The organism is Lacinutrix sp. MEBiC02404 (assembly GCF_053601575.1).
This window is the reverse complement of sequence record NZ_JBSHNV010000206.1, coordinates 1-230686: the sequence shown is the minus strand read 5'-3', so window position 1 is coordinate 230686 and position 230686 is coordinate 1. Positions and strand designations below refer to the sequence as shown.

Genomic DNA, 230686 nt, shown 5'->3' with positions numbered 1-230686 from the left:
AACAACTCAAATACCAGATGCTAATTTTGAACAAGCTTTAATAAATTTAGGTATTGATACTAATTCAACGATTGATGGTGTAGTACCAACTGTTAATATTAGTAGCGTAACACATCTAACTGTGTGGGAGTGGAGTATTGCAGATTTAACAGGTATAGAAGATTTTACTGCTTTGACTTATTTGGATTGTCAGTGGAATCAATTGACAAGTTTAGATTTGAGCAATAACACAGCTTTGGAGCGTTTATTTTGTAGTAATAATCAGTTAACAAGTTTAGATTTGAGCAATAATACAGCTTTGACCACTTTGTTTTGTATAAGTAATCAATTATCTAGTTTAGATGTGAGTAATACTGCTTTGAATTATTTGGATTGTGAGAATAATGAATTACGCAGTTTAGATGTGAGCAATAATACAGCTTTGACTGATTTGATTTGTTTCAATAATCATTTACACAGTTTAGATGTGAGTAATAATACTGCTTTGACTAAATTGCATTGTTTCAATAATCAATTACAAATTTTAGATGTGAGCAATAATACAGCTTTGACTGATTTGTTGTGTTTCAGTAATCAAATTACCAGTTTAGATGTGAGTAATAATACTACCTTACATCGTTTGCGGTGTTTCAATAATCAATTAACAAGTTTAGATGTGAGAAACGGAAACAATACAGCTTTGACTGATTTTATCACAACTAACAATACTGATTTAACCTGTATTTTAGTGGATTCTGCTGTATGGAGCACTGCAAATTGGACAGATATAGATGCTAGTTCTACATTCGTGAATAACGAAACAGAATGTTCTAACTTACATGTAACAGACCATTCCTTTGAATTTGCATTATCTGTGTATCCAAATCCAACAGATAGTTACCTAAACATAGAAGGGAATGAAAAGCTATTAACTATTTCTATTTACAATTTATTAGGAAAAAAAATGATCGCAACGAAGTGCACTAATAAAATAGATGTACAAGGATTACCAAGTGGAGTTTACTTGATTAGACTTTCAGATGGTATGCGTCAAACAACCAAAAAGTTTATTAAACTTTAAATCCTTAAGTAATCTCAAAGCTGGTCTACGGTTTCGGCATCAATAGATTCTGGAAGTTGATAATTGTCTTTAATGTTTTCATATTGATAACGTTGCTGAATCGTATTTCGATATCCTGCAATAATTGCTTCTAAAACTTGCTCTCTTACCATTTGCTGTATGTTCTATTCCGTGAAAACGAAAAAACCTTATTGATTCATTTTTCAGAATAACAAATTTACAAAATTGACAACATGTTCACGCTTTTTAGTATTAAATTTGCAAGGATTTAGAATTCCTATTTATGAGAATATTATTCGTACTTATTATTTCTGTTTTGTGTACTGGTTGCAGTAGCAAATATGATACCTATAAAAAAACACCAGCATATATTACCAATGCAAGTGCTTCGGATAAAGCCTATTTTAAAGCCTATGACGAAACCCTAAAGTTATGGGATGTTGCTTTTGAAGAATTATACATTCCTACTACGCATGGTGTGGCGCATGTAATCGTTAGCGGACCAGAAAATGGGGAATCCGTGGTTTTATTGCATGGTATGAATGCGAGTTCTACGATGTGGTACCCAAATATAAAAGCACTTAGCAGTAATCATCGTGTGTATGCTATCGATTTTCTTTTAGAAGCAGGAAAGTCGCAGGTATATAGCGATATGGAAAATGTAGATGCAGTGATCGATTGGTACCAAGAAATATTGTTTGTTTTAGAATTAGATAGCTTTCATCTTATTGGCGCTTCTCGTGGCGGTTGGTTAGCGGTAAACCTTGCTTTAGATAACCAGAAGAGTGTTAAAAGCATGATTTTATTGAGTCCGGCGCAAACCTTTACCTGGATTAAACCAAGTATGAATTTACTTAAAAATGTTGCTTCGTTACTTTCTTCTAAAGAAAAACGTATCGCACAAAGCCTAGAAAGTATGTCTAGTAATGTTGCTAATATTAGCGATGCCTATTTGGAGCAATATTATATCGCTACCGAAAAAGACTCGGTAAATCAATTTATGTCTAGTATGCAACCGTTTTCTAATGACGTGCTAAAATCATTACAAATGCCGGTGTTGGTTTTAATTGGGGATGACGATATGATTAATGAAAGAAGAACCATAGAAATTGCAAAAATGCTACCTAAAGGAAAAGGGGAAGTTATTCATAATGCAGGACATTTCTTATCTATCGATCAAGCGGAAGTAGTGAATGAAAAGATGTTGGGGTTTTTGGAGTAGGGAAGAAGGGAATTGTTTTTGTTCTAGGAAATGATTTGAAACTGTATTTGTAGAAAATAGTAAAGCACAAACTAAGGTTTGTGCTTTTGAAGTTTTTAGGGGAGTACTAGCAATTATTTTATAAAGTGTTAGTAAACGAAATTTTATTCTTTTATAAACTTAAATGTATTTCCATTCTCCAATTTTAAAAGGTAGAAACCATTTGCATAATTTTTAATATCAATTTTTTCGTTATTAGAAACATTTCCATTAGCTACTTCAGAACCAAGAATATTGTAGATTTTATACTTCTCCGTATTTGTTAGTCCAGATATTTTAATAAATTGATTTGATGGATTCGGAAATAATTTTAAGTTTATATTTGAAATAGTGAAATCCGTATTACTTAATGTTGTACCTAACACAATATCATCAATACCAAAGGTTTCATTTCCACCTCCATTTACAGTTAATGTTATTGCAGTTATTCCAGTCCAGTTAAGAATTACTACTTCTCCAGCGGATTGTGATATACCTTCTGTAACTACAGAATTACTCCCACCAGTTGGTGTAAAGTCCATAGTTGTCTCTGGTCCTACAGTACCATCAGCAATAAAAGTATACATACTAGCAATATCAATGGATGCGCTAAATGTAATGGTTAATGAGGAGCTAGAATCTGAGTTTTCGGTAAAAGCAACATTTCCAGAAGAGCCTTCAAAACCTCCACCATTAACAAGTTGAGCATCATTGTTGGATGTAGTTACTGTTGCTGTAATTCCACTTACTGTTTCGGTAACATTAGTTCCATTGTCGGTTCCTGATTCCCAATTAAATACTTGAGAGAATGACATAAGACTAATTAATGTAAAAGATAAAGTAAAGTAAATTTTTTTCATGGGTTAAATAGTTTGATAGTTAATATTTGGGGTTTATTTGTTCTAACCAGTTTCAAAGTAGGTGGTGCGAAAATATAATTTAAATGCATTATATGCAATACGTATTTCTACGTTTTTTATAGAAAGTAATTGTGGGAATGGTATAGGACATGTATTTGTAGGAAATGGGAAAGCACAAACCTTAGTTTGTGCTTTTGAAGTTTTTAGGGGATTAGGTGTTTTTATATTAGTTATGATTTGAAAGACTATTGTTTATTTGAATTGAAACGTCTTTCAATAGAGGAGACCAAGTTCCTGACCTTGAAAATGTGACCATATCATATTCTATATTTCTTACATTATATTTTGAAGAAAAAACTTTATTTTTATTTGCAGTTTTTCGATAAGTAAGTTCTGAATATACAGTGTTTCCTAAACAAACTATAACTTTAGGTTTTAGAATGTTTATTAAATCAAAAGTCCTTTGTCTAAAGAAGTTTTTCACTATTGATTTTGTTATTTTATTCTGTTTATTATGGCTCCAATGATTTTTTAGGCTTTCCTCTTTAGAAAGTAAGGTGATGATTTTTTCTAATTCAGTAGTTGATTTAGTCGCAATCGGATTTATATTAGAGTATACAATTTTGTCAATTATTTGTTCATTAAATTGCTGTATAAATTGTTCTGAATTTGATTCAATATTTTGCCCTAATTTTAATTCACTCCAATAATAGAGTAGATCTATCATTCTTGAAGGAAAAGAATTATTTATTTTTCTATCCCTTTCATACCATTCATAACCAAACCATTTTCCTTTTACTTTTTCACCTCTTGAAACACCTTTTTTTAGCCAATCAAGTTCTATGTTTGATAAATAATCAATGTTAGAAATTAATTTTACAGGGAACTTAGTTTTATGGTTTTTAGATTTCTGATTCATTTCTATATATGCTCCTTCTCCGGGATTAATTCCTAAGAACAGGATATCTGGATTGTTTACAATTTTACTCTGTATAGAAATAATTCCTTTATATAAACCGTGATACTTATTCGAGTTATTAGATTTTTCTATGATTTCCTTTATTGGTAAATATTTCTTCTCAATATTTTGAATGTTTTCAATAATCTTATCTTTCATAAAGTACAGTAATGTATAATAAATGGAAATGGTTGTGTAACAGATTTGTTGAGTGATTAAGTTATGGGTTTAGTAAATAATTCAAATAGAAAATCCGCGAGGGTTTTCGTAAGCAGGCGAGAACTAGCAATAAATTGTATACGGTGTTATGCTCTGTTTTAATTTATTTCTTTTATTAATCAAAAAGGTTTGATTTAGAAATCTGTCTTGAAATATCATCTAATTCGTTATAAACTCCATTATCATCGGCAGTTCCAAAAAAGGCTATCACTAAATTTCGAGAAGGTGAAATGTAAAGACCTTGTCCGCTAAAACCACCTTTATAAAAATCTCCATCTTCCATTACTTTGTCCCATTGATAGGTATTGTGATGAACAACTTCTTTATCAAGCGTGTAATTTTCAGAACCGTATGCAGTAATCAAATGAGGACGACCTTGCTTTTGAATTTTATAGAAATATTCATTTGAAACGAAAGTATTATCACCTGAACGACCATCGGTTAAAAACATATAACCAAATCGAGCTAAATCTCGAAGTGTAGAACTAATTCCTGCGTGAGATACACTCGTGCCATTTGTTTGCGTAATAAATGCATCAGATTCCGCACCAATTTTTCGCCAAATTTCACGCTCAATATTTTCTGCATAAGAAAGACCTGTGATTCTTTCTATGAGGCAAGAGAGAACGAAAGTGTTCACTGAAGTATATTCAAATATTTCTCCAGAAGTTTTTGCAGATGATAAGGTTTTAATGTGCTCAAAAGCATTGTCTGCGGTTTTTTCTGTTCGTTTTAAAAATCCAAGAGCTGCTTCAAATTGATAGTAACAAGTTTCAGGGTTTTCAAAAGCGCCATCAACCCATTCACGACAATCAATTCCTGAAGCCATATCAAGAATGTCAATTATGGGTACACCTTCCCATCCAGACCCTTTAAGTTCAGGTAGATAATGTTCTATTGGTTTTGTTACATCAAGTTGTTTTCTGTCTTCCAAAACTGCTATAAGAGTTGAAGCAAATACTTTAGATACTGACCAGTAAAGATGCCTATCGTTTGAAAACATTCTTGGGTAGGCTTCATATACAATACGGTCTCCTTGCAATATTATCATACCATCCACTTTGTTGCAAGTTTTGACATAGTCTTGAAGTGTCATTTGTCCTAATTCAGAAGTAACAACAAACTCCTCGATTTCTTTGCGGTAATCTTCTTTTAGGCTTTTAACATTTCCTTCTCTATCGATTATGGCGTGAGTCCAAAATTCAGGCATATTTAAAAATATATAACGAGATATTTCACCTCCATCATCCCAATTATCCATATTCCATTGCTTAAATACGGACTGAATTTCCTCGTTTGAAAAACCATCATAAGTTTGAGCAAATAAATTTGAATAGGAAACAATTAATAAGAGAAGTAATAGTCTGAAATAGTTCATTTTTTTCAAGGATTTTCATTTTAGAAATTGAGCATAACGTGTATGTATATGAGCTGTGGCGTGTTTTGGCACGAACCTCTCCAAATAAAAAATAACTTTGGGAAATCTGTAGATTTTCCAAATAGGCACAGGTCAAACCATAGCTTATATACTGTGTTGTGTGCAGTTAATTACACATATTATCATAAAGTTCTTCTCGGATAGTGTTTGGCCCGTATTGTAAAGGTCCTACAGATATTGAGGTAGATAATTTATTTTTCCCACAAGGGTTTCTATTTCCGTGTTTAACGAATATAGTATAATTTTGACCTTTTTTTACGCTTATTGAAACGTCATTATTTGGTGTAACAACTCCAACAAAAATGTAATCTTTACATCTATATGTTCCTCCTGATTTTACTTTATATACTGAATAAGTACATTTTTTACTAGTAAAAATTTTAGTACTTGTAATTTCATTTTGTGCAAAACTAGAAAATGATAAAAGAAATATAGATAAAAGGGTTATTGTAATTAAATTTTTCATTGTAATCTTATTTAAGTTATTTAATTTATTCATTAAGATAATTCTTTATGTTATTCTATTGCAAGTACAACAGAACCTGAACCTCCAAGTCCTTTAACTCTGCACCAAATGCTTTGACCTTTTATATATTGTCCTTCAACTAGAGTATACCATTTACCTTTATTGTTAATTCGATATTGGATAATAACTACGCCTGAAGTGTTGTTTTCTTTTAGAGAAACTTTACAACCTGTTTTTTCGCCAAATACAGAGTACACTTCTACAGAAGAACTATAATTTCCAAAGTTAGGAACTCTTATGTTTATTAATTTTCTTTCGAAAATTCCTTCGGTAATGTCGTGACTTGGAATATTTAAAGACAATACAATCAATATAATTAGTGTTTTCATATTTAATAGTTTTATAATTTGAAGTCGCTATCATCTGGGTTGTACTTTTTAACAATATATACTGCCGTAAATGATTTATCACTGCACAACATAACGTCTCCAATATTCCATTCGCCTGCATATTTAAGCTTATGTTTTTTAATAGCAGAGCAACTTGCAAATGGGCTTTTTCCTGGTGAATAGTAAACTTTTAATTGAATTGAATTACCTAATTGGTAATTTTTATTATTTCCGTGTTTATTTTTAAATACATATCCATTTTGACTGTCATCCCAATATAATTGGACTGCATCACAAGCATTTCCTTTACATTTAGGTAGGAAAATTTTTGTATTTTCCTCATCACTTATTTTTTCCATTGGAACTCCTATAAGTGTTACAAATATTATTAAAATTAATGTTTTCATATTTTTTGATTTAAGTTAATCCAAATTAAATGATTTAAATAAAACAAAACAATACCCAATAGTAGGTAGTTTGCTTGTCGTCTAATTGCACACAACTCCTTATATAATAACTAAACTTACTCATTGCCTATAAACAGAAATCAGTAAGGCTCTTACAATCAAAAAGTTAATAAATCTAATGTACCATTTAAAATGATTATATTCAATACGTACTTCTACGTATATTTGCAAAGTAATTAACAGTCTTTGACAACTCGAAGGTATAACAAGAAATGCTGTTTTCATTACGGGAAATCGTATGGTTGCGTATGTATTAAAAACAAAAAAGCACAAATTTTGTTTGTGCTTTTAAGTGTGGTTTGGTGTTGTGGGTTAGAGGAGAAGCTAGTGATTAATTATACACTGTGTTCACAACAGTATTTTATCGATAACGAATTTCGTAAATTCTGTCGGCTTCTTTCTGCCAATCTTGTGGTCTTCCCCATTGGATGAGTTCATCGTTGAGGAAATATAAGTAATACACTTCTTCGACAGTTCCTTGCCCATAAATTAAATAACGGTCTTGGTACATTCCAACTTCAATCACACCATATTCATAAGCCCTTGAACCTATTATTTTCATTGGTATATGTTCGCCCATTGCAGTTTTTACTTCAGCTTTTGTCATTCCTAAACTCATCCGATCGGGATGTAGAGCCATAGATGCTTTGCATGATGTAAGCAATACCATTCCAAAAATTAAAATCAATATTTTTTGCATTTTTTTTAGTTTTAAATTCTTTCCAAAGTGATTGTGTATCATTTTTACGGAATCAGTTGTTAAAACGCACAGCGAGCTTTATTTAAGCACTAAACCGCAATTTTTTTTTCGGTGTTGTAAGTAGTTTTTCTAATTTTTAATAATTTGATTATAATATTTTCTTCTATATTCAGAACTTACTTGTTCAATTTCTTTCGCTTGTCTTATCAGCCTTTCAAGTGGTGTATTTAATATGGTTCTGTAATATTCTACGTCGATATAGCTTTTCCAAACTTTTAGCATAATTTCGTCATTTTCACAATCAAGACAATGTTCATATCGAATCATTGAATTAACTTGACTTATAGCTTTTCCTAAATTAGTTTGAGTTCTGTTAATTGCATAATTATCAATTTCTTCTAATAAATCGATACAGGTTTTAGCATATTCTAGGACTTTCTTGTCGTATGTGAAATTCTCGATATTTCTCGGAAGCCAAGTAAAATAATTAAAATCCGTTTCCATAAACTTCCTTATTGTATAACCCTTATATTCTGTAAAATGTAATTCACATTGTAAAGAATATTGTCTTGCACGTGGTATATCGTTATCGTGAGTAACTATTTTAATATATGTCTTGTCGAATTTTTGGGGCGAATTCAATTCGAGTTCATCGTTTTTCCGTGTTCTTTTTTCTCTAAAAACTGAAATCATATTTTTGTTACATCGTTTATATTCAATTGCTTAAAGTGGTCTTGTGTATGAAAAGCAGCGCTCAAAATAAGCGGTAATTTTCGGATGAAACACAAGCCTAATTTTGAAATTTATTAATTAGTTATTTTTCCAAATCATTTTCAATTTGTTCTAATAATTCTTTTACAAATTCATTTCCTTTTGCAACTGAGTTAGTTCCTCCCATGGAGTCATAAACTATGAAAGTATTTTCTATTGCATTATTAACTATCAAATCTGTCATAGAAGTAATGACCACGTTTCCAATTTCCTCAGTATTTGGATGTAATTTGCCACACAAAATAGCGGTAACATACATCGCGACGTGAAATTTAATGTCTCCAATTTGTGGACGAGAAAGTTTCGGACTATCAAATGTTTTTAATAAGGATTCAATATTTTTTTGAATTAAAATACCTTTATGATACATATCTAAAGACAATGACTCATTGAATATATTTTTATAATCATTATTGTTCTTAATTAATGTGGATGGTCGAGCACGAGCGTAATCTGGTTTTTGATTATAAATACCAGTAATAATTTGAGCTAAATATGGTATACTAATTATTTTATTTACAGGTTTGCCTTGATTTTTATGATAATTTTTTCTGCGGTCATAAAAATAACTTTTTGAAAATAAATAATCTTCTATATCTCTATGGATTGGGTCTGTCGCTCGTAATGATGCTGGTGGTATATTTGTTTGACTATTTGTTGCTTTTATAACATTTAACCTACTTTTTTCATTATCAACTTTAATAATTCTTAATAAAACATTTCTATCCTCTACATCAATTTTATTTTCCGAAAAATATTTATGTATTTCAAAAGATGTTTGAAGACCATTAACTATTTGTGGGTCTTCTATATGTATTTTTTTACTTGCAAAGGTTGCATCAACTGCTGTTATTGTAACTCCATTATTTAACCACCAAAAGTCTTCATTTGCGTTTTGACTAATTAATGTTTGCCTAATTTGTTTATTAACATCTACATTAACTTGGTAGTCCCTAATATTTGCGTCAAAAAAATAGCGAATTAAATTATTTGAATCATCAGTTATAAAATCAAAATAATTTTTAATTGGGACAATTGCTACATATCCACCATCTTGAGTTGAAATCGGATTATCATTCAAAACAACATCCTTGCTCCTTAATTGTTCTTTTCTCGAAAGATCAATCAATTTTTTTGCAGTTACAAATTGAAAATTTACTTCTGCTTTATCAAAATGTGCTTTTATAGAATTGACTAAAATTTGAATCTTTCTCTCAACATTTGGATGAACTTCTGAACCTTTTGTTATGTAATAATAGTGAAATTTGAGAATTGGAAATTTTGAAGCTAGATGAAGAAATTGCTTTCTGAAAACTTCAACATTTGCTAATAAATCTGAATTATAAACAGCTCTTAATGAATCTATTGATTTGTTTAAGTCGAAAATATCAATAGCAGAAGAATTACATTTTTCTATTGGTGTTTCTCCAAAACTATTTACATTTTTCGATTGTAAAATGAAAACATCTATTACAGCATTTCTCTTAGCGTCAATTAATTCGCTATCTCGTTGTACTAATTCTTGATTAACAAATGTGTAAATTGAGTCAATTCCACCATCGCCACCATTATCAACAATACCTTCCTCGATTTCATCGTATGAAAGTTCTAAATCTTTCATAACTTGTTCTGTTACAAATAAATGAAAATACTCATTCAGAGAAAGTTCAGGATATAATTCTTTCCTTGTTTGCTCAATTAATGTTTGTAGTACTATTTGATTATTATCAGCCATATTTTTTTATAATTAAGCACAACGTTCGTGTATAAGAATAGTAGGGCGGAAAAAAAGCGACTACTATTCGGTTGAGCACAAGCCTAATTTTTAAATTTTTCTTAATATTTTTTTTTCAATAAGCCAAAATTTAAAAATTTGTCGACCTTGCAAAGGTGCGGTTTCCATTGGGTTAAGCACTCATTGTCCTATTATTTTTATACGTTGTTGTAAACAGTAATTTATATCTCAATTTTATATCTTTTTTTCATTTTGTCAAAGTGCTCACTGAAAATCGAATTGTTATATGATTTCCAAAAATCATTATAGGTTGTACTAATAAATTTCAGGTCTTCATTTTTCTTTATTTCATTTTCAAACTCAATTAGGTCTTTTTTATGCTCAACGAAATTTGGAAAAGACTTATAATTATCAGGAAGCCAATATAAATATACAAGGATTATTTTCTTTTCAGGATTTTCCCTTTTGTAGTTAATTAGTCCAATTGAGTGTTTTATTAATTGAGCAACATCAAGATATGAATTATAGTCTGTGTAATCTCTGATTAATTTAAACCAAAAATCTTTAAGATAATCCAACTTTTCTTTATTGTATGAATCCACAAACTTTGCTTTCTTTCTTGTTGTTATTTCAAGATATTTAGATTCAATTGCTATTACGACTTCTTCGTTTTCAATCGTAAAATCAAGATTTGGTGGTGTTCCGCCTAATCCTGTTCTAAATTGTCGTTCAAATTGAGCATTATCAAAATTTGAATAATCAAAACAATTAAATTTTGAAGGATGTTTTTTAACAATTGAAAAATTATTGACAGCAAGCGCAGAAGATGAAAATATTGCATTGAATTTGCTTTTTAATTCATTTCCACTTCCACTCATTAAATCGTTCTGAAATAAATCAATATCAATTCCATCCAGTAAATTTTCGGAATTATTTAGAAAATAACCATTCTTATTTACTTTTGGATTCTTACATTTTGCTATAATAGCTTTTTCAAATTCTTTTCTTGTTGCCATTATTGTTTTCGAGTATTGGATACAACGTCTTTGTATATTATTAATTGCGAGTTTGTATGCGAGTATTTACCGATAGAAAATCAGACGTAACAAAACAAGCAACTACCTCTAGCTAAACTCTAAGCCGCAATTATTTTTATACGGTGTTAGCAATAGTTATTCTTTTAATTTCTATAACAGTTAACTATAATTATTTAATTCAACTCTTTCGGTGAACAAGCCCAAAGTTTTAGATGTTTCTCTGCGTTTTTTGTTTTAATTTTCTTTATTAGTTTTGGTGCAGTATCATAATTGATTATTAATGTTTTAATAATTTCAGAACATAACTTATCTAAATTTTCTTTATCAATTAAATAGACTTGACATATTTTGTTTTTTGTTTGTCTTGATAGTCCTTTAACATCAGTTGAAGGATTTTGGTCTTTATAAGCTGTTAATTGTATTTTACCAAAATCACCAATAATTGTCAATTCGTTATCTTTTTTTATTGATAAATTTTCACGTGATGTAGAATTATCACTATCAACATATCTTGTATGTTGTAAATAAATCAATAACTCGTCTTCTGTAGATTTTCCTGCATATAAAGCAATGATATCTTGGAAACCTGTCAATAATGCTTTGGCTCCATCGTCAAATATTATTCCTCCAATCAATTTTGTATATTCAATATCTGTATCTGCATCATATTCATTTGAAATTATTGTTCTACATTTTTTTTGGGCTAAAATGTGTGTTGTACTAAAAAGTAAAAAAGTTAAAATTAATGCTTGTTTAAGAATGTTTTTTTTCATCGTATTTGAGTTTAATAATTATTTTTTTATTTTAGAATTGGCGAGTCATAATTAATGCCAACTCGTTATATAATAACTAAACCTACTCATATCCTGTAAACACGCAGTAGCAAAACGAGTTCTAGTTCTAAAATCCTAAAAGCCAAACTACTATTTAAAACAGCAATTTACAATACGTAGTTCTACGTATATTTATAAAGTAACTAACAGTCGTTGACCACTCGAAGGTATAACAAGAAATGATGTTGTCATTACGGGAAACCGTATGGTTGTGTATGTATTAAATAAAAAAGCACAAATCTAGGTTTGTGCTTTGAAGTGTATTTTTGTATGGTGGGTTAGGAGTAAGCAATATATTTATATAGTACTATTTATTACCTTTTTACACTATTATTGTTCTTCACCAATATTTACATTTTCATCCCATTGCATAATTGGTTTCATACAATGAATCCAAATCATTGCGATAATTGGCATTACAAAGCCAAAAAAGCCCCAACCTCCAGTGCTCCGGTTTAATTCTTTCGCTTTATTTGAACATACCAATGTTCCAACTATTCTTAAAGTAAGTTGAATAATTACTATTGCTCCTCCGTCCATTTTTAGTTTATTTAAAGTTAATCATTAGTTCGTTTATTGCTCTTTCTTTAAGTTCTGTCAATTTCTTAAAATCTCTTCTGCTTTTTGAAATTTCTTGAAAGATTTCTTCTGAAAGTTTTTGTTTATCTGAGTTTATAAATCGGTCTGGATGACAAGTCCGACTCAATTCTTTGTATAAATCCTTTGCACCATTTATACTGTTCATTAAATTATCCATATCCACGTTAGACTCTTTTGCATTCCGCATTTTGTCTTTTGTTAAATCACCAAATTTTAGTTTATTATCTTTTTTATTTAATCTAAAAAAAAGAAATGCAATAATTATAAATTCTAATATTGCAATCCAAAACCAAATTGAAAAGGATGTTGAATCAGCTTCGGGAATTATTTCGGTAACAGTGCTAGCTGTTTTTATTTGTGAAATTATATTTATCATAAAATTTTAGTTTAGGAATCCTCCAATATTGGCATAATCTTTTAAGGGCCATTTTAATCCATTATAACCATGGTTTGCATGGACTTCTAAAGTGTCCCAACCTAATGAAATCATTTTTCTTGTTAGTATTTCGTTGTCTAAAACAACTCGTCCTATTTCTATAAGTTCACTTTTTTCAAGAGTCCGACCAGAAAGTGCTTTAATTCTAAAACCTCCACCCATCCATTTTGAAAATGCGTGTTTATAGCTACTGTCTCCTTTTGTAATTTTGGCCTCCAAAAGAGTAGGTGCAATTCCTGCAATAAATGAGTTTTTAGCTGCTCGATTGAAATCTTTTACTAATCGATAACGTTCAGCCATTTCTCCAAACCATTCTGTAACTTCCATTATTTTATACCACATATCTTCTTCTATTCTATTTTTTATAAATTGTAAATAACTCGTTATATAAAAACTAATCTTCCATATGCTTGTAACCATAAAGTAATTAACATTTTATATTGATTAAGCCAAAGTATAACAACAAATTATATTCTCATTACGGGAAACCGTATGGTTGTGTATTTATTAAAAATAGAAAAGCACAAATCTAGGTTTGTGCTTTAAAGTGTGTTCTGGTATGATGGGTTAGGAGTAGTAATAAATTATATAAGGAATAATAAAGAAATAGACTATTTTATGGGTTTCATTATAAGTCAAATTTTATGTTTGAAAGCAAATTTGTAATTATTTTATGAATCACATAGTTAAAAAATTTATTTAGGATGTATTTATGTTTATTTAAAGTATATCAATTCTTTCTTATCAATTATAAATACAGCTTTTAATATGTTATTTTCTGATTGTCTAAACTCATAAGTTGAATGGTTGTTTTCTATCCAGGTTGCTTCTGGAAATGTATAAGGCAATGCACTTTTATAAGTGTTTGCGTTGTTATTTATTTGATTGTCTATTTGGTAGAAAATTTCATTTGTTTCATCCTCTGATAATAAGTACTTTATTGTTTTTTCATCCTCATAATTTACATTAATATGATTGAAGTCAATTCTTAATTCCGCTGGAATCCATTCTGGTCCATATTTGTTTTTAAATCCTTGAGAGAATACCCAAACAAGAAAAATAAAAAACAGAATGACTACACATATAATAATTAGTAGGACCCAAAACATATTCATTTGCTATTTTTTTTTTGAAACTTAGTTTTCCTTTTTAACTTATAGAAAACGTTGTATGGAAGATTAAATTCGTTTTAAAAAAATATAATTTAGGAATTAAAAAACGAATAGAAAGTCCGCAAAGCTTTTCGTAAATTGTTTAAAACCAAAAATTCATTTTAAAAGGTGTTAATTTAGCAACTAATTATCGGCCATGAAAAGTCTGCGAGGACTTTTGTAAGTAGCTTAGAATCCAGGAATAAAGGATATGTGGTGTTGCTTATCGGTACCTTTTAATCTTTTATTTTCCGCATTTCCGTATTCAAATCATTTAAAAAGTTTTGTTGTTTTAGGTCTTCACTAAAGTGTCTGTTCATTCTACCACAACCTTGAATATCTGAAATATTTTCTTTGTTAAAAGACCAATCATTTATGTCTTTCACTTGTATTGCTAAAGCACTATTACAACTTTGCCATAGATTAGAAAATGGAGTTTCTTTATTTTTATTTAATTTAGTAAAATCAGCATTAACATTAAAACCTATCATTTTTGGATTAAAAAATTTTTCTATGGAAGTAATTGGTACTTCTCCCCAATATATTACTTCATTAAAAGAAATCTTAAGAATATTTTTCTCTTTAAGAAGTTCTTTTTGTTCCTTTTTCTCCCAAAAGTATTGTTTTTTATAAGTGATTTTAGTGTCTTTTGGTACGCGTATATTTTTAACCATTATTGGTTGCGTAGTTATAAAAAAAGGACTTTCATCAGGTTTGCTGCCAACAGCATACATGGCACCTAATCCTTTTGCATAGAGATAAAAGTAACCAATAGCAATAAGTACTATTATTCCAAGTACTATAAATATTTTTTTTATTTCCATTCTTTGTTAGAAGTTTCGCTTCCTATTGTAAGCAAGGTATCGGCTATGGTTAGTAAGGGAATTAAAAGTAGTTAACTTTCGATTACGCACCAAAACCCGTCTTAATTATAGCCATGATTGGCGTGTCGTTTTTATTTAATAATTTTTCTGATTTTTCCTGTTTTATTGTCTACAATCACTTTATCTATTCGCTTACTTTGGTCGTTTTTAGATATGAATTCAACATCCAATTCATTTACCAAAACAGTATCGAAAATGTTAAAGGAATACCTTTCATTATCATATAAATTGTTATGTTTCCATTTATAAGTGCCTGTTGGTAAGTTTATTTTCCCAACAAAGCCCATTGCAGAAACATAAACATCCTCTTTGTAAATTATCGGTACTCCCAAGTTGAAGCCGTAAATTTGCGTTATATATTCAGATTTTAAAGGTTTTTTTTTGATTTTTTCAATCCAACTTGTTGCTGCATCGCCTTCTGTATCTGTAAAAAAAACATAATAGTATTCCTTTGTTTCGTGTAGATATGCGGTGTCAACTATGAAATCGGTTTTTAGTTGTATCGCATTGTTACTATTTACTTTAAATAGTCCGAATGGACTTATCATAAAATCTTTATAATTCGTTTTTAAAATCAGCGTATCTTCCGTAGCTCTATTTGGACTCTTAAACTCAAATTTTTTTGCACTAATAGTTTTTTCTCCAATAATGTTTGGTTGCATTGGCGTTGGTTGCATTGGCGTTGGTGCGTTCTTTTTCTCCATCGAAGGTGCATTTGTCGACTTGTTTTCAGTCTTTGCAACCTTGTTGTTACAACTAAAAAGGATAATTGCTAATAGGTATATTATTTTTTTCATGCTGTTTTCATACGCGTTAACTATTTATATAATAAGTAAACTTGCTTATAGCCTCTAAATATAAGGTAATGCAAGACTTTTTAGTTCTAAAATTGATATGGCCAAACTACTATTTAAAAGAGTGCCTTGCAATACGTAGTCCTACGTATAATTACAAAGTAAGTAACAAGTTGTGTTTATTGGTCCAAAGTATAACAACAAATGAGATTTTAATTACTGGAAACCAAGTGGCTACCATGTATTAAAAACAAAAAAGCACAAATCTAGGTTTGTGCTTTTAATGTGTGTTTTGGTATGGTGGGCTAGAGGAGAATCGAGCGATTCATTTTATACCTTGTTAGGCATCGTTTTTACTCATTTCTTATTTTGTTTCTATGGGTTAATCCCCAATCTCTCATTGTTTCAATTACCTTATCTAATGATTTTCCGTAATCGGTAAGGCTATATGCAACAGTGACAGGCATAGTGTCAAATACCTCTCTGTTTATTAAACCATTTATTTCTAACTCCTTTAATTCCTTGGATAACATTCTTGGGGTTATTCCTTCAATTTGGCGTTCTAATTCTTTAAACCTATGAATTTTAAAAGATAGCGCTATAATAATTGGCAATCTCCATTTTCCTCCAATTATGTCTATAACATCTCGAACAGGAAGAATAAATTTTTTGCATTCTGTTGGTGTATATATATTCGTTTCACTCTTTTTTTTGGCCATTTTTAAATGCATCTTAATAATTAGATATACTAAAGTATACCGATATACTTTAGTATAGTAGTATACTTTATATAGCAAATTTAGCATAAATTTGTTGGTAATAATAAAAGAATATTAAAATGAAAAAAACATTAATTTTAAGTTATACTCCAAGAGATAATTCCAATACAAAAAAAATGCTTGATTTCTTTATAGAAAACAATCAAGAAAAAACAGAAATAACATTTGTGGATTTAGCAGAAGAAGCTCCAGATTTATTATTAAAAGAAAATTTGAATCTTTATGTAAATAGAAATTTTGGAGGTGTAACACTTACGGATGAACAACAGAAAGTTTTAGCCAAAAATGATAAAATGATGCAACAATTATTGGATACAGATTTTGTTGTTTTGGCAAGTCCGATGTACAATTTTTCAATTCCTGCAACAGTTAAAGCTTGGTTTGATGCTGTGATACAGGCTGGAAAAACTTTTGGATATACAGAAACTGGTATTCAAGGATTCTGTAAAAATACAAAAGCTTTGATATTAATGACAAGTGGAAGTGATTTTGGAATGGAACCTTATAAAAGTGTTAATTTTGCAACTCCTTTTTTAATAACAGCTTTTGATTTTCTTGGGATTCCTGCGGAAGCTATCAATAAGTTTGGTATGATACAGTATGCAGTCAAAACGGAACAAATGATAGCGGATGCAAAAGAAGAAATTAAAGTTGTAAGTGATAAATGGTATTAATTCGAATTAACTTTAAGTTGCAGAAATAGTAATAAGTTCATGAAGTGTTTCCCTTTTCAGTCTGTTGTTTTATTCCAAAGTAATTTATTTCGGATTCTGATTGGGGAATTATGCCTAACTTTTTATATAATAAGTAAACGTACTTATAGCCTCTAAATATTGAGTATTACAAGACTTTCTAGTTCTATTGTTAATATAGCCGAACTACTATTTAAAAGAATGCCTTGCAATATGTCGTTCTACGTATATTTATAAAGTACGTAACAAGTCGTTTGCAATGTCAAAGTATAACAAGAAATGATATTGTCATTATGGGAAACCGTATGGTTGTGTATGTATAAAAAATAAAAAAGCACAGATCTGGGTTTGTGTTTTAAAGTGTGGTTTGTTGTGGTGGGTTAGGAGTATTGATTCTTTTATATGGTGTTGTGCTTTCGTTATTTGTTTTTAAGTTCCAGATTAATCCTTACTTTTAATTCTTTTATATTAATTAGCATATCGTTAAGGGCTTTAGTATTGTTAATTTCAGTATAATATTTTAAACCTAATGCACCTTCAAGTGTCAAAATAATTTCTTCTATATTATCATGGATTCTTGAACCTTTATACATAGGTTTTTTCGTGTTTAATCTAAGAAGACCTAATTGAAGCGGTTTCATTAACGCATTTAAGTATACTTCATTATTGCCATTAGACACTTTACTGAAGCTTTCTTGAGAGCGCTTTACATCCAGTAGATGATTTCGAATAATTTCTGGCATTAATTTTATATCTCCTGTCGATTCTAATGTTTGAATAGTATTTGTGTTGAATGATGCGTATCTCGATACTCTATTAATTTTAAGTAATTCCTGCATAATTTGATTAGGCTCTAAATCTAAAGTCTCCATATATTTGTTGTATGCTTCAAAAGAGACAGTGTTACTTTCTAAAAAGGAAATTCGATTCGTAATGTTTTCTATTTCTTTATCCAGATCCACTAAAATCTGACTATAGTAGTTGTGCCTTGTTTCATCAAGTTTACTAATTTCTTTAGCATTGTTTAATTGTAGCGCAATTAATATTCCAATAACAACCAGTATAATTTCTCCAACTGCATACATTAGATATTTACTGAATTTGTTTTCAGAAAGTAGTCGCTGTCTTATGTGTCTAAAGAACTTAATCATATCTAAGGTTTTGTAATTATCCTACAGGAAACGTTGTTTGTGTTATTAGCGCCATATGCCTTCAGGGATTGGCTTTTCCTCTACTATTTCTACTAGCAGACCATCAAGACCTCTAACGAAAAAACTTTTCATACCATACATAGGATCTATTTTTATATCCTGTACAATGTCTAACCCAGCAGATCTCATTTTATCCATTACTGGTCCAATATTTTCGAATGAAAAACTAATATGATCGATTGCACTACCATCTGTTGGTTTCATTTTTTCTTTAGGCCACCATGATTCTTCCTCCACTGGTTTGCCAAATACTATGATATTAATATTATCGACGGTTAGTAAATTCCATTTCCACCGAAGCTTGTTGTTCTCCCATTGTTTTGCCTTTTCATATACAGGAAGCAACCCCAAATTAGATTTGAACCAATCCATAGTTTTATCCACATTAGTGGCTAGTAAGTGTATGTGTTCAAATCGGTGGTTTTTATTTCCGGTATAAACCTCTATAACTTCTTTTTCTGGACCAAGAAAGTACATCCAAAAATTATCGTAAAGTGGCGTAATAGGTGTATGAATCGCTATTCCTTCTTTCACTCTCCAATCAAATTCGGATTGCCCATCTACACCAGACCAACCAATATGCCATAAACTAGAACCTAAATGTGTTGAAGGTTTGTTATCTATAAGATGCATGAATAGAAAGGATTTCTCCGTAAACAGAGCGTCCGCTTGGTCTCGGTATTTTACTCGAGTTGCGCCAAAGTATTTTTCATAATATGCTATGGTTGAATCTCTATCTCTGACATTGAGATGTACATGATGAAAACTCGCTAGGAGAGCATTTTCATTCGCATCCGCATTTTCAGATACCTTTTTACAGCCAACCATTTGAAATAGTAGCGCTGCAAATACAAACAGGGGAATTCTAAATTTTATTTCTAGGAAACTATTCATTTTTTTATAATTACCGTTAACCGATTTGTATATAATTAGTGGCGTTGTTAAGCACCTAATTTAGCAAATAAATGACAGATAGAATATTCCGTAGGAATGTTTGTAAGTTGGTATTCGCTTGAAAATTAACGGTGTACGTTGTTGGTCTTTCGTTAATTTGCTAATTTATTGTACACTACATTACCATTAAAAATGGTCATGACGATTTCCGTATTTAAAATCTGATTTTCTACCACGGTCATCAAATCTTGATTGTAAATGGTAAAATCGGCAAGCTTACCACTACGAATAGAACCTTTAATGTTTTCTTCGAAGGCGCCATAGGCAGCATCTAAAGTATATGATTTTAAAGCCTGCATTCGTGTCATTTTTTGTTCTGGCTCATAACCGCCTTCCGGAGTTCCTTTAAGTGTTTTACGACTTACACTAGCATAGAAACTAGCAATAGGATTAAGAGGTTCTACAGGTACGTCCGTTCCGTTAACAATAGGAACGCCACTCTGCAATAAATCTTGCCACATGTAGGCACCATCTTTGATTCGTTTTTCACCTAATCGGTCAATAGCCCAAGGTCTATCTGAAGACAAGTGTATTGCCTGCATTGCAGGAATTACATGCAGTTCTGCAAAACGAGGAATGTCATCTGGATGTAGATGTTGCGCATGTTCAATACGGAATCTATGATCGGTATCTAACATATTTAATTCCTTTAAAGCTAATTCATATTGATCCAGAATTTCTCTATTAGCACGATCTCCAATGGCATGTGAACAGACTTGAAAATTGTGTTGCAGTCCTTTTATTGCTACTTCTTTTACTATATCCATTGGAAGCGTTTCATGGCCATAGTGCCCTTTACGATCTGTGTAAGGTTCTAAAAGCCAAGCACCTCTGGAACCTAAAGCACCATCACAACTTAATTTTATAGAACGTATAGTTAACCGATGGTCTGGATCTATCCTTGGACCTTTTTCTAGCCATTCCTCAAGTAATTCTTCACCACCTCTTAACATAGCATACATTCTAACATTCATTTTTCCAGCCGATTGCATATCATCGTAGAGCGCTATGGTATTTTTTGAAATACCTGCGTCATGAAAACTAGTTATACCATTTTTATGACACGCTTCCATAGCTAGATTAAAAGCTTGCATGTTTTTTTCTGGTGTCTCTTCTGGGATATACTTGTAAATCAAAGATAGCGCACGTTCATTGAAAATACCTGTTGGCATACCAAATTGATCTACAATGACTTCTCCTCCTTCCATACTATAAGTATTGATTCTCTCTTTACGTAAGCCATTTAAACCTGCAATTTCCATAGCCTTAGCATTTGCGAAGCCTGCGTGACCACTTGCATGACTTAAAAAAACGGGGTTATCTGGTGATATTTCGCTGAGTAAATGATGCGTCTGAAATCCTTTAACTATGTTTGCTGGCATACTGTCCCATTTGCTTTGGTGCCAACCTCCACCAAGAATCCATTCGCCTGGTTTAGACGTTTTCACTTTCTCTGCAACGGCGTCTACAATATCTTGATAGCTGGTTGTATGCATAAGGTCAAGCTCTAATTCATTATAGCCTAAGCCCATAAAATGACCATGACCTTCAATTAAGCCAGGCGTCATCGTCTTACCTTCTAAATTTATAAGTTCCGTTTGTTCATTTTGATAGCTTTTGGCTTCCTCAAAACTTCCAGCAAAGAGAATTTTATCCTTTTTTGTTACCACGGCCTCCACTGTTGTCTGTGTGGAGTCTACTGTATAAATGGTTCCTCCATGAATAATCATGGTGCCAAATTCTTTTTTATTATTAGCACAGGAACTTAAAAAAAGGCAGGCTATTATTATATTTAATTTGTAAAATCGTAGTGTCATAATAGTTGAAATTACTTTTAGTTAATTAATATTCGTCCTATAATTTAGCTAGAGTAATCTAGAGTAATATAGAATCTGTCGTTTATTCTTTCTTAAATCTATTTTTAAATCAAACAGTACTTCTTGCATAATTTGTGCTTGAAGTCGGTTTCTGATAATGAAGCATAACTTATTATATAACAACTAAGGTTACCATTTTCTATTAATAAAGTGCTTATAATCATGTAATTGACGAAACTAAGTTACCATTTAAAATCCCTTTTTGCAATACGTATTTCTACGTGTATTTGTAAAGTAACAAACAATAGTTTGTGATTGGAAGATGTACCAAGGCTTTGTTATTACCTTATAGGAAACCGTATTTGGCGTCTTTTTTATAAAAATAAAGCACAAACGAAGGTTTGTGCTTTTAAATATTGTTCAAGTTTATTAGGTGCTGGCTAGTAAGTCATTATATCCCTATTAGAAAACGTTTTTTATTTTTCACCATATCCTATTATTGCAGAATGTGGAAAGGAATAACTATTTCCTTTTTTAAAGGTTTCACAATTTTTAATGAAGTCGTTTTTAATATCTTTTTGTTTATCTTCTGGGAATAAAGCTAAATTCCCCCAATCCCAACAGCCATTAATTAATGGGGTTAGAGAATCCATATTCCAATTTGTATTTCGTTTTTCTAATTCGACATTTTTTAAACCCGCTGTTGTTATGAGTTTATTATAAGTGTCAAAATCGGTAACTCCAAATAGTGGTCCGTGAGGTAATGCAGACATTTCATGATGGTTTGCAAACGCTTGAAAAAAAGCGCCTAAAGAACTTTGTTCTTCATTAGCACCACAAACTGCAAAAGCAAATTTTCCATTTGGTTTTAAAATTCTGTGTATTTCTTTAAAAACTTTATTGGGTTCCGCAAAATGATGCACTACAAAATTTGCTATTACCACATCCATGGTGTTATCTTCTAGTGGAATATTTTCAGCATCCGCTTGTTTAAAGGTAATATCTTTATAGATGGCATTGGCTTGGTCTATCATTTTTTGAGAAAAATAAATTCCTATTACATGCGCTCCTGTTTCCCTAATTTTATTGGTTGAATTTCCAGCACCTAACCAATATCTAGTATGGAAAGATTAGAATGAATATTTGTTTTGTTTATTAATAATGAAAGTGTTTCATTGGTTAAAGTTGCCCAAGTTTCATTATAACTTGGTGCGCATCTCGTCCAAGTATCCAATTCATATTCGCGAATAACTTTGTGATTGGATTGTTCCATACTATTCCTTTTATTGGTTGGTTTTAATTATTGCCAACTCCTTATATAAGAACTAAACTTATATCCTGTAAATAAGCGCGTATTGGGCTAAAGTTGTTACACCCAATTTACTATTTAAAATAGTGATTTGCAATACGTAGTTGTGCGTGTATTTAGCTAATAAACAGTTCTTTAGTTCGGTTTATTGTAATATATAATGCTGTTGTCATTTCAGGAAACGGTATGGATTGTACTTGTATTAAAAATAAAAAAGCACAAATCTAGGTTTGTGCTTTAAAGTATATTTAGGTGTGATGGAATAGAGGAGAACCTAGCAATAAAATATATACGCTGCAGTGTGTAGTGCTTATTCCAAGCTTTTATTCGGTAATTTTTATATTCCATAATTGATTTTTAATTTTAGCATAAATCCTAAATGTAAATATGTCATTTTATCGTAAGTAAATGTGACAATATTTCATAATTATGACAAATTTACACAGAATAATGAGTAATAATTTCGATAAAACCTAGTAAATCGATTTTGGTATTTAATTTGTTTAAAGGTTATTGAAGTCGTTAAGATTTCAAATTTGAAATAATGTTTAATTTAAATTTTTTAATTATGAGCAATTTAGTAACTGTTCCTAAAAATGGAAGTTTAGCGAGCAGCAATTCAAATCAAAACTTCCCAACTTTGTCCAATTGGTTAGATGACATCTTTAATAGGGACCTACCATCAGTATTCACTTCAAATTTTAATACTGGAATTACTTTGCCTAAAGTAAATATTAAAGAAACGGCTGATGCTTTTATGGTTGAAATGGCAGTTCCAGGTCTAAAGAAATCAGATTTCCAAATTGACCTTGATAATCAAGTATTATCTATTTCTACGGAAACAAAGGAAGAAAGTGAACATAAGGAAGAAAATTATACGCGTAGAGAGTATGGTTACTCCTCGTTCAAAAGAACCTTTAATTTACCAGAAAGTGTAAACGATGAACAGATTAATGCAAATTATGATAATGGTATTTTAAATATTCTTTTACCAAAAAAAGAAGAGGCTAAACAAAAGCCTGCCAGAAGCATCAAGATTTCATAATTGTTTCACTAAATTTTAGAGTAAAATATTAAGAGGGATGCTGATTTTTTCAGCATCCTCTTAATAATAAGTTTAATTCTTTAAAATTTTATGGATATGCCAAGAAAGTTTAAATCTGGGGAATGGGTAAAAGTTAAAGGAAAACTTACCTCTCCGAAAATGCAAGTAATTAAATATGTTCCAAAAAAGGATTCCATATTCGGTTTGGTTGATAATGACAGTTATTTGGAATGTATTTGGTATAAAAATGGGGAACGAAAATCAGAAGTGTTCCACCAAAATAGATTGATTAAAATGATAGAAACTGGTGGTTTGTTAAAAACATTTATAACAAACCCAAAATTAAGTTTAACTTAAAACTATAGTGATGAAAAAGTATGTTTTATTGTTGCTGGTTGGCTTGTTAAGCGTTAGTTGTAAAGGACAAGAAAATGAAAACCAAAAAGTTGAAAAAGAAGAAAATAAGACTTATATAGTTGAAGAGCCTAAAGGGGCTTGGAAAGTTGATAAAGAATTGGATGAAAACGGAAATTTAATTAGGTACGATAGCATTTATTCTTGGTCTTCCAATGATAGGTTCGATAATCTCTCATTGTCAGGTAAAGATAGCTTAATAGAATCTTTTAAATCACGTTTTTTCTCAAACTATTCAGGATTCGAAAATCAAGGATTTGAAGATGTTTTTTCTCCAGATTCCCTTTTTAGCAAACATTTCTTTAATGATGATTTTTTGGGAAGCAATTTTGGTAATGACTTTATGGACATTGATAAATTAAGGCAACAAATGCTTGCAAGACAGAAAAAGTTTTTAGAAAAATATCAGTCCGAATTTATTAAACCTGAAGACGAAAACTAAATTGTTTTCGTCTTTTTTTTTCTTGTTAGTTCGGATTTTTCTGGCATTACACACAAAAGTTTTTTTTACTAAAGTATTGTAAAGTGTTGAAAGCTAAATTACCATTTAAAATAATGGTTTGCAATACGTATAACTACTTGTATTTTAAATTTTCACTAGTTAAAGTATAACCGTACATGATATTCGAATTTGGTAAACGGTATTGCTATGCCTTTATAAAAAACAAAAAAAGCACAAACCGAAGTTTGTACTTTAAGAATTTATGTATTTAATCTTTTTCAGAATAGTTCTAAGAAAAATCCTCCTAAATGTTTTCCGCGAAAGCGACTATTTTAGGCTTTTACCTTGCATCCTTTTGGTAACCAGGATTGAATCTTTTCTAATTCGGCAGGAGAAATTCTAGTTTTCTTAATATTCAATACTTTCAGGTTTTTCAAATTTTTAATGGATTCGGGAAGTGTACTAATCTTAGTCCAACTTAAGTTTAATTTTTTCAAATTGGTTAGATTACCAATCTCCTCAGGAATACTAGAAACAGCACTTGACGAAAGATTGATTTCCTTAAGGTTGGTCATATTACCTATTTCTACAGGAATGCTTGTAAAAGAATAACCACCAGAAAACACTAATCCATCTACATCCAATTGTGTAACTTCTAAAGGAAACGTATTTAAATCGCCATCATAGATAGACATCATGACTAATGTTGATCCATATTGACCTTGTTTAATGTTGGTTTTGTAAATACTTCCTCCATTGGCAGCAATATCGGCTTGCTTTTTATTGTCTTTAGCATACAAATGTTCGCGAGCTGCTAGTTCACTAGCCATATCTTCTCCTACATCTTTTATCTGGATATTGGCTGTGCCCATACCTTTATACTTTAGATTCAAAGCCTCAAAATCATTTGATAAATTTGGGTTTTCCGCTATTCCTTTTTGTTGTTCAGAGATAAGTCTAGAAAGATTATTTATGTCTGAATCTGTAACTTTAATAGTAGCGTTTTTATACGTTTCCCCATGAAGTTCTATGTATTTTAAGGAGTTATCTAAATCGTTCATATGAAAGTATGCGGAAGCTAAATTGATATATAAACCGCGTGCTACTTTTGCGTTAATCTTTGCCTTTTTGTCGTCTAAATTAACTTCGTCCATAGTTTGTAACCAAGTAGTAACAGGAACCATAAGTTGGTCGATGGCCTTTTGGGTAATTGTGCCTTCGCTAGCTATTTGGTTGTACACAGCAAGTGCTTGCTTTTGTGCGTTATCTAAGGAACTATAATCATTTCCTTTGCCTCCTTTACCGGTATACACAGGAAGCGAATAAGATTGATAACCAAAATTAAACTTGGAATTTGCACTTCTTTGTGCCTTTTCAAAAATAAACGCCTTAATATTTTTCTGTTTTTCTTTTTTCCAAACGTCTTGGTCTTCTTTCCATGCCATTTCCAAAACTTTAGTGGACCAATAGCATTTGCCGTCGCCATAGAATAGTTCGACAGTTTCATTCATTAAGCTGTTTGTGTTTTTATAACCGCGGAATTTTTCGGCGGAAATTATTTCGCCTTTGGGTGTTTCAATGATAAGAAAAGCATCTTTTATTTCTGCTTCAACACTATATTGATATACTTTTATTTTTTTAGCGTCTTTTAACACATTATTACTTCCAGCAGACACACAAACTTCGTCGGTTTCAAAGGACTTAGGTTTCTTAAAACTCGTTTTCCCCATAGCAAAAGAATATTTGAATGTATTGGGATTGGTTTTGTCAATGTTGTAAGAAGGGATTACAAAATAGACAGAAGAAGCTGTTTTAGAGCTTGCTCGCTGCGAAATAACGGATGTACTATATAAAAATAGGAATAGTAAAAAGATGTTTTGAAGTTTAAATGGCATATTTTTTTGTTTTTGGATTAATTAAGTTTTGGCTTATCTCTAGTTTTTCTTTTTTTTTAATGGAAGCTTTGAAGTTAGTATTTGGATATACCAATCAATGCATCCGTATTCTCTAGGTACTTAATAAATTCTTTCTTGTTTTTATTACCTCTTATTTCACAAATAATTTCATCGCCAATAATTTCGCCTTTAAATAAACATTCTCCAATGCTATTGTTGTAAGACATGGATGTACCAGGTGTTATAGATAAATTATTAGCGTTTAGTACTTCAAACTTTATTCTTTGAGTAGCAATAAATAGTTCTGGTTTTTTGAAGATTACTTGATTTGCTTTACCTCGTTTGTTAGTTACTATTTTTTGTAACTCTAAACGTATTGGTTTATACCTTAAAACGAAAGACGAAACGTTGGTATTTAAATCGCTTAAAGCCGAAGTTAATGCCTCTCTTTTATTCATTTTTTTATTATATGATTTGCTTATTCCCGCAATAGTTAAATCATAATGAAAAGGTACATTTTGAGGCTCTGTATAGGTGCCATTTATTTTAGCTTTCAGGTAGAGTTTACATTGATATCCTGTTTCGCTAAATTCAAATGTTGCATTTTGAATACTAAATTCTGCAATTTCTTTGTTTTGGGAACTGTTAAATATATCTTCTTCTATCTCTGTATGCCTATTCGTTTTAGATACTGCAGAATAGAATATTTTCTGAACTTGGTTTACAACCTCATTTCTTCCGGAATAGTCGGAAGATTTTTTTAAAGTATACTTGGAATACGTTTTACCAAACAATGGTACATTATCGGTTTTTAGGTGCTTAGAAACAAAAGAAACAGGTGCGGCATCTGGTTGCTGCCAATCCAATTCTTTTTTTAATAAAGCAATAGCTATCGCTTTTTCTTCCGCTTGCCTTTTTCGAATTTCCGGTGTTAAATAATCGGAAGCAACAATTTTGTAATTTTCAGGAATAAAATCTCCGTTTCTCCATCCATTATCTGTTTCTTCAAAACCAACGGCTCCTGTAAATAATACTCTTTTTCCTTTTTCAAGTAACTCGGTTCCAGGCTTGGATTCTAATGCATATGAAAAGTCTAGTAAAAAGTCGCCACTGTGCACGAGGTCATCTCTTGAATTTTCAACGCGTATATAAATATCGGTAGTAGTTTCTATTAATAATTCATATTCAATTTCGTAAATCTGTTGTCCATAAAACGTTCTTTTTATGCCATTCACTTTAGTGATACCAATAAATTCTAAATCGGATCTTTTTTTTAATAAATAAGGTCTGAAAACATTTTCAAGGTCCAATTGACTTACTCCTGATGATTCTTGTATTGGTTCCTGTTTCGTAGTAATCTCTTCTTTTTCCGTTTTTAAAATTTCTTCCATTTTATAAACAAATAGAGAGCCATCTGCTGTTTTAATTTTAATGCCAGTTGTTGGATTCATTTCTATAATAGAACCTTTTATAATACTACCATTTTTTAGAAATAAAACATCTCTAGATTGGTTTTGACTGCAAACAGTAAAGAAGCTTATTAAAAGGATAAAAGTTATTATTTTTTTCATAGGTTTTATTTTAATTATGCCAAACAGGATATATAATATGTTGTTTTACTTGTTTTTTGAAGCGTCTGGAATTCAAGTATATTCCACATGAAAATAGCTATGGTGAAATTACTATTTTAGAAAACGGTTTACAATACGTGTTTCTACGTGGTTTTTTTGCAGATAGTAATTCTTGATACCGAATATGGTCCCTGTTTTTTGCTTTGCCATAAGGTCATGCATACCATTAGCAATGCTAGGAGCGTAGTAATTTTTTTTATGTGGCTCAAGTTTATCTTCTAATAAATGGAAGATCTAATCCGAAAGAATAAAAGAGAGACAAGTTCTAAAATACTTTTCCAGTTCCATAAATGAAATCAAAAGTCCGCTTTCGAAAGCCGACAGAAAGATCTATTTAACAGTTCTAAAATTTCTGTAAATTGTTGCTACTAGCAATACTCCAATTCCTATTCCAACGAAGGAACCTTTTGCAAAATCTGGTAATGCGAAATAATGAGAAAACACCTGTGAAGCTGCAATTACGAACATTCCAAGAGGTATAAGAAGTAGTGCTTTTCTTTTTGTTGTTTTTTTCATTTTATTTATGTTTTAATAATTGGTATGTCTATTTTTAAATTTGTTACATAATTTCTTTCTAATTAGTACCAATTCGTTAAATAACAAATGCTTGTATCTTTTACTTACGAAGTATCTTTTACTAAACTAGTGGCTAGTTGTGTTCTTTTCTAAAGTATAGAAATATATTTTATACGAATAGATAAACAACAAACTATATGAAAATGCGTTTGCAAAAGAGAAAGAGAAAAGAACTCCTTTTAAGAACTAAGCAATACACTATTAAACACATGAAAACATTTTTTAAAAGAATGCTAGTCGGTATTCTATTCATATCTACAGCTTCTTTAAGCGCACAAGAGATAAATAGTAAAAAAGGCTACGACACACAAATAGGTGTTATGGTTTATATGCTAGAAAATTTAAAAAGTGACATTATTACCTATACAAAAAGATACAATCAAATGGAAACAGATTTTCATTTTGACGACAAAGCAAACTCGGTAGGTGCAATTATTATGCATCTATCAGCTGTAGAGGCAGCTTATCAGGAAACTTCCTTCGGCGCCGATGTTTTTAATGCATATAATGAGGAAGAAAAAAAAATGTTAGAAATGGCGATCAACCTAGATGATTCTAGAGAAATATTAAAAGAAAAACCAATACGTTATTACTTAGATATCTATAAAAAAGTACGAAAGAAAACATTGCAAGAATTTAAGCTGAGAAATGATGATTGGTGGACTAAAGATACCCATTGGGCTTGGTTTCACGTGATGGAACATCAAGCGCACCATTTGGGACAAATAAAATTAATTTCGAAAAGATTTCCCACACAGTAATACAGGCAGCTTCGTTTTAAATGTGCAGAACTATATTGTGATTGCAAACACCAATTTGCGCTTTGTAATTTTCGGTGTCTTTGGTTAACTTCTAAAACGTATAAGCATTCCTGCTATTCCATTTAAAGGAAAATTTACGGATATTCGGTTATATTTTTGTTACGTGTTTTGCAAATTATTTTTAAAATATAATTTCCTTTTTTAGAAGGTTTTGATTAATTGAATCAAGTACACGATAGAAATACTAATGGCAAGACCAAGACTTACTTTTGCAAAATCATTAGCAATGAGTTGGTACGAACTTTTTAATTTTCCTTTATTAAGCAGGTAGTTTATTGCTATTTCTCGTCCGGCAAGAATACCAATAAAAGTCCAAGTGGTGCTCATTGGTATCGCATTATAGTTTCCGTATATAAATAGAATAATACCATAAAAGAGGTCAATGATGGTTGCAGAACGAATATTTCTAGTATTTACTTTCTGATTCACCATTTCTTGAATTTTACCACCGCGGTTTTTGAAAATATATGCCATAATAGATAAAATGACTACTAATGAACCAAGTAATTCCCAAATGGATAATCTTCGTGGTAGGAAAACATAGATGTTTGCAAAATCCTGAATAAGCCATTGCGACCATAAAAAAGCCGTGGAAGCCCATTGTGCCACAATCCAAAAACGTTTTTGATTGGTTTTGTGTACTTTTTCTAAAGAGGCTTTAGATTCTAGTTTTTGGGCAATTAAAAGATAAATTAAAAAGGCCGTAATCACAGAAATACCATAACCATACACCGATTTTAGAATCATTTTCTCAATAAATTGCTGACTAGAAAAAACACTAAGAATCATAAATGTGGTACTCACTGGGATACCGAAACGAGTAATTACTAATAAGGCAAGAGGTGCTATTAAATGCCACCATTTTAAGGTTTCGGGAAGGGTAATGCTATTTAATCTTTGGTAAGAGACGTCGCCATCATACATATACCAACCAAAAATTAAAGTGGCAGATAAAATAATACCGGCAAATCCCCAAAGCACCGTCCAATGTGTTTTGTTATTGGAAGAAATAAAAGTCCCTAATGTTTGTATAACATCATTTCCTATTACTGCATAGGCTGCAAGTAAAAAACCAGTATAAAGTATAAGTAATTCCATTTTGAATATAGCGTTTGTTTTTACCTGCTAGCAGACCATCAAAAGTATAACAATTCATGGTATTATAAATTCGGGAGTTCGCACTATTATGCATTTACTTATAAACAAAAAAACACAAACTTTGGTTTGTGTTTTATTAATTGGTTGCGGTATAAGGCTAACCGGTTTGTACTAGATATTCATAAGATGTATCATGACCTATTCTTTAGATTGTGAATTTTAAAATGGTGTTTTTTGAAGTCGGAAACAATAAATTTTTAAACGGTTTACATCCAGGAAAAATTTCCTTTATTATTATGAGGAAGAAAGTCCGTTGACAACAAATATTTTATTATTTTGTAATCCGATAAGCGTTTTATAGGAAACGTTTGGTAATTTCTAATTTAGGAAGAAACACATTTATAAAATGAATTTACTACGTATTAAAATGTCTAAGGTATTTTTCGTTACCACTATTATTTCGTTTTTATTATTAGCCGAAAGTCTTTCCGCACAGACTGCTATATTCTTGCCAGATTGGCTTGGCGTTCGAACTCAACAGGATGTTACGATTAAAAATGTGAGTCATGATGCGGAAGGAAAGCCGAAAGGGGAATGGCGTTATACCAATAATTATCAAGCTACCAATCAGCATGCACTGTTTAATTATGATACCTATGTGTATACTGAATTTAGGGTGCATAAAGGGAAGGATTATGTGGAAATAGAAGGCATGTATAATAAAGCATTTGAGAAATCTGGACTCTGGAAGCATTACCACGATGCTAACCAAGTTTCTATGACCGGAAATTATACAAACGACTTGAAAGAAGGTTTATGGAAACACTATGATAAAAAAGGAAATACTACGTTAGAAATAAACTATAAAAAAGGAAAGCGTAACGGACCTAGTAAAAGAATAGAAATAGAAGGCGGGAATATTTTTACGTTGGAAAACAATTTTATAGATGATAAAGAAGATGGTTTAATGCGAGTAATTGTAAATCCGGAAGATGGCGAAGCCTATCTGTATAGAGATGAAACCTATGTAAATGGTTTGGTTGTGGGAGAAATGAAATTTTACAATTCGGATAAAAGTATAACAGAATCTTTCTCTTACGATGGTAGTAGCGAAGAACCTTTTGAAAAGAAAGTATATCATCCTAACGGACAGGTTTACGAAATTTTAAGTATCACAACTTCTAGGAGAATTAAAGACGGTATGAACACTATCTATTATGAAGACGGAAAATTAAATATGAAGCTTTTCTGGGTAGCAGATAAATTAATGCGTGTTATTGCGATGTTGGATGCACAAGGAAACGAGTTGGATCACGGAACCTTAAAAGATGGTAATGGTACCTTTTTAATTTATGATACAGAAGGTAATAAAAAAGCGCAATATACTTTGCTAAAAGGCGAATTTATTGATAAGTTGGAATTTTAAAAAGCACTTAATTAACCTTTTTTTTATTCTGAAATTGCTTTTACTAGGCAAATCTTCTTGAAGTTCTTTGGATCTAGGTTCTTTCTATTTATAAAAAAACTATAGTTTTTTTTTAAGTAGCACTACTAGATTCTTTTAAGTGAGAACGATTATCTATCCAACTTTTTATTTTGGTATACACCAATAAATATAAAGTAGCTGCACCAAAGGAAATCAGGGTTCCTAGATAGATGCCATACAACGGATATACAATAGATATGGTTAAGGAATAAATAATCAAGGAAAACATACCTATGGGAACATTTTTAATAATGGTATGCACATGTTCTTTAGAATAGGTAAAGTGAATGATTATCATTAACGGAAATAGAGTAGTAGGAAAGGCGGAAAAAAGTCCTGCCCAAGTAGGACCAACAAATTTTGGAACGGTGGTAATTAATAAAATGATTAAAGCAGCAAAAAAGGCACGAACAAATAGAATTCTAAAATTAATTTTTGCTTTGGTTTGAATGCTAATATTTTGAATATCTCTAAAAAGATATATACATAGAAATGAAAAAGAAATTGGTATTAATATGGCGATATATTTATTGAGTTCCAAATGTTGTAATACTGCTACCATTACAAAATAGGCAAGTATTGCAGTTAAAGAGGATAGGAGAATGGTGTGCTTTTTAAAGTAGGTAGATGCTCTATAATACACATATACAAAGGTTAAAGCTGCAGTTAAACCAATCATATTAAATACGGCACTTTTTGCAGCGTATTCCGGACTTACTTCTAATCCGAAGAAGAATAAAGTGATCGCAGAACCTGTTGGATATCCAGATAAGATTCCTGCAACTTTCGGACTCACATTCTCAGCAAGATAAGACAAGCCAATAACAAATGTAATGGCTACCACTAATTTCACTAAGAATAGGAATTCTATCATTTTTTTTAAGCGCAAAAGTAGTATAAGCTATTCAATTTTAAGGAAGGAATAATCTTAATATTTTACCAATTTAAAAGCAAAAAGCACAAATGGGAGTTTGCGCTTTTTTAAGTCGGTTTATGTTGTTCTTATTCCATGATCCAAGCTATGAAATCCTTTTTGTCAATGATAGACCAACTATGTGGATGTCTTTCTCCGTTCGATCTATATCCTTTATTTTCTGTTGGTATGTATTGTATATGCTTAAATCCTGCATTTTTAAGACTTTCAGAAAGCTTTTGAATGTAGTAGGCGTTCATTTGGTCGTAATCTGCTTTTCTATTTTCTTGCCACCAAAGTGTATCTGGTTCGGTGTATAATCGAATTTTTGTGTTTTTTAAACTATTCCAATTGGTAATTGTATTTGTTTTTGAAGTATAAATCGCATGTTTTTCATATTGCGATAGATTCGTTTCAGGCGTTCCAAAATTATCTTCTAAGGTTGCAATGATCCACTTGGATTCTTGTATTGCAGGTTCTGAAAAATTTCTTTCTATGTTTTTTTCGGAACTTATATACAACGCAACTAAGTCTATTGGGGAGTCTACTATAAAAACACCTTTTGGTACTATCTGAAAATTTTTATTTTCGGTTAGGAAAGCACTCATTAATACAGCAACGTTTCCACCACTTGAAAATCCGCCAATATACGTTTCATTTGTCGGAAGTTTATTCTCTAGATATATGTTTTGTAGTCGTTTGGCAAGTGTTTGCTTTTCGTTTTCTTCTAACCACAATTTTTGATTGTAGTTCATATAAAGAACGGCGATATTCTTTTCTTTTGCGAGATCGAGGATTTTGAATTCCCGTTTAATATCTTCTGGTGTTTCTGGATATCCGCCAAAAAGCACGACTACTTTTTTTGTGTTTTTAGTAGGTGCAAATAAATGATATTGGTGGTTTGTTATTTCGGTGTATTCTGCTTTTACAATGCTTTCTGCTTTTTGTTTCTCTGTGTTTTTACAAGAAATGCAAGTGATTGCTAGTAATAATATAATTAAAAGTTTATGCATAGTTATTCCAATTAGTGTGCAGATTAGTCGTGAAAGCTTTTTAATCCTATGAAACTACAGTACAAAAAACACTGTAGCGACTAAGAAATAGGATATTAATAAACTCGTTTTATGCTAACGGAATCGATTCCGCGAAAGCGTTATTTACAAATAGCTAGAAACGGTCATAACTATTAAAGTAAAGACTATTAGTATGATGAATAAAGGCATCACGAATTTTAACCATTTGTTGAAACCAACTTTTACTACTGCTAGCGAGGCTAAAATTAAACCTGTAGGATTCACAAAATAGAAAAGTCCCATACCGTATTGATATGCATTTACTACAATTTCTCTACCAATACCAACGCTATCTGCTAATGGCGACATGATTGGCATGGTTAAAACTGCCATACCAGAACTACTTGGAATAAAAAAGGAAAGTCCGGCGTAGACTGCAGTCATGGCACTTGCAAAAATTCCTTTGTTCATGTCTTGCGTCATCGAGCTTGCATAATGTAAAAGGGTATCACTAATTAATCCGTCGGCCATAATAACGGTTACACCGCGAGCAATACCAATAATTAGTGCAACACCTAATAAATCACCTGCGCCTTTTACAAAGGTGTCTATAAAATCTGTTTCTTTAATTTTGGCAATAAAACCAATAAGAATCGAGCCTACTAAAAAGGTTGCTGTCATTTCTACGAACCACCATTCTAGAGCAACAACGCCGTAAATCATGATGATAAAGCAAAGGGCAAATACAATTAAGGATAGACGTAAACGGGTTGTAAATGCTATAATTTTTGCGTCTCCATGCGAAAATAATGCTGCTATTTGTTCTTGTTGGTCGTAAATTATAGATTTTGTAGGGTCTTTTTGCACACGTTTACCATAGCGAATAATGTATATTAATGCAATGGTTAAGCAGGTAACTAACATAAATAGTCTTCCGCCAAGTCCTGTGGTCCACGCTATTCCTGCAGCATCACTTGCTATAATCGTACTAAACGGATTTATAGTAGAACACATGGTACCGATAGAACTTCCTAAAAAGATACAAGCGATACCAACCATGGCATCATATTTTGCTGCTAAAAACACGGGAATTAGAATAGGGAAGAAGGCAATGGTTTCTTCGGCAAAGCCAAAGGTAGTTCCTCCAGCTGCGACCAATGTGGTAACTAAAATAATAAGGATAAACTCTCGCCCTTTAAATGCATTGGCGAGCCAGTTTATTCCCGCATCAAAAGCACCGGTACTATTAATAATACCAATGAGACCTCCAATAATTAAAACAAGGAAAATGATGTCTGCAGCCTCTATAATCCCTTTTACTGGTGATTTTATAAATGCTAAAACACCTTGTGGTTTGGATTCTAGTTTCTGATACGTATTAGGTATGTTTATAGGTTTGTAAATATCGCCATTTGTGAATTTCTCTAGTGGAATCTTGATATTTAGTGTTTCTAAATTATCCTGCGTTGCAGGAATGGTTTCCGAATTATCTATGCTAATTCTAGTGAATGTATTATCGTCTTTATTGTAGCCTAAAGTTTCGTATTTACCAGCTGGAACGACCCAAGTTAGTAGGGTAACTAATCCTGCTATTATAAATAAAATGGTTTGTGCAGATGGAAATTTTAATTTTTTCATATATAATAAATGCTAAAAAGGGTATCAAGTTTAAAGATAGTATTATTTTAGACTTTCTTAAAATTTGGATAAAAAGATGCAATATAATATAGATTCTAGTTGGAAAGCACATTTAAACGAAACGTTTCATGCTCCATATTTTAAATCTTTAATGGCATTTGTGGAGGAAGAATATAAACATCAGGAATGCTTTCCTAAAAAGGAAGCTATTTTTAATGCCTTTAATATATGTACTTTTGAAGATTTGAAGGTGGTTATTATAGGTCAAGATCCGTATCATGATGTGGGTCAAGCGAATGGATTGTGTTTTAGTGTGAATGCTGGTATTGCGATTCCGCCTTCTTTAAAAAATATTTATAAAGAGTTGGAAAGTGATGTAGGACATGTAGTTTCTAATTCTGGTAATTTAGAAGCTTGGGGAAAACAAGGTGTTTTATTATTAAATGCTACATTAACGGTTAGAGCACATCAAGCAGGAAGTCATCAAAAAAAAGGTTGGGAAACGTTTACAGATAGTGTAATTAAGTTAATAAGTGCAGAAAAAGAGCATGTGGTGTTTTTACTATGGGGCGGATTTGCTAAAAAGAAAGCGAAGTTGATAGACGAAAAAAAGCATACTATTTTAACTTCAGGTCATCCTTCTCCATTAAGTGCTAATCGAGGATATTGGTTTGGTAATAAGCATTTTAGTAAGACTAACTGCCAGTTGGAGCAAGTTGGCTTGAAACCTCTTTCTTGGTAGGTCTTACACTAACTACGCCTTTGTTTTTATCTAAAGCTTTTAAGCGTTTTGTTGTTTTATTACAACTAAATGCTAATAGCATAAAGTTGATTAAAACTAAAGAAATAATAAGAAATGTAATTGTTGATAGCATAAGAAACTAATTTAATATTTGTAGGTTTGGATGGCAAATATACGATTTTAGTTAATTAAAGTTAACAAAAATTAACAGTCTTAAATAATTAAGTGGTTAAACAGCAGGTTTTTAAGGTTGAAATGCGCACTCTTAGTAGAATTTTGCGGTTTATAGTTTTGTAACTAATTGTTTGTATTTCCATTTTTCAGGAATGATATCTAAATCAAACAACTTTTCTTGTACGTTAGCTATTGTGTTTTCGTCTATAACATCTTGCGACCATTCGGTTAAGCTTAACCATTCTTGAACATCTTCTAATTTTTGATCGTAGCGATTCGCTATCGTTTTATCGATAGAAGGAATATCTTTAAATTCACTGGTGGTGTTATTAATGATATCTAAAATGGTTTTTACATCGTCTTTATTGTTTTCTAAAAACTCGGTTCTTACTGCAATAACAAAACAAGGCCAGGGCGAAGGGCAGTTAGCGATACGTCTAAAGGTACCATCATCTACTAAAGGTTTCGTGGTAAATTTCTCCCACATAAAGTAATCGGCTTTGTCGTTGGTTAGACCTTCTACAGCGCCATCTAAGTTTTTAATAACCTCAAAATCAAGATCTTTATCTAAGTCCCAATTATTCTTTTGCGCATTAATGTACGCCATTAAATGCGACCCAGAACCATATCTACTAATGGCAGCTTTGGTTCCTTTTAAGTCTTCTACTGTTTTATAATTGGAATGCTCTGCAACGTGAATTCCCCAAATTAATGGCGATTCTACAAAGGTTTGTACAATGGTACTTGGGTTTCCGTCAATGATATCTTTTATAATTCCTTCGGTAAGTATTACCGCTAAATCTATTTCGCCTTCCCGAAGCGCTGTACACATTTGTCCGGTACCACCAAAATAATCTTTCCAACGAAGATTAATATCTTCGTCTTTATATTCGCCATTTTTAAGTGTAAGGTACCAAGCTAAATTAAAATGTTCTGGTACACCACCAATTTTTACTGTCTTCATATTTTTTCCGCGAAAGCGTTCATTTCAAGAACCTGTCTGTTACAATCAGAAATGAAATTAATACGCTACTATTTTGTTTAAAGTATATTCTATCAGGTTGTTAACTACTGCCTTAGGATCTTCGCTAAATTCGCCAGTTGCACGGTTTGCAATAATAGCGTTCACAGATAAAGCATGATGACCAAGCAGCTTAGATAAACCATAAATAACAGAGGTTTCCATTTCCAGGTTGGTAACTCTAAAACCCTTAAAATTAAAAGTATCCATTTTGTTATTTAATGCGGTATCTGCGAGTGGTAAACGTAAAACGCGACCTTGCGGACCATAAAATCCTCCAGCTGTAGCTGTGATTCCTTTATGTATTTTATCGCTGTCTAGTAAGGCTTCTAACTTTTTACTGTTATTTATAAGGATAGGTCTTGCTTTATTTTCACTCCAATTTGTAAATGCAATAAAGGCATCTTCTATTTCTGGATTTGTGATATTATTTAATTGGTAAAAATGAAGCATGCCATTTAAGTCTAAACCATGCGTACTCATGACAAAGGAATCTACTGGAATATCTTTTTGAAGCGAGCCAGAAGTACCAATACGCACTATATTTAGACTCGTAAGTATTTCTTTTGGTTTTCTAGTTTGTAAATCGATATTTACTAAAGCATCTAATTCATTAAGTACAATATCGATGTTGTCTGGACCAATTCCTGTAGAAATTACAGTAATTCGTTTTCCTTTATAGACTCCGGTTTGGGTTTTAAACTCTCTTTTTTGAATAGAAAATTCAATACTATCAAAATGCTCGGTGATTTTTGCCACTCGATCTTGATCTCCAACAAAAATAATGTCATTAGCAATATGTTGTGGTTTTAAATTTAAATGATATACACTTCCGTCAGGATTTAATATCAGTTCCGATTCTTTAATTGCCATGTGTTATTGTTTTTATAAGTTTGTTTTCTTTTTTGTTAAACTGAAAGTCCAATCGGTTTACGTTACCATAAATCATATTATCATTTATTTCGGAAGCAAAATTATGATGATTAAGCAGTACTTCGTGTCCTTTTCTATTTAACTTTATAGAGTCCTTTTCTTCTATATAAAATAGCGCAAGGTTTTCTATTATTCGCATTAATTGTATATCGCCAAACCCATAATAGCCTTGGTAGTTTAAAGCGTATCCTAATAAATGATGTTTCGATTTTATTTCGTACTTATCTATTAAGCTTAAAATATTTTGTTCTAAAGTACTCAGTCCGTTTTTAGAATCTGGAAAACGTTCTAAATGCGCTTTCAGGCAAATACCTAAATATTCAAAAGAGGACTTTTTAGTGATGTATTTCTTCAATAAATTATGATCGGTACCACAATAGATTTGCCAAATACTAACCGCGATATCTTTATCCGATTCCTTTAGTTTTATTCTATTTTTAAAATGATTGTCTAGTTGCTCTGGCGTAAGTTCACATAAACCTTTTAGGCTATCTTCATTCGCAATTCTACCACTACAAACTAAAGTAATTGGTGTTTTTATTTTCTTTTCATTTAAAAGACTAAGCACAGCCAACATATTGATGTGGCAAAATAAATCGTATTCAAACCACAATACAATTTCAGTATATTTATCTGTATCGTCTAGCTTATGTAGTTCTTTTTTATATTGAGCTTCATCGACTTCAATAGCATAAGATGCTTTTAAAAAGTCTTTTCTAACTTTTATAAATGCATCCGAATTAATCAGTCGATTTGCCGGACCTTCACACAACATTTCGTGCCAAGTTAAAAAATCTCCTGGATAGCTTAGGTCTCTTAAATAGCTAGTTAGATTATCGCCATTAGTAATATGTAAGATGTTCTCCGTCATTTATCCGCCAACTCGTTTTACATTAAAACCTTTGTCTTTAAGCATTGCCATAATTTTATCTCTATAATCCCCTTGAATGATAATTTTGTCATCTTTAAAGCTTCCGCCAACACTTAGTTTGGTTTTAAGCTCTTTTGCTAAAGCTTTAAAATCTTCGGTTGCTCCAGTATATCCCTCTAAAATAGTAATGGGTTTTCCCTTACGCTTTTCGTATTTACATAGAATAGGATCGTCTTGAAGCCAAATATCATTTTTATTAGCATCTACTTCTTTCGGAGTTTCATCTACATGATCTGGAAACAAGTTTTTAAGTTGGTCTTGTAAATCCATATTTTTTAGTGTTTAGTAGGCAGTCTCCAGTCGCGTGTTAGAGTAAACACGGCCTACTGAATACTGCCTACTTATTTTTTTATAAGTCCTAAGTCCACAAGACGTTCATGTAAAAATGCACCAGCAGTAATATCTTCATATTGCTTTGGGTTATCTTCATCAATACAGCTTTCTAATACATCTAATTTCATATCACTTATAGGATGCATGAAAAACGGCATAGAATAGCGAGAAGTTCCCCAAAGTTCTCTTGGCGGGTTTATTACTCTGTGTATTGTAGATTTTAGTTTATTGTTGGTATGACGAGAAAGCATGTCTCCAACATTTATCATTAATTCATCTGGTTCTGCAATGGCATCTATCCATTCTCCATCATGCTTTTGTACTTGTAAACCTCTTCCTTGCGCTCCCATTAAAAGCGTAATTAAATTAATGTCACCATGTGCTGCTGCACGAACTGCATTTTTAGGTTCATTAATAATAGGAGGATAGTGAATTGGTCTTAAAATAGAATTCCCATTATGTATATATTTATCAAAATAGGTTTCTTCTAAATTTAAGTATAAAGCTAAAGCACGTAAAACGTATTTCGCCGTTTTCTCTAACATTCTATAGGTCTCTTTACCGGTTTTGGTAAATGCTGGTAATTCGTTAACAGAAACATTTGCAGGATATTCTGCTTCTAGTTTTGGATCATTTTCTACAAACTGTCCAAAATGCCAAAACTCTTTTAAATCACCTTCTTTTTTTCCTTTAGCACTTTCTTTTCCAAAAGAAATATAACCACGTTGTCCGCCAATACCTGGTACTTCATAACTACGTTTCGTTTCTACAGGAAGGTCAAAGAAATTTTTTACTTCTCCGTATAAATTATCTACTAAAGTATCGTCTAAAAAATGTCCTTTAAGCGCAACAAAACCTATGTCTTCATAAGCTTTACCAATTTCTTCTACAAATTTTTGCTTTTTTGCTGGATCTCCTGAAACAAAGTCGTTCAGGTTCACACTAGGTATTCTATCCATAATCATTATTTTATAAGTCGAATTACAAATGTAACGAAAATCTTGAGTAAAATTAAACTAAAAAGTGGCATAACATTAAAAATTACTTACATTTGATATATAAAAATAAAGGTATTGGAAACGTTTTCTAAAGCTATAATTAGCTACAATAAAGAAGGTTTAAAAAAGGAAACCTTAATCGATTTATATAAGAGTATGCTCAAGCCTAGGCTGATAGAGGAGAAGATGCTCATTTTATTAAGACAAGGAAAAATCTCTAAATGGTTTTCTGGTATTGGTCAAGAAGCTATTTCTGTTGGGGTTACAAAAGCCATGTTAGCAGAAGAGTATATTTTACCCATGCACAGAAATCTTGCTGTTTTTACAACGCGGGAAATCCCATTATTCAGGCTTTTTGCACAATGGCAAGGTAAGGCTAGCGGATTTACAAAAGGTAGAGACCGTAGTTTTCACTTTGGAACACAAGAATATAATATTGTGGGTATGATCTCACATCTTGGTCCGCAATTAGGGGTTGCAGATGGTATTGCTTTGGCAAGTAAATTACAAAATAAAAATCAAGTTACCGCTGTTTTTACTGGAGAAGGCGGAACTAGTGAAGGAGATTTTCACGAGGCTTTAAATGTAGCTTCTGTTTGGCAATTGCCTGTTTTATTTTGCATAGAGAATAACGGTTATGGCTTATCTACACCAACTAGCGAGCAATATAATTGCAAGGATTTAGCAGATCGCGCTTTAGGTTATGGTATGGAAAGTCATATCCTTGATGGAAATAATATTTTAGAAGTATATACTAAAGTGAACGCTTTAGCGGAAGACATGCGTAAAAATCCTCGTCCTATTTTACTAGAATTTAAGACCTTTAGAATGCGCGGACATGAGGAAGCTAGCGGAACAAAATACGTGCCTCAAGATTTATTAGATGCTTGGGCAAAGAAAGATCCTTTAGAAAATTATCAAGAATTTTTAAAAAATGAAGGTATTATAGACGAAGCTTTTGAGGTCGCCCTAAAGAAAGAAATCATACACGAAATAAATGAAGCTTTAGATCAAGCAGGTGCGGAAGAAGCTATTGTTGCTTCGGAAAGTGAAGAGTTAAGTGATGTATATCAAGATTTTGAATATCAAGAAATTATACCAAATACGAAGTCGGAAGAACTACGTTTAATTGATGCTATTTCCGAAGGTTTAAAACAAAGCATGGAACGTCATGATGATTTAGTAATCATGGGACAAGACATCGCAGAATATGGTGGCGCTTTTAAAATTACAGATGGTTTTGTAGAAGCCTTTGGTAAAGATAGAGTGCGCAACACACCAATCTGTGAATCTGCAATTGTAGAAGCAGCAATGGGACTTTCTATAGCAGGAATTAAAAGTGTTGTAGAAATGCAGTTTGCAGATTTTGTTACTTCCGGATTTAATCCTGTGGTAAATTATTTAGCAAAAAGCCATTACAGATGGAATCAAAATGCAGATGTTGTGCTAAGAATGCCTTGTGGAGCAGGAGTTGCTGCAGGACCTTTTCATAGCCAAACCAATGAAGCTTGGTTTACTAAAACACCAGGTTTAAAAGTAGTTTATCCAGCGTTTCCTTATGATGCTAAAGGACTTTTGGCAACCGCAATTAACGACCCTAATCCTGTGTTATTCTTTGAGCACAAAGCTTTATATAGAAGTATTCGTCAAGAAGTACCAACCGATTATTTTACATTACCACTTGGTAAAGCTTCTCTTTTAAGAGAAGGAAATGACGTTACTGTAATCTCTTATGGCGCAGCAGTACATTGGGCTTTAAATACTCTAGATAAACATAGCAATATACAAGCAGATGTTATCGATTTACGCTCACTGCAACCTTTAGATACCGAAGCTATTTATGCTTCCGTAAAGAAAACGGGTAAAGCAATTATCTTGCAAGAAGATTCTCTTTTTGGTGGAATAGCAAGTGATATTTCAGCCTTAATTATGGAAAATTGCTTTGAAGAATTAGATGCTCCAGTAAAACGTGTGGCTAGTATGGAAACACCAATTCCGTTTATCAATCAGTTAGAAGATCAATATTTATCACGTGATAAGTTTGAAGGAGAATTGCTGAAGTTGTTGGCGTATTAGATTTTGGAAAGTAATAAAGATTAAAAATAAGAAAACGAGGTAAAAAGAAAAAAGGCAGCACTCACGCATGAAGAGTGGATGGTTTTTTTCTTTTTGCCTTTTTTTACGCCTACACCTAAATATAAAGAAGAGCCTTTTTCTCGATCTGAACTAGAAAGATTTAGAGCGCATGGTTTTGATAATAAAAGTAAAGAAGCCCTAAAAACTAAAAGTCAAGGGTATGTCTGTTGGTTTTTATTTTTGTTATAATAATGTCTTTCTTTTTATAAACAGGAAATAGATTCTGTAGTAAATGTTATTAGAAACACGTGTTTATACTTGATTTTTAATGAATTACATTTTTTTTTATTATTAATTCACTAAATTTATTTGAAATATTAATCCCCCTTATATAATATGAAAACACCTATCTATTATCTATTTGCTTTTTTGTTCGTTTTTGTTGGCTGCAAAAACAAAGAAGAACTTATGGGACAGAAAACTACAGAAGCTCCTGTCGCTAAAATAATCCCGAAAGAAATAATCACACACGGTGACTCTAGAACAGATAACTATTTCTGGATGCGTTTAAGTGATGCACAAAAAAATGCAGAAACTCCAGATGCACAAACGCAAGATGTTTTAGATTATTTACATCAAGAAAATGAATATACAGCTAAAACTATGGCGCATACCGATGCGTTTCAAGAAAAACTTTATGATGAAATGGTTAGTAGGATTAAAAAAGACGATGCCTCCGTTCCAGTAACAGATAATGGGTATTCCTATTATACACGATATGAAGAAGGAGGAGATTACGCTTTATATTGCAGAAAGAAAGTTGCAGAAAATGCTACAGAAGAAATTATGCTTCACGGACCAGAAATGGCAAAAGGATTTGCTTATTATGGTTTTGGCCCTCAAGCTGTGAGTCCGAATAATGAGCGAATAGCTTTTGCTATTGATACTATTTCAAGACGTCAATACACGATCTATTTTAAAGATTTAAAAACAGGAAAACTCTTAGCAGATAAATTAAGTAATACTAGTGGTGGCGCAACTTGGGCTAATGATAATAAAACTATTTTTTATTCCACAAAAGATCCAGAAACATTACGCTCGAATAAAATTTTTAAGCATGTTTTAGGTACAGATCAAGCACAAGACGAGCTGGTTTTTGAAGAAAAAGAGGATACCTACAGATGTTTTGTTTGGAAATCTAAATCTAAAGCCTATATATTTATTGGGAGTATGCAAACGCTATCTACTGAAATGCAATACCTAGATGCCAATACACCAAATGGGGATTGGAAAGTAATTCAGCCTCGTGAAAAAGTTTTAGAATATCAAGCAGATCATTTTGAAGACCATTTTTATATTCGTACCAATTTAGATGCTAAAAATTTTAAATTAGTAAAAACACCAGTTTCAAAGACTACAAAAGAAAATTGGGTCGATGTTATTCCGCATAGAAGTGATGTTTATCTTCAGGGTTATGAACTTTTTAAAAATTACTTAGTTGTAGAAGAGCGTAAAGCTGGATTAATTAATATTCGCGTTAAAAAATGGAAAGGAGAGGAGCATTACATTCCTTTTAACGATCCTGCCTATCTAGCGTATATAACTTCTAATTTAGATTTTGATACCAATATATTGCGATATAATTACTCTTCGTTAACCACTCCAGATACCGATTTTGAATATGATATGGACACCAAAACTTCGGTAGTTTTAAAACAACAAGAAGTTCTAGATCCTAATTTTTCAAGCGATAACTATGTTTCTGAGCGTAAATTTGCTACCGCTAAAGATGGTACGCAAATTCCAGTTTCTATAGTCTATAAAAAAGGCTTAGATAAAAACGGAAAGAATCCGTTATTGCTGTATGCATATGGTTCTTACGGCGCTAGTATGGATGCTGATTTTAATTCTTCGCGTTTAAGTTTATTAGATCGTGGATTTGTGTACGCGATTGCGCATATTCGTGGCGGACAAGAAATGGGACGCCAGTGGTATGAAAACGGGAAACTATTAAAAAAGAAAAACACCTTTACCGATTTTATAGATTGTGGCGAGTTTTTAATAACCGAAGGATATACCAATAGCGATCATCTATATGCTATGGGTGGAAGTGCAGGAGGGTTATTAATGGGAGCAATTTTGAATATGAAACCAGAATTATGGAATGGCGTAGTAGCAGCAGTGCCTTTTGTTGATATTGTTTCTACAATGCTAGATGAATCTATTCCGTTAACTACTTTTGAATTTGACGAATGGGGAAATCCGAAAATTAAAGAATACTACGATTATATGAAATCCTATTCGCCTTATGATAATGTGGAAGCAAAAGCATATCCTAATATATTAATAACAACGGGATATTGGGATAGTCAAGTACAATATTGGGAACCTGCAAAATGGATTGCAAAATTACGAGCCTTAAAAACAGATGATAATCTATTGCTTATGGACTGTAATATGGAAAATGGACATGGAGGTGCTTCTGGGAGATTCGAGCGATATAAACGTACTGCTTTAATGTATAGTTTTTTCTTGGATTTGGAAGGAATCACAGAGTAAATAGTAATACCAATATATGTAAAAGCCTAGATTTTTAATCTAGGCTTTTTTTTTTTTTTTTGGAATTGCAACTACTGTTAAACGAAAGTGTTTGGTAACTCGCAAATATAATTAGAATGTGCTCCTCGCTTTAGGTAAAGAGAGGTGGATTTATTGAAAATAAATTCGGAGAGTTTGGCTTAAAATGCGAAGCAATTTTCTTAATTTAAAACAAGGATAAAACCATTCTTCTCTCCTTATTTCGTCTCTGCTTCACTTATTCTAAAAGGATAAGCTTCTCTAATTTCCTTCATTTCTCTCGGCGTTAATTTGTCTTCTGTTTTGCGGAATTTATTTTTACTGTAGGTGCTTCGTAATTCATAATATGCTTTTGTGATTTCATCTTGTACTTGTACAAAAAGGTTATAGCTTGTACTTCTATCATTTTGAAGAGAAATAACAGCTTCGGTAGGTTTGTCTGAACCATGAACTAATTGTTTTCCGTTGCAATACAAACAAGTATTTTCTCCATTATTATCAATAAAATCTTTGGTTACATTTTTCACCTTTTGAAGGGGTACTAATTCATTTTCAATAAGAATTTCATCTTTTCCATTTAGAACAATTCGCAATACATTTCGTTCGTTTAAATCTACAGAACAATTCACATTTGGTGGACATTCTCTGGGTAATTTCCTGTTTATGCCTTCATCGGAAGCTATTGTGGTGGTTACTAAAAAGAAGATTAATAATAAAAATGCAATGTCTGCCATAGAACCTGCATTTACTGTTGGTGAAGATTTTGAGTATCTCATGCTAGTAAATATTTAAGATTAATAGATGTAGCTATTCACAAAAACAATACCGTAATTCTTGTACATAGCAAGATTAAAGTCTTTACTGGTGTGGTTCCGTTTTTACGGAATCGGAGAGTTAGTGTAAAAGATGCTTTTCAACTTAATTGCTTTAACTCCTCTTTCTTCCAGTTTTCTAAGGAAAACTAGAATTCATTCTCCTCTTTAAATAAGAGGAGAGCCACATGTTTACAGAATTTTTTCTAAGAACTGGCTCCTCTCTTTTGTTAAAGAGAGGTGGTTCCGTTTTTACGGAATCGGAGAGTTAGTATAAAATACACGCTTAAAATGAATTATTTTAACTCCTCTTTAAAATAAAGAGAAGAGCTATTTGTTTTGTAAGATCACATACAAAGCAAAAAAAAGCCAGTTAACATAGTTTGTTAACTGGCTTTTTAAAGAGTGACTAATTCTTTTAATGTGCGAACCTGCTGGTTCCTTTCCAAAGGGTAGTGTTAGAATTACAAAAACGAATAACATGTCTATTTATAAGGTTTTGCTCTTCTACAATACCACTTACTTTTTTAGATAATTTTGCTAATGTTCTCATAATTCTGGTGGTTTTTTGATTGATTGATTGATTGATTGATTGATGCTTTGAAGGAATATTTATCTGAAACGTCTTTTGCTATTCCAAGCATGACTTTTCGTGTTGTTTAAAGTTCCTGATAATTGGTTGTTGTTTAAAGTTCTCATAATATTTGTTTTTTGATGGATTGATGTGGTTTTATGAAATAATTATCTAAAACGTCTTTTACTGTTCCAAGTATGGCTTTTCGTAGTATTTAAAGTTCCTGATAATTGATTGTTGTTTAAAGTTCTCATGATATATGTTTTTTGATTGTTATACCTAATAGACGACACATATTTCAAATTGTTACAGTACTAGGTAATACATAATAGTAATTTAACATTTTTTAACATAAACGAACTGATTTGTTTACGTTAAAGAGAGTAGAAGCATAGGGAAAAAGCGCAGTAAGTAGTTAAATAAATCAAAAAGAGTATATTTTAATAGGAAATTTGAAACTTAGGAACGATTTTTGAAATCAGAGAATAGAATTATTCCAATATATTATGCGATTACTCTTTTTAATTATTTTATGTTTATTCAGTTTTACGCTTCAAGCGCAAATAGATAGTGAGCAAAAATCCGTTACTATTCCTGTTATAGAAAGTGAACAAGGAGAAATACAGGAAGAAGTTAAAGAAGAAGGGAAACCTATAAATAACCAAGGTTTTATTATTCCGAAGGAAGATAATATAAATGGTTTAACTGTTCCTAAACAAAATCAACCTACAGATTTACCAAAAGAAGAGTTTTCTATGTTTAATAAAGAAGAATTTGGTAATCCTGGGGAATTATATGAAGATCGAATTAAAAAACATGCCAGTTATACCGAATTAAAAAGGGAACAACAATATAGAGGGAATACAACCACACAGTTTTTTGGGGATCATACAACAAAGTCCAAGAATATCAATATAGTGTATAGAGATTATGGTGCTTTTGATGGCGATCATATTCGCGTATTTATAAATGGTGATGTTGTAAAAACATCTGTCCTATTAACGCCAGACTACAGTGGTTTTAAATTTAAATTAGTAGATGGCATTAATAAAATCGACTTTTTAGCTTTAGATACCGGTCAGGTTTCACCGAATACCGCAGAGTTTCAAATATTAGATGATTTTGGGGATGTTATTTCTGGAAATCAATGGAATTTAGCCAAGGGAGTTAAAGCCTCTATTATCATTATAAAGGAATAATTAACATTTATTTTTTAACTTTCTTTCCAAATACCCTTTAAAAACACCAAAAAGATGTTATTTTTGCACATCTTAAAAAACTATGGGGAACGTTATTACAACAACAGAACAAGAAGAAAATAAAGCTGGAAAAGACCTTTACAGCTACCAAAGAGGTGCAATTAACAAAATTTTTAAAGCATTCGAGGATGCTCCGGAAGACTATCATTTGTTATATCAATTACCAACTGGTGGTGGAAAAACAGTTATTTTTTCAGAAATTGTTAGGCAATATTTAAAACATCACAAGAAGAAAGTTTTAGTGATGACACACAGAATTGAATTGTGTAAGCAAACTTCGAGTATGCTTACTGGTTTTGGTGTAGAAAATAAAATTGTAAGTAGTAAAGCAAATCTAGAAGATCAAGAACAATACGGTTGCTTTGTTGCAATGGTAGAAACGCTAAATAATAGATTACAAGAAGGAAAACTAGATATTTCAGATATCGGATTAGTAATTATTGATGAAGCGCATTACAATTCTTTTACTAAACTTTTTAAGTTTTTTGAAAAGTCCTTTATTCTAGGAGTTACAGCAACGCCTTTAAGTTCTAATATTAAGCTCCCAATGAACGATAACTATAATGAGCTTATTGTTGGAGAAACTATAGAACATCTTATTCAAAATGAATTTTTAGCGCAAGCGGAAGTCTATTCGTATAATGTAGGATTAACTTCCTTAATTGTTGGTGCAAATGGGGATTATACCGTGAAATCTTCGGAAGATTTATATACCAATACCGATATGCTTTCTAAGCTTATTCAATCGTATGAAGAAAGATGTAAAGGAAAGAAAACACTAATCTTTAATAATGGTATTAATACTTCTTTACACGTTTATGACACGTTTAGAAGAGCAGGTTATCCTGTTGCTCACTTAGATAATACCAATACTAAAAAAGAACGTAAAGCTATTTTAAAATGGTTTCATGAAACTCCAGATGCCGTTTTAACTTCTGTAAGTATCTTAACTACTGGTTTTGATGAACCAACAGTGGAAGCTATTATCTTAAATAGAGCTACAAAGTCGTTAACACTGTACTACCAAATGATTGGTAGGGGATCTCGTATTTTAAAGAATAAATCGACTTTTCAAGTTATTGATTTAGGAAATAATTTACACCGTTTCGGACCTTGGGGAGCAGATTTAGACTGGCAACGTATTTTTAGAACACCTAATTTCTATTTAGATGGTCTTGTAAATGACGAAGAGCTAGAAGAAGCTTTTAGATATGAAATGCCAGAAGAACTTCGTGCAGAATTTTCTAATTCTAAAGATGTGTACTTCGATATTAAGAAAACATATATTGCTTCTGTAACCAATGGAGAATCTTCTAAAGTGGTTTTAGAACGTTCTATAATTCATCATGCAAAAATTTGTATTGAAAATTCAGAAGATGTTTATGATGCGCTTGGTCTTGCAAAAATGCTTGGCGACGATATCGATTACAGAATTGGCAGATACACCAAATGTATTAGTAAAAGTACGTACAACTTTGTCGATTGGTTAAAGAACGATTACCGACTAAAGCTTCGTGCGTATTTACGTGATAATTTTGATACCGTTTTTGAAGAAATTCACGGTAGAAAACCAGAATAAATACAAAAACATTATTTTATTTAATAGTTTAAATAAAGTATTTTAATACATTAAAAACCAACTATATAGTTGGTTTTTTTTTGTTTTATACTTCCTATGAAAAAAATATTGATTTTGTAGCATAGAATATTGTTAATTGCGTAGAATAAAAGATGCTTTGACAGCAAAAACCATTCAGGTCTTTTCTGTATAATACCTACAAGGTTTTAAAAACCTGGCAGGATATATTAATTGCTTAATATTTCAAAAACCAATTCTTTCGTGAGCTTTTCATTTCCCTATTTCCTGCGAAGGCAGGAATCTAATAAAAAAAACTTTGATTTTGTAGCATAGAAGATCCTTTGACTGCAAAAATCAGTTAGGTATTTTTTTTATAATACCTGCAAGGTTTTAAAAACCTTGCAGGATATATTAACTGCTTAATATTTCAAAAACCAATTCTTTCGTGAGCTTTTCATTTCCCGATTTCCTGCGAAGGCAGGAATCTTATAAAAAAAACGTTGATTTTGTAGCATAGAAGATCCTTTGACTGCAAAAATCAGTTAGGTTTTTTTTTATAATACCTGCAAGGTTTTAAAAACCTGGCAGGAAATATTAATTGCTTAATATTTTAAAAACCAATTCTTTCGTGAGCTTTTCATTTCCCGATTTCCTGCGAAGGCAGGAATCTAATAAAAGAATATTGTTAATTGCGTAGAATAAAAGATGCTTTGACAGCAAAAACCATCCAGGTATTTTTTTTATAATCCTGCAAGGTTTTAAAAACCTTACAGGATATATTAACTGCTCAATATTTTAAAAACTAACTCTTTAGTTAGTTTTTCATTTCCCGATTTCCTGCGAAGGCAGGAATCTTATAAAAAAACTTTGATTTTGTAGCATAGAAGATCCTTTGCCAGCAAAAACCATCCAGATATTTTTTTTATAATCCTGCAAGGTTTTAAAAACCTTGCAGGATATATTAACTGCTTAATATTTTAAAAACTAACTCTTTAGTTAGTTTTTCATTTCCAGCTTTCTTTCTTAAATCATCAAAAGTAAATATAAAATCACAACCAGATTTGTAAGCAGAACATCCATAAGCCGTTTTTCCTTTTATGACGGTTCCTTGTTTACATTTCGGACAAGTCAATGTATCTGGAATGGTAGCTTTAGCAGCCTTTTTTGGTTCTAATACCAATTGGAAACTTTCATTAAAGCGCAGTAAACCTTCTGCTGTTCCACTAGCTGTTTTAAATCCTTTTAAGTTTACTGTAGATCCTTTTTGAAATAATCGAATATATTGTTTTTCGGAAATGGTTTTACCTTCAAATTTAAACGGGATTACAAAGTCGCAAGTTTTCTTGAATTCGGAACAACCATAAGCCGATTTTCCTTTAATAATACTACCATTTTTGCATTTGGGACATTTCTCAGAAGTTAATCCTGATGCCTTTTTTACCGTTTTTTTCTTCGCTACAGTTCCAGTAGGTTTATTATTAACGGAAGATATATTGGCTATCTTCGTTTCACTTCGAACTTCGTATACCAAACGATCTACCATTTGTTTCATTTGTTTAATAAAACTTCCAGCACTAAAGGTTCCTTTTTCAATATCTTTTAACTGTTTTTCCCATTTCCCGGTAAGTTCGGCAGATTTCAGCATTTCATTTTGAATGGTATCAATCAGCTGAATTCCTGTAATTGTAGGAATCACTTGTTTTTTATTTCGCTTTATATATTTCCTTCTAAATAACGTTTCAATAATATTCGCACGTGTAGAAGGACGACCAATACCATTCTCTTTCATAATCTCACGCAATTCATCGTCATCTACTTGTTTTCCTGCGGTTTCCATAGCGCGTAGGAGGGAAGCTTCCGTATATTGGTTTGGTGGTTTGGTTTGTTTTTCTAAAAAAGAAGGCTCATGCGGCCCTTTTTCACCTTTCACAAAAGTAGGTAGCATTCCTGTTTCTTTAGAAGTAGCATTAGGTGTTTCAAAAACAATGCGCCACCCTTTTTCTAGAATTTCTTTTCCTGTAGTTTTAAACTTTACTTTTTCCGCTTTACCAACAACAATAGTATTAGATACTTTACAATCTGGATAAAACACAGCAATAAAACGACGGACAATAATATCATACACTTGTTGCTGATTGTATTGCAAGTTCATTTGCTGCCCGGTAGGAATAATAGCGTGGTGATCGGTAACTTTACTATCGTCAAAAACCTTTTTTGTTTTCTTTAATTTCTTACCATGAAGCGGTTCTGTTAACGCTGCATATTTTGTTAGATGTTTTAAGATACCTGGTACTTTAGGGTACACATCATTTGGTAAAAAGGTAGTATCTACTCTTGGATAAGTCACTACTTTTTGTTCGTATAATTTCTGAACAATCTTTAACGTTTCGTCTGCACTAAATCCGAATTTCGTATTACAATATACTTGTAAACCGGTTAAATCAAATAGTTTTGGTGCATATTCATTTCCAGCTTTTTTAGTCGTGGAAACAATTTCAAAATCATGTTCCTTAACAATAGATGCTAGTTTTTCTCCGTCTTCCATTTTAAGAAAACGTCCTTCTTCATAACTAAACAAAGTATCGCGATACATGGTTTGCAATTCCCAGTAGGGTTGTGGTTTAAAGTTTTCAATTTCTTTAAAGCGATTCACCAACATAGCAAGCGTAGGTGTTTGCACTCTCCCAACAGAAAGTACTTGCTTGTAACCACCATGTTTTACGGTGTACAAACGTGTTGCATTCATGCCTAAAAGCCAATCCCCAATCGCACGAGAAAATCCTGCGTAGTATAAATTATCGTAATCTTCGGATGGTTTTAAGTTGTTAAAACCCTCTTTTATCGCCTCGGTGGTTAAAGAGGAAATCCATAGTCTTTCAACTTTACCTTTATAACCTGCCTGATTTAAAACCCAACGTTGTATAAGTTCTCCTTCTTGTCCTGCATCCCCACAGTTTATTACAACATCTGCTTTATCAAATAAACTCTTTACAATTTTAAACTGCTTTTTTATACCAGCGTCTTTAGAAACCTTCGTTTCAAAACGCTCTGGAAGCATGGGTAGATTGTTTAAATCCCAACTTTTCCAATACGGTTTGTAATCTTTTGGTTCTTTTAATGTACAAAGGTGTCCAAATGTATACGTTACTGCATAGCCATTGCCTTCATAGTAACCATCACGCTTCGTATTTGCTCCTAAAACAGAAGCAATTTCTCTAGCAACACTGGGTTTTTCGGCAATACAGACTTTCATTTAGATATTATTAATTTTTTATTAAAGGACACATATTGTATTCCTTTAAACCGTTTATTAAACTATTATAATCAGGTATGAATGGTTCCTTTTAATAATTTTTAGAAGTTGCAAAATACATAAATTAAAATAGTATTTAAAGTGAAAAGACGTATCCGTTTTATGGAGTTATAAACAATATATTAGAAGGGATAAAATAGAATATATGGGATATTAACACTTTAATAATTTCATGGAATAATTATTTGTGGTTATATTTCGTTGCTACTGAATTTTGCAGTACTAATATCCTTTTTATGCAACACAAAGAAGCTATACTAGCTAGCCACCAACGTATTTTACCATATATACATCAAACTCCTGTATTGACTTCGGAAGGAATTAATGCTATTTGTGGCGCCAATTTATTTTTTAAATGTGAGAACTTTCAGAAAATGGGCGCTTTTAAAATGCGCGGAGCAACCAACGCTATTCTGCAGTTAACCGAAGCACAAAGAAGTAGCGGAGTAGTAACCCATTCTTCCGGAAACTTTGCACAAGCATTATCTTTAGCAGCAAAAAACTTAGGTGTTCCTGCCTATATTGTGATGCCAGAAAACGCGCCTCAAGTAAAAAAGGATGCGGTTTTAAGTTATCAAGGGAAAATTACAACATGTGCCTCTACTTTAGAAGCTAGGGAAAGCACTTCCGATAAAATAGCGAAAGAAACAGGAGCCACTTTTGTACATCCTTCCAATGATATGGATGTAATTCATGGTAATGCAACTGCTTGTTTAGAATTACTTCAAGCATATCCAGATTTAGAAATGGTAATTGCACCTGTTGGAGGTGGTGGGCTACTCGCAGGAACAGCGTTGGCAACCCATTATTTTAGTAAAAACTGTTTGGCAATTGGTGGAGAACCAACGGAAGCGAATGATGCTTTTAGATCGCTTAAAAGCGGGAAAATAGAAGTAAATATAACCACAAATACGATTGCAGATGGCTTAAGAACCCATTTGGGAGCCATAAATTTTTCTATTTTACAGAAACATGTACATAAAATTATTTGCGTCGAGGAGCAAGCTATTTTAGAAGCCATGCAGCTCATTTATCAACGACTTAAAATAGTAGTAGAACCGTCTAGTGCTGTGGCTTTGGCAGTCGTTTTAAAGAATAAGAATGTTTTCAGAAATAAAACGATAGGGATACTACTTTCTGGTGGAAATGTAGATTTACAAAAATTACCCTTTTAAAAAAAAATGCATATACATGTATAAAAGTAAGCCGTAATTTTTGCTTACAAGTAAGGAAATCAATATCTTTGGGACTTATTAATGAGTAAAAACATATTTTAGGTAAATTAATGGCAAAATCACAACAGACATTTAACAAAAGCGAGAAGGAAAAAAAACGTTTAAAGAAACGTGAGGATAAACGTAAGAAGATGGAAGCTCGTAAATCGGACAGAGAAGAAAATGGAACAGAAGGAATTCAGTTTGCATACGTAGATCACAACGGTAATTTAACAGATACGCCTCCAGATCCTGCTTTAAAAGTTAAAGTAAAAGCTGCCAATATTGAAGTAAGTATTCCTAAAACTTTAGAAGGAGATAAAGAAGCATTCGATCCAGTTAGATCTGGTAACGTTTCGTTTTTTGATACCTCAAAAGGTTTCGGATTTATTATTGATTCTGAAAACAACGAAAAATACTTTTGCCATGTAAGTGGTTTAATAGACCAAATTACAGAAGGTAATAGAGTTTCTTTTGAACTTGAAAAAGGACAACGTGGTATGAATGCAGTAAAAGTTAAAATACTTAAATAATCTATATTGCGACAATATTAAAAAAGCCTCTTATGCATTAAGAGGCTTTTTTAGTTTATATAACAATCGATGTATTCTTAATTGAAGTTGCGAAAGGAGCGGAGCAGAGCATATTTTCTCATGAACCGAAACAATTATTTTAGGCCTTTGTAATTCCGGTAGTAAATTCGAATATTTCTAAATCAAAATACGGAACAGCTGCTAAGCTGTGGTCAAAGATATCAGAAATGATATATTCATAATTTGCCCAGCGTTTATCACTACTAAAAGCATAAATTTCCAGCGGTAAACCTTGAGCTGTTGGTGCTAATTGCCTTGTCATAATAGTCATGTCTTTATTAATGGCAGAATGGTTTTCAATATAGGACTGTATATATTTTCTAAAAACACCAAGATTGGTAAGGTTACGACCATTAATTAATACCGATTTATCTATATTATGTTCTGTATTATAGGTGTCAATCACATTTTTTCTGTCTTTCAGATAATCTGAAATAAGTGCAATTTTTTTAAGCTTTTCAACGCCTTCATCCGTTAAATAGTGCACACTTGTTGCTTTTAAAAGAATAGATCTTTTAATTCGTCTACCACCAGAATCACTCATTCCTCTCCAGTTTTTAAACGAATCGGAAATAAGCGCATAGGTTGGAATGGTAGTAATGGTCATATCGAAATTCTGCACTTTTACGGTAGAAAGATTAATTTCTATAACATCACCATCTGCGCCATAGTTATCAAAGGAAATCCAATCACCAATACGAACCATATCATTAATGGATACTTGAATACTAGCTACAAAACCAAGAATAGTATCTTTAAAAACTAATATAATAATAGCAGAAGCGGCACCAATGGTGGTTACAAATTTCCAAAAAGAAATACCAGAAATAATGGCAAAAATGGAGAAAAGACCAACCATCCAGGCAAAAATCATAATTACTTGAATGTAGCTATCAATAGGTTTATCTTTAAAACGAGGAAGTGTTTTAAGATAATCTTTAATGGATTTTAAAACACTTCGCACAATCCAAAGTGTTAATATAATACCGAAGATTTGCAGCCCTTTTTCTATAATATTCTCTAGGAAAGGAAAATCGTCAAATACAACAGGAATGAACTCTAAAGCGATGATAAGCGGAATAATGTGCGCAATATTACGAGGTACTTTATTTTTAATAAGAATATTATCAAATTTTGATTTCGATTTTATTGCAAAAACATTAAAGGCATTAATCAGTATTTTTCTAATAAGAAAATCGATCACAAAAACCACAAGAAACAATGCGATTAATAAACCAAGCATATTAAGGTATTTGGCAGTGTTTTCCGATAAACCTAAATTAATGAGGTAATCGTATAATAGATGTTTGAATGATAAAAGATTTTTATAAGAATTCATGTATTGAAATTAGACTGCAAAAATACTTTATGTTTAACGACTATACGATAGATTAATTTTTTATTAACGTTTAAAATTAGAGTAGATAAAGTGCGAACTTTAAAAATCTATAGGAGATAGAATTCTAGGTTCCAAAAGGCGAGGAGTATCTATTTACAGTAAATTAAAAACAACGATTCCATAGGCAAAAATACGTACGATTCTTAGCGAACCATAAAGGATTACTTTTTTAAAAGGAAATTTTATAATTCCGGCAGTCATACAAGAAACTGCGAATGGTACAGGTAATAATGCACCTATAATAATTAGAAATCCGCCCCATTTTTTAGAATTGGCAAGCTGTTTTTCCATTTTCACTTCTAAATACCTATGAAAAGTTGGGTTTTTAGTACACAGTTGCCCTAAGCCATACGCTAATAAACCACCAAAATAAGACAGAATGGATAAGATAGAAAGAAATAGCCATGGGGTTCCCATTTTTCCTGCCCAAGCAATAAACATTTCTGGAGGTATAATACCAAGTATCGTTTCGGAAATGAAAAAGAAACCTAATACGCCATAAACGGGTAATACTTGTGTGAGATGGACTAAGGAAGCATTAATATCTATAAAGTGATTGAGCGTAATAAGGATACCGATTAGCAGCATTAAAACGGGTATTGCTTTTTTTAGGACCTTTAGAATGAAACGATACAATCCGGAATATATGTTGTATTCATGTACTATTTGTAGACGCGTTTTATCCACTTTAGAAGGATTTCTTGTAGGTTTCATTAGGTTAAGGTTTAGGTATTATTGGGATTAACAAGATACAAATATTCTATACAAATCGGATTAAAAGCGTAATTAATCGATTAAAAAACCGTTTTTTTAACATTAAAAGTATGGTTTAAAAGGAATTTCTTACGGTTTATTAATGTTTTGCTAGTTTATTTGTAATTAAGGATTTGTCATAATGTGGTATGAAATAGTAAAGATTAAATACTGAATATAGATTAAATATCTATGTTTTTAATACCAATGAAATCTATAGAGTAGTTCTTAAAAAGTCCATTTTACATACTATTAAAAATATAGATTAAGTATCTATGTTTTTAATACGAATTGGAACTAGATAGTGGTTCTTATAAATTCTATTTTACATAATATTAATTATAGTACAAATTATATGTAATACAATTAGATAGCTATAATTCAATATTATGTAAAATATCCCACAATCTGTTGTATTCACAATAAACGTTTGTACTTGGGTCATTAAACATTAGCTACAAGTATATTTAAGCTTTGTCATAACTTTCATATTCTGTACAATTGCTCAAGTATTTTTAAATACACGATTTATCAAGAAGCTTCAGAACTAGAAATTTGAACTATAATTAGTCGTTATGTAAAATATCCGCTGCCTATGCGCTCGATTGTTTTATTAAATCAAATTGCTCTGGCAATTTATTTAAAACACAATTTCCAACCGCATGCCAGCGCTATTTAAAAGCTAGAGTTTTCTTCGTTAGAAAATTCGCAGATTCAAGGAAATGTACGTAATAAAAAATTTTACGAGATTCTCGTGGATTGCCACAAGAGTATAAAATTTTCCCTCGCTCAAATCCTTGCTTAAAAATTTCTATACACTTGTTAACTGTAGAACTTCAATTAATCCTTTTTTAAAAATATTCTTATCTTTTTTTCTTGATAAAAAAAGAAACAAAAAAATCAAGGCTGCATAAACTTTTGGAAACAATTTACGGTTCATTCGCTATATTTTAGGAAACATTGGAACTCGTTTACATTGCTTTGAAATCCCTTGTATAATTGAAACATTTAAGAAACTGTATTACTAAACCCCTAAAATATCGACGCTCACTTCACCTTATTGTTTTACCAAAATTTTATGAGGCCAAGTTAAAATCGAGATTCTATTTTACATAATGTTATTAATCAATTTTAAGTCAGCATCAGTAAAATTACTCCATAAACCATTATTTACGGAATAATTATTTTGTTCAATAAAATAGATGTATTCAGATATAACAATTAATTTGAAGTCATTAAAGGTTTTTGATTCCTTATAATGATTTACTTCTAAATATATTGAACCAAAATTCTGGTAGTACCCTTTTTCTTGTTCATTAAGTATATCTAAGCAGCAAACATCAATATTGATATTTTGACAATTACTAATCGTAATTGAAAAATCGCCTTCAATTGAATGGAACTCTGTTAACAGGTCATCAATTTCATAATCCTCTCCTCTACCAAACTTCTTCTCTACTCCAATTAAAAAAGGAATTGTAAGACCAGAACCTATAGGATTCTTTGTAAAGCACCAATAATATAAAACTTTATACCATAAAAAATCTTCCATTTTATTATTATCTATAATTTGAAATTCATAATAGTATAAAACAAAAAATCGCAAACATTTCTTATAGCAAGCTCTTGGTCTTTCTCCTTATCTATACCAGCTGCATTTTTATCATAACCCCAATCACATACTCCTTTTATCAAAAGCCAATCTACTTCTTCTCTGTGACAAGCACTTACCAAACCAGCTCCTTCCATTTCACCACCTATAGCTTCTGGATATTTCAAAATAAATTTTTCGACTAGTAACTTATTATCAACTAACTTTTCTCCTGATAATACTTGGCCAAATCGTATGTCTCCATCATATTGCAAAGCTGCGTTTTCAAATCGACTCAACAAATGTATACTTGCAGGTATTGTATCACTTCTTTTGATTTCTATATTATCTTCTTTAACCTTCATTAATTCATAAGGTTCAATTTGTTTAGATGTTAAAACTGTACCTATTTCTTGACTATTTTGTTTCAGGCCAAATGCAATTCCAGGCATAATAACAAAATCAGGAGATATTTTTTTAATGGCATCTCCAATTGTAAGTGTTGCTCCAGCTGGACCACCAGAACCCATATTGCCAGTTTTTACCATTAGCAATTCACTATTATTGATTCTTCCAAGATTCCAAATAATCAGCTTTTCATATGAATCATTAGGCTGTGGTTTTTTACCATAACTTTTAGATTGTTTGAGCAGTTCTTTAGCTTCTATTTCAGTAGCAACAACTAAAAGAACCTTTTTATAATCTATATTTTCATAATCAGTATTTACAAGTATTGCAGCTTCATAATTTGGAATTTCAGTCCTATTATACTGAAAAGTTTGTATAAGAGGATGAACGTTCGGTTGAATTTTACTTCCAAAAATAAAAGCGCATGCAACTGGTAAACTAGCAAACAAATTTATCCTATTAACATTCGGATAGTTTTCAGAAATGCTTTTTAAAATTTCATGTGTTTTATTAGCGAAATCTGCCAAATCTCTTTGGCTAGAAAGAATATCATAATCTGGATTAGTTAATCCAAAGCTAATTTCTGCACCTACACTATCTATACTTAACCCTTCTAATGATTCTTTTGAAACTTTATTGGAAATAGATACGGATAAATTGAGAGTGTCTGCATTTATATTTAGTTCTTCAGTCTTTATGTCACTATAATTCAATTGTTTAATGGTGTCAAAAGAATAATACCATTTATGGTCTTCATGATGCTTAAAGAGACATATAATTTTGGACCAATTACTAAATAAAGATCCTAAATGTACTATTAAAGGTATGGGAGCAAACCCAGCATATACTACAGTATAATTTGGATTTAAGTCTAATTTAATTTTAACCTTTTCATCAAATTCCTTTACCTGTTTCCTAGATATATCATCCCAGTTTAAATTAGAAGCCTCTTTTATATCTATTTTTATAGGAGAGATTTTAATAAAATTTCTTGGTATAGTTTTTAAATTATCCGGAAGAGCATCAAGAATTTCCTTTTCTGATATTTCTGCGTGCACACAATGAGCTATTATTATTAGTCCTTCGGGCATATTATTATCTAATTTATTCATATTAATCGATTAATGGAGATGGTATTGTGTTTTCCAGACTTGCTTTAAATAAATCAACTGAAAAAGGACAGTCTAATTCAATGGCTTTGTAAATAGCCTGTTTCGTAACACGATGTATTAAATCAGAAAAACTATATGGAATATCTTGATCTTGAATATAACTTACAATATTTTCAAATTTAGAACTATCATATTCGATATCTCTCAATATATATTTAATAACTTCATCTACTTTTTTTCCAGTCGGGCGTTCAAAAATTAAATGCAATGATGTCCTTCTTCTAACAGCTGGATCGAGAGTATCAACTCTATTTGTTATTAAGATAACTGCAAGATTAATGTCATCTTTTCGAATTAAGTCAATTTGTTTAATTAACACATTAAGACCAGCTCTATCTTCATGATGAGCTTGATTTTGTGACCTACTGGTTGCAATGTCATCTGCTTCATCAATAATTAAAATTCCAAATTTATCTTTACCTAATTTTCTTTTGGCTTGCTCAAAAGCTTCCGTTATTCTGTTTGATATTTCACCTACTAATCCACTACCTCTTATATTAGATGGTGTTTCAAAAACCGTAATTTTCTTCTCTAATTTTATAGCTAATGGAGTTGCGATAGATTGTGCAAGTGCTGTTTTTCCACAACCTACATCACCAGATAAAATAACCAAAGGAGTACCTGAATAAATCTGATTAACTATAGATATTTCCTTTTTATGGTGTTTCGATTGCCAATCCTTAATTTTGTTACTATCTAATAAAAGGGATAATGAAGAAAGTAAGTTAGATTTATTTTCATCTATTCCAATTAGTTCAGCATACTCTTTTTTAGAGTTTTTATTCGGATGGTCAATATTAAATAAATTTACCATGTTCCAATTTTACTTTGATTTAAGCCATATCCATCTTTAGAATATGATTTCAAAACTTCACGAGTTCCTGTTAAAGCACTACCATTTCCCCAACCCCATTCTTCTAATTGTTTATCTACTTCGTCAATATTTTCACTACTTCTATTGAGCTGTACTAATAAATTTACTTTTGTATCACTTGATAATAACCAATAATTTATTCTTCCGGAATCCTCATCGGAATGGATTTGACCACTCGATTGCACTTCATAATGTAATCCGCCGACTTCATTTCCTTCAGGAGTCTTAAATTGTAGTTGAAAATATTTTAAGGCTTCTTTATTTAATAAATAAAGAACATCCTTTTTAATACTATTAACTCTGTCTAAATTAATAAGTCCTCTGCTCATTAAACCTAACAAATCTTCCTGTACTTTGCCCATAACATATCTGGCTCTAGCTTCTGTATATGTTGATGATTCTGATCTCGTGTAACTTGTACTCATAATTATACTGTGTGATTTTTAAATGAATTACCAAAAATTTCAACTAATTGATCCATTGATTTAGAATCGTCATTCTCTAAATCGTACCTTATTATTCTACTCCAATTATCCCTTCCATCTTCTAACCAACTTGCCAATTCATCTATTTTTAATGAATTCCAATTCTTTACAACGTTATTTTCTAGGTTAACAGGATCCATAACAGTCCATAAATTATGGTCTTTAATTGGCGTATTATAATCTGTAAATAAAATAGGTTCTCTTGATCTAACCATATGTGCTAAATACCCAAACCACATAGCAAGGGTTTCTGCATAAGTTTTTTCTACTGACAATTTATCAAAAGCTTTGGCTGTCAATAAATTAATTAAGAAACTTGATGGAGAATTATCTCCACCCAATGTATAAGAATCATTTGCTTGTGAGTCTCTCCACCACTTGAATAGTCTTAAACATTCATTATATTTTACTCTGCCAACTTCATCATTACTAGCGTTAGTTCTTTTTTTTATAAACTCAACATGCTTTTTAACTGACGTTCTAATTTTTTCTCCGTTAGAACGTATTAATACTTGCTCGTGAATAGTCTCAGCTTCTAACATCGGAACTATGTCTAAATTTATTTTATCAGGAAATTTAAGCTTAATTGAACTTTTCGTTTTCTCTTTTTCTACGTTTGGATAGCAATCATCAACAATTCTAAGGAAAATATCTAATAAATTATATAATGCATAACCATCTTGATTATCTTGAATTACGAAAGGTAAATCAACATCAAGACCTTCTACTTCAGCATCACCTCTAAAGTGTCTTCTTAAGCCAGTTTTTGTAGTAAATGAACCTGCATTAGGAGTAGAAACTACAACTAAATTGTAGCCGTTTGATTCTGCCTTAATTTTAATGTTTTCTCGTACTTTGTTTGATCTTTCTTTAATTTCATCTCGTTTTTCTGATTCAGGTTTTACCCAATCAACAAAGGTCGTTATCTTTTTATGTAATACGCTATATGTACTTAATTCACTCATTTTTCTTTTTTTTATTGCTCTAAGTTTCGCATTGAAGAAGTCAATCTTTGTGCCATAAAAAATTACGCAAAAAATTAAGGATTAACAGTAAATATTATCGATGTTATTCAATAATTATTGTCATACTGTCAGGTATAATTAAAAATATATAAAGTATTGTCATTCCACACATATTACGCTTACCTCCTACGTCGTCGCATAAAAAGTGTTCTATTAACATTATAGAATAAACTTTTAGAATAAATTTTTTCAAAAAACTTTAATATTTACTTTCGCTTTTAACCAAAGCTCAAGTTACATAACGCGGGCCATTATAGTACAAATTACATGTTATACAATTTGATAGCTATAATTCAATATTATGTAAAATATCCCACAATGTGTCGTATTCACAATAAACGTTTGTACTTGGGTCATTAAACATTAGTATTTTACTTCTCGTATAAATTGAATATTCTGTACAATGGTTCAAGTTTTTTCAAATACGCGATTTATCAAGAAGCTTCAGAACTAAAAATTTGAACTATAATTAGTCGTTATGTAAAATATCCGCTGCCTATGCGCTCGATTGCTTTTTATAATAAAATTGCTCTTGCAATTTATTTTAAACACAATTTCCAACCGCATGCCAGCGCGATTTAAAAGCTAGCGTTTTGCTTCGTTAGAAAATTCGTGTATTCAATAAAATGTACGTAATAAAAAAATTTAGACGATTCTCGTGGATTGCCACAAGAGTATAAAATTTAAGAAAAATAAATTTCTATACACTTGTTATATGTAGAATTTAAATTAATCTTTTTTTTTATCTTTCATTATCTTTTGTCTTGAAACAAAAGAAACAAAAATTCAAGTCAGCATATAATTTTGGAAACAATTAACGGTTCATTCGCTATATTTTAGACTATTTAGCGTTAAGAAAATGTACGCAAAGTACATTTTTAGCTAAATACGATTTGAAGTAGCCTTTTAGTAAAGTGTTGTATCCAAATACAATCATCCACAGGATAATTACATTTGTATAGCCTAAAATATGGACGCTCATTTCTCCTATTGTTTTGACCAAAATTTTATGAGGCCAAGTTTAATATCGGAATTCTATTTTACATAATGTTAAAAATCAATCTTCCCATACAAGACTAATAACAGTATTGTATGCTGGCGTTATTATACAAAACTCATAAAAATTGAAGTCATTATCATTCTCCCAATTCTTCAATTCTAACCAAGTGGATTTCCATATAGGTTGCTTGGATTTTCCTTTCATATGGATTTTTCCTTTCTCAAAATATTCCATTGCTACAGAGTCTTCAGGTGGTGCAAGTTTAGTCTTGTCCATAATATAGTGCGGAAAATCATCATTTCTCATCCAATATTTTACAACCTTATTAAAAGAATGAAACAAACAAATAGGATGATCTCCTAACTCCAAATATTTAAAAGCAACAGAAGTAAGACTTGTTTTGAAATAACTTGATAAATCTCTTAATAGTTCTGGTGAAAATTTTTTACCTTTTTGTTTTTCATAAAAAATTATGCTAGGCATTAAAAGTTCTGATGCAAATTGATTTGCCTCATACTCTACTCTACCATTTCTTGCTTGTTTTTCCTTGTTATTGAACCAAGACATAGTTGCTTCATTATCATTGTGTATATCAATTCCTTTGTGCATTACTAAATGCCCTATTTCGTGTGCAATTGTGAATCTTTTTTTTTCTTCAAAAAGAATACCATCATTAATCTCAATAATTGTGTTTTTTTTTCCAAAAATGATACGTCCATCAGAATTGGTCATTGGTTTATGTATAATTGTACCACCTAAACCACTAGCAAATAAATCTAATGGGAAATCTATTAAATTATCAAATCCATTATCACATAATAAATCTCTAGCACACGCAGAGCCTTTTGTGTATTTAATCAGTTTCTCCATCTAATTCGTCCATCAAGTCCACTAAATTTTTACCTTTAATTATCTCTTTTATTTCTTCTTCAGTCAACTTATCTAAATTTCTGAATTGAACTGAAAGCTCTTTAGCTTCAATTAATTTTTTAAGAGAAGCAATTGGTTTATCAATATTATTTTCAATAGCTTCTTGAAATTTAGAAACAATAGTTTCTAATAAATTATCCGTTTTTTCTTTTATTACGATGGCTTTATTCATAAACTTAATCCTCTTTGAGAATTTAGATATTTTCTCATCTTCTTTTATTACATCTACTCCATCATCTTTTAAAGATTCTTTAATAATATCAACATCTAGATTTAAATAAAATTCTGTGACGCCTTTATCTATGTTATTCTTTAATTTACTCATGATTTTTTTTGTAAAATGTTCTTACGCCTTTTTTGCAAACGTTTTAAGGCATTGTAAATTTTGGCTACATCTAACTCAAGAAAATCAGCAATTTCTTGAGGTTTGAATATTTCATCACACCAACACTCAAAGATTAATATTTCAAGGTCAGTTGCTTCTGAATCTTTTAGTTTTTCTAAAAAGTCTAGTTTTTGTGTTTTGTAATCTATTTTCTGTATTGTTGTATCTTCAAATCCAACTTCATCTGAAAATACAGGGAGGTCTAATATATAAGATTCATCTATAATTTCTTCATTGGGAATTTCTTTACGTCTTTTTTGCTTTTCAATTGAAGCAGAAATATCACTTTTTAGTGACCCAAAAACGAAACCTTCAAAATCAATTTTATTTTTATCCCAATTTCTAACACCAGAAAGAGACTTTTCAAATACAGCGAATACAAAATCTAATGGTTCTAAACCATCATAGTTTTTTTTATTATATCCTAATTTGCTAATAGTAAATGCTTGCATTCTTCTTATCAAGCTATCTATATCACAATTTTTTAGGACTTCAGATATTTCATTGTTAATTTTTAACATAGAAGCGCTTTCTATTTATTATATGCTCATGGATTTTATTTTTTCGCCATGCATATGGCAAATTATGAAATATTATGAGCATAGTACTTATAGATAGCATTAATAATTTTAAAAAAAACAAAATGGCTAAAAACAAACCAATTGGAGACAACGCAAGAAAAGGAGCAGTAAAACAACGCTCTCAAGTACTAAACCCTAAAACAAATCTTTATGTAAAACGAGATACAGAAACTGGAAAATTTATGGACGTAAAAACATCTGGAGGTAAATTTAAAGGAGTTAGAAAAGAAAAATAATTTTAAATAAAAAAGTATGAGTAAAAAATTACAATTGAATTCTCAATTATATCCAGCAGATGTAATTGTAGCAAAAAAAAAAATGGATTAGGTAGAATACTTAATCATTATGTTGTTTATGTAGGAAACGAAACATTTATAGGAAACCTTCAAGATGGTGTTAAAGTTTTATCTGAATCAGAATTATCTGATTTATTAGTAGACTATGAGCCTGTAAGAATAAAACCATTTGAAGGTACAGATTTTCAAAGAAACCAAGCGATAAATAGAGCATATCATAGATTAGGTCAAAAATACAGTTTGCTAAATTTTAACTGTGAGCATTTTGCTAATTGGGTACAAAAAGGCAAAGAGAATAGTGTTCAAGTCAAAATTTTATTGTCTGTTTTGGTTTTAGGGTTAACATATAAATTAATAAAAGTTAATAATGGGAAAAGAAGGTAAACGACTTATAATATACTTTGTAATTCTCATTGTATCTACAATTTATCTTTTTGTTAGATATTTTGTTTTAACTAATGTTTCTGATTTTCACAAAGAAATACTTGTTGGATTAGCAGTAGCTGGTGTTACATCTTCTGTTGTTGGTTTTTATGAAATAATTAATTCTTATGGACGCTATTTTTGGAAAGCATTGAACTGTTCTATTTTTATTCCTAATAAAAAAGTATATGTATCATTAAGTTACCTCTTACGAATAAAACTTCACGGAAGCGAAAAGTATTTATTGGTAGGAGGTAGTAAAATTGATCAATATCAACCTGTTGGTGGTGTGTACAAATTAGTAGGTAATAAATGTATTATTAAAGAATGGGAAGCTGAACCAAAATCTGATAAGAAAAACCAAAAAGATTTACGCTTTTTTGTTAAAGCAAAATATTTGCCACAAATCATTAAGTGGTTTAAATCTGGGAAAGATAGAGAAGTTGGGATATGGAGAGAGTTTTTTGAGGAGCTTGTAGAAACAAAAATTGTTAGCAAAAAGAATTTCAGCACTATAAATGCTGAACAAATAAAAACTGTTGATAAACTACTAATTAAGGAAAACCGCTTTAAAGATGAAACTTACCATACTTTAATCTATAATATTTTCTCGGTTGAACTAAATAATAAACAGACTAAAGAATTAGAAAAATTAATGACAAGCAATTCTATCACAAATGATTACGCTTTTGTCACTAGAGATGAAATTGAAAAGGAATGCTTTAATAATAGTAAAACAAGAATTGGACAACATACTAAACACATTATATAAAAATGAATTTACAACAATATTTACATGAAAATGGTCTACAAAGAGAAGACATATTAACACGAATTGCAGTTTCGTTAGAATTAGATGAAACAAGAAAACAGAGAATGGAATCGGCTTACAATGCGGTATATGATATACTAGAAAAAGATGAAGTGTTTTTTTCAAAAGTTGATTTTTTAGTTTATCCACAAGGTTCAAAAGCAATAGGTACAACTGTAAAACCAAGAGGCAAAGAAGAATTTGATTTAGATATTACTGTTGAAATAAGAGATCCTTATTATAATTATACTTCATCAGAAATATATAATCACTTAATTAGAGTTTTAAGTAATAATGACACATATAAAGAGAAATTAGTTAAGAAAAATAGATGTGCTAGAATTGATTATGTAGGAGATTTTCATATGGATGTTCTTCCTGGTTGTATTGTAATTTCTGGAGATAGTAAAATTATGGTTCCAGATAGAGAATTAAGTTCTTGGACTTCTTCAAATCCAAAAGGCTATGCAAATTGGTTTACTCAAAAAGCAGAAACCATATCTAGTTCAAATTTAAATAAAGCATTTAGAACATTCTCCGCTTTAAATGAGGCAAAAGCAGAACAAGAAGAATTACCAAATGATGATGTTTATAGCAAGGAACCTCTTAAAAGAGCTGTGCAATTAACAAAAAGATATCGAGATATCTATTTTGAGAAAAACCCAAAACATAAAACTTCAAGTATTGTTTTAACTACAATTTTCGGAGAATTATATGAAGGAGAGTCTTCTATTTATCAAACTATAGATAGTGTTTTAAATAAAATCGTAAAACGATATGCAGATTATCAATATTTATTTGAAAGCAAAGGTGTATATAAAAGAATAAAAGTTTTGAACCCAGTAAATTCAGATGAAGATTTTACTGAAAAATGGGACAAAGAGAAAGAGTACTACAATCAATTTATTGCTTTTGCTAAAAGTTATAAGGAGAAATGGGAAAAACTAAAAAATGGAGATTTTGGAGTTGCTGAAGAATTGTTTGGAAGTGATAGAATTAAAGGAATCCTTACAGAGCAATTAAAAGAGTTAGCAAAAAATGAAGGGAATCAATTAGAAGCTGCTGGAGTAACAATAATGTCTGGAAATGCTTTCGTGGATAAATCAGGGAATGTAAACAGTTCTACAGGCTATAAAAGTAAAGAAAATAGAAATTTTGGAGATATTGAGTAGCATTATGAATAAAAAATATAGACCGCTAGATATAACAAAAGACCTCATTAGTGTACACATTCAGCAAAAGTTAATTGAGGATAACTTTGATTGGATTAAATCATTTGTTAAAGATGGGAAACTTATTGGAGGTGGGAAAATTAAGCCCAAAGGTTGCAAAAACAATTATGAAATAGTTTTCGAGTATGACCCAAACAAAAAAGGCAGAAAAGAAAACATTTTTGTGATAGATAAGGCAATTAAATTTAGGAAAGTTCCACATTTATACAATAACCATAGCCTTTGTTTATATCATCCAAGTGATTTGTCTCCATGTATGCAATTTAATTTTGTAGATACAATTCCTTGGATTTCAAAATGGCTTGTTACTTATGAGTTGTGGTTAAAATATGGTGTTTGGTTGGATAAAGAGTTTAAGCATTAATTTTTATTCCACACATATTATTTTTTCCTACTAAGTTGTTGCATAAACATCAGGACTAAAACTTTTTAATTAATTTATAAAATCGAATTCGTCTAAACTATTCTCATAGAAAAAAGTTTCACGATGAAAGTATACCGATTTAAAAATTCTTGATATTTGACCTGTCGTGAAATTGTCCATGCAGTTATCTGGTATATACCCCATGTAATTATCATTAGGATCATTCCCTGGATCATCTAAGCATGAATCACATGGCTTACCATTACAATCGCAAAATTCATCATAACAAACATTTTGAGCTGGTGTATCAGTAACTCTATCTCCCCAATAACAACCATTATTCGCAATATCTTTACAATCTCCTCTTCCATGAAATGTATGCCACAATCCAAGATAATGACCTACTTCGTGTATTAATGTTTTCCCTTGATTGTTTATATAATTTTGTTTTTCATATACGCCAGGAATAGTCCGACAATTTATTACTACATAATCATCATATCTACTTGAAGAATCATCCCATGGAAATGATGCTTCACCAAGTAGTGAACCATTATTTCTTCCATTTATTATATATAAATTCATATGTGTTTCAGGTTCTTTAGCTAAATCATAAACCATGTCATCATGCAATTTATCAGAATAAAATTTAGCACCAGAAACATTCCATTTTGTATTATTAATACTATCAATTGAAGTCAATTCAAATGATATATTAAATTTATTGAACTCATTGTTTAACACCTGAATTTGTTTATTTATTTGTGATTCAGTAACACTAGCATTAATAGACTTAAGCTGGCTATCATTTTTAAACATATAGCCAAAATTATTATTGATAACATGAACATGAATAGGAATATGAATTTTAGCCATTCCGAATAAAAAGAAACTATTTTTCTTTTCTACATTTGAAACAGGAGTTCTTTTTGCTTTCTTACTTGCTCTATCTATAGTAGCACATCTAACAATATTAGTATTATCAGTAGACGAAAAAGTTGTTATAGAATCCATATATTCAGGTAAAGCCACCCATTGTTTCAATGTTGTTTTTTCGTAATTCAAAATAGATTTAAAACTATTTTTTTGAACTTCAGATTTTTCTATTTTTGGTGATAAATCTTCTATTTCATAATTTTCAGAAATCGTGTAAATTTCTTCATAAGTAGTAGAGTCAATTCCTTTTAATTCAACTTTATTTATTTCGTTTTCTAAACTTTTACGATTTTCAGCATTCTTACATTGAAAAAAAAGCGTTAATACAAGCAAAAAATATACTAATTTTTTCATCTATTTACTTATTGGAAGTGATAAACCAGGAATAACAAATGTGAAGAATATAGCAGGTTTTCTTTCAAAAGTTATAACATCAGATATATCAGATATGTTAGTAGCAGCGTCACCTGCTTTTAAATCATTTTTTAATCCAGTTGCTGTCCGTAAGAAACCATAACCAACACCAAACCTAACCCAGTTTCTATAATTTACATTAGCGTTAAAGAAAAAATTGTCAAGTTTATCTTCAGCAAGAGCGAATCCAATTCCTGTTCCTAAAGAAAACTCTTTTTTTTCTCCCCAGTTTAAAAGATTAAGATTTAGCGTTGCACCAACACTAAAATTAAATTCTTCATTGCTAGCTTCATTAATTAATCCATTTTCAATAGAAAACAACTTCCCATCTTTGGATTTATGCATAAGTGCCATTGGTACTAACTCTAAAATTGGTCTTTTAAAATATGGTGTAAGTTCGATGGTAATTAATTCCTCTCCAGTTTCACGAATATTAATGTTTTCGTTTTTTGCTTTTACATTAAGAGTTATTTTATTTATTTTTGAATTTAAAGTAATGGTATAACTTTTAGTAGTACTTACATCATTTCCATACGAATTCTTAATTTCAATAATTCTATTCGCCAAAGTCTGGATATGATTATCATATAATTCCATTAATGTTAGTTCCAATTCAACCGTTTTATCATAGAAATATGGTGCCTCATCGCTTTTAACTTTATTTTTCCAATCCTCAACATATTTATTTAAATCTTCAATTTGAATCAATTCAATTTTTTTCAGTTCTTTTTGTGCATAAAGAAAACCTCCATTTGTAGAATATAATCGTGCATCGTTTATGTTTTTTGGTGTATCAGATGCTCTTATTATTTCATCTGCTTTCTTAATTGCCTCTTTAAATTCTTTAATTTTAGTTGAGTATAATGTTGGCCAATTTGTTGTTCCTCCAGATATTCTGGAACTTGCTTTGTCACCAGAATCAATTTTTAAATTAGTTGTTAATACAGATATAAGTCCAGTTATGTCTGGTGCATCAGGGTCAGTAATTTCTATTTCTTCATTATTAAATTCATAAGTGTATAATGCAGGATGTGCATTAATAACCTCAATCGTAATTTCATCACCTTGATGGTACGAAAATTTACTCTTTTTTTCATTATCAATTATTGTTGTTGTTCCTTTCAATCCATGGTAAATTTGAATTGTTTGGGAATAAGTAACAATTGTAAATAAAGTAATAAAAATTGTTAAAATAGTTGGTCTTGGATATTTCATTGGATTACAATTTTAATAGTTAATATCGTTACATGTAGCAAAGTAATCAGATTTAATAATTACTGAAATACCCAATAGCAGGTATTTTTGATTTGCTAATAATGCGCTATTAAAATTGCAAAAGGGAGAGGTTAATCACTAAATATTAATGATTGATATAAATATAAGAAAAATATTTCAATTGCCATTCCACACACATTTCACTTCTCTCCTATCCTACTTCGCAGAAAAAGCTTCGTAGGACTTGACGTCGTTTCGTAAAAAAAGTGTTCCATTAACATTGTAGAATAAACTTTTAGAATAATTTTTTTTAAGAAACAGAAGTAACAACTTTCGCTTTTAGCCAAAGCTCAGGTTACATAACGCAGGCCATTATAGTACAAATTACATGTTATATAATTTGATAGTTATAATTCAATATTATGTAAAATATCCCACAAAGTCTTTGTTTTCATAAGTAGCATTTGTAGTCGGGTCTTTAAACATTCGTTACAAGTACAATTAAGCCTTTGTCATAACTTTCATATTCTGTACAATCCCATACATGTTTTTTTAAATACACGATTCTCAAGAAACTTCACGTTTACAGATTTGTAGCTATAATTAGTCGTTATGTAAAATTGTCTCTTGCCAAAAACGCTCGATTGCTTTTTAAAAATAATTATGCTACGCAGTAATTTTTCTAAACACAATTTTCCAACGCTTGCAGCCGCACAAAAGCTAATTTTTAGATTTCTTCATAATTTGTAAATCCAATGTAATTCTCGTTGTATTTTTTTCTAATAACATATAAATATTTAATAAAGCGAATTTTCATAAAGTTCTCTTAAAAAACATGAGGTGTTTAAGTCTTGAAATAACACTTTATCGCTTCATAAATTTCTGAACCTGTTTTTCGTTACCTGATTGAATTTCAATAAAATACATGCCACTCGACAAACCTTCAACATCTAATTCAAACTCTAAACTTGGAACACTTAGAGCCTTCGTTTTTAATGGTCTCCCATGTAGATCATAAATAACTATGGCATCAAAACCTGCTTTACTTTGTATGTTCAGATGATGAGATACAGGATTTGGAAAAATCTTAAAACCTTTAGCATTAAACGTTTCTACAGATAAGGCACTAACAATTTCAGTTGTTGCTGTATTGGTTATAATGGCAGGGTTAAAATCGAAATAGATATCGGCCGTGTTGTAAAAAACATCACCTAAAACCACATTGGCTTTTGGTTTTATTCTATAAGCAATATAGCCATGAGAGTTGGGTTCATCAGTCGTGCTATCTGCTAGATTGATATTATCGAATACAAAGGCTACGTTATTTCCGTCTGTAATTTCTACGCGACCGTTATGACTTAAGCTCTCTAATTGCATGGTATCCCAATCTAATTTGTTTTCTAATATATTTTCAACTCGCACATTGATAGCACTTGCGTTTCCTGTATTTTGAAATCTTATCAAGTAATGTAAGTATTTATCTGCCTGTTCTATGGTAATTTCTTCTCCTTCTAAAACCGTGATATCATTTGGATCGTAAGAACCAATAACCCTTTGGCTTAAGGTGAATGTATTATCTGCTTCGTTATCATCTCCAGTTATGGGGTTGATAGTGACTGTAGATTGCAACACATTACCAATAGTTGTTGTGGGAGGAGGAAATACATTCATTTGTATCTCTATGGTTCTAGATTCAAATGGGTTTAAATTGGCATAATCGAAGGTTAACGTATTACTGGTTTGCGAGCTAGTTGTTTCACTAGCTGTTAAAAACTGTATTTTGGCTTCATTATATTCAAACGTTAAGGTTCCACTAGCTTGCGTGCTACCAAAATTGCGATACACTATTTGGTAATTTGTATTAAAACCAGGTCTAGGGTTGCCTGAAGTTGGTAGAACTGCAATGCTTAAATCATTATAGGTACCAACCGGTTCGATACAAAAATTAGCTGTATCCGTATTATTAGAGCCCACAAAGGTTGAATTGTGTTCCTCGGGTGTCATGGTAAAATAACTTGGTAACGTGTTAGGTACCGTGGTTGTAAAATCGCCAGCATTGGTAAATAGTTGATAGCTTCCATCGCTTTGGGTAAATGTTTCAAAACGATTAGGTCCATTATTTGTTTTTACTCTATAATTCTGAACTGGAACATCCATGGCATCACAGCCATTAGCATCTACATCCAATAGAATGGTGCCCGAAATTTCATTGCTTAAATCGACCACATTTTCATAGATGCGTACGTGACCAGAACCCGAGCCATTAGTAGCATTATATCTTGCACCAATAGCAACCTTAGAGCCATCTGCACTTAAACTCAAAGACCATCCTGATCCATCATAAGGAGCCTCTCCGTCCATATTTTCTCCTACTTGTAGCCAGGTATCCCCTGAATATTTATATACACGCACTTGACCAGAATTAATACCATTATCGTCATTGCGAGTAGCTCCTATAGCAACTATACTACCATTAGAACTTAAACTCACGGAATACCCTAAATAATCACCTTGGGCTTCTCCGGCTATTCCGGAGCCCATTTGTGTCCATACGCCACCTACATTTTGATATACATATACTTTACCAGCCGTATCATTTTGTCCAAACGCACCAATAGCAATAATACTACCATCTGCACTTAAGCTTACAGAGTATCCAAAAGCTGAAGCCACTCCTTCTCCATTGATATTGGTACCTATTTGTGTCCAAACACCATCTACATTTTCATAGATACTTACGAATCCAGGGTCATCACCATCGGAGTTATTAAAAGGAGAGCTAAAAGCTACTATATTTCCATCGGCACTTAGGATTACATCGCTTCCAATATAATTATCTGCTCCAACGAGGTCTGCCCCTATTTGTTCCCAGGAATTCCCTACTTGTTGATAGACACGTATTAAACTAAAAAGAGTTGCGGGATTACTATTATACTTTTGGGGGGATTGTATGGCTACGATGTTTCCAGCATCATTTAAACTTACAGTAGCATTTTTAGAGAGAGTACTATCTATAACATCATCCCCAAGAATATCTGACCCTATCTGCGACCAATCGCCTCCAGAAAATTCATATATACGTGCATAAATAGGGTAATTCCTGTTCTTAGCAAGAATAGCTAGTTTATTACCAGCCGCATTAAAACTGACGGAAATTCCAAAATCATCATTATATTCTTCACCTACTATATCTGTACCTTTTTGTGTCCACATGCCTCCTATATCCTCATAAACACGTACAAGACCTTTACTTTCACCAAAAGGCGAACCTATAGCTACCAAGCTGGCATCGGCATTTAAACTTACGGAATACCCTGAAGATTCATTTACTTCTTCTCCATCTATATCTAAGCCTGTCTGTATCCATTGGCTATGAGCTAGAGTTATAAAACTGAACGTGATGAGAATAAAAAGTAATGATTTTTTCATAGGTAGGTTTTAAGTAATGATTGCTAAACTACTACTTTTTTGGGAAATTAAATGCACTAAAATAAAAAATGCGTGTTTACTCGCACCTCTCCTATTTGATAAATAGGTACTCGTGAATCTTGAATAGATTTGGCTAACGCCTAATCTCATTCTTCGATTTATTCACAAGGTTAATATTGTTTTAGAGGAGCTCATGCATCTCGCAAACTCGATGTCATTAACATCGTAGAGAAAAATTATAGAAGAAAAAAATAAAGAAAAAGTAGAATGCCAATGCGCCAGCTGGCTCATTCACTAAAAAGGTCTACCAGACCTTTTCTTAACGCTCTGCCCTGCTTTTACCAAAGCAAAGTGCACATAACGCAGGCCATTATAGTACATTTTATAACAATTAGCGAATAGCACATTTGAGTGCTATTTTACATAGTTGCAGATATAATTCTTTAGACTTATATCGATAGCAATTATGTAAAAGCTAATTGTGACTTCGTTAGTACTTTATTAATTATTGAATTATGATTTTTTTTGTGACACTGCCTTTATCAGATAAAATATGTAATAAATAGACTCCTTTATGGAAATCGCTTATATTTATTTCATTGTTAGGGTTTTCATCTTTTAATAATAGTTTTCCAGTGATGGAATACAAAGCAATTTCTTCAATTTTTAATCCTTCTTTAGAAGATACATGAATTTTATCGCTTGTAGGATTTGGATATATATAAATAGAACCTTCAAAATTAGAATCTGCTATACTTAATGTTGTTGCAATTTCTGTATTAACTGTATTGGTAATAATTGGTAAGTTATAATCAAAGTATATATTAGCATTGCCTGAAATAATATCTCCTATTTGAATATCTGCTTTTGGCTTTATTTTAAAAGTTACAAATCCATGGCTATTAAGTTCATCATCTTGAGATGCTGGCAACTGGATATTTTCAAAATTAAAATCAACAGAATTGCCATGATGTATTTGCACATAATTTGTATGACTTGCTGATATTGGTCTGAAAGTATCCCAATCAAGATTATCGCTTATTACGTCTTGTATTCTAACATTAACAGCACTTGCTGTTCCTGTATTTTGAAAACGTATTCTATAGTGAAGATAATTATCTATTTCTTGTATTGTTATCTCATCGCCTTCTAAAACATATTTGTCATTAGGATCAAAAGAATTAACTGCTATTTGATTAAACGTAAACACATTGTTTCCTAAATCATCATCTAATACATTGCTATTTATGACTGATGTTAATGTTAAGATATCATCTGAATTAACAATTGGAGGCTGTTTTGTTTTTAAGATTACATCAATATAACGCGTTTCAAAAGGCTGTAATGCACTGTAATTATAGGTTAGCGTATTTGATGTTTCAGTATCTGGTGGAGTTTGAGTTCCTTGAATATATTCTTGTAAAGCATCATTGAATTGAATAGATACGTCTCCATCAATAATTGTGGTACCTAAATTTTCATAAGTAATTCTGTAAGCCGATTCAAATCCTGGTCGTGCATCTTCTAGAGGCATTACTGAAGTTGCAACATCATTTACTGTTACTATACTAGAAACACAAAAATTTACTGTTATTGTTTCAGCTATATTATTAAATTCAATTTCTTCGCTAATTGGTGAGACTGCAAAACGAGCATCATTTATAACAGGCTGTACAGTATATGTTCCATTTTGAACCAGCACTTTAGAGAGTCCATCTATATTAGTAAAACCTACTTGATTACCATCTACATTAAGAATTTCAATTTTCACATTATTAGCTAAAACAGATCCTGATGTACAACTGTTATTGTTTGAATCGAAAGAGACTAGGCTAAATATGGTATTGAAAGTTATATCGTATATTCTAATTTTTCCTTGCCCATCAAAACCATTGTCATCATTAAAAGGAGCTGCAGCGATAAAGGTATTGCCATCTGAAGATAACGAAACTCCAGCTCCATACTTTTCCCAAGCAGTTTCTCCAATAATATCAGAACCTAGTTGTGACCAATCTCCATCAAAATCATCATAATTATAGATTCTAACTCTACCATATTCACCGTTAAAAAATCCATCTCCTGTCCAATCATATAATGGATTACCAACAGCTAAACGATTACCATCAGCTGATAATGAAACTCTAGATGCTGGGAAGCTAAAATAATTTTCCGTCTCCCATTGGGAACCATTATAGTCATATATTATTGCAGAAGGCGCAGCTGCTCCAGGTACATTAATAGCAATGCGATTACCGTTTGCAGACATAGAAACAGAAGCTCCAGTACTTCCTCCTTGATTTGCTGGACCGAAATCAAAACCTAATTGTATCCAGTCTGTCCCATTGTATTCATATACTCTAACATTTCCTTCAGCTAAGCCAGATCCTGGAGCTCCTACACCAATCCTATTACCATCTGCAGATATTGTTACTGAAGATCCAAATCTTTCATCTATGGTTATAGAAGTCGCTAGACCATTTATAACTGGTCCTAATTGCTGCCAATTTGTACCATTATATTCATAAATTACAACTTGTCCTGTGCCAGACCCATTATCACTATTTGTGGCATCACCAATAACTATTCTATTTCCGTTACTTGATAATGCTATTGCATTCGGTGAATAATATCCCTCATTACTTAATTTTACTATATCTCCACCTAACTGTTCCCAATCACTTCCATTATATTTAAAAATCTTAACATAATCGTTAATAAAATTTGCTGTTACTGCTAAAATAGTTCCATCAGACGATAACGACACAACACTCCCAAAATAATCACCTGTATTTCCACTAATTGTACTACCTAATTGTATCCACTGATCATTAACATTACTGTATACTTTAACTTGCCCAGCGTCTACTCCATTTACATCGTTTCTACTTGAACCAACTGCAATTATTGAACCATTATCTGAAATAGCCGAACTTCCTAATAATTCTATTGATGCTTCTCCATCAATATCACCTCCGATTTGGACTTGGGCATTTATAAATTGGAAAAATAAAATGGATAGTATAAAGTAAAATTTTTTCATAAAAAGTAGTATTTAAATATTCAACAATAATAATTATAATAAAATGATCGACCTAATATTTATTTTAACTAGTGCCACTCCTCACACATTTACTCATGCATGCTTATTGCTAATGGAAATTGTGAATCTTCAATTTCACCTCTCTCCTATCATCGTTTATTCATAGTAACGCCTAATCTCATTCTTCGATTTATTCACAAGGGTAATATTGTTTTAGGGGGAGTTCTTGAATCTCGAATAGATTTGGCTAACGCCTAATCTCGCAAACTCGATTTATTCACAAGGGTAATATTGTTTAGAGGAGTTCATGCATCTCGCAAACTCGATGTCATTAATATTGCGACTACACAATAAACTTTAGTATTTTGGTTATTAAATACTCAGGATGTTCTTATTTAAAAAGTATGTAAAATAACAAAACCACTATGGGTTTTTAGCCTATAGTGGTTTTGTTATATTTTAGAATCTCTAATTACTATGTATTAATTTACAATAACTTGACTACCACAAGCAGTGTTAGCGGTATAACATTGAGTTCCTGAGCCTTTTTTACTGAAACTATAAGAGTAATCTCCGTCACATTCCTTATCTGTAGAACCGTTATCCCATAATTCTGTTCCCGAAAATGTTCTATCATCTCCTTTTTCAAATACATAAATAATTCTACCTGTTTCATTCCTAATAGTTACTTTTTCACCAGCCCTCTTTTTATGGAAAGCCATCGTTCTTTTATACTCAGGTGTTGCTTTAATAGAGTCGTTATACTTTTTTAAATCAGCCTCGCCTCTATCTCTAGCAGCTATTATGTTTTTATCTCCCTTTAATTCAGCAGATGTTCTGGCATCTTGCTTCGCTTTCATAGCCACTAAGTAATCCGTAATCATTACATTTAAATCTTCTATTTTTATGACTTTATATCCACTTGATACATTATTTGCTTTAGCTTTAACTTTGTCAAGAAAAGACTTTTTCTTCTTTTTTGGTTCTTCCTCACCTTCAGTTGTTTTTGAAGCTGTACCAGCGCCTTCTTTTATGTATATTTTATCAATTCCTTCAAAAGATGTATTATCATCAGAAATACCAGCAAGCAAGATTACATAATCGCCGATAGATACAAATCCATCCTTTTTATATTTATGTTTTAATATAGTTTCGTATGGGTATCCAGAAGCCAAATAGTAATTGTCTATAGCATTATACCTGTGCTGCACATTTCCTTTATTATTGCCTTCTTCTTCAATAACAACTTCTATTTTATACCCTTCTCCAGTAGCAAGATACTCAGTTTGAAATGATACAGGAAAACGCTTATCGGTTACTGTATACACTCCATCTCCATTTTCATCATAAACTGTCCAATATTCTTGATATTGATCTGTGGTAGATATATTAGTAAATAAACTGTTTTGTGCTTGTGTTATGATTGCTACTAAAAGTAAAGCAACCGCTAAAATTGTTTTTTTCATTTTTAAATTGTTTGTTATTTATAATACCGTGTCGTCGTCTTCTTTTAAGACACGGGTTTGTTGTTTAGTATCTTTTTTGAATACTGGTTTTTCTTTTGTTTGAAAAACCCCGCAAGTATGACACTTACGAGATTTAAACAAACAAACTTTTTCCTTACTTTTTCAAGAATTTTTTTGTGGAGATGCTTCCGTTGTCAGCTTCTATTTTAATTAAATACATCCCGTTTTGTAAGTTTGAAACTGGTATGTTTTTAGAAGTTGTTTCTAAAATTTTTGCTCCTAAAACAGAGTATATAGTAGCACGTTTTAAGTTGCTATTCATTTTAATATTTAAAACTGTAGTTGTTGGGTTTGGGTATAATGAAACTTCGTTAAGTATAAAATTATCTACGCTTAATGTGCTACAATTGGTACTATAACTTGCAGTAGCATCAATGTATATCCAGTTTGTAGTACTATATGCTACATCATCTACTTGGATACACGTTAAGTTTGGGTTACCTGTGGCAAAGAAATCAGTACCTATATAAGTATTATTACCGTTTGCTACATTTAAACTTGTCAAGGCATTATCATCAAGGTATATTTCAAACAAATTTACATTTGCTGAAAGATCTAAAGTGGTTAAAGAAGCCTCATAAGCCCAAAGAATGCTTAAGTTAGTGTTATTAGACAAGTTTAAACCCGTTAACGGATTATCATAAACATACAAGTGTGTAATTGCTGTGTTATTAGAGATATCTACAAATGGTATTGAATTAGCTCCATACGAAAACTCTTCTAGTAAAATATTATTAGAAACATCTAAATTAGTTAAATTGTTATACTGAGCATATATTAAAGTTAAAGCTGTGTTGGCAGAAACATCTAAACTTGTTAAATTATTACCACTACAATTTAATTGTGTAATATTTGTAAACGCTTCTATTCCTGTTAAATCTGAAATTGATAAACTAGCACAATTGATTAAACCAGTATAAGCAGTTGCTTCGCTACATTGTATTTCTGTATCGCCATTTGTATTTATTGCAGAGTTACCTACTAAATAAGCTTTAAAGTTTGCATCTGGTATGTTTACAACGCAAGCTGAACAGTTTGTACTAAAACTTGCTGTGGCATCTTTAAGCCAATTACTAGGTGGTGTAAAACCAGCATCAATTTGAATACACGTAAGGTCTGGGTTATTTGTAGCTTTAAAGGGTTGAAAAGAAGGTGGTGGAAAGGATGCATTATTACCATTAGCTACATTTAAACTAGTTAATGAATTACTCGTACAATCTAAAAATCTTAAATTAGGATTTCCCGAAACATCTAAACTGGTTAATGAATTAAAACTACAGTATAAATCATATAAATAAATATTTGCAGAAACATCTAAACTTGTTAATAAATTTGCATAACAATGTAAAGATGTTAAGAGTGTATTAGAAGATATATCTATACTTGCTATTTGGTTATTATGAAACATTAGTGCGTCTAAAGCTGTATTACTAGACACATTTAAACTTGTTAATGAATTATTATCACAGATCAAACCTTCTAAAGCAGTATTATTAGACACATCTAAATTGGTTAATGAATTATCTCCACAGACTAAATAATCTAAAGCTGTATTATTAGAAACATCTAAATTGGTTAATGAATTATCTTCACAGTCTAAAAATTCTAAAGCAGTATTATTAGACACATCTATACTTGTTAAAGCATTGTCACTACAAGTTAATCTTGTAAGATTAGTAAAAGCTTCTATACCTGTTAAATCTGAAATAGATAGACTTGGGCAGTACATATTTCCTGTAAAAGCAGTAGCTTCACTACACTGTATTTCTGTATCGTTGTTGGTGTTAATAGATGTATTTCCTACCAAGTAAGCTTTAAAGTTTGCATCTGGGATGTTTACAATACAAGCAGAGCAATTTGTACTAAAACTTGCTGTGGCATCTATAGCTGTAGACCAATTTGCATTACTCCAAGCTACATCATCTACTTGAATACAGGTTAAATTTGGATTGGTTACTGCGTTAAAATAATAAGAAAATGTATTACTTAAATTTGCTGCATTTAAGTATGTTAACGCGTTATTTGAACAATCAAATTCAGTCATAGCAGTATTCGTTGAAATATCTAAACTTGTTATTTGATTATTGTTACAATATAAAGTGTACAAACTATTGTTAGAAATATCTAAACTTGTTAGCGCATTATATTGACATTCTAAATTTCCTAAACTTGTAAGAGATGAAATATCTAAACTTGTTAATGAGTTGTTTGAACAATATAAACTTGTAATATTTGTAAATGCTTCAATACCCGTTAAATCTGAAATTGATAAACTAGTACAATTAATTAAACCAGTAAAAGCAGCCGCTTCACTTACTTGTATTTCAGCATCATAATTAGTATTTATTGCATAATTACCTACCAAATAGGCTTTAAAATTAGCATCTGGAATAGTTACAATAGGAGCTACATAAGGTGTAAATACAATATCATCTACAGCAAAAGTACCTATTGTACCATTTGTTCTTGTTATTTCAAGCACCTTTACATTAGTAAAATTTAGAGTAATAACACTTGCTGTATTAGTTACTGTAGCAGTTGTTGTACTAGTTACATTTCCTCCTGCATCTTTTCCTTTAAAAGTCCAATTTTCATTACTTGTATCGCCAAATACTTTAATAGTTTGTACATTTATAGGATTACCAAATGTAGCATCAACAGAGGTTTCGTAAGCTGCATTAAGAACCGACAATCCTGTTGTGCCTTGCCCAACATTACTTAAGTTAATAGGTGTGGCATTAGGTGTTGTAAAAATTACTGACTCATAAGGTGTAGTAAATTGTTGGATAACTCTATTGTTTGTGTATCCAGAACCATTAGGAGTATCTGCACCGTGATATGCTGTTTCCCAGTCAAAAGTTTGCGCATGTACTCCTATACATATAGTTAGGAATGTTAAAATTGATAGTACTTGTGTTTTCATAATATATAGTTTTATTTGTTTGCTACAAAACTATTTTGAATGGTGCTTTTACAGCATTCAAAAACTATCTATTCAAACCACAAAACGACTATTTGATTCAAAATCTAACTATTTGGGTCAAAATAGATTTTAGAGCAAATAATGCCTTAAAAAAAGATATATTTACAGCACTAAGCATGGTTTAATTTTATCATTATGGTTGCTTTTTTCTTATTAATTAATACCTGTATTTTTTTAGGTTTGATCTTTACTTGTTTTTATGAAAAAAAAATATGAAAGTATAATTGCATTAGGAACTAAAAATAGTTTCTCGAATAGCCTCAATAAAAGAATCCGTTTATTAAATACCTATTGTTTAATTTGGGGACATCTAATACTCTTTTTTTATTCTTTAGAACTGATAATTGGTTTCGTGATGGAAGCTATTAATCAAACTACTATTACGTTCTCTTTTTTCAACTTATATTCTTTTTTTTCATATTTATTTTTAGTTAGTTCTTTAATTAGTATCGTATTTCTTAATAAATCCTTTCATTTTAAATGGGGACGTTTTGTATTTATTAGCACTTTTATTATTGTTAATGCCTATCATTCTCTTATTATTATTCCAGGTCACTATATTGAATATTATTTTATATTGTTATCTCTTATTGCTATTACTCTTTATGAGAAAAAAAGTACATTCTATCTTTTTTTAGCTATCGGTTTTTTCTGTTTTTTAACGCCCTATTATATGTATGTTGTGTATCCACAAGAATATATTGATAGATTATTAATTCTAGAAGCAGCTACTATTTTTCTAGGGACACACTTAGTGGTAAATTATTTTAAACAAAGTAATGCACTAAGTGAACGGCTTTTAGCTATTGAGAGAGACAGAGCACTTTCAGATAAATTTATTTTAGAAAAACAAGAAGCAGAATTACGCGAATTGAATGCGTTTAAATCGCATTTTTTTGTAAATCTTTCTCATGAAATACGTACGCCTTTAACATTAATTCAAGGCTACACCAACCAATTAAACTTTAAAGATTCAGACAAAGAAAACAAAGAAAAAACGGCTATTATTAATGAACAATGCCAGCAAATGCAAAATATTATTAATAATATTATGGATTTAAGTAAAATGGAAAGCAATCAATTTCAGCTTATAAGTGCTCCAGTTGAAATCCATTCTTTTTTAGAAAAACATGTTATTAATTTTCAAAGTCTGTTTATTAAAAAAAATATAACTTTTACATTTAACAACAACACATTAGAAACAACTATTTTAATAGACCAAGAATTATTTTCTAAAGCCATAACAAATTTACTTAGCAATGCTTTAAAATTTACACCTACAAATGGAAGTGTTTCTATTAATACTTCTTTTAGTAATGAAGGTCTTAAAATTAATGTTATAGATACTGGTATTGGGATTAAAAAAGAAGAAAGCAAATCTATCTTTAAACGTTTTTATCAAGTAAAAAACGACATTACCAAAAGCCAAGGTAGTGGTATTGGGCTAGCTTTTACAAAAAGTATTATCCAGGCACATCAATTTTCTATTACATTAGAAAGTAGTTTTGGCAAAGGGTCCTGTTTTACAATTTCTATTCCTAATAACTATGTAAGTTCTAGTACTAAAAAAGTGCCAACACAAAAATTAGATACTATTAATACACTTAAGTCTAATACCACCTTTATTGAAAACCTGCCAAGAGCAAGATCTAAAAACAATAAGACCATACTTTTAGTAGAAGATCACAAGCTAATGAGAAACTACTTAAAAAAAGTCTTAAACAATTACACGATTACTGAAGCTGAAAATGGAAAAGAAGCGCTTGACATTATTAAAAACAATAGTTTCGATTTAATATTAACAGATTTTATGATGCCAGTAATGGACGGAGAAGCCTTAGTAAAACAATTAAAACAACAAGAAAACAAAACACCCATAATTGTTCTTACAGCACGATCAGACCAACAAGGAAAATTATCTATGCTTCGTTTAGGAATAGATGGCTATTTACAAAAACCTTTTATGGAAGAAGAACTTTTAATGAATATTAAAAATTCTATTACTCTATATAAAAATGTAACCGATTTTGATAAAAGCACACCTGTTGAAGAAGTTAAAATACTAAATGCGTATGCCGATAAATTTAACACTAAAATCACGACTTATATTAACAAAAATATAAATTCGCCACTACTTACGGTAGATTCTATTTCAGAATATATGCATGTTTCAAGAAGTACATTAAATAGAAAAGTTAAAAGTATATTAGGGCAAACTGTTACCCAATTAATACAAGAAGCACGTTTAGAGAAAGCTCGTAATTTAAGAGCCGAAGATCCATTTGCAACTAAAAAACAAATTGCAGAAGCTGTTGGTATTACAAATACCACTTATTTGTTTGATAAACTAAAAGAACGTTATGGCGCGTAAATCTAATTTCATCTTTGGTGCAACTGCTAGTTGGCAAACGTTTTGTCTGGTTTACTATAGCTAACATACGGGATTAAAACATGGTTAACCCGTATTAGACCCACAGATTACCCGAAGTAAACCCCAAGTAGATACGGAGTTAACCCGAAGGAGCTACGAGGGAACCCCCAAGTAAACCCCAGTTTCTATGAGTTTATAGCAGATGGATACACTGCATAACCTGCATGTTTTTTAGGCGATGTATTTGGGAACCTTCTTGTTTTAGGAACTGAATTCCAAACCAAACCACGAGAGATATATTTGAAGAAACTTCTCTTTTTACAGGGGTTTTGAGTTGAATTTGAAGATTTGTATGCTCTATTTTACACAATAAAGGCTCTGTTTTTTGACTGATGCCTATGGCATTTTGTTTTGGAGCTACTGGTCTGTATGCTTTTTGGTTTGGACGGCATTTGTATTGAGATACCATAGACAAAGCTGCCGTAAGCTGAAAATGTGTGGCTGTTTTTGGTTTGTTTGCCAGGTGGCTTTGAGAACTTTCTGGAATGCTTATGGTAATGACACGTCTGTTTTTATGGCTTGTAACTATTGGAGTTGCTGTATATACTTGATCGAGGTTTTTTTTTGGGTTAAGTTGAAAGCCTATTAGGGCTTGTGGCTTGTTAGTGAGGTTGGCTTCTCTTTTTCCAATGGCACCACTCCCCTCTTTGATTATTTGATAACAGACCCCAGTTAAGCGACTTGCCATTTTAGGATCTTGAAAGTCTTTTACTGTTTCTAAAACCCCTGTTCTTATGGCTTTTGACCATCTAGATGCCATACCGAATTCTAGATTTCTTGCTTTTAATTGTGCGAAGGCTGGATCTGTTTGAATGCGCTCTTTGGAAGGCCCATTAGCCGTACGGGAAATATATATGCCTTTAAGCGGGTAATAGCTTTTACCGTTTAGTTTGCCATGTATTAATATGATTCCTTTTTGCTTAGGCATTTGGTTCTTAGGTATTTGGGTTAGTCTAAGATAAGGAAAAAATGGATATGTTGGTGTTGGGTTTGTTGAAATGTTTGAAACTGGTTTCAGAATGAGATTGTCTAAATCTTAAAATGATGGCTTATGTATTGCTAAGATAGTTACAGAAGTACTTTAGTAAAAAATTAATATATTTTTACTTGTTTTTTAGCACGGTAGCTCGTTGGCAGTAGTTATTTTATTTTGCTATGCGTTAATTTGATATCCTTAATTTCGTAAACATTGGTTTTAAAACATTCTAATTTTTCAGGATTAAATATCGCTATATTATAACCTTCCGAATTGAGTGAACTTTGATATTCCACACCATCAAAACCTAAAGATTTAATAAATTCTGATATATATTGAGTTGGAATATAATCTAAAACTTGGTCTCGTTTTCTAATTGGTAATGATAATTCCTTTTGAAGTGTTTGTATGAATGGAATATAAATTAAGTAATTTTCTATTTCTTCAATTTCAGACCAATAAATTGGGTCGTCTTTGGGATTTCGAAGGTTCAATATTTTAATGTCTTCTTTTAACTTAAACTCTCCAACAGTTACATAGTCAAAAAGCGAAGCTCTAGTCTCATACATTGAGGTTTCAAGACTGTCAGCAACATATAAATATGAAATTCCTTTTGGGTTTGCTCTACCACTTGAAGCTAATTCAATTGGCGGGTTTCCCATTTTTTCGCAAGGAAAACCATTTTTATCCGAAACTCTGCATCTAAAAAATATCCGCCCTTTTTTTATATTTCGATAAAAACTCTCGTGTAAAAAAAACGTTTCTAACTTTTTTAGGTCAATTGTGTTCTGAATATGATAACGATTAACAAATTTAATTTCTTCTTTAAATTCATTCCATACATTATGTATGTTATTTGCTTGAGTTTCGAGAAAAGGTCTGCTTATTAAGGAAACATTACCATTGAAAATTAATTCAAAATCTTCAATTTCATCTTCAAAAATTGCACGCAACAATTCAATAGGATTTTCAACAATTGGACTTAATACATTAAAATCTTCTTTTAATGATTCAGAGATTTGTGAATTGGAATTTTCGTCTTGTACGTAAAGAGAAAGAATATTTCTAAAAAAATCGGATAATTCTCTTGCTGAATAAATAGATGTATTTGCAGTACTGCAAAAGTCACAAGTTCCAGTTCTATCGTCACCATTAATAATGCTAATTAAATATGAACTTGTAAAGCAGTTAACACAACAGTTCATAACTAAATATTGTTAATTACTAATTCTATATGGTTCATTATAGATAGTTTTTTCAAAGTACCTAAACCTGGAAAATGTCCTCTTTGTTGTAAATCTCGAAATTCGTTTATAGCAGAAGTATTTAAATCATTCTGGTTACACCAAATAACTAATTTATTAATGGCTTCTGAAAATTTACCACCAATATCTGCTACATCTTCATTAGAGTCAGAAACGAAATGTTTTACTCTAATTTGATTATTTTCCAAATAACTTAAATGTATTGCTACTGCTCTTGGTAAAAAACCTGACTCAGAATAATTATCACCAATTGTTAGGAAATCAGAAAACCCAACAAAACCATCTTGAATATAAAATCTATATTCTTTTGAGAAATCACTTTCTTGATTCAAATAATCTGCGTTCCTAGATTGCTCTATAAAATAATCATCTAGACTAACAAGTGTGTTGGCTTCAAATTCACGATAATATCTGCGACTAGTTTTTTGAAAATAAATAACATTATAAACTATGTTCAATTGATTATTTAAATATTCAATATTTTGGCTATTTATTTCCGTTTCGTGTATTAATGTAATTCCATTATAATTTAATTCTAACGCATTTACAAACTCAATTAAAGTTCCAATGTTTCTTTCAGTTTTAGAGTCAATTATAACAGCTATTTGGTAGTTGTTATACTCTACAGGAATAGAAGAAGTAATTATTTCAATAATTCTTTCATATTGTCCTTCTAAGTCTCCAACTCTTGGATTTATTATTAAATTAAAATTTGCCTTTCGATTTACGAATTCAGCTAGAGTAGATTTTAAAGTACTAGAAGCTTTGACAGGTTCAATTATTGGGGAAATCTTATTCAATTCTTGCGGAAAAAGAGAACACAATTCTCTTAAGGCAATTAATTCAAATTGTTTACCTCTTAAATATGGGAAATACATATTTTGCTTTTTTGATTAAGAAATGATTCTAATTTTTCATACTCTTTTTTTGAAAAATCTAATGAATAACAAATATGTTTTAAACTCTCTGGAATTCCTTTTTCTTGAATTTTTTTCGGATTAGAAATATTTCTAGATTTAAGTTTTTTAACAACTAATTTTTGAAACAATGAAATTTCAATTTTTTTGGCTAATGTTAAGCACTCTTTGAAAATTCTTGTATTTGAAACTTCAGGTACAAAGTTGTAGTATTCCTCAATTATATCTAAATATTCCTGTTTTCTCAAGGTTTTAAAGAGTGTTTCGTAGCTAAAAGTAGCTTTATTACTTGTAGCTTCTTTTATTGGCTTCAAAGCGTTTCTTGAAGTTAATTCAATAATTCCAACTGTAGAATTGTAATAAAGTTCAATTAGTTTATTTATATGTTTTGAACTAGTTACTATGTAAACTTTGTCCCCAAATTTGCAGTAATCTAATATTTGTGTATCTAATTTTTCAAGATTATCAAGCTCTGTTTTAATTTCGTAAATTCTTGCTTCTCCGTTTAATAAAACAAAGTCAGCTATTGACTTTCCTATATTGAATTCGTTTAACGCTATTGTATTTTTTAAACTATACTTTTTTAGAAGTAATTTGTTTGTAAGTATATTTTTATAAACATACTCATTCTTATAATTTTTTAAAAGCGAATTGTATATAATATTTATAGCATCTAGATTGGTTGTTGAATCTGTAACTGTCGTATATTTTTTTATTTTGTAAAATGTAGAATAATAGTCTCCTTTTCGCACAATCTTTTTAAAGTTAGATGGCGAAATAATTTTTGATAGACTACGTATTTTATTTATATCAGTTACTATTTCCATTTAAAAGCAAAGTTACAAAATTTTAATTATCGTTTTCTGTTAATTTCGATTGTTGATTCGAGAAAGTCATAATTTTTGACAACTTTTATGTATAAGAATAGTTGTGGGTTTTTATATGGTGTTGTACGTAGGCTTTATTTGAGAAATAAGAGTAGTGAACCGCCTTTGTTGGTTACATTAATATTTAGGCTAACTATTATTCCAATTTAAAAATGTAGTTACAAAGTGTTCTTTTTTTCTAAAGGATACTGGTATTTTTTTACCATTTTTCAAATGAATAATTCCAGATTTCTCATACTTATCAATAAATTTTAAGTTGACTATAAACGATTGATGTGGACGAATAAAATTAGCTGTAATTAGTCGTTCTTCAAATTCCTTCAAGGTTTTGGAAACCAAATACTTTTTATTATCGCTACAATAAAACGTGGTATATCCTTTATCTGATTCACAGAACATTAATTCCTTTAAATCTACCACCTGAAAGCTATCATGAAGCGATAATACTAAGGTGTTATCTTCCTTATTCCAAGCTTCTTTTACGGTTTGTATTTGCTGTCTTTGTGTGGCAATAGGTAATTTTTCAACTTTTTGTAATGCTAGTTCCAGTTCTTCTACATCCACAGGTTTTAAAAGATAATCTACAGCTCCCATTTTTAAAGCTTGTAGTGCAAATTCTTCATAAGCGGTTATAAATATTACTTTAAATGCTAAGTTTTCTGTTTGTTCTAAAAAATCGAAAGCAGTACCATCTAGAAGATTAATATCTAAAAAAATTAAATCTGGTTTACAAGCATTTGCTACTATAACGGCATCTTTTACAGATTCGCACTCGCCAATTACTTCTACTTTGGCATCTATTAATTGCAATAAATTAAGCAGTCCTTTTCTAATATATGCTTTATCTTCTACTAGTAGTGTTTTCATTAAGCTACTGTTTTATACGGAATTATTAAAGTAACAATGGTTCCTTGTTCGTTATATTTTTTTCTATCTTCTATAGACACAGAACCTTGCATATTAAAATCTTTAGATAATACTTCTAACCGTTCCGAAGTTATTAGTGTAGATAATGATTTTTTATTTTTATTCTTCCCTTCTTTTTTAGATGCAACTCCTACCCCATTATCTATTATAGTACAAATTAGCTTTTTTTCTAAATAACTTAAACGAATATCTATTTTTCTGTTTTCTTTTTGATCTACAAAGGCGTGCTCTATAGCATTTTCTACAAAGGGTTGAATGAGCATTGGTGGTACTTCAAATAAAGGAATATCAATACTGTCTTCGACTAAAACAGTAGATTGATAGGCGTCATTTTCTAAATTCTGAAGGGCTAAATAATTTTGAATGGCTGTCAATTCTTGAGATAAGGAAACCGTTTTATCTCTAGAGTTTTCTAATATAATACGGAGTAGTTTTGAAAATTTCGAGAGATAATAAACAGATTTTTTTTCTTCTTTATTTAAAATCATGCCTTGCAAAACGGAAAGCGAGTTAAATATAAAGTGCGGCGTCATTTGAGAACGCAACAACTTTTGCTCGATAACTATATTTTGTGTTTTAGATTTTATATTTTTTAATTTTTGATAGAAAATAATGCCTCCCAAAAGTATGGAAACCAAAAGAAATCCAATAATTGCCCATAAATAATCTTGCTTAGATTTTTGTAAATCTTTACTAGTCGCTGTTACTACTTTTGTTAATTGTAATTCTCTAATACGAGAAGAATCTAATTGTTGCTTGTACTTATATTCATATTCTAATTGCGTAATCTTTTCAATATTTTCTTTATTAAAAAGGCTGTCCTGAAGTGCTTTAAACTTTTGATGGTTTATCAAAGCTTTTTTATAATCTCCTTGATGTTCGTAAATTTGAAAAAGTAATTCGGATGCTTTTTTTTGAGAAGGAAGCACCTTCAAATTATTAGCAATCTCTTCTCCTTTTAAAGTATAGGAAAGCGCTTTTTTATATTGCTTTTCCTCTAAATAGGTTGCTGCAATTCCTAAATAGTTTTCCGCTAAGCCTTGCTGGTCACCAATTTCTTTACTAATATTCATCGACTTTATATAATTCTCTCGTGCAATCGCTGGTTTTTTAAGCAGTAAGTGAACTTCAGCAATGTTCTTTAAACAGATAGAAGTTTGTTTTACAGCATTAATATCTTGACTTATCAGTAAAGATTCGTTAATAAATTGAAGCGCTTTAGTGTATTCCTTTTTGCTTTTATATATAAGACCTATGTTTGCTTTATTGGTTGCTATTAGGCTTTTACTTCCGTTATTGGACTGAAAATCTATAGACTGGTTGTGATACGCTAGAGCTTTATCATATTTACCCATAGATCTATAGACAGTACCAAGACTATTGAGTGCATTTGACATGCCAATGGTATCTCCTTCTTTTTCTAAATACGCAAAAGCTTGCTTATAATGTTCTATAGCAAGTGGAAAATTTCCTAAATATTTATAAACGATACCTAGGTTACTAAGCGCATATGGAATACCATATTCGTGGTTTATTTCTCTACTATAATTTAATCCTTTTTTATAATTAGAAATAGCTTCCGGATATTGTCCTGTTTCTGCATATATAGTTCCTATGTTTAATAAACTTGCAACCAGTTTTTTCTTAGCATGCATGGCTTCATATATTTGCAATGCTTTATTGTAATAGTTTAATGCCTCATCATACTGTGATTGCTGATAGTGTGAGACTCCTATTGCATTATATAAAGACGCCATTCCCTTTTCATCATTAAGACTGTCAAATAATTTAAGAGACTGCTTATAATAATCTAACCCGGCAGCATAGTTAGACTTTCTACTTTCAATAATGCCTTTTATATAAAAAATATTAGCTTTCCCTCTCGTAAAGTTTAAGCTATCATTTATGGCTTCGGCTTCGTCAATATATAAATTTGTTAATTTCATATCTCGTTGAAAATAGGTAAATGCCAAATCGTATAAAATATCTGCTCTTGTAGTATCGCGTTCTTTATGATTTTGTAATTCTACATGAAGACTATCCATATATTTATTTTGAGCAATAGCGGAAACTGGAAAAAACAAGGAGATTATTAAAAATACAATAAGGATGTTAATGATTTTCATAGGAAACAAGGACGTATTTTAAGCTAATTAACAATATAATCTTAATTGTTATTTATAAAAACCAGAATATAAGATATCTGATAGAAACAAAAAACTAAATAAAGAACAAAACCGCAAGCTCTTTAATTAAAACGCTTGCGGTTACTAAAATAAAGGAAACCAAAGTAGCTAATAAAATGATTAATAGCATAATAAGTAATTTACTTTGCAAACTTTTTAGTAAGTTTCCCTGTATCAAAATTAAGTTCTAAAATATAAACCCCGCTAGACATTGCATCAATTGCTATGGTGTTTTCTGTACCTTCTTTTACTTTAGCACCAGTAATACTGTAAATAGTATAGTTTTCTAATCTAGCTGCACCAGATGAGATTATCTTTAATGCATCCAAAGTAGTAACAACTTTTACCTCGTTAGCTAACTCAAAATCAGAGATACTTAATGCATCTTCTGTTACCGACATAAAACCAGTCCATAAAGCACCAGCATCGGTAACGTATGCTCCCATAGTGCCAGCTGGTATGTGTAAATGAATACCACTACGAAGACTATTAATAGTACTACTACCAAAAGTATCGTTAGTTCCTGTAATTATAGTAGGTGGTGTTGCGCTTTCAGAATAAACATCCGTTAAAGATAGATTCTCCGTAAAAACGGCAAACCCCATATAGGTAACACTAGCTGGTATAGTAATACTCGTCAAAGCAGCATAACGAAAAGCAGCATCACCTATACTAGTAACGTTATTACCAATTATAACATTATCTAGATTGTAATTTTGGACAAAAGCACCAACGCCAATTGTAAGAACACTGTCAGGAATAATAACACTAGTTAAATCATTATTTTGAAATGCAGTAGTGCCAATAGCAGTAACACTATAAGTTGTTGTGGCATTATCAACAGTTGCAGGAATAGCAACATCTGAACCACCATTAGCGAAATCATAACCTGTAACTTCAACAGTATTTGTACCAGAAACGGTATACTCTATAAAATTAGCATCTGTAAACGTTTGCGAATGCCCTATTATAGTTATAAATAGAGCCATTAAAATAAGTAGTGATTTTTTCATAAGGAAATAGGTTTTAAAAGTTTATTTAAAGCCAAAGTAGATGTATGAAACACAGTAGAAAATAGGAAATCTTTTTTTGTTAGGTTTTAAACCATAAGCGTTAGGATGTACTTAATATGCGTAATTTTGTTATGGGAAGCTATTGGTGTATCGTAGAAGTCGTGTTGAAAAAATAAGCGTAAAGGCGGATTTTTGTAGTATTGAATTTCATTCGAATAATTTAATGAATCATTCGAATGAAATAGCCTGATTTTATGAGGTGCAGTTTAACATCTAATTATTTTTTTTTTGACGAAATCCTATTAATTTATCTTTTACAATAGGAATTCTTAACAAGAATCCTATGCCCACAATTATTGCATAAATCAGCCAAGTTTTATCTAAAAGTGCCACGTGCAGTAAACTTAAAAAGATGGCAGCATAGGAGAAGCTCTGTAGTTTTTTCCAATTTCTTTTTAGTCGCTTCATGGATTTTCTATTGGAAGTAAAAAATAAAGGAATCATGATTAAAATTGCTATAAATCCCGCAACATAGTTTACTTGTGTAAACGTTTCCATAAATCCTTCTGCTACAATAAAAATAATGAAGTGTAAAAAACTCCATACAGGAGTTGCGATACCCATAGCTTGTCTTACAAAAAGATTGTTAATGCCAAAGAGAATAAAGAACATGTACATGTTAGTACAGCCGTCATCCAACGTATAGCGAATTCTCCAGAAACATGATACAACATTTCTAAAGTGGTCATTTTATCTCCACCAGCACCTTCCAACTAAAGTGATTGGGATTCCATTGGTAAAATCAATGTTTATCATATTGAAAATTACAAATAGTGGTATTATAGCTAATATGGTAACAATCAGCCAGCCATAATTCTTTTTGATATACTTCATCTTAATATTATTTTCTATTACTAATTAATCCGTTTTCCGTTTAGATAGTAGGGAATATTCATTTCCGTTACACTTTTTAACCCTTCGCCTGCAAAAAGCACAACGATAAAGATTGATTATAGAAACGTTCTAATCTATCTTGAGATTCATCAGATTCAACTATAATGTAAGAATGAATAGTATCAATATAACGCACCATTTCTGTAGAATCTATAACTTCTTGTCTAAAATCAATCTGGTTTTCTACACGATAATCTGTAAAATACAAATCCATCATAGCACACACTAAAGTTGTTTGTGACGTTAAACAAAGTGCTGTTCCTAGTGTAAAATATTCAAGTGAAGTAGTCGCTAGAGGCTTGTCATTTTTGTCCATAAATTCATCTGCGTAGATTTCCCATGTTTCTCCTGAAGACGTTGAAATAGTTACTTTATTTAGATATGGTCTTTCGTTGTTATCAACTGATTCGGAAATAGCGAATATTTCGAATTCTAAATTATCCATAGTACTTAACATATTAAATATGCCTTCATTTTTTTGTTCTTTTAATTCTAAATATTTAGGTTTTTAGGGATGTTAGTAACAGATGTCAATAAAAAATCACCATCAAGAGATACATCTGAATTAGATGTACCAGGTGTTGCTTTATAGGTTTAAAATTATTTTACAGGAATAATTCTTTACGTTCTGTCCCACTTTTACCAAAGCAAAGAGCCCTAACACAATCTATTATAGAGCAGAAATACTCTATAATCTGATGTTATATAAAATAGCGAGAAGTTATTACAAATATTCCAGATTGACTTTTTTTTAAAGCATCCGATTTTATTTAAATAACAAACAATTATGGAATAGAACGTATTTTTAAGACGTTAAACATCTGAAAAACAATACATTTACAAAAATTAATATTTAATCAATTTAATATGAAAAAAACGCTATTTTTTTTAACACTTATGGGAATACTTAGTATTCCTAAATCTTTTTCGCAATTATCGGCAGGAGATATTGCCTTTATTGGCATGAATGAAGACGTTTATTTGGGGACTCAAGATAATTCATTTTCATGGATTTCTTTAACGGATATTGCTCCAGGAGAAGTAATTTATTTTACGGATCAAGGCGTGAATATAAATTCGAATACTTGGTTTGACAACGATGAAGGACATTATTCTTGGACTGCTCCAACAGGAGGAACGGCATGTGGTACAGTAGTATATGTTTATGAAGATGGATCCTCTAATAATTTAATAGCTTCTTCTGGGGTATGCAGTTTAGTCGCAGGTTCAGGTTGGGATTTGTCTAATGGTGATCAAGTTCTTGCTTATCAGTCCGCTTCAGCAAAACCGGCATCCATATTGTCAGCAACTTTCATCGCAGGAATTCATAAGGAAGGAGATGGTTTTGCTGGGGAAATAAATAGTTGGACGGATCCTGTTTATGCTCAGTCAGATGCGCAATACTCTCATTTGCCTCCCGGATTAACAAATGGAGTAAATTGTATTTCTGTTTTTGACGCGGGAATAGAGTATGATAATGTAAAATATACAGCAACTTTAACGGGTACATCAATAACGTTATTAGAATTAATTAACGATGCATCTAATTGGACGATTGATACAACCAATTATATTGCACAAGACATTACTGTTAGTGCATATGCACCAGCAGTCACTTGTGTAACCCCTTGTACACAACCAACAGTGCCTGTAGTAATTTATCAACCTGAAACAATTTGTGAAGGAAATATGGCTTTAATTTCAATCTCTGGCGAATTAAATTACGCTACAGAATGGAAAGTTTATACGGGATCTTGTGGTGGTACACTTGTAGGTTCGACTTCTTCAGACAACTTAATAGTAAGCCCACCTAGTGGAACAACAACCTATTATGTAAGAGGTGAAGGTGGATGCGTGACTCCCGGTTTGTGTGGAACAGTTAACATTACCACTACACCAAGAGAAGATGCTTCTTTTAGTTATGATGCTTCTGCTTACTGTGTAGATACTGTAGACCCTACGCCTACAATTACTGGTGTACCTGGCGGTTATTTTTTTTCTACTGCTGGATTATCTATTAATTCTGCAACAGGTGTAATAGATGTTTCGGCTTCCACACCTAATACCTATACTGTGAATTATTATACTTTAGGTATATGTGATGGAGCAGGAACAGCAAGTGTTACAATTAATGGATTAGAGGATGCTTCGTTTAGTTACGCTGCTGCTACTTATTCTCAAACAGATGGCGATCCTACAGCAACAATTACAGGTCTAGCTGGTGGTTCATTTTCATCAACTGCTGGATTAAGTATTGATGCTGTAACCGGTACAATTGATGTCTCAGAGTCAACACCTAATACCTATATGATTACTTATACCACAGCAGGAAATTGTCCAAAATCTTCTAGTGTTTCTATTGAAATTACTGCAGCCTTAGGTATTGTTGATAATACATTAATAGGTGACGCTTTCTATTTTGTCAATCCTGTTTTTAATATTTTAACTGTTGAAAGTTCAATAGAGATAGCATACGTAAAAATCTATAGTTTACAAGGGGCTCTGGTTGCTTCTGCTAAAGATAGCAAAGTTGACGTTAGTTTTTTATCATCAGGTGTTTATATAGCCTTGATTAATACTTCAAATGGCTTGGTTGCTAGTAAGAAAATGATTAAATTATAATCTTGTAAAAATTAAATACCAATGCAAAGTAGAAAGAGCCTGTCTGAAAAGACAGGCTCTTTCTATTAAATGATTTTTTTTTTAACTGCAATCTATGCTCTATGCGATGTACTAAAAACCTCGCTACCTTCTTGGTATAGGGTGATATTTTATTTTTTAACGGCGTGATTTATTTAGTTCTAAATGGATTTACATACTTTTTTTACATGTTGAACTTCCCTAACTAATCCAACGTTCTGTTTTGTATAATTTAGAGGCTATAAATGCACCGATAATCATTTCAGTCCATGCAATAGGAAATATAACAGCTGCCGCACTCCACGCTCCCAAGCCTGTATTTACAGTGGCTATCCAGAAAACACCTATGGTTGCTAAAGCTGTAGTTGTACCAGAAATAATAATTGACTTTAAGTTATTCCCAAAAGCTACGGAACAAAGCCAAAATATAAATACTAAAACAGCAGTCAATAAAGTATCCCAAATTCCCCAAATCAAAGCATTACTTACTTCCATTGCACCAACTGGTATTCTGCCGGCAATAAATTTTTCTATTAATGGGAAGGCCACTAACATAGCTCTTCCTATTTCTGCAATATGTATCCAAATACTTGTTATTAAAGTGATAATAACAAATTGTTTTAAATTAAAAACTTTATTTTCCACGGTGATTTGATATTAAAATGTAATACAAAGAAGAGACAAATGGAAGAAAATATACGTTGATATTTGCTAAGAAATGGATTTCATTGTACTTAATAATGAGCTTGGTGTCGTTTTGTGAATTTTCACATCTGAGCAATTATTAAAGCTTTTAAACGCCTCTAACTCTTTAATAAAAGCAGCTTCAAAATCATCATTAAAAGAAAAGCTTTCTTCAAAAAATAAATGATTAATAAGAAGTGTTGCAGTCTTTTTATCAGCCTTACAATCCATTCTTGCCACTAATTTACCATCCCAAAGAATGGGTAATGAAAAATAGCCGTATTTCCGTTTCGCAGCTGGAGTATAACATTCAATCTTGTATTCAAAATTAAATAAGTGCTGCATGCGTTTACGCTGAATCAATAAATTATCAAAAGGAGATAGAATTTTTAACTGACTATGAATAGGGGTATTTAACAAATTCATAGCATTAGGTAATGCGTAATATATTTGTCCGTTTACACGTACTTGAACTAATTCATTGTTTGATTGCATCTCCTTTAATTCAGAAACGACAAGTGTTTTGGTATTTTTAAGTAAATAGGACATTTCACTTGCTTGGCCAATACCATTAGCTCTTAGATAGCTTGTAATTAAATACCGGATATGCTGTTGTTGCGTAGGGCATTTATCATCAATGTTATCGGGTAAAACGCGTTCCGTAAGGTTATATACCTTATGAAAATTCTTCCGACTAGAAATCATCAAATCCCCTTGCATAAACAAATTCTCTAATGCTTGTTTTGCAGGTTTACTTTCCCATTCTCTAACTTTAGCCGTATGTGCAAAATCCTTTGCCATTAAAGGCCCTTCGTTTTCTATGCGTTTTAGTATACTATCCATTAGTTTGACATCTTTCTGAAACCAATGGCTTTGTTCGTTTTTTAAAATAGCCTCTTTACGGGGAAGCGAATACTTATAATCGCGCATGGGTAAATATGCTGCCGCATGCGACCAATATTCAAATATCTGTTTAGATTCGATTAACGTATCAATATGAGAAAGTTGATATTCAGGATTTCTATTCCATAATGTATGATGATGGGCACGTTGAATAGCAGAAATGGTATCTATTTGTATATATCCAAGGTGTTCAATACTGACCAGCGTATTATTTATTGCAGTGCCGTTTAATGTGTCCGGCAAAACGCGTTGAGAAAGTAACACTAGCTTTTGTGCTTCTAGTGGGGAGAGTATTTGTTTCATGCTGAATCCCGTATTATTTTTCTAATACGACTTAAATGTTCCGCTGAAACACCAATAAAAGATGCAATTTGATGTTGTGGAACTCTCGAAATAATTTGTTTATTATTTTTTAGAAGGTCTAAATATCTTTCTTTGGGCGTTTTTAGGATAAACGATTGTCGTTGTTCTTCTACTTTCATAAAATTAATTTTGAACAATTGAAAACTCATTCTGTGAAATCCAATAATTTCTGAATTCAAAAATTCAATCGCTTCCATTGTCATTTCTATTGTTTTGATAGCACTTAGCGCTTTAATATTTATTTGAGAAGGCTTGTTTTGTAAATAATTTAAATAATCGTAGCTGTGGTCATTTTCAAAATAAAAATTGGTAGTAAATTCTTTTCCATCTTTAATATAAAAACCCCTTGCACAACCTTCCAGAATTATCTTAACCACATTAGATTTATCTCCTTTTTTAAATAAGAAATCGTTTTTTAGATATTCAACCTTCTCAAAACCTGAGATAAATAGTTCCGCATCTTCTACAAGCATTCCCAATGATTTAACAAGATGCTTTACATAATCATTCATTGTAATATGTATTTTTTTTGATGAAAGCTAAGGTTTTATAAATTAAAAGTAGCAGATAAGTTTAAACAAAAATTAAGATTTATCTCTTTTTTGTTGATTTTAAAATTCCTGTATTATAAGACGAATTACTAATTTATTTATATCAAAATCTGGTTGCTCTAATAGCACAAGCTATCTAAATGCAATTATCCCAACGGATAATCACATTTAGATACTATGAGAAATTACTTTGGAGCGTATCCAAAACGGCACAGGATTTAATTTTCCCTACGTAATACTTCTAAAGGCGAACTTCGTAATACGGTTTGAATATTGCTTAATCCAATCCCTAAAACCAATAGTGTAATTCCGGGTAAAAAGACCAAAAACGGAATTACCGATGGTATAAAAGGTTCTTTAAAAACAAATACTGCCAAACATAAACTACTAAGTAACGCTAACAGCAAGCCAACCAAACTCCCAAGTAGCCCTAAAAAGAGATATTCGAAGGCAGAAATTTGTAAGATTTGTTTGTTTTTAGCACCTAATGTTCGCAACAAAACACTCTCTTTAATACGTTGGTATTTACTGGTTCGTACCGAGCCAATCAACACAATAATACCAGTGAAAATACTAAAAAATGCCATAAAATTAATTACCCAAGATACCTTGTCTAATATATTATCTACAACAGTAAATATTTGTCGTAAATCGATTATGGATACATTTGGGAATTTGGAAACTAAATCTTGCTGTAATGCAGCCGAACTTGCATCATCTGGCACATAAGTGGTAAGCACGTTAAACTGTGGTGCTTGCTCTAAAATACCTGAGGGAAATACGATGGAGAAATTGAGCTGTATTTGTGACCAATCTACTTTTCGAATGCTCCCAACAGTCGTTTCCATCAGAACGCCTTGTACGTTAAAAATTACTGGATCACCAACGTTTAGGTTCGCATCAGCCGCTAAATTATCGGAAATGGAAATCACAATAGGTGCATCTAGTTTTACGTTAGGAAGCCACTCGCCTGCTATTAATTCTTCCGAGGCTATCAGGGAATCCCGATACGTAGTTCTAAACTCATGATTTAAAATCCATCCTTTTATTTGTCTTGTGCTATCTTGACGTAAAGTATTCACCAATTGCCCTTTAATGCTTTGCATACGCATGGTAACCAAAGGAATATTACTAAGTACGTTTAAGTTTTTAGTTGTAATACTTTTTGCTAGGGCATCCCGCTGTTCTGGTTGCACATCTAAGATGATAATATTGGCATTTTGCTCCGTCTGCCCTACCTCCGTTTTCGCTAATAAAATGTCCTTAGTAAAATATAGGGTACTAATTAAAAAGGTCCCTAAACCAATGGCTACAACCAAAACGACGGTTTGGTTATTTGGTCGGAATAGATTTAGTAAACTTTGGCGCATCGTAAAACTCCAGTGTTTTGGAAAAAATCGTTTTATGGTTTTTATAAAACCTATAGCCACACCTGCCAACATGGTAAAGGTGAATACCGTAGCAATAATAAAAACCAATGCATACAGTGCATCTTTAATCAACCAAAAGGAAAACAGAAATAGAAATACCAACAAAAGGGCATACACCATAAATCTTACTTTTTGTGGTTCTTGAGATCCATTTTCATCCACACGTAATACTTCTAATGGGGAAACATACCAAGTACGAAGTAATGGCAAGAGCGCAAATAAAACGGACATAAATAGTCCTAAAAGAACTCCAATTAAAATGGGTTGTGCAGTGATTTTAATTTCCAACGCAAAAGGTAAAAAGTCTTTTAACAGATATGGAAATACAGCCTGTAGCCCGATACCTAGCAACGATCCAATAATACCACCAATAATTCCGATACCTGCAATTTGGATAAGGAAAATGAGAAAGCTTTGCAGTCTAGACGCTCCCATACATTTTAAAATTGCTATGGGTTTTAATTTCTCTTTGATATAAATATGTACGGAACTGGCAATACCAATACAACCGAGTAGTAATGCAATAAATGCCGCTAAATTCAAGAATTTACCCACATTATCATAACGTTTACCTAAACGTCGGGTGGTACTCGTATGCGTATCTAAATCGGCATTTTCTAAATCGAGTAATGGTCCTATTTTATCTTCTAAATGTTTTAAGTTTACCGTATCAGAAACTTTATAGAAATATTGGTATTCTTTTCTACTTCCAAACTGAAGCAATTCGGTAGCTTTAATAAAACGGAATGGAATAACTACTGGAGGTGCTACAGAGCTAGATATTGCGGAATTTCCTGGCATGGATGTTAAAGCACCTGCAATAGGCAACGTTAGTTGTCCGATTTTAATAGAATCTCCTGGTTGTATGTTGAATTGCAACATTAAAGTTGCGTCCACTAATGCGCCACCAGATGCTTGATAACTACTTGCAGCACTGGATGGTTCTGTATTTATTTTTCCGTAAAAAGGAAAGCCTCCTTCCATGCCTTGTACCTTCACTAATTTGGTGCCACCATTCTTAGGAAAGGCAATCATAGAGACAAAGTTCACTTCCGAAGCATCCGGTTGTAAGGAATCGATGATGGCTTGTGCGCTTTCGGTTGGTATTTGTTTGGCATCGATAATATAATCGGCACCCATTAAGGTTTTGGATTGGCTTTGGATATTATCCTTTAAATTGGTGCTAAATAACTGGATAGAAACCACCGCTGCTATTCCCAAAATAATAGACGCCATAAATAACAATAAGCGTACTTTACTAGCCTTGGCATCACGCCATGCCATTTTAAACAACCAGCGTACTTGTAAGTTTTTAGTGTTCATATAGATTACAGTGCTGTAGTAGATTGGTTAGTGACTATTTTTCCACCTTTTAGTTTTAAAATCTGTTGTGTTCGGTTTGCTAATTCCAAATCATGTGTGATAATCACTAAAGTAGTTCCATTTTCTTTATTCAATTCGAAAAGTAATTGCACCACCTTTTCACCAGTTTCATCATCCAAATTCCCTGTAGGTTCATCTGCAAACAGAATGGATGGCGCATTTGCAAACGCCCTAGCTAATGCCACACGTTGCTGCTCGCCACCAGATAGTTGCGACGGATAATGATGTACTCTATCTGAAAGTCCTACTTTTTCCAATAAAGCCCTACTTTTTGTAGTAGCATTTTTAGCGCCTTGTAATTCTAAAGGAACACTTACATTTTCAAGAGCTGTTAATGTGGGTAGTAATTGAAAATTCTGAAAAATAAAACCAACTTCCTTATTTCTCAACTGTGCGCGTTGGTCTTCATTTAACGCGCTCAAATCCTGTCCGCATAATTCCACAGTACCTGCATTTGGATAGTCAAGGCCAGCACAAAGGCCTAGTAAGGTTGTTTTTCCGCTTCCCGATGGACCCACAATGGAGAAGGTTTGTCCTTGCTCCACATCAAATGAAATATCGTGTAAAACCGTTAATTCTTTGTTACCACTGGTATAAGTCTTTTCCAAACCAGTAATCTTTAATATCTTTGGCATATAAATTCAAATTAAATATAGACGAATGTCCAAGGGTCAAAATAATCAATTACAGGCATATTTACCAATTCTAAGAGAGTATAAACTCTTAAATTTTTGTTATTTTATTTTAGTGGTTTCCCTCTTTTCTTGTGGAGATACTAAAGCGGACAAAACAACAGCAGTGCAACCAACGGAAACACGGAAGGAAACCGTAGTTACACCTGTAACAAAAAGCAAAACCATTTTGTGTTTTGGAGACAGTATCACTGCAGGTTATGGTCTTGACGATACTAATGATGCATATCCAGCAGTGTTGCAACAGACCATAGATTCTTTACAATTGGACTTTACGGTAATTAACTCTGGTGTTAGTGGCGAAACGAGTGCTGGTGGTAAAAGTCGTATTGATTGGGTGATTAAACAAGCACCTAGTATATTCTTATTAGAATTGGGTGCCAATGATGGTTTACGTGGTGTCCCTTTAACAGAAACCCGAGCCAACTTACAAGCCATTATTGATGTGGTGAAGAATAAAAGTCCGGAAACCGTTATTGTTCTTGGCGGCATGGAATTACCTCCAAACATGGGACAGGCTTATACTACCGAATTTAGACAGTTGTTTGCCGATTTAGCAGAAAAAAATAGCATCGCTTTTATTCCTTTTATTTTGAAGGATGTTGGTGGTATTGCATCTCTGAATCAACAGGATGGAATTCATCCTAATGTTACTGGTCATAAAATAGTTGCAAATACGGTATGGGAAGTACTACAACCTTTGCTATAGTGATGCTATAGATCTGGAAATTACCAGTATTCAAATCCTAAAAAAACCTATTCAAAACAATCGTTTGAATAGGTTTTTTTTATAGATAGATATTTAGAATTCTCATTTCTGGATACGCATTATTCATACTTTGGTTTTTGAAACCATATATCAGATAAAGAAATATTGATGTTTAGTGTATTAATATATTCTTGTATCAGTAAGCTCTCTGTAGTTCCTTTTTTTGCAAGAGAATAGGAAATGTTTAGAAGAGATCTTCTGCCAATAGGTAGACCAATTCCAATAGAAGCTGCGTAGGCATCAATTTTGGTATCCTCCACTTTTAAATATCCCGAATTATAATTTAAGCCCATTCGATAGTCTACACGATCCCAGTATTTTTGACTATTAGGATTTTTAGTATATCCAGCACCAAAGCCAAAAGTATTTTGATCTGTGTACTCTCCAATAGCATCCGACTGATTGGTAGAAGACCAAAAGCTTTTGCTATAATCCGCAGTTAATAGAAAGTTTTTAAACCTAGTGCTATAACCAAAACCAAGTTTGAATGGTAAGTAAAAATCATCTATATTTTCTCCTTCGGTATCTTCTAATAAGGTATAAGCAGAGCCTATATATTTGCTGATTCTCACATCTTTAGTTCCTTTTAAAACGGTTGGAAAATCTAATGTCACCCCAAAATTATGCTTCTCTAAATATTTATATTGTAATCCTAATCCGAACTGCGCACCATGGTAATAATTTTCTTCGGTAATATCCAAATAGCTATCCGTGGTAATGGTCGTTTCCGTTTCCTCTATTTTTCCGAATAAATAGGAAACTTTAGCGCCAACGTTTAGGTTTTTGTTTATTGTTCTTGCGTAGTCTAGTCGTAATTCATTTAATCCTCCAGATCCTTCAATATTGGTTGTAAATGTTTCATTACTTCCTTCAATATTACTTTGTAGCCCTATTACAGAATATCCAACAGTAGTGGCTGGTTTTAATGTTAATCCCATACCATACTTGCCATCTATATTAAATCCTAAAGAAATATTAGTAAAAGTACTGGTTAAATTTTGCTCTTCAGATCCATCGGTAGAAAGATTAATTAATTCTGCAGAACCTCCAAAATCGAATACAAATTCATTTGGTGTTAGGGATGCAAACGAAGCCGAGTTAGAAAGATTAACACCATAACTAGCATCTAGGGCAACTCCTGTTTTACCAAGACCACTATTTCTACCAGTGTTCGCGTTGTTTTCTACTCCTAAACCAAAAAGGGAATATGGGGAACTTGTAAGGTTATTAGATTGTGAATATCCACACTGCCCAAGCATCATGGCCAAAATAATGATGTACTTCAATTTATTCATATACGGCATAGGTTATAATTAATTTTGTATTAAAGTTTGATTTCTGACTGTCGTTAAATATTATTTTATTTATAGTGGAAGTATAATCGTTAGGGATTAGAATTAGAGCATCTTCGGTTTCTGGACTTTCACTTAATTTTTTATCTAAAAATTCTGTAACCGGAACGGTGTATGCTATTTTATTAAACTCCGAACCATCCGAACTAAGCGTCGCAGTAACCACATCTACACTATTCGAAATTTGATCTGCTAAATCATTATTTTGATCTATAGTATATAGTAATAATTCTTCGCTTAATGGCAGAAAAGTAGAATACGAATCTGCATTAGGTTCTATATAAAGTGTTGCTTCGAGAATGGTCCCCGAACTACCAATATTATAAATATCTTTTATGGTAGGAAACTCTATTTTAGTTACATAACCGGTACCTGCTTGATTATAGCTGATATTGTTACTTTCGAGGGAAGAAAGATTATCTTCCTGATCGGTTAAAATTTCTAGAGGTAGTCCGCTAACATCACTTTCTATATGATTAAAATAGGTATCTATGGTCATATCATAAGTTAGTTCTTCACTTTCTAACTCTCCTGGAATACTGTAATAAAAACGCATATACGTTTCTGCGCTAGTTGTTGAAAAACCAATTATAGCAGCGTTTTCATTCGCGTCTGGACGGATTGTAAGACCTTTTAGTTGTTGATAAAAAGATTCATCATCTGTAATTGTATTGTCTCGAATACCATTAAATATGTTTGCCCCAAAATTGTATGGTAACGTTACAAGAAGCGAATCTTTATTAGGAGTTGGCGTGTATGTTTTACGTACCAAAGGAGTTGCTTCATAACCAAATTCTGAAGTGTTATAAAAATAAGAATCATCAGAACTTAATTTATCCGTTAGCTTATATACATTTAAGGAAGCAACTTGCGTCGTATCACTATACGAATAGGTATCATAGCCAAGAATTAATCCAACACTATCTAAAACAGCTTGATTATCTATAGCATAAATATAAGTGCTGAGCTGAAAATATGCAGAACTGTTTATAGTTCCCATATCATCATCTGTATAATGACCAATCAATAATCTATTATTAGTTGATGTTATTATGGAATCAAATTTCATGGTGGATAATGTCACCGAAAAAGTATCCATAGAAAAGACTCGAATGTTGGTATCTGTAAATTCTTCGCCGGCTAAAAGACTAGAATCTTCGGTTTCTGAGGAGCAAGATATTATAGATGCTATAACCGTTATAAAGGTTATGAAAGGTATTACGTGTGCTTTTAATTTAAACATAGGTCTTTAAGTATTTGCACAAATCAACTACCCTTTGCACCTAATAAAAAGTATAATATACGTACAGCTACTATTCATCTACAAATACCATTATTTATACTATAAAAAGCCATAGCCATGTTTGTAGATTAAAAACCTGTGTTTGTCTACAAAAAAAGAGGATAGGTATATTTTATAATTAACCTAAGGAATGGAGGTAGTATGTTAGCACTCGATGAGTAAAAAACCTTTATAATACATGAGTAAAAAAACGTTACATTATTTAAGCTTTAGTTTGATTTCCTTAGCTTCTTATGGACAAGAAGTTTTCACAATAACAGATGTGGAAGATTTGGTAGCTTTTAAATATGAGATATATCCTAGTTTGAATGATGTTCAAATAGAAGAAAAAACTATTGCTATTAATTTCTCATCGTTATTAGACAAACCAAAAATAAACTTTGGTCTAAGCTATACCAATAATAGTATAGATTTTAAAGACCATGATCTGTATAATGATTTTGGTGCATTTGAAGCGTTGCATAGCATGCAGGTGTATGCACAATATAAAAAAAACTTAGTAAAGAATTGGAGTTTAGACCTAACCATAGCTCCTTATTTATCTTCTACATTAAAGGAGAAAATTTCTAGTGATGATTTTGTTTTTAGTTACAAAGCTAACTTTATGAAAAGCTGGGATAACAAAGGACTTCCATCCTATTTAAAGATTGGAGCTGGTTATGGAACCTTATTTGGTAAACCTAATTTTTACCCACTGATTTCTTATGAGAAGCATGTCAATGAAAAATTTAAATATGAAATAGGTATTCCAATTACCGGAGCTTATTATAAATTAAATGACAAGAATAGTTTTGATTTTACGGCACAACCAGAATCTATATACGCGAATAATGCTTCGGGTTTTATTGTAAATAACAATGACGTTTTACACCATTCCAAATTAGAATTCAAAGCGGTGAAATTAGCTCTTGGATATAAATTGCATCTAGATGAAAATTGGACAACAAATTTTAACGTGGGCTATTTAACCAATAGTGAACTTACCATAGATAATAACGACAATAAAATATATGATTTTGATGCTAACGAATCCTTATCATTAAACGTAGGAATTAGTTTTAATTTAAATAAAAAAGTGAAATGAAAAAAATGATTAACAAAACAAGCTTGAAATTTGTGTATTTGGGTGCTATACTTGCGCTATTTAGTAGTTGTAGTAATGACGACGACGATGATGACAATGTTGGTAATTGGGTTAAAAAATCGACTTTTAACGAAGATGCTAGAAGTAGCGCCGCAGCGTTTACTATAGGAAACATGGGTTACATGGGAACCGGCTATGATGGGGACGATTATTATAAAGATTTTTGGAGCTATAACATGGATACGAATTCTTGGCAACAATTATCCGATTTCCCTGGTATCGAGCGAAGTTCTGCCACATCGCTAGTGATTAATAATGAAGGCTATATAGGAACAGGTTATAACGGAGATTCTAACGAAGAATTATCCGATTTCTACAAGTATAATGCGAATACTAATGTATGGTCACAAATTGCAGATTTTGGAGGTTCTCCACGTTATGGTGCAGTAGGATTTAGTTCAGATAGCTATGGATACGTAGGTACTGGTTATGATGGAAGTGATAAAAAAGATTTTTGGAAATACGATCCAATAGCAGATACTTGGCAAGAAAATTTTGGTTTTGGAGGAGATAAAAGAAGAGATGCGGTTACATTTACAATTGGGAATGATGCCTATTTAGCTACCGGAATTAGTAATGGTGTGTATGAAGAAGATTTTTGGGTTTTTAACTTAGATACAGAAACTTGGACAGAGTTAGAAGATCTAGACGATGATGACGATGACGACGATGATTATGATATCACTAGATCTAGTGCTGTAGCATTTACTATTGGTGGTAAAGGATATATTGCTTGCGGTGAATATGTAACTAGCATAAGTACAGTATATGAGTTTAATCCTTCAAACCAAAATTGGGAAGAAAAAACAGATTTTGAACTTTACGCAAGAAGAGATGCTATCTCCTTTACTAATGATGAACGGGCATTTGTAGCGCTAGGTAGAAATGGTACCTTATATCTAGATGATAATATGGAGTTTTTCCCAAATCAGGAACAAGATGATGATGATAATTAATAAATAACAAACGAAGAGTCAGGGTACGAATAGAATCCTATTTTACTTCTGACTCTTTTTTAAATTCAAATGTTATGAAAAATATTTACAAATACATTGCAATATTTTTAACCGTTTCCATGATTACCATGCTGTTTTTTTATTTTCCATCGGAATACAACGAAACAAACATCGTGAAAGCGTCTCCGTATTCTTTAAAGGTGGTGGCAAAAGATAGCTTCTTTATTTATGAGGTGTATAACAATGATAATTTGTACATCCGACAAGAATATATTCCGGCAGCAAAAGGAAAACAGATTTTTAAAACTAAAGAAGATGCCGAAAAAATAGGAAAAATGGTTGTGACTAAACTTTCAAAAAACATGCTTCCCGGAATAACTATTGTCGAATTAACAAATAATAATATTAAATTCGATAAAATTTAATTCATCTGTAATAATAGAAACTTGAAAATAAAAATATCTTATAAAGAATTTATAGTACACCTACTCGTATGGTTATGCATTAGTATATTTCCGTTGTTCACTGCGTACATGGATTTAGGCAAAATTCCTTCCGGAATGTATTTTAGAGCAGCCATGCATCCCATGGTTTTCTATGCCAATTATTTAGTTTTTGTTCCTTATTTATTACTGAAACGGAAACTACTACTTTACATTTTAGTTGCTATAGTTTTTTTAGTGCTGTTTAATTATATCACAGAAAATTTGATTTTTGACCACTTGGTAAAAGTTAATGATTTTAGAGATATGCCGCGACCAGGAAATAAACGAAGAGGTCTATTTGGTATGCGACATGCGGTACCTATTGTATTCTCTTTGTCTATTTTTCTATTAGGTGGTATTTTTAGCTTAGTTATGGATTTCTACAAAAGAGATCGATTATCTAAAGAGCTAGAAAACAATCAAAAAGATATCAAATTACAGTTCTTAAGAAATCAATTAAACCCGCATTTTTTATTCAATTCTTTAAATAGTATTTACTCCTTAGTCCGAAGTAAATCCGATGACGCACCAGAAGCAGTAATTACTTTATCCGAATTAATGCGCTATATGCTTTACGAAGTGAAAGATGAACAAGTACCATTAGAAAAGGAAATAAATTATATCCAAAATTATATTGCGCTTCAAAGATTACGACTTAAAAATAGTGAAGCTGTTAAAGTTAACATAAACGGGAATACAAAAAACTTAAAAATCTTTCCTTTGTTGTTAATTCCTTTCATTGAAAATGCCTTTAAATACGGAACAGATTATGAAGGGAATACGCATATCAATATTAAAATTGTAGTCGACAATAATACATTGAACTTTACGGTAGAAAATATTGTAGGATTATATAAACGAGATAAAAAGAATTCCGGTGTTGGATTACCCAATATAGAAAATCAACTCCAGTATTTATATAAGAATAATCACGAATTAAAGATAGAACAAGATAAAACCCATTACAGAGCCTTTTTAACCTTAAATTTAAATAATAATGAAATGCATAATAATTGATGACGAGCCTTTGGCGATTGATATTATTGAATCATACTGTCAAGCGATAGGTGGTATTGAGGTGATTTGCACATTTACAAATGCTATTAAAGCTTTAGATTTTATAAACAATAATACTATTGATTTGGTTTTTTCAGATATTGAAATGCCTAATATTTCTGGAATAGAGCTGATAAAATCATTAGAAGGAAAAGTGCCGTACTTTATTTTTACAACAGCATATCCCGAATATGCTTTAGAAGGTTTTGATTTAAATGCAGTCGATTATCTAGTAAAACCGATTCCATTTCCTCGTTTTATAAAAGCAGTGAATAGAGTAAAAGAAATGATTCGACTAAATGATAGCAATACTTCCTTTAATTTTTCGTCTGCAGGTGGCGAAATTGCATCGCATGAAGACAACTTTATTTTTGTAAAATCAGAATACGAAAATTTAAAAATCGATATGCACGCAATAAAGCACATTCAAGGTTTAAAGGATTATTTAAAAATTCATTCCGAAGATGCCAAACCAATATTAACCCTAATGAGCTTTAGAGAAATCCAGTCCAAACTCCCGGAAAGTACCTTCATAAGAGTACATAGATCGTATATTGTTAATGTCAATAAAATAACATCTATACAAAAAAATAGAATTGTAATTAAAGACGAAAGAATTCCTATTGGCGAAAGCTATAAGTCTATGGTCTATAGTCGATTAAATATTTAATTTATAGCTTATAAAAAAAAGTAAATTAAAAGGAGAATACGCTTCGCTCCTAGTATTTTTACTCCTTTATGCTGAAATTTTTACCGTTTAAAACGATGCTTTTTGTGCGCTTTAAAACGTATAAGTTGTTAGTATTCTGATGCTTCACTCCTATTTCATTATTACTTGGTTATTTTTTTATTAAAAACGTATCTTACCAAAAGATATTCGTTCCAAGTAAAAATTAAAAAGAAATGACCAAGTTTACACATATTTTTGAACCATTAGATTTAGGATTTACAACGCTTAAAAACCGAATTCTAATGGGTTCCATGCATACCGGTTTAGAAGAGAAGAAAAATGGCTTAGAAAAAATAGCAGCTTATTATGCCGAACGTGCAAAAGGAGGCGTAGGACTAATTGTTTCTGGTGGAATTGCCCCAAACGTACAAGGTTGGACAGGTCCTTTTTCTGCGCGAATGAGTACTAAAAAACATGCCAAACATCACAAAGTGATTACAGATGCCGTACATAAGGAAGGCGGAAAAATATGTATGCAAATTTTACATGCTGGACGTTATGGTTATCATCCATTTGTGGTTGCGCCTTCGGCTTTAAAATCACCGATATCTCCTTTTAAACCTTTTAAACTGAAAAAATCCGGTATCCAACGTACTATTCGGGATTTTGTAAACTCCGCTAAACTAGCAAAATTAGCCGGTTATGATGGGGTGGAAATTATGGGATCAGAAGGTTATTTAATTAACCAATTTATTGCCGAAAGAACCAACAAGCGTACCGATGATTATGGAGGAAGTTATGCCAATAGAATGCGCTTGCCAATAGCATTAGTAAAACAAACTCGGGAAGCTGTTGGTAAAGAATTTATTATAATCTATCGTTTGTCCATGCTAGATTTAGTCGAGAAAGGAAGTACTTGGGAAGAAGTCGTTACCTTAGGTAAAGAAATTGAAAAAGCCGGAGCTACCATTATAAATACAGGAATTGGTTGGCATGAAGCACGAATTCCAACTATTGCTACATCGGTACCAAGAGCTGCATTTACTTGGGTAACCAAAAGAATGAAAGCAGAACTTTCTATTCCGTTAATTACTTCCAATAGAATAAATATGCCAGAAACCGCGGAAAAAATATTGGCAGAAGGACATGCCGATATGGTCTCGATGGCAAGACCGTTTTTAGCGGATCCAGAATGGGTAAATAAAGCGAAAGCGAATAAATCGGACGAAATAAATACGTGTATTGGTTGTAATCAAGCATGTTTAGATCACGTTTTTGAACAAAAAGTAGCAAGCTGTTTGGTGAATCCTAGAGCATGTCATGAAACGGAACTGAATTATCTTCCAACAGAAAAAAAGAAAAAAATAGCCGTGGTTGGTGCTGGTCCTGCTGGTTTGGCAGCTTCTACTATTGCTGCGCAACGCGGACATACAGTTACTCTTTTTGATGCCGATAAAGAGATTGGTGGTCAATTCAATCTAGCAAAGCAAATTCCAGGGAAAGAAGAGTTTTATGAAACCATTCGCTATTTTAAAAAACAATTAGAATTGCATCAGGTAACCGTGAAATTAAATACACGAGTAACTGCTCAAGATTTAAAAAATGGCAATTTTGATGAAGTAATATTAGCTACCGGAATTAAACCTAGAAACCCCAATATTGTAGGAATCGATCATCCTAAAGTTTTAAATTATTTAGATGTTTTAAAGTTTAAAAAACCTGTGGGTAAACGTGTTGCCGTTATTGGAGCTGGAGGTATTGGTTTTGATGTTTCCGAATTTTTAGCACACGAAGGGGAAAGTACTTCCTTAAATATTGATGCTTGGTTAAAAGAATGGGGAATTGATAAAACCATGGAGGCTCGTAGTGGAACGGAAGGCGTAAAAGCAGAAGTGCATCCTTCGCCTAGAGAAATTTTTATGTTTAAGCGTAGCAAAGGAAAATTTGGTGGTAATTTGGGTAAAACCACAGGTTGGATTCATCGTTCTACATTGAAAAAGAAAAAAGTGCAATTTATCAATGAAGTACAGTACACCAAAATTGATGATGAAGGTTTGCATTATGTTCAAAATAAAGAGCAAAAAGTACTGGCAGTAGATTCCATTATTATTTGTGCTGGCCAATTACCTTTTAAAGTATTATTGGAACCTTTAGAAGCATTAGGTGTAAAAGTACATGTGATTGGAGGTGCAGATGTTGCCGCAGAATTGGATGCAAAACGCGCCATAAACCAAGCTTGTAGATTAGCAGCTATTCTTTAACCAAGATAGATAAAACGAGTTAATACGCCTAAGGATACTAATTCTTTTGAGAAGCAAATATGGAAAAATTCTCGTGTTTATAGTTCTATTATTTCTTTAAAGGTTTATAATAATAATAATAATATATTATAGATTGTATGAGCCATTAAGCTCAAGTTACTAAACACCTCTCTTTTTACTCTTTTTATTTATCGGTATTCCGTGATTTTTGTGTTTCGCCTATAAAAATTAACGGTATATCGATATTATCTATTGAGCTAAATATAACATTGAGAAAAATAAAGCTCTAAAAATAAGGGGTTTAAATCCTTTTTGCCGTAGTCAAACCTCTTTTGGCACTTATATTGCGAAGTGTTTTATAGGATAGCTTAATGGAGATCGAAAAAATAATCCTTCTTAATTAAATATTAATAGAGAATAGTAAACTTGTACTAATAACTAAACCCCAAAAAAACCTTCCTTTTGAAAAAAATTACAAAAAATTTATTGCTACTTATTAGCTTTACCCTTTTTACTTCGATTAATAATAATATTATAGCACAGGTAGGTATAGGAACATTAACGCCAGATGGTTCCTCTATGCTGGATGTAAAGTCCACAGATAAAGGAATGTTAACACCAAGAATGACTACCGCTCAAAAAGCAGCGATATCCAGTCCTGTGCAAGGGCTCTTGGTTTTTGATACCGATTTAAATGGGTTTTACTTCTTTGATGGAGCGAGTTGGGTAAGCCTTAGTACCGCAAGTGGCAGTAGTGGTGATTATACCGGATGGGGAGATTATGTAGATGGAACATATACTTCTGCAAGTCCTTTAACACTAACAGCGTACTCTAAAGTGACTTTGCCTAATGATGCAAGTACTATTAGAGATAGTCAAAAACCTATGGATGTAACAGCATTTTATGATCCTACTACTTCTACTATAACAGGAAGAAATGGAGATGGTTTAAATGTACTAATAGAATTTAAAGTAAACCCTACAGCTAATAAAACAACAAAAATAACAGTAGCAATCGATATTGGAGGTGCTGTTGGAGAAATATATACAAGAGACTTTATTACGTCAAAAGGGGTTGGAGTAGAACATTATTATTTGAGTTCTTTTAATGCATACACATTAGCTACTTGGGAGTTAAACGGTGGAACAGTTAAAATAGAATCCGATTATGCCGCAGAGATTTATGACATCCGATATATATTAACAAGAACCCATAAAGCAAGATAATTTCAAAACATCGTCTTATTTGAAAAAACGATGTACAATAAAAATAAGTTACCATAAGAATAGTTCCCTACGAATAATATTTTTATTAAAAAATTTAGTTTGGATTGATTAATAGCAAAGTTTAAGTAAAATCAAACTATTTTAAAGCATCTCTTTTTGTATTGAAAAGGGGTGTTTTTTTTATTTTGAAAAGAACGGATAAGAATTTACCAGTAATAAAGTAAAGTCGGTTAATCCAAATGAAATAATTTTAAAATTCTGTTAAACAAAATTCAGGGTAGTTAAAATGTTGTAACTTTGTAATTCATATGAAGCAAATATTCCATAAAATAATGTCTTTTGCAATGGCTTTTGTAGTGTTATTCTCTACAATGTCATTCAGTGTAAGCATGCATTATTGTGGTGATAATTTAGTGGAAACTGCTATTTTTAATAAAGCAAAAGGTTGCGGAATGAAAATGGAGAAGCCCGCTACAGATGGTTGTTCCATCACTAAAAAAAAATGCTGTAATGACGAACAGTTACTTGTAGATGGTCAAGACCAACTACAAATTCAATTCGATACTATCTCTTTAGAACAGCAAGTATTTATAGCTTCATTTGTATATACATATAGCCACCTTTTTGAAGGTGTAGACAGCAATGTATCTGCGTATAAAGCATATGAACCACCACTCGTCAGCAAGGAAATCTTCAAGCTAGACGAGACTTATTTAATTTGATTTTTAAACAATAGACTGTATTATCCAATGATTTATTTCATTAGGATGATTTCTTGTATTCGGTGTTTTCCTATTTGGGATAACATCCCTTTCTAACTGTTTAATAATCAAAATTCATGCTAAATAAAAGCATTAAATTCTTAATAGAGAATAAACTCGTAGCCGTTTTATTACTCGTCCTTTTTATAGGTTGGGGAACTGTAAATGCCCCTTTTAATTGGGAAACTGGCTTTTTGCCAAGTGATCCAGTAGCTGTAGATGCTATTCCCGATATTGGGGAAAACCAACAAATCGTTTTTACAAAATGGGAAGGGCGTTCGCCACAAGATATCGAAGACCAAATTACTTATCCACTAACCACTTCCCTACTCGGTATTCCTGGTGTTAAAACCATTCGTAGTTCTTCTATGTTTGGGTTTTCCAGTATCTATATTATTTTTGAGGAAGACATCGAATTTTACTGGAGCCGAAGTCGCATTTTAGAAAAATTAAACTCCCTACCAAATAATGTATTACCAGAAGGTATTAATCCTGCTTTAGGTCCAGATGCTACCGGTTTAGGTCAAGTATATTGGTACACCTTAGAAGGTCGCGATGAAAACGGAAAAGTAACTGGTGGTTGGGATTTACAAGAGTTACGAAGCATTCAAGATTACTACGTAAAATACGCGTTGTCTTCTGCAAGTGGTGTTTCCGAAGTAGCTTCTATTGGTGGTTATGTGCAAGAATATCAAATAGATGTGAACCCAGAGTTAATGCGTCAATACAATATTGGTTTAAACCAAGTGGTAAAGGCCGTTAAAAGTAGTAATCAAGATATTGGTGCACAAACGTTAGAAATCAATCAAGCCGAATATTTAGTCCGTGGTTTAGGCTATGTAAAATCGGTTGCAGATATTGAAAATGCCGTAGTAACTTCCGAAGCATACACAGCCATTAAGATTAAAGACATTGCTAAAGTATCTTTAGGTCCTGCTGCTCGTCGTGGTTTATTAGATAAAGAAGGTGCCGAAGTTGTTGGTGGTGTTGTAGTTGCTAGATATGGTGCCAATCCAATGGAAGTAATTACCAATGTAAAAGCGAAAATAGAAGAGCTAAAAGGTGGTTTGCCTACTAAAGTTTTAGCAGATGGAAGAACTTCACAACTAACAGTGGTTCCTTTTTATGATCGTTCCGAACTTATTGTAGAAACCTTAGACACACTTAGTGAAGCATTAACGCTAGAAATATTAATTACCATTTTGGTGATTATAGTCATGGTGTTTAATTTAAGAGCATCCCTTTTAATTTCCGGGTTATTACCAGTTGCGATTTTAATGGTTTTTGTAACGATGAAACTATTTCATGTCGATGCAAATATTGTAGCACTTTCAGGTATTGCCATCGCCATAGGAACTATGGTCGATGTTGGCGTCATACTTGCTGAAAATATGATTCGCCATCTCGATGAGCAAAAATTAAGATTTCGTGAAGATGGTACCGCGTATACTATTAACGAAATTGTTTATAACGCTACTGCGGAAGTATCTGGTGCAATTTTAACAGCCGTTTTAACTACCATAATAAGTTTTGTACCTGTTTTTACAATGATTGGTGCCGAAGGAAAACTATTTAGACCTTTAGCATTTACAAAAACTATGGCTTTATCGGCATCCTTGGTAATTGCTTTATTTATAATTCCGCCATTAGCCGCTTTTTTATTCCGTAAAACAGTACTTAAAAACACCTTTAGATATTTCTTAAATGCCGCAATAATAGTTGCCGGAATTGTAGTAATCCTATCTGGTTATTGGTTAGGAAGCATTTTAATTGCTTTCGGAATTACAGGTTTACTCATTGTTTTGGGTAAAATAGATGCTAAAAAAGGAAACTTGATTAACATCATTATTTCTTCCGCAGCCATTGTATTTCTACTTGCCGAATATTGGAGACCCTTAGGTTTTGACCGTAGTATTCTAATCAATTTAGTTTTTGTGGCTATTATTTGCTTCGGAATTTTAGGAATCTTCTCCGTTTTAAGAATCTATTACGGAAGCATTTTAAAATGGGCTTTGGCAAACAAAATGCTATTTCTAATTATTCCTGCTACCGTTCTTATTTCTGGAGTTTGGATTATGAACAACACAGGAAAAGAATTCATGCCTTCCTTAAATGAGGGATCTTTTCTATTAATGCCTACTTCGCTACCGCATGCTGGTGTGGAAGAAAATAAAAGGGTATTGCAGCAACTAGATATGGCAGTTGCTACCATTCCAGAAATTGAAATGGTAGTAGGAAAAGCTGGTAGAACAGAATCTGCGTTAGATCCTGCGCCTTTATCGATGTACGAAAATATGATTCAGTATAAATCCGAATATATGCGTAATGCCGAAGGAAAAAGGCAACGTTATAAAGTGAATGGCGATGGCTTGTTTATATTGAAAAACGGACAATTGGCGACTGATGGTAGTGAAAGACTAAATAGAATGTCAGATCGAGTATCACGAGGTACGAGTGATGTATCGAGATCCTATACTTCTCGAAATAATTCGGATGAAAAATCAGAATCACTCGAAGTGACAACCACAGTTTCAAATTCCCAGCTAATCGAAGATAACGATGGTGAATTCTACCGTAACTGGCGATCAAAAATTAAGAACCCAGACGATATATGGAAAGAAATAATAAAAGTCACCAAATTACCAGGTGTTACTTCTGCTCCAAAATTACAACCTATTGAAACTAGATTGGTAATGTTACAAACAGGAATGCGGGCTCCAATGGGAATAAAAGTAAAAGGACAAGATTTAAAACAAATCGAAGCTTTCGGGTTGGAATTGGAAAACCTTTTAAAACAAGCAGAAGGTGTTAAAGTCGAAGCCGTTTTTGCCGATAGAATTGTTGGTAAACCGTATTTGCTAATTGATATCGATAGAGAAAAAATTGCACGTTACGGAATTTCTATTGAAGATGTGCAAAGTGTACTGAAAGTGGCTATTGGAGGAATGGCACTAACCCAAACCGTGGAAGGGCGAGAGCGTTATGCCGTTCGTGTTCGATATCCCAGAGAATTGCGTGGTAATCCAGAAGATATAAAAGACATATATATTCCTGTAGAAAAAGGAAGTCCGGTGCCACTAAGCGAATTAGCAACAATTCGGTATGAGCAAGGTCCGCAAGTGATTAAAAGTGAAGATACTTTTTTAGTCGGTTATGTATTGTTTGATAAAATCGATGGTTTTGCAGAAGTGAATGTGGTAGAAAATGCACAAGCATTGTTTCAACAAAAAATAGATTCTGGAGAGTTAATTGTACCTAAAGGAATCAGTTATAAATTCACAGGAACGTATGAAAATCAGTTACGTGCGGAAAAAACACTTGCTGTTGTTGTTCCGTTGGCATTAGCAATCATCCTTCTAATTCTTTATTTTCAATTTAAATCGGTAACCACTTCGTTAATGGTATTTACCGGAATTGCAGTTGCATTTGCTGGAGGTTTTATTATGATTTGGTTATACGGACAAGATTGGTTTTTTAATTTCAACCTTTTTGGTGAGAATATGAGAGACCTTTTCAATATGAAAACCATCAATTTAAGTGTCGCGGTTTGGGTCGGTTTTATAGCATTATTCGGAATTGCTACCGATGACGGCGTGGTGATGGCCACGTACCTCACACAAACTTTTGATCGTGAAAAACCAACGGATAAAAGGAGTATTAGAGCTTCCGCTTTAGAAGCTGCCAAAAAACGTATTCGTCCATGTTTAATGACCACAGTAACGACTATTCTTGCATTGCTACCTGTATTAACTTCTACAGGAAAAGGAAGTGATATTATGATTCCGATGGCTATTCCAATATTTGGAGGAATGGTAATTGACGTTACCTCCTACTTTATCGTTCCCGTTCTATATAGCTGGAGAGAGGAAATGAAGTTAAAAAGTGAAAAGAGAAAAGTGAAAAGAGAAAAACTAAAAGTTTAAAATCATGAGTAAAAGTATTTTAAAAGATAAAAGTTATGCCTTTGCTATTTTAATTGTGAAATTATCGCAATTACTAATTACAGAAAAAAAGGAATATATTTTGAGTAAACAACTTTTAAGAAGTGGAACTGCAATTGGAGCATTAATTCGTGAAGCTGAATTTGCTCAAAGTAAAAAAGATTTCATAAATAAAATGAGCATTTCGCTTAAAGAAGCAAATGAGACGTTGTATTGGATCGATTTATTAAAAGACACAAATTATATGGATAAAGAGCAATACCAAGTTCATAATGAATTAAACAAAAAACTGGTGGCTATGTTAGTAAGTTCTATAAAAACAGCAAAATCTAAATTATAATGGGAAATCTTTTAAAAAAAGTACTGATTTTAATATCCTCACCTTTCGACTTTCATTTAAAAAGGATAGCTATTTTTAGTTTTTCACTTTTCACTTTTCACTTTATGAATGGTCAAGAATTAGAAACTTATATTAATGAAGCTTTAGAAAATAGTCCTGAAATCCAGAAATATGAATTACGTTATGGCATTGCTTCCGAAAAAGTAAAAGAAGTAAATAACATTCCTAATACGGAATTTAGTGTAGGTTATTTTGTGACCACACCAGAGACTCGTGTTGGTGCACAACGTGCTCGATTTTCGGTAAAACAAATGTTACCTTGGTTTGGAACCATAACCGCAAGGGAAAATTACGCATCCTCTATGGCAGATACAGAGTACGTGGAGGTCACCATTGCAAAGCGAAAATTGGTACTTGCTGTTTCCCAATTATATTATCAGCTTTATGAAATTAAAGCTAAAAAGGAAGTGATTTCTAGCACTATAGATTTGTTAAAAACCTACGAGCAACTTGCATTAACTTCTGTAGAAGTTGGTAAGGCATCTGTTGTAGACGTGCTTCGATTACAAATAAGACAAAATGAATTACAACAAGAAAATGAAGTCTTAACGCAACAATCAAAAGGTTTTCAGGCGGCTTTGAATAGTTTATTGAATCGTAAATATGATTTAGAAGTACCCGTTGTAGCAGCTTTAGAAATACCTAAAGAAGATTTTCAACTAGAATTGGAGACGATTTCCTTAAATCCGGAACTTTTAAAATATGACAAGTTATATGAATCGGTAGCGCAATCAGAACTGCTTAACCAGCGAGAAGCTATGCCAATGTTTGGCTTTGGGTTGGATTATATTCCTGTTTCCGAACGAACAGATATGGACCTAATAGATAACGGAAAAGATGTTGTAATGCCAATGGTTTCCATTTCTATTCCAATTTTTAATAAGAAATATAAATCGGTTTCTAAACAAAATGAACTCCGCAAACAGGAAATCCAATCTCAAAAAGTAGAGCGGCTAAATATATTGCAGGCTAACTTATCCAAAGCCATTTCTCAACGTAACCAGTCGCGAATTAAATTCGACATACAAGCTAAAAATTTAAAGCAAGCGAAAGATGCGGAAACTATTTTAGTAAAAAGCTATGAAACAGGAACGATTGATTTTAACGATGTTTTAGACATTCAAGAATTACAGTTGAAGTTTGAGATGAATCAAAAAGAATCCATTAAAACATATTACGTACAATCCACAATTATTAATTATCTAACTCAAAAATAATGAAACATACCTATCACATACATGGAATGACTTGCAACGGTTGTCGCGGTCATGTTGAAGAAACCCTTTCTAAAGTAAAAGGTGTTTCTAAAGCTTCGGTAGATTTAGAAAAAGCAGAAGCTACCATAGAAATGGAAGCTCATATCCCTTTAGAACAATTTCAAGAAGCTCTAAAAAAGGATGGTGGACGATATAGCATTCACAAATTAGGAGAACATCACCAGCATACAGAAGTTAAAAAAGACGTGCAACCAAAAGGAAATGGCAGCGGGACGTTCTATTGCCCAATGCATTGTGAAGGTGATAAAACTTACGATAAGCCTGGTGATTGTCCGGTTTGTGGAATGGATTTAGTAGAAGAGCAAAATCTATCTATCCATACTGCAGAGCAATGGACTTGCCCAATGCATCCAGAAATTATAAAAGATACCTCTGGCTCCTGCCCTATTTGCGGTATGGATTTAGTACCCATGAAACCAGATATTTCTGCGGAAGAGAAAACCTATAAAAAGCTCTTAAAAAAGTTCTGGATTGCAGTGGTATTCACAGTGCCTATATTTTTAATTGCCATGAGTGAAATGATTCCAAACAATCCATTATATACTATTATGGAACAGAAACAATGGAATTGGATTCAGTTTACACTATCGATTCCTGTAGTGTTTTATGCCACTTGGATGTTTTTTGAACGTGCCTATCGAAGTATCAAAACATGGAATCTCAATATGTTTACACTTATCGGAATTGGTGCAGGTGTATCTTGGCTATTTTCGGTATTCGGAATGTTCTTCCCAGACATTTTTCCAAGTCAATTTAAAACAGCTTCTGGTGCCGTACATGTGTATTTTGAAGCGGCAACGGTAATTCTAACATTGGTGCTTTTAGGACAACTTTTAGAAGCGCGTGCGCATAGTAAAACCAATTCCGCAGTAAAAGAGTTACTAAAATTAGCACCCAATAAAGCAACCAAAATAGTAAATGGCGAAGCTATGGAAGTGCCTATCGATAAGATTGCATTACAGGATATTCTAAAAGTAAAACCTGGAGATAAGATTCCTGTAGATGGTGTTATTACAGAAGGAAATACCACTATTGACGAATCTATGATTTCTGGAGAACCCCTTCCTGTAGACCGATTCGAAGGCGATAAAGTAAGCGGTGGTACCATCAATGGAAACCAAACTTTTTTAATGAAAGCTGAAAAAATTGGTAGCGATACATTACTCTCTCAAATTATTCAAATGGTGAATGATGCTAGTAGAAGTCGCGCGCCAATTCAGAACTTAGCAGATAAAGTTTCTGGTTATTTTGTGCCTGTTGTGGTTCTTATTTCTTTAATCACTTTTGCAATCTGGACTATTTGGGGACCAGAACCTGTTTATGTATATGCCTTTGTCAATGCCATTGCCGTATTAATTATTGCTTGTCCGTGTGCGCTAGGTTTAGCGACACCAATGTCTATAATGGTTGGTGTTGGTAAAGGTGCTCAAAATGGTGTCTTGGTAAAAAATGCAGAAGCATTGGAAAGAATGGCCAAAGTAGATACTTTAATTATTGATAAAACGGGAACCATTACCGAAGGAAAACCAACCGTAGAAAAAGCAGCTGCATTTAATAGCGTTTTAACGGATAAAGAAGTACTGCAGTACATTGTGTCTTTAAATAGCAATAGTGAACATCCTTTAGCCGAAGCCACCGTAAAATATGGTAAAGAGCAAAATAGCGAAGTATTAAAATCAGAAGGCTTTAGTGCTGTTACAGGAAAAGGTGTGGAAGCTACGATAAACAATAAAAAAGTAGCCTTAGGAAATCCTAAAATGATGGATTATGTCCATGCTGAAATTACTTCAAAAATGAAGGGAGAAGTGAAAACCTATCAAAAACAAGGGAAGACTGTTTCCTATCTATCCGTTAACAAAACAGTCGTTGGTTATGTGGTTATTGGAGACAAAATAAAAACAACTAGCGCAAAAGCGATCAAAGCACTTCAAGATAAAGGAATTGCAGTAATAATGCTTACAGGTGATAATCACGATACCGCACAAGCTGTTGCTTCGGAACTGCATCTTGCGGACTTTAAAGCAAGTATGTTACCAGAAAATAAACTACAAGAAGTAGAGAAGTTACAACAACAAGGAAAAGTTGTAGCTATGGCTGGTGACGGCATTAATGATGCTCCGGCATTGGCGAAAAGTGATGTTGGTATCGCGATGGGAACAGGAACAGATGTAGCCATTGAAAGTGCGATGATCACTTTAGTAAAAGGCGATTTACACGGTATTGTAAAAGCGCAACATTTAAGCGTTGCAGTAATGAAAAACATTAAACAGAATCTGTTTTTTGCATTGATTTATAACACGATCGGAATACCAATTGCAGCAGGTGTTTTATTTCCTGTTTTCGGAATCTTATTATCCCCAATGATCGCAGCTTTAGCCATGAGTTTTAGTTCGGTTTCGGTGATTGCAAATGCATTGCGATTAAGAAATATTAAAATATAATATAATGAAAAATAATAAGATAATTAACCTGCAAGGTATTGCTGACAGAGGAAGCTTCCTGGTAGGTTTTAAAAACATAGAAACTTATGAAAAAGTATAGTATTTATATAGGTTTGATTATAGTTGGATTAATTTTAGGATGGTTCCTTTTTGGAGGTACATCAAATGCAGAAGAAATACACAAGCACATTAATGTAGCAGAAACAAACCAAATGTGGACCTGTTCCATGCATCCACAAATTATGAAAACGGAACCTGGCGATTGTCCTATTTGCGGGATGGATTTAATTCCTGTAGAAAATAATTCGGATGGTTTATTAGCGGATCAATTCCAACTTTCAGAAAATGCAATGGCATTGGCAAACATACAAACCTCTATGGTTGGTGCAAGTAATACCAATACGGATTCCGGTATCATTTTATCTGGAAAAATCACGGAGAATGAAAATGAAACAGCTACCATGCCGGCTCATTTTGATGGAAGAATAGAAAAACTATATGTGAATTCGTTAGGGGAACGTGTTAAAAAAGGACAGGCGATTGCTCAAATATATTCACCAGCACTTATTGCGGCACAACAAGAATTAATTACCACCTATAAGTTAAAAGCATCGCAACCACAATTGTATAATGCGGTTAAAAATAAATTTAAAAACTGGATGATTCACGGATCACAATTGGATGAAGTGGAACAGACAGGTCAAGTAAAAAGAAGTTTTACAATTTACTCACATGTATCTGGTGTGGTGACCGAAATTGCAATAAATGAAGGTTCGCATATTATGGATGGAAAACCCATTTTTAAAGTCTCCAACCTAAACACGGTTTGGGCAAATTTTGATGTGTATGAAAATCAAATCAGCCAATTTAAAAAAGGGCAAGCTGTTGTAATAACAACCAATGCGTATCCAGATAAAACATTCCAAGGGAAAGTAGATTTTATAGATCCTATTTTAGATATGAAAACTCGAACGGTAAAATTAAGAGTAGTCCTTAATAATAAAGAAGATCTATTTAAACCTGGAATGTTTGTGGAAGGAAAAATAAAAGGAATCGCTTCTTCCAGTAAAGAACACGAATTATCAATTCCAGCTTCTGCTGTTTTATGGACCGGAAAGCGTTCGGTAGTATATGTAAAAACTAATCCTACAGCACCTGTTTTTGAAATGCGTGAAATCACATTAGGGAATCGAATAGGTAGTAATTATATCGTTTTAGAAGGTTTGCAAAAGGAAGATGAAATTGTAACCAACGGGACTTTTACCGTAGACGCAGCGGCACAATTACAAGGTAAGAAATCGATGATGAATACATCCAATACAGCAGCATCTAAACCAGCTATGGAACTTATGAAAATGACATTCCCTACCCATTTTCAAAAAGAGTTTAAAGAAATACTTCCTATGTACCTAAAGATGAAAGATGCCTTTATTGAAAGTAATGGGAATACGGTTTCTGATTTTGCAGGTACTATGCATCAGAAAGCACAAAATTTCGATGTAACTGGTTTAGGGAAAATGGAATTAGGACATTTTAATAAAACGCTATCTATGCTAAAAGCGATTTCCGAAACTAAAGAAATAGAAAACCAACGGGAGCATTTTGTTATACTCAATGAAAATATAGTAGCAATAGTTATGAATATAGAGGATTTGAATACCACATTATATGTTCAAAAATGCCCAATGGCAAATAATAACAATGGTGCCATGTGGCTGAGTAATGAAAAAGATATCCGAAATCCGTATTACGGAGAGACAATGATGACCTGTGGAAGTGTCATTCAAGAAATCAAATAAATAATAACATTAAAAACGAATATAGGATGACTAGAATAAAGAAGTTAAATATTATAAGCGTTCTACTTGCTTTAACCGCAATAGCGATGCTTGGTATTGGTGTTATAATGAAAATTCCAGCTCCAGCTTTAACGGGTGTCGGATTTCTATTAATAGTATGGGCTTTACAAGTAATTAAATAAATAACAAATACATAAATTTTTAAACAATGAAGAAAATAGTTTTAAGTCTAGCTGTAATAGCTACAATGGGTTTAACAAGTTGTAAAAACGAAACCAAACAGGAAACAGAAACAGCAACTACCGAAGTATCCAAGGAAATGGCTATGGCCGATATTTCTTTTGGTGTACGCGGAAACTGTGGCATGTGTAAAAGTACGATCGAAAAAGCTGCAAATGCTGTTGCTGGTGTATCTAAAGCAACTTGGGATGTAGATAAAAAGAAAATGAATGTTTCTTTTGATGATACTAAAACTGATGCCATGGCTATTCATAATGCCGTTGCAGCTTCTGGTTATGATACCGATAAAGTTCTAGGAAGTGAAAAAGCCTATGAGAATTTACCGGATTGTTGTAAATATGATCATGAAATGAAAATGAATTCATCTGGAGCTCCGACAGAATAAAACCTTTCACATCCAAATCATAAAGCCAAAAAAGCCTATTAAAAACAAGTATTTTTAATAGGCTTTTTTTAATAATAGAAAGAATACCAATCCTATTTTCTCTTTAGTTAAGGCTTTAATAGAAGAAGTTTTATAAGAAACGTCTACTGTTTGCTTGGTATATAATTTTAATTCAAGATCATATCGGCAGCTTTCTCACCAATCATAATCACTGGAGCATTTGTGTTTCCAGAGGTAATTGCTGGCATTATAGATGCATCTGCTACTCGTAATCCTTTTATTCCATGTACTTTTAGTTCTGGATCAACAACTGCCAAACTATCGATTCCCATCTTACAAGTACCAACCATATGATGGTATGTGGCGCAAGATTTTCTAATATAATCAAGAACTTCTTCTTTGGTTTTATCTTTACCTGGATACACTTCTTCTTTTGTCCATGCTTTCATTGCTTCCGTGTAACCCATTTTCTGACATATTTTAACCGCTTCATACATGGCATCTACATCGGCTTGCTCTCCTAAATAATTTGGATCTAAATGTAATTCGTCATCAGGTTTGGATGACTTTAGTTTTATTTCTCCTCTACTTACAGGTCTAATGATACCTGCGCAAAATGTGAATGCATTTTCCGGACCTTCAAAACCAGGACTGTAATACGGTAATGCCATAAAAAGTGGTTGTAAATCTGGAACTAACATATTTGGCCGACTTTTCCAGAATAACTGCGCTTCTAAAAGGTTTGCTTGCGGTGGTGGTATTTGCTGTTTTGCTTCGAATATAACACTTGTCAATAGGTGATCATGTAAATTTTGTCCAACACCTGGAAGGTTTTTCACAATATCAATACCTAGTTTTTCTAAATCTTCGGCATTTCCTATACCAGAAAGCATTAATAACTGTGGAGAACCAATTGCCCCTGCAGATACAATAACTTCTTTTGTGCTATGTGCCGTAATTAGTTGGTCTACTTTTTTATAACGAACGCCAATACAAGTCTCACCATCAAAAATTAAATTTTGTGCTTGCGCATTGGTAACCACAGTTAAATTTTTGCGAGACAAAATAGGTACTAAGAAAGCTTTTGCTGTAGAACAACGTTCTCCTTCTGGAGTTACGGTTAAATCGTTTAAACCAGCACCCCAAATGTTAGCATTGAAATCGTCTGTTTTAGGAAAACCTAATTCTTCACATGCGGCAATAGCAACATGCGATATCGGGCTTGGTTTTTTTATAGGAGTGACATGCAGTGGTCCCTGATCCCCATGATATTTATTCGCTCCTTTTTCAAAATTTTCTGATTTTTTAAAATAAGGAAGCACGCTTTCATAATCCCAACCTTGGCATCCTTGATACGCCCAATTATCGTAATCGGTGTGGTGTCCTCTAATATAAATCATACCATTAATACTGCTACTACCACCAAGTGTTTTTCCTCTAGGCCAATAACGAGGTGTATTTCCAGCATTTTTTTGAGGTATGGTCATATATGCCCAATCTCTTTTGGTTTGCCAAGTAGCTGGCCAACCCGATGGAGAATGAATATTGGGATCATTATCTGGACTTCCTGCTTCTAATAATAAGACAGTATGATTCGGGTCTTCAGATAGTCGATTAGCCAATACACATCCCGCAGATCCTGCACCAACTATTATAAAATCATATTTCATATTTGCTTTAATTTAATTAATATTCGTTTCTTTTTCTTAGAAAATTTTCCCTGAATGCATACATGTAATACCACATGAATTTCTAGAATGACATGCCAATTACAAAGGGAGCTAAAAAGAGAGTTTTGTTTATTTCTATTGTAAAATTATCAATTATTTACAGCAAAAGTTTAAGTATAGTTCGTTTTAAATTAATTATAATGCGAATTATATAAATTTAACAGTATTTCATTGTTAAATTATAGTATTCTACGAAAATTATTAACTATAATTTATTAGAAATCTCATCCATTCTACAAAACCCTTCCAAAAGATAGCTCTTGTATACGAAATGGGAAAACATGGTTTTTACTTCGCTCCTGCGCAGTCTTTATAGTATTGCTATGTTTTAGCAAATAGAAAGGTTGCATATATTTTGTACCCCCTTTTTACTAATATTTTGTTTTGTTTTGAAAATAATTTTAACATTTCTCGACATAATCAAGAACTAAATCCTACTTTTAACTAAATGAATCTAACCAAAACTTTTGTATATCTAGATTTTAGCAATTATTTTTGCACGGATGGGACTTTTCGCTTTGGTGATATTTTCCTTTAGAGCGGTAACCATTCGTCAAAATCAATTTAATATCAAGCAACATTAAAAAAATCCTATATATCATTTCGTTAAAAAAGCATCCCCACAAATCGTATCGTAAAAAAATGAAAAAGGTAAAATGTTTGTGTTTTCTAATTGCTATAAGTATTACAAACTATAGTTTTTCCCAATTAGGTGATTTAGCTAAAATAGACTACACCATACTTCCTGCAGGAAATTCGAATGTAGAATATACCAGATCTAGAGCCTTATTTAACGTGCCTATAAAACTGAAAAACGAAAAAGAGTACTTGTTTTTAGGATTAGATTATAGTAATTTTAATTTAAGAATGGAAGGAGATGATCGTCCTTTTGATAAAGAGCAACTTAGCGATTTTCAGTCTTTGGATATTAATATAGGATACACCACACCATTAAAGAACGATTGGCGTCTAGGCGCAAGGTTATCTCCTGGATTTAGCACCAATTTATCGGCAACCAGTTTGTCTTTTGAAGATGTGATACTTTCCGGAGTGGTGGTATTTATAAAGAATAAAAAAGAAAGCGAAGACGTAAAGAAACCTTGGCGACTTATTATTGGCGCGTCCTATTCAGGAAATCGTGGTTTTCCTTATCCACTACCTTTTATTAGTTATTACCGAAAATTTCATCCCAAATGGTCGTATAATGTTGGGATTCCTAAAACGAATCTACAATATCATATTTCTGCAAAACATCGCCTAAAAGCCTATGCAGATTTAGACGGATTTACAGCCAACTTACAACGTGGTGTGCTTGTAAATGATGCCGTGGTGGCCGAAAGCGTAAACATGTCTTTAATATTAAGCGGATTGCAATACGAGTTTCATTTCACAAAACACTTACAGTTTTATGCACGGACTTCCTATATTTTGAGTAATTCGGTGCATTTAAGAGATAAAAACAGAGACGATATTATAGATCTAGACAATTCGAATACGCTGTATTTACGAACTGGGATACGGTTTAAGCTTTAATTGGTAATATTTTATCGGTTTGCTTGGATATGAAAATCTTATATCAAAACTCTGTTCTAATCCCATTAGTCTAATTGTATTAAGCAAATTCCATAGCAATTGGTAGTAAGACACATTCGCTTTCTAGTGGTGTCCCAAAGCACCTTGATCTGATCTACACCATCAACTATATATCAAAAAGACCATGAAAACGCTTTAAAAATCCCCTACTTTTTCATACCTTCATACTACCAAATAAAAAGTCATGAAACAAGTATTTATAGTATGTACGGCCTTATTTATAAGTAGCTTATCATTTGCACAATTTCAAGTTTCGGTGAGTTCTGGTTATGCCATAGGAAGTGCCGAGATGAAATTAGGAGAAAAAATCAATTCCTTAGAAACCGAAAACAGCTATGGTAGCTACGGGGAAGGTGCCAATTTTCAATTACGAGGAACGTATTTCTTCGGGGAATCTTTTGGTGCAGAAATAGGATTAGGTTATTTGCATGGTACCGATCAAACCGTATCTAAAGTGAATCTTCCAAATAGAGAAGTCGATGCCGTGGCTAGAGCGCGCGCTTTTGGTGCTTCTGCTTCTATGGTTTATCGATTTACCAATAATATTTACGGTCGTTTTGGTGCCTTAATAAAAGTAGGTGGTAAAACAGAAGCGGTGATCTATGATAAAACCGTGTTTTCACAAGATCAAGCAGATGCTTTTGGTGTGCCGTTAGGTTCGTATTCGGAAACTAATTATAAAGAAGATTTTCACGGACAATTTCCTTTAGGTTTTATTGCTGCGCTTGGTTATAAATACGATTTGAAGAACAACTTAAGCCTTTTTGTAGAAGCAGAATATTACGGGATTAGCTTAAAACGGAAAGATTCCGAGCTTTCCGAATTTAATACCGATATTGTTTTACCAGATGGCACCGTTGCGGTGGCTGGTTTTTATTCTTTAGATAATTTACCAGATGGTTATAATAAAGAAACTACCTACGTAGATAATCTGGATAATAGCAATACCGATGCGTCTAAAAAACTGTCTCAAAAAGTACCGTATTCTTCTTTCGGAATTAATTTTGGTATCACCTATACCTTTAATAAATCGGCTAAAAAGGAATAAGGCTTTTAGAACTTAACAGCGAATAGAAATCCTCTATTTTACTTCATTATCCGCCAAAACGTCTTGGTGGCGGTAATGGGATACGCACCGTTTCTTTAGGAACATTTGGAAATTTACCGGCTTCCCAATCTTTTTTCGCTTGTGCAATTAGTGCTTTGTTAGAAGCCACAAAATTCCATTCTATAAAGCGTTCTTCTGGTAAAGTATCGCCTCCAAAAATGTAAATTGTCGTATTGGCTGCTATTTCAAAACTGCACAATGTACTGTCTTTTGCTACCAATAATTGCTTCGTTCCGTAGGTATGGCCGTCACTCGTGATACTTCCTTCTAAAATATATAATGCGCTTTCTCCAAATAAATGTTCGCCTATGTTTACGGTTTTCGCTTCCGCGGAATGGATTTCCAAAAAGTATAACGGACTGTACACAGGAACAGCAGATTTCTTGCCAAAAGCTGCTCCTGCTATTAACTTAAAATGCACCCCATTTACTTCCCAACTAGGGATTTCTTCGGCGGAAACATGGGTAAACGATGGTTCACATTGCTCTTCTTCTTTCGGTAAAGCGACCCAAATTTGTAAACCATGTAACATTTTATCCGAAGTTCTTAAACGCTCGGGAGTGCGCTCGGTATGCACAACGCCTTTTCCTGCAGTCATCCAATTTACGGCTCCAGCGGTGATTTCTACTTCGGTACCCAAACTATCGCGATGCATAATAGCACCTTCAAATAAAAAGGTTAAGGTAGATAAACCAATATGTGGATGCATGGCAATATCCATATTTTCTTTTTCATCCATGCAAACCGGTCCCATGTGATCGATAAATATAAAAGGACCAACCATACGCTTCTGTCGAAAAGGCAACAATCTCCCCACCAGAAAATTACCAATGTTGGCAGCGCGTTCTTCAATTATTAGTTTGGTATTGGACATGGTTTTATAGTTTATTATACTCTTTAAAACTAGGATCTACAAGCTTCTTCTTTTCGGGATGTTTTTGAATATAACTCAATATATAAGAACAATATGGCAAGACGGTTTTATTGTGGTCTTCTATATATTGTAAGGTTTTTTCTACCAAAGCGCCTGCAATACCGCGACCGCTTAAAGCCGATTCTACTTCGGTATGCAATAATGCAATTTGGTTACCAGTTTCTTTATAGGTTACAAAAGCAATGCTGTTATCGATTTCTATTTCGAAACGTTTCTTTTCTTCGTTTTTATACAGCGGTATGTTTGTAAAGTCTTCTCTCATTTTTTAAATATATAAAAAACAGCTCCAAAAAAGAACTGTTTTAAAGGTTTATTAATCTTCTAAATACCCGAATTTTCCAGTATTGAAATCTTGAAAAGCTTCCATTAATTCTGCTTCGGTATTCATAACAAATGGTCCGTGTGCAGCAATTGGCTCGTTAATCGGTTCGCCGCTTAACACCAATATTACAGCATCTTCAACTGCTTCGATGCTAAAGGTTTCTCCATCGTTTTTAAACATTACAAAGTGATCTTGTGGTGCATCCACAATTTCATTCACTTTTGCAGCGCCTTCTACCATTAAAATACTTGTAGTATAATGTTCTGGAAAAGACAATTGCGTCTTCCCTCCTTTTTTCAATTTCACATTAAACATATTAATTGGTGAAAAGGTAGATGCCGCACCTTTATTTCCTTGAAACTCTCCTGCAATTACTTCTACTTCTCCGGCAGCATCTGGTAAAGCTACTTTAGTTATTTCTGAATTAGAAATTGCTTGGTATTTTGGTGTGCTCATTTTGTCTTTAGCAGGAAGATTTACCCACAATTGTACCATTTGAAATTCCCCTCCTGTTTTGCTCCATTCGGTTTCATGAAATTCTTTATGTAAAACACCTGAAGCTGCAGTCATCCATTGTACATCGCCTTCCCCAATGATTCCACCTCCACCAGAACTATCATTATGCTGCACACGACCTTTATATGCAATAGTTACGGTTTCAAAACCTCTATGCGGATGTACGCCAACGCCTTTTGGTTTATCGGTTGCTGGGAAGTTGAATTTGGAATTATAATCCAACATAATAAATGGATCCATACGTTGCATGGTCGATGTTCCCGGAATAAAATTGTGTACTCTAAATCCGTCACCCACAAAATGTGGTGTTCCTGGTCTGGTTACTTTTTCTATATTTTTAGTTTTCATAATGTGTACTTTTATTTGATTACTGTAAAATTACAGGAAATCTAAAAGTTCTGCATTGACCTATGATAAGAAGTGCCTTTTTAGAAATTATAACTGTTTTGTTATCACTTACGTGAAAAGTTTTCTGCTGCTAAAGCTTTACGCACACGACTTAAACTTTCTGGAGTAATCCCTAAATAGGAAGCAATCATCCATTGTGGTACACGAAGTAACATATCTGGATACATTCCGACAAATTCCAAATAGCGTATTCTTGCAGAAGCTCCTAATAACAAACTGATGCGTTTGTACAAATGCCGAATATGGTTTTGTAGTAAGTTTTCGTTTTGTTTTCTGAAATCCGGATTTATTTTCGCTACACGATTCACAAAATCTTCGTCTAACATTACGGTTAGCGTATCTTCAATGGCATCGATATAGTATGTAGAAGGTTCTTGGAAGAAGACGCTTCCGCGATCGCTAACAATCCAGTTTTCGGATGCGAATTGTAGAATGCTTTCTTTGCCTTCTTCATTTAAAGCATAAAAACGCAATACGCCTTGTTCTACAAAAAAGGAATGGGAACAGATTTCACCTTGCTGTAAAAGGAAATCGTTTTTAGAAACTTTCTTTGTTTTAATAAAAGGTGCTATTTGCGTGAATTCGCTTTCCGATAATCCGCATTTTTCTATAATATGTTTTTTAAAATTGGGTACCTTCATCATAGATATAAAGGTAAATAATTAGAATCTAAGAATTCCTATTTTACGTATTAATAGACATTGCTGTTCTTCTTTTTTTCCAGAAAGCACTTTCTTTCCAACGGTTTTCTAAAGCATATTGCGCTTCTAGTTTTTCCATATAGCCTTGAAAAGCATTTTCAAGCACATAAGTATAAGCTAGCAAGGCATCTTCTTTATTAGCAAAAACACTAGCAAGCGCATGTCCAGCATAATAACCAGATGCTAACGCAGAGGTAATTCCGTAAGAAGAAATAGGATCAAATGTATATGCGGCATCTCCTACTGCCATCCAACAATCCCCAAAGGTTTTAGCTAGTTTACTTGTTCCTGCAGGCATTATTTTTAAGTGCTCTAGATCCAGCACGGCAAAAGCTAATAACTTAGAAATATGCGCTGTATTCTTGAGTTCCGCTTCTGTAAAAGCAATAGTGTTTTTCTTTTCTGGCAAGAAATCACGATCTGTAAAAAATAAAAGTATAATCTCGTTATCCTTTTGTGGCGCAACGTACCACCAACCATTTTCTGTAGCTTCTACTAGAATTTGATGTGGCATTGGAGCTTCCAAAGTTGCTTTAAAAACCATTGCAAACTGGTTATCTAATTGCTGTTTTTTAATTCCTAATTGCTGACAAACGGATGCTTTTCTTCCTGTGGCATCCACAACGTATTTTGCAGAAAGGACTTGTGTTTCATTTTCATTTTGAATACTTACTTCAACTCCTATATTGGTTCGTTCTACTTTCCGAAACTTATAACCGGCCATAAAGGAACTTCCTTGGTTTATAACGTGCATTCGTAGTTGTTCTTCAAAGCGCAATCGATCCAATAAATAGCCATGGCCATAAATACCTGCGATAAATTCTTTTAATTCTAATGCCGAATTTCCCCAACAACTTTTATTACCATAATAAGGTTGATGTTCCTTTGCTTCTACCAAATGTTGAATACCTAATTTTTTTAATAAGGGTTTTGCGTTTGGCGGAATTGCTTCTCCTAACTTTCGTGTGGGGACTAAATTAGCCTCGACAATAACATGCGAAATCCCTCTTGCACCAAGCGTTAATGCTGTAGCAATTCCGGCAGGTCCTCCGCCTATAATAATAACATCGTATGTGTTTTTAACGTTCGCCACGATCTAATGTTCTTCTTTTTCTATTCGTTTTAGGTGCATCTTTACGTAATTCTGCAACTTTTTTCTGTGCATGTTCTAAGTTTTCAACCATAAGCGTTACGCCTACATCTGCTTTTAAATGCGGATCTACTACACTGTCTTTATCTCCTTCGGCATATACGACTTGCGCAAAGGTTGGATCCGGATCTTCCGCGCTAAAATTTCGTCCCATTTCTACCCAAGAAACTTCGGGAAGAAAACCTTCGGTATTATTGGGGATCGGTTTATCCTGTTTGGTGATGATACCTAGTTCATGCCATTCATCAACCATATTGGTGAGTCGTTTTAAATGATCAGCTTCAATATCTCGTAGCCAATCTTGGCGATAATCTAAATGTTTTAAACGTTGTGCAACGCCTACATTCCCTGCTTGCATACGCAAATAGCCATCTTCTGCTAACACCTGATTAGGTACTCGTGCAGCCCAGAAAGATGGTAATGGTAAATAGGTAGAAACAGTATATCCAGAAAGGCAACTTGCTTCATCGGTTTGCCATGGTACACCCATCCACCGGGTTAAAGATCCTGGACCGTTTGTATAAAACGGACCGTTAGCAGCAGTGGCAACTTCTGGTGTTAAAATGGGACCATAATCTAAATGTATGGCTTCTCCTTCCGGAAGTACACGCAAACGATATGGTTCTTTCCACATATGAATAATTCGCATAGTCCAAGTAAGTTCTATTCCTGGATGAAAAGGTCCGCCCAAGCAATCTTCTAAAGGTGCTTGTTTTAATGCGTTTATTTGTTCGGAAAGCGATAGTTTTTCAAAAGGAACAAATGCTTTAGGAGTTCCTGATTTGAAATTACCCAGCATCCATTGTTGTAAACGCTGATATTGCGTTACGGTAATTGGTAAATCGTCTAATGCTATTTTTTCATAATCTCCAAAACCATCGCCATAAAATGGAGGTACTTTTGCTGGTGCCCAAGTTTTTGAGTTCGGATCTCTAAACCATTCGAATACGCGATCTCTTGCAGATTTGGAGGTTTCACTCGGATTTGCTAATACCGCAACCAAATCGGGGTTTGAAAAATCGGAAGGTGAATTATGTCCGAACAGCATATTAAAACCTTGATTCACCCATTGTGTTTGACTCATACGTTCTAATATTGGGTAAATATCTCTGTAGAATTCTACACCATTTTGGGAAGGATTTGGATAGCCCATTTGCGTAATGAATAAATTTTGAACCACATCATTCATCGTTACCACACCATATAATCCTTGTCCGAAATTTGGTGGTGTCACGGCAATCATTGCAGGTGTAGCTTCATAGTCTACACCATTTATAGTAACGGTTGCTCGAATAACACCATCGCAAGTATCATCATGCCAACCATCATTATTTGCAAAAGTGGTAATAGGTAGATTATCATGGGATTGGGCATCGCCGTTTCCAGCGAAGAATAATAAACGACCAGCAGTATCGGTTTCTAAATGTCCTAACTTTACTGGTGTTCCGTAAAACGATCCATCATCAAAGTTGTGCTTGCCCTCTTTTATATTTTTACCACAAATAGATTTGGAACTAGGTTTTATTGCTAGTTTTTCTCGATCTGCTCCTTGTACATCGTTATTTCTTGGTTTTGCGGATTTAGAATAGGTACCCAAATCCATAGCATTCCTAAAATCATACCAAGCAGGTTTTACATTGGCAACTTCTGCTCGCCAAGTAATGGTAGCTTCATTTGCTGTAAGTTCTTGTATCGGTTTCCCATTGGCATCAAAAGCATAAATTCTAAAACGTGCTACTTCCTTTTTAATACGACCTAATGCATCTTTGAAACCTCCTTTTGGAACGGTAGATATTCCTGGTTGTTCTGCTGCTAAAAAGTGTTCCGGAGAGTTTCCTATTCTGGAAATTCCGATAGGTGGATAAATACTAACGTAACTTATTTCTGATGTTTTCATAATACAGGGTATGGATTCTATGTAAAGTTCTACAAATAAAACGAGGTCTACAATCCGTATTTATACCTGAATTTTGGAGTAAAATACTGTTATTGTGACTATTAAATAGAAAACAAATTGATATATCCTATAAAAAAAGGTTCTACATGTTGCCATGAGAACCATTTTTGTTAGGTATAAAAGTGTAAAGCTATTCTGCTTTATAAGAAGAAATAGCCAATAGATACTTGTGCTACACCATTTCTGAATTTGCCAGTAGAACCATCGACATCATTGATATTAGATACTCCTAAGTTATAACGAGCGCCAAAATTTAAACCGTTTTCTAGTTTATACCCCAATCCGAAGTTCACTCCAAGATCTAATCCTTTAAAACTGCTTTTCACATCATCGCCATCATTTTTTGCAGAAAGTAAAAATCCTATTTGCGGACCAGCTTCGACACTAAAACCTTTGGTGATGTAGTATTTTCCCATTAAAGGGACATTCAAATAATTTAAATTCACTAGGTCGTCCTTGCCATTTCCAGTACTATATCCTTGCATAGAATACATGATTTCTGGTTGAAAGGAGAATTTTTCATTGATGTGCATTTCAGCCATAACTCCAAAATTAATTAGGCTTGTTACGCCGCTATCATCTCCATCATAATCGCCGTAAAGGTTCGCGTAATTAATGGCAAGTTTCGCACCGAATTCCATGTCTTGGGCATGTGCTTTTGTAAATCCGATAACGGAAATCACGGTAATAAGTAATAGTTTTTTCATGATTGAAAGTTTTTATTGTTCCTAACAAATGAAAAAAAAATAACTCCTTCTATTTTCCTTTTTATCATAGATTTAACGTTTTTAACCAACTTTAACAGCGTGTTAAAAAGTGCTGATTTCTAGTTGGTTAATTGCTTTGGCGCATTGATTTATCTACGCAAAATATATTTGTAGTTTCTTAAAATTCTTCCGATTTCATAAAATATAAATAAGAAGTATTTTGTCTTCCTTTTTACTTTCCGTTAGAAAAATATTAAAAGGATAAAGCAATACATATCACGAAAGGGAACTATCTTTGAAAAAATAAGATAGAAAAAAGAGTAAGACTATGATCGTTGTAATTGCACCAGAAAAGGATATACCTAATGAAATAGAAATTCTTAATCAATTATTTCAAGAAGGTTTAACCTGCTATCATTTTAGAAAACCGGATAAGGATTATCAAGCACATTGTGATTATTTAAATAAAATAGACCAACAATATCATAACCGAATTGTAGTACATTATCACCATAGGTTAATTAACGACTATAATTTAAAAGGAATTCATTTTCAAGAACAAGAAAGAATTGCGCATATCGATAATCCAGGTCAGTATTTTAAAGGGCTAAATATGTTTGGAAAAACAATAAGCTCTTCTTTTCATGAACCACAAGACGTAGCAGATTGCTATTTTGAATTTGATTACCATTTGTTAAGTCCGGTGTTTGCTTCCATTTCCAAAAGAGATTATGCTGGCCGTGGTTTTGATGTGCATGCGATAGATAAAACCATTATAGGAATGGGAGGCGTTACTGCAGATAATTTAGACGCATTTAAAACATTAGGCTTTAAAGGTGTTGGTGTTTTAGGTGGTATTTGGAACAGTGATACACCCATTACTGTTTTCAAAAAAATGAAAGAACATTTTCAATAATTAGGAATAAAAATAAAGCAATTTTATAAGACAAAATTATCGCTTCGTAATAATTCGTATCCTATAAAATTGCTCTTTATATATTTAAATTTTAGTAATTTCCAGAAAGTTATTCTGTGAAAAACATTTCTAGAAAAACTACAAATAGCAATGGCTATTATGCTTCACCTCTAGCAGGATAGCCTTGTTTTAAAATATAATCGATTCCGTTTAAGACATCTTTAAATTGCGGACGTCCAAATGGCATAGATTGTATAGATTCCCAATATACAGTGCCGTCTTTATGGATTAAAAATAATCCAGGTTCACTAAAATGTTCTGGTTCTTTTTCACTAATACCCTTAGATATAAATAAGCCCCATTTTCTGGCTTCCTCTATAGAAAAACCGTAACCTAAAGGTATATTTGGAATATTCCATTCTTTATAGGTTTCTTCTGCAAGATTTTTGGTGTTGGTACTAATGGCGATTACGTTTACTCCTCTTTCTGTAAAATCGTTAATTTTGGCTTGTAATTCTTCTAATTGCATTTTACAAACCGGACAATGTTTCCCTCTAAAGAAAACAATTAATGTAAAGTTCTCTGGTTTTTGTTCCTGTAAACTCCATGTCGTATCATTTACTAATGAAATCTTTAGTGCTGGTGCTTTTTCTTGTGGTTTTATCATTTTAAAATATTTTATTTTGTGAATAAATGTAATTATCCGGATTCATTTAAAGGTACTGTTAACACTATTTAACATTACTGATATATAGCTGTTTATGTGTTTTTAAAAATTCGACATTTTTTCTTTTTTCTTTGCTAATTGTTTCCCTAAATCATTTATAGATTCTGAAATGGAACTCCTAAAATTATCGTGACTAGCTTCTGCAAATAATCTAGGGCCAAAAACACTTAAGCGAATATTGCAAATCTTACCCGTTTGATCTGAGGTCGTATTTTCTGTTTTAAAAAAAACATCCGCTCTTATAATCATGGAATACTTATTAAATAAGCTTTCTAATTTTTCGATTGCAAATGCCTCTATTTCTTTATTTGCTTCTACGTCGTGATATTCAAAATGTATAGTCATAGTCTTCTTCATTTTTAATTAATTATCCTTCTATGGTAAAATTAATTATAATTAGTCACTAACATTGTCGTAAACGCTATCTATATGAACGCATATGCCAAATACTATCGGTGTCTTTTATTGTAACTCCTTCATAATTTCGGCAAACAATTCGTAAGATCGTATTCTATCTTTTATATCATAAATATTGGTAACTGCTATTAATTCGTCGGCATCCGTTTGTTCCATAAACTCTTTTACTTGTGCTTTTACAGTGGCTTTACTACCAATAAAAGAATACTTAAGCATTTGGTGTACTTGCGGATTCTGCATCACTTGTTTTAAGTCGGCTGTCATTGGTGTTGGTGGTTGCACCGCATCCCGTTTTCCAGTAAATATACCTACAATCATTCGGATTAAAGAGGTTGCTAGATTTTGAGCTTCTTCGTCGGTATCTGCAATGATAATATTCACTCCAACCATTACATATGGTTTTTGTAGTACTTCGGAAGGCTGAAACTCTTTGCGATAAATCTTCAAAGCTTCCCATAAATGCGTTGTAGCAAAGTGACTAGCGAAAGCATAAGGCAAACCTTTTTTAGCTGCTAAATGCGCACTATCTGTACTTGAGCCTAAAATGTAAACAGGAACATCTACGCCTTCAGCAACTGTAGCCCGTACTTTAGCAGTCGCATTTTCTACCGAAAAGTAGGTTTGTATTTTTTCTAATTCGTTTGGAAAAGAATGTGCCGCTTGCATAAAATCAGATCGTATGGCTTGCGCTGTTTCTCTATCTGTTCCTGGAGCTCTCCCTAATCCTAAATCAATTCGATTTGGGTATATGGATCCTAGAGTACCAAACTGTTCTGCAATGATTAACGGCGAATGATTAGGTAACATAACACCTCCAGAACCAACACGAATGGTACTTGTGCCTTGTGCAACATAGCCAATTAAAATAGAAGTCGCACTACTCGCAATATTCGCCGAATTATGATGTTCTGCTAGCCAATAGCGTTTGTAACCAAAGGTTTCAGCATGCTGTGCTAGTTCAAGGACATTAGTATAAGTTTCTTTTAGCGTATGACCTTTAGAAACTAAAGCAAGGTCTAATATAGAATAAGATGTTGTATTGGTTTTCATAAATGCTTATAATCAATTGTAGTATTAAGTTTAATATAGTCGTTTTATCTTAGACAAAATTACATCATTCCGTATGTTTTTAATCCTATTACAAGGAATACTAAAAGATCGGTTTCTATACTTTTTATACTGAAAAATAAATGCTTCCATTTCCAAAGGCTATTCTGTACTTGGATTCTTATAATAGTCGTATTTTTGCAGCGCATTCCATTTTTTGAATGCAGTACACCATAAGAAACAAAGATATGATTATACCAAAATTACATTATATAGCAGCAGGAAATTCATCAAAAGAAATTTTAGAAAACATACAAAAAGCATGTACTTCTGGAGCCGAATTAGTGCAACTTGGTATGGAAAATACTTCCGAAAAAAAGCTCTTAAAAGTTGCTAAAGAAGCGATTAAAATTACATCTGTTTTTCAAACGAGATTAGTAATAAGCGGTTATTATAAAGTGGCAAAAGAAATTAAAGCGGATGGTGTGTATTTAGAAAAAACAGACGTCTCGCCTACTGTAGTTAGAAAACATTTATACGCTTGGCAAAGTATTGGTGGTGCGGCAAATACTTTAGCAGATTGTGAAAAACTATTAGATGCATCTATCGACTATATTGTTTTAGGTCCTTTTAGAGAAACAACAACCAACGCTCATTTAGGTCCTGTTTTAGGAATAAAAGGATTTACTGCAATTACAGATATCTTAAAAACGCCTATTCCAATTATTGGTTTTGGAGGCATCACCACAGCAGATGTTGTAGATATATTAAAAACGGAAATTTCTGGAATTGCTGTTTCTGAAGCTATTACCCAAGATTTTGATGCTATAAAAACCTTTAACCAATTATTAAACGCATCTTCTACCCAAGAACAACGTCATACCTTTGAATAAATGAATGATTTAATACAATCGATAGTCGTAAAAGATTTGGATGGTATTCCAGTAGATTTAATGGAAATCTATAAAAATAAAGTGTTGCTACTTATTATCTATAATAACGATTGTTTGGGATGTACAGGTCGCGCTATACCTTTGGCTTACGACTTTCAACAGAAATATCCAACCATTCAAGTAGCAGGTATTCATGCCGATTTTGTAAATAGAGAAGGCAACAAAGCAAATATTAAAAGCATTTTTACTAGTGGTGAAAATCCGTTTCCAATTTATATCGATGGAGGTCATAAAGTGTACGACCAATTTGAATCGGAAGGCACACCACAATGGTTACTAATCACAGAAAAAGGAGAACTATTTCGTTCTATTTTTGGGTCGCAAGATAATGCGAAGAATAGATTGTATTATGCGCTGGAGAGTTTAGTGGAAAAGGGTAAGGAGCAAGAATAGTTCTAAAATATACATGCGAATTACAAGTTTTTTCAGGAAGTATATTGGTTGTCATAGGATGGCAATTAAAAAGAGAAATTAATTTTTTTTTAGGTTTCCTTCCTCCATTATTCTACATAAAGGTACAAGCACGGAATACTGCCTCTTTGTGGTTTTTCGCATTTCCTTAAAACTGAAGAAATGCACTTAATTTATTTCCAAATTACACTTAAAATGCATTTCCTTTTATTTCTAACCTGCTACATTATAGCTATTTAATATTGTTTACATTTGACTAAGTAAAACTTTTAAAAAAATAAATTAATCGCTTTGAAAAGTCTACGTCGTTTATTTATCATTTTATTACTTTGTGGTTATCCCTTGCTAATGCTTTCTCAAGAAGCGTTAACTAGTGATGCAGCGTACCAAAAATATGAGAAATTAAGTGCCACTATGGCCATCTCTTTTCCAGAAGATAATTTTAAAACCTACCGACGAACGTCCTTTTCTGTGCATCAATTGGAAACCTATCTATCGCAACAGTTTCAGCGTTTAGACTGCTTACCGTTTATTAAAGATAAACATGCATTTGTTATGGATGCATATTTACATTCTGGTAATTGGTTTCATGAAATAGGTTTATTTACGCAATCCATAGCATCGTACACTTCTTTTTTTGAATATTATGAAGCCCATAAAATGGAGTTTACTCCAGAGGAAGTTCGTAAGGATAAGAAAATGATTAGTTTTGCAAATAGTATAATGGCAGAGAATTATGCAAACTTAAACCAATTAGATAGTGCTTCTAAACAGCATATAAAGAATATTCGATTTACCAATACACTTCGTACTATTTCTAATCCTTCTGCAATTAATAACTATGGTTTGTTTTTTTATTGGAATACCAAAGAACTAGATTCTGCTTTAATCTATTTTAATAAAGCCTACGCTATTACACAAAAACAATTTCCAGAGCATTCGCTAAATGGAAGCATTAGAGATAATATTGCAGACATCTATATGGACCAACATAGATATGCGGAAGCAAAAGAGATGTATGCAGCAAACTTTGTATTGTACAAAACAAAACATATAGAAAAAATAGGATCTAGAGACATACCAAGACTTATAAGTGCTGGTGCACAGTTAGTACAAACCAATTTAGCATTAAATGATATAAAGGATGCAAAAATTATTTTTTCAGAATTGGATTCTATTGTAAATGATGCAAAAAAACAAAAGGAATTACTTCCAGATTCTAAACTGGAATATCTTCATGCAAAAGAAAACTTTTATAAGGCGACCAATAATCTGCCACTAGCGTTTACTACCCTTAAATATTCTACTGCTTTTTCCGACAGTTTAGCGACTGTAGCTTCTAAACAAGATAACCAATGGAAAGATGAATTAAATGCAGTTACTTTAGACAGAGTTGCATTAAATTTTGAAATAGAGCGCATAGAAAAAGAAAACAAGATTAAAGATCAAAGTGCAAAGTTGTGGATTATTTCACTGATTAGTGCGGTACTCATTATTTTGCTTATCGTACTTTATTTAGGAAGAAGACAACACCTTTTAAATTCTAAAAACAAACAACTTTTAGCAGAACATGAATTAGAAAATGCAGCATTGAAAGTGGAACAGCTACATTCGGAAATTAAATCGAAACAACGCGATTTATCCGATTTTGCGCTAAGCTTAACCCAAAATCAAGAATGGGCAGAAATGTTGGCGGATAAAATTAAAATGCTGAAAAAAGCTACTTCGGAAGAGCATACTACAATCTTAGAAAAACTGGAAGAAGAAATTAAAAATAAAGTGCAGTTTGATAAGGATAGTATCGTTTTCTATGAACGTTTAGATAAGCTTAATGATGCTTTTTATACGCATTTATCAGAGTTATTTCCTAATTTAACTAAAAATGAAATACGTTTGTGTTCTCTTATTCGATTAAAAATGGACAGTAGAAATATTGCAACTCTTCAAAATATTGCGATTGCATCTTTAAATACTAGCCGCTACCGTCTTCGTAAAAAAATGAAACTTGCAGATGATGTGCATCTAGACGATTTCATCCAGCAATTATAGTCATTTCCTTCTTGAATTCTTACCATAAAATAGTATTGTCTATTAGTTGTCTATTGCTTGTTCATTATGTGTCTATCTAAAAATAAGCAGGTTATCTTGATTATGTTTTACATTAGCCGAAAGGTTTATTAATGAGTTCCTCTAAACTATTGTAATAGCAAAATCAGAATAGTTCAATCATTTTAAAACACAACATCATGAAAACAATGTTTATTACCTTCCTATTCCTAGGATTCGCACAAGTAACGTATTCCCAATCTGACATTGCCTACACAGAAACCACAGACCATACTTTAGAAAGCACACATGTAAAAAAGGATTTTAATTCGGTTTCTGAAAAGATAATAGGTACCTCCTATTTATCTGCAAAAACCAAAAAGCTACAACTACAAGTTTTTAATTACAACATAAAGAATGCGGCAGTGTATGCTGCAAATGTAAATACGACTTATAGTGTACATTTTACCGAAGGCAACAACCATGTAGATGCTATTTATGCTAAAGATGGAACACTTTTGCAATCGGAAGGTATATTTAAAAATGTTCGTATTCCATATAATATTAGTGTAAAAGTTGCCAAAAAATATGCAGGTTGGATGGTTGCAAAAACCTGGTGTTATAACAATTATAGACATAATAAAGATACCGAGGTATTATATAAAATGCAGCTTAGAAAAGGAAATGAAACCAAAGCAATTGAGATAAATCCTATGGATGATATCTTATAAATAATCCCTATAAAACGATGGTTTTTCCTCCCTTAATAGTTTCCTACTATTAAGGGTTTTTTATGGAAAGGATAATTAGGATTATAAAAAAGTAAAATGGTAAAAAAAATGGTTCACTATTCTAATCCTAAAATCTCTTAAAAAACTATATTCGCGGCATGTGGATGTATTTAGGCTTATTGGCCGCTCTTTTTTTAGGTTTACACAATCTGTGTAAAAAACATGCTGTTCAAGGTAATGCTGTATTTCCGGTGCTTTTAGGTACAGTTTCTAGTGGGTTTTTATTTGTAACAGTGTTTTATTTATTATCTGTTTTTTATCCAGAATACGCACAAGAAAACGGTTATCATTTTCAAAATATTTCTTGGCAAACGCATGGCTTTATTTTTATAAAATCGGGTATAATGGCTGCTTCGTGGGTTTTAGCATATCAGGCTTTAAAACATTTACCTTTAACTATTGTTACACCAATACGTTCTGCTGCTCCATTTTTCACTTTTATTGGTGCTATTTTAATTTATAAAGAGAGTCCTAATATCTACCAATGGCTTGGTTTTTTCACCATTATATTCTCGGTAATATTATATTCTAGAATTGGTAAAAAAGAAGGCATTCATTTTAAACGGAACAAATGGATTTTCGCCATTATTGCTGCTACCTTTTTAGGGGCTTGTAGTGGTTTGTATGATAAGTTTTTAATTCAAGATTTACGTTTAAATCCGCAAACGCTACAATTTTGGTTTTTCTTATATACCATGCTTATTTTACTCGTTATCTTAAGCATTACCTGGTTTCCGTATCCTGCAAAACGTAAAACGTTTACATTTCGTTGGTCTATTATTGCTGTAGGTGTTCTATTAGTAGCAGCAGATTACTTTTATTTTAAAGCATTACAAGATCCGGAAGCTTTAATTATGCTACTATCTGCTATTAAAAGAAGTCAGTTAATCATAGCTGTAGTTATTGGTGGTATTGTGTTCAAGGAGAAAAATAAGCGCAAGAAATTAGTGCCTTTGGTTGGTATCCTCATTGGTGTATTTTTGATTCTGTATTCTAATTAAAAAAGAAAAGCCCATCCAAATAAATGGATGGGCTTTGTAAGCTATTCCACAATAAGTTTAAATTGTTTTATCAAGACTTCTCCATTTGGTTTTTTAAAGATTATTCTTCCTAGTAGTACTTGAGAATGTAAAGCACTTAAATTATAAGTGTCTAAGTTTTTATCTACATGAAAATTAGCCGATTTTTGTAAAATTTCCTTTCCTAAAACATCAAATAACTCTAATGTATAGGTGCCATCTATAGAAGCATCAAAGCTAATATGTAATTCATCTTTAACCGGATTAGGAAAAGCATGTACTGTAAAGTCTGTTTCCATAAAAGAAGCGGCGTCTAATGTGTCGTCCATTTCGCATTCTAAATCTGCAATACTTGTAGCAAAGACTTTATCAAATAAAAGTGCATGCCCAGTATCATTTACATGGGTACCATCACCAAAATCTAAACCATCTAAAATGGTTCCGTCGGTATCTGCAATGTCCTCCCAAAAATTAATAGCATTGGCAGCATACGTAGTTAACAAAGCATTCCTAACATCTATTTGGTCTTGTATTTTTGCTGCTGAAAAATTTCTTGGTTGCGTAGTAGCTATCCACATTGGTACTGTGCTATTCGTTGCTTCATTATAGATTGTACTATAATTAGCCAGTTGATCTGCTACAGGATATCCTTCAGCAGTATCATTAGAAGGCATATTGACTATTATAGCTATGGGATTATAACTAAGTGCTTTGGTAATATTCCTATTGGTATCAATAGTTACGCTAACGCCACTTGGTATGCTGGTTCCTGTAGGCAATACGTGATAGGTTGTGTATCCTCCTTTTCCAAGGTTTATCACATTAAGTTTTGTATTTTTCTGATAAATAGCTTCGGCATATAAACTAACCCAAGAATTTTCTGGTGTAGAAGCGCCAGTACCTTCAGCAGTTGAAGAGCCTATTACCACAATGTTACAAGTGGTTGTATCATTAGAAATTTCAAATACAGCATCGCTAGTATCTGTAATAAGATTAGATGTTGCACGTACTAAACAGTTTTCTGAAACAGTGTTAGGAATCGTCCAATCATAACTACTAGTGGTATATGGTACAGTACCCATAGTATTCCAATTCAAACCACTATCTGTAGAATATTCTAAATTAACAGCTGCGCTTAGCCCAGCAGAACTCCAAGAAATGGAAGTTGTTTTTCCTACTTGCCAAAATTCGCCACCATTTGGTGTATTTAAGGTTATTGTAGGATCTGGTGTATATTCTATTGCCATTGCTCCTAAATAGAAGAAACCGTAGGCGTTATTGTTATTAGGTCCTTTATTAACGGTAATAGTTAAAGTACCATCGGCTTTAGGTTTTAAGGTTGTAGCGATCGAGTTATTAATATTATTAATAGCATTTAAATATACTATTTCGGTGGTAAGCCCTTCAATAGTATACATGGTTTCTCTATTGTCCACTTCTACATATTCCATTCTAGAAGAATAAATAGTTAAAGATAAATCGGTATTCGCATCAAAATTACTATACGTTATAGCTCCCGTTGGTTCTGTCTTATCTTGATATGCTACATTATTACCAAAAAAACTATCTGCAGTAGCCGTACTCGGGAAACCTAAACTTTGTCCTGGTGTAGTTGTTCCATTTTCATTAATAAAGTTGAAGTCATCGGTTACCGCTAGGTTTATATTTGTAGTAACACCGCCATTATTTACTAAGTTGTCTAAACTTCCTGTAGATAAAGCATTGGTTAGATTATTCCAATTACCGGATGTTTGGTTTGTATTAATTCCGAAATCTACAAATAGAGCATTGTCAGAATAAATTGGGGCATCTGTAGGGTACACTAGTTTTATAATTCCTAAATAAAAATAGCCAGCACTATTGTTATTATTTATTCCTTTTGCCACCTCTATTGTTGCCGTTCCATCTGCTTTCGATTTAAATGTTATCGTTGCTTCATTGTCTGTATTGTTGGAAGGATCTAAAGAAATAGTTTGTGAGACTTCTCCATCAATAGTATATGCTGTTTCTCGGTTATCACTAACACCGGTACGAGAAGCAAATATGCTGATTGTATATGTTTTATCGATTACTAAATTACTAAGAAGCAATGTGCTACTATTTGTAGAAGCACTAGCATCCGAACCAAAAAAACTATCTCTTGTTGCTGTTCCTTCATAATTTAAACTACTATTTGGAGTAGAAGTTCCAGATAAATTAATCCCTTCAAAACCATCCGTAATAGCGATACTAATTCCAGTATCCGAAGCATTTGTATTTAGAAGGTTATTATACACATTTCCAGAACCGTCACTTGTTATGTTATTCCAAGAAGCAGTACTTTCATATCCACTTATGGCACTACCAAAATCGATATAAATGGTTTCGGTTTGTGCGGACAAAAAATGCATCGAACAGGATAAAAAAAAGAATAAAAGGGATTTGGATTTTAAAAGTAGTTTTGTAGACATAGTTGTAGGTTTTAATTTGGGTGCCGCAAAAATACAGCTTTTTAAGTAAACATAAATAGCGGATTAGATATAATTATCAATGTGCTTAATTATTTGACAGCTAGATGAAAGCAATATATTTCTTCTGTATTCTTTTATAGAATAATATGGTTACTCAAAAGGTATTTTCGTTCAGTCTTTTGTTCTACTCCCATTCTTGCACAAAATCAAGAAATAACTATTATTGGTAAAGTTTTAGAAGGTACTATTCCTGTTGCATTTGCAACTATAGCTTTATTGGATAATACTTCTAAAAAACCAATTACTTCCGAATATGAAAGCCTACAGCAGCTAAGATTGCAGATTCTTCGCAGGGCTCTGAATGATATTGATTTTTAAAAGAACAGAAAAAAAAAGCCCATCCAAATAAATGGATGGGCTTTTGTAAAACTTTAAGTATATATGCCTTAGATAACTTTTACGTTAACTGCATTTAGTCCTTTGTTTCCTTCTTGTAAATCAAATTCTACTTCGTCACCTTCGCGAATCTCATCGATTAATCCTGAAATGTGTACAAAATGATCTTTGTCTACTCCTTCTTCTGTGATAAATCCGAATCCTTTGGTGTCGTTGAAAAATTTTACTGTTCCTTTACTCATAATAATTGTAATATATTTAATTTTAATAATTACTAAATAGAATGCAAATATGGTGCCAAAAAATAATTGGTCCTTAAACTTAGCAAATACGTTTAGCCCTGATTGCAACGGCATCCTTTTTTCTTTTTCAGAAAAAAGATATAGTGAAAAGCAGGAAATGGCTTCAAAAACAAATTATTCTATACGTTCGAAACAACAAAATGATACTACCAATCAATAGGAAAGTAGTCTTTCAAGAATTTTCCAGACCAATGTTTTCCGGTATTAATTCCATCTATTAACGGATCCATAACACGTGCTGCTCCATCTACAATATCTAAAGGTGGTTGAAAATCATGTACGTCTACTTTCTTTTTAGATAATGCTGCAGGATCCTCATCGGTAACCCAACCGGTATCTACGGCATTCATATAAATACCAGATTTAGCAAAGGTAGAAGCCGAAGTATGCGTTAACATATTTAAAGCTGCTTTCGCCATATTGGTATGTGGATGTCTGTCTACTTTTTTAAATCTATGAAACTTTCCTTCCATCGCTGAAACATTGATAATGTGTTTCTTACCTGTGTTTTCCTTCATCATTACATTAGATAAACGATTACATAAAACAAAAGGAGCAACCGCATTTACTAGCTGTACTTCTACCATTTCTGTGGTTTCAATTTCACCCAATTTTAAACGCCAGCTGTTGGTTTTTCTTAAATCTACTTGTTGTAAATCTGCATCTAATTCGCCTTCCGGAAAAACTTCAGCGGTTTGTAAAGAGTTATCAAAACTGTACGGAATTTGAGACAATTCTGCAGAGTTTCGTAAACCAATTCCTGGTTCTGGTCCGTGCCAAGTTACTGGTAAGACATTATTTTTATTGGTTTTTGAAGGACCAACACTTAGGCTCGTCAATTCTTCTAAACAACTTTCATGATCTTTTAATAGCGTTTGCGCCAATTCTGGAAGTTTATTAATAGGAAGCTTTTCATTTTCCATTAAATGAAAGTAAAAACCAGAAGGTCTTCTTACCGTTTGTGCCGCATTATTAATTAAGATATCTAAGCGATTGTATTTTTGCTCTATATAATTACAGAAAATCTCTACACTTGGTATATGTCTTAAGTCGAGTCCGTGAATATGTAAACGATCGCTCCAATCTTTATAATCTTCTTCTTTAGAAAAACGGATGGCAGAATCTGCTGGGAAACGTGTGGTAGCAACTACAGTTGCACCAGAACGCAATAACATTAATGTAATATGGTAGCCTATTTTTAATCTAGATCCTGTAATTACCGCAACTTGATCTTTTAAATCTGTAGTTTGAAAGCGTTTCGCGTAGTTTAAATCGCCACATTCGGTACACATAGTATCATAAAAATGATGTAATTGTGTAAAAACGGTTTTACAAACGTAGCAATTTCTTGGAGATTCTAATTCTAAAGGTTTGTCTGGGATTGCAGCGGCTGCTAATAATTTAGGAGCGACAAATAAGGAAGCTTCTCTTGCAGAGCGTATTCCTGTTGTTTTTCTAGCATGCTTATCTTTAGCAATCATTTTACGTTTTGCCGCTTTTTTAGCGTCTTTACGTCTGCGTTGAAACTCATCCCGATTTGGTCTAGACAATTCGCCAGCGACTTTATAGAGTGCAACGCGTTGTTCTTCGGGTAGTTCGAAAAGTAAATTGGTATTTTCTAATAGCGTCTCTAATGTTGTAATACAAGATGCTACGTCTACATTCGATTTATTTTCACTCATACCAATTCCTTCTATTTTTCATCAAAGATAATGACACTTTTGGAAACCTAAACTATGGTATACTAAAAAAGCCTATCCAAATAAATGGATAGGCCTTTGTAAAACTTAAAGTATATGTCTTAGATAACTTTTACGTTAACTGCGTTTAATCCTTTGTTTCCTTCTTGTAAGTCAAATTCTACTTGGTCACCTTCTCTAATCTCATCGATTAATCCAGAAATGTGTACGAAGTGGTCTTTATCAACTCCTTCTTCAGTGATGAATCCAAAACCTTTAGTGTCGTTGAAAAATTTTACTGTTCCTTTACTCATTGTAATGTAATTTAATTTATTATTATTTTAATACTTTGCAAATATGGTACCAATAATTTTAAGAAGCAACTAATTAATTAACTAATTTTCAATTTCTTGTGATTTAATGGTAAAGAATTTTAAATTTTCATTTTTTTTAACAGGCTGTTTTATAGGGTTTTATTTCGTGAACGAAAGAATCCATATTCTTTTAGTGCCTATAACTACTTTAATAATCTATTATTTACATTGGCTTTTAGCACCCCTATTATTTATACGCATACGATTACTGCTTTTTAGTATTCTAATTCCTAAATAACTTAAAAAAACGAAATACATACTATTTAAATCTATTTAGCTTTATTGGTTGCGCTTTTTTGGTTTTTTTTAGTAGTTTTTACGTTATTTCTTGGTTCGCTATGTTTTCCTGAATATACCAACGAAATAGTATTGCATGAAAAACGTATAGTTTTTTATAAAAACGATGGTAATGGCTTCTTCATGTATTTAAGTATACGTCATTAAAACATTTACCGATTTATTATTTTTACATCAAATATGTTCTGATGGTCTGTTTACTTCTCTTTATTGGTGTCCTTTTAAAGATTCCAGCTTCAACGCTACATATTTAGTAATCGCAACCTTTATGTTTCTTCTTTTACATGTAATATGTGTAATAGTCGATGTGCAATTGGAGCAAAAATTACTGCTACTGTACTTAAAAAAGCAATACCACTAAATAGCGCATAAAAGGAAGCAAATAGTTTAGCTTCATCTGTTGGCATAGCGTCTACTGGTCCCATTCCTGTTAAAATTAAGGAGGCATTATAAAAAGCATCCACCCACGAAATATGTGCATAATGATGATACCCAATGGTGCCAATACTTAAAGAGAATGCTATGAAAACAATGGAGAATAAAAAATATTTTAGTACTCTTAAAACAAAATTTTTAAAAGGTAAAATCTGATTGTTTTCATGTTCAAAAGCATGTTTCATTAGTTGCTATTTTAGAGTTTCCATCCACCATAATGGTTGTTTATTAAATGCTTTCCAATCGGTTTGCAAAGCACTGTATAGTTGATCTATTTGGGTAAAATCTTTTATATTATTTTCTGGATCTACTTTTAGTTTTAAAATGTAATCCATAAGTTCATAGCACACGGTGAATTGTCCGCAAGCAACTAAAGTTTCCATTCGGTTTTTAGCAATGTCTGTTTTGTCCCACCATAACGTTGTAGGCGTTTCTGAAGCTGTTAAACACACACTTTCTAAGTTTTTACTTGGCGTAGGTTTTATATCCTTATTATACCCAGAACTATTACTATAAGGTGATTTTTTTCCATTTAATTTATAAACAGTTGCTGTAATACGTTTGTTTTTCAATTCACTTTTGGAGTAAAATAAATCGTAATTAATACGTCGCATTTGTTTTAAAAATACATCATTTATCATAGTCATTGCCGATGTTAATCTATCGGAAAGCATAACTTGTATTAAACTAATATCTAACTTTTTAAACGTTACAATATCCTCTAACAATGGCTCTGGGACATTTTCTTTAAATAGTGTTTTTATTCTAGATATTACCGAAGATTTAATAACGGCAGCTACTAAACCAAATACTGTTAATAGTAAACCAATACCAAAAATAGCACCTCCTAAAATATACAAACCTGTGTACGCTTGGTCACCAAAAAGGTTCATATTATTTAAAATCAAGATGAGTAAACCCACTAGAAATGTTATCCAATACAGCGATTTTATAGTAAAGTATTGTAATATTTTATTGATTACGCGTTTTACTGTAGAACTCTTCTCTATTTTGGTAGTATTTTGTTGCCAAGGTTTCATTTTATAGCTTCCTACATCGTTCACAATAATTAGGTCTAATCCTTTTTTTGTCCTTTCCATTCTTTCATTAATCAGCATCATACTACCAATACCTTGATTGTCTGCAATGCCTCCATCCATAATACCAACGCCATTTATAAAGTTATCTAGTCCTTTTAAATTTTTATAAGCAGGGCTGTTATGATTGTCAAAATAGTCATCTGGAAATATTAAGGGCTCAAATCCTACAGGAAAGCAAGAAGAAGATGCAATAACATCACCTAACATTACTTCATCACGCAAAGCATTCATTTCTTTTTGATTGCTTTTGTATAACGGATTATTCCCAAAGTATCCTTTGTTTTGAAAACGATATGTTAATCCGAAAGAAAAATCGGTAGCATTAAAACATACTTGTTCTAGTTGTTTTATTTTATCGGCTTTAAAGTGTTGAAAAGAACCTTCAAAGATTGGCATTTCTTGATACGTCAAAGCAAATGCATTAATAAGGGATCTATTTTTATACGGATTCGCTTTCCAAACACTATCGTTTTCTAATTTACTAATTGCTGTTTTTAAGAGCACATCATTTTCTGGCGTAAATGTGTCATAGAAGTTTTTAAAAAAATCTTTAAAATTATAATCGGGATCTTGAATGGCCTTGGCAAAAGCAACTCCCGTTAGTGTACCTCCACTTACGGTACTTAATGCTTTTACAGATTGTAATAATGATTTGCCTTTATAGTTTACATGATCTAAATAAGATAGTATTCCTAAGGCAAAAAAAGTAGCTCGGTAACCACCACCACTAAAGCAAAGGCCTATGTTTTGGAAGGGTATAAATTCGGGTTTTATTTTTGTTTCTTCTATCATAAAAATAGTAACGATTGATTGTTTTTAAAGATAGTTATTAATCCGTCTATAGTTATGAGTATAAGTACCTGATTTTAATTACTTGTAATGCTATATTAGCATAGTGTTTCTATGTTATTCCTATAAAATTAAAACATTTTTTGGAGTATTATAGATTGATTCTAAATTCTTTGTAGCCTTTTTATAAAACTAATTAATTATATTTGATTGTATTAAAAAAAGTTAAATATACATAAGGTGTAAATGGTTAAAAAGAAATTAGATAGCTTTAGCTTATGGAGTGAAAATGCTATTTTTAATATTTTGTTTTTCGTGTCTTTTCTTACATCCATAGTAATGAGTATCACTATGGAAAAAAAAGACTTAATATATATATGTCCAATAGTTATTCTAACCATATTCTTGAAATATATTAGTCTGACTAAAAAGAAAGCAGACCCTTTATTTATTTTGGCATTATTGGCTTTTTTGAGTATAAATATTTTAACTTTTTATTCTTTTAAGGATTACTTTATTAGTATAGCCCTTTTGACCGCTGGATATTTGCTATTATATACTTTGATACTTAAAAAGTATTTGAATAAAGGTAAATTAAAATCGATAGTGTCCTTGTCCGTTTTAATTGGTGTTATGTTAGTTGGTTATGTAATTTATTCGGTAGTTGATTTGTTGATAGGACATATTCCGGATCAAAAATTCATTTTTGTTATTTTAGTTGCTACTTGCTTATTTGTTTATTCCATTACATTTGCCGTGATATACATTAATGATAATTATGCAAATGGCACTATTTTATTGGCTTCTGGTGTGTGTACCATATTTAATTTGGCACTGGCGCCAATTAATGAGTATTTTTTCTACAATAAAACATTTACAGTCCTACTTCTTTTTTGTCATTTTCTGGCAATTTATCTTTTTATGATATTTATTTCTAAAACGAAAGTAATAGAAGCAAAAGATTTTCAAAATGATTTTTTTGAAGAATAAAAAAAAGGAAGATAATTATAAAACTATCCTCCTTTTCTACTACTAATCAATCAAAAAACACTAATCCATTTCTATAATACCAACTATTTCATAAGCTCTGGTACCATCTACTTGTACTTTTTCGTATAGAATATTAGCATATTCATAATACGTTTCTCCATTTAAAATCACTTTTTCATAATCCTGTGGTAACTCATATACTAGAGTTCCTATTTCTGGATCTACCACTTCATATTCATTATTAACTTGGGTATAGAATATACCATTTGCGTTATAATAGTTATAGTTATTAAATTGTACTCTTTTGTATTTGGGTGGTAATACTTTTATTCTAAAACCAATCTTAGGTGCAATTACAATATAGCTACCTCTAGATTGTGTGTAATATTTATTATTTGCATAATAATAGTTCTGACCTTTATAATTAATAGGAGTTTTGTTTGGTATATTTCTAACAGAAACTACTTTCTTTTTAGGTGTTTTGTAGGTTACTTGCGTACTAGCTATTCTTTTACTTGTATTCGTATTACTTTTTGCAGTGGTAGTTTTTGTTGTCTTTTCCGTTTTATTGGTGGTTGTAGTAGTACGACGTGTTTGTGCAGAAACCTGCGTGCTAACCGCAACCATAAATAAGGTTGGTAAAACCAGTGTTTTTATAAATGTTTTCATAATTCAATTTTTTAAAGGTTAAACTTTATTTATTACCTATTAAGACAATTTTTAATAGGAATAGTTTAAAGATATACACATAAAAGAACTATAAAAAAGCAAATAGACAGTTGCCTATATTCTATCTACAAACAGGATTTTTTTATCTATGTAGATTTTATTTATGGAAACAAAAAAAGGTATACTACGAAAGTATACCTTGCTTTTAAACTATTGAAATATTAAAATTATTTTAATAATCCTAATAAACCAGTTAATTCTGAAAGGTTTAAACTTGAACTACTATCTGTATCCAAAACATTAAAATTATCTGCAACAGAACCAATAGCTTCGGTAGAACTAATAGCTTCATCATTATTAGTGTCTAATAAGCTAAAAAGACTAGTGATTTGTTGTACTGTGGAGTTAGAACTTAATGACCCTAATAATGTTGCTGCTTGAGATACCGATGATGTGTTAACGTTTTTCACGCTATCACAGCTAAATAAACCTATTGCAATTGCTAATGTAAGTACTACTTTTTTCATAATTTGTATTTGATATTATTTTGAGAAAAAGTAATTATACCTTTAGATATTAAGTCAAAGAATATACGTGCGCTTTCCATTAATCTACTAAAGACAAGATTTTATAGACGAAACAGCAAATAGTAAGTTTTAAAGCGAGTTATTGTTAATAAAAGCTAAGAATTTTGGTTTGTATTGCTCTGAAACGGTAATGCGTTGATCGTTGATAAGGATTTGACTACGCTCCACAACTTCAATGTTTTTTAAGGATACAATAAACGAACGATGCACACGCATAAAATGGGTTTCTTGAAGTTCTTCTTCTAGAGACTTTAAACTCATTAAAGTTAGAATAGGTTTCGGATTATCTTTTATCCAAATTTTGATATAATCTTTCAGTCCTTCAAAATACAAGACATCTGCTAGTTTAATACGTAGTTGTTTGTATTCTGATTTTACAAAAAGAAATTCCTTTTCTTCAGAAACCATGTTTTGTTGCTTTCCTTTTACCAAGGAGAACCAACTATTAGCTTTATTGGCTGCTGCTAGAAACTCGGCATAATCAAAAGGTTTCAACAAATAGTCTAAAGCTTCTACTTTAAAGCCTTCCAAAGCATATTGATCAAAAGCCGTTGTAAAAATAACACGTGTTTCTTTCGGTAGCATTTTAGAAAATTCTAAGCCTGTTAAATCTGGCATTTGTATGTCTAAAAACAGTAAGTCTACAGGTTCTTTTTTAATAAATTCCAAAGCCTCAATAGCGCTACTGCATTTTTGTTTTAGTTCTAAAAAAGGTGTTTTCTCCACATAACTTTCTACCAAATTAAGCGCCATAGGCTCATCGTCTACAATAATACAGGTGATTTTTATAGTGCTCATACGTTTAACTAGTTTCTATTTTTAATGTTACTAAAAAACGGTCGTCTTTTAATATTGTTTTAAAGCTGAATTTATCTGGACATAGTAATTGTAATCGTTTTTCTAAATTTTGAAGTCCAATACCAGAGCCACTTTTATCGTCTGTTTTCTTCGGGAAATTATTGTTTTCCACAGAAAATAAAACGGTATTATCATCACAAGTCATGTTAATATCAATACTACTTGGTTTGGTGGCAGAAACACCGTGTTTAAAAGCATTTTCAATTAATGAAATAAATAATAAAGGTGCTATTTGAATGCCAGTTTCTTCAACAGGAAAGCTATAGCTAACGCTTGTTTTATCGGACACTCTTAACTTCATTAAATCAATATATTTTTTAAGAAAATCAATTTCTTTAGTAAGAGGAATGGATTCTACATTAGTTTCATATAACATATAGCGCATCAACTTACTCAAACTATGTATAGAAGATTTGGCTTGATCTGGCGAAATATCGACTAAAGAGTAAATATTGTTTAAAGAATTAAAAAAGAAATGCGGTTGCAACTGATAGTGCAAATGCTGTAACTCCGATTCCAATTTAAAATTCGCAGCCTCTTTACGTTCTGTTTCTGTTTTTGCCCATCGCATTGTAGACTTTAATGCCACCGAAAAGAATAAAGGCGCTAAGTAAGTTAGCAATTGTATATAAATAGCCATTTTAAATGGAGGCTTTACTCTATTTGTATTTGCCAAACGTTGCTTAGAAATTTCCTGAAAGAAGGTGTCTTCAATATATTCTTTTAAAAATAAGAAGAAGATAATCATTACTGCATTTAGAATAATAAACTGCAGTGTTTTTTTGGAAAATAACAAGCGGTCTACAAACACAAAAAAGTTGATATAAAATATGATGGACGAAAAGAATAATGGGATCCAGAAATGTGCTACAACCCTATTAATTTCTTGTTCTTCGCCGTAGGATAGCAAGTATGGCACACACAATAGTGTAAGCCATACAAGCAAATGTGATACTACGGTTATGGTTTTCTTTTTATACATAATTTATTATTCGTAACGCAAAGCGGTTATTGGGTCTAAAGCCGATGCTTTTCTTGCAGGATACCATCCAAAAAAGATACCTGTTACCGCACAAACGGCAAATGAAATTACTATAGAATATAAAGCCACGCTAGTAGGCCAATTTAAGAATTTTTCTATAAAAACCGTGGATCCTAGTCCTAATAATACACCTAATACACCACCTGTAATACTTATTAAAATGGCTTCAATTAAAAATTGCATTAAAATATCTGCTCCTTTTGCGCCTACTGCCATACGCAAACCAATTTCTTTAGTTCTTTCTTTTACAGAAACATACATGATGTTCATAATACCAATACCTCCAATTAATAAAGAAATACTTGCTACTGCAACCAAAAGTATGGTAAGCATTTCACTGGTAGAACTAAAGGTAGAAATTAGCTCTTCCATAGAACGTACAGAAAAATCATCTTCTTCACTATCCAATAATTTATGTTCTGTACGCAATATAGCACTCAACTGTTCTACGGCATTTGGTGCATCATCTTCACTAATCGCCGATGCCACAATTTGATTTAAGTGATCGATTGCCAGAATACGTTTTTGTACTGTAGTATAAGGAGCAATCACAACATCATCTTGATCTTGACCAAACGTATTCTCCCCTTTTTCTTCTAATACTCCAATCACTTTAAACGGAATATTGTTAAAACGAATCATTTGTCCTACAGGCTCTTGTCCATCAGGAAATACATTATCTACCACCGTTTGTCCTATCACCGCTACTTTAGAAGCTGATTTAACTTCAGCATCTGTAAACATACTTCCACTCTGCAAACCAACCACCTTGATATCTAAATATTCAGGATTCACACCATAAATAGAAGAAGGCCAGTTGTTAGAGCCGTTAATAATTTGCCCATTACCATTAACTACAGGTGTGATGTAACTAATTAAATCGGATTGCGCTTTAATCGTCTCATAATTAGCGAGTGTTAATGTTTGTACATCTCCTCCACTACCTCTTGCTGGACCTCTACTGTCTGCACCTGGTTGTATGGTTATCATATTAGAACCCATACTCGAAATATTTTCGCGAATACTTTCTTTTGAACCTTCACCTATTGCTAACATTGCGATTACAGATGCTACACCAATGATGATGCCTAACATGGTTAACAATGTTCTTGTTTTATTAAGAATGATTGCTTTGAATGCGATTTTGAATAAATTTAATAGTCTCATAATTAATCGTCTAGTTTAGGTAATTTGGCTAATTCTTCTGTTGCAGAAAGTACTTTATGATTCTTATAATCCTGCAAAATGTTTCCATCTTTTAACACAATAGTTCTGTTACTAAACATAGCAATATCTGGCTCGTGTGTTACAAAAGCGATAGTAATACCTTGTTCGTTTAGGTCTTGAAAAATGGACATAATTTCGTAGGCAGTTCGTGTGTCCAGATTTCCAGTGGCTTCATCTGCTAATATCATTACTGGATTATTAACCAGTGATCTGGCAATAGCCACACGTTGTTGTTGTCCTCCCGAAAGTTGCGATGGTGTATGATGTAAACGTTCTCCTAAACCTACTTTTTTTAAGGCTTCAATAGCTCGTTTTCTTCGTTCTTCGGTAGAAACTTTACTGTTATATAGTAATGGTAATTCTACGTTTTCAATAGCCGATGTTCTTGCTAATAGATTATACGATTGAAAAATGAACCCAATTTTCTCGTTTCTTATGGTTGCTAATTCATTTCGAGATAAATCTTTTACCGATACACCATCAATTTCATAGCTTCCAGAGGTGGGTTGATCTAAACAGCCTAAAATATTTAACAAGGTGCTTTTCCCCGAACCACTAGAGCCCATGATGGTAACAAATTCGCCTTCGTTAATTGTAAATGAGATACCTCGTAAAGCGCGTACCGTTTCGGCTCCCATGGTAAATTCACGTTTTAAATCTTCTATTTTAATGATTGCTTTTTTCATAGTATTATCTTTTTCCGCCACCACCTCTTTGAGGCATAAATGGACTTTTACTTTGTTCCTCTGTAGCCGCTTCTGATTTAGAAACTCCTTTTAAGCTATACACTAGTTTATCACCTTCGGAAATGCCACTTAAAATTTGCACATTAACACCATCACTAGCACCAAGTGTTACCATCTTCGGTGTAATTGATCCATCAGTACCTAACACCCAAAGTGCAGTGGCTTCTCTAGATCTTTCGCTATTTTTTGTTTCTAAGCCATGTTGTTGATTATATGTTGCTAATACTTCTTTTTCAGGTTTAAAGTTGATGGCTTTGGCTTCTGCCGTTAATACATTACTTAATTCTAAAGTGTAAATAGAGATGGTTGCTGTTAATCCTGGTTTTAGTTTTAAGTCTGGATTATGTGCCTTAATCACAACGGTATATGTTACAACATTTGAAGTAACCGTTGGATCTAAACGCACTTGTGTTACTTCACCTTCAAAGGTTTCTCCTAGGTAGGCATCTACTGTAAATTCTACACGTTGTCCTTCTATAACTTGTCCAATATCTGCTTCATCCACATCTGCTTCTACTTGCATTTCTTTTAAATCTTGCGCAATTGTAAATAGCGTTGGTGTACTTAAACTTGCTGCTACCGTTTGTCCTTCATCGATCGCTCTAGACAATACCACACCATCAATTGGCGAATAAATATTGGCATAACCTAAATTGGTTCTGGCCTGTTGTAAATCGGAATAACGCTGTGTCACCGTTCCTTTTGCAGTTTCGTAATTGAAGGCTGCATCATCAAAATCAGATTTACTAATCACTTGATTGTCGAACAATGTTTTTTGTCTGTCGTAAATCGTTTTTGTATAATTTCGCTGACTAACCGCATTATCATAAACAGCTTGTGCTTGTGTTTTAGCTGCGTTTAGATTGGTTTTATCTAATTCTGCTATCAGCTGGCCTTCGGTAACAACGCTATTATAGTCCACATATATTTTCTCCACCACTCCAGATACTTGTGTCCCTACTTCTACTTGCGTAATAGGCTCCATCGTTCCGGTTGCTGTAACCATGGTAGTGACGTCTGCTTTTTTAGCTACTATAGTTTTTGCTTCTACTATTATGGCATCGTCACCTTTTATAAAACTATAGGCTATGACTGCCAATAGTACTATTATCGCGCTTGTTATGATGATTTTCTTTTTAGTTTTCATAATTTTTTGAATTAAAGTTGGATATCGTTTCCTTGGTAAAATTGTAATAATTGGTGGTATAAAATGTTTAAGTATTTCGATTGTAAATAGTTTTGCTGTGCATTGGTATATGTGTTTTGACTAATCACTAAATCGGTAGTACTTAAAGCTCCCAGTTCATACTTTTTTTGTGCAAGTTTATACGATTGCTCTGCTGCTATTTTTGAAGCTTCCGAAGCAACTACTTGCTCTTGCGCAGACACTGCATTTTGATATGCTGTTTCTACTTTTTTATAGATTTCTTTTTCTGTGCTTTGTTTTTGAATTTCGGCTTTTTCAATATTGATGTTCGCCGTTTTAACCGCTGCTTTGGTTTGGTTTCTATTGAATATTGGAATATTTAAAGACAGTCCGATTTTCTGATTGAAATTAATATCAAACTGATCGGAAAAACTATTATCATTAATACTTGTGAAACCAGATCCAATACTTCCAGATAAGGATAAGGTTGGTAAATAAGCACCTTTAGCAATATCTAATTCTTTCTTATTGACTTCAATATTTAAAATACTTGATTGTATTTCAGGAAGAAAACCAAGCGCATTCGTATAGACTTTCATTTTATCCAACTCCATGTTTACTAAATCCATGTTTTCATCAATAGTTTGAATCTCTAAATCTTCTAAAGGAGATAATTCTAATAATTGTTTCAGCTGAATGATATATTGCTGGTAATCGTTTTTAGCAGCAATCACATTGTATTTGTTTGTCGCAGATTGGCTTTGCGCTTCGGTATAATCCCCTAATGCAATGGTTCCCGCATCTAAACGTGCTTTTGCTCTTTCTACTTCTTTTTGTGAGGCAGTTACATTGTTTTCCGCAATAGCGATACTTTCTTTACTATATAGCGTTTGTAAATACACTTCTAAAATATTTAAAGCAATGTTATTTTTTTCTACTTCTTCTTGAAAAACACTTTGCGCTAAGAACAGTTTATTTTGTTTAATCTGATTGTTCAATTGGTTCCCTTGAAATAAAGTCATCGAACTATTAATCCCAACATTGGTGCTATTTATTTGATCGGTTACGTAACTACTTGTAATTGGATCGATGGTATTTCCGCTAGAAAAATTTTGAGAAGCACTACCAAATAAATTAGGCAGTCTAGACGATTTCGATTTGCTATAATCTATTTCGGCAATGTCCTTATTTAAGGCTGCATCTTTAACTGTGATGTTGTTTTCTAGTGCATAGGAGATGCAATCTTCTAAGGACCATACTTTCGGTGTTGTTGCTGTAGTGGCATCTTGTGCAAAAGTGAACTGCACAAAGAATAGACTTACAAGGATTAGATATAATTTCATTTTTTTGAGTGTTTTGATTTAACACTTCAAAGGTGCAACTATATACTATCTTAATATAAAGGAATAGACGTTTGGGGGAATTGACTATACGAAAACCGAAATTCTATCGATACGATTTTTTCGATTTGCTCGGAAGGCTCTAAAAACAAAAACAGCATCTAAAATATTTAGATGCTGTTTTTTATAAAAGATATAGAATAAAGGATTCTTTAAATACCCTCAAGTCCTTACTTGTTGCACAATTACTTGCCGCTTTTTAAAGTAATCTTCAATTCGATTTCGGTGTTTAATAGTTTAGAAATCGGACAAACTTCTTTTGCTTTGTGTGCTATTTGCTGAAACTGCTCTGCGTCAATTTCTGGAACATCTCCTACTAAATTCAACGTGATTTTTGTAATGGTTCCATCTTCAAAAGTAACGGTAGCATCTACATCTAAGGTTGTTGCCGTAAAGTTGTTTTCGTTTAGCAAAAAGCTTAATTGCATCGCAAAACAACCGGCATGCGCTGCTCCTATTAATTCTTCTGGGTTCGTTCCTTTTTGGCCATCTTCAAATCGGGTATGGAAAGAATAGGCTGTTTTATCTAGCACTTTACTTCCTGTGGTTAGATTTCCTTGTCCGTCTTTACCACTTCCTTGCCATACTGCATTTGCTTTTCTTGTAAACTTCATAATATTTGTTTTAAGTGAAACTAAATTATTTATTTGGAAGCATTCGGATAATCGGTGTATCCCTTTGCTCCCGTTGTATAAAAGGTGTCTGCATCCCATTCGGCTAGTTCCAAATCATTCTCAAAACGTGCTACTAAATCCGGATTCGAGATAAATGGTTTTCCGTAAGCTACTAAATCGGCATCACCAGCTTCCAGGGCTTTATTTCCTTTCTCTTGATCAAACGCCGTGTTAATCATTAAGGTTCCATTATATAAAGGTCGGAAATGTTTTGCAATTTCGGTTACTGCAAAAGGCACTTCAGAAACATCAGAAAAAGGTTCAGATAAATGTACATAAGCTAAATTATAATCGTTTAATTTTTTGATGATATATTCAAACGTAGGAATCGTGTCTTCGTCTAAAGTAATTCCGAACAGACCATTTAAAGAAGGATTAAAACGGACTCCTATTTTTTCCTGCGGAATGACTTCTTTCATCGCATCTAAAACTTCAAAAAAGAAACGTGCTCTATTTTCAAAACTTCCGCCATACTCGTCTGTTCGTGTATTAGAACATCCGTTGAAGAATTGCTGAAACAAATACCCATTAGAAGAATGAATTTCTACACCATCAAATCCTGCTTTTATAGCATTTACTGCTGCATGTTGAAAATCTTTAACCGTCCTTTTAATATCTTCTATAGTCATTTCCTTTGGCGTCACTGTATCTTTAAAGCCTTCTGGTGTAAATGATTTTGCATTCGGGTTTATAGCGGAAGCCGAAACTGGTAATTCGCCATTATGAAAATCTGGATGCGACATTCTGCCAACATGCCATAATTGGATAAATATTTTCCCGCCTTTATCATGTACCCGTTTGGTTACTTTTTGCCAACCAGCGACTTGTGCTTCCGAATAAATTCCTGGTGTATTAATATAGCCTACAGCTTGCTCCGAAACTTGTGAACCTTCTGTAATAATTAAACCTGCCGAAGCGCGTTGCTCGTAATACAAACCTTGTAATTCGTCTGTTGCTACTTTTGCTTCGTTATTAGCACGACTCCGTGTCATAGGAGCCATTACCACTCTGTTATTTAGGTTTAAATTTTTAGTATATGCGGTTAATAATGGTTGTTTGCTCATGTATATGGTTATAAATTGTTACTGCAACAAATTTCCATAATTATACGAACAATCTCATTGACCTATATCAATTAGGATAGATTTAACTTTTTTCTAACTCTACTTAAATTTTCAGGAGAAACTCCTAAATAATTGGCAATGTCATAATTTGGAACGCGATCTTCAATTTGCGGATACGAAGTACAAAATTCTAAATAGCGTTGTTGGGTATTCTTTTCTTGCGCAGACAATATGCGCTTACTTTGAGAAATAAATGCTTTGGTGATTAATATGCGAAAGTAACGTTCAAAAATTGGAGCTTGCTTATATAAATTTTGAAGACTATTATAATGAATAGATAGTAATTGTGCATCTTCAATAGCCTCAATATATAATTTGGCAGGCGCTTGATTGTAGAAAGCTTCAAAATCGCCTATCCACCAATTTTCTATAGCAAATTGAATAATATGTTTATGGCCTTTCTCATCTAAATAGTACGCTTTTAAACAACCTTTAATTACAAAATACTCGTGTTTTACTTGCGTTCCTGGCTTTAATAAAAACTGTCCTTTAGAAAGAGAGACTTCATTTAAAACAGATTGAAATGCCTGCATATCGGCTGCGGATGGCTGAATATTTGCATGTATATGTTTTGAAATGGACTTATAAATCATGTTACAAAGATGAGGAATTGATTATATTCTAAAATGATTCCTTCTCTTTTATTCTTTAAAAATAAACCAAAATAGCTTAGAAATATAAAACTTTGTTAAAAAAGAATGAACATTCATTTTTAAGTATATCTTTGTACTCTCAAAACAAGAAGATGAAAGTTATCTGGAAAATTTTAAGAATACTGTTAGCATTATTTATGATATATGCAGGTATGCAACATTTTATCAAACCTGCTTTTTTTAATGCATTTGTTCCTGATTTTTTAATCTATAAAAATCTTATCATTTATGCTTCCGGTGTATTAGAAGTTGCATTAGGAATTCTGTTACTTATACCAAAGTACACTAGTAAAGCGGCGACGGGAATTTTTGTTCTAATGATCCTCTTTCTTCCTATTCATATTTGGGATGTGTTTTCAGAAACACCTGCCATTGGAAGTCATCAGGCAGCTATGATACGATTACCAATACAGTTTGTTCTAATTGCTTTGGCATATAAACTTGAAAAAATTAAAGCATAATGGCGAAACTTCAAAAAAGTATTGATAAACGAAATGCATTGATTAAAGCGACGATTGAGTTGGTAAACAACAATGGTTTTCACGCAACACCAATGAGTAAAATAGCAAAAATGGCTAACGTTTCTCCAGCGACCATTTATTTATATTTTGAAAATAAACAAGACCTAGTAAATCAAACCTATGTCGAAGTGAAAGCAGCATATACAAAATATGCTTTTGAAACTTACGACGAAAGTATGTCAATTGAAGCAGGATTTGAACTTATATGGAAACGCATTGCGGAGTTTAAACTCAAAGAGTGTGAAAACGCCATGTTTTTAGCGCAATGTGATAATACACCAATGATTGATGAACCTAGCAGACAAGAAGGTATTAAACACCTGCAACCACTACTCGACCTTTGGGCGCGTGGTAAAAAAGAAGGTATTATTAAACCCTTATCCGATTTCCTACTATATGCCTATGCGATAAATCCGCTATCGTTTTTAATGATTACTCAAAAGCGCGGTGCTTTTCAACTAGATAAAACACATTTGGAAGAAGCATATCAATCTGCTTGGAGTAGTATAAAAGTTTGTAAATAAAATGAAAAAAACAGCAATAATATTAGGAGCTTCTGGTTTGACTGGCGGTATTTTACTTCAGAAATTAATGGAAGACGATAGCTATGAAAGCATCAAATTGTTTTCCCGTTCTAAAATAGAAGGGCTACCAAACAAAGTAACACAGTTTATAGGTAATCTATTAAAGTTGGAAGAGTTTAAACCAGATTTTACGGCAGATCAAGTGTTTTGTTGCATTGGTACAACAGCCAAAAAGACACCAGATAAAAATTTGTACAAACAGATAGATTATGGTATTCCGGTAACGGCAGCAAAACTGTCTAAAGAAAATAAGATACCCACTTTTTTAGTAATCTCGGCAATGGGAGCATCGGCAAAAAGTAGTGTCTTTTACAATAAAACGAAAGGCGAAATGGAACGCGATGTATTACAACAAAACGTAAAAAATACCTTTGTATTAAGACCATCGATAATTGGTGGAGAACGTAACGAGGCGCGCCCCTTAGAAAAAATAGGATTAGCAGTATTTAAGGTGATTCAGCCTTTATTTATTGGAAAATTAAAAGAATATAAAATCATAGATCCAGAAGATATAACGCAAGCTATGATTACGCTGGCAAATAGTACAAGTCATGCGGAAGTGATAATTACTTCCAACGATATTAAAAGAATAGCAAAAAACAACTAAAAAATAAAATTAAACATATGGAATTATTAGATAAATTAAAGTGGAGATACGCTGCAAAAGCAATGAATGGTGAAAAGGTTTCTGAAGATAAAGTAGAACGTATTTTAGAAGCTGCTCGTCTTGCTCCTACATCCAGTGGATTGCAACCTTTTGAGATTTTTGTAATTAAAAATCAAGCCATTAAAGAACAAATTAGACCAGTTGCTTGGAATCAATCTGTGATTACCGACTGCTCTCACCTACTCGTTTTTGCTGCTTGGGATACCTACACCGCAGATAGAATTAATCACATGTTTGATTTAACCAATACCATTCGCGGATTTGAAAATGAAGGATGGGAAAACTACCGCCAAATGTTATTAGGTATGTATCCGCAAAAAGATGCCGAAGAAAACTTTAACCACGCCGCAAAACAAGCATACATTGCTTTTACAGAAGCGTTAACTGCTGCAGCTTTTGAAGGTGTAGATGCAACACCATTAGAAGGTTTTGAACCAGATGCAGTAGACAAAATTTTAGGGCTACGTGAAAAAGGATTGCGTAGTGCGGTGATGTTACCTATTGGGTATAGAAAAGACGATGCAGATTGGTTAGTGAATTTAGAAAAGGTTAGAAAACCTATGGAAGAATTAGTCACTGTTATAGAATAAAAAAACAATTATCATGAAGACTATATTATTAAACAACAGACCCGAAGGGAAACCTACCGTTTCCAATTTTGAATTTGTTACCGAAGATAAACAGTTAACCATAAATACAGGGGAAGTCCTTTTGGAAGCTGCTTATGTTTCTGTAGACCCTTATTTAAGAGGAAGAATGAGTGATGCTAAATCGTACGTTCCTTCTTTTGAATTAAACAAACCGGTACATTCTGGAGTCATTGCTAAAGTGATCGCTTCTAAAAATGAAAACTTTAAAGAAGGCGATTATGTTTCTGGGATGCTAAATTGGCAAACACAACAAGTTTCTAATGGTGACGGACTTTTAAAAGTCGATGGAAATAAAGCACCATTAAGCACGTATTTAGGTGTTTTAGGAATGACTGGATTAACCGCATATTTAGGTTTAACTCAAATAGGGAAACCGGTTGCTGGTGAGACGATTGTAGTTTCCGGGGCTGCTGGAGCTGTTGGTAGTGTGGTTGGACAAATCGCAAAAATTCTTGGTCTTCACGTTATTGGAATTGCTGGTACCGACGAAAAAATCGACATGCTAAAAAACAAGTTTGGTTTTGACGCTGGTATCAATTATAATACAAGTACAGATATTAATGCAGACCTTAAAAGATTAGCGCCAAATGGTGTAGACATCTATTTTGATAATGTTGGCGGACCAATTTCGGATGCTGTATTTTTCAACATTAACCGATTTGCAAGAATTATTATTTGTGGTGCTATTTCGGTGTATAACGAAACCGAATTACCTACAAGTTTGAGTGTACAGCCATTCCTAGTGAAAAATAGTGCCTTAATGCAAGGTTTTATTGTTTCTAATTATGCGGATAAATTCCCAGAAGCAATGCAACATTTATCGGCTTGGTTAGCAGAAGGAAAATTAAAATATACCGAAACTATCGTAGATGGTTTTGATAATATACCAAATGCTTTTATCGATTTATTTGAAGGTAAAAACAAAGGTAAAATGATAGTTAAAATTTAAAAAATAAAGAAAAAGAAGATGAACAATTTTGAACTTAAAAATCCGACTAAAATTATTTTTGGAAAGGATACGATAAAAAAATTAGAAACTGAAATCCCTCAAGATGCTAAAGTATTATTACTTTATGGCGGAGGAAGTATTAAGAAAAATGGTATTTACGAACAAGTAAAAACCGCTTTAGCTAAAGTAGATGTTATTGAATTTGGAGGTATTCCTGCAAATCCGGAGTATGCTACGCTAATGGAGGCTTTAAAAGTTATTAAAGACGAAAATATCACCTATTTACTAGCTGTTGGTGGTGGTTCTGTAATTGACGGAACGAAGTTTTTATCTGCAGCTGCAGTTTATGAAGGAGAAACACCTTGGGATATTTTAACAAAGCATATTAGAACGGAAGTTGGAATGCCTTTCGGAACGGTTTTAACCTTACCAGCAACAGGATCTGAAATGAATTCTGGAGCCGTAATTACAAGAGCAGAAACCAAAGAAAAGTTAGCCATGGGCGGACCAGGTTTATTCCCTGTGTTTTCGATATTAGATCCGCAAGTAATTAGTTCTATTCCGCAACGCCAATTGGCAAATGGATTAATGGATTCTTTTACGCATGTTTTAGAACAATACATGACCTACCCAATTGGCGCATTATTACAAGATCGTTTTGCAGAAAGTATTCTACAAACCATTATTGAAGTAGCACCTAAGGTTTTAAAAGACCCTACAGATTATCAAGCGGCTTCCAATTTTATGTGGAGTTGTACCATGGCTTTAAACGGATTAATCCAAAAAGGAGTTCCTGGAGATTGGGCAATTCACATGATGGGTCACGAATTGACGGCTTTATTTGGTATTGATCACGCACGAACTTTAGCGATTATTGCGCCAAGCCATTACAAATATAATTTTGAGGCTAAAAAAGAAAAATTAGCACAATATGGAGAACGTGTTTGGAATATTACTGAAGGAAGCATAGACGATAAAGCATACGCTGCAATAGAAAAAACCACTGCTTTTTTCCACTCCTTAGGAATCGATACGAAGTTATCCGATTACACAAATGACTACGAAGGAACTGCCGAAGAGATTGCTAAACGTTTTACAGCGCGTGGTTGGAAATTAGGAGAAAGACAAGCATTAATGCCTGAAGATGCAGAGAAAATTGTAAAAATGGCATATTAATTTCAAGAATGAATTTACTAAAAACATTAGCCTTAACACTTACTATTATTACAGCTGCTAGTTGTAAAGAAGTTACAAAGGAAAACGCTTCAGAAAAAGTTTCAGAAGCACAAACAACATTAAAAAAAGATAAAACAATGAAAGTATTATTTGTATTAACATCTCACGATCAATTAGGAGATACCGGAAAAAAAACAGGATTTTGGGTAGAAGAATTTGCTAGTCCGTATTACACATTATTAGATAAAGGAGCAGAAATTACTATCGCAACACCAAAAGGAGGTGCAGCACCAATAGATCCAAGTAGTGATGGACCAGATGCAGCAACAGAAGCAACAGAACGTTTTAATGTAGATGACGTTGCAAAAGAAAAAATTGCGAATACGAACAAATTAGCGGATATGAATGCAGACGATTTTGATGCTGTATTTTATCCTGGAGGACACGGACCGTTATGGGATTTAACCAACGATAAAAATTCTATTGCTTTAATTGAGAAATTCAATAATCAAAAGAAACCTATTGCATTTGTTTGTCATGCTCCAGCAGTATTGAAAGATGTTAAAAATGAAGATGGAACACGATTAGTAAAAGGTAAAAAAGTTACCGGCTTTTCAAATTCAGAAGAATCTGCTGTAGGCTTAACCGAAGTAGTACCATTATTATTAGAAGATATGCTAATAGAAAATGGTGCCCATTATTCTAATGGAGACGATTGGGCTGCATACGCTATTCAAGATGGTAATCTAATTACTGGACAAAATCCAGCATCTTCAGAGTTAGTAGCAGAAAAACTATTAGAAAGTTTAAAGTAAGCTATACTTTTTACAATAGTAAATAGTAGTATAACGATTATAATAAAAAAACCGGGAACAATTAATTGTTCCCGGTTTTCTGTTTACAAAGGTTTGTAAACTAAAAAAGCCCATCTATTAAAGATGGACTTTTGTAAAAACTTGAAGTATATATCTTAGATAACTTTTACGTTAACTGCGTTTAATCCTTTGTTTCCTTCTTGTAAATCGAATTCAACTTCGTCACCTTCTCTAATCTCGTCGATTAATCCAGAAATGTGTACAAAATGATCTTTGTCTACTCCTTCTTCAGTTATAAAACCAAATCCTTTTGTGTCGTTGAAAAATTTTACTGTTCCTTTACTCATTGTAATGTAATTTATTTATTAATACTTTATAATAAGCAAACATAGTGCCATTAATTTAGATTTTGATTCTTTTTCTTGTTTTTATTTCATTTTAGTCGAAAAAAAAATTATTATCTTTAAAACTAGTCTAGATCGTCGTCATCATATCCTGGCAATTCTAAAGCTTTCACCGATTGTATCGCATTTCCTGCAATACCTTTTATAGAACCATACATATCAATGGTATTGGTAACTACTTTTTCAATTTGTTTTTCTCTTTGTTTCCAGATACGTTGCATGGAGCGTTTTTCACTTTCTAAATCCGATTTCATTTGTGTGAAACCTTCGACTATCGCTTCAATTTGCATTCTAAACGTGTTACTCGTTAGGTAATCGTAAAGCAGGTCCATTTTGTCTCCTTTATTTTCTTGAGTAATAATCGCGTTGTTTACTTGTAGAATTCCTTCTCTTAAAACCGCACAAAGTCCTTTAAACTCTTCGTAGTTACAAATCCAAATGCCATCTTTTAATCCCATTCGATCCATATCGGAAGGCATTACTTCGGTTACTAAAACCCCAATATTGGCACCTTTATCTCTAATATCTGCTTTGAATTTTTCAATCCAAGTGGGCTGAAAATCTTTGGTTCTTTTACTTTCGTAATAGATAGTACCACAATTTTGCTCGGTTCTAGAATGCACAATCTGAATACAATCGCCACCACGAGCGCCTTTTTTAATCTCTTGAATAGTATCTAACGGAAACTGCGCCGCCAGCCATTCTTCTATTGCCAATTCTTGTACTTCTCCTTGCAATTGCATCGAGCCTTGCTCCTGCTTACGTTTCATTTCTTCGGTAAGCTTTTTCTGATCTTCCAATTGCTTTTGCATTTCTTTAAAACGCAATTCGTTTTTATCTTCTTCCGATTTTTTGATTTTTTCCTTTTCGGAAATTAGAATTTCATTCAGTTTTTTCTGTGCTTCGGCTTCTGCAGCTTCTTTTAATTCGCCTTTTTCTCGTTTTAGCTTTTCAATTTCTGCTTTCGAACGATTGAGCTCTTTTACTTGTTCTGATTTTTCGTTTAGTTCTTTCTGAAGGGCATCAAACTGTTCGGATTGTTCTTCTTTTAGTTTACGTTTTAGCTTTGCTTCTATTTCTTTTTTATCTGCTTTTAACTGATTTTCTAAACGCTCTTGAAACAACTCGTTTTCTTTCTTTTTCTTTTCCTGAAAATTTTGCTTCTCCAGTTTTAATTGCTCTTGCTGCAACTCATATTTTTTCTTTTCTGCTGCAATCTGCGATTGGTACTTTTGTTTTATTTCTTCTTCTAATTGATGTGATAATATATCTTGAACATCTATGGATGTGCCACAGTTTGGGCATTTTATTTGTGTTTCGTTTTTCATTTGCTAGTGTAGAATAATGATATATATACTATTTTCCGAAATTTTGCTTTCCTATTATTTATTTGACATAAATATACATAACTCTGAAGTTTTAAATTTACGGTTTCCCATATTTTATTCAACAAAAAAGACCAAGCTTCACAACTTGGTCTTTCCTATTATAAAATACAATTATGTTTAAAAATCTAAATCGTATACGTACGCACCTTACGTTTTTTAACTCGTGCGTTATTTGTTTTCGCAATAATACCTTCGGCTTTCGCTTTTGGTATCGCTACAAAGGCACAATCTTGTTTTAATTCGATCACGCCAATTTCGCTTTTATCTAAATCACATTGTTTAAAAAGCAAACCTGCAATATCACCTTTCGAGATCTTATCTTTTCTTCCGCCAGAAATAAATAAAGTACTCCAAAAAGTTTCCATTTTAGTGGTTTTTCCATTTGGTGTAAATATTTCTTCGGTATCAATGAAATCTGGTGTTTTTTCTTTTTCCCATTGCAATACATAAGCTGTTCCTTCGGCATTCATACGCGCTGTTCTACCATTTCTATGCGTAAATTCTTCGGCTTTTAATGGCAATTGGTAATGAATGATATAGTTTAACTCTGGAATATCCAATCCACGAGCAGCCAAATCTGTAGCAATGATTATTTGATGGGTTCCATTTCTAAATTTTATTAAAGCACGTTCCCTGTCTATTTGTTCCATACCACCTTGAAAACAGCCATGTGCGATATTATTTTCGTTTAAAAAATCACTTACATACTGAATGGTATTCTTAAAATTACAAAAAATAATTCCAGGTTTATTACCAATATCGTGTAATAAATCGACTAAGGTCTGCAGCTTGTTTTTATCTGGAGAAAGCACTTTTTTAATAACTAAGTTCGAAATTTTAGTATCTAAATAATCGATAACTAGTTCGTTTTTTAATCCGACAAAACGAGGAATTTCCATGTCTTGTGTTGCCGAAGTTAAAATACGTTTTTTAATATTGGGAAGACTAGAAATAATCTCTTTCATTTCCTTTTCAAAACCAACTTCTAGCGACTTATCAAATTCATCTAAAACCAAGGTATTAATAGCTTCTACCGAAAAAGTTTCTTTACGTAAATGATCTGCCACACGACCTGGAGTTCCTACAATGATTGCAGGTGTGTGTGCCAAATCTATTTTATCTTTGGTAAAAGGTCTTCCACCATACACCGCATTGGCTTTAAAACCAGAACCCATCGTACGAATTACTTGCTCAATTTGAATGGCCAACTCACGAGAAGGCACCAAAATTAAGAGCTGTACGTTAGCGTTGTTTTTATCTAATTCGGCAAGCGTTGGCAATAAAAAGGCAACGGTTTTACCAGTTCCTGTTGGTGATAATAAAACAGTATTTTCGGTACTTGTAATAGATAATAAGGCTTCTTCCTGCATGGGATTTAGCGCTTCGATTTTCAGCTTATCTAAAATATCTTGCTGTGCTTTTAAATAATTTCCCATGTTCTATTTTTTCTTTTTCTTCTTAACCACTTCTTGTTTCTCCACAATGGTTTTATTTTCAGCAATATAATTCGACAAAATTTTATCTACCAATTCTTCTTTGGTTAAATGATGAAAAATGGTTTTAATTTTTCCTTTAAAACCTTCCGGAATATCTCTATTTACTTTCGTTTTAAATATTTTTCTAGCCCAAAGTAATCCGTTGTTTTCTTCAATACTTTGTGCATCTGCTTTTTCGTAGGCTTTGAAAGTGATTCCTAATTCGGTTTCAAATTCAGGAATATCTGCAACTTCATCTTCTTGTATCACGCTTAAAGATAAACCGGTTGCTCCTGCTCTGGCGGTACGTCCACTTCTGTGTACATACGCATCATAGGTATCTGGTAAATGATAGTTGACTACAAAGGCCAAATCTTTTACATCAATACCACGAGCAGCCAAATCTGTAGCAACTAGAATATTAATATGTCCTTCACGAAATTGTCCCATAATACGATCCCGAATTCCTTGCGATAAGCTTCCGTGAATGGCTCCTGAAGAGAATTTATTTATCGCTAAATTTTTAGCTAGTTTGTTTACTGCTGCTTTGGTTTTACAAAAGATAATGCCGCGTTTACCTTCATTCGCATTTAAAAAATGCATTAATACATTTAGTTTTTCAATAGGCTCGACAACTACATATTGGTGATCGATTCCTTGGTGACCAATGGTTTGCATATCTGCCTCGATAGTAACCACGTTTTTAGATAAGCTATTTTGCACCAATTGCTTGATTGTTCCTGGCATGGTTGCCGTAAACAATAAGGTTCTTCTGGTTTTTGGTAATACTTTAATGATTGCCTCGATACCTTCTTTGTGTGCGCTTACCATTTCGTCTGCTTCATCTAAAACGAAATAGGTAATGTCTTTGATGTTAATGGCATTTCTTTCGATTAAATCTGCCAAACGTCCCGGAGTTGCAACTACAATATGTGTAGTTTCTTTTAGGGTTTCTATTTGCGGTTTTATAGGAATTCCTCCAAATACACCTGCAATAGCTACCTTTAAACTGTCCGCATTAAAAGATTGTAAGTTGTTATAAATCTGCTGTCCTAATTCTCTTGTTGGCGCTAGAATTACGGCTTGAATATTGGTTTTATTCGTGTCTATTAATTGCAGTAATGGCAATCCGAAAGCCGCAGTTTTACCTGTTCCTGTTTTTGCTATTGCAACCACATCGTCTTTTTGGGATAGTATTACCGGAATTACTTTTTCTTGAATATCTGTTGGTATCGTTATGTTTAGGGCTGCTAAACTACTTTGCAAATCTGCGTGAATACCTAAACTAGAAAATGATTGTGACATAAATTTTATTTTGTGCAAAGATAGTAGAGTTTTGTTGGTTTTAACACTTTAAAACGGAAGTATTACGGCATAAAAAAACAGACGTTTCCATCTGTTTATAAATCTACCAATTTTGGTGTTTAAAATTTAATCTTTAAAGCGTCAAATAGATGACTCATGGTCCAAGCGGGACCAATCATTAAGAACTGTAAATCTTTTAGGAAAGATGGCTTTTTGCCTTCGTGATTATGCCCGATAAATTGTCCGATCCAAGCCACCACAAAAAGGATAAGCATAACTAACCAAAGTGGTGCTATGTTTGCTTGTGCAATTTGATGAATACCCAATAAAACTAAAGCAGAAAATAATAGCATTCCGATAAACAATACAATAGATAAACGCAAATAATACAGCAATCCGAAAAGGATTATAACCGTTCCCAAATGCGCATAAGGAACAACTGCATTTGGCAGCACATTGGTTAAAACTTCTGGCATTGGAATACTCGCCAATAAACCAATTAGGCTAAAGAAAATAAGCGGCACACAAATATAATGTATGGCGATATTGAGTTTTTTTTGATGACTTTCGGCGTATTCGGTTAATAGAGCATCTATTTTTCTCATGGTATTTATTTGTTTTCGTTAGGTAATTTCACAAATTGTCTTAATTGTTGGTACTCTTCTACACCTTTTTCGGTTAGATATGGTAAAAGTAAATGCCATAACATTTCTATCGACGGACAAGCATTTACCGAATAGGATTTGGAATTAATGACTAGTTTTTGTGATTGCCAAAAAGTACTTGTCATCCATATCATATGAATGGTTTTGTTATAATCTATCGTGTCATTTTCTGGTTGCATTCTTCTAGTTTCGATATAGTAATCGATTAGTTTTCTAGCGTCTTTAAAACGAATGCGATTGGAAGCTTCATATTGCTTTGCTATTTCTGGATAGGTTTTTATAATATGAACGATATCATGGAAGAAAAAGGAATAGCGTTGTTGTAGGTCGTCGAATTTACGCATCATCTCTTCAAAATGAAATAAAGTGATGTAGGTGTTTTCCGGAAGGATATAATCTAAAGTTTCCGCATACATATCTTTATAAATAGTAGCCAAAAGCGTTTCCTTTACTTTATAATGATAGCTTAAATTGCCAGCACTAATGTTTAAAGCATCCGCAATTTGCTTCATGGAAACATTAGATATTCCGTAGGTATTAAATAAGGAAATGGCGGTTATCTTAATTTTGTTTTTCACAATAAATAAACGTGATTAGTAATTAAATACTAATATAGTAAATAAATTAGTAAACGCTTACTAATTATTACAAGTTACGATACAAAAAAAGCCTTATGTAAAACATAAAGCCTTTTAAGCGCTATTAATCAACAATAAAAAATGAATTAGGGATATATAAATTTATGGATGTCTTCTGTTTTAATTTCTGGATTTGCTCCTTCGCTACCGGCAACTAAAGCACCAATGGCACAGGCAAAATTAATTGCTTCCTGCGGATCATCGCCATTAATTAATTTACTAATTAATGTAGCTAAAAAAGAATCTCCAGCACCTACAGTATCTACGACCTGAATTTGGTATCCGCTATTGTAATAATAGGTATTGTTATAATACAAAATAGCACCATGACGTCCTTTGGTTACACAAATCGTTTTTGTGTTGGTATGTTCTGCTATAAATTTAATATTTTGTTCTAAAGAGTGTGTTCTGGAATTTAGCTTCTCGCCTATTTCAAAAATCTCATCATCATTAAACTTAATGAAATCTGCTTCCTGCATCAAATGGTTTAAAACTTCTGTCGTGTAATAAGGTTCTCTTAAATTAACATCGAAAATTTTATATTTCGCTAGTTTTAAGAGCGCATATAATGTATTTCTAGAGGTTTCATCCCTTGCAACTAAACTTCCAAAAATAAAAGCATCTGCATCTTCTGTTATGCTTTTATTATTTTCATTAAGTTGTATATTGTCCCAAGCACGAGGAAATTTAATATCATACGAAGCAGAGCCTTTTTGATTGAGCATTACTTGTACTTTTCCCGTTTTTAATTTATCATCTACCTGAAGGTTTTCTGTATTCACACCTTGATCGATAATATAGGATTCTATTTTTTTTCCTTTTTTATCGTTTCCTATACTAGTAATAATAGCCACATTATTATCTAACGATTGTAATCGTAAAGCGACATTTAAAGGTGCGCCTCCAATTTTTTTATGTGTCGGAAAAACATCCCATAATACTTCGCCAAAGCAAACTATATTTTTCATTTAAATTTCGTTTAAAACATTACTATTAATATCCTTTACCGACTTCTCAATTCCGTTCTGCACAATATTTTGGTATGCACTAGTATATGCTTTTACAAAAGTGCTATCGTTTTTAAGTTTCCCAAAAATGGATTCTATTTCTAAAAAAGCTTCCGGATGTTTTCTAGACGCAATGGCTTTTTCGTTTAAAACGGTTTCCATTGCATCTTTAATAAGGAGCTGCGTTCCAAATTCATTGACACCAACACTATAAATAGCAAAAGCAGCGATGATAAATGCGGCATGATCTATGGCTCCTTTGCTTTCTAACTGACTATAAATAGTAGGCAAAACGAATATTGGAATTTTAGCAGAACTCTGCGAGCAAATTCTATCAATTTGATCTTTTATATAGGTATTTCCAAACCTTTGGATTAATGAAAACTTATAGTTTTTTAAGTTCACACCTTCTAAATCTCCTAAAGTTGGCGTTACTTCATTCCCCATATAAATTCTTAAAAAAGAACTAATATCGGCATTACTAGCAGCTTCATCTATGGTAGAATAGCCATATAAAGCACCAAGAATTCCTAAAACGGAATGTCCTGCATTTAGTAAGCTTAATTTCATTTTTTCATAGGGAACCACATCTTCTACAAATTGTGCGCCAACCGTTTCCCAAGCTGGTCTTCCTGCAATAAAATTGTCTTCAATAACCCATTGTTTAAAAGGCTCACAAACTACTGGCCAAGCATCATCTATACCCGAAGTTTCTTTTAGTATCTCCATATCTAATGGAGATGTCGCTGGTGTAATTCTATCTACCATGGCGTTTGGGAAAGAAACGTTTGCTTCAATCCATGCTACCAATTCTGGTTCGGCAACTTGCACATAACTTAAAAGCATCTTTTTAGCAAAATGACCATTACCTTGAATATTATCACAAGATTGAATAGTGCATCCTTTTAAGGTCCGTTCTTTTCTTAGTTTTAAAGCTTGCGTTAAATAGCCAAAAATTGTTTTTGGACTTTGTGGGTTTTCTAAATCCTGTTGAATTAAAGGGTTCTTAAAATTAAAAGTGCCAGTTGCTTCATCATAATTATAGCCACCTTCCGTAATAGTTAAAGAAATGATTTTCACTTCGGGATTCGCCATCTTTTCTATCACCTTTACTGGGTTTTCAGGTGCATATAAACATTCCACAATAGAACCAATAACTCGTTTGGTTAGCGTACCATCTAATTCCTTAACTATTAAAGTATATAAACCATCTTGTTCTTTAAGTGTGTTATAAATTTTAGTATCGAAATCTAATAATGCAATACCGCAAATTCCCCAATCTGTAACTGTTGGATCATGCAATAATTCATCGGTATAAAAAGCTTCATGTGCTCTATGAAATCCGCCAATACCAACATGTACAATACCAGCTGTTATTTTAGATCTATCGTATTGTGGTGTAGGAACTCTTTCTGAAATAGTAGAAAGATTCGTATTGTTTAATTTATAATTTTTCATTGCAGTTTATTTATTTTCAAATCGCTGCAGTAATACAGCAAATATGATGATTGCTCCTTTTACTACTTGTTGCGGATAGGATGGTACGTTTAGCAGGTTTAGAATATTTCCTATTAATCCTAAAATTAGTACTCCCATTAAGGTGTTTATGGCTGTTCCTCTACCACCATTTAAACTAGCGCCACCAATTACTACAGCAGCAATAGCGTCTAATTCCCAAGCCATTCCCATATTTGGAGAACCTAAGTTTGTTCTAGATGCAACAATAATTGCCGCCGTTGCAGCTAAAGCGCCAGAAATAGCGTAGACTAAAAACTTGTATTTATTTACTTTAATTCCGGATAATCGAGAAGCTTCTTCATTACTACCAATAGCAATCACTAATCTACCAAACACGTTATAACGCAGCATAACCATTGCCATAATTACAATGATGAAGAACACGATTGCAATATTTGGAATTCCTAAAGTGGCGTTGTTTGCAAAATTAGACATGAACTCTCCGCCTGGCGTTTTAAAGGTAATTGGAGATCCTTTAGAATAAATAAAACCTAAACCTCTAGCAATAGTCATTAAAGCCAAAGTAGCAACAAAAGGTGCCATTTTTTGATAAGCGACGAGATAACCTGAAACGCTTCCTAAACCAAATCCGATAATAATGGTTAATATAATGGCTACAGGCAAGATTACCGTATTAACCAAAATAGCAAAAGTTACAGCAAGTAGCGCAACCATCGAACCAACAGATAAATCAATACCTCCAGTTAGAATTACGATGAGCATACCAATACTAATTATCCCTATTCCTGAGACCTGTTTTAGTAGGTTAGAAAGATTTACAGAAGTGAAAAACACATCCGAAATTAATGCCGAAAAGATAAGCAGCAAAACAAAAATAAATATAGTATTATACTTTACTAAAAACTTAAGGATGCCACCAGGACTGCTTAGCTGTTGTTTTATTGTTGAAGTCATAACGTGAGTTTTTTATAATTAGTTTAGTTGTTTTAATGGTTCACCAATAGAGTAACGCAATATGTTTTCTTCGGAAAATTGCTCCTTTTGTAATTCGCCATAAAAGGTTCCTTTATGCATAACAAGAATGCGATCTGCAATCCCCATTATTTCTGGCATATCTGAAGATATTACGACCACACCAACTCCCTTTGCAGCAACCTCATTAATTAAATTGTATATTTCAATTTTTGCGCCTACATCTACGCCTCGAGTTGGTTCATCAATAAAAATGACTTTACTATCAATACTTAACCATTTTGCTAAAGCTACTTTTTGTTGATTTCCACCACTTAGATTAGTAACCTTTATTTCTGAACTTGGGGCTTTAATACTTAGTTTTTCTATTAAGTCTAAAACATTTACATACTCTTTATCTACATTTAAAAAACCAAGTCTGCTTGAAATGGACTTAAAACTAGTAACACTAATATTTCTTCTAATGGATAGCGGTAAAAAGACACCTTCTTCTTTTCTATCTTCCGAAACAAATCCTATTTGATGTCCGACCGCACATACCGGTGTTTTTGTTTTAATTTCTTTTCCGTTTAAGATTAAAGTTCCCGATTTCTTTTTGTCTGCACCAAAAATAAGTTTAGCCGTTTCTGTTCTTCCACTTCCTCCTAAACCTGCAATACCTAATACTTCTCCTGGATGTACAGCAAAGGAAACATCATGAACTAGTGTATCTTTTGCAGTTAAATTTTTCACTTCAAATATTGGAACCTCTCCAATCTTAATATTTCTTTCTGGATATAGATCTTTTAACTCACGACCAATCATTAATCGAATAACGCCATCTTTATCGGTGTTATTAACAGCCATTGTTCCTGTATCTACACCATCTCGAAGCACGGTAATGGAATCGGCTATTTTAAAAATTTCATCTAAATGATGCGAGATATAAATAATAGAAACACCTTTTTCTTTTAACTTAAAAAGATTGTTGAATAGTTTTTTAATATCGTTAGGATCGAAAACCGTTGTTGGCTCATCTAAAACTAAAACTTTAGTATCTTCAGATAATGCTTTTGCAATTTCTACCACTTGTTTTTGAACAATACTTAAATCTCTTACTTTGGCTGAAGCATCAATTTTAAAACCCAAAGAATCTATTAATTCTTGTGCGTCTTGCATGATTCCTTTCCAATTCATCCAGAATTTACTAGCGCCTAATTTGTGGAGGTAAATATTTTCTGCAACAGACAAATCATTTACTAAAGATAATTCTTGATATACTACACTGATGCCTAAAACTTGTCCTTCATGTGTGTTCTTCGGATTTATTTCATCCCCATTTAAAACTACCTTGCCGGAATCTTTTTGATGCACACCACTTAATATTTTAATTAAAGTAGATTTTCCAGCACCATTTTCCCCTAGCAAAGCATGTATCTCTCCTGGTTTCACCTTTAAATTTACATCCTTAAGTACCGAAACAACACCAAAACTTTTTGATATTCCAGTCATTTCAAGACGATATTCACTTTCTGAATTTTTCATATCCTTTGATATTAGGGATTAAAACAATGCATTAGGATTGTAGTATTTTGCGGCATTTTCTTTAGTAATTAATAATGGCGCTGTAAACGAAGTTTTCTTAAAATCTCTTTTACCATTCATATATTGAATCGCATATTTCACAGCATTTTTACCAATTTGCACAGGACTATTCATCGCGGTACAACCGTAAAAATCGGTATCCATGATGTATTTAATAGCCTCTTTTTGTCCGTCTGCTCCAGCAACAATTAAGATGTCGTCTGTTTTTCCTGCTTGAGCAATCGCCTTGATAGCTCCTAATACACAAACATCTGATTCTGTAATAACTACGTTAATATCTGGATGTGCAACTAAAATATCTTCCATTGCTTTTAAGCCACCAGCATACGACCATTCGGTATATGCTTGCGTTTTTATATTTAAATCAATTTTACCTTGTGTTCTTAATTGCTCTTCTGTAATCCCTTGTAATAAACCTTGCTTTCTAGTTCTTCCAACAGGGTTTCCAGCATTACCACTTAATAGCGCAATATTCATGACTTTGTTTCCCATTTTTTTAACCAACCATTCTCCCGCTAATTCTCCATTTGCAAGATTGTTAGATTGAATAGTAGTTACATATTCTGCTGAAGGATCAATAGAACTATCAATAATAAAAACAGGAATTCCGGCAGCTTTAGCCAATTTAGTAACACCAACTAAAGCATCGGGATCTTTCGGGTTTAATAATAAAGCATCTACACCTTTAGTTATTAAATCTTCTACAGCTGCTATTTGTTTACTAATATCATCTTGTCCATCTGCAGCGTAAAAGACCATGCCATTTTTTTCTGCAGTAGATTGAATACTTTGCAATAATGCCTGATAGTATGGTGCATTTAAGGAAGGTGAGCAATAGCCTATCTTTTTACCAGTAAGATCTAAATCACTTTGAAAAATATCTCCAGTATCTTCCGCACTATTTATGGATGTTTTTGTAGCATCTGTTTGTTCGACACAACTAGATACACTAAAAAGCAATGCAATTGCTAGTATTGGCAAATACATCTTCTTTAAAACGACTTGTAAGTTTTGAATTTTCATAAGGATTGGTATTAATTAATTTAATGATGTCTTGTTTTTAAAATAAAGTAATATCTAGTTGCAAAACGGTTTTTTCTTTCTCTGGATTCCACATAACAGTCACATCTACAGGTAAGTTATAATTTTTTATTGAGATTTGCTTATTAAAGGTCGCTCCTACATTTATAATATTTCCTGCTTCTTCTGTATAAAAAGTTTTATCGGTTATAAAAGACCAAGCACCACCAGCAAAAAGGGATAAGCTAGAATTTTTATTTTTCCAAACCTTACTGCTCACTTCAAAATAGTGTGTCCAAGAATCGGTTAATGATCCATCTGCTTCTACTTCATAATCTCCAGAACCACCGCCAACAATAGTTGCTAAATACAATAGTGTATTATTTGTTATATTATATCCTAAATTAACATCTACAAAATTATAGCCTTGTGTTTTGTCATATCTCCAATAGTGTAATTTATCTCCTCTTTCCTCTACACCAGTATAATTGTTATGAGAAACGGCTTCGATAAAGAATTTATCAGAAACTCGATATTTCGTATAAATAGAGAACTCTTTATAAAGAGCACTTACATTTTCCCCGGTATTACTTACAATATCTGCTCCCGAAAAACTTGCACCTCCCCAAAAACCAAACGTAAACTTTTCATTTCTAGAATTGAATTCAATATTTGTCGCCATCATAACACCCTGATGCACTACAAATCCATGCCACGTATGCATGTTTTTTAAATGCGCACCGATACTAAATGGTTTATAATCGTCTTCCATTTCTTCCTCTTGTGCAGAAACTAAATTAAATGTCAACACCATTAAAAGACTTAGTAGTACTAAAACTGTTTGAGATTGTTTGCTGTTTTCGGCCTTTAAAGAATTCTGCAAAAATAATTTTGTTTGTCTTTTCATGGTTTTGGTTTTAAAAAGTTAACTATTTTACAAACGTCATATTTACGTTTGTTTTTCAAATGTATTATAAATAATTCAGAAAAACATAATTTTACTTATAAATAATATTCTATTTTATCATTTTTGTATGCTATATTGATATAATAATCAAGTATTTACTAATTATCTTACATCATGAACATAATGTATTATTGACGTTTAATTAAATTTTTATATATTAGTCCTTATTAAAACAGACACCTGTTTTTATAATAAATTATTTTATGGAATCTGAAAAAATATTAAATATATCTGTGGATTGTGTTGTATTTGGATTTGACATAAACACTAAATCTTTAAATGTTTTGTTGATAAAACGTTTCTTAGAATCGGAAAATAAAGAAGAGATTTTAGTGGATGATTACGTCTTAACAGGATATCATGTATATAAAGAAGAAACTTTAGACGAAACTGCCACTAGAGTACTAAGGGAATTGACTGGTTTAACCAATCAATATAAAAAGCAATTTAAAGCCTTTGGTAATCCGGATCGATTAATGAACCCTAAAGATCTCATTTGGATAAAAAATGAAGCCTTTCATTTACGAACGACAACTATCGCCTATTACTTTCTGTTGAAAACGGAAGATGTAGATGTCAATAACAGCAAAAAGCAAGCAAAATGGTTTCCTGTTAATGATTTACCAGAACTAGGATTTGATCATAAAAAAATCATTTTGGAAGCCTATGAAGATTTAAAAATAAAGTGTTTATCAGAACCAATCATTTTTAAATTACTTCCAGATAAGTTCACGATAAACGAAGTACAAGATGTATATCAATCTATTCTAGGAATAGAAATAGACAATAGAAATTTTAGAAGAAAATTAATTAATAAAAAATACATCATTGCACTAGACGAAAAACAAGTTGGTGTTTCTAAAAAACCAGCGCAACTGTACATGTTTAGTAAGGATATTTATGATAAAATATTTCAGAAGAACTATTTAATAAGTATCTAATTTAATAAAATAGGATAATGTTGTGATAGCGAAAATGAAAAGAGGCTGCCTTTCAAGACAACCTCTTTTCTGCTATTAATCAAAAAACTACTATTTAGGAAAGTTAAATTTCCCGTTTGTATTTTTTCTATCTGCTTCTGGTGCAATGGTTTCCATTACATCCCAATGTTCTGCTATTTTACCAGCTTCTACTCTAAATAAATCATAAAAGGAAGTTGGTTGTCCTGCAAAACTTCCTTCGCTAATTGTTAATACAAAATTACCTTGTCCTAATACTTTATGGGTATTTGTATACACCATAGTAACACCTTGTTTCGCCATAGCTTCTAGAGCTTGACCTAAACCAGATAAACCATCTGCAATATTTGGGTTGTGTTGTATGTAATTATCGCCATCGAAATATCCTGCTAGTTTTTCCATTTTACCGTTCACTAAAATGTCACTTACAAAGTTTGCAACTATGGTTTTATTCGCTTCTGTTTTGTCTAAATCTGTAATGATTGTTGTACCATCTGTTTGTGTGTGACCACTAGGATTTACAGCTGCTTTTTCGATTAAATTATCCCAATGCTCTACCACTTGACCGTTTTCGAATCTAAATACATCAAAACCTATTTTTGGTCCGAAAAAATCGTATTCTGTTTGTGTAAATCCGTAATCTCCATCTTCAAATGCACGTACTGTATTTACTTTAAAACCATCTTCTGGCGCAAGCGCTAACAAAGCTCCAAAACCATCTAAACCATCGGCTACAGCAAGGTTATGTTGCTTGTAATTTGTTGCATTAATATAACTTACACCTTGTGAATCACCAGTTTCAATACTTTTTAAAACGGCCAACGTTTTTTCTTTAATGGATAGTTCCATTTTAGTTTCTTTTATTATTTGTGATTCATTCTCTAATCCTTTTTCCGATTTGCAAGCTCCTAATGTTAAAACTAGTGATGCCGCTAAAAGTGTTTGTTTCATGTATTGTTATTTGTTTTTTTTTCGTTAAATTCTGAAGACAAAATTAGTATAGCAATACACTTTACCAAAGGTAAAAACGGCCGTAAACATGGTGAATATCGAACCATAATTAAGGCTGTGTCGTTTTTAGAGGTTAATTAACGGTTAATCTTGTTCCTTTTTAAAATGATTCATCATTTCCAGTGCAGATTTATGCGATCTACCTGTAGCAGTTTCAAAATCGGAATCTACATCATTAGCTCCATTTTTAATCCCTTCATAAATTCCAGCAATTATAGTTCCCATGAAGTCTCCTAAAGCTTCTGTTCTTTCTTTTCTATATGCTGCAACCGAAACGTTATTAAACACAAGGTTGGTACCATATACTTGATTTATATAATCTGCTAATTGCCTTTGCGTAATGCCATTACCAACAAGGTTATAAATCTGCTTATTGTGCTTGTCTTCGGTTAGCATTTTAGCGTAAGCGAAACCTAATTCCTCACGACTTGTGTACGTACATTTACCATCTGCGGCGCAATTCCTTATTTCACCATCTTTTATATATGTGTTTATGTATTCTAAATCTGGCTCTATGTAGATTCCGTTTCGTCCAATCACCCAATTCAGTCCTGAGTTTTGAACATCTCTTTCTGTTTGTCTATTGGTTTGCACTATCGGACTAAAAGCATTTCCTTCTTCTGCTCCAACAATACTTGTGTATACTATTTTCTTTACACCATTTTGCTTTGCTGCTTCGATGACATTTCTATGTTGTATGATCCTTTTATCTGGTGCATCCATTCCGGAAACTAATAAAACCACATCAACACCTTTTAAAGCTAAATCAAACTGCTCTTTACTGTTGTAATCTCCTTTTCTAATTTCAACACCTAAATATGCTACTTTATCAGGAGTACGAGCAATACCAATTACATTATCCTTACCAATTAAATGAATAAGATTTTTTACTATGGAAGCTCCTAGTTTTCCGCTTGCTGACGTTACTGCTATTTTCATAATTTATAATTTTAATCTTTTACGTACGCAAATATCCATCCTATTAGTGACTAATAGAAGATTAATGTTTGACTAAAAATGGTAAATATCGGCTTTAGGTAAGTACTTTTTTAATAGCTTCTTCTATTTGTATAGCTGCCATATCTAGTACTTTTTTATTGCCGTTAGGCTTTACAATAGATAATTCTGTACAAGATAATATTACAGGATTCTTAGCTGCATATCCATTTATTAAGCTATGATATTTCTCTAGTAATGCAACCGATTCCGTTTCGTTGTACACTTGCTTTCTAACATCATCTATAAATAGCATATCTTCTTCTGTTGGAAGTATTACTTCCATACCATTATCTAAAAAATGATCTTTTATATAGGAAGCTTGCATACTGAAGTAGGAACCAAACAGAACAACTTTACTCCAATGGTTCTCTTTCATTTTTTTAATACTTAAAGAAATAGGATGCAGTACGTTTGTAGTAATATCTAGTCGATCTATAGTTTCGTGAAGCGTAATATTTGGGATTAAAACATGAGGTGCATCAAAAGTTTCTATTTGCTTTATATATGCATTTACAACGGCATCTAACTGCTTAGAAGTGTTTGGCAACAAAGCATTAATGCTATTGAAATCGGTGTTTAATAAGACAAACGGACAAGTACTATAATCGCCTTTTTCATTATTATATAAACGATTCAATTCGCTTATATAAAATAAGGTGGAGCGACTTCCAAGTCCTAATATTGCAAGTTTTGGTTTTGGCATTTTTAATGTCTTGTCAAGATATAATCGGCAAAATACCCTTTACTATCTAGTATTTTAGTGTCTAGAGAAAAGTCTGTATTAGCAATAATCTTTTCGATTAACGTATCATTATATTTTCTTGATATTTCGGTGTGTATTTTTTCGCCAGCTTCAAAATTATAGGATTTTTCGATAGCCTTTATAGTAACCGTTTGTTTTTTTGTACTCACTATATAGCTTTTCGCAATACCTTCCGATTCATCATATTCCGGTTGGTGTTTAAAATTTTCAAGGTTAAAATCCGCACCCAATTCTTCATTCATTCGATGTAATAAATTAAGATTGAATTTAGCGGTAATACCTTTATTATCGTTGTAAGCAGGCAAAACAATGTCTTTCGGTTTTATTAAATCGACACCTAACAATAGTTTGTCTCCCGGTTTTAAATTGGCTCCCAAATTATAGATGAATTCTGCAGCTCTTGCATCTTTCATATTACCAATATTAGAACCTAAAAACAAAATAACTTTAGGTTTATTACTATTTTTTAACGAAGCTAATATTTCAAAATAATCCCCTTGTTGTGTTTTTACAGATACGTTTGGTAATGTTTCTGAAAGGTCTTTTTTTAGTAAACTCAATGCATTGGAAGAGATATCTATTGGAAGATAATCGAATGCAAAATTCTGTTTATCTAATGCGCTTAAAAGCTTTTTGGTTTTTAAACCATCACCAGCACCAAGCTCAATTAACTCAAAATGCGCATTAGCATTTAGCTTCAAAGCGCTTATTAAATCTTGTGTTTTATTTTGAAAAATATCTAATTCACTTCGTGTTAGATAATATTCTGGAAGATTCATTATTTCTACAAAAAGAGCATCGCCAATTTTGTTATAAAAATATTTGGAAGGAAGTGTTTTAGGGTTACTATCTAATCCTTGTTTTACTTCTTTTTTAAATGTTTCAATCATCTATTTTACTAATCTAATTCCGGTGAATTGCCACCTTTCTGTTGGGTTAAAAAAATTACGATATGTTGGTCTGCTGTGGTTTTTAGAAGTGGCAACCGATGCACCACGAAGCACCATTTTGTTACTCATAAATTTTCCGTTGTACTCACCTACTGCACCATTTTCTTTTTCAAAATTCGGATATGGCAAATACGCACTGTTGGTCCATTCCCAACGTTTTCCCCAATCCAATTGTTGGGAAGCAATTTCCCATTCCAATTCTGTTGGTAAACGCATGCCTTTCCATTCGGCATACGCATTGGCTTCATAAAAATTAATATGACTTAAAATTGCATTTTCATCTACTTTTTGTAATCCTGCTAAGGTATAATTGTGCCACTCTCCTTCTATTTTATGCCAATACATTGGCGCATGGATCTGATTTTTATTTACCCAAGACCAACCATCGTCTAACCAAAGATTAAAATCGGAATAGGCTCCAGATTCCATAAATTCTAAATAGTCCCCATTGGTAACTAAATGATTATTTATTTCAAAATCATCCAAATATACTTGATGCACTCCTAATTCATTATCATAACAAAAATCTTTGCCTTGATGACCTATTTTATACAACCCAGCTTTAATGGTAATGCTTTCGGAATTGGAATTGCTATCTTTTATAAGATTAGCATCTTCATGATACGCAGGAAAAATAGGATTATGACCAAGCATATATTTTACATCCGTAATTAATAATTCTTGATGTTGTTGCTCATGGTTTAAACCAAGTGTTACTAAATCTAGTATTTTTTTATCGGAAACATCCTTTAAAAAATCTTGCATTTTAGTATCTACATACGCTCTATATGCAAAGATTTCATCGGTACTGGGACGCGACATATTACCTCTATTGGTTTGCAATATTCTACTTCCTACATTGTTGTAATAACTATTAAATAGAAAGTTGAAATTAGGATCAAACGCTACATAATCTTGAACGTATTGTTTCAAAATAAAGGTTTCAAAAAACCAAGTAGTATGTGCTAAATGCCATTTTGCAGGACTAGCAAATGGTACCACTTGAATGGAATAATCTTCGATTTTTAAAGGACTGCAAAAATCAATAGTTACCTGTCTTGTTTGTTGATATATTTTACTAATATTCATATTTAGATTAATCTTTGCTCCTATTTATACGCTACTCGCATATTATTTTTAATATTATAATTGGTCTCCTTTTGGCTTATAAATTACAAAACGATACATTAAAATGTGGTAAATTAATTTTCATGTTGTCTTTATAGTTAAAGCCTTTCTGTTTTTATCTATATTCCGGATTCTCAAATTCCCAACGCTTACCTGAATCCCATTCTTCTCTAGAATTCCCATAATTAGAATACCCATTGTTTGCTTTTAACATAGATGCTAAATGAAGCAAATTATAGGTCATAAATGTTGTGTTTCTATTTGTAAAATCGCTGTTAAAACCAATAGGATTATCTAATTTCTTGTCTTGCCATTTTTTATCTCCATAGCTAGGTCCTGGACCAACTTCTCCAATCCATCCAGAATCTGCTTGAGGCGGGATAGAATATCCTACATGCTGTAGCGAATATAAAATTCCCATAGCACAATGTTTTACACCATCCTCATTTCCTGTAACTATGCATCCTCCAGCCTTTCCGTAAAAAATATACTGTCCTTTTTCATTGGTTTTACCACTCATAGCATACAGTCTCTCAATTAGTTTTTGAGCTTCAGAAGACTTTTCTCCCAACCAAATTGGAGTTCCAACAATAAGTATATCAGCTTCCATGACTCTTTTAAACAAAGATGGCCATTCGTCCGTTTCCCATCCATACTCTGTCATATCCGGATAAACACCACTCGCAACCTTATGATCTATAAAACGAATTTCGTCCACCTTAACCTTTTCCTTTAACATGATTTCTTTAGAAACATTCATCAAAGTTTCCGTATGACTAGTTTCGAGAGATTTTTTTAAAGTACAATTGATATATACCACGCTTAAATTACTAAAATTTGGATTTTTCATATTTTATGCTTTATACCATGTAAGTTATTCAAAAAAAATAATACGTAATAACGCAAAAGAATAAAATATTGCCTTAAAAAAAATCACGCTTTATATCTTGACTTTAGATGTATTAGATTAGGATCGAAACTTTATAACTTTATTTTTCACAAAAGGAATTCTAAGAATAAAACCCAAACCAACAATAACTGCATAAATAATCCAAGTTTTATCTAAAATGGCCACATGAATTAAGCTTAATAAAATGGCAGCATAGGAATAGCTTTGGAGTTTTTTCCAATTCTTTTTAAGTCGTTTCATCGATTTTCTATTTGATGTAAACAGCAATGGAATCAATATTAAAATGGCTATAAAACCTGCAATATAATTGACTTGAGTAAAGGTTTCTAAAAAACCTTCGGCAGCAATAAAAATAATAAAATGAAGCAAACTCCAAACTGCTGTTGCTATTCCCATAGCTTGTCGTACAAAAAGATTTGAAATTCCGAAAAGGATAAAAAACGGTGTACAGGTTAATACGGCTGTCATCCAGCGAATGGCAAATTCCCCAGAAACATGATATAACATTTCAACGGTTGTACGTCCTTCTCCAACGGCATTTTCGGCAAAGGAAAGCGATAAACCATTAGAGAAATCGATGTTTATCATTTTTAAAATAACTAATAATGGTAAACTGGCTAATATGGTAACGATTACCCAACCAAAATTATTTTTAATTACCTTCATAATAAGACTTAATACATAGTATTATTATTCTCAGAAGTATCAGGTATTTGCTGAATGCTGTCCCAATGCTCTACAATTTTTCCGTTGGTATCAAATCTAAAAAAATCCATAGTGACATATTGGTCATTATCTGGCCAAATTTGATGCGTATGTAAAGCTACTAAATCCCCTTCAGCAACACTTCTTATAAAATCCATAGACTTTACAGGAAATTCTTTTTGCATGCGATTAAAATAATCAATAAATGCTTGCGGACCATCTGCAACCATTGGATTATGTTGCTTATAAGCATCACCAACATAAAGCGTTACTGCTTTAGTAGGATTTCCTTCATAGGCCATTTTATAGAAAGCAATAGCATTCTCTTTGTTTTTTTGAATATCCATAAGTTGCGTTATTTTGATTTTAATTCCGTTAATTCTTTTTCTAGCGCTTCCGCTTTTTCTTTAAACTTTTGCATTGCTTTTTTAAGCTGCCCCACTTTTTTCAAGACTTCTTCGTCTTGCACAGCCTCAAAAGTTTCAACAGCATCTTTAACTTTATACTTTGCTTTTGCGCCACAAGTTGGGCAAGTTTTTATATCTGACATGATTTTATATTTTGAAACAAATTTCAGATAAACGAAAGCAAACCTAACGATGAATATAAGAGTAAAAATGGTAAATATCGAACCCTAAAGCTTAATCGTATTGTTTTTTGAATTGATTTGGGGTAAATCCGGTATGCTTCTTAAAATATTTTACAAAATTAGTAGGTTCTTCAAAACCTAAGGAATACGCCAATTCAGAACTTTTTATTTCAGAATTTACCAAAAGACGTTTGGCTTCTAATACTATAAATTCGTCAATAAATTGTTTAGCAGTTATGGCAACGGTTTCTTTACAAATAGTATTGAGATGCTTATAAGACATATTCAGTTTTTCTGCATAAAAATCTGCGTTCCTGCTTGTATTAAAATTTGTAGCTAACAACGATTTAAAGTTTAAAAATGCCTTTAGTTTATCCGAGCGTTTTAAATGAATGGTTTGATATTGTTTTAAGCGTTCTAGTTTTGAAAAGATAATGGTATGCAGTGCATTATACGTATTATCTTGATTATAACTTTCTTGGGAATTGGAATATTCTTCATCAAACAGTCTCATATATTTCTCCACATTAGAATCTATTGGCACATGAATAATTGGCGAAAATAATTGCGCATTAAAGAGTCTGTCTATTTCATTTTTTGGTAAGGTATTAATCTGCTTTTTAAGATAAGGTTCTGTAAATAATAAGATGTAACCTTTTAATTCTGGCGTAAACTGAAACGCATTAATTTGACCTTTAGAAATATGTATGATTGTATTTTTCTTTACCCGATGCCAAACAAAATCAACTAAATGTTTACTTTCACCAGCGGTGTACAACACAATCATATTAAAAGAAACCTGATGTGCTTTTTCGGGATGATGATCCTCTGCATCGTCTTTACGCGCATTTAAATCTTCAATTTTTATAATTTCTATACCACTATTGTCTGGTTTTTTAGAATCAAATTCTATATGTGGAATATCCTTTTGCATTAGTTTTTGTTATTGGCGTTATCTAAAGCTTTTCTAATATGATCACTGTCCCAATGATTATCAAAGTCTACAAGTCCACGTTTAAAATCTTCGTTTAAGAATTTTTCTTGTTGTTCTAATTCTTTTTTTGCTTTAAAGATATAGTTGTCTTCTCGTTTCGGTTCAGAAGCCAATCGTCTTAAACTATCTTGGTCGTACTTGATAAAATTCTGAACTTGCCTATTTAATGTATATTTTCTGAAACCCATTTGACTTAGCACATCTTTGGCTAAAGTTAAGGAAGTTTCTAAGGATTCTCTATAGATATTTTCATGTCCTAGATTTAATAATTCATAAGCATCATATCTATTTTTAGTACGAATCATTAATTCTACATGCGGATACTTTTCTTTTACAATTTTACTAATTGCTTTAGAAACACTAATCTTATTGGTCGCACAAATAATGATTTTAGCTTCTGCAATTCCTGCGGATTCTAATAAATCTAATCGTGTTGCATCCCCATAATACACCTCAAACCCCATTTTTCTAAGAAAATCTACACGATTAGAATCGTGATCTAAAACGGTAGCTTCTACACCATGCGAACGCATAAAACGTCCGATAGTACTTCCAAAATGACCAAAACCAACCAATATAATTTTTTGGGATTTTGCAATATGATCCATTGGTCGTTTTATAGATTCTTTAGTTCCTATTTTAGGAAGAATAAAGCGCTCATTAAAGATACCAATTATTGGAGTTAGTGACATAGATAGCGCGGTAATTACAAGCATCATATCCATTTGTTCTTGCGACAAAATATGAAGTCCGAAAGCAAAGGATAACAATACAAATGCAAATTCTCCAATTTGGGCTAAACTGAAAGTTAGTAGTAATTTTTGATCGATTTTTAATTTAAAAATATGACCTGTAATAAATAGAACAATAGCTTTTAAAGCGATAATTGCAATTAGGATTCCTCCAATGGTTAACGGACTATTAGCGATAACAATAAAATTAATGGATGCGCCCACAGCCATAAAAAACAATCCTAAAAGTAAGTTTTTAAATGGTTCTAACGTACTTTCTAACTCATGCTTAAATTCACTATTAGAAAGTACTACACCACCTAAAAAGGCTCCTAAAGCAGGACTTATACCAACATATTCCATGATAAATGAAATTCCGAAAACTATTAAAAATGCCGCTGCAATTAACAGTTCACGAACGCCAGTTTTTGCGACTTTTCGTAGCATAGGAACAATTAAATAACGACCAGCAACAATGATTAAAACTACCGATAAAAGAATGGCTAAAGTTTGAAACCCCATAGGAAGGTTGTCTAGTAAATTGGCATGTTCACTGCTGTTTTCCGCGGAAGCGTTACCTTCTGTATTCGCTAAAAGCGGAATAAAACCTAACATGAAAATCACGATAATATCTTGGAATAGCAAGATAGAAAATGAAGCCGTTCCAAAATTAGTTTCCATCAATCCTTTCTCTTTGATGGTTTGCAAAGCAATTGCTGTAGAGGAAAGCGCCACAGCCATAGAAATAACTAGGGCTACTTTCCAATCAAAACCCAATGCCGCGAAAAGAATATAAGAGAGCAACATGGTTCCTCCTACTTGTATCCCTCCCATTCCTACTATGGTTTTTCGCATGTTCCAGAAATTTTTAGGTTCAATTTCTAGTCCGATTAAAAACAACATTACGACTACTCCAAATTCTGCAAAATGTAAAATATCTTCCCCTTCGTTTCCAATAAAACCTAAAACATAAGGACCAATTAATACACCTGCTAATAGATATCCAATTACAGAACTTAAACCCAATCGTTTTGCTATGGAAACACAAATAATGGCTCCGGCAAGAAAAACTATGGCTTCAAAAAGTATACTTCCAGTCATCTTTTATGCGTTATTTAGTTGTGGAATATCATTTATAAACGATTTGTTTTCAAAATCGTTAGCCGATAAATTAACTTGTAGTAAATCTATTAATTTTCCGTAGTTTATTTTATAATCTGTTAAAGCTTCATCGGTAAGTTTGTGGGTGCCCATAACTGCAAATGGTGGAAAATATTCCATGCCGCACAAAATTGCTGTTTGTTCAAAAGGTCGTAAAAATTGTTTCACGGTAAAGCTGTTATAACCTTCGGAACAATATACCTCTTTAGAAGCTCCTGTAGTAATGGCATTTAAGCATATTTTACCTTGTAATGCATTACCCTCTGGACCATAAGCCCAATTAAACTCTAAGACCATATCAATCCATTGCTTCATTAAAGGCGGACAACTATACCAATAAAAAGGATGGTGCCAGATAATAATGTCGTGCTGATTAAGTAATTCTTTTTCTACAGTAACATCGATATTAAAATCCGGATATTCCTCGTATAAATCATGAATAGTTACATGCTCTTTGTCTTTAATATGATTAATTAAAGCTTGGTTAACTCTAGATTTTTCGAATTTAGGATGCGAAAACAAAATGAGTATTTTTTTCATAAGACTAAATTAATTCTAAATAAATAAGCGATTATAAAATTAATTTTAATCGCTTATAATATAAATGGAGGCACTTCGTGTTCTTAGTAATCTAAAACTAAGCCATTAAATTAAATGAAATTTTAATTCCTGTAATTATCATACCTGTTCCAATGATAGCGATAATTAGACCCATTATTTTTCCTATTACAGATATCACATTATGACCAACTATTTTAACTATTAAATCACTTAATCTAAAAGTGAAATAGGTTAATAGACTCATGGAACCAAATATAAGAATCACTAAAATAATATGAATCGTTTCTACATTAGACACAAAATTCATTGCGGTAACAATAGTTCCTGGTCCTGCTAAAATTGGTATCGCTAATGGAGAAACAGCAATATTTTCATCCACATGCACATTGTCCAATGTTTTTACATTAGACTGTTTAGATTGCAGCATATCGAACCCAATAAAAAAGATCAAAATACCACCAGTGATTTTAAATGCCGGAATACTGATATTAAATAATTCGAAAATATACTTCCCTAAAAGCACAAAGACCGCAACAATTACAAACGCAATAATATTTGATTTTCTATTAATATCATGCTTCGTTTTCTTATCTGCACCTTGTGTTAAAGAAACAAAAACAGTCATATTTGATATCGGGTTAGTGATAGCAAAAAAGGCTGTAAATACTGTAATTGAGAATGTAATTAAGTTATCCATTAATTATAAAATTTTATTTTGCAAAAAAATTGAATTAGTTCTGTATTACCTAAGCAATTTTGTCTTTTTTTTGAATACAATAGTACTTCAAAAACGGAAGTAATTTCTTTTCGCTTTATAATATAAGAAATGCTGAGATTAATTAATATTAAACTCAGCATTAAAAACAAACACCCTTTTATATTTTACTGAAAATCAGATGCTTTAAATGGATACTTTCTTGGTGTTTTTTGAATGGTAATCCAATGTGCTACGGTAAACGATTTTACACCCCATTGTCCGTTAAAACGACCTAAACCTGAGTTTTTAACGCCACCGAATGGTGCATAAGCACTATCATTAACGGGTTGGTCATTAATATGCGTCATACCAGCCTCAATACCTTGTGCAAATGCCATTCCTTTAGCTTCATCTTGTGTAAATACAGAACTAGACAAACCAAAATCTGTAGCATTAGCTAAACGCAATGCGTCTTCCATATCTTTAGCACGTGTAATAGAAACTGCAGGTCCAAAAATCTCGTTTTTAAACAACGGACAGTTTTCGTCTGTATCTACAAAAACGTGTGGAGGCATATGTAAACCATCTGCTTCACCACCTAAAGCAATTTTATAACCTTGTGCTTTAGCTTCGTCTATTAAATTTTTAACGGTGTCAAATTGTGCTTGATCTATGATTGGTCCTACAAACGTATCCGGATCATTCATATCTAAACGTTTTAAGGTTTTTACTTTTGCAATAAACTTCTCTGTGAATTCATCATAAACTTTATCTTCTACAATAATTCTGTTTATAGCCATACAAATCTGACCTTGATTCATAAATTTACCCCAAGCAGCAGCTTCTACAGCTTGGTCAATATCAGCATCTTCTAGTACTACAAACGGACTATTACCACCCAATTCTAATTCGATATTTTTAATAATATCCGCACTCAACGCATTTATTCCTACTTGACGACCAACGGGAGTTGAACCTGTAAACGAAATTAATTTTGAGATTGGATGTTTGGTAATCGCAGTACCAATAGTACTTCCGCCACCTGGCAATACACTTAATAACCCTTTAGGGAAACCTGCTTCTTCTAAAAATGAAGCAAAAATTAATCCTCCAGTAACTATTGATGTTGATGCTGGTTTTAAAACCACTGCGTTACCTACTGCTAACGCAGGACCTAAAGTACGCGCAGTTAATTGTCCTGGAAAATTCCAAGGAGAAATTAATCCGATAACCCCTAATGGTTTTCTAACTGCAATAGATTCTTTACCCTCTATATCTCTTGGTAAAATTTTACCTTCTACTAATAATGGTAAATGCACAGCGCTTTCAAAAACACTAGCTACTAACTCAGCTTCAAAATAGCCTTTTGCCAAAGTTGCACCTACTTCTTTTCGTGCCCATTCTGCAAACTCTTGCTTACGGTTTCTAACAACCGTAGCTAGTTTTTGCATCATTCTGCTCTTTTCTGGAGGTAATACTGCAGCCCATTTTTTTTGTGCAATAGCTGCTGTTTCAAAAGCTTCATTTACATCATCTTCCGTAGCACTATTTAAAGAGAATAACTCCTCTTGATTCCAAGGATTTATATCTTTTATTACTGGTCCTTTTCCATCTTTCCATTCGCCACCAACAAATATTTTTTTCGTGTAATTTGGTAATTCGTCTTGTGTTTTCATTTTTAGTGTTTTTTTTGATTACTATCTTTAGTAATCAATAATTATTATATCTCGTTTACTTGATGTAAATATTCTGGAATAGGACGTTCTACTATTTCTGATAACACTTTACCAGTTTCCATAGAAAGTGCGTCTGTTGTAGAAAACTTCTGAGCAAATTCTTGCGTTTTCCATTCCTCAATAACCACTAACTGATTTGGATTTTCTAAAACCGTATATGCGTTAAAAGAAACGCACTCGTATTGAGCTCTCACATTCGGAATTTGCTTCTCGTATTGTGCGATCAGTTTTTTGTTTTCATCTGCTTTAATATCAAACAAAGCAATAACACGTAGTTCTGCTGAATTTGCAGTACTACTAAACTCTTCAACTCCTTTTTCTTCGGAAACTTCACCAATCAAAACATAAGCTTTAGGTGGATTTACAAGTGCTTCATTTGCTAATTCTGCTAGTTTTAGTTCGTAGGGTTGAGAACGATGAAATGCCACAGCCTCTTCTCCTATAAACAATTCATATCCAAAAAACATATTAGGATTTTGCTTGTCTTCAAACAAGCGAATACCCAAACATCCTGGTTCTTCAACACTTCCCTTTTTTACAGTCATTAAAGCCTCTTTAAATTGAGAACGGAATGCTGGTTTTACTTCAAACTGACCTATAACTTTTATCATCTTACTTGATTTTAAATTATTGATTAATTCTAAAGAGTAACAATCACTTTACCTACTGTTCTCCCTTTTTCAACTTCTCTATGCGCGTCTGCCATATCCTCAAAAGCAAAGGTTTTATAGATATTTGGTTTAAGAGTTGCGTTTTCTAACATTCCTTTTAAAGTGTTCATATCTTTAGCGCTAGAATGCACTAAAATATTAGAAACCGTTTTGTTTTCTTTCTCTGCTATAGCTTTAGCTTCCTCGGGCATATCCATACCAAAAGTGGTAATTACTGTTCCTCCATCTTTTAAAACCTTAGTGGAGTTCACTAATACTTGACCACCTTGAGTATCCAAAACAAAGTCTATATCAGACAACACCTCTTCAAAATTTTGGGTATGGTAATCAATAGCTTCATCTGCTCCAATAGACAGTATAAAATCTTTGTTCTTGGCTGATGCAGTAGCAATAACATACGCACCAAAACTCTTTGCAATTTGAATTGCAAAATGACCAACTCCACCAGAACCAGCTTGAATTAAAACTTTATCTCCTTTATTAATTTTTCCTTCTAAAATTTGTAATGCCGTTAAAGCAGCCAAAGTGGTCGCAGCAGCTTCTTCAAAAGAAACGTTGCTTGGCATAAGTGCTAAATGCGCTTCTGGAGCTGCAACAAATTCCGCGTATGCTTTACCTGCTCCTGGAAAGTTTACCATCCCAAAAACAGTATCACCTACTTTAAAATCGGTAACGGCTGTACCAGCCTCAGTTACTGTTCCTGCAATATCCCATCCTAAAATAACTGGACGATTTTTACCGTACATTGAATCCAACATTTTGTCAGCGTACTTTGGTTTTACATCTGCAGGGTTTAATGAAATTGCTTTAACAGCAACTAACACTTCGTTTTCTTTTATGCTTGGCTTTTCTACTTCTGCTAAATGAAGGTTTTCTGGTCCTCCTGCTTTTGTTAATACTATAGCTTTCATATGGTGTATTTTTTAAAAAATTATATTTGATGAATTTGATTAAAATAAAGGATTATCGTTCGCAGATTTATCTCCTTTATTGAAGGTGTTAAACGCATCCCAATGTTCAGAAATTTTACCGTCTGTAATTCTAAAAACATCCATTGTAGAGGTTCTATCACCTTCTTTATTTGTAATTACTTGTACAAAAACTAGGTCTTTTTCTGCAACAATAAGATTGAAGTTGAGTTTAAATTTAGGAGCATCTTTTAACCAAATAGGTAACATTTCTTTAAGCGCTTCTCTACCATCTGCAACATTAGGGTTGTGCTGAATGTAAACCGGACCAACATATTTATCTATGTTTTGATAATTCTGGTTTCCGAAGAGATCTTGATAAAAATCTGTTACTACTTTTTTGTTTGCCTCTAAAGTTGCTTGCTCCTGATTTTGAACTTCTATTTTAGATTCCAAATTAGTAATGTTTTCATTTAATTTTTTTAATTCCGCAGAATTGTCTGTACAAGATGCAAATAAGATAGCACCAATTAAGACTACTGTTAGTTGTACTTTTTTCATAATTTTAATTTTAGTTATTTGTTAATTTTAATGATACTACAAATCTAAAAATGTCTTATAGTTTAGTAATGGTAAATAATGTGCCTTTAATGGTATATTGTGTCCGTAATTTATTTAATATCAATATTTTATGATTTAATTAACAAAGCACGCCTTACTTTTTATCGTAAACCATAGGAAGTGAAAAAGATTCAATTTTATTACTAAAAAGAATTGGCGCATATAGCGTATTACCTTCAATACTTATATCTGCTAACCCTTTTGGAAAAGTTCCTATTCTTTTTCGAGTATCCTTATTGATAAAAAACAAATCGCTAACCGTACCACCAGTAACTAAATATCCATCTTTAACTGCTGCTAAACCATCTAAAGCACCTAATTGATACCCACTTTTAATCATCGTAGCTGTTTTGTCTTTTAGGTTGACTTTATACAAACTACCATACTTATCTGGAGTTAACTCTAATGATAATTCTGCACCAAAATCAGCAATAATTAAATTATCATCTTGAATAAAAATTCCGTTTGGATGCTTAATTTCTGGTGTTTGAAACCAAACTACTAGTTTGTTATTTTCTAAAGTGAAAATTTTTCCGCCTGCAATATCAGAGATAAAAACCTGTCCTGTTTTAGAAACTACAACATCATTTAATGAAACCACATCTGTTGATGTAAAGCTATTTATCAGCTTACCTTTTTTTACATCAATTATATGAAGTTCCTTACCATCACCTACATACAATTTGTCTTGGTATAATGCTAAACCAGCAGGGTTGTTTAACCCTGTTACCCATTTATAATTATCTACTTTTCCTGTTTTTGTAATTCGGCTTATATATCCTTTTTCATTCTGATTTGCATTAGAAACATACAACCAATCTTCAGTTGGAGAAGCTACTATAGATTCTGGCATAGAAAAACCCTCTAATTCCCAGTTTTTAATTAATTGATTAGAAGAATTAACTTTTGTAGTTGCCACATAATTGGTTTCTTTTAAAACTTCTTTCAAGGCAAAAATTCCATTGTTTGCTTCAGGAAAACCAGTATAGAGACTCAACAAAATCATTGTTTCAGAAATCTCATCTGGTGTTACACCAAGGTTAAGTGCAGCCTTCATATGCGACTTTAATTGCGATTTTGCATTGGCTTGTGTAGTAAGACTAGCTATTATTAGTAATTCTTTTGTCTTAAAATCTAAACCTGGTCTGTTGTAAATTTCTCCAAAACCATAACGAATAATATAATCTGCCATATCTGGAGACACGCTTTTAAAAGCGGCTTCCAAACCTTTTGAAGCGCCATCGCCATTTACCTCATTTACAATTTTTACGCCTGTTTTATAGTTATCTTCCTTTGTATTTTGCGAAATACTTGCAAAAGAGAAAGACAATGCTAAAACTAAAATTATGTACTTTTTCATTCTATTATTATTATTTACCATTTTGTTTTGCTGTAGCTTTTGGTGCTGCGCCTTGTTTTAAATCTTTATTTCTGAATTTTTCAGTTTCTGGAAGTTGTAAATTAACTTGGTTTACTTCTTGAATTTCAATGGAAAGTTTATCAAATTTGATGTCCTCTAAATGTCCTCCCAATTTTATATCGTCTGATAAAAAGTGAAAATGCATTCCTGGAATAACTATGTTTCCTAAATAATCGGGAGTAAATAAACCTACCAAAGTGCCCTTTATGTTCTCTCTAGTGTACATTACACGTGTGTCTAAATATTCAAATAAAGACACATCTTCGTTCTCTACTTTGTGCGCTGAAGCCATTTTTAAGTGCTTAAATTCACCCTTAATTCTATATGCGTAAAAGCTATTTTTAGAGGTTGAATACTTTTGAAGCTCTCTAGTTAAATCTTCATAAGACTCAATATTTTCAACAGTTACCGTTTGTTTCGGTTGAAAATTTATCATCGTCATATTCGGAGATTCTAAATCTTCCGGTGCTTCTGCTATTCCGCCTTCGGCATCAATGGTATACACCACTCCGTCTACAGCAACCAGCTCTCCAGCCAAATGATTTACGGTTCCAATACCAATGTTACCTTGCTGCACCATTTGTTGCGGGGTAATATCACCTTCGTAAATACTATTTAACAAGGCAACCGTTGGTGCATATTGATGAATGGTATTTTCGGTATGAGGTGCCAAACCGTGTTCGTCCGTACCTTTAGAATGTGAATGTCCGTGTGCTTCTTCCGAAGTTGACATTGCTTCTTTTTTTGTCTCATTTCCGCAGCTTGCTACAAGCGCCAACGAAAATAGTAGTATTAGTTTTTTCATAATGGTTGATTTTTATTGTTTAACTGAATTATTTTTCAGTAAACAACATATTTGCACTTCCTAATAAGTAATTTCTCCATCCAAAATTAGGATAGGCTTTATCCATTTTCTGAATGAATTCTTCGCTATTTTTAGAAGCAGCAAGTAGTACTTTCATCTCTTTAAGATAGTTGATTTTAATGGTCACATCTCCAGAAGTTTCAGGTGCACTGTGTGAAGAAAAATAGGTTGCATATCCTTTTTCCTGAATAGCGGAAAGCTCGTTAATTACGGTATCTATAAATTCAGAATTAAAAATCATAGTATGGTTATCGTGCCCAACCATATGCAAGTGGACCGCCTTTATTTCTGGCATTTCTACATCAAAACCAAAACCAGTTGGCGTAATAATAAAAGGAATTCCTGAAATTTCTTGTGCTCCTGCTTCTAGTAAATCGGTTGGCACTATTGTAGTTTCGTCTAGATCTTCACCTGAGACTTCTGCTAATTTTGAGAGCGATTCATTACCAGAATTCGTCATATAATCTAAAGATTCTTGATTAGAATATATATGGTTAAATTTTAGTTTATCCGTATCAAAAAAGTGCTTTCCTATTAAATGATAAGAAACCATCACATCAATATTTGTGTAACCTAAACCAACAATATAATTTACAAGCTCCTTGTAATTATCTTTCATTGGTGGTGTTTCAATCAATACTCCTTTTCCGCTTTTTTCAATAAAAAAAGCGTGTGTATTAAAAAACCCTTTGGTTTCGTAAACGTGAACTTTAGTTTCACCATAATCAAAAATTTGCATCGTACCCTTATCTAATTGTACTGCTTTTGTGTTTTCATTAAAAGTTCTCATACTTGGTTCTTGAGCAGAAACTTCCTGAATTCCAAATGCAACTATAACTCCGTAAAATAGTGCTGTAATTATATTTTTCATTTTAAAAAATCTTTAAATTTCAGTTACAAAATTCATGTATTGTTCTAAGTCTCCAACAACAGCTTCATTCATTAATTTACCTGTTTTTTCTGCGTAAGGTTGGTGAAAGTGAATATCCCAAACATCAGATTCTTTTCTCCAATGCTCATAAACAGCCAAGGTATCTGCTTGGTCGTCTACTGTGTATAAGTCAAAAAGAATGTTTCCTTTTTCCTCTTTTCTGGTATGTGTAATGTGATCTTCAAACTGATTTAAAAGTTGTTCTCTAAACCCTGCTTTCAACTTAAAAATGAAAAAAATAATAAAGACGTCGTCTTCTGCGTTTGCAGATTTAGAATGGTCTGGTAACGGGTTTGTATCTCCTAAGAAATAAAAATCTGGCGCACTTGCCAGTGCTGTTTGTCCAACTTCCATTAACTTTTTTGTGTGTGGCTCGTTATCGTGAGATGTTATAGCTGCTTTGTCAGCCCAACGCTCATAAACAAAAAACACATTCGCATCTGCTTTAGATACAAATACTTTAATTTCTTTATTACCAGCTTCTTTTTGTGTGGCTGCCTGTGCTTCTTTTAAGGTTGCTGCAAAACTAGTTGCGTGTTCTGGTTTTGCTGTGAATTTTACGATTGTGCTTTTCATAATTATGTGTTTTTATAGTGTTCTTGTTTATTTTATAATTTGGTAATTATGGTTTCTTCTGAAAATCTCGATTTTGGAAGCTTCGCATTAAAATCGGTATCTTTTCTATATCCTAAAGACACAACAGCTAATGCTGTATACCCTTTTTCACGTAAGCCGAATTCTTCATCTAAAGCTTTAACATCTACACCTTCCATTGGGCAAGCGTCTATACCTAAAGCAGCAACTCCTAATAAAAGAGACCCCATATTTAAATAGACTTGTTTTTCCATCCAATGTGGTAAATCTTTAAGGTCGTATTTATGAATATCTGCAAACAACATACGTCCACCGTGCATTTGGTCTTTAAATTCTTGTGCAGCAAAACGACCGTCTTTATCTTCTTGCTCTAAAATGCTAGCCATATATGCTTCATCTGCATTTGTGCGAGCAGCAATAACAATTACGTGAGAGGCATCTAAAACCTTAGGCGTATTAAAATGAAAAAATCCTTGTGTTCCTTTTGCAATACGGGCTTTCCCTTCTGCAGTATCTGCAATTAAAAAATGCCAAGGTTGTAAGTTTACACTAGATGGACTTAAACGCAATACATCTTTTACTTGTTTAAAATCTGCATCTGATATCTTTTTAGTAGCATCAAATTCTTTTACGGAATAGCGGTTGTTTAAAATTTCAGTTAAATTCATTTTTTTATGTTTAGTTGGCAAAATATACTATCAAAATTATAGTGACAAAAGTATGTATAGTTTCATTGTTGTGCAATAACGGTCATAAAGTATAGTATAAAATAATTTTATAATACACTTTTAATCAATGTGTTAAACATAGACATTTTTACTATACAAAATATAGTTGCATACTAAATTAAAGTCCATTAAATTTGCAAAAGAATCTATTAAAAAGAGAGTACATATTCGTATGCTGCTTTCATAAATATATATCATTATGGACAGAAAAGAACTGTTTGAAAAAAAGCCAAAGATTAAAATCAATGATAAAATATCCTTCTGCCCAACCAGTGCAGCAATGGAATTGATTGGCGGAAAATGGAAAAGTGTGATCCTTACCCATTTAATTGGAGATAAAAGACGTTATAACGAATTACGAAAGGAAATTCCTGGCATTACAGAGCGCACACTAAGTTTGCAATTGAAGCAATTAGAAGCAGATGGTATTGTAAATAGAAAGGTTTATTCTAAAAAACCTCCTTTAAAAGTAGAATACACGCTTACCGAGTTTGGACAAAGCCTTACACCTATTTTAAATCTAATTACGGAATGGGGATTACATGCTGCGGAAACTAAAGGCGAGTTTATATTTGAAGAAACTAAATAATATAAACCAATAAGGCTACCAATTAGGTAGCCTTATTGGTTTATTATACAGATGAATTTACAATAAACTATCTGTTACTTGTAATACTTTTTCAATTTTAGCTTCATCATAAGCATCTGGATGTGCTGGTGAGAAATGTCCTTTTGACTCTCCTTTATCATTATCAAAATACTTCCCGGAATCGTTTTTATAAGTTTCAGAAGTTACTAAATCATATAAAATATCCACACCTTTTTCTGCAGGAGACCAATAATCTCCAAAAGCTTCTTTTGCCATTTTTGTATTTAATAACGAGCCCGGATTTACAGCTATAACCGCAATTTTTGGTTCTTGTTTCGCTAAATTAAAACTCCACATAGTTAATGCCAACTTGCTTTGCGCATAACTATCATTTTCTGAAACTTGCTCTTTTCCTCTTAAAACAGCTTCTGAAATTGGTGCTTGTGCTGCAGAACTTAAATTAATAATTCTTGGGGAATCACCGTTTTTAATATTAGACAGTATAGCGTTTGTTAATACATATGGTGCTAAGTAATTTACAACCATTCTAAAATCTAAACCGTCTTTAGTTAAAGTGCTCTCTGATTTAAAAATTCCAGCATTATTTATTAGTATATCAATTTTAGGAACTTCATTTTTTATTTGTTCTGCTAATTTTTTAACCGCTTTTAAATCTGAAAAATCAGCAACCAAACCTTTAATATTTTGGTTATTGGAAGTTTCTTTAATTTCTTTGACAACTGCGGCTACTTTGGCTTCACTCCTACCATGAACGTATACCGTATGCCCTTCTTTTGCTAGTTTTAAAGCGGTTAACTTTCCTATTCCGTCTGTGCTTCCTGTAATTAATATTGTTTTACTCATGTTGTTTTTAATTTAATGTCACCTTGAGCGCAGTCGAAAGGTTATTAGTAGTTCTCGACTGCGCTCGAACGGACAATTGATTATGTGCTTTGTTTCTTTTCCTTTATTTATGAATAAATTCTGACAATACCTTTTTTGCAATTTACTCCAAAGTCGCACTCCTATTTTTATTATTAAAACGGTGCAATAGTATCTTTAGGGCTATTTGGTATACTCCAACGCTCACGAGCGGTTACATTTTCTGTTGTAATAACTTTAGACGCTAAATTATCAACACTACCATAGCTATTTGCACCACCTCTCGGTATTTGCATACGGTCTCCGTATAGCCACACTACTAAGTTACTACGTTGTCCGCTAGTAATTGGGTGTGTAGCATGTGGTATTTTTCCTGTATGAATAATTGCTTTTCCAGGTTCAAATATAGTTTGAACAACTTTTCTTGTAGATGTATCGTGAAAATCCACTTGCGAACCTGTAAACTCTTCATCAGGTAAGTTAATATTGACATTCAAGGTAGCAGCCGAAGCATCTGTATGGGCATGCAAATCCTTGTCTTTATCTGGATTGTACTGAATAGAGAATCCAAATGTTTGGTTATCGTAGCCATACGTGCCAAGTAATAAACGAGCGATTGGACGCATATAACGATCCATTATTTCGTTGTAAAATGCCTGAAAATTAGGTGCTGCAAGGTATCCCTCTGAGCGTGGATCTAGCATAACTCCATGACGATTCAATTGAATACCATAAGGTGCACGTCTAGGAATTTCAGAATTTACAGTATCTTCTAAATACTTGCGAAATTCCGCTAAACGTTCTAAATCAAAAAACTGAGCAGAATACACTCCAGGAATAATTTCTTCCCATAAATCAGCTACAGCGTTTTCTTTTTCTGGATTTTCCCAAGCATCGTTTATCGCTTTTCTCAATTTCGGGTCAAGTAGCGTTTCATCAGGAATTAATAAACTGTCTTTGTTTTCAATTTCCCATTCGCTCCATGCATCTTCAAGTAACTCTCGGTTACTATTCCAAAATAGTGACACAGAAGGATCACGGTTTAGTGAAGCTTCGCGAGTTGGCAATGTAAGCGCACGAGCTTGTGCTACTATATTTTTATTTCTCATTGTTTCTATATGTTTTTTTTACCAAAACAACCACTATAGAGTATTTTGGTTTTTGTATATATTGTTGTTTGATATATATTAATTCATCGTCTTATATGTAATTAAAAAACAATTCGTTTAAATAAGAATATAGACCTAGAAGTAACTGTTTTTTATAGCAAATATGTTTGCTAAAGTCTATTTAAAGATTTTATTTTGAAACCTATTAAACACCTCTTTTTAAAGAGGTGTTTATTATTTACTACGCATCAACAAATATTGATTTTACGTGTAATGTGTCCATATATTCTTTTATTTTAAGAATCTTTCCATCAGAAAATTGAAATAAAAAATGATACGGATTATTATAAACTTTATCGTTTGTAAGTACACCGTAAGAAATAAATTCGGCAGCTACCCTATCGCCTTCTGCAGTCCAACCCACTGGTGTTAATTCTAATCCTGTTGGAATAGCAGATTTTACCATTTTAATTAATTCTCCAATTCCGTTTTTATCCATGGTTCCTGAAACGGGTAGATCCCCTTTAATTCCCATAGATTGCCATGTTGCATCTGTATCTAAATAAGTTAAAGCGCTTGTAGCATCACCTGCAGAAAAACGTTCGAAAAAATCAAGTATAGTTTGTTTATTTCGTGCTGTATTCATAATTTCTAGTTTTTAGTTTACACCTTGTAATCCCATTAATAAAGTCTCGAAGTTTCTTTGGTTTTCCATATCATTTTGGAATCCCGTATCATCAGCTAACGTAAAACGTTTTATTGCTGGAGATTTACTTGTTGCTTGGTATAACCAATATGCTTCCTCTTTTAAAGCCTCTTCAATTGGTAAATCTATAGATGCATAAATAGTACGTTTTGCAGCTTCGATAGCATCAGAATTAAATTGTGACATTCTATTTACTAAATCTTCCACAAAAGCTCCAATTTTATCCGGATCTAATGCTCTATTTATAAGTCCGTAAGCTTCTGCTTGGTCTGCATCAAAATCTTTTGCAGATAAAATCACTTCTAATGCTCTACCTAAACCTATTTGACGTGCCATTCTAGATGATCCACCACCACAAGGTAAAATTCCCATACCAACTTCCATTTGCATAAATACTGCCTTACCACGTGCTGCAAAACGCATATCTGTTGCTAAAGCAAATTCATGACCACCTCCTCTAGCAAAACCTTCTATTTTACTAACGGTAATTTGTGGTAATTTACTAATGCGTTGTAATACTTTTTGTAAGTCTAATAACTCAATATCTTCTCTATCTACAGCTGTTGTAGACATATCTTTTAAGAAATTAGTATCTGCATGCGCAATGAAAATTTCTGAATGAGCAGATTGAAAAACGACTACTTTAATACTTCTGTCCTCTTCTAAAGATGCTGCTAATTCATCCAACTCTTTGATCATTGGAATATCCTGAATATTTACTGGTGGGTTATCAAAAGTTACCCAAGCTTGTCCTTCTTTTACTGCTACTTTAAATGTTTTAAATCCTGTTGTTTTCATGGTGTTATGTTTTAAATTATTAGTGTTGTGTTTTAATTACACTGCAAATTTACAGGAGTAACCAAGGTTTAATTTGGTATAAAACAAAGCACTATTAGTAAAAAACAAGGTTATTAGTAAAAACTTAGGCTAAAGCCGCTTTAAAAGCACCAATAGTAATGCCTTTATAGGCTAAAAAAGTTTTATTTAAATGGCTAGAATCTGTAAAACCGAGTTCGATTGCTATTTCTGAGAATTGTAAATCGGTATACTTAAGTCGTGTTTCTACTAACTTCAATTTATAATTGATGATGTACTTTTTTAGGCTAATGTCAGTATGTTTTTTGAAATACTCGCTTATATAATTATCTGCCATATTAAATTCTTCTGCAAGACTTCTAGTAGATAACAAATCTACATTATAAATATTTGTATGAATAAAATTTATGATTTGCTGAATTTTTGAAGACTCCACAACCTTGGCAGTCATATCCGTATTTAAAAACTGAATATTTCTAGCAATCAAATGAAGAATAACGGATAATGAATTTTGAATGATGAATAGATCATAGGATTGTTTTTTCAAATTTTCAGTAGAAACCATTTTAATTAAAGACACTAAATGTAGTTTGTCTGATTCTGTTTCAAACTTCATTTCACGTAGTTGGTGACTTTCGCTGTTTAAAATACCTTCAATTTTACGAAACCAATCGTTAACAGGAAGAGTATCGTTTTGCGTATTCGAATTCCTGAAAAAACTCTTTAAAAACTTGATAGCAACAGTAGATGTTGGTGTTTCCGGATTAACAATGTAAATATCATCTGGAACGAACACAAAAACGCTATTTGAAGTATAATTTACCATTTTTCCATTAATCTTTATAGTTCCTGTGCCTTCTTCAAAATAAACAATTTCAAAAAAACGAATGGTAGTATACTTACAAAAGTCAAAAAAGGTTTGCTTTTTATATTCTGCGATAACAATATTCTCGATGATAGTTCTTGGCATAATTCGTTTTTTCTAAAGTTAAACATTCTATGAATAAAAAAAGCCCCCTATAATTAGTGGCTTCTTCCTTGGGTTCATCAATAACCGGGTGAATTATTAAGAAACCTTTCAATTATCTATAAGAAACGCCTGTTGTAATGGGTTTAAATCTGAAAATGTAAAATGGTTTTGTAGACAAATCTTTACCATCATTAAAAGGAGCTCCTCTGTTTACCTGTGCTGCAGAGACATACATAAACCCATCAACGTGATTATAACTAACACCATCTGGCCAAACCATATTTTTGTCTTGTACCACTGTTTTTACACTACGGTCTTTTGCTAAAACCACAGTAACACTGTTGGTTTCTAAAGCAGTTAAGTATAAGTTACCTTCTTTATCAATAGACATACCACCATTGTTTGGTTTCTCGGAATAGGTTTCGATTTTACGATCTAATGCATCTTCTGTTAATACTTCATTTACTAAATCTAACGTTTTAATTCTGTAGATTTTTGGTCCGTTTAATGGTCCATAATAAATGTATTCAAAATTTGCATCGGCAGTAATTCCGTCATTACCAACCAATAAATCTTTTCCATTAACTGCTAAATGTTTACCGTTAATTACGGTTGGTGTGTTTTCTGGTAAAGTAGATCTTGTACCCTCTAAAACACGACGCGTTTTACCGGTTTTCATATCTACAATAATAAAAGCTGCTTTGCTGCCATCTCCACCATTGCCAATACCTTCATCAGCTATAATAAAATAACCGTTTTTGGTATCTACCACCATATCGTTAGGCTGCGCGTGCTTTGGCACAGAAGATTTTGGTAAATAATAAATACGTTCTAATTGATTAGTTTTTGTGTTCCAACCCACTATTTTAGGTGTTACATTATCGCGTTGCGCCATATCTAACATCCAAACAATTCCGTTTTCATCGTTTCTAATACCTAAAACATTACTTAGATAATTATCGTCTGTAGTTCGTGGTGTATTCCACGCTTTATTAGGAAATGGTTTGCTTTCTTTGGTTTTTGCATCCATAATCATCACTCTATTTTCTGGTGAGAAAAAAGGATGATGACTGTAAACTAAATCGCCAGTATCCGTAAACGTAATATTACCAACTGCCTGCGCTGTAGTTGCAAAAACTTCCGTTTCACCTACTGTGTTTTGTGCTTTTATGGACATAACAGATGTGATTAAAATTAATAAGAAACTAATATTTTTCATCTTGAATATAATTATGACGTCAGTTCGAGTGAAATTCTTATTCAGAATTTTATATCGAGAACCATTAAAGTTAATAAACTTCTCGATACTAATTTCTCGTACCTCAAAATTCACTCGAAGTGACGTTATTTTAAAGTTTTAGTTGCTCTTCTTTAAATAATCTGGTAATTCTTTGGATAACCAATCTTGACGTACAGGCACGTGCACATCTAAATCTACAGTTTCTTCTAAAGCCCAAAACTCATGTGGTACATTTTCAGGAAAAACAATCACTTCTCCTGCTCCAACTTCTACAAATGTTTCTTTACCATCAATAATAGTCTTGATTTTAACCTTACCAGACATGATGTAGGTGATCTGCTCGTTTGGGTGTTTGTGCCAAGGAATATGCGCTCCTTTTTCTAAATTAAAAATGGTCATTTGACCTTTTTCACCATGGAACCATTTACGTTTGATTCCTTCACCGATAGTTTCTGATTCCATTTCATCAAAATTGAAATGTTGCACTTTTGATGTTGCTACAGAATCTATGGTGTTTACTTGTGCATTTGCAGTATTGCTTGCAAATAATGCGGTTACAGCTACTGCTGCTATAATTGATTTGAAATTCATTTTTCTATTTATATATTTCGTCAGTTTGAGTGAAACTAATTCTAAAGTTGTTAATATTGAAAAACAACCGAATTCCTAAGTTCTCGATACATTTTTATTTCCATTTTATTTCAATAAAATCACTCGAAGTGACATTCTTATATATTGATTAATAGTTAATTTGTCAGTTCGAGTGAAATTCTTTTTAGAATTTTGTATCGAGAACCTACTGAACTATGAGTCTTCTCGATACTAATTTTTTCGTACCTCAAAATTCACTCGAAGTGACGTGTAATTAAAAATTTTAATTGGCTATTAAATTAAAATCCTTCTAAAACTATTTTCCCTTTTGCGTTTCCGGTTTCTAAAAAAGCGTGTGCTTTACGCAAGTTTTCCGCATTAATAGTTCCGAAGTTTTCGCCTAAAGTGGTTCTAATGGTTCCGTTGTCTATTAATTCAGAAACTTTGTTTAAAATGTTATGTTGCTCAATCATATCTTCGGTTTGAAACATAGCACGTGTAAACATTAACTCAATGTGTGTAGACACTGCTTTTCCTTTAAAAGGCATCACATTCATCACTTTCGGATCATCAATAAATCCGAATTTCCCTTGTGGTTTAATCAGCTTAACAATTTCATCCACATGTTGCTCCGTAGCATTTAAACTCACAACATATTCTGGAGCAGGAAGGCTATATTTTTCAAACTCTTCGCTCAATTTATTTCTGTGGTTGATAACTGTATCTGCACCTAATTCTTTTAACCAATCGGTAGTTTCTATGCGAGAAGCAGTAGCAATAATGTTCAGTTTTGTTAGCTTTTTGGCTAATTGCACCATTATAGAACCAACGCCTCCAGCTGCGCCTATTATTAATATAGATTTATTGGCATCGTCTTTTACAACTTCTAATCTATCAAATAACATTTCGTAAGCAGTAAGAGATGTTAATGGTAAGGCAGCAGCTTCAGCATAGGATAAACTTGCTGGCTTTTTACCAACAATACGTTCATCTACCACCTGAAATTGCGCATAACTTCCTTGACGTGTAAAATCGCCAGCATACCAAACTTCATCGCCAACCTTAAATAAAGTAACATCTTCTCCAACTTCCTTTACAATACCTGTTGCGTCCCAACCAATAATTTTCCAATCGTCACCCTGTACAGGCATATTTGCACGTACTTTGTAATCTGCAGGATTTACCGAAATGGCTTTAATCTCTACTAAAATATCTCTTCCTGTTGCTTTCGGAGTCGCTATTTCTATGTCTTGTAGTGAATTTACATTGTCTATTGGTAAATTCTCTTTGTATCCTATTGCTTTCATCTGAATTAAAATTTTTGCAATTATATTACTGTGATAATTTCACTTTGTGGTAATCTTGATTTTGGTGTTTTATCCGTCGAATTAAAATCTGATGCTGCTCTATATCCTAAAGAAACAACTACTAAAGACGTAAATCCTTTAGCTCTTAATCCAAATTCTTCATCTAGCGCTTTTACATCAATACCTTCCATTGGCGTAGCATCAATACCTAAACTAGCTACACCTAATAAAAAGTTACCAATGTTAAGATATACCTGCTTTTCCATCCAATGTTGATAGTCTTTTAAATCATATTTATGAATGTCTCCAAAAGCGTTCATTCCTCCATACATTCCGTTTTTTATGTCTTCATTAGGGAATCTTCCGTCTTTATCCTGTACTTCTAAAAGGTGTTTAAAAAAAGTATCATCTGCACCTTCGCTTGTTTTTGAACAAAACAATACTACTGCAGAAGCATTCGTTATTTTTGGTTCATTAAAATGAAAAAAGCCTTGTGTCCCTTTTGTCATGCGTGCTTTACCTTCTGTACTTTCAGCAATAATAAAGTGCCAAGGTTGCAGGTTAATACTTGAAGGACTCATTCGTAATAAGTTTTTAACTTGTGCCATATCTGCATCAGATATTTTCTTGGTTGTGTCGTATTCCTTAGTAGTATATCTCCAGTTTAATGTGTCTTGTAAATTCATTTTTATATGTTTTTTTAATTAACTATCATTTTTATAGTGACAAAAGTAAGTATAGTATTAAAACCTCACAATAACGGTCATAAATGATAGTACAAAAATAACTAGAAAATCAATCCAATTTAATGTATAAAAACAGGGAATACCGGTATAATTAAAGGTAATTCCTAAAGTTTTCATAAAAAAGATAATAAGCAATTTCCAAACTGCACAACGTACATTTAGTTTTAGTTAATCTTTTTTTAATACCATTTTAGTTTTATCCAACCCATCTAAAAGTTAGGTTTATTCGTGGTCTAATTTTTTTTGTTGTTTTCGGAATTTTATGCTTCCAATTATCTTGAGTAGCACCTTGCATTAGTAACAAACTACCATGTTTTAAAGGAATGTCTATACGTTTTAAATCTTTACGCGTTGCGTGTTTAAGTTGAAAAGGTCTTGTTTCTCCAAAAGTAACGGAGCCGATAACCGTGTTTTCACGTTGGTTTGCATCATAATCCTGATGCCAATCTACGCTGTCTTTTCCATCTCTATAATAATTAAGTAAACAGCGCGTAAATTTGATATTTACATTCTGTTCTATGCGATTTTTGATAAACAATAAATCGGTATTCCAAGGTTGCATTTTACTGTTGTTTTCCGCATAAGAAACGTTTTCGTTTGTGGCACCATACCATGCGGTTAATCGAGGTAAATCTATCTGTTTACCATATATAGTCATTTGGTCTTGCTCCCAATTGGTGTTTTTTAATAGACTATTGTAAAGCCTATCACTTTCTTCTTCTGAAAAGAAATTTTCGAATAAAGTTATAGCAGCGCCAGGCAAATCAAATTCCTTTTTACGGACCTCGTTAGTCGAAAACAAATCTATTGGTTTGAATGATTCCATAATAAAATCCTATTCTAAATTATTGGTGTTTAGTCGGTTTTTTCTTAGATCTTTTACAAAAAAACCGAACATAATTATTATGAAAAACGAAAACGGTAACGACGTTATAATTAACAAGCGTTGTACAGCCTCTAAAACATTGACATTTGTTTTAATATTTCCTAAAAGGATTAAAGCTATGGTCGCTAATAAGATAAAAACCGACCAGATTACACGATGCGTTCTATTTGGATTTTTAGAACCTTTATCCGTAAACATACTTAGAACAAACACAGCAGAATCGACAGAAGTTATCAAAAAACTGATTAATAAAAATATAGACGTTATGTTTAGAAATGTAGCAAACGGATATTGCTCGAAAAAAACAAAAATAGATGAAAACACATTCCCGAATTGGTTATCGTAAGTGCCCCAAGCTTCAATTAAATGAAATGCTGAAGATCCAAAAACCGAAAACCAAAAGAAGGTTCCTAAACTTGGAATAATTAGCACACCTAATAATAATTGTCTTATCGTTCTTCCTTTAGAAATACGCGCAATAAATATACCTGTAAAAGGTGCCCAAGCTAACCAAAACGCCCAATAATAAAAGGTCCATCCTGTTAAAAACTCTAATCCAGGATTATAATCTCCAATTGCCAAACTCATTGGTATAAAGTCGATAATGTATTGATACAAAGCAGTAAAAAAAGAAACGACAATGCCTTGCATATCGCTTGTAAAAAAAACGAATAACAAAATGAATAAAGTGACAATAATGTTTAATTTAGAAAATATTTTAATCCCTTTATTAACGCCTTGCCAAGCGGAATAACATGCTATTGTAGAAATAAAAACACACAAAATTATAGTTGTTATTAGTCCAAAATCTGCACTAAAAACGTGATTTAATCCACCATTAATTTGTGTAGTACCCAAACCTATAGCAGCAATTAATCCAAAAATAGTGGTGATAATAGTGATAATATCTACACTTGCTCTTATCGATTTGCTTTTAATACGATCTTCAATGGTGGCACTAATTCTGACTTTCTTTTTGTTGACGTGCAACGCATAGCCAACAATAACCGCAAATAGCCCATAAAATGCCCAAGCAGTAATTCCCCATTGGTAAAACGTGAATTCCAATGCTACAGTTTCATTAGATAAACCAGATGCAAAAGGTGGATTTTGTTGCATAAAAACTGGCTCCTGTACGGCTCGTAATAAAATACCAGATCCCATACCTGCGCTATATAACATCGCAATCCAAGACCACAACGAGTATTCTGGTTTAGAAGCTGGTTTGCCTAATTTTATGTTTCCGTATTTGGAAAATGCAATCCATAATAATGCAAGCACACAGCCAAATCCTAAATACAAATAAAAGTATCCAAAATAATTCCGAACCCATAATGAGGTACTTTCAATAGCATTATAACTTGTTTCGGTTGCAAAAAACACAACTAAAGTGCATAGAAAAATAATACCTACTGAAATAGATAAAATGGAATGTTTTTGAATGTATTTAAACATTTATGGTGATTTGTTTAAAACAAAAATAAGGATTAGAATACAAATTATCTTCTATACGTTCTTTTTCTAAAGTATTCACGGAACATAACAAAGGCCATTCCGGTAAATAACATAGAACAGTTTGTTTTTAAAAGGTTTTTATAGTAGATTCCGATTTTACACTAACTCAAATTGCAGACGAATTGGGTTTTACAGACCTTAGCCATTTGCCAAAAACTTTAAAAAGCTACGCAAGAACATCATCCGTGAATTTAAAAATAACGGGGAATATATGTTGTTAAAGTGCAATTTTTGTGCTAGTTAGTTGTATTTAATCGGACAATTTATTATCCATAAATATTTCTAAAATCCGAAGCCTAATTTAAAGGCAAAACGTAAACCATCATCACTATTAAAAGCGGAAACATTAGCGGTAAACATTTCTACCATAGTTACAAAAACACCACCTCCAAAGGAAGTATTCCAACTGTCACTATTATAAGATCTAGTTGCAACCAAATCATTATCTACCCAAACACGTCCGTAATCGGCACCAGCATAAACACCAAGACTTATTGGAAGTATGTTTGTTTTTAAGCTTAAGAAATTAAGACGTAAATCGGTACTTTGAACAAAAGCACTTTTCCCTGTAAATCGCTCGTTTCTATAACCACGTAGACCTGTATTTGCGCCTAAAGTTGCAGCTTGGTAAAACTCGTAATTATCTCCTAAATTAAAATGACCACTAAAATTAGTAGCTAAAACTAATTTTCCACTTGGAATTAATTTATAATCAAAACCTAATTCCGGAATGATATACCCAAAGCCTTTATTAGAATCAATATTATTTTTAAAACCCACTTGCAAGCCAAATTGCATTCCTAATGTTGGGAACGCTTCATTATCTTTATTTTCAAAAGAATACTTAGCATCTGCACCATAAAAAGTATCACTTACTTCGTTTCCATCTCCTATAAAAGCATTGATAAATCGTCCGTTAGTTCGTTCCACTTCATTGTTTTCAAATAAAACACCAGCTTTAAAGTAGCCTCCTAATTGTCCGCGCCATACTAAAGATGGCATCGCAAAAAACGTTCTTATTTTCACTCGGTTATAATCTAAACTAACAAGATCTTCATCTGCCTCAAAATTTGGAGTAGAATTTCCGTAATCAAAAAAGTTTATAGAATAGTTCGGACTATTAAAATGAAGATCTAATCCAAAATTTAAACCTTTAAAAACATTTGCAAATTCTCCTTTATAATTCAATTCAAAACCATTGGTTGCAAAATAATAAGCCGCAGATAGCGTGTGTTGTGATGTAAAAGGATTTCGTTCAAAACCATAAACCGTATAGGTATTAGAAACACCTATTTTCAAACCATCATCTGGATTAGAGCCAACAGTTGGAATAATCTGGTTTATATTGTTTTTTAGCTTCTTGTAATCGTACACATTCGTTTCGTAATCGTCTGTAAACTTTTGATGTCCTTTATTGGTAATAATGGTGTTTTTTTTCGACTTATAATCGTAAAAAGTAATCCGTTTTCCTTCTTCAATATTATATACATCGTTATTCTGTCCGCCAATTAAACGCACACGCATTTGGTTTTTGGTATCCTGTCCAAAGACATGAAAAGTATCATCATCATCTAAACCATAAATCCATACTTCTTTAGTTTTCTTAATATCATAAATACATTCATGAAAAATATCTGCTTTTTCACCACCTTTAATTCTATATGCTGTAACCTTTGTTTTTCCGTTAGGTAAACGTTCTACATCAAACCAATCGTCTTTATTCGTTCCTTTTATTACAGCAAACCGATTTACTAAATTAAAATATCTATCTGCTATTTTTTGAAGATTCGCGCGACGTGCTTTTAAAGTTGTTTTGATTTTATCGGTTACTTCTCCCCTAACTTCTTCCGGGAAATTTAAAAAAGCTTTATCAATAACTGCATCGGTAATTCCTTCTTGAATGGTTTTTACTTGTGCATCCCAAACTGCTTTATCCGATTGGATAATAAACTCCATATCTAAAGGATAAGGCTCTACATTTACACCTTTAACATCGACTAAATCATCGTCATATTTTCGTAACAATCTAGCGGTAGGAATAAGCGCAACAGCTGAGGTAAGCATTGCACCATCTGACATGATAGAAAACACTTGATCCCTATCTCTTGGTAAAGGTCTATATACTTTTTTACCATTTTCTTTAAACTCTAACCAACGCCATTGATCTTGGTGCCTGTCCCAATCTCCAATTAACATATCAAATAAACGGGCGCGGATATAAGCTGCTTCATCCATGACCATATCTTCATCTTTATGAAGTTCTTTCATCACATCTGCTGTGCTAAAAACGGTATTCGAAAACCCAAAACTTGCTTGATCTCCATGACCATCAGAAGCATGTTCTTCAATCATATATAACGCATCCCCAAATTGTTCATTAAAATCTCCTAGTGCATTTTGCTTCGGAATATAATATAGTTTCGGATTTAAATGATAAATCCCTGCAGCATCCGACAAATCACCAACGGTAAAAAGTGCATACGGATGTGATCCTGTAAATACATCTAAAATTAGATCTTCTGCGGCCGTATCGTCGAACTTACCATCGAGGTATTGATCTTTAAAAAATGCAGCTTGTAAATATTGTGTACCCAATTTTCGCATGGCACGCATGACATATTGTTTTTTTCCATTTTTGGTTATAAGACGTAAGGATTTAGATTGTGTTCCTCCACCACGACGACCAATAGTGACACCTCCAAAAAGGGTATCTAAATCTACCGTTGGCGCTGTAACCTTTGTGCTGTATGTGCTTCTATATCTTTCTCCCCAAAGGAATTTTGTGAGACCTGTTTTATCTGTCTCTTCATCTGTATAAATGGAAGAAGTTATTTCTTTCGGAAAGGTTTCCGGATAAATGGTATCTGATTTTTTTGCATCTGGTTTTAATACTTCGGTTTCAAATACAATTTCATCCTCTTCTACGGAATAAAAACGAACATATGAAGAACCATCTTTAAACACATCTAATCTGGAATAACCAGGAGTTCCGTAGGAAAACTGTCCACCACCAACATTTCTAGTTGCAGTAACTTTTGAACCAGAACCACTTACAATTTGACGTAAATTATCTTCTACTAAATATTGTAAATTATGCTCATGACCAGAAACAAAAACTATTTTACTGTTTTCTTGAGAAATAGTTATCAGTCGTTTTCTTAATTCGTTATACCGTTTGTTTTGTATATCTGCATTGGCAACTCCTGTGGTAATTCGCAATAGATTTTTAAGAGATCCCAAAACCGGAATTGGTTTCATGTGGCTTTTAAAATCATATTGGCCGCCATGAATCCCATTAGTATACATAGGATGATGCAAAGCCACGATCGTCGTTTTACCTCTAGCTTTTTTAATTAAACTGCTATATTCGTCAAAAAAAAGCTCTCTCGTTTTAATCTCACAATCATCATTAATAGTTGGATGATTATCCCAATTAACAACAAACCATTGCGTATCAATAAGTATTAATTCGACATCATCAGAAACATGTATTTTTTCTATCGGACAACCATTTTCTGGTAAAAAAGTATCTTTCCCTAAAATATTCTCAATATACTTCTCTTGGCGTTTTAACCCTTTAAGTCCGTTGCTATACCAATCGTGATTTCCAGGAATAAAAATAGCATTCCCTTTAAAGTCTGCAGTGGTTTGCGTTTGAATATTTAATTGATGTTCTGCGAATGCTCTACCTTCACTTCCTTCTTTTGGTAATCCTTTCGGATAAATATTATCTCCAAGAAAAATAGCCGTACTATTTTTGGAAGCTTTGGCTAATTCCGCTTTGAAAGCTTGTAATGTTTTTGAAGATTCTCCTAACGGTGAATTACCTCCATCCCCAATTAAATAGAAAGAATGTTCAATTTCTTTATCAGGAAATCCATTATTAGTAGTGGTAGTATTGTACTGTGCTTTATAGGTAGCACAAGAAAAAATAAAGAAAAATAATAATAGTCTTAGTAAATTTTTAGCCATTTATAATATATTTTAAAGTAAACCGGAAAACCTTTAAAGTTAGTTATACCTTTTTAAAATACCTTACAATGTTTCCTGTTTTATTTTAAGACTATTCTATTATTGTTTATTCGATTTTGAGCGTTTTTATATCTGTAATCAATTGCGCAATAGAAGTTTTATTTAAGCCATTATAGATTCCTCTAATATGTTTGTTTTTATCAATTAGCACAAAGTTTTCGGTATGTAAAAAATCATCTGCTGTTTTAGTTTCCCCTAAATCTTCTTCTATAAAGTATGCTTTTCTACCCAAGTCATAAATTTCATTTCTATCTCCAGTAACTAAATGCCATTTATTAGAAATAACGCCTTTGGTTTCTGCATAGCGTTTTAAAACGGGAACAGAATCACTTTCTGGTGTTACCGAATGTGAAATCAATAAAACATCATCGTCTTCTAAAAATGCTTCTTGTAAAAGAGACATATTGGCTGTCATTTTAGGACAAATACCAGAACAAGAAGTAAAGAAGAAATCTGCGATATAAATTTTATCTTTAAAAGTTTCTTGTGTAACTGTATTTCCATCTTGATTGGTTAATGAAAAGTCTGGAATTTCATGAAAATCATTACTTTTGTCTCCATCTAAATCTAACCAATTAGGTGTAAAATTAGCTTCATTATAAAATGGTAAAGTGGCTACTCTACTTGTTTTTTCTGTACTTTTATTTTTACAACTAGCAAAAATAATTAGTAGTATTAAAGTATAACTATAATTTTTCATCTTGTACAATTTCTTCTTCTAATTGAAAGCATAAATTGGCACGTTTTAATCCGAAGATTCTACCATTTTTTGCTTCATAATTATTATATATTTTTCCGTTTCTTCTCCATGCTTTTTGCATGCCTTCTTCCTTACCATTTACAATAGTCATTTGTTTAAATAGTTCTCCAGTTTTGTACCATTGTTTTTGAATACCGTTGGCAATCCCATTTTTATAGTGAGACTCGGATCTTATATTTCCATTCAACCACCAAGATGTAGCAGTTTCTTCCAACTTTCCGTTTTTATAAAATGCTTCAAAACTTAATGTTTCATTTTCAAACCATTTCTTTAACGTTCCATCTTTTTTTCCATTTTTATACGGAATAGATTCTGCCATATTTCCGTTAGGATAACTTAAAACAGAAATACCGGTAAAAGGGGTATCTTGATAATAGACAAGTCCAATATTTGGCTTTAGCATTAATGCGGATTTGGAAACTTCGGGTAAAGAAACCTCCATAGCAACCGCAGTTAATTGCTCTTTTTTAACTGTCTTATTCTGACAATTAAAAAAGAGCATAAAACTGAATACTAAACAGCTTTTATTGAATATTACTTGGAGTTCCTTGATAATCACCTGGGAATAATATATAATATGAGTTTAAATATAATTCGTTTTGAATATGGTAATGGTACTCTGCAACATCTGTATGTTGTGTAGTACTTGTATGTCCTCCAGACGCATCTAAATCTGTTGGATATGCTCCTGTTGCATTACATTTTCTTCCGTAAAGGAAAAATCCATCAGCAATTATACCAATTAAATTTTCATCATCATCAGACCATGCTTTTGTTTCTAAATGGTAATGGTAACTTTGTGGTCCTGTATGTGCTGCTGTATAGTCTAAAGATCCTACTGCATTATCTAAAGGTACATTTGGACCTTCTTCATCATTATAAATCATCGATCCACTAATCGCAATACCTATTGCTCCTAAACCTGTTGCAGTAGAACTAGATGCTAATTGCGGATTTGCAGAAACGGTTAATGAATACGATCCGTTAAAATCATCAATATTACCTGGTGCCATTTCAGCATAAGAAGTAACTGTAGGCTCAACAAATAACGCATGTGTACTAGACCAATATGGTGATGTATGATTAGGCAAACCATTAGTTTCAATAACAACGTTTGTTCCGCTTAACATGATGGTTAAATTTGTTGCATCAAATTCTGCAAAAGCGGCGTGCAATTCGGATACTGCATTTTCTGAATCAGGGTCGGTATCGTCAGAATCTGTATTATTACTAACATAACCATCTGGTTGCGTAGATGACGTTGTGGATACACTAGGATCTCCATAACCATCGCCATCTGCATCTTGATACCATGTTGTTTCTTCTGCTTCTGCTTCTTCTTCACTTGATCCGTTATCATCACTTGAACAAGCAATAAATCCTGTTATTAAAAACAGGGATAATAATGTTAATTTAAATAGGTTTTTCATAGTATAAATTTTTAGTATTTAGTTTTTAGATGCTTTAAATGATTATAACTTGCGCAAATTTTTAAATTATTTTTTTTTTAATTTATTCGACCTTGTGGTTTTCCTCCTTTTGGTCTTTGATTATTCCCTTTAGAAGCTTTTTGCAATTCTTCTTTAGATATGTAAGTATCTTTATTTATATCTATTTTAGAAAAATCTTCTTTTAATGGTCCTTCTGTTTCAGTACTAGAAAGTTTACCATCTTTATTGATATCCATTTTCGTGAAAATTTCTGAAATACTTGGACGTCCTCCTCCTTGTTGACTGTTTGGAGGTCCTCCTGGATTACTATTTGAAGAAACTTCTCCCATAACACATCTACCAACATAAGGGAATTCATTAGTGACGAAGTACATATATTGTCCATCTATTTCGATTCCGTTACAGGCATCTAAATCTCCAGATCCATCTATATACTCATAATCGGAACCATAAGTTCCATCATGATGACCACCAACAGATATATCCAAGTGTTCCATAGGATTATCATACGTACAATCTTCACCTTCTCTATCGCCTTCTACAAGTGTAAAACTCGGTTTGTATTTTCCACTTTTAGAATAATACATAGGAAAACCATCATGGGCAAAACCAATATGTACTAAATCTTTCCCTGTATCAAATGTTTCAATCATAGACGTTGGGGTACCGTGATAATGATATTCTCCAGTTGGCTGTACATGTGCATGATTGAAATCTAAGCCTAAATTTATAACGTCTTGGATGGCTTCTACACGATAATTTTCTCCTGTTTCACAAACCACAACTTCTGCTGTTTGCGGTTCAAATTTAATACCGTTTAAAGCAATTCCTGGTTCCCGCATCCATTTTGATTTACCTGTATAAACAGGATTTAATGGAAAAGTGTACGTCTTATTTTGAACAGAAATGGTATTTGGGTTTCCTGGATTTGGAAACTCTCCTGTTTTGTGATTTGGTAATGCATTTGTTACCATTACACGTTGATCACCTTCAACAGTTACTTTTGTTTTTGTACCAAAAACAGTATTTTCTAGCTCATAATTACCAAAATAGTCTGGTTTACTATTTGTTTCTGTATTCTGATTATGATCCTCATGTTCATGAGAATGGCTTTCTAAACCATCATGACTATGCGAATTATTATTAGTTTTGCAACCAATTAATAAGGTCACTAACAGAATGGTTATCATTTTATATTGATTTATCATTTTAATTATTTTAAACAATTAATCTCTTTTTTTTCGTTTTGATTTTTTATCGTCGTCCTCATCTTTTTTGTAAAAAAACTTTAGTTCTTCTAGATCCAATTCTGCATCTCCGTTGGTATCGATTTCACTAAATTTTTCGGATAAATCGCGTTTTCCTTTAGCAGCAACTTCTAATTCATTTAAGGTGCCATCTCCGTTATCATCTATTTCTTTAATTATCTTTTTTGCTGAAACTTTTTTGGGTTTTGATTTACCATTTAAGGAATCTTTCAATTCTTCTAAATCAATAAACCCATCATCATTGGTATCTATGACCTCAAAATCTTCTGCAATTTTTCCTCGTTTATCGCTAGAAGCTTCGTCTTTATCAATAAGACCATCGTTATTGGTGTCTAGCTTCGATAGAATTTCGGATGCATCCGGTTTTTCTCTTTGCTGTCCTTGCCCTTTCCCTCCACTTCTTCCACCACCGCCTCCTGGAGGTCCTTGAGCAAATACGCTAAAACATAGTAGCATGGAAAAAATAGTTATTGTTGTTTTTAAATTGTTCATTTTCATATGGAATAAATTATAGTGATTTAACCTTTAGATGTGTTATTGTAAAAAAACTTGTGTTTGCTACAGTTTTTTTAATTACCTAGTTCTTTATTGAGTTTATAAGCGATTATTTGTGTTTTATCTCTTAGGTTATTACCAATTATTAATTGATTTTCTGTTTGTATTAATCTGTCGACCAATACATTTTGATATGCTCTATTGTTTAATAGTTTTACATAATCTGACGTTGCAGAAAAAGAAGTATTCTTATTATATTTTGATTCCCTATTTAAGAGAATATCAATTAACGAAACATGGGACTCTATTAATGGTTGTAAGCGGTTTATAATAATATTTCCAATTTTAGCATCTTGGTTTTCAAAATTATTTAACTCATTTGGGTACGAAGCAATTAAATCTCTTAGTAAGTCACTTTTTATAAATTCAAATTTATTGGTACTACTTACCGAATTTATTGATGCACTTTGCAGTTTTGTCGACTGAAACTTGACATTAATAATTCCTTCTTTTAGTGCTTCTGTGATTTCCTGAGGTTGCGAACGAATACTTTTTATTGTGTTTTGAATGGTTTGCACATTTTTAGCATACCGAACAATGGAAGAGTCTAATAATACTAAATTCGTATTTAACTCTTCATTTAAACTTTGGTAAATTTTTACTTCTACAATTCTGTTTTTTCGGATTTCATTTATACTATTAATCTTCCAAGCTATTAATATCCCAATAACAATTAATAGAATTTCACCAAAGGCATAAAGGATATAACTTTTAGTTTTGCCCGACGCAATTAATGTTCTTCTAATTTTTCTGAATATTTTCATTGTTCCTTTGTATTAAAAGTCATAGAATTTATGTTAAACGGTATCATCCACTTCTTCCACTAGCGTATATAAACCAAAATACTCTGTTCCATCTCCATGATTTATATATACTTTATAGAAAGCAGTATAATTTGGCTCTATTCCTGAATCTTTCGCGACATCACTCATTGCGTTTTCTCGCAACATGAATTTGTTATCGAAATTATTGTGAAGATTTAATTTTTTAAAACCATAAAAACGTTGGTTTTCTATTTGTGGGTATTCTTTTTCAAACAAGTCAAAATCTAATTTGAAGGATAGTTTTAAAATGCCATTTTGCCAACTACTTTGTAAAGTAGAATCGCCTTTAAAAGAAATCCCAACTCTATACCATTCTAGTCCGTTATAGAATACTCCCGCAGGAACAAAAATGGATCCTTCTTCGGTATGCATTGATCTGGTAGCAGCGCCTGCACCAAATGCACCATAAGTCTCTGTCATATTCTCGAGCATACTTTGCCAACGTGCCTCTGTAATAACAATTTCTAGTTTTTTTACGGTGTTGTCATCAAAAACTTCATCCACATTTGCATCTACATCACTACTATGCGTTAATGTAGTCCAATCTGTTGCTTCAAAATCGGTGTCGTCTACTTCTTCTATCGAGGTTACCATATCATCATCACTAGTACAAGCATGGAAAGTTAGTAAGGAAGTGCTGCATGTTAAAGACACTAAAAGAAAATGGATACTTCTTTTTAGTTTTTTCATTATTATTTTCTTTAGTTCTATTATTTAATAAGTTATTTAGCTTTAAAAAAGCTTCGTAATTGCTTACGAAGCCTTCATAACAATTCACTAATCACTCAAAAAACTATCTTCTACTTTGTTTATCTTTTTCCTCTACCTTTTGGTTTTGGTGCTTTATCAAATTCTTCTTCCGTAATAAATCCGTCTTCATCTGTATCTACTTTATCAAAATTATCTTTTAACGGACCTTTAAGTTCCTCTTCTGAGAGTTTCCCGTCATCATTGGCATCCAATTCTTTTAATAACTCACTAAAGGTTGGTGGTGTCTTTTGTTGTCTGTTTTGAGATTGTGCAAAACTAGAATTGGACATACATACTGTTAATCCGAAAACCAATACTATTGTTTTAAATGTGCTTCTTTTCATAATGGTATTATTTTATTTGTTATGTGTTTTTAGATGTCTATAAATGAAATTACTTGTGTAGGTTTTTGTTAAATAAAAGCCAAAAAAAAGACCCTTCAGTTTGAAGCGTCTTTTACTTATTTTTTAGGTATTAAAAATCGTTTGGTGGCGGCGGTCTATGCCCATTTCCATCTCGACCCTTTTCACCTTCTGGAGGCGGAGGTCTGTTTCCATCACCTCTGCGAAGAGCGTCTTTTAATATCTTCTTGAATTTTTCTTTTTGTTTCGGATTACAAAGTTCTTGAATACCTTTAAAATGATCATATATTTCTATTTCTTTTACCTTTTGCTTTTCACCTATTAAGGTTGCAATGGAGTCGATACTTTCTTTATTTAAAGAATTTTCAGAAATATTATTAAACAATGCGTCTTTTAACGCTTTTAAATCATCATTAAAACCCATCATTTTTTGATGATGTTCTTTATTAATAATTTCAAAAGTTTCTATTTGCGATGCACTCAAATTTAATTGTTCCCTTACAAAACCCATTGGGTCTCTCGCTTCTATTCCTTTATCTGAAGTTATTTCACCTAAAAAGTTAAAAAGAAAAAATCCATTAACTAAAACTAAAAAAACGAGTAAAATATATAAAACGGTATTTTTTTTCATGTTCCTTAATTTAAAAAAGAGTTAGACTCGCTAGTATCTAAACCGTAAGATTCTGCAAATTGATTAATATTCTCATCATAACTCGTTTTATTAACTTGTGTAAATGCTACTACATTTATAATAACAACACAAGCTAAAGTAGTAAGCTGCAGTTTTGGTGAGAACCAAGACCAAGCAACTTTTTCTTCTTCTTTTACAGAAAACATACGTTGCATAGTTTTATCTTTAAAAAAAGGAGATACAGACACTTGCTCTATTGCTTCGGCAGCTTTGAACGTGTTATCTATTTTTTCTTGAATGTTTTTATTCGATTCCATAATTATTTAGATGCATAAATTTGTAAAAACTTGCGCTTACTTTTCATTTTTATAAAAATGTTCTAGTGAGATTTGTAAATTCTTTTTTGCTCTAAACAATAGAGACTCAATAGAACTAATACTTCTATCTGTAATCTCGCTAATTTCCTTATAACTTTTATCGTCTATTTTATTTAACGTAAATACTATTCTTTGCGCTTCCGGTAATTTATTAATAGCAAGAAATAAGGTTTCACTAGTTTCTTTTTGTTCTAAAACAATTCCTGGATGCTTTATCTCTGTAAAGTAATTGGTTTTATCTAATGGAATATCATTTCCGGTTAGCGATTGTAAAAATGCAAAACGCTTTTTAGTATTTCTTTTTCTAATAAATTCTAGACACTTATTGGTGGTGATTCTATAAATCCAAGTAGATAATTTAGAGTTCCCTTTAAACTTATGTATCGAATTAAAAACTTCTACAAAAACATCTTGTGCAATATCTTCGGCATCCTCTTTATTTGGCACAAAAGAGATGCAAGTAGCGAATACTTTTTGCTGAAATAAATCCAATAGCTTTCCATAGGCAAATTGCTTTCCTGCTCTTAAATCATCTATAAAATCCTGTTCTTCCAAATACGCAAATTAAATACTCCTTAAATTAATCAAAGAAATTTACAGTGTTTTTTGTTTCATTTTAATACCTAGCGCTTTTTCAATTTCGTGTACTCTAGACACTTCATTAGATAGCACCAAAGCAATAGATTCTCCTGTTTTTCCAGCTCTTGCTGTTCTACCAGATCTGTGCGTATAATATTCTAAATGTTCTGGTAATTGATAGTGAATAATATACCCTAGATTATTTACATCTATTCCTCTTGCAGATACATCTGTAGAAATTAATATTTGAACACTAGTATTTTTAAAAGCACGCATTACTTTTTCGCGTTCTCTTTGTTGCATATCGCCTTCTAAAGCACCAACATTAAAACCTTCTTGTTGTAATTGATGTGTTAAAGCTTGTGTACCAGCTTTTGTTTTGCAGAAAATGATACCTCTTTCTTCATCGCGCTCTTCTAATAGCGTTACTAAAACATTTATTTTATTTTGTATGGTAGTTTCTAGAAAAAAGTGCGAAATATTAGCGTTTACCAAACTGTTTCTATCTATTTCAAGTCTAACAGCATCTGGTTTAATATAGCGCTTAACAATATCTTTTAACGATTCTGGCATCGTTGCAGAAAATAGCCAAGTATTTTTAGTGCTTTTGGTCGTTTTTAAAATAGTAGTTAAATCCTCTTTAAAACCCATGCTTAGCATTTCATCTGCTTCGTCTAAAACTAAAGTTTCTACATTTTTTAAATCTAGAATTTCACGGTTTATTAAATCGACCAAACGTCCTGGAGTAGCAACAATAATATGCGTTGTACGTTTTAAGTTTTTAATTTGAATATCTATTTTCTCTCCTCCATAAACACCTTCACAAAATATTTTAGCATCATTATACTTGGTGAATTTAAAGAGTTGCTTTTTTATTTGTTGTACCAGCTCTCTAGTTGGCGCTAAAATTAAAGCTTGAATCTCTGCTTTTTTAGGATTAATTCGATGTAAAACCGGCAAACCATAGGCAGCAGTTTTCCCTGTACCTGTTTGGGCTAAACCTACTAAATCTGTTTTAGATTGTATTAAAATAGGAATTGCTTGTTCCTGAATTTCCGTAGGTGCTTTAATCCCTAATTCTTTTAAGGATTTCACGTAGTTTTTATGAATACCTAATTCTGAAAATGATGCCATAATGGGTTCTAATCTATTTTACTATTAATTGTACACAAATAAAACGAATATAATCTGAATATTCTTTCTAGTACACGTTTTAATATTATTTAGACGAAAAACAAAATTCCGATTTTTAAGAAATATAAGTGCAAAAAGGATGTAAAAGCAAAAAACATCTTGGGTTTGTTTCCAGATGTTTTTATGTATTAAAGTATTTGAAGCACTCTTTTATTTGCAGTCTAAAAGATCTTTACCAAGAATAATATCTTTATTAGCAACAAACATATCTTCTTTTTTTTCTAATTTTAGAATACTTTTATCTAGTCCTTTTTTCGTTAACCGTTTCATTCGATATTTCGTTAGCAAAGGATCATTGTCAAAATAAAAAGCATGTAGTTCATAAGCTTCCTTACCTGCTTCTTTTATAACAGGACGAATAGATTTTACATGGCCACTTCTATGCACAGTTCCAGGAATAAAAGTATAAAAAGTATACTTACCATCCGCATCTGTTGTTATAGAGGCACTATGATAGATGTGACGTTTATCTTCATCTTTTTGAATACTGTAATAACCATCTTCATCTGGTTGCGATATGGAAAGCGTTACATTATTGGCAGGTGTAATTCCATCAGATTGAAAAATAGTTCCAACAATCTTAATTCTTTCTTCTTTTAATTGAAAATCAGGTACACTATCTGTATTTTTATTAAATTCTTTTATATCGGAATTCGTATCCGTAAAATCTTCCTGAAGGTTAATTGCAAATGCCGTAGCATTATCCGCAGAATCTTGTGCATGTAACGTTTGGTATGCTCCGATAAAAAGGGTACAACAAAAAATAGTAACTAAGCTTTTCATAATATTTGATAGTTTCAAGAGGTTAAAACTATAATATTCAGCGCAATAGCACACAAAAAATCTTATGAACTATAGAAATACACGATGAACAGGAATTTTATTCAAAAAAACCCGATGAAAGGAACACCAAATTTCAAGTTTAGGCATTAAAACTAAGCTATCCAATTGGTTTTCAGATTTCTAAAACATTTCCTTTCTTTTTACTCCAATACAATATGGGCTATTTCTAGTTGAAAAGATTCTTTTGTTTTATTAGCAATTAGAAACGCAATTTCTTCCATACGTTTTCCAGAAAAATTTGGAATATCTAATGTATTTCCTCTAAAACCGGGATAAAAATCGGAAAATGGAATTTTAATAGTTTCCCACTTTCCGGAAGTAGAAAACTTTGCTAAATAGGAATGACGTTGATTTTGTTCTTCTTTAATTCGGAATTGATAGTCTTTTCCATCGCCTTTAATTAAGAGTACTATATGGCTAAATTTGGAAACCTCTTTTTTAGTAAAAGTATAACGTACGGAAGCAAAACCTCCATTGTTTTCTGTACTTACATCGCCTTTAAATAAAGCTTTTCCATCCGCACTAATTTCTAAAGAACTTTTAGAAAGTCCTCCCATGACACCATCATTAACCACGTACCAATTATTGGCATTAGTTTTTGTTTTAGAATCGAAAATATTAGATGTTTTATCTTGGTATGCCATACACAAAATTAAGAATAAATATATAATTTTCATTTTCTTAGAAAAGCTATTTTTCTAATCGATAATAACCACATTTTAAATAAGCACCTTCTGGAAATCCGATAGGATGGTCTGTGTCATGCTCTGTTTTTAAAATCACTTTATAATTTCTGTTGGAATCTCTTAAAACTTGTGCATTGATATCGAAAAAAGTCTGTGCTAGAATTCTACTAGAACAAGAAGCCAAAACTAATAAACCATTTTTAGCCGTTAACTGCAAACCTAAACTAGCTAGTTGTGCATATTTTTTCTTGGCTAAATCTATTTCGCTTTGCTGTTTTGCAAAACTTGGTGGATCTATAACCACAACATCATACGTCGTGTTATTCTTTACTAATTGTTTCATTGCCGCAAAAGCATCTCCAGCAATGGTTTTATGGGTTCCGGAATAGGTGTTTAATTTCCCGTTAGCAACAGCCATTTCTAATGCTTGTTTACTAATATCTAAACTAGTAACTTCTTTAGCTTGATTTGCCAAAGCATGTACCGAAAATCCGCCAGCATAACTAAAAACATCTAAAACTGTTTTTCCACGACTCCACGCTCCTACTTGCTTTCTGTTTAATCTATGATCTAAAAAATAACCAGTTTTGTGCCCATGAATTACGTTTGCAGAAAACTGCACACCATGTTCTACAAACTGTACCACTTCATTTTCTAAAATACCGTAAACTACTTCTCCGTCTTTTAAATCATGCGCCTTACTTTGTTCTAGGTTTCTGCTTAAACGTAAAACAACCGTTTTACAATCACTAGTTTTTATTAGTGCTTCTAAAATACTTTGCAAATAATTTAGCCAAATTTCGGAATATACTTTTACCACCAAAACAGTATCATATACGTCTGCAATTAAACCTGGGAAACCATCATTCTCACCAAAAAGCAATCTATAACTATTGGTATTTGTTTTTAATAAAGAAGTTCTTTTACTAAAAGCTTCCACTATTTTCTGATTAAAAAAACTAGCATCAATGGCAATTGGATCGCCATGGTGAATCATTTTAATTCGAATAGGCGAAGCTAAATCGAATAAACCAAAGCCAATAATTTTGTTTTTATTCTTCCCAAAAATAATGGCTAGATCTCCTGTTTGCGGATCCTTATTCGTTTTTATAATACTATCTGAAAAAACCCAAGGATGTTCTTGCATTACAGACCTCTCTCCTTTTGCGTTTAATTTAACGGCAATACGCTGACTGGTATTTGTAGTAGAAAAAGCTCTTGTAAACTGCATAAAAATATTTTTGCAAAAGTATGAAATATGCAGCTATCGTTTAGCAGTATTTAATAATAGATTTTAAATTGTTACTTGTGTTAAATATAATTGCTAGCAAGTCTAAAGGTGTTACAAAAACGTATATATCCTATAATTTAAAACATATACATATGAAAACACTATGCATTGCCTTATTTACACTTGTGTCTTTTTCTTTTACTAGTACGCAAGACAAAACAACGGTTACCGCTATATTTGATGGTATAGAAAATGAAGTATATTACTTTAGTGATGATGCGGACACCACGCATATTTTTGATACTATGTCTGAAGAAGCTATTCAGAAATTTGATCTTTCTAATGAAAAATACAATGGCCAGACCTTTAAAATCACGTACACCACAGAAAATATAATGGATGAAATGGAAAACAATATGGAAGTTTTAACCATTATAGATTTAGAAATTTTATAGAATTAAATTACGCACATAAACAACTAAAGCGCAGCATTTTATTAGGTTGCGTTTTTTTATGTAAAAAATAAAATAGCATGCCGATAAACTATTATAAGATTCTCTGCGTACATAAAGAAAACAAAAACTATAAATTTATTATGAAAAAATTTTCAATACTATTACTTATTGCTGTTGTTTTAACTTCATGCGTATCTAAAAAGAAATTTCTTGCTTTAGAAAATGAAAACGGAGAAATTAAAAGTGAATTAACTAAAACTAGAGTCGAAAAGGAAGATCTTGAAGGAAAGTTTGCTGCTATACAAGAGCGTGTAGACCAATACAATACTAAAATTAACACTTTAGCTTCTTTAAACACTTCTTTAAGTGAAGAGAATAATTCTAAAATGGAAACGGTTGCTAATGTCGCTGTAATGTCTAATAATACGAAAACAAAGATGCGTGAAACTTTAGCAAAAGTGGATCCTACCTTAGTGAGCGAGGCAAAAACTTTAAAAGATTCTATGGATTTGGCTGTTTCTTATAACTTAAAGAAAAAAATAAACAGTACCACTTTTGACGAAAGTGATGATATAGCAATTAGTATCGACGAAACGGTAGTTATGATTTCTATATCTGATAAAATGTTATTTAATTCTGGAAGCTATAGAGTTAGCAATAAAGCAAATGATATTTTACAAAAAATAGCAGATGTGATAAATTCAGAATCTAGTATAGATGTTATGGTAGAAGGTCATACCGATGCTAGAAGTATTAATACGGATAAATTACAAGACAATTGGGATTTAAGTGTTTTACGAGCAACTTCTGTAGTTAGAAAATTACAACAACAATACAACGTCGCTCCAGAAAAACTAATTGCTTCTGGACGCAGTAGTTACCAACCTTTAGTTAGTAATGACACAAGTGAAGATAGAGCTAGAAACCGAAGAACTAGAATTATTATTTTACCAAATATTGATAAGTTTTTTGCTTTAATGTCTTCGGATAATTAAGAATATTTAGTTTTGAATATAAAAAAAACGCAACCTGTTAGGTTGCGTTTTTTTTATTATTTAATTGTCACGTCCTGAAATAGCGATACACTAAAACCTTAGTGTAATGAAACCAATAGAAAAGACGGACTACGTCAAGCGTACTCAAAAGGATTACTCTCTTTCTTTTAAGTTAGAAGTTGTCATGGAAATCGAGCAAGGATT

At 32.5% G+C, this 230686-nt stretch carries 217 protein-coding genes and 1 pseudogene (1 of these 218 cut by a window edge); 58 read left to right on the top strand and 160 right to left on the bottom strand.

What is annotated here, in order from left to right; genetic code table 11:
- On the top strand, positions 1–1060 hold the 3' portion of the coding sequence (locus ACVCXO_RS13300; RefSeq protein WP_452230076.1) for a T9SS type A sorting domain-containing protein. 53 nt of this gene lie to the left of the window's left edge; 1060 of the gene's 1113 nt are visible here — the last part of the coding sequence; its start codon lies off the left edge, out of view; it ends in the stop codon at positions 1058–1060.
- A gap of 14 nt (positions 1061–1074) precedes the next feature.
- Here ACVCXO_RS13300 and ACVCXO_RS13295 read toward each other — a convergent pair whose 3' ends face one another.
- Positions 1075–1212, bottom strand: coding sequence for a hypothetical protein (locus ACVCXO_RS13295; protein WP_452230075.1), 138 nt, complete (start codon positions 1210–1212; stop codon positions 1075–1077).
- Positions 1213–1343: 131 nt separating this feature from the next.
- On the opposite strand from ACVCXO_RS13295, the gene ACVCXO_RS13290 reads away from it, so the two are divergent.
- Positions 1344–2282: an alpha/beta fold hydrolase gene (locus ACVCXO_RS13290; protein WP_452230074.1), complete on the top strand. Its 939-nt coding sequence runs from the start codon at positions 1344–1346 to the stop codon at positions 2280–2282.
- A 143-nt stretch (positions 2283–2425) separates the two neighbouring features.
- Here ACVCXO_RS13290 and ACVCXO_RS13285 read toward each other — a convergent pair whose 3' ends face one another.
- The 18 genes from ACVCXO_RS13285 to ACVCXO_RS13200 form a co-directional block, all read right to left on the bottom strand.
- Positions 2426–3160, bottom strand: a complete 735-nt coding sequence (locus ACVCXO_RS13285; RefSeq protein ID WP_452230073.1) for a T9SS type A sorting domain-containing protein — start codon at positions 3158–3160, stop codon at positions 2426–2428.
- A 226-nt stretch (positions 3161–3386) separates the two neighbouring features.
- On the bottom strand, positions 3387–4277 hold the full coding sequence (locus ACVCXO_RS13280; protein ID WP_452230072.1) for a hypothetical protein: 891 nt from the start codon (positions 4275–4277) through the stop codon (positions 3387–3389).
- A 175-nt stretch (positions 4278–4452) separates the two neighbouring features.
- Positions 4453–5715, bottom strand: coding sequence for a serine hydrolase domain-containing protein (locus ACVCXO_RS13275; protein WP_452230186.1), 1263 nt, complete (start codon positions 5713–5715; stop codon positions 4453–4455).
- A 166-nt stretch (positions 5716–5881) separates the two neighbouring features.
- Positions 5882–6241, bottom strand: coding sequence for a hypothetical protein (locus ACVCXO_RS13270; protein WP_452230071.1), 360 nt, complete (start codon positions 6239–6241; stop codon positions 5882–5884).
- 50 nt (positions 6242–6291) lie between these two features.
- The gene (locus tag ACVCXO_RS13265; protein ID WP_452230070.1) at positions 6292–6630 is read right to left on the bottom strand and encodes a hypothetical protein; all 339 of its coding nucleotides are present in this window, start codon (positions 6628–6630) and stop codon (positions 6292–6294) included.
- Positions 6631–6641: 11 nt separating this feature from the next.
- A complete protein-coding gene (locus tag ACVCXO_RS13260) occupies positions 6642–7037 on the bottom strand; it encodes a hypothetical protein (protein WP_452230069.1) in 396 nt (131 codons plus the stop codon).
- Between the two features lie 421 nt (positions 7038–7458).
- Entirely contained in the window at positions 7459–7797 is a 339-nt protein-coding gene (locus tag ACVCXO_RS13255) for a hypothetical protein (RefSeq protein WP_452230068.1), read from the bottom strand.
- A gap of 129 nt (positions 7798–7926) precedes the next feature.
- Complete coding sequence (locus ACVCXO_RS13250) at positions 7927–8439, bottom strand: hypothetical protein (RefSeq protein WP_452230067.1); 513 nt, start codon at positions 8437–8439, stop codon at positions 7927–7929.
- Between the two features lie 172 nt (positions 8440–8611).
- On the bottom strand, positions 8612–10303 hold the full coding sequence (locus ACVCXO_RS13245) for an AIPR family protein (protein ID WP_452230066.1): 1692 nt from the start codon (positions 10301–10303) through the stop codon (positions 8612–8614).
- Between the two features lie 221 nt (positions 10304–10524).
- The gene (locus tag ACVCXO_RS13240) at positions 10525–11319 is read right to left on the bottom strand and encodes a PGN_0703 family putative restriction endonuclease (RefSeq protein WP_452230065.1); all 795 of its coding nucleotides are present in this window, start codon (positions 11317–11319) and stop codon (positions 10525–10527) included.
- Between the two features lie 194 nt (positions 11320–11513).
- Entirely contained in the window at positions 11514–12113 is a 600-nt protein-coding gene (locus ACVCXO_RS13235) for a hypothetical protein (RefSeq protein ID WP_452230064.1), read from the bottom strand.
- 390 nt (positions 12114–12503) lie between these two features.
- Positions 12504–12713: a hypothetical protein gene (locus ACVCXO_RS13230; RefSeq protein ID WP_452230063.1), complete on the bottom strand. Its 210-nt coding sequence runs from the start codon at positions 12711–12713 to the stop codon at positions 12504–12506.
- 7 nt (positions 12714–12720) lie between these two features.
- Positions 12721–13149, bottom strand: a complete 429-nt coding sequence (locus tag ACVCXO_RS13225; protein ID WP_452230062.1) for a hypothetical protein — start codon at positions 13147–13149, stop codon at positions 12721–12723.
- Positions 13150–13155: 6 nt separating this feature from the next.
- The gene (locus ACVCXO_RS13220; protein ID WP_452230061.1) at positions 13156–13629 is read right to left on the bottom strand and encodes a hypothetical protein; all 474 of its coding nucleotides are present in this window, start codon (positions 13627–13629) and stop codon (positions 13156–13158) included.
- A 296-nt stretch (positions 13630–13925) separates the two neighbouring features.
- The gene (locus ACVCXO_RS13215; RefSeq protein ID WP_452230060.1) at positions 13926–14324 is read right to left on the bottom strand and encodes a hypothetical protein; all 399 of its coding nucleotides are present in this window, start codon (positions 14322–14324) and stop codon (positions 13926–13928) included.
- Positions 14325–14596: 272 nt separating this feature from the next.
- Positions 14597–15184, bottom strand: coding sequence for a hypothetical protein (locus ACVCXO_RS13210; protein WP_452230059.1), 588 nt, complete (start codon positions 15182–15184; stop codon positions 14597–14599).
- Positions 15185–15315: 131 nt separating this feature from the next.
- Positions 15316–16041, bottom strand: a complete 726-nt coding sequence (locus ACVCXO_RS13205) for a hypothetical protein (RefSeq protein ID WP_452230058.1) — start codon at positions 16039–16041, stop codon at positions 15316–15318.
- A 350-nt stretch (positions 16042–16391) separates the two neighbouring features.
- Entirely contained in the window at positions 16392–16757 is a 366-nt protein-coding gene (locus ACVCXO_RS13200) for a winged helix-turn-helix transcriptional regulator (RefSeq protein ID WP_452230057.1), read from the bottom strand.
- Positions 16758–16876: 119 nt separating this feature from the next.
- Between ACVCXO_RS13200 and ACVCXO_RS13195 the strand changes: the two genes are divergently transcribed.
- On the top strand, positions 16877–17491 hold the full coding sequence (locus ACVCXO_RS13195; RefSeq protein WP_452230056.1) for an FMN-dependent NADH-azoreductase: 615 nt from the start codon (positions 16877–16879) through the stop codon (positions 17489–17491).
- Between the two features lie 437 nt (positions 17492–17928).
- Here the strand turns inward: ACVCXO_RS13195 and ACVCXO_RS13190 are convergent, their stop codons facing one another.
- The 5 genes and pseudogenes from ACVCXO_RS13190 to ACVCXO_RS13170 all read right to left on the bottom strand — a co-directional run bounded on the left by ACVCXO_RS13190 (position 17929) and on the right by ACVCXO_RS13170 (position 22764).
- Positions 17929–18594 carry a hypothetical protein gene (locus tag ACVCXO_RS13190; RefSeq protein ID WP_452230055.1) on the bottom strand — a complete coding sequence of 222 codons (666 nt, stop codon included), beginning with the start codon at positions 18592–18594 and terminating at the stop codon, positions 17929–17931.
- 111 nt (positions 18595–18705) lie between these two features.
- Positions 18706–19614 (bottom strand): VOC family protein, encoded by a 909-nt coding sequence (locus ACVCXO_RS13185; protein ID WP_452230054.1) that lies wholly within the window; start codon positions 19612–19614, stop codon positions 18706–18708.
- Between the two features lie 152 nt (positions 19615–19766).
- On the bottom strand, positions 19767–21404 hold the full coding sequence (locus ACVCXO_RS13180) for an amidohydrolase (RefSeq protein ID WP_452230053.1): 1638 nt from the start codon (positions 21402–21404) through the stop codon (positions 19767–19769).
- A 563-nt stretch (positions 21405–21967) separates the two neighbouring features.
- Positions 21968–22585 (bottom strand): annotated as a pseudogene (locus tag ACVCXO_RS13175) (class I SAM-dependent methyltransferase); the annotation flags it as partial.
- 11 nt (positions 22586–22596) lie between these two features.
- Positions 22597–22764, bottom strand: a complete 168-nt coding sequence (locus ACVCXO_RS13170) for a hypothetical protein (protein ID WP_452230052.1) — start codon at positions 22762–22764, stop codon at positions 22597–22599.
- A 604-nt stretch (positions 22765–23368) separates the two neighbouring features.
- Here ACVCXO_RS13170 and ACVCXO_RS13165 point away from each other — a divergent pair.
- From ACVCXO_RS13165 to ACVCXO_RS13155, 3 genes are all read left to right on the top strand, one after another.
- Complete coding sequence (locus ACVCXO_RS13165; RefSeq protein WP_452230051.1) at positions 23369–23845, top strand: Hsp20/alpha crystallin family protein; 477 nt, start codon at positions 23369–23371, stop codon at positions 23843–23845.
- A gap of 96 nt (positions 23846–23941) precedes the next feature.
- Positions 23942–24202 (top strand): hypothetical protein, encoded by a 261-nt coding sequence (locus ACVCXO_RS13160; protein ID WP_452230050.1) that lies wholly within the window; start codon positions 23942–23944, stop codon positions 24200–24202.
- 10 nt (positions 24203–24212) lie between these two features.
- Positions 24213–24701, top strand: a complete 489-nt coding sequence (locus ACVCXO_RS13155) for a hypothetical protein (protein ID WP_452230049.1) — start codon at positions 24213–24215, stop codon at positions 24699–24701.
- A 332-nt stretch (positions 24702–25033) separates the two neighbouring features.
- Here the strand turns inward: ACVCXO_RS13155 and ACVCXO_RS13150 are convergent, their stop codons facing one another.
- The 3 genes from ACVCXO_RS13150 to ACVCXO_RS13140 all read right to left on the bottom strand — a co-directional run bounded on the left by ACVCXO_RS13150 (position 25034) and on the right by ACVCXO_RS13140 (position 28743).
- Positions 25034–26596: a leucine-rich repeat domain-containing protein gene (locus ACVCXO_RS13150; RefSeq protein WP_452230048.1), complete on the bottom strand. Its 1563-nt coding sequence runs from the start codon at positions 26594–26596 to the stop codon at positions 25034–25036.
- Positions 26597–26670: 74 nt separating this feature from the next.
- Positions 26671–28167 (bottom strand): hypothetical protein, encoded by a 1497-nt coding sequence (locus ACVCXO_RS13145; RefSeq protein WP_452230047.1) that lies wholly within the window; start codon positions 28165–28167, stop codon positions 26671–26673.
- 390 nt (positions 28168–28557) lie between these two features.
- The gene (locus ACVCXO_RS13140) at positions 28558–28743 is read right to left on the bottom strand and encodes a hypothetical protein (RefSeq protein ID WP_452230046.1); all 186 of its coding nucleotides are present in this window, start codon (positions 28741–28743) and stop codon (positions 28558–28560) included.
- Positions 28744–29012: 269 nt separating this feature from the next.
- On the opposite strand from ACVCXO_RS13140, the gene ACVCXO_RS13135 reads away from it, so the two are divergent.
- Positions 29013–29564 carry a mycothiol transferase gene (locus ACVCXO_RS13135; protein WP_452230045.1) on the top strand — a complete coding sequence of 184 codons (552 nt, stop codon included), beginning with the start codon at positions 29013–29015 and terminating at the stop codon, positions 29562–29564.
- A gap of 201 nt (positions 29565–29765) precedes the next feature.
- Here the strand turns inward: ACVCXO_RS13135 and ACVCXO_RS13130 are convergent, their stop codons facing one another.
- Entirely contained in the window at positions 29766–30722 is a 957-nt protein-coding gene (locus ACVCXO_RS13130; RefSeq protein ID WP_452230044.1) for a hypothetical protein, read from the bottom strand.
- Between the two features lie 406 nt (positions 30723–31128).
- On the opposite strand from ACVCXO_RS13130, the gene ACVCXO_RS13125 reads away from it, so the two are divergent.
- Positions 31129–32148 (top strand): hypothetical protein, encoded by a 1020-nt coding sequence (locus ACVCXO_RS13125; protein WP_452230043.1) that lies wholly within the window; start codon positions 31129–31131, stop codon positions 32146–32148.
- A gap of 112 nt (positions 32149–32260) precedes the next feature.
- Here the strand turns inward: ACVCXO_RS13125 and ACVCXO_RS13120 are convergent, their stop codons facing one another.
- From ACVCXO_RS13120 to ACVCXO_RS13110, 3 genes are all read right to left on the bottom strand, one after another.
- The gene (locus ACVCXO_RS13120) at positions 32261–33082 is read right to left on the bottom strand and encodes a hypothetical protein (RefSeq protein WP_452230042.1); all 822 of its coding nucleotides are present in this window, start codon (positions 33080–33082) and stop codon (positions 32261–32263) included.
- 128 nt (positions 33083–33210) lie between these two features.
- Positions 33211–34134: a hypothetical protein gene (locus tag ACVCXO_RS13115; protein ID WP_452230041.1), complete on the bottom strand. Its 924-nt coding sequence runs from the start codon at positions 34132–34134 to the stop codon at positions 33211–33213.
- A gap of 144 nt (positions 34135–34278) precedes the next feature.
- Positions 34279–35772, bottom strand: coding sequence for a YfcC family protein (locus ACVCXO_RS13110; RefSeq protein WP_452230040.1), 1494 nt, complete (start codon positions 35770–35772; stop codon positions 34279–34281).
- Positions 35773–35848: 76 nt separating this feature from the next.
- Here ACVCXO_RS13110 and ACVCXO_RS13105 point away from each other — a divergent pair, with 76 nt between their 5' ends.
- Positions 35849–36514: a uracil-DNA glycosylase gene (locus ACVCXO_RS13105; RefSeq protein ID WP_452230039.1), complete on the top strand. Its 666-nt coding sequence runs from the start codon at positions 35849–35851 to the stop codon at positions 36512–36514.
- Between the two features lie 283 nt (positions 36515–36797).
- Here ACVCXO_RS13105 and ACVCXO_RS13100 read toward each other — a convergent pair whose 3' ends face one another.
- From ACVCXO_RS13100 to ACVCXO_RS13080, 5 genes are all read right to left on the bottom strand, one after another.
- Positions 36798–37652 (bottom strand): substrate-binding domain-containing protein, encoded by an 855-nt coding sequence (locus ACVCXO_RS13100; RefSeq protein ID WP_452230038.1) that lies wholly within the window; start codon positions 37650–37652, stop codon positions 36798–36800.
- 57 nt (positions 37653–37709) lie between these two features.
- Complete coding sequence (locus ACVCXO_RS13095) at positions 37710–38582, bottom strand: nucleoside phosphorylase (protein WP_452230037.1); 873 nt, start codon at positions 38580–38582, stop codon at positions 37710–37712.
- Positions 38572–39513: a DUF1835 domain-containing protein gene (locus tag ACVCXO_RS13090; RefSeq protein WP_452230036.1), complete on the bottom strand. Its 942-nt coding sequence runs from the start codon at positions 39511–39513 to the stop codon at positions 38572–38574. Before ACVCXO_RS13090 ends, ACVCXO_RS13095 begins: the two co-directional genes overlap by 11 nt.
- Positions 39514–39843 carry a translation initiation factor gene (locus ACVCXO_RS13085; RefSeq protein ID WP_452230035.1) on the bottom strand — a complete coding sequence of 110 codons (330 nt, stop codon included), beginning with the start codon at positions 39841–39843 and terminating at the stop codon, positions 39514–39516.
- Positions 39844–39914: 71 nt separating this feature from the next.
- A complete protein-coding gene (locus ACVCXO_RS13080) occupies positions 39915–40865 on the bottom strand; it encodes an isopenicillin N synthase family dioxygenase (RefSeq protein WP_452230034.1) in 951 nt (316 codons plus the stop codon).
- Between the two features lie 195 nt (positions 40866–41060).
- Between ACVCXO_RS13080 and ACVCXO_RS13075 the strand changes: the two genes are divergently transcribed.
- Positions 41061–42980 (top strand): alpha-ketoacid dehydrogenase subunit alpha/beta, encoded by a 1920-nt coding sequence (locus ACVCXO_RS13075; RefSeq protein WP_452230185.1) that lies wholly within the window; start codon positions 41061–41063, stop codon positions 42978–42980.
- Positions 42981–43376: 396 nt separating this feature from the next.
- Positions 43377–45539, top strand: coding sequence for a S9 family peptidase (locus ACVCXO_RS13070; RefSeq protein WP_452230033.1), 2163 nt, complete (start codon positions 43377–43379; stop codon positions 45537–45539).
- 236 nt (positions 45540–45775) lie between these two features.
- Here the strand turns inward: ACVCXO_RS13070 and ACVCXO_RS13065 are convergent, their stop codons facing one another.
- Both ACVCXO_RS13065 and ACVCXO_RS13060 read right to left on the bottom strand, forming a co-directional pair.
- On the bottom strand, positions 45776–46333 hold the full coding sequence (locus tag ACVCXO_RS13065; protein ID WP_452230032.1) for an ExbD/TolR family protein: 558 nt from the start codon (positions 46331–46333) through the stop codon (positions 45776–45778).
- A 454-nt stretch (positions 46334–46787) separates the two neighbouring features.
- On the bottom strand, positions 46788–46922 hold the full coding sequence (locus ACVCXO_RS13060; protein WP_255564088.1) for a hypothetical protein: 135 nt from the start codon (positions 46920–46922) through the stop codon (positions 46788–46790).
- Positions 46923–47449: 527 nt separating this feature from the next.
- On the opposite strand from ACVCXO_RS13060, the gene ACVCXO_RS13055 reads away from it, so the two are divergent.
- Both ACVCXO_RS13055 and ACVCXO_RS13050 read left to right on the top strand, forming a co-directional pair.
- On the top strand, positions 47450–48142 hold the full coding sequence (locus ACVCXO_RS13055) for a hypothetical protein (protein WP_452230031.1): 693 nt from the start codon (positions 47450–47452) through the stop codon (positions 48140–48142).
- An 82-nt stretch (positions 48143–48224) separates the two neighbouring features.
- Entirely contained in the window at positions 48225–49781 is a 1557-nt protein-coding gene (locus ACVCXO_RS13050) for a DEAD/DEAH box helicase (RefSeq protein ID WP_452230030.1), read from the top strand.
- Between the two features lie 961 nt (positions 49782–50742).
- On the opposite strand, the gene ACVCXO_RS13045 is transcribed toward ACVCXO_RS13050, so the two are convergent.
- Complete coding sequence (locus ACVCXO_RS13045; protein ID WP_452230029.1) at positions 50743–53034, bottom strand: DNA topoisomerase 3; 2292 nt, start codon at positions 53032–53034, stop codon at positions 50743–50745.
- A 296-nt stretch (positions 53035–53330) separates the two neighbouring features.
- Between ACVCXO_RS13045 and ACVCXO_RS13040 the strand changes: the two genes are divergently transcribed.
- Positions 53331–54269, top strand: coding sequence for a pyridoxal-phosphate dependent enzyme (locus tag ACVCXO_RS13040; RefSeq protein ID WP_452230028.1), 939 nt, complete (start codon positions 53331–53333; stop codon positions 54267–54269).
- A 110-nt stretch (positions 54270–54379) separates the two neighbouring features.
- Entirely contained in the window at positions 54380–54841 is a 462-nt protein-coding gene (locus ACVCXO_RS13035) for a cold-shock protein (protein ID WP_452230027.1), read from the top strand.
- 139 nt (positions 54842–54980) lie between these two features.
- Here ACVCXO_RS13035 and ACVCXO_RS13030 read toward each other — a convergent pair whose 3' ends face one another.
- The 10 genes from ACVCXO_RS13030 to ACVCXO_RS12985 form a co-directional block, all read right to left on the bottom strand.
- A complete protein-coding gene (locus ACVCXO_RS13030) occupies positions 54981–56240 on the bottom strand; it encodes a mechanosensitive ion channel family protein (protein ID WP_452230026.1) in 1260 nt (419 codons plus the stop codon).
- A 153-nt stretch (positions 56241–56393) separates the two neighbouring features.
- A complete protein-coding gene (locus ACVCXO_RS13025; RefSeq protein ID WP_452230025.1) occupies positions 56394–57014 on the bottom strand; it encodes a YqaA family protein in 621 nt (206 codons plus the stop codon).
- Positions 57015–58161: 1147 nt separating this feature from the next.
- The gene (locus ACVCXO_RS13020) at positions 58162–58605 is read right to left on the bottom strand and encodes a hypothetical protein (protein WP_452230024.1); all 444 of its coding nucleotides are present in this window, start codon (positions 58603–58605) and stop codon (positions 58162–58164) included.
- An 11-nt stretch (positions 58606–58616) separates the two neighbouring features.
- The gene (locus ACVCXO_RS13015) at positions 58617–60164 is read right to left on the bottom strand and encodes an SAVED domain-containing protein (RefSeq protein WP_452230023.1); all 1548 of its coding nucleotides are present in this window, start codon (positions 60162–60164) and stop codon (positions 58617–58619) included.
- A gap of 1 nt (position 60165) precedes the next feature.
- Entirely contained in the window at positions 60166–61038 is an 873-nt protein-coding gene (locus ACVCXO_RS13010) for an AAA family ATPase (RefSeq protein ID WP_452230022.1), read from the bottom strand.
- A complete protein-coding gene (locus tag ACVCXO_RS13005) occupies positions 61032–61523 on the bottom strand; it encodes an HORMA-1 domain-containing protein (protein ID WP_452230021.1) in 492 nt (163 codons plus the stop codon). The genes ACVCXO_RS13010 and ACVCXO_RS13005 overlap by 7 nt, the downstream gene beginning before the upstream one ends.
- 2 nt (positions 61524–61525) lie before the next feature.
- A complete protein-coding gene (locus ACVCXO_RS13000) occupies positions 61526–62548 on the bottom strand; it encodes a CBASS oligonucleotide cyclase (RefSeq protein WP_452230020.1) in 1023 nt (340 codons plus the stop codon).
- A gap of 1117 nt (positions 62549–63665) precedes the next feature.
- Positions 63666–64478: an ImmA/IrrE family metallo-endopeptidase gene (locus tag ACVCXO_RS12995; protein WP_452230019.1), complete on the bottom strand. Its 813-nt coding sequence runs from the start codon at positions 64476–64478 to the stop codon at positions 63666–63668.
- Complete coding sequence (locus ACVCXO_RS12990; RefSeq protein ID WP_452230018.1) at positions 64462–64863, bottom strand: hypothetical protein; 402 nt, start codon at positions 64861–64863, stop codon at positions 64462–64464. Before ACVCXO_RS12990 ends, ACVCXO_RS12995 begins: the two co-directional genes overlap by 17 nt.
- On the bottom strand, positions 64860–65444 hold the full coding sequence (locus tag ACVCXO_RS12985; protein ID WP_452230017.1) for a hypothetical protein: 585 nt from the start codon (positions 65442–65444) through the stop codon (positions 64860–64862). The genes ACVCXO_RS12990 and ACVCXO_RS12985 overlap by 4 nt, the downstream gene beginning before the upstream one ends.
- Positions 65445–65518: 74 nt before the next feature.
- Between ACVCXO_RS12985 and ACVCXO_RS12980 the strand changes: the two genes are divergently transcribed.
- Genes ACVCXO_RS12980 through ACVCXO_RS12960 form a run of 5 tightly spaced genes read left to right on the top strand, consistent with a single transcriptional unit; the run spans position 65519 to position 68630 of the window.
- Positions 65519–65740: a hypothetical protein gene (locus tag ACVCXO_RS12980; protein WP_452230016.1), complete on the top strand. Its 222-nt coding sequence runs from the start codon at positions 65519–65521 to the stop codon at positions 65738–65740.
- Between the two features lie 27 nt (positions 65741–65767).
- Positions 65768–66184 (top strand): lecithin retinol acyltransferase family protein, encoded by a 417-nt coding sequence (locus tag ACVCXO_RS12975; RefSeq protein ID WP_452230184.1) that lies wholly within the window; start codon positions 65768–65770, stop codon positions 66182–66184.
- A complete protein-coding gene (locus ACVCXO_RS12970) occupies positions 66168–66995 on the top strand; it encodes an SMODS-associated NUDIX domain-containing protein (RefSeq protein ID WP_452230015.1) in 828 nt (275 codons plus the stop codon). Before ACVCXO_RS12975 ends, ACVCXO_RS12970 begins: the two co-directional genes overlap by 17 nt.
- A gap of 2 nt (positions 66996–66997) precedes the next feature.
- Entirely contained in the window at positions 66998–68206 is a 1209-nt protein-coding gene (locus tag ACVCXO_RS12965; protein ID WP_452230014.1) for a nucleotidyltransferase domain-containing protein, read from the top strand.
- 4 nt (positions 68207–68210) lie between these two features.
- Complete coding sequence (locus tag ACVCXO_RS12960) at positions 68211–68630, top strand: hypothetical protein (protein ID WP_452230013.1); 420 nt, start codon at positions 68211–68213, stop codon at positions 68628–68630.
- Between the two features lie 69 nt (positions 68631–68699).
- On the opposite strand, the gene ACVCXO_RS12955 is transcribed toward ACVCXO_RS12960, so the two are convergent.
- The 6 genes from ACVCXO_RS12955 to ACVCXO_RS12930 form a co-directional block, all read right to left on the bottom strand.
- A complete protein-coding gene (locus ACVCXO_RS12955) occupies positions 68700–69920 on the bottom strand; it encodes a zinc metalloprotease (protein WP_452230012.1) in 1221 nt (406 codons plus the stop codon).
- Positions 69921–71195 (bottom strand): hypothetical protein, encoded by a 1275-nt coding sequence (locus tag ACVCXO_RS12950; RefSeq protein WP_452230011.1) that lies wholly within the window; start codon positions 71193–71195, stop codon positions 69921–69923.
- A gap of 864 nt (positions 71196–72059) precedes the next feature.
- Positions 72060–74624 (bottom strand): DUF7619 domain-containing protein, encoded by a 2565-nt coding sequence (locus ACVCXO_RS12945; protein ID WP_452230010.1) that lies wholly within the window; start codon positions 74622–74624, stop codon positions 72060–72062.
- Positions 74625–75129: 505 nt separating this feature from the next.
- Positions 75130–77664, bottom strand: a complete 2535-nt coding sequence (locus tag ACVCXO_RS12940) for a DUF7619 domain-containing protein (RefSeq protein ID WP_452230009.1) — start codon at positions 77662–77664, stop codon at positions 75130–75132.
- 482 nt (positions 77665–78146) lie between these two features.
- Positions 78147–79130: a hypothetical protein gene (locus tag ACVCXO_RS12935; protein ID WP_452230008.1), complete on the bottom strand. Its 984-nt coding sequence runs from the start codon at positions 79128–79130 to the stop codon at positions 78147–78149.
- A gap of 154 nt (positions 79131–79284) precedes the next feature.
- Positions 79285–82113, bottom strand: coding sequence for a T9SS type A sorting domain-containing protein (locus ACVCXO_RS12930; RefSeq protein ID WP_452230007.1), 2829 nt, complete (start codon positions 82111–82113; stop codon positions 79285–79287).
- 259 nt (positions 82114–82372) lie between these two features.
- Here ACVCXO_RS12930 and ACVCXO_RS12925 point away from each other — a divergent pair, with 259 nt between their 5' ends.
- Entirely contained in the window at positions 82373–84544 is a 2172-nt protein-coding gene (locus ACVCXO_RS12925; RefSeq protein WP_452230006.1) for a hybrid sensor histidine kinase/response regulator transcription factor, read from the top strand.
- Positions 84545–84737: 193 nt separating this feature from the next.
- Here the strand turns inward: ACVCXO_RS12925 and ACVCXO_RS12920 are convergent, their stop codons facing one another.
- The 9 genes from ACVCXO_RS12920 to ACVCXO_RS12880 all read right to left on the bottom strand — a co-directional run bounded on the left by ACVCXO_RS12920 (position 84738) and on the right by ACVCXO_RS12880 (position 94174).
- Positions 84738–85532: a hypothetical protein gene (locus ACVCXO_RS12920; RefSeq protein ID WP_452230005.1), complete on the bottom strand. Its 795-nt coding sequence runs from the start codon at positions 85530–85532 to the stop codon at positions 84738–84740.
- Positions 85533–85744: 212 nt separating this feature from the next.
- Complete coding sequence (locus tag ACVCXO_RS12915) at positions 85745–86785, bottom strand: RES family NAD+ phosphorylase (protein WP_452230004.1); 1041 nt, start codon at positions 86783–86785, stop codon at positions 85745–85747.
- Between the two features lie 2 nt (positions 86786–86787).
- Positions 86788–87723 (bottom strand): sce7725 family protein, encoded by a 936-nt coding sequence (locus ACVCXO_RS12910; RefSeq protein WP_452230003.1) that lies wholly within the window; start codon positions 87721–87723, stop codon positions 86788–86790.
- Complete coding sequence (locus ACVCXO_RS12905) at positions 87705–88589, bottom strand: sce7726 family protein (RefSeq protein ID WP_452230002.1); 885 nt, start codon at positions 88587–88589, stop codon at positions 87705–87707. Before ACVCXO_RS12905 ends, ACVCXO_RS12910 begins: the two co-directional genes overlap by 19 nt.
- Before the next feature lie 189 nt (positions 88590–88778).
- Positions 88779–89516 (bottom strand): LytR/AlgR family response regulator transcription factor, encoded by a 738-nt coding sequence (locus ACVCXO_RS12900; RefSeq protein WP_203458896.1) that lies wholly within the window; start codon positions 89514–89516, stop codon positions 88779–88781.
- On the bottom strand, positions 89516–91702 hold the full coding sequence (locus tag ACVCXO_RS12895) for a tetratricopeptide repeat protein (protein ID WP_452230001.1): 2187 nt from the start codon (positions 91700–91702) through the stop codon (positions 89516–89518). The genes ACVCXO_RS12900 and ACVCXO_RS12895 overlap by 1 nt, the downstream gene beginning before the upstream one ends.
- A 200-nt stretch (positions 91703–91902) precedes the next feature.
- Positions 91903–92775: a leucine-rich repeat domain-containing protein gene (locus ACVCXO_RS12890; RefSeq protein ID WP_452230000.1), complete on the bottom strand. Its 873-nt coding sequence runs from the start codon at positions 92773–92775 to the stop codon at positions 91903–91905.
- 273 nt (positions 92776–93048) lie between these two features.
- On the bottom strand, positions 93049–93447 hold the full coding sequence (locus ACVCXO_RS12885) for a ferric reductase-like transmembrane domain-containing protein (protein ID WP_452229999.1): 399 nt from the start codon (positions 93445–93447) through the stop codon (positions 93049–93051).
- 298 nt (positions 93448–93745) lie between these two features.
- Complete coding sequence (locus ACVCXO_RS12880) at positions 93746–94174, bottom strand: OsmC family protein (RefSeq protein WP_452229998.1); 429 nt, start codon at positions 94172–94174, stop codon at positions 93746–93748.
- Positions 94175–94596: 422 nt separating this feature from the next.
- On the opposite strand from ACVCXO_RS12880, the gene ACVCXO_RS12875 reads away from it, so the two are divergent.
- Positions 94597–96351, top strand: a complete 1755-nt coding sequence (locus ACVCXO_RS12875; protein WP_452229997.1) for a T9SS type A sorting domain-containing protein — start codon at positions 94597–94599, stop codon at positions 96349–96351.
- 219 nt (positions 96352–96570) lie between these two features.
- On the opposite strand, the gene ACVCXO_RS12870 is transcribed toward ACVCXO_RS12875, so the two are convergent.
- The 5 genes from ACVCXO_RS12870 to ACVCXO_RS12850 form a co-directional block, all read right to left on the bottom strand.
- Positions 96571–97014 carry a hypothetical protein gene (locus ACVCXO_RS12870; RefSeq protein WP_452229996.1) on the bottom strand — a complete coding sequence of 148 codons (444 nt, stop codon included), beginning with the start codon at positions 97012–97014 and terminating at the stop codon, positions 96571–96573.
- Positions 97015–97080: 66 nt separating this feature from the next.
- Positions 97081–98259: a winged helix-turn-helix domain-containing protein gene (locus tag ACVCXO_RS12865; RefSeq protein WP_452229995.1), complete on the bottom strand. Its 1179-nt coding sequence runs from the start codon at positions 98257–98259 to the stop codon at positions 97081–97083.
- Positions 98256–98831 (bottom strand): Crp/Fnr family transcriptional regulator, encoded by a 576-nt coding sequence (locus tag ACVCXO_RS12860; protein ID WP_452229994.1) that lies wholly within the window; start codon positions 98829–98831, stop codon positions 98256–98258. Before ACVCXO_RS12860 ends, ACVCXO_RS12865 begins: the two co-directional genes overlap by 4 nt.
- A gap of 257 nt (positions 98832–99088) precedes the next feature.
- The gene (locus tag ACVCXO_RS12855) at positions 99089–101584 is read right to left on the bottom strand and encodes an ABC transporter permease (protein WP_452230183.1); all 2496 of its coding nucleotides are present in this window, start codon (positions 101582–101584) and stop codon (positions 99089–99091) included.
- Between the two features lie 44 nt (positions 101585–101628).
- The gene (locus ACVCXO_RS12850) at positions 101629–102318 is read right to left on the bottom strand and encodes an ABC transporter ATP-binding protein (RefSeq protein ID WP_452229993.1); all 690 of its coding nucleotides are present in this window, start codon (positions 102316–102318) and stop codon (positions 101629–101631) included.
- A gap of 25 nt (positions 102319–102343) precedes the next feature.
- Here ACVCXO_RS12850 and ACVCXO_RS12845 point away from each other — a divergent pair, with 25 nt between their 5' ends.
- The gene (locus tag ACVCXO_RS12845) at positions 102344–103084 is read left to right on the top strand and encodes an arylesterase (protein ID WP_452229992.1); all 741 of its coding nucleotides are present in this window, start codon (positions 102344–102346) and stop codon (positions 103082–103084) included.
- A 119-nt stretch (positions 103085–103203) separates the two neighbouring features.
- On the opposite strand, the gene ACVCXO_RS12840 is transcribed toward ACVCXO_RS12845, so the two are convergent.
- Positions 103204–104439 (bottom strand): hypothetical protein, encoded by a 1236-nt coding sequence (locus tag ACVCXO_RS12840; protein WP_452229991.1) that lies wholly within the window; start codon positions 104437–104439, stop codon positions 103204–103206.
- On the bottom strand, positions 104432–105739 hold the full coding sequence (locus tag ACVCXO_RS12835; RefSeq protein ID WP_452229990.1) for a DUF4270 family protein: 1308 nt from the start codon (positions 105737–105739) through the stop codon (positions 104432–104434). The genes ACVCXO_RS12840 and ACVCXO_RS12835 overlap by 8 nt, the downstream gene beginning before the upstream one ends.
- A gap of 238 nt (positions 105740–105977) precedes the next feature.
- Here ACVCXO_RS12835 and ACVCXO_RS12830 point away from each other — a divergent pair, with 238 nt between their 5' ends.
- From ACVCXO_RS12830 to ACVCXO_RS12760, 15 genes are all read left to right on the top strand, one after another.
- Entirely contained in the window at positions 105978–106883 is a 906-nt protein-coding gene (locus ACVCXO_RS12830; protein WP_452229989.1) for a hypothetical protein, read from the top strand.
- The gene (locus tag ACVCXO_RS12825; protein WP_452229988.1) at positions 106880–107899 is read left to right on the top strand and encodes a Kelch repeat-containing protein; all 1020 of its coding nucleotides are present in this window, start codon (positions 106880–106882) and stop codon (positions 107897–107899) included. The genes ACVCXO_RS12830 and ACVCXO_RS12825 overlap by 4 nt, the downstream gene beginning before the upstream one ends.
- A gap of 74 nt (positions 107900–107973) precedes the next feature.
- Positions 107974–108324 carry a DUF4907 domain-containing protein gene (locus ACVCXO_RS12820; protein WP_452229987.1) on the top strand — a complete coding sequence of 117 codons (351 nt, stop codon included), beginning with the start codon at positions 107974–107976 and terminating at the stop codon, positions 108322–108324.
- A 108-nt stretch (positions 108325–108432) separates the two neighbouring features.
- A complete protein-coding gene (locus ACVCXO_RS12815) occupies positions 108433–109401 on the top strand; it encodes a sensor histidine kinase (protein WP_452229986.1) in 969 nt (322 codons plus the stop codon).
- The gene (locus tag ACVCXO_RS12810; protein WP_452229985.1) at positions 109382–110110 is read left to right on the top strand and encodes a LytR/AlgR family response regulator transcription factor; all 729 of its coding nucleotides are present in this window, start codon (positions 109382–109384) and stop codon (positions 110108–110110) included. Before ACVCXO_RS12815 ends, ACVCXO_RS12810 begins: the two co-directional genes overlap by 20 nt.
- 233 nt (positions 110111–110343) lie before the next feature.
- Positions 110344–112371: an oxidoreductase gene (locus ACVCXO_RS12805; RefSeq protein ID WP_452229984.1), complete on the top strand. Its 2028-nt coding sequence runs from the start codon at positions 110344–110346 to the stop codon at positions 112369–112371.
- A gap of 462 nt (positions 112372–112833) precedes the next feature.
- Positions 112834–113598 carry a hypothetical protein gene (locus tag ACVCXO_RS12800; protein WP_452229983.1) on the top strand — a complete coding sequence of 255 codons (765 nt, stop codon included), beginning with the start codon at positions 112834–112836 and terminating at the stop codon, positions 113596–113598.
- Positions 113599–113906: 308 nt separating this feature from the next.
- The gene (locus ACVCXO_RS12795) at positions 113907–114320 is read left to right on the top strand and encodes an HYC_CC_PP family protein (RefSeq protein WP_452229982.1); all 414 of its coding nucleotides are present in this window, start codon (positions 113907–113909) and stop codon (positions 114318–114320) included.
- A gap of 116 nt (positions 114321–114436) precedes the next feature.
- Positions 114437–118282 (top strand): efflux RND transporter permease subunit, encoded by a 3846-nt coding sequence (locus ACVCXO_RS12790; RefSeq protein ID WP_452229981.1) that lies wholly within the window; start codon positions 114437–114439, stop codon positions 118280–118282.
- A 4-nt stretch (positions 118283–118286) separates the two neighbouring features.
- Complete coding sequence (locus ACVCXO_RS12785; protein ID WP_452229980.1) at positions 118287–118640, top strand: four helix bundle protein; 354 nt, start codon at positions 118287–118289, stop codon at positions 118638–118640.
- A complete protein-coding gene (locus ACVCXO_RS12780) occupies positions 118640–119917 on the top strand; it encodes a TolC family protein (protein WP_452229979.1) in 1278 nt (425 codons plus the stop codon). Before ACVCXO_RS12785 ends, ACVCXO_RS12780 begins: the two co-directional genes overlap by 1 nt.
- Positions 119917–122418: a heavy metal translocating P-type ATPase gene (locus tag ACVCXO_RS12775; RefSeq protein ID WP_452229978.1), complete on the top strand. Its 2502-nt coding sequence runs from the start codon at positions 119917–119919 to the stop codon at positions 122416–122418. Before ACVCXO_RS12780 ends, ACVCXO_RS12775 begins: the two co-directional genes overlap by 1 nt.
- An 86-nt stretch (positions 122419–122504) precedes the next feature.
- Positions 122505–124217, top strand: coding sequence for an efflux RND transporter periplasmic adaptor subunit (locus ACVCXO_RS12770; protein ID WP_452229977.1), 1713 nt, complete (start codon positions 122505–122507; stop codon positions 124215–124217).
- A gap of 26 nt (positions 124218–124243) precedes the next feature.
- Entirely contained in the window at positions 124244–124399 is a 156-nt protein-coding gene (locus ACVCXO_RS12765; RefSeq protein WP_452229976.1) for a hypothetical protein, read from the top strand.
- A gap of 26 nt (positions 124400–124425) precedes the next feature.
- Positions 124426–124842 (top strand): heavy-metal-associated domain-containing protein, encoded by a 417-nt coding sequence (locus ACVCXO_RS12760; protein ID WP_452229975.1) that lies wholly within the window; start codon positions 124426–124428, stop codon positions 124840–124842.
- 167 nt (positions 124843–125009) lie between these two features.
- On the opposite strand, the gene ACVCXO_RS12755 is transcribed toward ACVCXO_RS12760, so the two are convergent.
- Entirely contained in the window at positions 125010–126512 is a 1503-nt protein-coding gene (locus ACVCXO_RS12755) for a GMC family oxidoreductase (protein ID WP_452229974.1), read from the bottom strand.
- A gap of 702 nt (positions 126513–127214) precedes the next feature.
- On the opposite strand from ACVCXO_RS12755, the gene ACVCXO_RS12750 reads away from it, so the two are divergent.
- Both ACVCXO_RS12750 and ACVCXO_RS12745 read left to right on the top strand, forming a co-directional pair.
- Complete coding sequence (locus tag ACVCXO_RS12750) at positions 127215–128105, top strand: DUF6268 family outer membrane beta-barrel protein (RefSeq protein ID WP_452229973.1); 891 nt, start codon at positions 127215–127217, stop codon at positions 128103–128105.
- A 244-nt stretch (positions 128106–128349) separates the two neighbouring features.
- Positions 128350–129213, top strand: coding sequence for an outer membrane beta-barrel protein (locus tag ACVCXO_RS12745; RefSeq protein WP_452229972.1), 864 nt, complete (start codon positions 128350–128352; stop codon positions 129211–129213).
- Between the two features lie 46 nt (positions 129214–129259).
- Here the strand turns inward: ACVCXO_RS12745 and ACVCXO_RS12740 are convergent, their stop codons facing one another.
- The 7 genes from ACVCXO_RS12740 to ACVCXO_RS12710 all read right to left on the bottom strand — a co-directional run bounded on the left by ACVCXO_RS12740 (position 129260) and on the right by ACVCXO_RS12710 (position 135968).
- Positions 129260–130147, bottom strand: coding sequence for a pirin family protein (locus ACVCXO_RS12740; protein ID WP_452229971.1), 888 nt, complete (start codon positions 130145–130147; stop codon positions 129260–129262).
- Positions 130148–130151: 4 nt separating this feature from the next.
- Positions 130152–130469 (bottom strand): GNAT family N-acetyltransferase, encoded by a 318-nt coding sequence (locus ACVCXO_RS12735; RefSeq protein WP_452229970.1) that lies wholly within the window; start codon positions 130467–130469, stop codon positions 130152–130154.
- A gap of 51 nt (positions 130470–130520) precedes the next feature.
- Positions 130521–131393 (bottom strand): pirin family protein, encoded by an 873-nt coding sequence (locus tag ACVCXO_RS12730; protein ID WP_452229969.1) that lies wholly within the window; start codon positions 131391–131393, stop codon positions 130521–130523.
- 104 nt (positions 131394–131497) lie between these two features.
- On the bottom strand, positions 131498–132097 hold the full coding sequence (locus ACVCXO_RS12725) for a Crp/Fnr family transcriptional regulator (RefSeq protein WP_452229968.1): 600 nt from the start codon (positions 132095–132097) through the stop codon (positions 131498–131500).
- Positions 132098–132137: 40 nt separating this feature from the next.
- Positions 132138–133247, bottom strand: coding sequence for an NAD(P)/FAD-dependent oxidoreductase (locus tag ACVCXO_RS12720; RefSeq protein ID WP_452229967.1), 1110 nt, complete (start codon positions 133245–133247; stop codon positions 132138–132140).
- On the bottom strand, positions 133234–135201 hold the full coding sequence (locus ACVCXO_RS12715; protein ID WP_452229966.1) for a LodA/GoxA family CTQ-dependent oxidase: 1968 nt from the start codon (positions 135199–135201) through the stop codon (positions 133234–133236). Before ACVCXO_RS12715 ends, ACVCXO_RS12720 begins: the two co-directional genes overlap by 14 nt.
- A gap of 200 nt (positions 135202–135401) precedes the next feature.
- On the bottom strand, positions 135402–135968 hold the full coding sequence (locus tag ACVCXO_RS12710) for a porin family protein (protein WP_452229965.1): 567 nt from the start codon (positions 135966–135968) through the stop codon (positions 135402–135404).
- 328 nt (positions 135969–136296) lie between these two features.
- Here ACVCXO_RS12710 and ACVCXO_RS12705 point away from each other — a divergent pair, with 328 nt between their 5' ends.
- Positions 136297–136884, top strand: coding sequence for a thiamine phosphate synthase (locus ACVCXO_RS12705; protein WP_452229964.1), 588 nt, complete (start codon positions 136297–136299; stop codon positions 136882–136884).
- 157 nt (positions 136885–137041) lie between these two features.
- Here the strand turns inward: ACVCXO_RS12705 and ACVCXO_RS12700 are convergent, their stop codons facing one another.
- The 3 genes from ACVCXO_RS12700 to ACVCXO_RS12690 form a co-directional block, all read right to left on the bottom strand.
- A complete protein-coding gene (locus ACVCXO_RS12700; RefSeq protein WP_452229963.1) occupies positions 137042–137551 on the bottom strand; it encodes a redoxin domain-containing protein in 510 nt (169 codons plus the stop codon).
- Between the two features lie 102 nt (positions 137552–137653).
- Complete coding sequence (locus ACVCXO_RS12695; RefSeq protein ID WP_452229962.1) at positions 137654–137956, bottom strand: HPF/RaiA family ribosome-associated protein; 303 nt, start codon at positions 137954–137956, stop codon at positions 137654–137656.
- A gap of 117 nt (positions 137957–138073) precedes the next feature.
- Entirely contained in the window at positions 138074–139078 is a 1005-nt protein-coding gene (locus ACVCXO_RS12690; RefSeq protein WP_452229961.1) for an LLM class flavin-dependent oxidoreductase, read from the bottom strand.
- 245 nt (positions 139079–139323) lie between these two features.
- Here ACVCXO_RS12690 and ACVCXO_RS12685 point away from each other — a divergent pair, with 245 nt between their 5' ends.
- The 5 genes from ACVCXO_RS12685 (at position 139324) to ACVCXO_RS12665 (ending at position 144277) form a co-directional block, all read left to right on the top strand.
- Complete coding sequence (locus ACVCXO_RS12685; RefSeq protein WP_452229960.1) at positions 139324–139968, top strand: thiamine phosphate synthase; 645 nt, start codon at positions 139324–139326, stop codon at positions 139966–139968.
- Positions 139969–140421 carry a TlpA family protein disulfide reductase gene (locus ACVCXO_RS12680; RefSeq protein ID WP_452229959.1) on the top strand — a complete coding sequence of 151 codons (453 nt, stop codon included), beginning with the start codon at positions 139969–139971 and terminating at the stop codon, positions 140419–140421.
- A gap of 309 nt (positions 140422–140730) precedes the next feature.
- Positions 140731–142488, top strand: coding sequence for a hypothetical protein (locus ACVCXO_RS12675; RefSeq protein WP_452229958.1), 1758 nt, complete (start codon positions 140731–140733; stop codon positions 142486–142488).
- A gap of 197 nt (positions 142489–142685) precedes the next feature.
- Positions 142686–143216: a hypothetical protein gene (locus ACVCXO_RS12670; RefSeq protein WP_452229957.1), complete on the top strand. Its 531-nt coding sequence runs from the start codon at positions 142686–142688 to the stop codon at positions 143214–143216.
- A gap of 158 nt (positions 143217–143374) precedes the next feature.
- The gene (locus ACVCXO_RS12665) at positions 143375–144277 is read left to right on the top strand and encodes an EamA family transporter (protein WP_452229956.1); all 903 of its coding nucleotides are present in this window, start codon (positions 143375–143377) and stop codon (positions 144275–144277) included.
- 41 nt (positions 144278–144318) lie between these two features.
- On the opposite strand, the gene ACVCXO_RS12660 is transcribed toward ACVCXO_RS12665, so the two are convergent.
- The 6 genes from ACVCXO_RS12660 to ACVCXO_RS12635 form a co-directional block, all read right to left on the bottom strand.
- Positions 144319–146745: a GDSL-type esterase/lipase family protein gene (locus ACVCXO_RS12660; RefSeq protein ID WP_452229955.1), complete on the bottom strand. Its 2427-nt coding sequence runs from the start codon at positions 146743–146745 to the stop codon at positions 144319–144321.
- A gap of 446 nt (positions 146746–147191) precedes the next feature.
- Positions 147192–147383: a cold-shock protein gene (locus tag ACVCXO_RS12655; protein ID WP_028282170.1), complete on the bottom strand. Its 192-nt coding sequence runs from the start codon at positions 147381–147383 to the stop codon at positions 147192–147194.
- Between the two features lie 206 nt (positions 147384–147589).
- Complete coding sequence (locus ACVCXO_RS12650; RefSeq protein ID WP_452229954.1) at positions 147590–149125, bottom strand: SDR family NAD(P)-dependent oxidoreductase; 1536 nt, start codon at positions 149123–149125, stop codon at positions 147590–147592.
- Between the two features lie 119 nt (positions 149126–149244).
- On the bottom strand, positions 149245–149436 hold the full coding sequence (locus ACVCXO_RS12645) for a cold-shock protein (RefSeq protein WP_452229953.1): 192 nt from the start codon (positions 149434–149436) through the stop codon (positions 149245–149247).
- Between the two features lie 623 nt (positions 149437–150059).
- Positions 150060–150413, bottom strand: coding sequence for a hypothetical protein (locus ACVCXO_RS12640; RefSeq protein WP_452229952.1), 354 nt, complete (start codon positions 150411–150413; stop codon positions 150060–150062).
- A 6-nt stretch (positions 150414–150419) separates the two neighbouring features.
- Positions 150420–152120 carry a patatin-like phospholipase family protein gene (locus ACVCXO_RS12635; protein ID WP_452229951.1) on the bottom strand — a complete coding sequence of 567 codons (1701 nt, stop codon included), beginning with the start codon at positions 152118–152120 and terminating at the stop codon, positions 150420–150422.
- 348 nt (positions 152121–152468) lie between these two features.
- Here ACVCXO_RS12635 and ACVCXO_RS12630 point away from each other — a divergent pair, with 348 nt between their 5' ends.
- Positions 152469–153107 (top strand): hypothetical protein, encoded by a 639-nt coding sequence (locus tag ACVCXO_RS12630; protein WP_452229950.1) that lies wholly within the window; start codon positions 152469–152471, stop codon positions 153105–153107.
- Positions 153108–153167: 60 nt separating this feature from the next.
- Here the strand turns inward: ACVCXO_RS12630 and ACVCXO_RS12625 are convergent, their stop codons facing one another.
- From ACVCXO_RS12625 to ACVCXO_RS12575, 11 genes are all read right to left on the bottom strand, one after another.
- Positions 153168–153776 (bottom strand): DUF6515 family protein, encoded by a 609-nt coding sequence (locus ACVCXO_RS12625; RefSeq protein WP_452229949.1) that lies wholly within the window; start codon positions 153774–153776, stop codon positions 153168–153170.
- 227 nt (positions 153777–154003) lie between these two features.
- Positions 154004–154303, bottom strand: coding sequence for a hypothetical protein (locus ACVCXO_RS12620; protein ID WP_203458870.1), 300 nt, complete (start codon positions 154301–154303; stop codon positions 154004–154006).
- Between the two features lie 129 nt (positions 154304–154432).
- Entirely contained in the window at positions 154433–155161 is a 729-nt protein-coding gene (locus tag ACVCXO_RS12615) for a LytR/AlgR family response regulator transcription factor (protein WP_452229948.1), read from the bottom strand.
- A gap of 4 nt (positions 155162–155165) precedes the next feature.
- Complete coding sequence (locus tag ACVCXO_RS12610; RefSeq protein ID WP_452229947.1) at positions 155166–156203, bottom strand: sensor histidine kinase; 1038 nt, start codon at positions 156201–156203, stop codon at positions 155166–155168.
- A gap of 6 nt (positions 156204–156209) precedes the next feature.
- Complete coding sequence (locus tag ACVCXO_RS12605) at positions 156210–157430, bottom strand: ABC transporter permease (protein WP_452229946.1); 1221 nt, start codon at positions 157428–157430, stop codon at positions 156210–156212.
- A gap of 2 nt (positions 157431–157432) precedes the next feature.
- The gene (locus tag ACVCXO_RS12600) at positions 157433–158176 is read right to left on the bottom strand and encodes an ABC transporter ATP-binding protein (RefSeq protein WP_452229945.1); all 744 of its coding nucleotides are present in this window, start codon (positions 158174–158176) and stop codon (positions 157433–157435) included.
- Between the two features lie 4 nt (positions 158177–158180).
- Entirely contained in the window at positions 158181–159383 is a 1203-nt protein-coding gene (locus ACVCXO_RS12595) for an efflux RND transporter periplasmic adaptor subunit (RefSeq protein ID WP_452229944.1), read from the bottom strand.
- 11 nt (positions 159384–159394) lie between these two features.
- Positions 159395–160726, bottom strand: a complete 1332-nt coding sequence (locus ACVCXO_RS12590; protein ID WP_452229943.1) for a TolC family protein — start codon at positions 160724–160726, stop codon at positions 159395–159397.
- A gap of 242 nt (positions 160727–160968) precedes the next feature.
- Positions 160969–161397 carry an OsmC family protein gene (locus tag ACVCXO_RS12585; protein WP_452229942.1) on the bottom strand — a complete coding sequence of 143 codons (429 nt, stop codon included), beginning with the start codon at positions 161395–161397 and terminating at the stop codon, positions 160969–160971.
- A gap of 29 nt (positions 161398–161426) precedes the next feature.
- Positions 161427–162521, bottom strand: a complete 1095-nt coding sequence (locus ACVCXO_RS12580; RefSeq protein ID WP_452229941.1) for an alkene reductase — start codon at positions 162519–162521, stop codon at positions 161427–161429.
- Positions 162522–162592: 71 nt separating this feature from the next.
- On the bottom strand, positions 162593–163174 hold the full coding sequence (locus ACVCXO_RS12575; RefSeq protein WP_452229940.1) for a Crp/Fnr family transcriptional regulator: 582 nt from the start codon (positions 163172–163174) through the stop codon (positions 162593–162595).
- A 152-nt stretch (positions 163175–163326) separates the two neighbouring features.
- Here ACVCXO_RS12575 and ACVCXO_RS12570 point away from each other — a divergent pair, with 152 nt between their 5' ends.
- Genes ACVCXO_RS12570 through ACVCXO_RS12540 form a run of 7 tightly spaced genes read left to right on the top strand, consistent with a single transcriptional unit; the run spans position 163327 to position 168596 of the window.
- Entirely contained in the window at positions 163327–163695 is a 369-nt protein-coding gene (locus ACVCXO_RS12570; protein ID WP_452229939.1) for a DoxX family protein, read from the top strand.
- On the top strand, positions 163695–164279 hold the full coding sequence (locus ACVCXO_RS12565) for a TetR/AcrR family transcriptional regulator (protein WP_452229938.1): 585 nt from the start codon (positions 163695–163697) through the stop codon (positions 164277–164279). Before ACVCXO_RS12570 ends, ACVCXO_RS12565 begins: the two co-directional genes overlap by 1 nt.
- Before the next feature lies 1 nt (position 164280).
- Positions 164281–164946 carry a nucleoside-diphosphate sugar epimerase gene (locus tag ACVCXO_RS12560; RefSeq protein ID WP_452229937.1) on the top strand — a complete coding sequence of 222 codons (666 nt, stop codon included), beginning with the start codon at positions 164281–164283 and terminating at the stop codon, positions 164944–164946.
- A gap of 17 nt (positions 164947–164963) precedes the next feature.
- On the top strand, positions 164964–165596 hold the full coding sequence (locus ACVCXO_RS12555; protein ID WP_452229936.1) for an NAD(P)H-dependent oxidoreductase: 633 nt from the start codon (positions 164964–164966) through the stop codon (positions 165594–165596).
- Between the two features lie 10 nt (positions 165597–165606).
- Positions 165607–166605: an NADP-dependent oxidoreductase gene (locus tag ACVCXO_RS12550; RefSeq protein WP_452230182.1), complete on the top strand. Its 999-nt coding sequence runs from the start codon at positions 165607–165609 to the stop codon at positions 166603–166605.
- 18 nt (positions 166606–166623) lie between these two features.
- Positions 166624–167781 (top strand): iron-containing alcohol dehydrogenase, encoded by a 1158-nt coding sequence (locus tag ACVCXO_RS12545; protein ID WP_452229935.1) that lies wholly within the window; start codon positions 166624–166626, stop codon positions 167779–167781.
- A gap of 8 nt (positions 167782–167789) precedes the next feature.
- On the top strand, positions 167790–168596 hold the full coding sequence (locus ACVCXO_RS12540) for a type 1 glutamine amidotransferase domain-containing protein (protein ID WP_452229934.1): 807 nt from the start codon (positions 167790–167792) through the stop codon (positions 168594–168596).
- 155 nt (positions 168597–168751) lie between these two features.
- Here ACVCXO_RS12540 and ACVCXO_RS12535 read toward each other — a convergent pair whose 3' ends face one another.
- From ACVCXO_RS12535 to ACVCXO_RS12480, 12 genes are all read right to left on the bottom strand, one after another.
- Positions 168752–168943: a cold-shock protein gene (locus ACVCXO_RS12535; RefSeq protein ID WP_028282170.1), complete on the bottom strand. Its 192-nt coding sequence runs from the start codon at positions 168941–168943 to the stop codon at positions 168752–168754.
- 122 nt (positions 168944–169065) lie between these two features.
- On the bottom strand, positions 169066–170328 hold the full coding sequence (locus ACVCXO_RS12530) for a DUF2130 domain-containing protein (protein ID WP_452229933.1): 1263 nt from the start codon (positions 170326–170328) through the stop codon (positions 169066–169068).
- Positions 170329–170513: 185 nt separating this feature from the next.
- Positions 170514–171824 carry a DEAD/DEAH box helicase gene (locus ACVCXO_RS12525; protein ID WP_452229932.1) on the bottom strand — a complete coding sequence of 437 codons (1311 nt, stop codon included), beginning with the start codon at positions 171822–171824 and terminating at the stop codon, positions 170514–170516.
- A gap of 3 nt (positions 171825–171827) precedes the next feature.
- Positions 171828–173168: a DEAD/DEAH box helicase gene (locus ACVCXO_RS12520; RefSeq protein ID WP_452229931.1), complete on the bottom strand. Its 1341-nt coding sequence runs from the start codon at positions 173166–173168 to the stop codon at positions 171828–171830.
- Positions 173169–173287: 119 nt separating this feature from the next.
- The gene (locus ACVCXO_RS12515) at positions 173288–173773 is read right to left on the bottom strand and encodes an Mpo1 family 2-hydroxy fatty acid dioxygenase (RefSeq protein WP_452229930.1); all 486 of its coding nucleotides are present in this window, start codon (positions 173771–173773) and stop codon (positions 173288–173290) included.
- 5 nt (positions 173774–173778) lie between these two features.
- Positions 173779–174411, bottom strand: coding sequence for a TetR/AcrR family transcriptional regulator (locus ACVCXO_RS12510; RefSeq protein WP_452229929.1), 633 nt, complete (start codon positions 174409–174411; stop codon positions 173779–173781).
- 146 nt (positions 174412–174557) lie between these two features.
- Entirely contained in the window at positions 174558–175439 is an 882-nt protein-coding gene (locus ACVCXO_RS12505) for a carbohydrate kinase family protein (protein ID WP_452229928.1), read from the bottom strand.
- Positions 175440–176936 (bottom strand): mannitol dehydrogenase family protein, encoded by a 1497-nt coding sequence (locus tag ACVCXO_RS12500; protein WP_452229927.1) that lies wholly within the window; start codon positions 176934–176936, stop codon positions 175440–175442. It lies immediately after the preceding gene.
- Positions 176937–176942: 6 nt separating this feature from the next.
- Complete coding sequence (locus ACVCXO_RS12495; protein ID WP_452229926.1) at positions 176943–177911, bottom strand: ABC transporter permease; 969 nt, start codon at positions 177909–177911, stop codon at positions 176943–176945.
- An 18-nt stretch (positions 177912–177929) separates the two neighbouring features.
- Positions 177930–179453 (bottom strand): sugar ABC transporter ATP-binding protein, encoded by a 1524-nt coding sequence (locus ACVCXO_RS12490; RefSeq protein WP_452229925.1) that lies wholly within the window; start codon positions 179451–179453, stop codon positions 177930–177932.
- 18 nt (positions 179454–179471) lie between these two features.
- Positions 179472–180536 (bottom strand): substrate-binding domain-containing protein, encoded by a 1065-nt coding sequence (locus tag ACVCXO_RS12485; protein ID WP_452229924.1) that lies wholly within the window; start codon positions 180534–180536, stop codon positions 179472–179474.
- 37 nt (positions 180537–180573) lie between these two features.
- Positions 180574–181440 carry a hypothetical protein gene (locus tag ACVCXO_RS12480; protein ID WP_452229923.1) on the bottom strand — a complete coding sequence of 289 codons (867 nt, stop codon included), beginning with the start codon at positions 181438–181440 and terminating at the stop codon, positions 180574–180576.
- A 263-nt stretch (positions 181441–181703) separates the two neighbouring features.
- Between ACVCXO_RS12480 and ACVCXO_RS12475 the strand changes: the two genes are divergently transcribed.
- Positions 181704–182441, top strand: a complete 738-nt coding sequence (locus ACVCXO_RS12475) for an NUDIX hydrolase (protein ID WP_452229922.1) — start codon at positions 181704–181706, stop codon at positions 182439–182441.
- A gap of 90 nt (positions 182442–182531) precedes the next feature.
- Here ACVCXO_RS12475 and ACVCXO_RS12470 read toward each other — a convergent pair whose 3' ends face one another.
- From ACVCXO_RS12470 to nfsB (ACVCXO_RS12365), 22 genes are all read right to left on the bottom strand, one after another.
- Positions 182532–183410 (bottom strand): nuclear transport factor 2 family protein, encoded by an 879-nt coding sequence (locus ACVCXO_RS12470; protein WP_452229921.1) that lies wholly within the window; start codon positions 183408–183410, stop codon positions 182532–182534.
- Positions 183411–183554: 144 nt separating this feature from the next.
- Positions 183555–184409: an SDR family oxidoreductase gene (locus ACVCXO_RS12465; protein WP_452229920.1), complete on the bottom strand. Its 855-nt coding sequence runs from the start codon at positions 184407–184409 to the stop codon at positions 183555–183557.
- Between the two features lie 94 nt (positions 184410–184503).
- Entirely contained in the window at positions 184504–185172 is a 669-nt protein-coding gene (locus ACVCXO_RS12460; protein WP_452229919.1) for an aspartate/glutamate racemase family protein, read from the bottom strand.
- Positions 185173–185174: 2 nt separating this feature from the next.
- Complete coding sequence (locus ACVCXO_RS12455) at positions 185175–186122, bottom strand: L-histidine N(alpha)-methyltransferase (protein WP_452229918.1); 948 nt, start codon at positions 186120–186122, stop codon at positions 185175–185177.
- Entirely contained in the window at positions 186123–187271 is a 1149-nt protein-coding gene (egtB, locus tag ACVCXO_RS12450; protein WP_452229917.1) for an ergothioneine biosynthesis protein EgtB, read from the bottom strand.
- A 154-nt stretch (positions 187272–187425) separates the two neighbouring features.
- Positions 187426–188160 (bottom strand): flavodoxin family protein, encoded by a 735-nt coding sequence (locus tag ACVCXO_RS12445; protein WP_452229916.1) that lies wholly within the window; start codon positions 188158–188160, stop codon positions 187426–187428.
- Between the two features lie 117 nt (positions 188161–188277).
- Complete coding sequence (locus tag ACVCXO_RS12440; RefSeq protein WP_452229915.1) at positions 188278–188886, bottom strand: ferric reductase-like transmembrane domain-containing protein; 609 nt, start codon at positions 188884–188886, stop codon at positions 188278–188280.
- A gap of 8 nt (positions 188887–188894) precedes the next feature.
- Positions 188895–189272: a nuclear transport factor 2 family protein gene (locus tag ACVCXO_RS12435; protein WP_452229914.1), complete on the bottom strand. Its 378-nt coding sequence runs from the start codon at positions 189270–189272 to the stop codon at positions 188895–188897.
- 8 nt (positions 189273–189280) lie between these two features.
- Positions 189281–189475 (bottom strand): hypothetical protein, encoded by a 195-nt coding sequence (locus ACVCXO_RS12430; protein WP_203458822.1) that lies wholly within the window; start codon positions 189473–189475, stop codon positions 189281–189283.
- A 91-nt stretch (positions 189476–189566) separates the two neighbouring features.
- Positions 189567–190448 (bottom strand): helix-turn-helix domain-containing protein, encoded by an 882-nt coding sequence (locus tag ACVCXO_RS12425; protein ID WP_452229913.1) that lies wholly within the window; start codon positions 190446–190448, stop codon positions 189567–189569.
- Complete coding sequence (locus ACVCXO_RS12420) at positions 190448–192340, bottom strand: monovalent cation:proton antiporter-2 (CPA2) family protein (protein WP_452229912.1); 1893 nt, start codon at positions 192338–192340, stop codon at positions 190448–190450. Before ACVCXO_RS12420 ends, ACVCXO_RS12425 begins: the two co-directional genes overlap by 1 nt.
- Positions 192341–192343: 3 nt before the next feature.
- Positions 192344–192940 (bottom strand): NAD(P)H-dependent oxidoreductase, encoded by a 597-nt coding sequence (locus ACVCXO_RS12415; protein WP_452229911.1) that lies wholly within the window; start codon positions 192938–192940, stop codon positions 192344–192346.
- Between the two features lie 97 nt (positions 192941–193037).
- A complete protein-coding gene (locus tag ACVCXO_RS12410) occupies positions 193038–193658 on the bottom strand; it encodes a MarC family protein (RefSeq protein WP_452229910.1) in 621 nt (206 codons plus the stop codon).
- Between the two features lie 185 nt (positions 193659–193843).
- The gene (locus tag ACVCXO_RS12405; RefSeq protein ID WP_452229909.1) at positions 193844–195334 is read right to left on the bottom strand and encodes an aldehyde dehydrogenase family protein; all 1491 of its coding nucleotides are present in this window, start codon (positions 195332–195334) and stop codon (positions 193844–193846) included.
- Positions 195335–195378: 44 nt separating this feature from the next.
- Positions 195379–196005, bottom strand: coding sequence for a putative quinol monooxygenase (locus ACVCXO_RS12400; RefSeq protein ID WP_452229908.1), 627 nt, complete (start codon positions 196003–196005; stop codon positions 195379–195381).
- A 29-nt stretch (positions 196006–196034) separates the two neighbouring features.
- The gene (locus tag ACVCXO_RS12395) at positions 196035–196976 is read right to left on the bottom strand and encodes an NADP-dependent oxidoreductase (protein WP_452229907.1); all 942 of its coding nucleotides are present in this window, start codon (positions 196974–196976) and stop codon (positions 196035–196037) included.
- A 39-nt stretch (positions 196977–197015) separates the two neighbouring features.
- Entirely contained in the window at positions 197016–197534 is a 519-nt protein-coding gene (locus ACVCXO_RS12390; RefSeq protein WP_165749685.1) for a nuclear transport factor 2 family protein, read from the bottom strand.
- Between the two features lie 154 nt (positions 197535–197688).
- Positions 197689–198954, bottom strand: a complete 1266-nt coding sequence (locus ACVCXO_RS12385; protein WP_452229906.1) for a carboxymuconolactone decarboxylase family protein — start codon at positions 198952–198954, stop codon at positions 197689–197691.
- 10 nt (positions 198955–198964) lie between these two features.
- Positions 198965–199819: an acetolactate decarboxylase gene (gene budA / locus ACVCXO_RS12380; RefSeq protein WP_452229905.1), complete on the bottom strand. Its 855-nt coding sequence runs from the start codon at positions 199817–199819 to the stop codon at positions 198965–198967.
- Positions 199820–199847: 28 nt separating this feature from the next.
- On the bottom strand, positions 199848–200750 hold the full coding sequence (locus ACVCXO_RS12375; RefSeq protein ID WP_452229904.1) for a hypothetical protein: 903 nt from the start codon (positions 200748–200750) through the stop codon (positions 199848–199850).
- 12 nt (positions 200751–200762) lie between these two features.
- Positions 200763–201386 carry a putative quinol monooxygenase gene (locus tag ACVCXO_RS12370; RefSeq protein WP_452229903.1) on the bottom strand — a complete coding sequence of 208 codons (624 nt, stop codon included), beginning with the start codon at positions 201384–201386 and terminating at the stop codon, positions 200763–200765.
- Between the two features lie 32 nt (positions 201387–201418).
- On the bottom strand, positions 201419–202072 hold the full coding sequence (nfsB, locus tag ACVCXO_RS12365; protein ID WP_452229902.1) for an oxygen-insensitive NAD(P)H nitroreductase: 654 nt from the start codon (positions 202070–202072) through the stop codon (positions 201419–201421).
- Positions 202073–202331: 259 nt separating this feature from the next.
- Between nfsB (ACVCXO_RS12365) and ACVCXO_RS12360 the strand changes: the two genes are divergently transcribed.
- Positions 202332–202721 carry a winged helix-turn-helix transcriptional regulator gene (locus ACVCXO_RS12360; protein WP_452229901.1) on the top strand — a complete coding sequence of 130 codons (390 nt, stop codon included), beginning with the start codon at positions 202332–202334 and terminating at the stop codon, positions 202719–202721.
- Positions 202722–202778: 57 nt separating this feature from the next.
- Here ACVCXO_RS12360 and ACVCXO_RS12355 read toward each other — a convergent pair whose 3' ends face one another.
- The 27 genes from ACVCXO_RS12355 to ACVCXO_RS12225 form a co-directional block, all read right to left on the bottom strand.
- Positions 202779–203585: an SDR family NAD(P)-dependent oxidoreductase gene (locus ACVCXO_RS12355; protein WP_452229900.1), complete on the bottom strand. Its 807-nt coding sequence runs from the start codon at positions 203583–203585 to the stop codon at positions 202779–202781.
- 173 nt (positions 203586–203758) lie between these two features.
- The gene (locus tag ACVCXO_RS12350) at positions 203759–204712 is read right to left on the bottom strand and encodes a 2OG-Fe(II) oxygenase (protein WP_452229899.1); all 954 of its coding nucleotides are present in this window, start codon (positions 204710–204712) and stop codon (positions 203759–203761) included.
- Between the two features lie 241 nt (positions 204713–204953).
- Positions 204954–205358, bottom strand: a complete 405-nt coding sequence (locus tag ACVCXO_RS12345; protein ID WP_452229898.1) for a nuclear transport factor 2 family protein — start codon at positions 205356–205358, stop codon at positions 204954–204956.
- A gap of 12 nt (positions 205359–205370) precedes the next feature.
- Positions 205371–206216, bottom strand: a complete 846-nt coding sequence (locus ACVCXO_RS12340; RefSeq protein WP_452229897.1) for an enoyl-CoA hydratase/isomerase family protein — start codon at positions 206214–206216, stop codon at positions 205371–205373.
- Positions 206217–206340: 124 nt separating this feature from the next.
- Complete coding sequence (locus ACVCXO_RS12335; RefSeq protein WP_452229896.1) at positions 206341–207204, bottom strand: AraC family transcriptional regulator; 864 nt, start codon at positions 207202–207204, stop codon at positions 206341–206343.
- Between the two features lie 112 nt (positions 207205–207316).
- Positions 207317–208423, bottom strand: coding sequence for an L-dopachrome tautomerase-related protein (locus tag ACVCXO_RS12330; RefSeq protein WP_452229895.1), 1107 nt, complete (start codon positions 208421–208423; stop codon positions 207317–207319).
- A gap of 138 nt (positions 208424–208561) precedes the next feature.
- Entirely contained in the window at positions 208562–209035 is a 474-nt protein-coding gene (locus ACVCXO_RS12325; protein WP_452229894.1) for a cupin domain-containing protein, read from the bottom strand.
- Between the two features lie 299 nt (positions 209036–209334).
- Entirely contained in the window at positions 209335–210342 is a 1008-nt protein-coding gene (locus tag ACVCXO_RS12320; protein ID WP_452229893.1) for a zinc-binding alcohol dehydrogenase family protein, read from the bottom strand.
- Positions 210343–210362: 20 nt separating this feature from the next.
- Entirely contained in the window at positions 210363–211028 is a 666-nt protein-coding gene (gene nfsB / locus ACVCXO_RS12315) for an oxygen-insensitive NAD(P)H nitroreductase (RefSeq protein WP_452229892.1), read from the bottom strand.
- A gap of 256 nt (positions 211029–211284) precedes the next feature.
- Positions 211285–211914: an alpha-ketoglutarate-dependent dioxygenase AlkB family protein gene (locus ACVCXO_RS12310; protein WP_452229891.1), complete on the bottom strand. Its 630-nt coding sequence runs from the start codon at positions 211912–211914 to the stop codon at positions 211285–211287.
- A 9-nt stretch (positions 211915–211923) separates the two neighbouring features.
- The gene (locus ACVCXO_RS12305) at positions 211924–213429 is read right to left on the bottom strand and encodes a BCCT family transporter (protein WP_452229890.1); all 1506 of its coding nucleotides are present in this window, start codon (positions 213427–213429) and stop codon (positions 211924–211926) included.
- Between the two features lie 342 nt (positions 213430–213771).
- Positions 213772–217461 (bottom strand): metallophosphoesterase, encoded by a 3690-nt coding sequence (locus tag ACVCXO_RS12300; RefSeq protein WP_452229889.1) that lies wholly within the window; start codon positions 217459–217461, stop codon positions 213772–213774.
- A 106-nt stretch (positions 217462–217567) separates the two neighbouring features.
- Entirely contained in the window at positions 217568–218221 is a 654-nt protein-coding gene (locus ACVCXO_RS12295) for an SCO family protein (RefSeq protein ID WP_452229888.1), read from the bottom strand.
- Complete coding sequence (locus ACVCXO_RS12290) at positions 218208–218783, bottom strand: toxin-antitoxin system YwqK family antitoxin (RefSeq protein ID WP_452229887.1); 576 nt, start codon at positions 218781–218783, stop codon at positions 218208–218210. The genes ACVCXO_RS12295 and ACVCXO_RS12290 overlap by 14 nt, the downstream gene beginning before the upstream one ends.
- A gap of 22 nt (positions 218784–218805) precedes the next feature.
- A complete protein-coding gene (locus ACVCXO_RS12285; RefSeq protein WP_452229886.1) occupies positions 218806–219711 on the bottom strand; it encodes a YHYH protein in 906 nt (301 codons plus the stop codon).
- A 77-nt stretch (positions 219712–219788) separates the two neighbouring features.
- Positions 219789–220940 (bottom strand): YHYH protein, encoded by a 1152-nt coding sequence (locus ACVCXO_RS12280; RefSeq protein WP_452229885.1) that lies wholly within the window; start codon positions 220938–220940, stop codon positions 219789–219791.
- 18 nt (positions 220941–220958) lie between these two features.
- Positions 220959–221498, bottom strand: a complete 540-nt coding sequence (locus tag ACVCXO_RS12275; protein ID WP_452229884.1) for an EF-hand domain-containing protein — start codon at positions 221496–221498, stop codon at positions 220959–220961.
- 71 nt (positions 221499–221569) lie between these two features.
- Positions 221570–222319: a hypothetical protein gene (locus ACVCXO_RS12270; RefSeq protein ID WP_452229883.1), complete on the bottom strand. Its 750-nt coding sequence runs from the start codon at positions 222317–222319 to the stop codon at positions 221570–221572.
- Positions 222320–222352: 33 nt separating this feature from the next.
- Positions 222353–223069 (bottom strand): CotH kinase family protein, encoded by a 717-nt coding sequence (locus tag ACVCXO_RS12265; RefSeq protein WP_452229882.1) that lies wholly within the window; start codon positions 223067–223069, stop codon positions 222353–222355.
- 119 nt (positions 223070–223188) lie between these two features.
- Positions 223189–223473, bottom strand: coding sequence for an EF-hand domain-containing protein (locus ACVCXO_RS12260; RefSeq protein WP_452229881.1), 285 nt, complete (start codon positions 223471–223473; stop codon positions 223189–223191).
- A 130-nt stretch (positions 223474–223603) separates the two neighbouring features.
- Positions 223604–224122 carry a hypothetical protein gene (locus tag ACVCXO_RS12255; RefSeq protein ID WP_452229880.1) on the bottom strand — a complete coding sequence of 173 codons (519 nt, stop codon included), beginning with the start codon at positions 224120–224122 and terminating at the stop codon, positions 223604–223606.
- A gap of 5 nt (positions 224123–224127) precedes the next feature.
- Positions 224128–224439: a hypothetical protein gene (locus ACVCXO_RS12250; RefSeq protein ID WP_452229879.1), complete on the bottom strand. Its 312-nt coding sequence runs from the start codon at positions 224437–224439 to the stop codon at positions 224128–224130.
- A gap of 36 nt (positions 224440–224475) precedes the next feature.
- Positions 224476–225054 (bottom strand): RNA polymerase sigma factor, encoded by a 579-nt coding sequence (locus ACVCXO_RS12245; protein WP_452229878.1) that lies wholly within the window; start codon positions 225052–225054, stop codon positions 224476–224478.
- Between the two features lie 39 nt (positions 225055–225093).
- Positions 225094–226212, bottom strand: a complete 1119-nt coding sequence (locus ACVCXO_RS12240) for a DEAD/DEAH box helicase (RefSeq protein WP_452229877.1) — start codon at positions 226210–226212, stop codon at positions 225094–225096.
- A gap of 210 nt (positions 226213–226422) precedes the next feature.
- Positions 226423–227055, bottom strand: coding sequence for a dioxygenase family protein (locus ACVCXO_RS12235; protein ID WP_452229876.1), 633 nt, complete (start codon positions 227053–227055; stop codon positions 226423–226425).
- Positions 227056–227255: 200 nt separating this feature from the next.
- The gene (locus ACVCXO_RS12230) at positions 227256–227759 is read right to left on the bottom strand and encodes a CIA30 family protein (protein WP_452229875.1); all 504 of its coding nucleotides are present in this window, start codon (positions 227757–227759) and stop codon (positions 227256–227258) included.
- 46 nt (positions 227760–227805) lie between these two features.
- Positions 227806–229032 (bottom strand): class I SAM-dependent rRNA methyltransferase, encoded by a 1227-nt coding sequence (locus tag ACVCXO_RS12225; protein WP_452229874.1) that lies wholly within the window; start codon positions 229030–229032, stop codon positions 227806–227808.
- A 152-nt stretch (positions 229033–229184) separates the two neighbouring features.
- On the opposite strand from ACVCXO_RS12225, the gene ACVCXO_RS12220 reads away from it, so the two are divergent.
- Complete coding sequence (locus ACVCXO_RS12220; protein WP_452229873.1) at positions 229185–229487, top strand: hypothetical protein; 303 nt, start codon at positions 229185–229187, stop codon at positions 229485–229487.
- 140 nt (positions 229488–229627) lie between these two features.
- On the top strand, positions 229628–230482 hold the full coding sequence (locus tag ACVCXO_RS12215; protein ID WP_452229872.1) for an OmpA/MotB family protein: 855 nt from the start codon (positions 229628–229630) through the stop codon (positions 230480–230482).
- Positions 230483–230686: the final 204 nt, after the last annotated feature.

Bases quoted from the DNA above. Each gene is read 5' to 3' on its own strand.
- ACVCXO_RS13295 (WP_452230075.1), bottom strand. From the start codon at position 1,212: ATGGTAAGAGAGCAAGTTTTAGAAGCAATTATTGCAGGATATCGAAAT.
- ACVCXO_RS13290 (WP_452230074.1), top strand. From the start codon at position 1,344: ATGAGAATATTATTCGTACTTATTATTTCTGTTTTGTGTACTGGTTGC.
- ACVCXO_RS13285 (WP_452230073.1), bottom strand. From the start codon at position 3,160: ATGAAAAAAATTTACTTTACTTTATCTTTTACATTAATTAGTCTTATG.
- ACVCXO_RS13280 (WP_452230072.1), bottom strand. From the start codon at position 4,277: ATGAAAGATAAGATTATTGAAAACATTCAAAATATTGAGAAGAAATAT.
- ACVCXO_RS13275 (WP_452230186.1), bottom strand. From the start codon at position 5,715: ATGAACTATTTCAGACTATTACTTCTCTTATTAATTGTTTCCTATTCA.
- ACVCXO_RS13270 (WP_452230071.1), bottom strand. From the start codon at position 6,241: ATGAAAAATTTAATTACAATAACCCTTTTATCTATATTTCTTTTATCA.
- ACVCXO_RS13265 (WP_452230070.1), bottom strand. From the start codon at position 6,630: ATGAAAACACTAATTATATTGATTGTATTGTCTTTAAATATTCCAAGT.
- ACVCXO_RS13260 (WP_452230069.1), bottom strand. From the start codon at position 7,037: ATGAAAACATTAATTTTAATAATATTTGTAACACTTATAGGAGTTCCA.
- ACVCXO_RS13255 (WP_452230068.1), bottom strand. From the start codon at position 7,797: ATGCAAAAAATATTGATTTTAATTTTTGGAATGGTATTGCTTACATCA.
- ACVCXO_RS13245 (WP_452230066.1), bottom strand. From the start codon at position 10,303: ATGGCTGATAATAATCAAATAGTACTACAAACATTAATTGAGCAAACA.
- ACVCXO_RS13240 (WP_452230065.1), bottom strand. From the start codon at position 11,319: ATGGCAACAAGAAAAGAATTTGAAAAAGCTATTATAGCAAAATGTAAG.
- ACVCXO_RS13235 (WP_452230064.1), bottom strand. From the start codon at position 12,113: ATGAAAAAAAACATTCTTAAACAAGCATTAATTTTAACTTTTTTACTT.
- ACVCXO_RS13230 (WP_452230063.1), bottom strand. From the start codon at position 12,713: ATGGACGGAGGAGCAATAGTAATTATTCAACTTACTTTAAGAATAGTT.
- ACVCXO_RS13225 (WP_452230062.1), bottom strand. From the start codon at position 13,149: ATGATAAATATAATTTCACAAATAAAAACAGCTAGCACTGTTACCGAA.
- ACVCXO_RS13220 (WP_452230061.1), bottom strand. From the start codon at position 13,629: ATGGTTACAAGCATATGGAAGATTAGTTTTTATATAACGAGTTATTTA.
- ACVCXO_RS13215 (WP_452230060.1), bottom strand. From the start codon at position 14,324: ATGAATATGTTTTGGGTCCTACTAATTATTATATGTGTAGTCATTCTG.
- ACVCXO_RS13210 (WP_452230059.1), bottom strand. From the start codon at position 15,184: ATGGAAATAAAAAAAATATTTATAGTACTTGGAATAATAGTACTTATT.
- ACVCXO_RS13205 (WP_452230058.1), bottom strand. From the start codon at position 16,041: ATGAAAAAAATAATATACCTATTAGCAATTATCCTTTTTAGTTGTAAC.
- ACVCXO_RS13200 (WP_452230057.1), bottom strand. From the start codon at position 16,757: ATGGCCAAAAAAAAGAGTGAAACGAATATATATACACCAACAGAATGC.
- ACVCXO_RS13195 (WP_452230056.1), top strand. From the start codon at position 16,877: ATGAAAAAAACATTAATTTTAAGTTATACTCCAAGAGATAATTCCAAT.
- ACVCXO_RS13190 (WP_452230055.1), bottom strand. From the start codon at position 18,594: ATGTATGCAGTTGGAGAAATTATACTGGTTGTTATTGGAATATTAATT.
- ACVCXO_RS13185 (WP_452230054.1), bottom strand. From the start codon at position 19,614: ATGAATAGTTTCCTAGAAATAAAATTTAGAATTCCCCTGTTTGTATTT.
- ACVCXO_RS13180 (WP_452230053.1), bottom strand. From the start codon at position 21,404: ATGATTATTCATGGAGGAACCATTTATACAGTAGACTCCACACAGACA.
- ACVCXO_RS13170 (WP_452230052.1), bottom strand. From the start codon at position 22,764: ATGGAACAATCCAATCACAAAGTTATTCGCGAATATGAATTGGATACT.
- ACVCXO_RS13165 (WP_452230051.1), top strand. From the start codon at position 23,369: ATGAGCAATTTAGTAACTGTTCCTAAAAATGGAAGTTTAGCGAGCAGC.
- ACVCXO_RS13160 (WP_452230050.1), top strand. From the start codon at position 23,942: ATGCCAAGAAAGTTTAAATCTGGGGAATGGGTAAAAGTTAAAGGAAAA.
- ACVCXO_RS13155 (WP_452230049.1), top strand. From the start codon at position 24,213: ATGAAAAAGTATGTTTTATTGTTGCTGGTTGGCTTGTTAAGCGTTAGT.
- ACVCXO_RS13150 (WP_452230048.1), bottom strand. From the start codon at position 26,596: ATGCCATTTAAACTTCAAAACATCTTTTTACTATTCCTATTTTTATAT.
- ACVCXO_RS13145 (WP_452230047.1), bottom strand. From the start codon at position 28,167: ATGAAAAAAATAATAACTTTTATCCTTTTAATAAGCTTCTTTACTGTT.
- ACVCXO_RS13140 (WP_452230046.1), bottom strand. From the start codon at position 28,743: ATGAAAAAAACAACAAAAAGAAAAGCACTACTTCTTATACCTCTTGGA.
- ACVCXO_RS13135 (WP_452230045.1), top strand. From the start codon at position 29,013: ATGAAAACATTTTTTAAAAGAATGCTAGTCGGTATTCTATTCATATCT.
- ACVCXO_RS13130 (WP_452230044.1), bottom strand. From the start codon at position 30,722: ATGGAATTACTTATACTTTATACTGGTTTTTTACTTGCAGCCTATGCA.
- ACVCXO_RS13125 (WP_452230043.1), top strand. From the start codon at position 31,129: ATGAATTTACTACGTATTAAAATGTCTAAGGTATTTTTCGTTACCACT.
- ACVCXO_RS13120 (WP_452230042.1), bottom strand. From the start codon at position 33,082: ATGATAGAATTCCTATTCTTAGTGAAATTAGTGGTAGCCATTACATTT.
- ACVCXO_RS13115 (WP_452230041.1), bottom strand. From the start codon at position 34,134: ATGCATAAACTTTTAATTATATTATTACTAGCAATCACTTGCATTTCT.
- ACVCXO_RS13110 (WP_452230040.1), bottom strand. From the start codon at position 35,772: ATGAAAAAATTAAAATTTCCATCTGCACAAACCATTTTATTTATAATA.
- ACVCXO_RS13105 (WP_452230039.1), top strand. From the start codon at position 35,849: ATGCAATATAATATAGATTCTAGTTGGAAAGCACATTTAAACGAAACG.
- ACVCXO_RS13100 (WP_452230038.1), bottom strand. From the start codon at position 37,652: ATGAAGACAGTAAAAATTGGTGGTGTACCAGAACATTTTAATTTAGCT.
- ACVCXO_RS13095 (WP_452230037.1), bottom strand. From the start codon at position 38,582: ATGGCAATTAAAGAATCGGAACTGATATTAAATCCTGACGGAAGTGTA.
- ACVCXO_RS13090 (WP_452230036.1), bottom strand. From the start codon at position 39,513: ATGACGGAGAACATCTTACATATTACTAATGGCGATAATCTAACTAGC.
- ACVCXO_RS13085 (WP_452230035.1), bottom strand. From the start codon at position 39,843: ATGGATTTACAAGACCAACTTAAAAACTTGTTTCCAGATCATGTAGAT.
- ACVCXO_RS13080 (WP_452230034.1), bottom strand. From the start codon at position 40,865: ATGGATAGAATACCTAGTGTGAACCTGAACGACTTTGTTTCAGGAGAT.
- ACVCXO_RS13075 (WP_452230185.1), top strand. From the start codon at position 41,061: ATGCTCAAGCCTAGGCTGATAGAGGAGAAGATGCTCATTTTATTAAGA.
- ACVCXO_RS13070 (WP_452230033.1), top strand. From the start codon at position 43,377: ATGAAAACACCTATCTATTATCTATTTGCTTTTTTGTTCGTTTTTGTT.
- ACVCXO_RS13065 (WP_452230032.1), bottom strand. From the start codon at position 46,333: ATGAGATACTCAAAATCTTCACCAACAGTAAATGCAGGTTCTATGGCA.
- ACVCXO_RS13060 (WP_255564088.1), bottom strand. From the start codon at position 46,922: ATGAGAACATTAGCAAAATTATCTAAAAAAGTAAGTGGTATTGTAGAA.
- ACVCXO_RS13055 (WP_452230031.1), top strand. From the start codon at position 47,450: ATGCGATTACTCTTTTTAATTATTTTATGTTTATTCAGTTTTACGCTT.
- ACVCXO_RS13050 (WP_452230030.1), top strand. From the start codon at position 48,225: ATGGGGAACGTTATTACAACAACAGAACAAGAAGAAAATAAAGCTGGA.
- ACVCXO_RS13045 (WP_452230029.1), bottom strand. From the start codon at position 53,034: ATGAAAGTCTGTATTGCCGAAAAACCCAGTGTTGCTAGAGAAATTGCT.
- ACVCXO_RS13040 (WP_452230028.1), top strand. From the start codon at position 53,331: ATGCAACACAAAGAAGCTATACTAGCTAGCCACCAACGTATTTTACCA.
- ACVCXO_RS13035 (WP_452230027.1), top strand. From the start codon at position 54,380: ATGGCAAAATCACAACAGACATTTAACAAAAGCGAGAAGGAAAAAAAA.
- ACVCXO_RS13030 (WP_452230026.1), bottom strand. From the start codon at position 56,240: ATGAATTCTTATAAAAATCTTTTATCATTCAAACATCTATTATACGAT.
- ACVCXO_RS13025 (WP_452230025.1), bottom strand. From the start codon at position 57,014: ATGAAACCTACAAGAAATCCTTCTAAAGTGGATAAAACGCGTCTACAA.
- ACVCXO_RS13020 (WP_452230024.1), bottom strand. From the start codon at position 58,605: ATGGAAGATTTTTTATGGTATAAAGTTTTATATTATTGGTGCTTTACA.
- ACVCXO_RS13015 (WP_452230023.1), bottom strand. From the start codon at position 60,164: ATGAATAAATTAGATAATAATATGCCCGAAGGACTAATAATAATAGCT.
- ACVCXO_RS13010 (WP_452230022.1), bottom strand. From the start codon at position 61,038: ATGGTAAATTTATTTAATATTGACCATCCGAATAAAAACTCTAAAAAA.
- ACVCXO_RS13005 (WP_452230021.1), bottom strand. From the start codon at position 61,523: ATGAGTACAAGTTACACGAGATCAGAATCATCAACATATACAGAAGCT.
- ACVCXO_RS13000 (WP_452230020.1), bottom strand. From the start codon at position 62,548: ATGAGTGAATTAAGTACATATAGCGTATTACATAAAAAGATAACGACC.
- ACVCXO_RS12995 (WP_452230019.1), bottom strand. From the start codon at position 64,478: ATGGAGAAACTGATTAAATACACAAAAGGCTCTGCGTGTGCTAGAGAT.
- ACVCXO_RS12990 (WP_452230018.1), bottom strand. From the start codon at position 64,863: ATGAGTAAATTAAAGAATAACATAGATAAAGGCGTCACAGAATTTTAT.
- ACVCXO_RS12985 (WP_452230017.1), bottom strand. From the start codon at position 65,444: ATGTTAAAAATTAACAATGAAATATCTGAAGTCCTAAAAAATTGTGAT.
- ACVCXO_RS12980 (WP_452230016.1), top strand. From the start codon at position 65,519: ATGAGCATAGTACTTATAGATAGCATTAATAATTTTAAAAAAAACAAA.
- ACVCXO_RS12970 (WP_452230015.1), top strand. From the start codon at position 66,168: ATGGGAAAAGAAGGTAAACGACTTATAATATACTTTGTAATTCTCATT.
- ACVCXO_RS12965 (WP_452230014.1), top strand. From the start codon at position 66,998: ATGAATTTACAACAATATTTACATGAAAATGGTCTACAAAGAGAAGAC.
- ACVCXO_RS12960 (WP_452230013.1), top strand. From the start codon at position 68,211: ATGAATAAAAAATATAGACCGCTAGATATAACAAAAGACCTCATTAGT.
- ACVCXO_RS12955 (WP_452230012.1), bottom strand. From the start codon at position 69,920: ATGAAAAAATTAGTATATTTTTTGCTTGTATTAACGCTTTTTTTTCAA.
- ACVCXO_RS12950 (WP_452230011.1), bottom strand. From the start codon at position 71,195: ATGAAATATCCAAGACCAACTATTTTAACAATTTTTATTACTTTATTT.
- ACVCXO_RS12945 (WP_452230010.1), bottom strand. From the start codon at position 74,624: ATGAAAAAATCATTACTTTTTATTCTCATCACGTTCAGTTTTATAACT.
- ACVCXO_RS12940 (WP_452230009.1), bottom strand. From the start codon at position 77,664: ATGAAAAAATTTTACTTTATACTATCCATTTTATTTTTCCAATTTATA.
- ACVCXO_RS12935 (WP_452230008.1), bottom strand. From the start codon at position 79,130: ATGAAAAAAACAATTTTAGCGGTTGCTTTACTTTTAGTAGCAATCATA.
- ACVCXO_RS12930 (WP_452230007.1), bottom strand. From the start codon at position 82,113: ATGAAAACACAAGTACTATCAATTTTAACATTCCTAACTATATGTATA.
- ACVCXO_RS12925 (WP_452230006.1), top strand. From the start codon at position 82,373: ATGAAAAAAAAATATGAAAGTATAATTGCATTAGGAACTAAAAATAGT.
- ACVCXO_RS12920 (WP_452230005.1), bottom strand. From the start codon at position 85,532: ATGCCTAAGCAAAAAGGAATCATATTAATACATGGCAAACTAAACGGT.
- ACVCXO_RS12915 (WP_452230004.1), bottom strand. From the start codon at position 86,785: ATGAACTGTTGTGTTAACTGCTTTACAAGTTCATATTTAATTAGCATT.
- ACVCXO_RS12910 (WP_452230003.1), bottom strand. From the start codon at position 87,723: ATGTATTTCCCATATTTAAGAGGTAAACAATTTGAATTAATTGCCTTA.
- ACVCXO_RS12905 (WP_452230002.1), bottom strand. From the start codon at position 88,589: ATGGAAATAGTAACTGATATAAATAAAATACGTAGTCTATCAAAAATT.
- ACVCXO_RS12900 (WP_203458896.1), bottom strand. From the start codon at position 89,516: ATGAAAACACTACTAGTAGAAGATAAAGCATATATTAGAAAAGGACTG.
- ACVCXO_RS12895 (WP_452230001.1), bottom strand. From the start codon at position 91,702: ATGAAAATCATTAACATCCTTATTGTATTTTTAATAATCTCCTTGTTT.
- ACVCXO_RS12890 (WP_452230000.1), bottom strand. From the start codon at position 92,775: ATGAAAAAATCACTACTTATTTTAATGGCTCTATTTATAACTATAATA.
- ACVCXO_RS12885 (WP_452229999.1), bottom strand. From the start codon at position 93,447: ATGTTCTTTATTCTCTTTGGCATTAACAATCTTTTTGTAAGACAAGCT.
- ACVCXO_RS12880 (WP_452229998.1), bottom strand. From the start codon at position 94,174: ATGGATAATTTAGAATTCGAAATATTCGCTATTTCCGAATCAGTTGAT.
- ACVCXO_RS12875 (WP_452229997.1), top strand. From the start codon at position 94,597: ATGAAAAAAACGCTATTTTTTTTAACACTTATGGGAATACTTAGTATT.
- ACVCXO_RS12865 (WP_452229995.1), bottom strand. From the start codon at position 98,259: ATGAAACAAATACTCTCCCCACTAGAAGCACAAAAGCTAGTGTTACTT.
- ACVCXO_RS12860 (WP_452229994.1), bottom strand. From the start codon at position 98,831: ATGAATGATTATGTAAAGCATCTTGTTAAATCATTGGGAATGCTTGTA.
- ACVCXO_RS12855 (WP_452230183.1), bottom strand. From the start codon at position 101,584: ATGGCATGGCGTGATGCCAAGGCTAGTAAAGTACGCTTATTGTTATTT.
- ACVCXO_RS12850 (WP_452229993.1), bottom strand. From the start codon at position 102,318: ATGCCAAAGATATTAAAGATTACTGGTTTGGAAAAGACTTATACCAGT.
- ACVCXO_RS12845 (WP_452229992.1), top strand. From the start codon at position 102,344: ATGTCCAAGGGTCAAAATAATCAATTACAGGCATATTTACCAATTCTA.
- ACVCXO_RS12840 (WP_452229991.1), bottom strand. From the start codon at position 104,439: ATGAATAAATTGAAGTACATCATTATTTTGGCCATGATGCTTGGGCAG.
- ACVCXO_RS12835 (WP_452229990.1), bottom strand. From the start codon at position 105,739: ATGTTTAAATTAAAAGCACACGTAATACCTTTCATAACCTTTATAACG.
- ACVCXO_RS12830 (WP_452229989.1), top strand. From the start codon at position 105,978: ATGAGTAAAAAAACGTTACATTATTTAAGCTTTAGTTTGATTTCCTTA.
- ACVCXO_RS12825 (WP_452229988.1), top strand. From the start codon at position 106,880: ATGAAAAAAATGATTAACAAAACAAGCTTGAAATTTGTGTATTTGGGT.
- ACVCXO_RS12820 (WP_452229987.1), top strand. From the start codon at position 107,974: ATGAAAAATATTTACAAATACATTGCAATATTTTTAACCGTTTCCATG.
- ACVCXO_RS12815 (WP_452229986.1), top strand. From the start codon at position 108,433: ATGGATTTAGGCAAAATTCCTTCCGGAATGTATTTTAGAGCAGCCATG.
- ACVCXO_RS12810 (WP_452229985.1), top strand. From the start codon at position 109,382: ATGAAATGCATAATAATTGATGACGAGCCTTTGGCGATTGATATTATT.
- ACVCXO_RS12805 (WP_452229984.1), top strand. From the start codon at position 110,344: ATGACCAAGTTTACACATATTTTTGAACCATTAGATTTAGGATTTACA.
- ACVCXO_RS12795 (WP_452229982.1), top strand. From the start codon at position 113,907: ATGAAGCAAATATTCCATAAAATAATGTCTTTTGCAATGGCTTTTGTA.
- ACVCXO_RS12790 (WP_452229981.1), top strand. From the start codon at position 114,437: ATGCTAAATAAAAGCATTAAATTCTTAATAGAGAATAAACTCGTAGCC.
- ACVCXO_RS12785 (WP_452229980.1), top strand. From the start codon at position 118,287: ATGAGTAAAAGTATTTTAAAAGATAAAAGTTATGCCTTTGCTATTTTA.
- ACVCXO_RS12780 (WP_452229979.1), top strand. From the start codon at position 118,640: ATGGGAAATCTTTTAAAAAAAGTACTGATTTTAATATCCTCACCTTTC.
- ACVCXO_RS12775 (WP_452229978.1), top strand. From the start codon at position 119,917: ATGAAACATACCTATCACATACATGGAATGACTTGCAACGGTTGTCGC.
- ACVCXO_RS12770 (WP_452229977.1), top strand. From the start codon at position 122,505: ATGAAAAAGTATAGTATTTATATAGGTTTGATTATAGTTGGATTAATT.
- ACVCXO_RS12765 (WP_452229976.1), top strand. From the start codon at position 124,244: ATGACTAGAATAAAGAAGTTAAATATTATAAGCGTTCTACTTGCTTTA.
- ACVCXO_RS12760 (WP_452229975.1), top strand. From the start codon at position 124,426: ATGAAGAAAATAGTTTTAAGTCTAGCTGTAATAGCTACAATGGGTTTA.
- ACVCXO_RS12755 (WP_452229974.1), bottom strand. From the start codon at position 126,512: ATGAAATATGATTTTATAATAGTTGGTGCAGGATCTGCGGGATGTGTA.
- ACVCXO_RS12750 (WP_452229973.1), top strand. From the start codon at position 127,215: ATGAAAAAGGTAAAATGTTTGTGTTTTCTAATTGCTATAAGTATTACA.
- ACVCXO_RS12745 (WP_452229972.1), top strand. From the start codon at position 128,350: ATGAAACAAGTATTTATAGTATGTACGGCCTTATTTATAAGTAGCTTA.
- ACVCXO_RS12740 (WP_452229971.1), bottom strand. From the start codon at position 130,147: ATGTCCAATACCAAACTAATAATTGAAGAACGCGCTGCCAACATTGGT.
- ACVCXO_RS12735 (WP_452229970.1), bottom strand. From the start codon at position 130,469: ATGAGAGAAGACTTTACAAACATACCGCTGTATAAAAACGAAGAAAAG.
- ACVCXO_RS12730 (WP_452229969.1), bottom strand. From the start codon at position 131,393: ATGAAAACTAAAAATATAGAAAAAGTAACCAGACCAGGAACACCACAT.
- ACVCXO_RS12725 (WP_452229968.1), bottom strand. From the start codon at position 132,097: ATGATGAAGGTACCCAATTTTAAAAAACATATTATAGAAAAATGCGGA.
- ACVCXO_RS12715 (WP_452229966.1), bottom strand. From the start codon at position 135,201: ATGAAAACATCAGAAATAAGTTACGTTAGTATTTATCCACCTATCGGA.
- ACVCXO_RS12710 (WP_452229965.1), bottom strand. From the start codon at position 135,968: ATGAAAAAACTATTACTTATTACCGTGATTTCCGTTATCGGATTTACA.
- ACVCXO_RS12705 (WP_452229964.1), top strand. From the start codon at position 136,297: ATGATCGTTGTAATTGCACCAGAAAAGGATATACCTAATGAAATAGAA.
- ACVCXO_RS12700 (WP_452229963.1), bottom strand. From the start codon at position 137,551: ATGATAAAACCACAAGAAAAAGCACCAGCACTAAAGATTTCATTAGTA.
- ACVCXO_RS12695 (WP_452229962.1), bottom strand. From the start codon at position 137,956: ATGACTATACATTTTGAATATCACGACGTAGAAGCAAATAAAGAAATA.
- ACVCXO_RS12690 (WP_452229961.1), bottom strand. From the start codon at position 139,078: ATGAAAACCAATACAACATCTTATTCTATATTAGACCTTGCTTTAGTT.
- ACVCXO_RS12685 (WP_452229960.1), top strand. From the start codon at position 139,324: ATGATTATACCAAAATTACATTATATAGCAGCAGGAAATTCATCAAAA.
- ACVCXO_RS12680 (WP_452229959.1), top strand. From the start codon at position 139,969: ATGAATGATTTAATACAATCGATAGTCGTAAAAGATTTGGATGGTATT.
- ACVCXO_RS12670 (WP_452229957.1), top strand. From the start codon at position 142,686: ATGAAAACAATGTTTATTACCTTCCTATTCCTAGGATTCGCACAAGTA.
- ACVCXO_RS12665 (WP_452229956.1), top strand. From the start codon at position 143,375: ATGTGGATGTATTTAGGCTTATTGGCCGCTCTTTTTTTAGGTTTACAC.
- ACVCXO_RS12660 (WP_452229955.1), bottom strand. From the start codon at position 146,745: ATGTCTACAAAACTACTTTTAAAATCCAAATCCCTTTTATTCTTTTTT.
- ACVCXO_RS12655 (WP_028282170.1), bottom strand. From the start codon at position 147,383: ATGAGTAAAGGAACAGTAAAATTTTTCAACGACACCAAAGGATTCGGA.
- ACVCXO_RS12650 (WP_452229954.1), bottom strand. From the start codon at position 149,125: ATGAGTGAAAATAAATCGAATGTAGACGTAGCATCTTGTATTACAACA.
- ACVCXO_RS12645 (WP_452229953.1), bottom strand. From the start codon at position 149,436: ATGAGTAAAGGAACAGTAAAATTTTTCAACGACACTAAAGGTTTTGGA.
- ACVCXO_RS12640 (WP_452229952.1), bottom strand. From the start codon at position 150,413: ATGAAACATGCTTTTGAACATGAAAACAATCAGATTTTACCTTTTAAA.
- ACVCXO_RS12635 (WP_452229951.1), bottom strand. From the start codon at position 152,120: ATGATAGAAGAAACAAAAATAAAACCCGAATTTATACCCTTCCAAAAC.
- ACVCXO_RS12630 (WP_452229950.1), top strand. From the start codon at position 152,469: ATGGAAAAAAAAGACTTAATATATATATGTCCAATAGTTATTCTAACC.
- ACVCXO_RS12625 (WP_452229949.1), bottom strand. From the start codon at position 153,776: ATGAAAACATTTATAAAAACACTGGTTTTACCAACCTTATTTATGGTT.
- ACVCXO_RS12620 (WP_203458870.1), bottom strand. From the start codon at position 154,303: ATGAAAAAAGTAGTACTTACATTAGCAATTGCAATAGGTTTATTTAGC.
- ACVCXO_RS12615 (WP_452229948.1), bottom strand. From the start codon at position 155,161: ATGAGCACTATAAAAATCACCTGTATTATTGTAGACGATGAGCCTATG.
- ACVCXO_RS12610 (WP_452229947.1), bottom strand. From the start codon at position 156,203: ATGTATAAAAAGAAAACCATAACCGTAGTATCACATTTGCTTGTATGG.
- ACVCXO_RS12605 (WP_452229946.1), bottom strand. From the start codon at position 157,430: ATGAGACTATTAAATTTATTCAAAATCGCATTCAAAGCAATCATTCTT.
- ACVCXO_RS12600 (WP_452229945.1), bottom strand. From the start codon at position 158,176: ATGAAAAAAGCAATCATTAAAATAGAAGATTTAAAACGTGAATTTACC.
- ACVCXO_RS12595 (WP_452229944.1), bottom strand. From the start codon at position 159,383: ATGAAAACTAAAAAGAAAATCATCATAACAAGCGCGATAATAGTACTA.
- ACVCXO_RS12590 (WP_452229943.1), bottom strand. From the start codon at position 160,726: ATGAAATTATATCTAATCCTTGTAAGTCTATTCTTTGTGCAGTTCACT.
- ACVCXO_RS12585 (WP_452229942.1), bottom strand. From the start codon at position 161,397: ATGAAGTTTACAAGAAAAGCAAATGCAGTATGGCAAGGAAGTGGTAAA.
- ACVCXO_RS12580 (WP_452229941.1), bottom strand. From the start codon at position 162,521: ATGAGCAAACAACCATTATTAACCGCATATACTAAAAATTTAAACCTA.
- ACVCXO_RS12575 (WP_452229940.1), bottom strand. From the start codon at position 163,174: ATGATTTATAAGTCCATTTCAAAACATATACATGCAAATATTCAGCCA.
- ACVCXO_RS12570 (WP_452229939.1), top strand. From the start codon at position 163,327: ATGAAAGTTATCTGGAAAATTTTAAGAATACTGTTAGCATTATTTATG.
- ACVCXO_RS12565 (WP_452229938.1), top strand. From the start codon at position 163,695: ATGGCGAAACTTCAAAAAAGTATTGATAAACGAAATGCATTGATTAAA.
- ACVCXO_RS12560 (WP_452229937.1), top strand. From the start codon at position 164,281: ATGAAAAAAACAGCAATAATATTAGGAGCTTCTGGTTTGACTGGCGGT.
- ACVCXO_RS12555 (WP_452229936.1), top strand. From the start codon at position 164,964: ATGGAATTATTAGATAAATTAAAGTGGAGATACGCTGCAAAAGCAATG.
- ACVCXO_RS12545 (WP_452229935.1), top strand. From the start codon at position 166,624: ATGAACAATTTTGAACTTAAAAATCCGACTAAAATTATTTTTGGAAAG.
- ACVCXO_RS12540 (WP_452229934.1), top strand. From the start codon at position 167,790: ATGAATTTACTAAAAACATTAGCCTTAACACTTACTATTATTACAGCT.
- ACVCXO_RS12535 (WP_028282170.1), bottom strand. From the start codon at position 168,943: ATGAGTAAAGGAACAGTAAAATTTTTCAACGACACAAAAGGATTTGGT.
- ACVCXO_RS12530 (WP_452229933.1), bottom strand. From the start codon at position 170,328: ATGAAAAACGAAACACAAATAAAATGCCCAAACTGTGGCACATCCATA.
- ACVCXO_RS12525 (WP_452229932.1), bottom strand. From the start codon at position 171,824: ATGGGAAATTATTTAAAAGCACAGCAAGATATTTTAGATAAGCTGAAA.
- ACVCXO_RS12520 (WP_452229931.1), bottom strand. From the start codon at position 173,168: ATGTCACAATCATTTTCTAGTTTAGGTATTCACGCAGATTTGCAAAGT.
- ACVCXO_RS12515 (WP_452229930.1), bottom strand. From the start codon at position 173,773: ATGAGAAAAATAGATGCTCTATTAACCGAATACGCCGAAAGTCATCAA.
- ACVCXO_RS12505 (WP_452229928.1), bottom strand. From the start codon at position 175,439: ATGAAAAATATAGTTTGCTTTGGCGAAGTATTATGGGATGTTTTTCCG.
- ACVCXO_RS12500 (WP_452229927.1), bottom strand. From the start codon at position 176,936: ATGAAAAATTATAAATTAAACAATACGAATCTTTCTACTATTTCAGAA.
- ACVCXO_RS12495 (WP_452229926.1), bottom strand. From the start codon at position 177,911: ATGACTTCAACAATAAAACAACAGCTAAGCAGTCCTGGTGGCATCCTT.
- ACVCXO_RS12490 (WP_452229925.1), bottom strand. From the start codon at position 179,453: ATGAAAAATTCAGAAAGTGAATATCGTCTTGAAATGACTGGAATATCA.
- ACVCXO_RS12485 (WP_452229924.1), bottom strand. From the start codon at position 180,536: ATGAAAATTCAAAACTTACAAGTCGTTTTAAAGAAGATGTATTTGCCA.
- ACVCXO_RS12480 (WP_452229923.1), bottom strand. From the start codon at position 181,440: ATGAAAAGACAAACAAAATTATTTTTGCAGAATTCTTTAAAGGCCGAA.
- ACVCXO_RS12475 (WP_452229922.1), top strand. From the start codon at position 181,704: ATGGAATCTGAAAAAATATTAAATATATCTGTGGATTGTGTTGTATTT.
- ACVCXO_RS12470 (WP_452229921.1), bottom strand. From the start codon at position 183,410: ATGAAACAAACACTTTTAGCGGCATCACTAGTTTTAACATTAGGAGCT.
- ACVCXO_RS12465 (WP_452229920.1), bottom strand. From the start codon at position 184,409: ATGAAAATAGCAGTAACGTCAGCAAGCGGAAAACTAGGAGCTTCCATA.
- ACVCXO_RS12460 (WP_452229919.1), bottom strand. From the start codon at position 185,172: ATGCCAAAACCAAAACTTGCAATATTAGGACTTGGAAGTCGCTCCACC.
- ACVCXO_RS12455 (WP_452229918.1), bottom strand. From the start codon at position 186,122: ATGATTGAAACATTTAAAAAAGAAGTAAAACAAGGATTAGATAGTAAC.
- egtB (WP_452229917.1), bottom strand. From the start codon at position 187,271: ATGAATATTAGTAAAATATATCAACAAACAAGACAGGTAACTATTGAT.
- ACVCXO_RS12445 (WP_452229916.1), bottom strand. From the start codon at position 188,160: ATGAAAAATCCAAATTTTAGTAATTTAAGCGTGGTATATATCAATTGT.
- ACVCXO_RS12440 (WP_452229915.1), bottom strand. From the start codon at position 188,886: ATGAAGGTAATTAAAAATAATTTTGGTTGGGTAATCGTTACCATATTA.
- ACVCXO_RS12435 (WP_452229914.1), bottom strand. From the start codon at position 189,272: ATGGATATTCAAAAAAACAAAGAGAATGCTATTGCTTTCTATAAAATG.
- ACVCXO_RS12430 (WP_203458822.1), bottom strand. From the start codon at position 189,475: ATGTCAGATATAAAAACTTGCCCAACTTGTGGCGCAAAAGCAAAGTAT.
- ACVCXO_RS12425 (WP_452229913.1), bottom strand. From the start codon at position 190,448: ATGCAAAAGGATATTCCACATATAGAATTTGATTCTAAAAAACCAGAC.
- ACVCXO_RS12420 (WP_452229912.1), bottom strand. From the start codon at position 192,340: ATGACTGGAAGTATACTTTTTGAAGCCATAGTTTTTCTTGCCGGAGCC.
- ACVCXO_RS12415 (WP_452229911.1), bottom strand. From the start codon at position 192,940: ATGAAAAAAATACTCATTTTGTTTTCGCATCCTAAATTCGAAAAATCT.
- ACVCXO_RS12410 (WP_452229910.1), bottom strand. From the start codon at position 193,658: ATGGATAACTTAATTACATTCTCAATTACAGTATTTACAGCCTTTTTT.
- ACVCXO_RS12405 (WP_452229909.1), bottom strand. From the start codon at position 195,334: ATGAAAACACAAGACGAATTACCAAATTACACGAAAAAAATATTTGTT.
- ACVCXO_RS12400 (WP_452229908.1), bottom strand. From the start codon at position 196,005: ATGATAAAAGTTATAGGTCAGTTTGAAGTAAAACCAGCATTCCGTTCT.
- ACVCXO_RS12395 (WP_452229907.1), bottom strand. From the start codon at position 196,976: ATGAAAGCTATAGTATTAACAAAAGCAGGAGGACCAGAAAACCTTCAT.
- ACVCXO_RS12390 (WP_165749685.1), bottom strand. From the start codon at position 197,534: ATGAAAAAAGTACAACTAACAGTAGTCTTAATTGGTGCTATCTTATTT.
- ACVCXO_RS12385 (WP_452229906.1), bottom strand. From the start codon at position 198,954: ATGAAAAAGTACATAATTTTAGTTTTAGCATTGTCTTTCTCTTTTGCA.
- budA (WP_452229905.1), bottom strand. From the start codon at position 199,819: ATGAAAAAACTAATACTACTATTTTCGTTGGCGCTTGTAGCAAGCTGC.
- ACVCXO_RS12375 (WP_452229904.1), bottom strand. From the start codon at position 200,750: ATGAAAAATATAATTACAGCACTATTTTACGGAGTTATAGTTGCATTT.
- ACVCXO_RS12370 (WP_452229903.1), bottom strand. From the start codon at position 201,386: ATGAAAAGCACAATCGTAAAATTCACAGCAAAACCAGAACACGCAACT.
- nfsB (WP_452229902.1), bottom strand. From the start codon at position 202,072: ATGAATTTAACTGAAATTTTAAACAACCGCTATTCCGTAAAAGAATTT.
- ACVCXO_RS12360 (WP_452229901.1), top strand. From the start codon at position 202,332: ATGGACAGAAAAGAACTGTTTGAAAAAAAGCCAAAGATTAAAATCAAT.
- ACVCXO_RS12355 (WP_452229900.1), bottom strand. From the start codon at position 203,585: ATGAGTAAAACAATATTAATTACAGGAAGCACAGACGGAATAGGAAAG.
- ACVCXO_RS12350 (WP_452229899.1), bottom strand. From the start codon at position 204,712: ATGAGAAATAAAAATATAGTAGCACAAGCTCGTGCGCTTACATTGCCA.
- ACVCXO_RS12345 (WP_452229898.1), bottom strand. From the start codon at position 205,358: ATGAATACAGCACGAAATAAACAAACTATACTTGATTTTTTCGAACGT.
- ACVCXO_RS12340 (WP_452229897.1), bottom strand. From the start codon at position 206,216: ATGAAAACAACAGGATTTAAAACATTTAAAGTAGCAGTAAAAGAAGGA.
- ACVCXO_RS12335 (WP_452229896.1), bottom strand. From the start codon at position 207,204: ATGCCAAGAACTATCATCGAGAATATTGTTATCGCAGAATATAAAAAG.
- ACVCXO_RS12330 (WP_452229895.1), bottom strand. From the start codon at position 208,423: ATGAAAAATATTAGTTTCTTATTAATTTTAATCACATCTGTTATGTCC.
- ACVCXO_RS12325 (WP_452229894.1), bottom strand. From the start codon at position 209,035: ATGAATTTCAAATCAATTATAGCAGCAGTAGCTGTAACCGCATTATTT.
- ACVCXO_RS12320 (WP_452229893.1), bottom strand. From the start codon at position 210,342: ATGAAAGCAATAGGATACAAAGAGAATTTACCAATAGACAATGTAAAT.
- nfsB (WP_452229892.1), bottom strand. From the start codon at position 211,028: ATGAATTTACAAGACACATTAAACTGGAGATATACTACTAAGGAATAC.
- ACVCXO_RS12310 (WP_452229891.1), bottom strand. From the start codon at position 211,914: ATGGAATCATTCAAACCAATAGATTTGTTTTCGACTAACGAGGTCCGT.
- ACVCXO_RS12305 (WP_452229890.1), bottom strand. From the start codon at position 213,429: ATGTTTAAATACATTCAAAAACATTCCATTTTATCTATTTCAGTAGGT.
- ACVCXO_RS12300 (WP_452229889.1), bottom strand. From the start codon at position 217,461: ATGGCTAAAAATTTACTAAGACTATTATTATTTTTCTTTATTTTTTCT.
- ACVCXO_RS12295 (WP_452229888.1), bottom strand. From the start codon at position 218,221: ATGAAAAATTATAGTTATACTTTAATACTACTAATTATTTTTGCTAGT.
- ACVCXO_RS12290 (WP_452229887.1), bottom strand. From the start codon at position 218,783: ATGCTCTTTTTTAATTGTCAGAATAAGACAGTTAAAAAAGAGCAATTA.
- ACVCXO_RS12285 (WP_452229886.1), bottom strand. From the start codon at position 219,711: ATGAAAAACCTATTTAAATTAACATTATTATCCCTGTTTTTAATAACA.
- ACVCXO_RS12280 (WP_452229885.1), bottom strand. From the start codon at position 220,940: ATGATAAATCAATATAAAATGATAACCATTCTGTTAGTGACCTTATTA.
- ACVCXO_RS12275 (WP_452229884.1), bottom strand. From the start codon at position 221,498: ATGAAAATGAACAATTTAAAAACAACAATAACTATTTTTTCCATGCTA.
- ACVCXO_RS12270 (WP_452229883.1), bottom strand. From the start codon at position 222,319: ATGAAAATATTCAGAAAAATTAGAAGAACATTAATTGCGTCGGGCAAA.
- ACVCXO_RS12265 (WP_452229882.1), bottom strand. From the start codon at position 223,069: ATGAAAAAACTAAAAAGAAGTATCCATTTTCTTTTAGTGTCTTTAACA.
- ACVCXO_RS12260 (WP_452229881.1), bottom strand. From the start codon at position 223,473: ATGAAAAGAAGCACATTTAAAACAATAGTATTGGTTTTCGGATTAACA.
- ACVCXO_RS12255 (WP_452229880.1), bottom strand. From the start codon at position 224,122: ATGAAAAAAAATACCGTTTTATATATTTTACTCGTTTTTTTAGTTTTA.
- ACVCXO_RS12250 (WP_452229879.1), bottom strand. From the start codon at position 224,439: ATGGAATCGAATAAAAACATTCAAGAAAAAATAGATAACACGTTCAAA.
- ACVCXO_RS12240 (WP_452229877.1), bottom strand. From the start codon at position 226,212: ATGGCATCATTTTCAGAATTAGGTATTCATAAAAACTACGTGAAATCC.
- ACVCXO_RS12235 (WP_452229876.1), bottom strand. From the start codon at position 227,055: ATGAAAAGCTTAGTTACTATTTTTTGTTGTACCCTTTTTATCGGAGCA.
- ACVCXO_RS12230 (WP_452229875.1), bottom strand. From the start codon at position 227,759: ATGGCATACCAAGATAAAACATCTAATATTTTCGATTCTAAAACAAAA.
- ACVCXO_RS12225 (WP_452229874.1), bottom strand. From the start codon at position 229,032: ATGCAGTTTACAAGAGCTTTTTCTACTACAAATACCAGTCAGCGTATT.
- ACVCXO_RS12220 (WP_452229873.1), top strand. From the start codon at position 229,185: ATGAAAACACTATGCATTGCCTTATTTACACTTGTGTCTTTTTCTTTT.
- ACVCXO_RS12215 (WP_452229872.1), top strand. From the start codon at position 229,628: ATGAAAAAATTTTCAATACTATTACTTATTGCTGTTGTTTTAACTTCA.